This is a genomic window from Sphingopyxis sp. GW821-FHT10B01, assembly GCF_059415685.1.
This window is the reverse complement of record NZ_JBWKNS010000002.1, coordinates 673761-904446: the sequence shown is the minus strand read 5'-3', so window position 1 is coordinate 904446 and position 230686 is coordinate 673761. Positions and strand designations below refer to the sequence as shown.

General features: G+C 64.1%; 203 protein-coding genes, 3 tRNA genes, 2 pseudogenes and 1 riboswitch (2 of these 209 only partly in view). Of the genes and pseudogenes, 115 read left to right on the top strand and 93 right to left on the bottom strand.

The window, feature by feature from the left end; genetic code table 11:
• Positions 1-451: the 5' portion of an A/G-specific adenine glycosylase gene (locus AC07NV_RS08760; protein ID WP_495165928.1), read on the bottom strand. The gene continues 620 nt to the left of window position 1, outside the view; only the first 451 of its 1071 coding nucleotides appear in the window; it begins with the start codon at positions 449-451; its stop codon lies off the left edge, out of view.
• Positions 452-477: 26 nt separating this feature from the next.
• On the opposite strand from AC07NV_RS08760, the gene AC07NV_RS08755 reads away from it, so the two are divergent.
• The 4 genes from AC07NV_RS08755 (at position 478) to smc (ending at position 6139) form a co-directional block, all read left to right on the top strand.
• Entirely contained in the window at positions 478-1050 is a 573-nt protein-coding gene (locus AC07NV_RS08755; protein ID WP_495165927.1) for a DUF721 domain-containing protein, read from the top strand.
• A gap of 17 nt (positions 1051-1067) precedes the next feature.
• A complete protein-coding gene (locus AC07NV_RS08750) occupies positions 1068-1784 on the top strand; it encodes a thioredoxin domain-containing protein (RefSeq protein WP_495165926.1) in 717 nt (238 codons plus the stop codon).
• Between the two features lie 38 nt (positions 1785-1822).
• Positions 1823-2560, top strand: a complete 738-nt coding sequence (locus tag AC07NV_RS08745; protein ID WP_495165925.1) for a thioredoxin domain-containing protein — start codon at positions 1823-1825, stop codon at positions 2558-2560.
• Positions 2561-2695: 135 nt separating this feature from the next.
• Positions 2696-6139 carry a chromosome segregation protein SMC gene (gene smc, locus AC07NV_RS08740; RefSeq protein ID WP_495165924.1) on the top strand — a complete coding sequence of 1148 codons (3444 nt, stop codon included), beginning with the start codon at positions 2696-2698 and terminating at the stop codon, positions 6137-6139.
• A gap of 3 nt (positions 6140-6142) precedes the next feature.
• On the opposite strand, the gene ubiA is transcribed toward smc, so the two are convergent.
• From ubiA to AC07NV_RS08720, 4 genes are all read right to left on the bottom strand, one after another.
• Positions 6143-7051, bottom strand: coding sequence for a 4-hydroxybenzoate octaprenyltransferase (gene ubiA / locus AC07NV_RS08735; protein WP_495165923.1), 909 nt, complete (start codon positions 7049-7051; stop codon positions 6143-6145).
• Positions 7052-7122: 71 nt separating this feature from the next.
• Positions 7123-7782, bottom strand: a complete 660-nt coding sequence (locus AC07NV_RS08730; RefSeq protein ID WP_495165922.1) for a TadE/TadG family type IV pilus assembly protein — start codon at positions 7780-7782, stop codon at positions 7123-7125.
• Positions 7779-8381, bottom strand: coding sequence for a TadE/TadG family type IV pilus assembly protein (locus tag AC07NV_RS08725; RefSeq protein WP_495165921.1), 603 nt, complete (start codon positions 8379-8381; stop codon positions 7779-7781). Before AC07NV_RS08725 ends, AC07NV_RS08730 begins: the two co-directional genes overlap by 4 nt.
• A complete protein-coding gene (locus AC07NV_RS08720; protein WP_495165920.1) occupies positions 8378-10480 on the bottom strand; it encodes a pilus assembly protein in 2103 nt (700 codons plus the stop codon). The genes AC07NV_RS08725 and AC07NV_RS08720 overlap by 4 nt, the downstream gene beginning before the upstream one ends.
• 203 nt (positions 10481-10683) lie before the next feature.
• Between AC07NV_RS08720 and AC07NV_RS08715 the strand changes: the two genes are divergently transcribed.
• The 5 genes from AC07NV_RS08715 (at position 10684) to AC07NV_RS08695 (ending at position 19570) form a co-directional block, all read left to right on the top strand.
• Positions 10684-11433 carry a 16S rRNA (uracil(1498)-N(3))-methyltransferase gene (locus tag AC07NV_RS08715; protein WP_495165919.1) on the top strand — a complete coding sequence of 250 codons (750 nt, stop codon included), beginning with the start codon at positions 10684-10686 and terminating at the stop codon, positions 11431-11433.
• A 178-nt stretch (positions 11434-11611) separates the two neighbouring features.
• Positions 11612-13507, top strand: coding sequence for a proprotein convertase P-domain-containing protein (locus AC07NV_RS08710; RefSeq protein ID WP_495165918.1), 1896 nt, complete (start codon positions 11612-11614; stop codon positions 13505-13507).
• Entirely contained in the window at positions 13507-15555 is a 2049-nt protein-coding gene (locus AC07NV_RS08705; RefSeq protein WP_495165917.1) for a hypothetical protein, read from the top strand. Before AC07NV_RS08710 ends, AC07NV_RS08705 begins: the two co-directional genes overlap by 1 nt.
• 52 nt (positions 15556-15607) lie before the next feature.
• Entirely contained in the window at positions 15608-16981 is a 1374-nt protein-coding gene (locus AC07NV_RS08700; RefSeq protein ID WP_495165916.1) for a glutamate--cysteine ligase, read from the top strand.
• 327 nt (positions 16982-17308) lie between these two features.
• Positions 17309-19570, top strand: a complete 2262-nt coding sequence (locus AC07NV_RS08695) for a TonB-dependent receptor (protein ID WP_495165915.1) — start codon at positions 17309-17311, stop codon at positions 19568-19570.
• Positions 19571-19604: 34 nt separating this feature from the next.
• Here the strand turns inward: AC07NV_RS08695 and AC07NV_RS08690 are convergent, their stop codons facing one another.
• The gene (locus AC07NV_RS08690; RefSeq protein WP_495165914.1) at positions 19605-21002 is read right to left on the bottom strand and encodes a methyltransferase family protein; all 1398 of its coding nucleotides are present in this window, start codon (positions 21000-21002) and stop codon (positions 19605-19607) included.
• Between the two features lie 239 nt (positions 21003-21241).
• Here AC07NV_RS08690 and AC07NV_RS08685 point away from each other — a divergent pair, with 239 nt between their 5' ends.
• Both AC07NV_RS08685 and AC07NV_RS08680 read left to right on the top strand, forming a co-directional pair.
• The gene (locus AC07NV_RS08685) at positions 21242-22468 is read left to right on the top strand and encodes a M23 family metallopeptidase (RefSeq protein ID WP_495165913.1); all 1227 of its coding nucleotides are present in this window, start codon (positions 21242-21244) and stop codon (positions 22466-22468) included.
• 1 nt (position 22469) lies between these two features.
• A complete protein-coding gene (locus tag AC07NV_RS08680) occupies positions 22470-22871 on the top strand; it encodes a bactofilin family protein (RefSeq protein ID WP_495166015.1) in 402 nt (133 codons plus the stop codon).
• A 25-nt stretch (positions 22872-22896) separates the two neighbouring features.
• Here the strand turns inward: AC07NV_RS08680 and AC07NV_RS08675 are convergent, their stop codons facing one another.
• The 3 genes and pseudogenes from AC07NV_RS08675 to AC07NV_RS08665 form a co-directional block, all read right to left on the bottom strand.
• The gene (locus AC07NV_RS08675; RefSeq protein WP_495165912.1) at positions 22897-24654 is read right to left on the bottom strand and encodes a GGDEF domain-containing protein; all 1758 of its coding nucleotides are present in this window, start codon (positions 24652-24654) and stop codon (positions 22897-22899) included.
• A 59-nt stretch (positions 24655-24713) separates the two neighbouring features.
• Complete coding sequence (locus AC07NV_RS08670; protein ID WP_495165911.1) at positions 24714-25019, bottom strand: DUF1905 domain-containing protein; 306 nt, start codon at positions 25017-25019, stop codon at positions 24714-24716.
• 5 nt (positions 25020-25024) lie between these two features.
• Positions 25025-25360 (bottom strand): annotated as a pseudogene (locus tag AC07NV_RS08665) (magnesium chelatase subunit ChlI family protein); the annotation flags it as partial.
• 167 nt (positions 25361-25527) lie between these two features.
• Between AC07NV_RS08665 and AC07NV_RS08660 the strand changes: the two are divergent.
• Both AC07NV_RS08660 and AC07NV_RS08655 read left to right on the top strand, forming a co-directional pair.
• Positions 25528-26190: a TnsA endonuclease N-terminal domain-containing protein gene (locus AC07NV_RS08660; protein WP_495165910.1), complete on the top strand. Its 663-nt coding sequence runs from the start codon at positions 25528-25530 to the stop codon at positions 26188-26190.
• 24 nt (positions 26191-26214) lie between these two features.
• On the top strand, positions 26215-26541 hold the full coding sequence (locus AC07NV_RS08655; protein WP_495165909.1) for a hypothetical protein: 327 nt from the start codon (positions 26215-26217) through the stop codon (positions 26539-26541).
• Between the two features lie 185 nt (positions 26542-26726).
• Here the strand turns inward: AC07NV_RS08655 and AC07NV_RS08650 are convergent.
• Positions 26727-27914, bottom strand: a pseudogene (locus AC07NV_RS08650) (YifB family Mg chelatase-like AAA ATPase); the annotation flags it as partial.
• Between the two features lie 162 nt (positions 27915-28076).
• Here AC07NV_RS08650 and AC07NV_RS08645 point away from each other — a divergent pair.
• The 22 genes from AC07NV_RS08645 (at position 28077) to AC07NV_RS08540 (ending at position 41774) form a co-directional block, all read left to right on the top strand.
• On the top strand, positions 28077-28724 hold the full coding sequence (locus AC07NV_RS08645; protein WP_495165908.1) for a TetR/AcrR family transcriptional regulator: 648 nt from the start codon (positions 28077-28079) through the stop codon (positions 28722-28724).
• 74 nt (positions 28725-28798) lie between these two features.
• On the top strand, positions 28799-29233 hold the full coding sequence (locus AC07NV_RS08640; RefSeq protein WP_495165907.1) for a VOC family protein: 435 nt from the start codon (positions 28799-28801) through the stop codon (positions 29231-29233).
• 25 nt (positions 29234-29258) lie between these two features.
• A complete protein-coding gene (locus AC07NV_RS08635) occupies positions 29259-29675 on the top strand; it encodes a DoxX family protein (protein ID WP_495165906.1) in 417 nt (138 codons plus the stop codon).
• Positions 29672-29890, top strand: a complete 219-nt coding sequence (locus AC07NV_RS08630; protein ID WP_495165905.1) for a DUF4287 domain-containing protein — start codon at positions 29672-29674, stop codon at positions 29888-29890. Before AC07NV_RS08635 ends, AC07NV_RS08630 begins: the two co-directional genes overlap by 4 nt.
• Positions 29891-29967: 77 nt before the next feature.
• The gene (locus tag AC07NV_RS08625) at positions 29968-30645 is read left to right on the top strand and encodes a glutathione S-transferase family protein (protein ID WP_495165904.1); all 678 of its coding nucleotides are present in this window, start codon (positions 29968-29970) and stop codon (positions 30643-30645) included.
• 157 nt (positions 30646-30802) lie between these two features.
• Positions 30803-31522 (top strand): DUF1428 domain-containing protein, encoded by a 720-nt coding sequence (locus AC07NV_RS08620; protein ID WP_495165903.1) that lies wholly within the window; start codon positions 30803-30805, stop codon positions 31520-31522.
• A 145-nt stretch (positions 31523-31667) separates the two neighbouring features.
• Positions 31668-32306, top strand: a complete 639-nt coding sequence (locus tag AC07NV_RS08615) for a glutathione S-transferase family protein (RefSeq protein WP_495165902.1) — start codon at positions 31668-31670, stop codon at positions 32304-32306.
• A gap of 26 nt (positions 32307-32332) precedes the next feature.
• On the top strand, positions 32333-32896 hold the full coding sequence (locus AC07NV_RS08610; RefSeq protein WP_495165901.1) for a GFA family protein: 564 nt from the start codon (positions 32333-32335) through the stop codon (positions 32894-32896).
• The gene (locus AC07NV_RS08605) at positions 32893-33195 is read left to right on the top strand and encodes a DUF6958 family protein (RefSeq protein WP_495165900.1); all 303 of its coding nucleotides are present in this window, start codon (positions 32893-32895) and stop codon (positions 33193-33195) included. Before AC07NV_RS08610 ends, AC07NV_RS08605 begins: the two co-directional genes overlap by 4 nt.
• A gap of 209 nt (positions 33196-33404) precedes the next feature.
• Entirely contained in the window at positions 33405-34199 is a 795-nt protein-coding gene (locus tag AC07NV_RS08600) for a VOC family protein (protein ID WP_495165899.1), read from the top strand.
• A 16-nt stretch (positions 34200-34215) separates the two neighbouring features.
• Positions 34216-34629, top strand: a complete 414-nt coding sequence (locus AC07NV_RS08595; RefSeq protein WP_495165898.1) for a VOC family protein — start codon at positions 34216-34218, stop codon at positions 34627-34629.
• Entirely contained in the window at positions 34629-35141 is a 513-nt protein-coding gene (locus tag AC07NV_RS08590; RefSeq protein ID WP_495165897.1) for a VOC family protein, read from the top strand. The genes AC07NV_RS08595 and AC07NV_RS08590 overlap by 1 nt, the downstream gene beginning before the upstream one ends.
• Complete coding sequence (locus AC07NV_RS08585; RefSeq protein ID WP_495165896.1) at positions 35131-35580, top strand: hypothetical protein; 450 nt, start codon at positions 35131-35133, stop codon at positions 35578-35580. The genes AC07NV_RS08590 and AC07NV_RS08585 overlap by 11 nt, the downstream gene beginning before the upstream one ends.
• Positions 35580-36233, top strand: a complete 654-nt coding sequence (locus AC07NV_RS08580) for a glutathione S-transferase family protein (RefSeq protein WP_495165895.1) — start codon at positions 35580-35582, stop codon at positions 36231-36233. The genes AC07NV_RS08585 and AC07NV_RS08580 overlap by 1 nt, the downstream gene beginning before the upstream one ends.
• Positions 36234-36395: 162 nt before the next feature.
• Complete coding sequence (locus tag AC07NV_RS08575; protein WP_495165894.1) at positions 36396-37178, top strand: alpha/beta hydrolase; 783 nt, start codon at positions 36396-36398, stop codon at positions 37176-37178.
• Positions 37179-37367: 189 nt separating this feature from the next.
• Positions 37368-37703, top strand: coding sequence for a hypothetical protein (locus tag AC07NV_RS08570; protein ID WP_495165893.1), 336 nt, complete (start codon positions 37368-37370; stop codon positions 37701-37703).
• A gap of 101 nt (positions 37704-37804) precedes the next feature.
• On the top strand, positions 37805-37939 hold the full coding sequence (rpmH, locus tag AC07NV_RS08565) for a 50S ribosomal protein L34 (protein WP_039570342.1): 135 nt from the start codon (positions 37805-37807) through the stop codon (positions 37937-37939).
• Positions 37940-37968: 29 nt separating this feature from the next.
• Positions 37969-38313 (top strand): ribonuclease P protein component, encoded by a 345-nt coding sequence (gene rnpA, locus AC07NV_RS08560; RefSeq protein WP_495165892.1) that lies wholly within the window; start codon positions 37969-37971, stop codon positions 38311-38313.
• The gene (gene yidD / locus AC07NV_RS08555) at positions 38310-38522 is read left to right on the top strand and encodes a membrane protein insertion efficiency factor YidD (RefSeq protein ID WP_039570339.1); all 213 of its coding nucleotides are present in this window, start codon (positions 38310-38312) and stop codon (positions 38520-38522) included. Before rnpA ends, yidD begins: the two co-directional genes overlap by 4 nt.
• A gap of 44 nt (positions 38523-38566) precedes the next feature.
• Positions 38567-40312 carry a membrane protein insertase YidC gene (gene yidC, locus AC07NV_RS08550; RefSeq protein ID WP_495165891.1) on the top strand — a complete coding sequence of 582 codons (1746 nt, stop codon included), beginning with the start codon at positions 38567-38569 and terminating at the stop codon, positions 40310-40312.
• Positions 40309-40971, top strand: a complete 663-nt coding sequence (gene yihA / locus AC07NV_RS08545; RefSeq protein ID WP_495165890.1) for a ribosome biogenesis GTP-binding protein YihA/YsxC — start codon at positions 40309-40311, stop codon at positions 40969-40971. The genes yidC and yihA overlap by 4 nt, the downstream gene beginning before the upstream one ends.
• 131 nt (positions 40972-41102) lie before the next feature.
• On the top strand, positions 41103-41774 hold the full coding sequence (locus AC07NV_RS08540; protein ID WP_495165889.1) for a glutathione S-transferase family protein: 672 nt from the start codon (positions 41103-41105) through the stop codon (positions 41772-41774).
• Positions 41775-42071: 297 nt separating this feature from the next.
• Here the strand turns inward: AC07NV_RS08540 and AC07NV_RS08535 are convergent, their stop codons facing one another.
• Positions 42072-42539, bottom strand: a complete 468-nt coding sequence (locus AC07NV_RS08535; protein ID WP_495165888.1) for a cupin domain-containing protein — start codon at positions 42537-42539, stop codon at positions 42072-42074.
• Between the two features lie 96 nt (positions 42540-42635).
• Between AC07NV_RS08535 and dapE the strand changes: the two genes are divergently transcribed.
• Positions 42636-43769 carry a succinyl-diaminopimelate desuccinylase gene (dapE, locus tag AC07NV_RS08530; protein ID WP_495165887.1) on the top strand — a complete coding sequence of 378 codons (1134 nt, stop codon included), beginning with the start codon at positions 42636-42638 and terminating at the stop codon, positions 43767-43769.
• Here dapE and AC07NV_RS08525 read toward each other — a convergent pair.
• From AC07NV_RS08525 to AC07NV_RS08515, 3 genes are read right to left on the bottom strand one after another with little or no spacing between them, the layout of a single operon-like run.
• Positions 43766-44341 (bottom strand): Smr/MutS family protein, encoded by a 576-nt coding sequence (locus AC07NV_RS08525; protein WP_495165886.1) that lies wholly within the window; start codon positions 44339-44341, stop codon positions 43766-43768. The genes dapE and AC07NV_RS08525 overlap by 4 nt on opposite strands.
• 7 nt (positions 44342-44348) lie before the next feature.
• On the bottom strand, positions 44349-45680 hold the full coding sequence (gene mltA, locus AC07NV_RS08520; protein ID WP_495165885.1) for a murein transglycosylase A: 1332 nt from the start codon (positions 45678-45680) through the stop codon (positions 44349-44351).
• Between the two features lie 16 nt (positions 45681-45696).
• Positions 45697-46362, bottom strand: coding sequence for a Tim44/TimA family putative adaptor protein (locus AC07NV_RS08515; RefSeq protein ID WP_495165884.1), 666 nt, complete (start codon positions 46360-46362; stop codon positions 45697-45699).
• A 250-nt stretch (positions 46363-46612) separates the two neighbouring features.
• Between AC07NV_RS08515 and secB the strand changes: the two genes are divergently transcribed.
• The 4 genes from secB (at position 46613) to AC07NV_RS08495 (ending at position 50615) form a co-directional block, all read left to right on the top strand.
• On the top strand, positions 46613-47128 hold the full coding sequence (gene secB / locus AC07NV_RS08510) for a protein-export chaperone SecB (RefSeq protein WP_495165883.1): 516 nt from the start codon (positions 46613-46615) through the stop codon (positions 47126-47128).
• A gap of 27 nt (positions 47129-47155) precedes the next feature.
• Positions 47156-48751 (top strand): murein biosynthesis integral membrane protein MurJ, encoded by a 1596-nt coding sequence (gene murJ, locus AC07NV_RS08505; protein WP_495165882.1) that lies wholly within the window; start codon positions 47156-47158, stop codon positions 48749-48751.
• Between the two features lie 12 nt (positions 48752-48763).
• Complete coding sequence (gene trpS, locus AC07NV_RS08500; RefSeq protein ID WP_495165881.1) at positions 48764-49762, top strand: tryptophan--tRNA ligase; 999 nt, start codon at positions 48764-48766, stop codon at positions 49760-49762.
• A gap of 154 nt (positions 49763-49916) precedes the next feature.
• Positions 49917-50615, top strand: a complete 699-nt coding sequence (locus AC07NV_RS08495; protein WP_495165880.1) for a DUF4136 domain-containing protein — start codon at positions 49917-49919, stop codon at positions 50613-50615.
• Between the two features lie 284 nt (positions 50616-50899).
• On the opposite strand, the gene dnaA is transcribed toward AC07NV_RS08495, so the two are convergent.
• From dnaA to mutM, 3 genes are all read right to left on the bottom strand, one after another.
• The gene (gene dnaA, locus AC07NV_RS08490; protein ID WP_495165879.1) at positions 50900-52264 is read right to left on the bottom strand and encodes a chromosomal replication initiator protein DnaA; all 1365 of its coding nucleotides are present in this window, start codon (positions 52262-52264) and stop codon (positions 50900-50902) included.
• Positions 52265-52766: 502 nt separating this feature from the next.
• On the bottom strand, positions 52767-53030 hold the full coding sequence (rpsT, locus tag AC07NV_RS08485) for a 30S ribosomal protein S20 (RefSeq protein WP_495165878.1): 264 nt from the start codon (positions 53028-53030) through the stop codon (positions 52767-52769).
• A 187-nt stretch (positions 53031-53217) separates the two neighbouring features.
• Positions 53218-54027 carry a bifunctional DNA-formamidopyrimidine glycosylase/DNA-(apurinic or apyrimidinic site) lyase gene (gene mutM / locus AC07NV_RS08480; protein ID WP_495166014.1) on the bottom strand — a complete coding sequence of 270 codons (810 nt, stop codon included), beginning with the start codon at positions 54025-54027 and terminating at the stop codon, positions 53218-53220.
• A 94-nt stretch (positions 54028-54121) separates the two neighbouring features.
• Here mutM and AC07NV_RS08475 point away from each other — a divergent pair, with 94 nt between their 5' ends.
• The 6 genes from AC07NV_RS08475 to AC07NV_RS08450 are packed head-to-tail and all read left to right on the top strand — an operon-like array spanning position 54122 to position 59297.
• Positions 54122-54859 (top strand): class I SAM-dependent methyltransferase, encoded by a 738-nt coding sequence (locus AC07NV_RS08475; protein ID WP_495165877.1) that lies wholly within the window; start codon positions 54122-54124, stop codon positions 54857-54859.
• Positions 54856-56400 (top strand): 2-polyprenylphenol 6-hydroxylase, encoded by a 1545-nt coding sequence (gene ubiB, locus AC07NV_RS08470; protein WP_495165876.1) that lies wholly within the window; start codon positions 54856-54858, stop codon positions 56398-56400. The genes AC07NV_RS08475 and ubiB overlap by 4 nt, the downstream gene beginning before the upstream one ends.
• Positions 56401-56404: 4 nt before the next feature.
• Positions 56405-57682, top strand: a complete 1278-nt coding sequence (gene coaBC, locus AC07NV_RS08465; protein WP_495165875.1) for a bifunctional phosphopantothenoylcysteine decarboxylase/phosphopantothenate--cysteine ligase CoaBC — start codon at positions 56405-56407, stop codon at positions 57680-57682.
• Entirely contained in the window at positions 57630-58193 is a 564-nt protein-coding gene (dut, locus tag AC07NV_RS08460; RefSeq protein ID WP_495165874.1) for a dUTP diphosphatase, read from the top strand. The genes coaBC and dut overlap by 53 nt, the downstream gene beginning before the upstream one ends.
• A gap of 1 nt (position 58194) precedes the next feature.
• Positions 58195-58944, top strand: a complete 750-nt coding sequence (locus AC07NV_RS08455) for a HesA/MoeB/ThiF family protein (RefSeq protein ID WP_495165873.1) — start codon at positions 58195-58197, stop codon at positions 58942-58944.
• Positions 58923-59297, top strand: a complete 375-nt coding sequence (locus AC07NV_RS08450; protein ID WP_495165872.1) for a DsrE family protein — start codon at positions 58923-58925, stop codon at positions 59295-59297. The genes AC07NV_RS08455 and AC07NV_RS08450 overlap by 22 nt, the downstream gene beginning before the upstream one ends.
• Positions 59298-59306: 9 nt before the next feature.
• Here AC07NV_RS08450 and AC07NV_RS08445 read toward each other — a convergent pair whose 3' ends face one another.
• From AC07NV_RS08445 to AC07NV_RS08415, 7 genes are all read right to left on the bottom strand, one after another.
• Positions 59307-60029 (bottom strand): class I SAM-dependent methyltransferase, encoded by a 723-nt coding sequence (locus tag AC07NV_RS08445; protein WP_495165871.1) that lies wholly within the window; start codon positions 60027-60029, stop codon positions 59307-59309.
• A complete protein-coding gene (prfB, locus tag AC07NV_RS08440; protein WP_495165870.1) occupies positions 60029-61156 on the bottom strand; it encodes a peptide chain release factor 2 in 1128 nt (375 codons plus the stop codon). Before prfB ends, AC07NV_RS08445 begins: the two co-directional genes overlap by 1 nt.
• 72 nt (positions 61157-61228) lie before the next feature.
• The gene (locus AC07NV_RS08435; RefSeq protein WP_495165869.1) at positions 61229-63745 is read right to left on the bottom strand and encodes a penicillin-binding protein 1A; all 2517 of its coding nucleotides are present in this window, start codon (positions 63743-63745) and stop codon (positions 61229-61231) included.
• A 61-nt stretch (positions 63746-63806) separates the two neighbouring features.
• Positions 63807-64430 (bottom strand): TetR/AcrR family transcriptional regulator, encoded by a 624-nt coding sequence (locus AC07NV_RS08430; RefSeq protein ID WP_495165868.1) that lies wholly within the window; start codon positions 64428-64430, stop codon positions 63807-63809.
• Positions 64427-65572 (bottom strand): DSD1 family PLP-dependent enzyme, encoded by a 1146-nt coding sequence (locus AC07NV_RS08425; protein ID WP_495165867.1) that lies wholly within the window; start codon positions 65570-65572, stop codon positions 64427-64429. The genes AC07NV_RS08430 and AC07NV_RS08425 overlap by 4 nt, the downstream gene beginning before the upstream one ends.
• Positions 65569-66822: a D-arabinono-1,4-lactone oxidase gene (locus AC07NV_RS08420; RefSeq protein ID WP_495165866.1), complete on the bottom strand. Its 1254-nt coding sequence runs from the start codon at positions 66820-66822 to the stop codon at positions 65569-65571. Before AC07NV_RS08420 ends, AC07NV_RS08425 begins: the two co-directional genes overlap by 4 nt.
• 405 nt (positions 66823-67227) lie before the next feature.
• On the bottom strand, positions 67228-68280 hold the full coding sequence (locus tag AC07NV_RS08415; protein WP_495166013.1) for an N-acetylmuramoyl-L-alanine amidase family protein: 1053 nt from the start codon (positions 68278-68280) through the stop codon (positions 67228-67230).
• 571 nt (positions 68281-68851) lie between these two features.
• Between AC07NV_RS08415 and AC07NV_RS08410 the strand changes: the two genes are divergently transcribed.
• The 6 genes from AC07NV_RS08410 (at position 68852) to AC07NV_RS08385 (ending at position 80485) form a co-directional block, all read left to right on the top strand.
• The gene (locus tag AC07NV_RS08410) at positions 68852-71554 is read left to right on the top strand and encodes an Rne/Rng family ribonuclease (RefSeq protein ID WP_495165865.1); all 2703 of its coding nucleotides are present in this window, start codon (positions 68852-68854) and stop codon (positions 71552-71554) included.
• A 117-nt stretch (positions 71555-71671) separates the two neighbouring features.
• Positions 71672-73072: a M48 family metalloprotease gene (locus AC07NV_RS08405; protein WP_495165864.1), complete on the top strand. Its 1401-nt coding sequence runs from the start codon at positions 71672-71674 to the stop codon at positions 73070-73072.
• 56 nt (positions 73073-73128) lie between these two features.
• The gene (locus AC07NV_RS08400; RefSeq protein ID WP_495165863.1) at positions 73129-74730 is read left to right on the top strand and encodes a thioredoxin domain-containing protein; all 1602 of its coding nucleotides are present in this window, start codon (positions 73129-73131) and stop codon (positions 74728-74730) included.
• An 11-nt stretch (positions 74731-74741) separates the two neighbouring features.
• The gene (locus AC07NV_RS08395) at positions 74742-76559 is read left to right on the top strand and encodes a sulfotransferase family protein (protein ID WP_495165862.1); all 1818 of its coding nucleotides are present in this window, start codon (positions 74742-74744) and stop codon (positions 76557-76559) included.
• 142 nt (positions 76560-76701) lie between these two features.
• Complete coding sequence (locus tag AC07NV_RS08390) at positions 76702-79167, top strand: TonB-dependent receptor (protein ID WP_495165861.1); 2466 nt, start codon at positions 76702-76704, stop codon at positions 79165-79167.
• 58 nt (positions 79168-79225) lie between these two features.
• The gene (locus tag AC07NV_RS08385; protein WP_495166012.1) at positions 79226-80485 is read left to right on the top strand and encodes an amino acid permease; all 1260 of its coding nucleotides are present in this window, start codon (positions 79226-79228) and stop codon (positions 80483-80485) included.
• Here AC07NV_RS08385 and AC07NV_RS08380 read toward each other — a convergent pair.
• The 3 genes from AC07NV_RS08380 to AC07NV_RS08370 are packed head-to-tail and all read right to left on the bottom strand — an operon-like array spanning position 80442 to position 84445.
• Positions 80442-82046: a phytoene desaturase family protein gene (locus AC07NV_RS08380; protein ID WP_495165860.1), complete on the bottom strand. Its 1605-nt coding sequence runs from the start codon at positions 82044-82046 to the stop codon at positions 80442-80444. The two genes, AC07NV_RS08385 and AC07NV_RS08380, sit on opposite strands and share 44 nt — an antisense overlap.
• Positions 82043-83254: an FAD-dependent oxidoreductase gene (locus tag AC07NV_RS08375; RefSeq protein ID WP_495165859.1), complete on the bottom strand. Its 1212-nt coding sequence runs from the start codon at positions 83252-83254 to the stop codon at positions 82043-82045. The genes AC07NV_RS08380 and AC07NV_RS08375 overlap by 4 nt, the downstream gene beginning before the upstream one ends.
• A 27-nt stretch (positions 83255-83281) precedes the next feature.
• On the bottom strand, positions 83282-84445 hold the full coding sequence (locus tag AC07NV_RS08370; protein WP_495165858.1) for an aromatic ring-hydroxylating oxygenase subunit alpha: 1164 nt from the start codon (positions 84443-84445) through the stop codon (positions 83282-83284).
• Positions 84446-84478: 33 nt separating this feature from the next.
• On the opposite strand from AC07NV_RS08370, the gene AC07NV_RS08365 reads away from it, so the two are divergent.
• A complete protein-coding gene (locus AC07NV_RS08365) occupies positions 84479-85069 on the top strand; it encodes a TetR/AcrR family transcriptional regulator (RefSeq protein WP_495165857.1) in 591 nt (196 codons plus the stop codon).
• A gap of 36 nt (positions 85070-85105) precedes the next feature.
• On the opposite strand, the gene AC07NV_RS08360 is transcribed toward AC07NV_RS08365, so the two are convergent.
• Complete coding sequence (locus tag AC07NV_RS08360; RefSeq protein ID WP_495165856.1) at positions 85106-86479, bottom strand: M20/M25/M40 family metallo-hydrolase; 1374 nt, start codon at positions 86477-86479, stop codon at positions 85106-85108.
• 67 nt (positions 86480-86546) lie between these two features.
• On the bottom strand, positions 86547-87140 hold the full coding sequence (locus AC07NV_RS08355) for a TetR/AcrR family transcriptional regulator (protein WP_495165855.1): 594 nt from the start codon (positions 87138-87140) through the stop codon (positions 86547-86549).
• A 73-nt stretch (positions 87141-87213) separates the two neighbouring features.
• Here AC07NV_RS08355 and bdcA point away from each other — a divergent pair, with 73 nt between their 5' ends.
• The gene (gene bdcA, locus AC07NV_RS08350; RefSeq protein ID WP_495165854.1) at positions 87214-87927 is read left to right on the top strand and encodes an SDR family oxidoreductase; all 714 of its coding nucleotides are present in this window, start codon (positions 87214-87216) and stop codon (positions 87925-87927) included.
• Positions 87928-88256: 329 nt separating this feature from the next.
• Here bdcA and nth read toward each other — a convergent pair whose 3' ends face one another.
• From nth to dapB, 3 genes are all read right to left on the bottom strand, one after another.
• Positions 88257-88913, bottom strand: a complete 657-nt coding sequence (gene nth / locus AC07NV_RS08345) for an endonuclease III (protein WP_495165853.1) — start codon at positions 88911-88913, stop codon at positions 88257-88259.
• The gene (locus AC07NV_RS08340) at positions 88910-90082 is read right to left on the bottom strand and encodes a M48 family metalloprotease (protein ID WP_495165852.1); all 1173 of its coding nucleotides are present in this window, start codon (positions 90080-90082) and stop codon (positions 88910-88912) included. The genes nth and AC07NV_RS08340 overlap by 4 nt, the downstream gene beginning before the upstream one ends.
• A 62-nt stretch (positions 90083-90144) precedes the next feature.
• On the bottom strand, positions 90145-90870 hold the full coding sequence (dapB, locus tag AC07NV_RS08335; RefSeq protein WP_495165851.1) for a 4-hydroxy-tetrahydrodipicolinate reductase: 726 nt from the start codon (positions 90868-90870) through the stop codon (positions 90145-90147).
• A gap of 123 nt (positions 90871-90993) precedes the next feature.
• Here dapB and AC07NV_RS08330 point away from each other — a divergent pair, with 123 nt between their 5' ends.
• Complete coding sequence (locus AC07NV_RS08330) at positions 90994-91695, top strand: NAD-dependent deacylase (RefSeq protein WP_495165850.1); 702 nt, start codon at positions 90994-90996, stop codon at positions 91693-91695.
• On the opposite strand, the gene tadA is transcribed toward AC07NV_RS08330, so the two are convergent.
• Positions 91692-92147 carry a tRNA adenosine(34) deaminase TadA gene (gene tadA, locus AC07NV_RS08325; RefSeq protein WP_495165849.1) on the bottom strand — a complete coding sequence of 152 codons (456 nt, stop codon included), beginning with the start codon at positions 92145-92147 and terminating at the stop codon, positions 91692-91694. The two genes, AC07NV_RS08330 and tadA, sit on opposite strands and share 4 nt — an antisense overlap.
• Before the next feature lie 140 nt (positions 92148-92287).
• Here tadA and rpmB point away from each other — a divergent pair, with 140 nt between their 5' ends.
• Complete coding sequence (gene rpmB / locus AC07NV_RS08320) at positions 92288-92581, top strand: 50S ribosomal protein L28 (RefSeq protein WP_487792387.1); 294 nt, start codon at positions 92288-92290, stop codon at positions 92579-92581.
• A gap of 36 nt (positions 92582-92617) precedes the next feature.
• On the opposite strand, the gene AC07NV_RS08315 is transcribed toward rpmB, so the two are convergent.
• Positions 92618-93616, bottom strand: coding sequence for an esterase-like activity of phytase family protein (locus AC07NV_RS08315; RefSeq protein WP_495165848.1), 999 nt, complete (start codon positions 93614-93616; stop codon positions 92618-92620).
• A gap of 161 nt (positions 93617-93777) precedes the next feature.
• Here AC07NV_RS08315 and AC07NV_RS08310 point away from each other — a divergent pair, with 161 nt between their 5' ends.
• From AC07NV_RS08310 to AC07NV_RS08240, 15 genes are all read left to right on the top strand, one after another.
• Positions 93778-94182, top strand: a complete 405-nt coding sequence (locus AC07NV_RS08310; protein ID WP_495165847.1) for a glycine zipper 2TM domain-containing protein — start codon at positions 93778-93780, stop codon at positions 94180-94182.
• Positions 94183-94374: 192 nt separating this feature from the next.
• Positions 94375-95466, top strand: a complete 1092-nt coding sequence (locus tag AC07NV_RS08305; protein ID WP_495165846.1) for a Ppx/GppA phosphatase family protein — start codon at positions 94375-94377, stop codon at positions 95464-95466.
• Complete coding sequence (locus tag AC07NV_RS08300) at positions 95463-96173, top strand: RlmE family RNA methyltransferase (protein ID WP_495165845.1); 711 nt, start codon at positions 95463-95465, stop codon at positions 96171-96173. The genes AC07NV_RS08305 and AC07NV_RS08300 overlap by 4 nt, the downstream gene beginning before the upstream one ends.
• 37 nt (positions 96174-96210) lie before the next feature.
• Positions 96211-97683 (top strand): S41 family peptidase, encoded by a 1473-nt coding sequence (locus tag AC07NV_RS08295; protein WP_495165844.1) that lies wholly within the window; start codon positions 96211-96213, stop codon positions 97681-97683.
• A 75-nt stretch (positions 97684-97758) separates the two neighbouring features.
• A riboswitch (cobalamin riboswitch) is annotated at positions 97759-97941 on the top strand.
• Positions 97942-98089: 148 nt separating this feature from the next.
• The gene (locus AC07NV_RS08290) at positions 98090-100048 is read left to right on the top strand and encodes a TonB-dependent receptor plug domain-containing protein (RefSeq protein ID WP_495165843.1); all 1959 of its coding nucleotides are present in this window, start codon (positions 98090-98092) and stop codon (positions 100046-100048) included.
• Positions 100048-100590 (top strand): hypothetical protein, encoded by a 543-nt coding sequence (locus AC07NV_RS08285; RefSeq protein ID WP_495165842.1) that lies wholly within the window; start codon positions 100048-100050, stop codon positions 100588-100590. The genes AC07NV_RS08290 and AC07NV_RS08285 overlap by 1 nt, the downstream gene beginning before the upstream one ends.
• Positions 100590-100997 (top strand): DUF1636 domain-containing protein, encoded by a 408-nt coding sequence (locus AC07NV_RS08280; RefSeq protein WP_495165841.1) that lies wholly within the window; start codon positions 100590-100592, stop codon positions 100995-100997. Before AC07NV_RS08285 ends, AC07NV_RS08280 begins: the two co-directional genes overlap by 1 nt.
• Positions 100994-102010, top strand: a complete 1017-nt coding sequence (gene cobT, locus AC07NV_RS08275; protein ID WP_495165840.1) for a nicotinate-nucleotide--dimethylbenzimidazole phosphoribosyltransferase — start codon at positions 100994-100996, stop codon at positions 102008-102010. Before AC07NV_RS08280 ends, cobT begins: the two co-directional genes overlap by 4 nt.
• Entirely contained in the window at positions 102007-102576 is a 570-nt protein-coding gene (locus tag AC07NV_RS08270; RefSeq protein WP_495165839.1) for a histidine phosphatase family protein, read from the top strand. The genes cobT and AC07NV_RS08270 overlap by 4 nt, the downstream gene beginning before the upstream one ends.
• The gene (locus tag AC07NV_RS08265) at positions 102573-103292 is read left to right on the top strand and encodes an adenosylcobinamide-GDP ribazoletransferase (protein ID WP_495165838.1); all 720 of its coding nucleotides are present in this window, start codon (positions 102573-102575) and stop codon (positions 103290-103292) included. Before AC07NV_RS08270 ends, AC07NV_RS08265 begins: the two co-directional genes overlap by 4 nt.
• On the top strand, positions 103289-104272 hold the full coding sequence (locus AC07NV_RS08260; protein ID WP_495165837.1) for a threonine-phosphate decarboxylase: 984 nt from the start codon (positions 103289-103291) through the stop codon (positions 104270-104272). Before AC07NV_RS08265 ends, AC07NV_RS08260 begins: the two co-directional genes overlap by 4 nt.
• The gene (gene cbiB, locus AC07NV_RS08255) at positions 104265-105203 is read left to right on the top strand and encodes an adenosylcobinamide-phosphate synthase CbiB (protein WP_495165836.1); all 939 of its coding nucleotides are present in this window, start codon (positions 104265-104267) and stop codon (positions 105201-105203) included. The genes AC07NV_RS08260 and cbiB overlap by 8 nt, the downstream gene beginning before the upstream one ends.
• Positions 105191-106648, top strand: a complete 1458-nt coding sequence (locus AC07NV_RS08250; protein WP_495165835.1) for a cobyric acid synthase — start codon at positions 105191-105193, stop codon at positions 106646-106648. The genes cbiB and AC07NV_RS08250 overlap by 13 nt, the downstream gene beginning before the upstream one ends.
• Positions 106645-107166 carry a bifunctional adenosylcobinamide kinase/adenosylcobinamide-phosphate guanylyltransferase gene (gene cobU, locus AC07NV_RS08245; protein ID WP_495165834.1) on the top strand — a complete coding sequence of 174 codons (522 nt, stop codon included), beginning with the start codon at positions 106645-106647 and terminating at the stop codon, positions 107164-107166. The genes AC07NV_RS08250 and cobU overlap by 4 nt, the downstream gene beginning before the upstream one ends.
• A 99-nt stretch (positions 107167-107265) precedes the next feature.
• Entirely contained in the window at positions 107266-108348 is a 1083-nt protein-coding gene (locus AC07NV_RS08240; RefSeq protein WP_495165833.1) for a transglutaminase-like cysteine peptidase, read from the top strand.
• Here AC07NV_RS08240 and AC07NV_RS08235 read toward each other — a convergent pair.
• Genes AC07NV_RS08235 through AC07NV_RS08210 form a run of 6 tightly spaced genes read right to left on the bottom strand, consistent with a single transcriptional unit; the run spans position 108294 to position 130086 of the window.
• A complete protein-coding gene (locus tag AC07NV_RS08235) occupies positions 108294-109544 on the bottom strand; it encodes an HlyD family type I secretion periplasmic adaptor subunit (RefSeq protein WP_495165832.1) in 1251 nt (416 codons plus the stop codon). The genes AC07NV_RS08240 and AC07NV_RS08235 overlap by 55 nt on opposite strands.
• Before the next feature lie 11 nt (positions 109545-109555).
• Positions 109556-110653: a cell wall hydrolase gene (locus AC07NV_RS08230; protein ID WP_495165831.1), complete on the bottom strand. Its 1098-nt coding sequence runs from the start codon at positions 110651-110653 to the stop codon at positions 109556-109558.
• Positions 110650-112797, bottom strand: a complete 2148-nt coding sequence (locus AC07NV_RS08225) for a type I secretion system permease/ATPase (RefSeq protein WP_495165830.1) — start codon at positions 112795-112797, stop codon at positions 110650-110652. Before AC07NV_RS08225 ends, AC07NV_RS08230 begins: the two co-directional genes overlap by 4 nt.
• 37 nt (positions 112798-112834) lie before the next feature.
• Positions 112835-114229 (bottom strand): TolC family protein, encoded by a 1395-nt coding sequence (locus AC07NV_RS08220; RefSeq protein WP_495165829.1) that lies wholly within the window; start codon positions 114227-114229, stop codon positions 112835-112837.
• Positions 114229-114954, bottom strand: coding sequence for an OmpA family protein (locus AC07NV_RS08215; RefSeq protein WP_495165828.1), 726 nt, complete (start codon positions 114952-114954; stop codon positions 114229-114231). Before AC07NV_RS08215 ends, AC07NV_RS08220 begins: the two co-directional genes overlap by 1 nt.
• A 51-nt stretch (positions 114955-115005) precedes the next feature.
• Complete coding sequence (locus AC07NV_RS08210; protein ID WP_495165827.1) at positions 115006-130086, bottom strand: beta strand repeat-containing protein; 15081 nt, start codon at positions 130084-130086, stop codon at positions 115006-115008.
• 524 nt (positions 130087-130610) lie between these two features.
• On the opposite strand from AC07NV_RS08210, the gene AC07NV_RS08205 reads away from it, so the two are divergent.
• The gene (locus AC07NV_RS08205; RefSeq protein WP_495165826.1) at positions 130611-131105 is read left to right on the top strand and encodes a PilZ domain-containing protein; all 495 of its coding nucleotides are present in this window, start codon (positions 130611-130613) and stop codon (positions 131103-131105) included.
• 126 nt (positions 131106-131231) lie between these two features.
• Here the strand turns inward: AC07NV_RS08205 and lysA are convergent, their stop codons facing one another.
• Genes lysA through AC07NV_RS08185 form a run of 4 tightly spaced genes read right to left on the bottom strand, consistent with a single transcriptional unit; the run spans position 131232 to position 133589 of the window.
• Positions 131232-132515 carry a diaminopimelate decarboxylase gene (gene lysA / locus AC07NV_RS08200; RefSeq protein ID WP_495165825.1) on the bottom strand — a complete coding sequence of 428 codons (1284 nt, stop codon included), beginning with the start codon at positions 132513-132515 and terminating at the stop codon, positions 131232-131234.
• A gap of 23 nt (positions 132516-132538) precedes the next feature.
• A complete protein-coding gene (locus AC07NV_RS08195) occupies positions 132539-132799 on the bottom strand; it encodes a hypothetical protein (RefSeq protein WP_495165824.1) in 261 nt (86 codons plus the stop codon).
• The gene (locus AC07NV_RS08190) at positions 132796-133311 is read right to left on the bottom strand and encodes an SAM-dependent methyltransferase (RefSeq protein WP_495166011.1); all 516 of its coding nucleotides are present in this window, start codon (positions 133309-133311) and stop codon (positions 132796-132798) included. The genes AC07NV_RS08195 and AC07NV_RS08190 overlap by 4 nt, the downstream gene beginning before the upstream one ends.
• Before the next feature lie 11 nt (positions 133312-133322).
• Positions 133323-133589, bottom strand: coding sequence for a hypothetical protein (locus AC07NV_RS08185; protein WP_495165823.1), 267 nt, complete (start codon positions 133587-133589; stop codon positions 133323-133325).
• Between the two features lie 454 nt (positions 133590-134043).
• Here AC07NV_RS08185 and kdpF point away from each other — a divergent pair, with 454 nt between their 5' ends.
• The 7 genes from kdpF (at position 134044) to AC07NV_RS08150 (ending at position 142154) form a co-directional block, all read left to right on the top strand.
• The gene (gene kdpF, locus AC07NV_RS08180) at positions 134044-134133 is read left to right on the top strand and encodes a K(+)-transporting ATPase subunit F (RefSeq protein ID WP_495165822.1); all 90 of its coding nucleotides are present in this window, start codon (positions 134044-134046) and stop codon (positions 134131-134133) included.
• A gap of 13 nt (positions 134134-134146) precedes the next feature.
• Positions 134147-135850 (top strand): potassium-transporting ATPase subunit KdpA, encoded by a 1704-nt coding sequence (gene kdpA, locus AC07NV_RS08175; RefSeq protein WP_495165821.1) that lies wholly within the window; start codon positions 134147-134149, stop codon positions 135848-135850.
• Between the two features lie 12 nt (positions 135851-135862).
• Positions 135863-137911, top strand: coding sequence for a potassium-transporting ATPase subunit KdpB (gene kdpB, locus AC07NV_RS08170; RefSeq protein WP_495165820.1), 2049 nt, complete (start codon positions 135863-135865; stop codon positions 137909-137911).
• A 10-nt stretch (positions 137912-137921) separates the two neighbouring features.
• A complete protein-coding gene (kdpC, locus tag AC07NV_RS08165) occupies positions 137922-138512 on the top strand; it encodes a potassium-transporting ATPase subunit KdpC (protein WP_495165819.1) in 591 nt (196 codons plus the stop codon).
• Positions 138509-141181, top strand: a complete 2673-nt coding sequence (locus AC07NV_RS08160; RefSeq protein WP_495165818.1) for a DUF4118 domain-containing protein — start codon at positions 138509-138511, stop codon at positions 141179-141181. Before kdpC ends, AC07NV_RS08160 begins: the two co-directional genes overlap by 4 nt.
• Positions 141178-141900 (top strand): response regulator, encoded by a 723-nt coding sequence (locus tag AC07NV_RS08155; RefSeq protein WP_495165817.1) that lies wholly within the window; start codon positions 141178-141180, stop codon positions 141898-141900. Before AC07NV_RS08160 ends, AC07NV_RS08155 begins: the two co-directional genes overlap by 4 nt.
• A gap of 98 nt (positions 141901-141998) precedes the next feature.
• Positions 141999-142154, top strand: a complete 156-nt coding sequence (locus AC07NV_RS08150; RefSeq protein WP_495165816.1) for a hypothetical protein — start codon at positions 141999-142001, stop codon at positions 142152-142154.
• A gap of 4 nt (positions 142155-142158) precedes the next feature.
• Here the strand turns inward: AC07NV_RS08150 and AC07NV_RS08145 are convergent, their stop codons facing one another.
• Positions 142159-144060, bottom strand: a complete 1902-nt coding sequence (locus AC07NV_RS08145) for a potassium transporter Kup (protein ID WP_495165815.1) — start codon at positions 144058-144060, stop codon at positions 142159-142161.
• A 223-nt stretch (positions 144061-144283) separates the two neighbouring features.
• Between AC07NV_RS08145 and AC07NV_RS08140 the strand changes: the two genes are divergently transcribed.
• Complete coding sequence (locus AC07NV_RS08140) at positions 144284-144583, top strand: hypothetical protein (RefSeq protein WP_495165814.1); 300 nt, start codon at positions 144284-144286, stop codon at positions 144581-144583.
• A 145-nt stretch (positions 144584-144728) separates the two neighbouring features.
• Positions 144729-145547 carry a TorF family putative porin gene (locus AC07NV_RS08135; protein WP_495165813.1) on the top strand — a complete coding sequence of 273 codons (819 nt, stop codon included), beginning with the start codon at positions 144729-144731 and terminating at the stop codon, positions 145545-145547.
• 145 nt (positions 145548-145692) lie between these two features.
• Here AC07NV_RS08135 and AC07NV_RS08130 read toward each other — a convergent pair.
• Positions 145693-145767 (bottom strand) — tRNA-Gly (locus AC07NV_RS08130).
• Positions 145768-145958: 191 nt separating this feature from the next.
• Here AC07NV_RS08130 and AC07NV_RS08125 point away from each other — a divergent pair.
• Together AC07NV_RS08125 and AC07NV_RS08120 are read left to right on the top strand one after the other, a co-directional pair.
• Positions 145959-146870 carry a tetratricopeptide repeat protein gene (locus tag AC07NV_RS08125; protein ID WP_495165812.1) on the top strand — a complete coding sequence of 304 codons (912 nt, stop codon included), beginning with the start codon at positions 145959-145961 and terminating at the stop codon, positions 146868-146870.
• A complete protein-coding gene (locus AC07NV_RS08120) occupies positions 146870-147520 on the top strand; it encodes an LON peptidase substrate-binding domain-containing protein (protein ID WP_495165811.1) in 651 nt (216 codons plus the stop codon). Before AC07NV_RS08125 ends, AC07NV_RS08120 begins: the two co-directional genes overlap by 1 nt.
• Before the next feature lie 6 nt (positions 147521-147526).
• Here AC07NV_RS08120 and AC07NV_RS08115 read toward each other — a convergent pair whose 3' ends face one another.
• Positions 147527-147691, bottom strand: coding sequence for a hypothetical protein (locus AC07NV_RS08115; RefSeq protein ID WP_495165810.1), 165 nt, complete (start codon positions 147689-147691; stop codon positions 147527-147529).
• Positions 147692-147785: 94 nt separating this feature from the next.
• The gene (locus tag AC07NV_RS08110) at positions 147786-149027 is read right to left on the bottom strand and encodes an FAD-dependent monooxygenase (protein ID WP_495165809.1); all 1242 of its coding nucleotides are present in this window, start codon (positions 149025-149027) and stop codon (positions 147786-147788) included.
• A 191-nt stretch (positions 149028-149218) separates the two neighbouring features.
• Here AC07NV_RS08110 and AC07NV_RS08105 point away from each other — a divergent pair, with 191 nt between their 5' ends.
• The 4 genes from AC07NV_RS08105 (at position 149219) to ribA (ending at position 154506) form a co-directional block, all read left to right on the top strand.
• On the top strand, positions 149219-151534 hold the full coding sequence (locus tag AC07NV_RS08105; RefSeq protein WP_495165808.1) for an FtsK/SpoIIIE family DNA translocase: 2316 nt from the start codon (positions 149219-149221) through the stop codon (positions 151532-151534).
• A gap of 123 nt (positions 151535-151657) precedes the next feature.
• On the top strand, positions 151658-152302 hold the full coding sequence (locus AC07NV_RS08100) for a LolA family protein (protein WP_495165807.1): 645 nt from the start codon (positions 151658-151660) through the stop codon (positions 152300-152302).
• A gap of 357 nt (positions 152303-152659) precedes the next feature.
• Positions 152660-153454 carry an exodeoxyribonuclease III gene (locus AC07NV_RS08095; protein WP_495165806.1) on the top strand — a complete coding sequence of 265 codons (795 nt, stop codon included), beginning with the start codon at positions 152660-152662 and terminating at the stop codon, positions 153452-153454.
• Positions 153451-154506: a GTP cyclohydrolase II gene (gene ribA / locus AC07NV_RS08090; protein WP_495165805.1), complete on the top strand. Its 1056-nt coding sequence runs from the start codon at positions 153451-153453 to the stop codon at positions 154504-154506. Before AC07NV_RS08095 ends, ribA begins: the two co-directional genes overlap by 4 nt.
• A gap of 39 nt (positions 154507-154545) precedes the next feature.
• Here the strand turns inward: ribA and AC07NV_RS08085 are convergent, their stop codons facing one another.
• The 3 genes from AC07NV_RS08085 to AC07NV_RS08075 all read right to left on the bottom strand — a co-directional run bounded on the left by AC07NV_RS08085 (position 154546) and on the right by AC07NV_RS08075 (position 157056).
• Complete coding sequence (locus tag AC07NV_RS08085; protein ID WP_495165804.1) at positions 154546-155352, bottom strand: LytR/AlgR family response regulator transcription factor; 807 nt, start codon at positions 155350-155352, stop codon at positions 154546-154548.
• Positions 155349-156473, bottom strand: coding sequence for a sensor histidine kinase (locus tag AC07NV_RS08080; RefSeq protein ID WP_495165803.1), 1125 nt, complete (start codon positions 156471-156473; stop codon positions 155349-155351). The genes AC07NV_RS08085 and AC07NV_RS08080 overlap by 4 nt, the downstream gene beginning before the upstream one ends.
• A gap of 61 nt (positions 156474-156534) precedes the next feature.
• On the bottom strand, positions 156535-157056 hold the full coding sequence (locus AC07NV_RS08075) for a winged helix-turn-helix transcriptional regulator (protein ID WP_495165802.1): 522 nt from the start codon (positions 157054-157056) through the stop codon (positions 156535-156537).
• Positions 157057-157181: 125 nt separating this feature from the next.
• Between AC07NV_RS08075 and AC07NV_RS08070 the strand changes: the two genes are divergently transcribed.
• Positions 157182-157517 carry a CC_3452 family protein gene (locus AC07NV_RS08070; protein ID WP_495165801.1) on the top strand — a complete coding sequence of 112 codons (336 nt, stop codon included), beginning with the start codon at positions 157182-157184 and terminating at the stop codon, positions 157515-157517.
• 112 nt (positions 157518-157629) lie between these two features.
• Here the strand turns inward: AC07NV_RS08070 and AC07NV_RS08065 are convergent, their stop codons facing one another.
• Complete coding sequence (locus AC07NV_RS08065) at positions 157630-158514, bottom strand: glycosyltransferase family 2 protein (protein WP_495165800.1); 885 nt, start codon at positions 158512-158514, stop codon at positions 157630-157632.
• 127 nt (positions 158515-158641) lie between these two features.
• On the opposite strand from AC07NV_RS08065, the gene AC07NV_RS08060 reads away from it, so the two are divergent.
• A complete protein-coding gene (locus AC07NV_RS08060) occupies positions 158642-160735 on the top strand; it encodes a RelA/SpoT family protein (RefSeq protein ID WP_495166010.1) in 2094 nt (697 codons plus the stop codon).
• A gap of 460 nt (positions 160736-161195) precedes the next feature.
• Here AC07NV_RS08060 and AC07NV_RS08055 read toward each other — a convergent pair whose 3' ends face one another.
• The 5 genes from AC07NV_RS08055 to gdhA are packed head-to-tail and all read right to left on the bottom strand — an operon-like array spanning position 161196 to position 172314.
• Positions 161196-165527: a hypothetical protein gene (locus tag AC07NV_RS08055; RefSeq protein WP_495165799.1), complete on the bottom strand. Its 4332-nt coding sequence runs from the start codon at positions 165525-165527 to the stop codon at positions 161196-161198.
• Positions 165528-165529: 2 nt separating this feature from the next.
• Positions 165530-167461: a hypothetical protein gene (locus tag AC07NV_RS08050; RefSeq protein WP_495166009.1), complete on the bottom strand. Its 1932-nt coding sequence runs from the start codon at positions 167459-167461 to the stop codon at positions 165530-165532.
• 3 nt (positions 167462-167464) lie between these two features.
• A complete protein-coding gene (locus AC07NV_RS08045) occupies positions 167465-169438 on the bottom strand; it encodes a heme-binding protein (protein ID WP_495165798.1) in 1974 nt (657 codons plus the stop codon).
• Positions 169439-169442: 4 nt separating this feature from the next.
• Entirely contained in the window at positions 169443-170906 is a 1464-nt protein-coding gene (locus AC07NV_RS08040; RefSeq protein ID WP_495165797.1) for a multiheme c-type cytochrome, read from the bottom strand.
• 52 nt (positions 170907-170958) lie between these two features.
• Positions 170959-172314 (bottom strand): NADP-specific glutamate dehydrogenase, encoded by a 1356-nt coding sequence (gene gdhA / locus AC07NV_RS08035; RefSeq protein WP_495165796.1) that lies wholly within the window; start codon positions 172312-172314, stop codon positions 170959-170961.
• A gap of 158 nt (positions 172315-172472) precedes the next feature.
• Between gdhA and AC07NV_RS08030 the strand changes: the two genes are divergently transcribed.
• Complete coding sequence (locus AC07NV_RS08030) at positions 172473-173396, top strand: tetratricopeptide repeat protein (protein ID WP_495165795.1); 924 nt, start codon at positions 172473-172475, stop codon at positions 173394-173396.
• Between the two features lie 211 nt (positions 173397-173607).
• On the opposite strand, the gene putA is transcribed toward AC07NV_RS08030, so the two are convergent.
• Positions 173608-176703: a bifunctional proline dehydrogenase/L-glutamate gamma-semialdehyde dehydrogenase PutA gene (gene putA / locus AC07NV_RS08025; RefSeq protein WP_495165794.1), complete on the bottom strand. Its 3096-nt coding sequence runs from the start codon at positions 176701-176703 to the stop codon at positions 173608-173610.
• Between the two features lie 97 nt (positions 176704-176800).
• Between putA and AC07NV_RS08020 the strand changes: the two genes are divergently transcribed.
• Positions 176801-177271: an Lrp/AsnC family transcriptional regulator gene (locus tag AC07NV_RS08020; RefSeq protein ID WP_495165793.1), complete on the top strand. Its 471-nt coding sequence runs from the start codon at positions 176801-176803 to the stop codon at positions 177269-177271.
• A 28-nt stretch (positions 177272-177299) separates the two neighbouring features.
• Here AC07NV_RS08020 and AC07NV_RS08015 read toward each other — a convergent pair whose 3' ends face one another.
• On the bottom strand, positions 177300-178853 hold the full coding sequence (locus AC07NV_RS08015) for an EAL domain-containing protein (RefSeq protein WP_495165792.1): 1554 nt from the start codon (positions 178851-178853) through the stop codon (positions 177300-177302).
• Between the two features lie 69 nt (positions 178854-178922).
• Positions 178923-179138 (bottom strand): hypothetical protein, encoded by a 216-nt coding sequence (locus AC07NV_RS08010; protein ID WP_495165791.1) that lies wholly within the window; start codon positions 179136-179138, stop codon positions 178923-178925.
• On the opposite strand from AC07NV_RS08010, the gene AC07NV_RS08005 reads away from it, so the two are divergent.
• Positions 179124-179197, top strand: a tRNA-Gly gene (locus tag AC07NV_RS08005). The two genes, AC07NV_RS08010 and AC07NV_RS08005, sit on opposite strands and share 15 nt — an antisense overlap.
• On the opposite strand, the gene AC07NV_RS08000 is transcribed toward AC07NV_RS08005, so the two are convergent.
• Positions 179163-179960, bottom strand: coding sequence for a transglutaminase-like domain-containing protein (locus AC07NV_RS08000; RefSeq protein ID WP_495165790.1), 798 nt, complete (start codon positions 179958-179960; stop codon positions 179163-179165). The two genes, AC07NV_RS08005 and AC07NV_RS08000, sit on opposite strands and share 35 nt — an antisense overlap.
• 60 nt (positions 179961-180020) lie before the next feature.
• On the opposite strand from AC07NV_RS08000, the gene AC07NV_RS07995 reads away from it, so the two are divergent.
• Positions 180021-181274, top strand: a complete 1254-nt coding sequence (locus tag AC07NV_RS07995; protein WP_495165789.1) for an MFS transporter — start codon at positions 180021-180023, stop codon at positions 181272-181274.
• On the opposite strand, the gene AC07NV_RS07990 is transcribed toward AC07NV_RS07995, so the two are convergent.
• Complete coding sequence (locus AC07NV_RS07990; protein WP_495165788.1) at positions 181247-182008, bottom strand: competence/damage-inducible protein A; 762 nt, start codon at positions 182006-182008, stop codon at positions 181247-181249. The two genes, AC07NV_RS07995 and AC07NV_RS07990, sit on opposite strands and share 28 nt — an antisense overlap.
• A gap of 102 nt (positions 182009-182110) precedes the next feature.
• Between AC07NV_RS07990 and AC07NV_RS07985 the strand changes: the two genes are divergently transcribed.
• Entirely contained in the window at positions 182111-182746 is a 636-nt protein-coding gene (locus AC07NV_RS07985) for a glutathione S-transferase family protein (RefSeq protein ID WP_495165787.1), read from the top strand.
• A 491-nt stretch (positions 182747-183237) separates the two neighbouring features.
• The gene (locus AC07NV_RS07980; RefSeq protein ID WP_495165786.1) at positions 183238-183438 is read left to right on the top strand and encodes a hypothetical protein; all 201 of its coding nucleotides are present in this window, start codon (positions 183238-183240) and stop codon (positions 183436-183438) included.
• Positions 183439-183611: 173 nt separating this feature from the next.
• Here the strand turns inward: AC07NV_RS07980 and AC07NV_RS07975 are convergent, their stop codons facing one another.
• Positions 183612-184340 carry a Bax inhibitor-1/YccA family protein gene (locus AC07NV_RS07975; RefSeq protein ID WP_495165785.1) on the bottom strand — a complete coding sequence of 243 codons (729 nt, stop codon included), beginning with the start codon at positions 184338-184340 and terminating at the stop codon, positions 183612-183614.
• Between the two features lie 139 nt (positions 184341-184479).
• Between AC07NV_RS07975 and thpR the strand changes: the two genes are divergently transcribed.
• Entirely contained in the window at positions 184480-185091 is a 612-nt protein-coding gene (gene thpR, locus AC07NV_RS07970; RefSeq protein WP_495165784.1) for an RNA 2',3'-cyclic phosphodiesterase, read from the top strand.
• Here the strand turns inward: thpR and AC07NV_RS07965 are convergent.
• The gene (locus tag AC07NV_RS07965; protein WP_495165783.1) at positions 185004-185486 is read right to left on the bottom strand and encodes a low molecular weight protein-tyrosine-phosphatase; all 483 of its coding nucleotides are present in this window, start codon (positions 185484-185486) and stop codon (positions 185004-185006) included. The genes thpR and AC07NV_RS07965 overlap by 88 nt on opposite strands.
• Positions 185487-185592: 106 nt before the next feature.
• Here AC07NV_RS07965 and AC07NV_RS07960 point away from each other — a divergent pair, with 106 nt between their 5' ends.
• A complete protein-coding gene (locus AC07NV_RS07960) occupies positions 185593-187191 on the top strand; it encodes a spinster family MFS transporter (RefSeq protein ID WP_495165782.1) in 1599 nt (532 codons plus the stop codon).
• 97 nt (positions 187192-187288) lie between these two features.
• On the opposite strand, the gene AC07NV_RS07955 is transcribed toward AC07NV_RS07960, so the two are convergent.
• The 6 genes from AC07NV_RS07955 to AC07NV_RS07930 all read right to left on the bottom strand — a co-directional run bounded on the left by AC07NV_RS07955 (position 187289) and on the right by AC07NV_RS07930 (position 191036).
• A complete protein-coding gene (locus AC07NV_RS07955) occupies positions 187289-187861 on the bottom strand; it encodes a superoxide dismutase family protein (protein ID WP_495165781.1) in 573 nt (190 codons plus the stop codon).
• 197 nt (positions 187862-188058) lie between these two features.
• Positions 188059-188484 carry an ExbD/TolR family protein gene (locus AC07NV_RS07950; RefSeq protein WP_495165780.1) on the bottom strand — a complete coding sequence of 142 codons (426 nt, stop codon included), beginning with the start codon at positions 188482-188484 and terminating at the stop codon, positions 188059-188061.
• 35 nt (positions 188485-188519) lie between these two features.
• Positions 188520-189038 (bottom strand): ExbD/TolR family protein, encoded by a 519-nt coding sequence (locus AC07NV_RS07945; protein WP_495165779.1) that lies wholly within the window; start codon positions 189036-189038, stop codon positions 188520-188522.
• A gap of 128 nt (positions 189039-189166) precedes the next feature.
• Entirely contained in the window at positions 189167-189982 is an 816-nt protein-coding gene (locus tag AC07NV_RS07940; RefSeq protein ID WP_495165778.1) for a MotA/TolQ/ExbB proton channel family protein, read from the bottom strand.
• Positions 189983-190039: 57 nt separating this feature from the next.
• Complete coding sequence (locus tag AC07NV_RS07935) at positions 190040-190693, bottom strand: energy transducer TonB (protein WP_495165777.1); 654 nt, start codon at positions 190691-190693, stop codon at positions 190040-190042.
• 154 nt (positions 190694-190847) lie between these two features.
• Positions 190848-191036, bottom strand: coding sequence for a hypothetical protein (locus tag AC07NV_RS07930; protein ID WP_495165776.1), 189 nt, complete (start codon positions 191034-191036; stop codon positions 190848-190850).
• Between AC07NV_RS07930 and AC07NV_RS07925 the strand changes: the two genes are divergently transcribed.
• Positions 191035-191847 (top strand): hypothetical protein, encoded by an 813-nt coding sequence (locus AC07NV_RS07925; protein ID WP_495165775.1) that lies wholly within the window; start codon positions 191035-191037, stop codon positions 191845-191847. The two genes, AC07NV_RS07930 and AC07NV_RS07925, sit on opposite strands and share 2 nt — an antisense overlap.
• Before the next feature lie 109 nt (positions 191848-191956).
• Entirely contained in the window at positions 191957-193276 is a 1320-nt protein-coding gene (locus AC07NV_RS07920) for a homoserine dehydrogenase (protein WP_495165774.1), read from the top strand.
• Here the strand turns inward: AC07NV_RS07920 and AC07NV_RS07915 are convergent.
• On the bottom strand, positions 193273-193674 hold the full coding sequence (locus tag AC07NV_RS07915) for a hypothetical protein (protein ID WP_495165773.1): 402 nt from the start codon (positions 193672-193674) through the stop codon (positions 193273-193275). The two genes, AC07NV_RS07920 and AC07NV_RS07915, sit on opposite strands and share 4 nt — an antisense overlap.
• A 136-nt stretch (positions 193675-193810) precedes the next feature.
• Between AC07NV_RS07915 and glpX the strand changes: the two genes are divergently transcribed.
• Positions 193811-194782, top strand: a complete 972-nt coding sequence (gene glpX, locus AC07NV_RS07910) for a class II fructose-bisphosphatase (RefSeq protein WP_495165772.1) — start codon at positions 193811-193813, stop codon at positions 194780-194782.
• Between the two features lie 43 nt (positions 194783-194825).
• Here glpX and AC07NV_RS07905 read toward each other — a convergent pair whose 3' ends face one another.
• Both AC07NV_RS07905 and AC07NV_RS07900 read right to left on the bottom strand, forming a co-directional pair.
• Positions 194826-196154 carry a hypothetical protein gene (locus tag AC07NV_RS07905; protein ID WP_495165771.1) on the bottom strand — a complete coding sequence of 443 codons (1329 nt, stop codon included), beginning with the start codon at positions 196152-196154 and terminating at the stop codon, positions 194826-194828.
• 187 nt (positions 196155-196341) lie between these two features.
• Positions 196342-196830, bottom strand: coding sequence for an NAD(P)H-dependent oxidoreductase (locus AC07NV_RS07900; RefSeq protein WP_495165770.1), 489 nt, complete (start codon positions 196828-196830; stop codon positions 196342-196344).
• A 65-nt stretch (positions 196831-196895) separates the two neighbouring features.
• On the opposite strand from AC07NV_RS07900, the gene AC07NV_RS07895 reads away from it, so the two are divergent.
• From AC07NV_RS07895 to AC07NV_RS07860, 8 genes are all read left to right on the top strand, one after another.
• Positions 196896-198857 (top strand): alkyl/aryl-sulfatase, encoded by a 1962-nt coding sequence (locus tag AC07NV_RS07895; RefSeq protein ID WP_495165769.1) that lies wholly within the window; start codon positions 196896-196898, stop codon positions 198855-198857.
• 25 nt (positions 198858-198882) lie between these two features.
• Positions 198883-199413, top strand: a complete 531-nt coding sequence (locus AC07NV_RS07890) for a PH domain-containing protein (protein ID WP_495165768.1) — start codon at positions 198883-198885, stop codon at positions 199411-199413.
• Positions 199410-200930: a PH domain-containing protein gene (locus AC07NV_RS07885; protein WP_495165767.1), complete on the top strand. Its 1521-nt coding sequence runs from the start codon at positions 199410-199412 to the stop codon at positions 200928-200930. The genes AC07NV_RS07890 and AC07NV_RS07885 overlap by 4 nt, the downstream gene beginning before the upstream one ends.
• Positions 200927-202696 (top strand): single-stranded-DNA-specific exonuclease RecJ, encoded by a 1770-nt coding sequence (gene recJ / locus AC07NV_RS07880; protein WP_495165766.1) that lies wholly within the window; start codon positions 200927-200929, stop codon positions 202694-202696. Before AC07NV_RS07885 ends, recJ begins: the two co-directional genes overlap by 4 nt.
• A 125-nt stretch (positions 202697-202821) precedes the next feature.
• Positions 202822-202897 (top strand) — tRNA-Glu (locus AC07NV_RS07875).
• A 181-nt stretch (positions 202898-203078) separates the two neighbouring features.
• Positions 203079-204791, top strand: coding sequence for a DUF6538 domain-containing protein (locus AC07NV_RS07870; protein ID WP_495166008.1), 1713 nt, complete (start codon positions 203079-203081; stop codon positions 204789-204791).
• Positions 204788-205768 (top strand): hypothetical protein, encoded by a 981-nt coding sequence (locus AC07NV_RS07865; protein WP_495165765.1) that lies wholly within the window; start codon positions 204788-204790, stop codon positions 205766-205768. The genes AC07NV_RS07870 and AC07NV_RS07865 overlap by 4 nt, the downstream gene beginning before the upstream one ends.
• Before the next feature lie 151 nt (positions 205769-205919).
• A complete protein-coding gene (locus AC07NV_RS07860) occupies positions 205920-206564 on the top strand; it encodes a recombinase family protein (protein ID WP_495165764.1) in 645 nt (214 codons plus the stop codon).
• Here the strand turns inward: AC07NV_RS07860 and AC07NV_RS07855 are convergent.
• Entirely contained in the window at positions 206561-206905 is a 345-nt protein-coding gene (locus tag AC07NV_RS07855) for a helix-turn-helix domain-containing protein (protein ID WP_495165763.1), read from the bottom strand. The genes AC07NV_RS07860 and AC07NV_RS07855 overlap by 4 nt on opposite strands.
• 181 nt (positions 206906-207086) lie before the next feature.
• Between AC07NV_RS07855 and AC07NV_RS07850 the strand changes: the two genes are divergently transcribed.
• The 4 genes from AC07NV_RS07850 to AC07NV_RS07835 all read left to right on the top strand — a co-directional run bounded on the left by AC07NV_RS07850 (position 207087) and on the right by AC07NV_RS07835 (position 210623).
• The gene (locus AC07NV_RS07850; protein ID WP_495165762.1) at positions 207087-207752 is read left to right on the top strand and encodes a hypothetical protein; all 666 of its coding nucleotides are present in this window, start codon (positions 207087-207089) and stop codon (positions 207750-207752) included.
• A gap of 2 nt (positions 207753-207754) precedes the next feature.
• Entirely contained in the window at positions 207755-208654 is a 900-nt protein-coding gene (locus tag AC07NV_RS07845; protein WP_495165761.1) for a hypothetical protein, read from the top strand.
• Between the two features lie 77 nt (positions 208655-208731).
• Complete coding sequence (locus AC07NV_RS07840; RefSeq protein ID WP_495165760.1) at positions 208732-209220, top strand: DUF488 family protein; 489 nt, start codon at positions 208732-208734, stop codon at positions 209218-209220.
• Between the two features lie 455 nt (positions 209221-209675).
• Positions 209676-210623 (top strand): DNA-methyltransferase, encoded by a 948-nt coding sequence (locus tag AC07NV_RS07835; protein ID WP_495165759.1) that lies wholly within the window; start codon positions 209676-209678, stop codon positions 210621-210623.
• Here the strand turns inward: AC07NV_RS07835 and AC07NV_RS07830 are convergent.
• A complete protein-coding gene (locus AC07NV_RS07830) occupies positions 210602-211321 on the bottom strand; it encodes a BglII/BstYI family type II restriction endonuclease (protein WP_495165758.1) in 720 nt (239 codons plus the stop codon). The two genes, AC07NV_RS07835 and AC07NV_RS07830, sit on opposite strands and share 22 nt — an antisense overlap.
• Positions 211318-211548 carry a helix-turn-helix domain-containing protein gene (locus AC07NV_RS07825; protein ID WP_495166007.1) on the bottom strand — a complete coding sequence of 77 codons (231 nt, stop codon included), beginning with the start codon at positions 211546-211548 and terminating at the stop codon, positions 211318-211320. Before AC07NV_RS07825 ends, AC07NV_RS07830 begins: the two co-directional genes overlap by 4 nt.
• 300 nt (positions 211549-211848) lie before the next feature.
• Between AC07NV_RS07825 and AC07NV_RS07820 the strand changes: the two genes are divergently transcribed.
• From AC07NV_RS07820 to AC07NV_RS07810, 3 genes are all read left to right on the top strand, one after another.
• Positions 211849-212646: a YkgJ family cysteine cluster protein gene (locus AC07NV_RS07820; protein WP_495165757.1), complete on the top strand. Its 798-nt coding sequence runs from the start codon at positions 211849-211851 to the stop codon at positions 212644-212646.
• Between the two features lie 80 nt (positions 212647-212726).
• Positions 212727-213335: a hypothetical protein gene (locus AC07NV_RS07815; RefSeq protein ID WP_495165756.1), complete on the top strand. Its 609-nt coding sequence runs from the start codon at positions 212727-212729 to the stop codon at positions 213333-213335.
• A gap of 23 nt (positions 213336-213358) precedes the next feature.
• Positions 213359-214345 carry a hypothetical protein gene (locus tag AC07NV_RS07810; protein ID WP_495165755.1) on the top strand — a complete coding sequence of 329 codons (987 nt, stop codon included), beginning with the start codon at positions 213359-213361 and terminating at the stop codon, positions 214343-214345.
• Between the two features lie 421 nt (positions 214346-214766).
• Here the strand turns inward: AC07NV_RS07810 and AC07NV_RS07805 are convergent, their stop codons facing one another.
• The 17 genes from AC07NV_RS07805 to AC07NV_RS07725 form a co-directional block, all read right to left on the bottom strand.
• The gene (locus AC07NV_RS07805; protein WP_495165754.1) at positions 214767-215528 is read right to left on the bottom strand and encodes an AIM24 family protein; all 762 of its coding nucleotides are present in this window, start codon (positions 215526-215528) and stop codon (positions 214767-214769) included.
• Between the two features lie 24 nt (positions 215529-215552).
• Positions 215553-216038, bottom strand: coding sequence for a hypothetical protein (locus AC07NV_RS07800; protein WP_495165753.1), 486 nt, complete (start codon positions 216036-216038; stop codon positions 215553-215555).
• Positions 216039-216123: 85 nt separating this feature from the next.
• On the bottom strand, positions 216124-217161 hold the full coding sequence (locus AC07NV_RS07795; protein WP_495165752.1) for a toxic anion resistance protein: 1038 nt from the start codon (positions 217159-217161) through the stop codon (positions 216124-216126).
• 16 nt (positions 217162-217177) lie between these two features.
• The gene (locus tag AC07NV_RS07790; protein WP_495165751.1) at positions 217178-218080 is read right to left on the bottom strand and encodes an HpcH/HpaI aldolase/citrate lyase family protein; all 903 of its coding nucleotides are present in this window, start codon (positions 218078-218080) and stop codon (positions 217178-217180) included.
• Positions 218077-219198 carry a cysteine protease StiP domain-containing protein gene (locus AC07NV_RS07785; RefSeq protein WP_495165750.1) on the bottom strand — a complete coding sequence of 374 codons (1122 nt, stop codon included), beginning with the start codon at positions 219196-219198 and terminating at the stop codon, positions 218077-218079. Before AC07NV_RS07785 ends, AC07NV_RS07790 begins: the two co-directional genes overlap by 4 nt.
• Positions 219198-219938 (bottom strand): HAD family hydrolase, encoded by a 741-nt coding sequence (locus AC07NV_RS07780; RefSeq protein ID WP_495165749.1) that lies wholly within the window; start codon positions 219936-219938, stop codon positions 219198-219200. The genes AC07NV_RS07785 and AC07NV_RS07780 overlap by 1 nt, the downstream gene beginning before the upstream one ends.
• A gap of 1 nt (position 219939) precedes the next feature.
• On the bottom strand, positions 219940-221079 hold the full coding sequence (locus tag AC07NV_RS07775) for a phosphoribosyltransferase domain-containing protein (RefSeq protein WP_495165748.1): 1140 nt from the start codon (positions 221077-221079) through the stop codon (positions 219940-219942).
• A gap of 96 nt (positions 221080-221175) precedes the next feature.
• Complete coding sequence (locus tag AC07NV_RS07770) at positions 221176-221604, bottom strand: DUF4236 domain-containing protein (protein WP_495165747.1); 429 nt, start codon at positions 221602-221604, stop codon at positions 221176-221178.
• 22 nt (positions 221605-221626) lie between these two features.
• Positions 221627-222757 carry a S1C family serine protease gene (locus AC07NV_RS07765; protein WP_495165746.1) on the bottom strand — a complete coding sequence of 377 codons (1131 nt, stop codon included), beginning with the start codon at positions 222755-222757 and terminating at the stop codon, positions 221627-221629.
• A 19-nt stretch (positions 222758-222776) separates the two neighbouring features.
• Positions 222777-223799 carry an ATP-grasp domain-containing protein gene (locus AC07NV_RS07760; protein ID WP_495165745.1) on the bottom strand — a complete coding sequence of 341 codons (1023 nt, stop codon included), beginning with the start codon at positions 223797-223799 and terminating at the stop codon, positions 222777-222779.
• Between the two features lie 62 nt (positions 223800-223861).
• Positions 223862-224443 carry a TerD family protein gene (locus AC07NV_RS07755; protein WP_495165744.1) on the bottom strand — a complete coding sequence of 194 codons (582 nt, stop codon included), beginning with the start codon at positions 224441-224443 and terminating at the stop codon, positions 223862-223864.
• Positions 224444-224513: 70 nt separating this feature from the next.
• Entirely contained in the window at positions 224514-225089 is a 576-nt protein-coding gene (locus AC07NV_RS07750; protein WP_495165743.1) for a TerD family protein, read from the bottom strand.
• Between the two features lie 63 nt (positions 225090-225152).
• The gene (locus AC07NV_RS07745; RefSeq protein WP_495165742.1) at positions 225153-226205 is read right to left on the bottom strand and encodes a DUF475 domain-containing protein; all 1053 of its coding nucleotides are present in this window, start codon (positions 226203-226205) and stop codon (positions 225153-225155) included.
• Positions 226206-226242: 37 nt separating this feature from the next.
• Entirely contained in the window at positions 226243-227421 is a 1179-nt protein-coding gene (locus tag AC07NV_RS07740; protein WP_495165741.1) for a TerD family protein, read from the bottom strand.
• Between the two features lie 75 nt (positions 227422-227496).
• Positions 227497-228084 (bottom strand): TerD family protein, encoded by a 588-nt coding sequence (locus AC07NV_RS07735; protein ID WP_495165740.1) that lies wholly within the window; start codon positions 228082-228084, stop codon positions 227497-227499.
• Between the two features lie 555 nt (positions 228085-228639).
• Positions 228640-229692: an ACP S-malonyltransferase gene (locus AC07NV_RS07730; RefSeq protein WP_495165739.1), complete on the bottom strand. Its 1053-nt coding sequence runs from the start codon at positions 229690-229692 to the stop codon at positions 228640-228642.
• Positions 229689-230686, bottom strand: partial view of a thiamine pyrophosphate-dependent enzyme gene (locus AC07NV_RS07725; RefSeq protein ID WP_495165738.1) — the 3' portion only. The gene runs 1204 nt beyond the window's last position; only the last 998 of its 2202 coding nucleotides appear in the window; its start codon lies beyond the right edge, outside the window; it ends in the stop codon at positions 229689-229691. Before AC07NV_RS07725 ends, AC07NV_RS07730 begins: the two co-directional genes overlap by 4 nt.

Genomic DNA, 230686 nt, shown 5'->3' with positions numbered 1-230686 from the left:
TGGCATCGACGACGACCGCCGCGCGGCCAAAGGCAATCGCCGCGACCGAGGCGGCGGTATAGTCGCCGATCCCCGGCAGCACGCGCAGCGCGGCCTCGCTATCGGGGAAATGTCCGCCATGATCGCGGGTCACCGTGCGTGCGCAGGCGAGCAGGTTGCGCGCCCGGGCATAATAGCCAAGCCCCGCCCACGCCGCCATGACGTCGGCATCGTCCGCCGCCGCCAGATCGGCAACCGTCGGCCAGCGTTCGGTAAAGCGCGCAAAATAGCCGGCAACCGCGGCAACGGTCGTCTGCTGCAGCATGACCTCGGCCAGCCAGATTCGATAGGGATCGGGAGCAACGCCGCTGTTCGGCGCGATGCGCCAGGGCAGCACCCGCGCCGCGCGGTCGTACCACGCGAGCAGACGGCCTGCGAAGTCGTCAACGATGTTGGAAGTCTGGACGCTCACCCCCCGCCTATGGCATGGCCCCCGCTATGACGAAAGACGCAGGCGAGGATGCGCCGGCCAAAAAGGCCAAAGCGACAGGCAAGGCGAAAGCCGCCAAGCCCGCCACGCGCGTTTACGAACGCCCGCGCGGCGGCGAAGCGCGCATGGTGTCGGACCTTGTCCCCGAAATCGGCCGCGCCGCCTTTCGCAAATTCGGCTTTGTCCAGAGCTCGGTCGTCAGCCGTTGGCGCGAGATCGTGGGCGACCGGCTCGCCGACGTCACCCAGCCCGCGATGATTCGTTTCCCGGCCGGCCAGAAAGCGGGCGGCACGCTGCACCTGACGATCAGCGGCGCGCACGCACCGATGCTGCAACATGTCGCGCCCGACATCATCGGCGCGGTCAACCGCTTCTTCGGCTATGCCGCCGTCGCACAGGTCCGGATGACGCATGGACAAGTCACCCCGGCCGCACCCGTTCAGCCGCCGGCAATGCTCAAACCCGTACCCGCCGAACTGGGAGACAGCCTGCGTGACATCGGCGACCCGGAACTCAGGACCGTGCTCGAACGCATGGCGGCGGGACTGGGGACGGCACCCAAACTCCCTCGCATCAGTTAAAGGAACGACGGCCAACGATGTCCGCTTTTGACGATCCCCTTCTCGACCGCCGTACCGCGGTTCTTGCGCTTTCGGGCGCCGCGCTGACCTTGCTCGCGGCGACCCCCGCCAAACCGGCGGGCTGGTCGTCGACCGTCACGGCAAGCCCGATCGGCGCCTTTGTCGTCGGCAATCCTGCCGCGAAGGTGCGGCTGGTCGAATATTTCAGCTACACCTGCCACGTCTGCGCCGATTTCGCGAAGGCCGGCACGGTGCCGCTGAAGGCCCAATATATCGACCGCGGCCTCATCCTGTTCGAATATCGCAATCTGGTGCGCGATCCGGTCGACATGACCGCGGCGCTGCTCGCGCGTTGCGGCGGTCCCAAGGCATTTTCCGGCAACCACCAAGCCATTTTCGCAGGCTTTCCAGCCTTGATCGCCAGTATCCAGAAAGCCACCGACGCGCAGAAGACAAGCTGGTTCGAAGGCACCACCGGCGAGCGCGCACGCAAGATCGCCGCCGGCACCGGCCTGACCGCATTGATGCGCGCCCGCGGCTACACGCAGAAACAGCTCGACGCCGCACTCGACGACGAGGTCGCGCAGGCCGAACTCACCGGCATGACCAACATCGGGCTCAACGCCGACCGCATCGAGGGCACGCCAAGCTTCTTCATCAACGGCCGCAATGCGGAGGTCACCGCCTGGCCCGCGCTCAAATCGAAACTCGACCTCGCGCTCAAGGCCTCCTAAAAAGCGCCGCATTCCCGACTAGTGGAGAAAGATAGATTATGACCCTGCTGCGTAATGTCCTCCTGACCTCGATGGGCGCGCTCGCCCTCGCCGCCTGCGGCGACAGCAAGACCGATCCCTCGAAAGAGCAGGATGCGATCGCCAAGGTCGCGGCCCCCGCCGGCAAGAGCTGGTCGCAGGTCGTGCGCGTCGACGGCGACGGTGTGGTGATGGGCAACCCCGATGCCCCGATCAAACTCGAAGAATATGGCGCCTTCACCTGCGGCCATTGCGCGCAGTTCGCCAAGGATTCGCACGAAGAGCTGAAGCGCGATTTCGTCGACACCGGCCGCGTGTCGTACAAGCTGACCCCGTTCATGCTCCACCCGGTCGACGCAATTTCGGGCGCGATCGTCAAATGCACCGGCCCCGACCGCTTCTTCCCGCTCGCCGATGCGACCTTCCTCGAACATGAAGCGTTCATCGCCGGCGCGTCGAAGCCGGCGCCGGGGATCGAAGACGCGATGAAGCTGCCGCCCGCGCAGCGCTTTGTCGCGCTCGCCAAGGGCTGGGGGATCGATCAATTCTATCAGCAGCGCGGTGTCCCCGCCGCGACGATCCAGCAGTGCCTGAGCAAGGTCGAGAATGTCGAGGCGATCGAAAAGGGCACCAACGCGGGGGTCGAGAAATATCAGATCACCGGCACCCCGACCTTCGTCATCAACGGTCAGGTCGCCGAAGGCGTTGCCGCCTGGGGCCTGCTGCGCGACCGCTTGCGCACGATGGGCGCGCGCTGATCGCGAACCTGCGGGGGGTGGGCTCAGCCTACCCCCTTGCGACTCCCTTGGGCACGCGGCATGACGGCTTCCAGGGGGATATGTGACACCAAGGTTGCAACATCCGCGATTCGATGAACTGCACGAGGTGGCTTCGTGCAGATAAAGCGGCTGCGCCTCACCGGTTTCAAATCTTTTGTCGAACCCACCGAGCTGCGCATCGAACCCGGGCTGACCGGCGTCGTCGGCCCCAATGGGTGCGGCAAATCGAACCTGCTCGAAGCGATCCGCTGGGTGATGGGCGAATCCAGCGCCAAATCGATGCGCGGCGGCGGCATGGAAGATGTGATCTTCGCGGGCACCTCGTCGCGCCCGGCGCGCGACTTTGCCGAGGTGGCACTCCATTGCGACACCGAGGGCGCGCTCGTCGCCAGTCTGTCGGACGCTGCGGACGGCGACGATCTGGAAGTCATCCGCCGCATCGAGCGCGGTGCGGGGTCGGCGTATCGCGCCAATGGGCGCGACGTACGCGCCAAAGATGTCGCGCTGATCTTTGCCGACGCCGCGACTGGCGCGCATAGCCCGGCGCTGGTCAGCCAGGGCAAGATCGCCAATGTCATCGCCGCCAAGCCGACCGATCGCCGTGCGATGCTCGAGGAAGCGGCGGGCATCGCGGGCCTGCATGTGCGCCGCAAGGACGCCGAGCAGAAACTGCGCGCGACCGAAACCAACCTCACCCGCCTGTCCGAAATCGTTGCCGACATGGAGGTCCGTGCCAATGCGCTGCGGCGGCAGGCCCGCGCTGCCGAACGCTACAAGAAGCTGAGCGACGACATCCGCATCGCCGAAGGGCGGCTGATCTATGCGCGCTGGCGCGACGCCGCCGCCGCTGCCGACCAGGCGCGCCGCGACAGCGATGCCGCCGAAGCCGCGGTGAAGACTGCGCAGGACGAACTGGAAACCGTCTCCAAGGCCCAGACCGAGGTCGCGACCCGCGTCGCGGCGGCGCGCAGCGATGCGCAAGCCCAGCGCGAAGCCCTCGCCGAGGTGACCGCGACGCAGGTCCGGCTGCAGGGCGAAGAGCGCGCTGCATTGCAGCGGCTCGAGGATCTGGCGGCGCAGCAACGGCGACTTGCCGACGACCGGGCGCACGAAAGCGAACTCGCGCGCGAAGCGCATGGCGCGCTGACCGCGCTCGATACCGAAACCAGATCGCTGGCAAATGACATCGCCGGGCATGACGCGGGCAAGGCTGCGCTGTCCGACGCCAATCTCGCCGCGCAGGCCCGGCTGCGCGATGCCGAAGTGGCGTTGGCGCAGGCGCGCGCCAAGGCCGCGAGCGAAGCCGCAGACCGGCGCATCGCGGTGTCGGCGCGCGACGGTGCCGAAGCTGCGGTGCGGCGCGTGGCCAATGACAAGTCGCGCGTCGACGCCGAGATCGCCGCGCTCGGCGACAGCGCGGCACTCGCGGCGCGACATGCCGAAAGCGTCAAAGCTGCCGAAGCTGCCGAAGCCGCGATCGCTGCCACCGAGGCCGCACTGCACGAGGCCGAGGCCGATCGCGAAGCGGTCGCCGCCGACCTCACCGGCATCGAAGCCGGCCTCGCCGAAGCGCGCGCCGCGCTCGCCGCGCTCGATGGCGAGGCAACGACGCTCGAACGCGCGCTCGCGGCCGCGCGCAGCGACGCCGACCGCATCCTCGACCAGCTCCGCGTCGCGCCAGGCTATGAGGCCGCGCTCGCCGCCGCGCTGGGCGACGATCTCGACGCCGGCACCGATGTGGAAGCGGCACGCAGCTGGGGCGGCGCCGATGCCGCGAAGGACGATCCGTCGCTTCCCTCCGACACGAGGCCGCTCGCCGAATTCGTCAAGGCACCTGCGGCGCTCTCGCGTCGTCTTGCACAAGTCGCGGTTGCCGACAGCGACGACGGCCAGCCGCTCGCGGTCGGCCAACGCCTTGTCTCAATCGATGGCGTGATGCGCCGGTGGGACGGCTTCGTCACCCGCGGCGACGGTGCGACCGCGACCGAACGGCTACAACGCCAGAACCGTCTCGACGCCCTCGCCGCAGAGCGCCCGCAGGTCGAACTCGGCGTGCAGGAGCTTCGCGACCGCCGCGATGCCGCCGCCGCGAAAGCATCCGAATTGACCGAAGCCGCAGCGGCGGCGCGCAAAGCCCTCGCGCAGGCCGACGAAGCCCGCCGCACCGCACTCCGCGCCGCCGATCAGGCGCAGGCTGCGCTCGACCGGCACCGCGATGCTGCGGCGCTGTTTGACCGCCGGCTCGGCGAGATCGCCGAAGCGGCAAAGGAAGCCGCCGAAACGCTTGCGGTGCAGGAAGCCGCGCTCGCCGCGCTACCAGACGACAGCATCGCCCGCGCCGCGCTGGAGGGCGAAGAGCGGACGACCGAACGCGCCCGCACCGACGCAGGGGCCGCGCGCGATGCATTGGCGACGCACGAACGCACGCTTGCCGCACTCAGCGAGCGGCAAGCCGTCGTGAACGCCGAGATCAAGAGCTGGAAAGCGCGCGCAGGCGAGGCCGCACGCCGCGTCACCGAAATGGACAAGCGCGCCGATGCGCTGACAGCCGAGGCCGCGAAGCTCACCGACGTCCCCGCGCGGCTCGCGCAGCAACGCCTCGCCGCCGAGACGGAGCAGGCCGCGCTGCGTGAAAAGGTCGCTGCGGCCGAAGCACAGGAACGCGCCGCCGAGGCGGCGCTGCGCGAGGCCGAAACCGCGCTCAATGCGATCCGCGAGCGCGTCGCCGCCGCGCGCGAAACGCGTGCTGGCGCAGTCGCACGATCCGAAAACGCCGAGCTGCGGCGGATAGAAATGGGTCGGCTGTCGGGCGAACGTTTCGAATGCCCGCCGCCGCTGCTGCCGCAAAAGGCGGGGTTCGAAAGCAACATGGTCGGCGACGCCAATGCCGAATCGGCGCAGCACGACCGGCTGATCGCCGATCGCGAGCGGCTGGGCCCGGTGAACCTCGTCGCCGCCGACGAACTGATCATACTCGACACCGAGCGCGAGAAAAATGCCGCCGAGATCGAGGAGCTGACTCAGGCGGTCCATCGCCTGCGCGGGTCGATCGGCAATCTCAATCGCGAAGGCCGCGTCCGCCTTCTCGCGGCGTTCGAGGCGGTGAACGAACATTTCCAGCGGCTGTTCACGACCCTGTTCAACGGCGGGCAGGCCCATCTCGAACTCGTCGATTCGGACGATCCGCTCGAGGCAGGCCTCGAAATCATGGCGCAGCCCCCCGGCAAGCGCCTCGGTACGCTCACCCTGCTGTCGGGCGGCGAGCAGGCATTGACCGCGGTCGCGCTGATCTTTGGCCTGTTCCTCACCAACCCCGCGCCGATCTGCGTCCTCGACGAAGTCGACGCGCCGCTCGACGACGCCAATATCGAACGTTTCTGCGACCTGCTCGACCGGATGGCGCGCGAAACCAACACGCGGTACCTGATCGTCACCCATAATGCAGTGACCATGGCGCGGATGCACAGGTTGTTCGGGGTGACGATGATCGAGCGCGGTGTGTCGCGCCTCGTCTCGGTCGACCTTGGCGGCGCCGAAGAGCTGCTCGCGGCCGAATAAGGCTTAGGGCGCACTGCCCACGACCAGCATCGCCGCGAAGATCAGCAAACCGGCAAACCGGTTGCTGCGGAATTTGGCGAGCGCATCCTCGCCGTTCGCCGGGTCGAGCGTTACCACCTGCCCGGTCAGATGCACCGCAGCAGGCAGCAATGCGACGAGTACCAGCGGATCGGGGCGCACCGCCCACAGCGCGCCACCCCAGCAGGCGAGCGCAAACGCATAGCACATCGCAACGCCACTCTTCACATGGGGGCCCATCGCACGCGCACTCGACTTCACGCCGATCAGCATGTCATCTTCGATATCCTGCAACGCATAGATGGTGTCGTACCCAATCACCCACGCAATGCAGCCAGCGTAGAGCAAGGGCAGCGCATATCCTTCACCGCCGCCGACCGCGACCCATGCGACGGGCGCACCCCAGCTGAACACGAGCCCCAGCCACGCCTGCGGCCACCAGGTGATGCGTTTCATGAAGGGATAGCCGGCGACGAGGACCAGGCTGGCGAGCGCGACGATCTGCGCCGGTCGCGGCAGCTGGAGCAGCACGGCAAGCCCGACGAGCGACAGCAGCAATGTCCACAACAGGGCATTACGTACCGACACTGCGCCGCTCGCCACCGGGCGCGACGCCGTGCGCGCGACGCGGGCGTCGAGATCGCGGTCGACAATGTCGTTATAGACGCAGCCCGCGCCGCGCATCGCGATGGCGCCGAGCAGCAGCCACAGGAATAGCGGCCAGTGACTGATCGCCCCGCCGCCCAGTGCCAGCGCCCAGGCGCACGGCCAGTACAGCAACCACCAGCCGATCGGCCGGTCGAACCGCGCGAGCAGCGCATAGGGCCTGGCCGCAGCAGGCAGCAAGGCCACGAAACCGCGAAGCTGGCTGTCAGGAGGATGGGTGGCTGTCATCGGCAGCCGGGCATGTAGCAGCCACCGCGCCCGGGATAAACGACTGATATTGGACGACGCGCGGCCAAGGGTCAGGTGCAGGTCGAAACCGTTGCATTCTCGAGGTTGTAGACGGTGGTCAGATCGCGTCCTTCGCGAATGTTGAACGCCGCCTTCGTCCGGACCTGCCGCTTGCCCAGCCATTTTCCATAGAGCAGCGGCTGATATTCATAGACAATCTCTACAAACATCACCGCGGTTCCGGTCGCGGCGGTCACTTCCTGCCCGGGGGTCCCCATGCCAGCAATAGTCGGCTTGCCCAATGCGCCATCGTCTTCTTTGCCATAGCTGGATTGAACCTTGAGATTACCATAGCAGCGCTGCCAGTGGATCCACTGGCCGCCGCCGGTATTCTGTTCAAGGCTGGACAGAATGATCCGGCCATTGGCTTTGAAGCCCAAGCCGCGCGCCTGTTCCTCGACACCTGCGAAAACATCGTTGATATCGCGTTCGCGAATTTGTGGCTGCGACAGCGCGCTGCCGAAGGCGATACGCGAAGCGTTGTCCGCCGCGCTCAGCCCTATCTGGCTGATCCGCGTATTAGTCAGCGTCAGGTTCGCAATCTCCATGCCCGCAAAGCCCACAAGCACCAGAAAGGGGATGGCAAAGGCCATTTCGATGATGACCGCACCCCGCCGCTCGTGCAGCAGCCGTACAGCAGCGGCGCATATCCTGTGGGCAAGGGCGGTCATGTGCATTTCACCGGGTCGGCATCAGTACCGGCATTGAACGGTTGATTGCGAAGCACCGTTGTCGCCAGGATCGTCGTCTGCTGGGATTGCCCTAGCATCCTCCACACCGGCAGGACGCGAGTGATCTTCATCGACGCGGTATAGAGGACCACGTCGTCAGCTCCGCCGTTGCCGGTGCGCCCGCGGTCGGCATCCCAAACCCCGTTGCCGTTGATATCCTCGAAACACTCTTTCGGATTGGTGTCATAACGACCATTGCCGTTGCTATCCTTGAACGGTTCGGGGTCGCCAACCTGTTCAAAGCTGTCATACGCCTTGCGAACGAAAGTCACCTCGGCGTTCCTGAACACCGCTTGGACAGCCTCGCGCACCCTTTGGTCGAGCGCCGCCTGGCTCGCCATATTGGCTTCCAGCGTCGCGTCGCGCGCCGCTTTGGCTACCGCGCCCTGCAGAACCTGCTTGGAATAGAGCTGCCAGCTGTAATCGAAGATACCGAGCAACACGAGCAGGAAGAGCGGCGCGGTGAGCGCGAACTCGACCATCGCCAAGCCGCGCGTGTTGCAGCGCAGGCGGCGGCCAAACGCGGCAAGCGCAGTCACTGCGACAGCCTCAGGCGCGAAATCTGACCAGCAATCGACTGGAAAATCTGCTCGAGCCGCTTGGCGCTGCCCGTCTGGTAAGCCTTGCCTTGCGACGAACAGCTCATCAATGAGGGGTTCAGCGCGGTGCCGAAGCCGATCACCCAGATGGTGATATTATGATCCTTGTCCTTCGCCTTCGCGCACAATTGGGTGAAGCGGTTGTTGTGTCGCAGCGTCAGGTCCGCATCGCTCGTGTCGATCGACCCGCCGACGCGCTGCATCAAATGCTCATATCCTTGGGCGCCCAGATTGCCCATGTTCGCGGCCATCGCGCCGTCCGTCATAAAGATGATGTGACGGCTGATCGGGCGACCGTTCGTCCCCGGGGCATCCTGGGCATTTTCATCGGCGAAAAGCCCCCTCGGCGAGATCAGGCGGATACCCCACACCATACCCGAATCATGATAGGTGCCCCCGACCGACTGTAGCGCATCGATGTTCGACTTGAAGGTTGGCCGGTCAGTGGTCGTCATGGTCGTGAGCTTCATAACCGGCGCCGGGCAGACGCCCCAGCCGCTCTTCCAGTAGCGCGAGTAATTCTGCCAGCTGCCACCCTCGCTGGTCTCGGCCGTTACATAAGCGGAGTCGACCGTGATCGCCTGCTTGTCGACCGCCAGAATACCGCTCGGCGAGAGTTGGCTGGGCACAGTAAAGCTCGGCTTGTTGCCGACGGCACGCGAACGCGGAAAGGCCACTTCCGGGATCAGCAGCTGCCATTTGGTTTCTTCGGCGCTCGTCGGCTTCGAATCAATGTCCATGTCGAGCGCGGTGCCCGGCGCGGTCGTCGTCGCGTCGAAGGGTGTCGTGCGGCGTTCGGAAACACAGCCCGCCCAGGTATAGGTGCTGTCGACCCCACTGTCGCCGGTATCGGCGGTCAGCGAATAGGGCGACGACTTGGTCGCCGATACGTCGAACACGCGATCCTCGTAGCGATAACGGGTGCGGAAAGCCGCGGTCGGCTTCGTCACCGCGGTGTGAGTAAAGCTGACCGTGCGGCGCTGAAGCACGCACTTGCTGTTGGCGCTGTCCCAATTGTAGCGGTAATTATAATAGGAATGCTTCGTGCCGGCATCGTCAACCACACGGCGCACGTCGTCCTTGTCGACGAAATAGGCCCCCTTGTTCGCGTTGATCGTCGCCGACGACGTGGCCCGGCTGTCCGCCGGTACCGTCAGCCCCGAACAGGCGTTCGAGCTGGCAAAGCCGCTGATTGGGAACAGGTCCTCCCAAGCGGTGGTAGCAGTCGTGCCGGTCGTGGCCCCGTTGGGCACAGTCCCGCCGCTCCACGTCAGCTTCATAATCGGCGTCCGAGACGGCAGCAGCATATGGTTCGACAGCCAGCTGGGGTCCTTTTCCTGCAGCACCTTTCCGACATTAACCGCTGAGCTATAGGGCACGATGCCAAAACGCAGCCGTCCCGTGCCCTTGTCGGCGGTAGTCAGCGTATCGAAGAACACCATCGCCGCGCTTTTCAGCGCTTCGATGCGTTTGACCGCCGGATCCGGCTTGCCATCGCCGTCGGCGTCGTCGGGCTTTCCGTCGCCATCCTCGTCGAGCAGCTCGGTATTGGTTTCCATCGATCCCGTAACGTCGAGGACGAGCATCACGTCGGTGTTCGCAATTTCCAGCTTGGCAGCGCATGACGCCGACAAGTTGAACGCATCTTTGCCGAAAATGTACATCATCGCGGTCGGCAGCGTCGCCGTCGCGGCACCCGAAACATCGGTCACGCCCAGTGGCTGCGAGGTAAAACTGCTCGCCGTCGTGCCATAAATGCCGGCCGAGAAGTTTGCCGCGAACATCTTGTTCGCCTGCGCAATAGCCGCCGCATTATATTGGCCCGCCGCCATCGCGCGCCGCCCAGCGAGCACGCCAGCGTCGCACGCCTGTTGCAGGCGAAGCTGCGCCATATAGCCGCGGCCGATGTCCACCGCGGATCCGACGATTCCGATCACCGGCACGATTGCCGCCGCAGTCAGCATGAAAGCGTTGCCGCGCCGGTCGCGCAAAAGACTTTTGACGCCGAGCCTTAGCTGGCTGAACACGGTGCCTCGCATGGCCTAACCCCCTCTTCGACCGGCGGCGCGCCCCACTAGATGCGCCACTGGCACTCTCGCACCTAGGCGGGAACTGCTTACCAAAACGCTAATCCGGGGTGGACGGATCGATCCGGATCAACCGTTTTGACCCGGATCGGGACACTCTCATCGCCCTACGGCAAAAGATGAACAAAACGTCGCCTTGTGCTATTCGCGCCGCCATGCCCGCAACTCCCGCCTGGCCGCCCGCCAGCACGCCCCGCCTGTTCGTCGACCTGCCGCTGGGGCCCGATGCCGCCCCGGTGATCGACGGCCCCGCCGCGCATTATCTGCTCAACGTGATGCGGATGAAGGCGGGCGATCCGATCCTGCTGTTCGACAATATCAGCGGCGAATGGCTTGCGGTCATCGCCGATGCGGCGAAGCGGTCGCTGACCCTGCGTATCGAGCGACAGACGAAAGAGATCGAGCAGGTCCCCGACCTCTGGCTGTGTTTCGCGCCGGTCAAGAAAGCGCGGCTCGACTGGATCATCGAAAAGGCGACCGAATTGGGGGTCGCCCGCCTGCAACCGGTGATCACCGAACGCACGATCGTCGAGCGCGTCAAGCACGAGCGGCTGGAGGCGCAGATCATCGAGGCATGCGAGCAGTGCGGGCGCACCGCACTCCCGACGCTCGCCGACCCCGTCAAGCTGCCCCGGCTGCTGGCGGATTGGCCCGCCGGCCGCGCCTTGCTGTTCGCCGATGAAGCCGGCGGCGTACCGCTGGCGACGATCGGCGCTCCGGCACCGGCCGCAATCCTCACCGGGCCCGAAGGCGGTTTTACGGCGCGCGAGCGCGAACTGCTGATTGGAAGCCCCGCCGTCCGCCGCATTACGCTCGGCCCGCGCATCTTGCGCGCCGAGACCGCTGCCATCGCCGCCACCAGCCTGTGGATGGCGCAACATGGCGATTGGTCGGTGGGCGCCTGAGCTGCCCAAATCTGTCCCGTTGCCGAACAGAAATGCGGCCGAGTCACCGATTTTAACCGCATATTAGCTATGCGTCGGACATAGCGGCCCCATGCAACGGCAGGACCAGAGCCGATATTGCTGGCGTGGGGGTCAGCATGCGCAGTTTGTACGAGCCCTATTGGCGCTCGTCGGGCTGGTGTTGGCGCTCGCCGTCCGCCCGGCCGCCGCGCAAACGACCGCCACCTACAGCAACACAACGACCGGCACGATCAGCGAAACCGCGACCGCGTGCGCCAGTCCGATGGTGCGCAATTTCACCGTCGCGGCCAATGCGCAGGTCACCGACGTCAATATCGGGGTCCAGTTCACGCACAGCTATCGCGGTGACGTGCGCGCGACGTTGGTGTCGCCGGCCGGCACGGTCGTGGGCCTGATCACCAATGTCGGCACGTCGGCGGACAATCTGAACGTCCTGTTCGACGACAGCGCCGCCGCGAGCATCACGACGCACACCACGAACGACAATACGACAGCAGCGCCACCCTATCAGCGCGTTTTCCGGCCCGAAGGCTCGCTCGCCAGCTTCAACGGACAGGGTTCGGCGGGGACGTGGCAACTCACCATCTGCGATTCGCTGAACGGCGATAATGGCGCCTTCACGCGCAGCGACCTCATGCTGACGACGGTGCCGCTTTCGCCCTTTGCCGACCTGTCGCTGACCAAGTCGGTGAGCAACGCCGCCCCCGCGTCCGGGGCCAGCATCAACTATGTGCTGAGCGTCACCAACGCGAGCGGATCGACGCTGACGGCGACCGGCGTGACGGTACAGGATAGGCTGCCTGCGGGCTTCAATTTCACCAGCGCCTCGGGTTTCGGCAGCTATAACAGCACGACCGGCGTCTGGTCCGTCGGCAGCATCCCCGCGGGCACGACGCGCACGCTGACGATCAGCGGCACCGTCGCCGCGACCGCCGGCGCGAGCGTCACCAATATCGCCGAAATCAGCGCCTCGTCGGCATTCGACCCCGATTCGACACCGGGCAACGGCGTCGCGGGCGAGGATGACACCGACACCGCCGCCTTTACCGTGTCGGGCACGCGCGTCGCGGGCATACCGCCGACGCTCGTCTGCCCGGTGGGGATGACGGTGTACGACTGGGACAGCGTGAGCTGGTCCGCGGGTACGACCAGCGCCAGCCCGTCGTTGACGGCGATCGGCACGGCGAGCTTCAACATCGCGATCAGCGGCGGGGCCTTCCTCAGCAACGCGACCTATGGCGGTCCGTCCCCGACACGGCAGAATGTCGTGACCGGCGGGCTCTCCCCGGCGCAATATTCGATCTTCGAGCTCGTCGACTTCACCAGCCAAGCGGGCGTCGTCACCTCGACGATCACGCTGCCGACGGCGGTCCCGGGGGCGCAGCTGCGGCTATTCGACGTCGACTATGCATCGGGCCAGTTCGCCGATCGCGTCACCATCACCGGCACCTATAATGGCTCGGCGGTCTATCCGGTGCTGACCAACGGCGTTGCCAATTATGTCATCGGCAACAGCGCCTATGGCGATGCGCTGTCGGCCGATACCAGCGCCGAAGGCACGGTGGTCGTCACCTTCAACACACCGGTCGACAGCATCACGATCGAATATGGCAGCCACAGCCTGGCCCCCGCCAATCCGGGGCAGCAAGGGATGGCGATCCACGATATCAGCTTCTGCCGCCCGACCGCGAACCTTGTCATCACAAAGACGAGCAGCGTGGTCAGCGATCCGATCAACGGAACAACCGACCCCAAAGCCATCCCCGGCGCGACGATGCGCTATTGCATCCTTGTCACCAATAACGGCAGCGGCACCGCAACCGGCATTGCCGTCGCCGACCCCCTGCCCGCGAGCACGACCTTCGTCCCCGAATCGCTGCGCAGCGGCACAAGCTGTGCGGGTGCGACAACGGTCGAGGACGACAATGCGAGCGGCGCGGACGAAAGCGACCCGTTCGGCGCCTCGATCTCCGGCCCGATCGTTTCCGCCACCACCCCGGCGCTGACGCCCGCCAGCGCGATGGCGGTCGCCTTTGAAGTGATCATCAACTGATGACCCGATCTCCCCAAACCGGTTGGGCGCGGCTGTGCACCCTGATTGTCGTCGCGGGATCGCTGGCGACGTCCCCCGCCGGGGCGCAGCGCGTCATCGTCAATCCGTCCTTCGAAGCGAACGATCCGCAGGGACCGGGCGCCCCCAACTACGAAATCTATTCGAACGGGTCGGTGACCGGCTGGGATTCGGCGTCGGGCGAGATCGAGCTCTGGGACAGCAATTTCCAGAGCGTTCCCGCCTATGCCGGGTCGGTCTTTGCCGAAATGAACGCCAATGTCCCCGGCGCGCTCTACCAGAATATCTGCATGGTCAAGGACGAGACGATCGGCTGGACCTTTGCCCATCGCGCACGGTCGGGCGGCCCCGCAACCCAGACCGCGCGGTTCCAGATTGCGAACAGCGGCGGGACGCTGATCCAGAGCCTCGCCACCCAGTCGTCGACGGTCAACAATATATGGAACGTCAATACCGGGTCGGCCACCTACACCGGCGCCTCGGGGGTGCAGCGCGTCCAGTTCATCACGACCGACGCAGGCAGCATCGGCAATTTCCTCGACGATATCCGGATCACGCTCAACCCGTTCATCGAGCTGTCGACCGCGAGCGCATCGGGGGTCGAATCGCTGGCGACCGCCAACCTCCCGACGCTCACCGTCAACGGGACGCTGTTCACCGCGCGCACGGTGAATGTCAGCATCACCGGCGGCACTGCAACGCGAGGCACCGACTATACGACGCCGGGCGGCGGCGCGACCTTCACCGTCACCATCCCCGCGGGCACTTACCAGAATACGGCCGTTCCGTTGGGGATCCAGATTGTCGACGACACAGCAACCGAGGGCAGCGAGACGATCGAGATCGCGCTGAACAGCGGCACCGGCTATACCGTGTCGAGCACGACGAGCTGCGGCGGCGCGGCGCGTACGGCCAGCACCTATACGATCACCGACAATGACTCGCCGGTGGTGCTCGCCAAGAACTGGACCAACGGCATCGCCGGCGATGCGGTCGGCCTGTCGATTTCGGGCGGTTTCCTGCCGACGGCAGGGACGTCGACGGTGGGCGGCGCGGCAACCAATGCAACGGCGGTCGCTGTCGCGGGCAGCACGCTGACGCTGACCGAAGCCTATACGGCTGGCGTCGCCGCGAATTACAACAGCAGCATCGAATGCCGCCGCAACAGCGACAATGTCGTCGTCGCGACATCGGGCACCGGGCTCAGCCGCACCGTTGTCATGCCATCGGGCACTTCGCTGACCTGCACCTGGACCAACAGCCGCAAATCGGCGACGCTGGTGGTGCGAAAGACGTGGGTCAATGCGCAGACCACCAACGCGGTCCTCGTCGCGACGAGCGGCCTGATCAACAACGCCAGCCTGTCATCGGTCGCGAACAGCGCCAACGAGACCGACACCAACGCCGCGGTCACCGTCTATGCCGCCGAAGGCGCGACGCTGACCGAGAGTTTCACCGTCGGCAACGCGGCGAACTACGCGCAGGCGCTCGCCTGTTCGGGCAATGCGACGGCGCTTTCGGGCAATTTGCTGACGGTAAACCCTGCCGATACGGCGATCGTCTGTACCTTCACCAACACCTATGTCGTACCGCTGTCGATCACCAAGACATCGGCGCCGTTCAGCGACCCCGTCAACGGCACGGTCAACCCCAAGCTGATTCCGGGCGGCTTTGCCAATTACAGTCTGACCGTCTCGGCCCCGTCGGGCACGGCGCCGACGAGCAACAGCGTCATTGTCACCGATGCGATCCCGGCGAACCTCAGCCTGTTCGTCGGCACCTATACGCCCGGCCCGGGCCCTTTGCTCTTCACGCCGAACGGCAGCGGGCTGGCCTATGGTTTCACCAGCCTGTCCAGCACCGCCGACGATCTCGAATTCTCGAACAATGGCGGCGCCAGCTGGACCTATGCGCCGACCGCCGACGCCAACGGCGTCGACGCGGCCGTGACGCACGTCCGCGTCCGGCCAAAGGGCGCGATGGCACCGGGATCGAGCTTCACGATCAACCTGCGCGCGCTCGTCAAATAGAGCTTCTTCAACAGCCGATTGCATTCTGTACCGAACCGTCTAAATGCGCAAAATGAGCACGCGAACCGCTTCGGACAGCAACGATCCCATCGTCGAACATCGCGACCAGCTCGCGGTTCCCATGATCAAGGGCGAAAAGCCCAAGGACCGCTGGCGCATCGGCACCGAGCACGAGAAATTCGTCTATCGTACCGCCGACCACCGCGCGCCATCCTATGACGAGCCCGGCGGCATCCATGACCTGCTGATGGCACTCACCCGCTTCGGCTGGGAACCGGTGATCGAGGGCGGCAATGTCATCGCGCTCGCGGGCAGCGACGGCACCGTCAGCCTCGAACCCGCGGGCCAGCTCGAACTCTCGGGTGCACCGCTCGAAAATCTCCATCAGACCTGCGCCGAAACCGGGCGCCACCTGAAACAGGTGAAAGAGGTCGGCGCCGAACTCGGGCTCGGCTTCCTCGGCGTCGGCATGTGGCCCGACAAGACACGCGCCGAACTGCCGATCATGCCCAAGGGCCGGTACAAGATCATGCTCGACCATATGCCGCGCGTCGGCACCATGGGCCTCGACATGATGCTGCGCACCTGCACCGTCCAGACCAACCTCGACTATTCGAGTGAGGCCGACATGGTGCAGAAGTTCCGCGTATCGCTGGCGCTCCAGCCGCTCGCGACCGCGCTGTTCGCCAGCTCGCCCTTCACCGAGGGCAAGCCCAACGGCTATATGTCGTACCGCAGCCACATCTGGACCGACACCGACCCCGCGCGCACCGGCATGCTGCCCTTCGTCTTCGAGGACGGCTTCGGCTATGAACGCTATGTCGACTATATGCTCGACGTGCCGATGTATTTCGTCTTCCGCGACGGCAAATATATCGATGCTGCGGGGCAGAGCTTCCGCGACTTCCTGAAGGGCGACCTGCCGGCATTGCCGGGTGAGAAGCCGCGCCTTTCCGACTGGAACGATCATCTTTCGACCGCCTTCCCCGAAGTGCGGCTGAAGAGCTTTCTCGAAATGCGCGGCGCCGACGGCGGCCCGTGGAACCGCATTTGCGCGCTCCCCGCGCTGTGGGTCGGCCTGCTCTACGACCAGGGCGCGCTCGACGCGGCTTGGGATCTGGTCAAGGGCTGGAGCATCGAGGAACAACAGGTCCTGCGCGACGCGGTCCCCAGCGAAGGCCTCGACGCCCCGGCGCCCGGCGGCGGCACCGTCGGACAGCTTGCCCACCGCGTCCTCGACATCGCGGCGGCGGGGCTCGCCGCGCGCGGCGAGGTGAATTCGATGGGCGACAACGAAGTCGGCTTCCTCGAACCGCTCCGCCGCATCGCCAAGAGCGGCAAGTCCCCCGCGCACGACCTGCTCGACCGGTATGAAGGCCCGTGGGGTCACGACCTGTCGAAGATTTACGACGAGCTCAGCTTTTAAAGGCAGTCACAGCATTGGCGTGGAGAATGGACCTTTCCTCTCTTTCGTCATCTCCTCTCTTTCGTCATCCCGGACTTGATCCGGGATCCACGACGGCGCTGAAGTCATGGCCCCCGGATCACGTCCGGGGTGACGATGATCGATGGGCTCCCTGCGCTTCGTTTGCATCGGACCGATTCGCCCGCAAAAGTGCAGCAATTGCGCAACACTGCTGACATGAAAGTGGACGGAGTCCGCTTCCGCGATTGATTGCGCACGCTCGGAAAGCCAAAGAGCCTTTGGTTTTTCCACTCTCCCATCGTCAACTCTGTTTCAGGAAGCTCGCCCATGCGCCACTTTCCTTCCGCCATTGCTATAAGCGTCGCACTCGCCACTTCGGCATGGGCCGCACCCGCCGCTGCACAGGATGCAGCACCCGCCGCCTCCGAAAGCGGCCTCGGCGACATCGTCGTCACGGCGCAGCGGCGCGAAGAAAGCCTGCAGGACGTGCCCGTCGCGGTCAGCGTGCTGTCGGGCAATACGCTCGACGCGATCACCTCGACCGGCTCCGACGTGCGCGTGCTCGCGGGCCGTGTTCCCAGCCTGAACATCGAAAGCTCGTTCGGCCGCACCTTCCCGCGTTTCTATATCCGCGGTCTCGGCAACACCGATTTCGACCTCAACGCCTCGCAGCCGGTCAGCCTCGTCTATGACGACGTCGTCCTCGAAAACCCGATCCTCAAGGGCTTCCCGATCTTCGACCTCGACCGCATCGAAGTGCTGCGCGGGCCGCAGGGCACGCTCTTCGGCCGCAACACCCCCGCGGGCATCGTCAAGTTCGACACCGTCAAGCCCGGCAAGACCGGCGGCTATGCGCGCGCCAGCTATGGCCGCTACGGCACCACCCAGGTCGAGGTTGCGGCGGGCGCCGCCGACGACAACGGCTTCTCGGTCCGCCTCTCGACCCTGTTCCAGCACCGCGACAATTGGGTCGACAATATCGCGACGACGAAAAAGAACGATCTCGGCGGCTATGACGACATCGCCGCGCGCCTCCAGCTCCAGTATGAAAGCGGCCCCTTCACCGGCCGCGTCACCGGACAGGTCCGCATCTATGACGGGTCGGCAATCATTTTCCGCGCGAACACGCAGCTTCCGGGCAGCAACAAGCTCGTCGGTCTCGGCGGCGCGGGCACCGAATTCGAGCGCGACAAGGTTCGGCAGGACGGGCTGAATTTCCAGAAGCTCAACACCTACAATGTCGGGCTGAATCTCGAATATGATTTCGGGCCGGTGACGGCTTATTCGATCACCTCCTACTGGAACGGCAATTTCCGCAGCCGCGGCGACATCGACGGCGGCTTTGGCGCGGCCTTCTTGCCCGTGTCGGGTCCGGGCCTGATTCCGTTCCAGGCGCAGAGCCAGGACAATGTGCCGAGCCTCGACCAGTTCACGCAGGAAATCCGCATCGCGTCGAACAACAGCGGCGGGCTCGGCTACCAGTTCGGCGCCTTCTATTTCGACGAAAAGCTCGACATTTCGAGCTTCGAATTCGGCAGTCCCACCGACGCCGCCCCGTCCGCCATCGCGGTGCAGCGGCAGGACAGCGAAGCTTATGGCATCTTCGGTTCGGTCAACTATGCGTTCGACAACGGGCTGAAGTTCCAGGCCGGCGCGCGCTACAACCACGACACGCGCGATTTCGTTGCCTCGCGCCCGCTCGAAACCCGTCCGATCTTCGTCGTCAATCCGAACACCCCGGTCCCGCCGCAAAGCGCCAGCGTCAAGGGCAAGCTGCTGACGTGGGACGCCAGCGCAACCTATGAAGCGTCGGACGCGGTTACCTTCTATGCCCGCGTCGCGCGCGGCTATCGCGCGCCGTCGGTGCAGGGCCGCCTGACCTTCTCGCGCACGATCTCGACCGCCGATCAGGAAGAGACGATGTCCTATGAGGCCGGGATCAAGACCGCGTTCCTCGACAACCGCGTCCGCTTCAACCTGACCGGCTATTATTTCGACACCAAGGATCTGCAGCTTACTGCGGTCGGCGGCACATCGAACGCAGCGAGCCTGCTCAACGTCGATGCCAAGGGGCACGGCATCGAGGCCGAATTGCAGGCGGCACCCGCCAAGGGCCTGACCTTCTCGATCGGTGGCGCGTGGAACGTTGCGAAGATCGACGATGCCAATGCCTTTGTCGCGGGTTGCGGCTCGGCGACCCCGTGCACCGTGCGCGATCCGGTCCGCCCGGGCAGCCCCGGCATCTTCTCGATCGACGGCAACCAGCTGCCGCAGTCGCCCAAATGGACGCTCAACTGGACCGCAGGCTATGAAATCCCCGTCGGCGATGGCGCAATCTATGCCTTCACCGACTGGTATTACCGTTCGAAGATCCAGTTCTTCCTCTACCGCTCGGTCGAATTTTCGGACGACAAGCTGCTCGAGGGCGGCGTGCGCGTAGGTTACAAGACCGATCGCTTCGACATCGCGGGCTTCGTCCGCAACATCACGAACGACGCATCGCCGACCGGCGGCATCGATTTCAACAACCTGACCAGCTACGTCAACGAACCCCGCATCTATGGCATCGAGGCGGGCTTCAAATTCTAGGAATGCTATCCGCGCGGGGTTTTCCCCGCGCGGATCATGCCACCGGCCCGACGCGCTCGTCGGGCTCCAGCCGGATCAGCGGGCGCTTGCGGCCGGTCATCCGCGTGAACAGGCGCGGGATGAATGCATTCGCCTGCGCCCAGTTCCAGTAAGCGGCATAGGCCGGATCGGCGAGGAGATGTTTTTCCTCGGTCTTGGCGCGCCAGTAATAGACGCTGCTGACAAGGCCGAGCAGGATGACGTTGCGCGCGCCCTCGACCCACCCGCCCGCCGTGACAAGGAAGGGCAGCGAGCCGACCCACCAGCTCAGATTTTTCGAGATATAGGCCGGATGCCGCGTGAACTTGTAGGGACCATGGGTGATGACGCCGCGGTGCGTCAGGTTCGAAAAGCGGATGCCGAACGCCATCGTCGCCCAGCTGTAGACCGCGGTCAGCGCGACAAGCACGATGCCCCAGACGATCAACAGTCCCTCATGCCCCTGAAGCCAATAGCCCCAGTCGGAGCCGTTGATCTGGTAATCGAGCGGCCCGCCGTTCATCAAAATGAAGGGCGGGTAGCAGACCAGCGCCGCGACCCACGCCATGCCATAGGGGTTGGCCGTGCGGATATGCGCGTCGAGCGGCTTCAGCGTCAGGATATAACCGACCGTCGCGATGTGGACGTCGATCAGATACAGGAAGTTGATCGCCCATAGCCCGGTCATATACGGATTGGCGAGCACCTCGCTCATCGGCACGGTGACGAGTGCCGAGAAATTGCCCGGCACGATCGACAGCATGAAAGCGGTGAAAAAGCCCTTCACCGCCCAGGCGCGCAGATGATGCCCGATCGCGCGGCCGTCGACCGGCTGCCCCGGCGCGATCAGCCAGCGGCCGAACTGATAGCAGCCATCGCGCGGCTCGATCATACGGCGGTCGAGCCATAACATATAGGGGACCGAAACGAGCAGCAGCCACGGGGCAACTGTCTCGAGCAAATTCATCGAAAAGGCATAATTGCCCTCCCAATAATAGCGCATTGTCGCATAGATCAGCGCGATCAGCCCCCAGGTCGCCCACATCCCCGCAAGCTTCGTCAGGCTGATATCGAGCGTCTCACGCCAGGGTCGGCGCTGTGTCCAGTCGATTCCGGTCGACGGATTGCGGTGCACCTTGTCGACGAACACCGACCACAGCACCATCGGCAACCCGCAGGCGAGCACGCTGGCGATAGCCGAATTGGGGCCGTTCATTGCGCCGCGGCTGCCCCAGTTGACACCGAAGAAGGCTGCGATGTCGGGCGCGAACCGCGCGATCAGCAAATAGCTTACCAGCCCTGCGAGCCCGACGATGCCGACGCCCGCACTGACCGCCGAACGCGGGCGCACGCCGGAAGGCGCGGGCTGGTCGCTTGCCGATTCGGCAGCGCCCGATGAAGCGGATTTGGCCATGATATTCACCGCTTAACCCTACTCAAAAATGGTAAGCAACCCGTCAATATAAACCACCGATTCGCGCGCCATTTATTGCAGATTTGGTAGTGATTCCCCCGATTGACACCGTTCACCGCGCGATGGTTTCGACTCAGCCCGAGTCGCCCCTCAAAGATTCGCATGGCCGTGTCCCGACTGATAAAGCGCGCATCAATCGGGGCGGAGGGCTCCAATAAAACACAAGATGGGGTCGCCACTTGTCATCGAAAACATCGGGTCTGCGCGATTTGCGCCAGCGTTTTTCTGCGCTGTTTCAAGACCATGAAATCTTCATTCGCACGCACGGGCATGTCCGTTTCCTGCGTGTCAGCGCGGTCTGGCAAAAGCGCGTCGCGCTGATCGCCGGGCTGGTGCTGATCGCATGGGCCGGCGCCACGCTGGCCGTGCTCGTCAACCAGCTGCTCTCCTCGGGTGAGCGCGCCGCGGTTGCGCAGCAACAGGCCGCAGCCGCCGCGTCCGAAGCCCGGATCGCCAGATATCGCGATAACGTCGCCGAAAAGGCCGCCGATCTCGAAGACCGGCAAGAACAGCTCGAGGAATGGTCGAAGGTCCACTTCGGCGTCGAGCCCGCCGCGGTAACCCCCGAAATCGGTACCGAAGGCGTAGCCCCGGCTACGCAAAAAGCGCCGCTCAAGACCACATCGCTCGGAACCGGGGCGATGATCGACCCGAACCTGCCGCCCGAAGCGCAGATCCTCGCCCGGCTCGAAGCGCAGCAGGAAGATTTTGCGACGCGCCTGCTGACCGCCGTCAACGAACGTGCAACCAAGGCCGAAGGCGCCGTCGCCAAGCTCGGCATGAATCCCGCCGCGCTCGTCCGCAATGCCGCGGCCGGTCGCGGTGGTCCGTTCATTCCCTATCGCAGCCGCACCGGCCGCGCGAGCACGCTCGGCAAATCCTTCGCCGCGCTCGAAAGCGCGCTGTTTCGTATGGAAGTGCTCGAACGCACGCTTGTCGCCATCCCGTCCGGCCAGCCCGCCAACGTGCTGATGCTGTCGTCGAGCTTCGGCTATCGCAGCGATCCGTTCACCGGTGCCGGTGCGATGCACTCCGGGCTCGATTTCCCCGGCCCGATGGGCACGCCGATCCTCGCCGCCGCGCCGGGCCGCGTCGTCTATGTCGGGCAGAAGTCGGGCTATGGCAATGTCGTCGAGGTCGATCACGGCCAGGGCATATTGACCCGCTATGCCCACTTGTCGGGCTTTACCTCGACCGTCGGCGCGCAGGTCGCTGCGGGGCAACAGATCGCCAAAATGGGCTCGACCGGCCGTTCGACCGGCAGCCACCTGCATTTCGAAGTCCGTTTGAATGGCGTCGCGGTCAACCCGCGCCGCTTCCTGGAGGCAAAAGCCGATGTTCTCGAAGTCAAAGACGACGCAAGGCAGCGAGTCGGTTCCCTCGCTGCCGTCCGCGGTGCCCGCTAAGATGGCGACGGGCGCGCGTCACACGACCTTTTCGATCCTCGGGTCGGATGTCGTCGTCACCGGCAATGTTGCCGCCAGCGTCGATCTGCACGTCGACGGCAAGATCGATGGCGACCTGAAATGCGCCAACCTCGTCCAGGGCGAGGCGAGCGAGATCAAGGGCGCGGTCACCGCCGAGACGGCGAAGATTGCCGGCCTGCTCGACGGATCGATCGAAGCCAAGACGCTGATCGTCCACGCCACCGCGCGGATCACCGGCGACGTGGTTTACGAGAGCATCACGATCGAAAATGGCGGCAAGGTCGACGGCAAGCTGAGCCACCGCCGCCACGGGGCCGCCGCAGCAAAAGCGCCGCCGCCGCTCGAAATTGTCGAGAACAAGTCGGCGTCGGCCAGCTACTGATCGGGGGCTGCGACGCACGCAGCCCTCAATTCGATATCGCAACCTCGCGGTCCGCTACGCGTCCCGGCACATCATGGTGCCGCTGGACGACGACCTTGTTGCGGCCGCCGCGCTTCGCATCGTAGAGCGCTTCGTCAGCCAGCCGGTATAGCTGCTGGAAATCGCAGGCCGGCCGCACTTCGGCGACGCCGACGCTGGCGGTGACCAGCCGCTCGCCGACCGCCGCGCTGTGATCGCAGGCGGCAATCCCCCGCCGGATGCTTTCGGCAAAGCGGCCGAGAATAATCCCTTCCATCCCGATCGTCAGCAGGCCGAACTCCTCGCCGCCCAGCCGGGCAACCGTGCACATCGGCCCCTCCCACCGCTCGATCCGGCGCCCGATACCGCACAGCACCGCGTCCCCGGCCTCGTGACCATGAATGTCGTTGATCGACTTGAAACGATCGATGTCGACGATCAGCAACGCCGCCGGAAGATTGTCCGCGCGCGCACGTTCGAGCAGCGGGGTTACGCTTTCGATGAAACCGCGGCGATTGGGCAGCCCGGTCAGCGGGTCGCGCCGCGCGAGTTGCTGTGCCCGCGCTTCGGCGCGGCGCGCATGATCGCGCTCGATCCGCAAGTGGCCGAGCCGGCGCGTCGCCGCGGCCGCAAGCCACAGCGCCTGCCACGTCGCGGCGACCAGAATCAGCAACTTCGATCCCCCACCCCAGAACCCGTCCTCGACATCGACGATATGAACGAACGCTAGGGCCGCCATCGGCAGCCCCCAAGCCGCCAGGAAATCGCGCGCCTCCACCGAACCCCGCCGCCACGCCCACCCCAGACAGGCCGTCACCGTCAACAGATCGGCGACGATCACCAGTGCCAGCACGTCGGCGAGCGATCCCAGACTGCCGCTGCGCATCACCGCAAGCGGAACGCCGGCAACGCCGACGCCGACGCCGAGGGCGAGCGCGGCTGTCCGGAGCCGGTTCGATACCGCGCCGCGATCGACCGCCGTCACCGCGCTGACCGTCGCGAGCGCAATGGCCAGGCACGCGAGGAAGGTACAGATTTGGGCCGACAGCGTCCCGGCCATCGCCGGCACGAGCGCCAGATGCACCTGCGACCAGAGGGCGCCCCACAGCAGCATCGTGCCCGACCAGGCGGCCTGCCAGGCGAGATATTGGCGGCGCACCGCAAAGGCGAGCGACAGGCTGTAGATACAGCTGATAAGCAGCAGGGTGAGCGCCGCGCCGACCGCGGCCGCCATGCCCGCCGACTGCATACCCGCCTCGGCTTTGGAGATGATCCGTGCGTGGAGAAGCTGGTGGCTGGCAAGGCGGTCGAACCGCATCGTCACCGCGGTCAGCGGCGCACCGCGGTCGGGCGCTTCGAACAGGATTTGCCCGCCGACGCGCCAATATGAGCCGTAATCGGCTGCACGCACATGCTGCCAGCGCGTCGCGCCATCGGCGTAGGAAAAGGCAATTGCGAGCCGGTCGAACCGCGATTGATGAACCATCAATGCAACATCGTCGCGGTGGATACCGAGCTTGTCGAGCGGGACGCGAAGCCAGAGACTGCCCTGTTGATAGTCCGCTGCGGTCCCGCGGCACGAGAAGCGAAGCAGCGGCAGCTTACCGTCGGGAACGGCCACACCGCTTGTCGCATGGCAAACGTCGCGATCGAGGTCGAGCGGCATCGCCATCGCTTGCGGCGCCCACAGCGCGAGAGCGAGTACGACCATGCGCAGCCCGAACCGGCTGCACAGCTTCGCAAGGAGATCGCCCGCCGCAGTCATGCGCGCTCTATCGCATCAATATGTTCGGAAATGTTTACCATCATCAGGAAACCCGCGGCTCAGCGCCGATCGCGGCGGCCGACCCGCATTCTGACTTCGATCCGGTCGCCCAGACCGACCCGCTCCGATTTCCGGACCGCGACCTTGATTGGCAGCAGATAGCTTCCGTCGCGCGGGAAGAGCGAGGTCGCAAATTCGCTTTCCCCGATCGTTGCCACCACCGGCACGACCCCCCAGCCATAGCTCGCGGTCATCGCGGCATGGCGGATGGCGCCGACATGCTCGTCGGGAACAGCGGCAAAGAGAAAGGGCGCCGGCCCGCGCCATTCGATGATCGCGGCTTCGAAGACGATCCCGGCATCCATAGGCATCAGTTCCTCGGCGCCTGCCGCCGATAGCTGAGCGCCTCGGCGATATGGATGCGCCCGATGTCCGCGGCGCCCGCAAGGTCGGCGATGGTCCGCGCCACGCGCAGGATCCGCGTATAGCCGCGCGCCGACAGCCGCATCGCTTCGGCGGCCTGCGCCAGTAGCTGGCGCCCGGCCTCGTCGGGGGTCGCGACCGCTTCGAGCAATTCGCCGTCGATTTCGGCGTTGGTCCGCGCCTTGTGCCCGGCATAGCGCGCGGTCTGCGCGCCGCGCGCCGCCGCAACGCGTGCCGCGACCTCGGCGCTGCCCTCGGGAGGCGGCGGCAGGACGAGGTCGGCTGTGAATCTCGGAAGCTTGTGCGACTCCACCGTCGATATCACCTCCAAAAAAACGAAAGCTAGTGCGAATATCATGAAAGACAGTGACACTACTTTGCTCAAGAGAGAAAGCTAGTGCGACCAGTTTAAAGGGGCGACCCTCTTCCTTGGCCGCTAGAAGGGCATTCGTGGCGCTCAAAGACGAATTCGAGCAGCGGAAGATCGGCAAGACTGCGCAATCTTTCCGAAGTCAAATACCACTCACGGCTCCTTCCGGGCCGCAGTGGGTGGAATCGAACCTCGAATCCCTCGCCGTAAAGCAAATCGCATTCGTGCCGACGCTCTCGGATCTGATCACCCAGCCGATCATCCGATATGAAATGGCCGGCCAGAAGCGACAATATACGCCGGATATTGCCTGCATCTTCCAGTCGATCGAGAATCCATATCCGGAACGCTTCATCATCGAAACGAAGCCACGAAAGATGCTGGAGAAGGACCGCGCGAAGTTCGAGGATGGCTTTCATGCCGCCAGAGAGTTTTGCAGGGACATAAGGGCTGCATTCCGTGTCCTGCATGAAGGCCATCTACAGACGGCCTACCTCAGGAACGCGTTATTGCTTGCGAGGGAATATCAAAGAGACCCCGACTTCACTGCCAGCGATCTACTTGCCGGAAAATTTGGCGAACGCCGCTTTACAAAACGCGAGGGTGAAGAGGCGTTGAGTGAGCTCTATCCCGAAGCATGGGAGCGCGCCGAAATAATGCGCATCCTGATCGCTTGGCGCGAGCTGACATGTGATCTCATGCAAGATGTCAGCGAAGAAATCGAAGTGTGGTTCGTACGCTAGGCTTGTCACGTCATTCGGGATCGGTTGACCGGGATCTTCGCGCCAGACGTATCCAGGCTCAATCCGCGTAACGATACCGCTGCCGTCAAAATGAATGCGGCGCAGAGCAAGCTCGACGATCGCGTCGGAATCGGGAGAAGCGCCTGTGGTCCGGAGGGCGACTACCGAAGCGACCGCCTGTGGAATGTCGGTGACGCCTTCTCCGGTGCTTCCCTCGCGCAAGTCAACGCGGCGCAGCATCTTCCTGTCGAAGATCGAGCGGCTGCTGCCGCCCTCCAGCACGGTAAAATCCGCACGCATTTTCGTTCTCCTTCACACGCCGCAGGACTTGCGCGGCAGGAGAAAGAGTGAACCGAACGCGGCGAAAAAATGATCGGAAAATCAGCCAATTTTTCCGCTGAATCTAGTCGCACTAGCTTTCGCGTTTTTTATGATCTCCAAGATAAATCATTGTCGTGTAATGGAAAATTTCGGGATTCTTATAGCGAAGAAGATCGCCATATTCGCACTAGCTTCCGATATTCGCACTAGCTTCCGAGTTTCACATCGGCGGCGCTGACCGCCTGCACCTCGACATGCAGGTCGATGCGGTCGAGCAGCGGCCCCGACAGCTTTGCCTGATAATCGGCGGCGCAGCGCGGCGCCCGGCTGCACGCGAGCGCGGGGTCGCCGAGATGGCCGCAGCGGCACGGATTCATCGCGGCGACAAGCTGGACGCGCGCCGGGAAGGTGACATGCGCATTGGCGCGCGCGACGCTGACCTCGCCCGTTTCGAGCGGCTGGCGCAGCGAATCGAGCACCCCGCGCTGGAACTCGGGCAGTTCGTCGAGGAACAAGACGCCGAGATGCGCGAGGCTGACCTCTCCCGGGCGGACACGCAGCCCGCCGCCGACGAGCGCGGGCATCGACGCCGAATGATGCGGGCTGCGGAACGGCCGCGCACGGACGAGGCGACCGCCTTCGAGCCCGCCCGCGACCGACGCGATCATCGATACTTCGAGCGCTTCGGCGGGGGTGAGGTCGGGCAATATGCCCGGCATACACGCCGCCATCAGCGACTTGCCCGCGCCGGGCGGCCCCGACATCATCAGATTATGTGCGCCGGCCGCGGCGATTTCGAGCGCGCGCTTTGCCGTCTCCTGCCCTTTCACCTGGCGCAGGTCGGCGGTGCGAACCGGCACCTCGACCTCGCCCGGCACCGGCGGCGCCAGCAAGGCATTGCCCTTGAAATGGTTGAGCAGCGACAGGAGGTCGGGCGCGCCGAGCACCTCGACATTACCCGCCCACGCCGCCTCGGGGCCCTGCACCGCGGGACAGATCAGGCCGCGCTCGACGCTGCCAGCATGAATGGCGGCGAGCAGGACGCCCGGCGACGGCGCCACCCGCCCGTCGAGCCCGAGTTCGCCAACGACCACGTAGGCGGCAAGCGTCTCGGGATCGACGACCCCCATCGCGCCCAGCAGAGCGAGCGCGATCGGCAGATCATAGTGCGAGCCTTCCTTGGGCAGGTCGGCGGGCGACAGGTTGACGGTGATAACCTTGGGAGGGAGCGACAGGCCGATCGCGGCGATCGCGGCGCGCACGCGCTCGCGGCTTTCGCCCACCGCCTTGTCGGGCAGGCCGACAACGACGAAGCGCGGCACGCCGGGGGTGACCTGGCACTGCACCTCGACCCCGCGGGCGTCGATGCCGAGATACGCAACAGTGGAAACGACTGCGACCATATTTCCCCCGGAACAGCACAATGTGCCCCCTTTGTTCCGATCTCTTCTTTAGGCCCGGCGGCGGGAAGGTCGAGTCTTTTTCGGAAGTTGGCGAAGGTGCCGCGGAGCATATGGTCGATCGCGCATTTGACAACATACCAACTAGTCGGTATGTCGAGTCGCATGACGCCGAATCACCCCTCCTCCGAAACCGCATCGACCCGCGCTCCGCGGGGCAGCGCGCGCGCGAAGCTGATCGCCGCGGCGCATGCCACGGTGCGCAAGCAGGGCTATTCGGCAACGACGGTCGACCAGATCTGTGCCGCCGCGGGCGTGACCAAAGGTGCCTTCTTCCATCATTTCGCATCGAAGGAAGATCTGGCGGTTGCCGCCGCCGAAGGCTGGACCGAGCGCGCGCGGCCGATGTTCGAACTCGCGCCGCACGTCCGGCTCGAGGACCCGCTCGACCGGTTGCTCGGCCATATCGATTTCCGCCTGGCGATGCTCGACGGCCCAACCGAGGATTATACCTGCTTCGTCGGCACGATGGTGCAGGAAGCCTATTCGACCAACGACCGCATCCGCGCGGCGTGCGAGGCGAGCATCAACGCCTATTGCCAGGCGCTCGCCCCCGACATCGCCGCTGCGATGAAAGTTTACGGCGTGCCCGAGGACATCACCGCGATCGGCCTCGCCCAGCATGTCCAGTCGGTGCTGCAGGGCGCCTTCGTTCTGGCGAAAACGACGAACGACCCGGCGATTGCACGCGGCACGGTCACCCATTTGAAGCGTTATGTCCGGATGCTGTTCGGCGCGGGAAGCACGTCATGATGCGACAGATAATTGCCGCTGCGCGCCGCGCACGCTGACTTCAACAATCAACACCCCCCAAAGGAGAGAAGACGATGCCCCAGATGATTTTTGTGAACCTGCCGGTCACCGACCTCGACAAGTCGAAGGCCTTTTACGAAGCGGTCGGCGCGGTGAACAACCCCGCCTTCACCGACGACACCGCGGCCTGCATGGTCGTCGCCGAAGGGTCGATCCACGTCATGCTGCTGACCCACGCCAAATGGGCGACCTTCACGTCGAAAACGATCCCCGACGCGCACACCACCGCGCAGGTCCTGCTCTGCGTCTCGGCCGACAACCGCGAGGCGGTCGATGCTCAGGTCGAAAAAGCGACCGCCGCGGGCGGCAAGGCCGACCCGACCCCGACGCAGGATTTCGGCTTCATGTACGGCCGCAGCTTCGAGGATCCCGATGGCCATATCTGGGAAGTGATGTGGATGGACCCCGCCGCAATCCCCGCCGGCGAACCCGCCGAAGCATCGGCATAAGCAGAGCATAGGGAGGAGGAAGAGGATGACAGACCAACAAACCGGCAAGGGTCAGTTGATCGCGGGCCATATTTTAAGCGGCCTAGTGATCCTCTTCCTGCTCTTCGATGCCGGGCTCAAGCTGGTGTCGCCCGAAACGGCGATCAAATACACGCCGCCCAGCCTCGGATGGCCGCTCGACGTCCCGACGATGACGATGCTCGCGGTCCTGCTGCTGATCCCGACCCTGCTTTATATCTGGCCGCGCACCGCGATCCTCGGTGCGATCCTGATCACCGGCTATCTCGGCGGCGCGATCGCGACCCATGTGCGGATCGGCAGCCCGCTGTTCAGCCACTGCCTGTTCGGCGTCTACCTCGGCCTGATGCTGTGGGGCGGACTGTGGCTGCGCGACCCGCGCCTCCGCGCGCTGATCCCGCTGCGGACGGGAGCGAGCGCATGAGTTTCCAAGCCTATATCGACAATGTCGAAACCAAGACCGGCAAATCGGCCGAAGCGCTGAAGGCGATCGCGATCGACAAGGGCCTCGCCGACGAAAGCGGCCTCGCTCCGGGCGTCAAGGCCGGCGCGATCATCGACTGGCTGAAGCAGGATTATGACCTTGGCCACGGCCACGCGATGTCGATCGTCGCCTGGATCAAAGGGAAGAGGAGCTAGCCGCCGTCCCATATCTGTCGTCACCCCGGCGAAGGCCGGGATGACGACAGAGAAGCTAAAGCGAGAGGAACTAGATCATGCCTGTAAATCCCGACAGCAAACTCGAAGTCACCGCCTTCAACTGGGTTCCCGACTTCGCCCGCGGCTATGTCCGCGACCTCCGCCCGCGCTGGGCGTGCGAGGAAATCGGGCTCGATTATGCCGAGCATCTGATCAGCGCGATCAACCGCCCCGCCGATCATTTCCTGTTCCAGCCCTGGGGGCAGGTGCCGGTGCTGAACGACGGCGGTATCCGCCTGTTCGAAAGCGGCGCCATCCTGCTCCACCTCGCCGAAAAGGACGCGCGGCTGATGCCCCGCGACGCACAGGCACGCGCCAACACGCTCGCCTGGCTGTTCGCCGCCTATAACAGCGTCGAGCCGATGCTGTTCGAGCTCGGCAATGTCGACATCTTCGCGGCCGAAGAGGAATGGGCGAAGCTGCGCCGTCCGAGCCTGATCGAGTTCATCCAGGGTCGGCTCGGCCGCCTGAACGACGCAATCGGCGACAAAGACTATCTGACGGGCGAATTCACCGTCGCCGACATCGCGATGGCGACCGTGCTGCGCGAAGCCGTCGAGGCCGGCCTGATCGCCGAGCAGCCACGGTTGCAGGCCTATCTGGGTCGCTGCCTCGCCCGCCCCGCCTTCCAGCGCGCGATGGACGCGCAGCTGGCCGCCTTCAGCGAAGAAGCGGGACCGCCCGCCGCGCAATAGAGAAAACCCCTCCTCTTCAGAGGAGGGGTTGGGGTGGTGAAGGCAGCTGGGCGTGATGCCTCGACCACCACCCCGCTGCGACTAGGGCGCAAACGCCCAAGTCTCGCTGCCCCTCCTCTGAAGAGGAGGGGTTGAGAAGGGAAGAAGGAGAGACAAGATGACCTATGTAGAAGGATTTGTGGTCGCGGTGCCGACCGCCAACAAGGAAGCCTATCGCAAACATGCCGCCGAAGCGGCGCCGCTGTTCAAGGAGTTCGGCGTCGCGCGCATGGTCGAATGCTGGGGCGACGACGTGCCCGACGGCAAGGTGAACGACTTCAAGGGCGCCGTGCAGGCGAAACCCGACGAGACCGTCGTGTTCAGCTGGTTCGAATATCCCGACAAGGCGACGCGCGATGCCGCGACCGAAAAGATGATGAGCGACCCCCGCATGGCGGCGATGGGCGGCGAGATGCCGTTCGACGGCAAGCGCATGATCATCGGCGGATTCGACTCGATCGTCGACGACCGCGCCGCAGGCTCGACCGCCTATGTCGACGGCTATCTCGTGCCCGTCCCCGACGGCAACAAGGAAGCCTATCGCGCGATGGCCGAGAAGGCGTCCGAGGTGTTCCGCGACTATGGCGCGACGCGCGTCGTCGAGGCGTGGGGCGACGATGTTCCCGACGGCAAGGTCACCGACTATGCCCGCGCCGCGCACAAGAAGGACGGCGAAACCGTCGTTTACAGCTGGGTCGAATGGCCGAGCAAGGAAGCACGCACCGCCGGCTGGGAAAAGATGATGACCGATGAGCGGATGAAGCCCGATCCCGAGAACACCCCGTTCGACGGCGCGCGCATGATCTATGGCGGCTTCGCGCCGATCGTCGAAGCCTGACAGCCCGTTCCTCCCCGTGGCGCAGCCATGGGGAGGGGGCAGCGGCGGAGCCGCTCATGGTGGAGCCCGCCTTTCCACCACCGCTTCGCCGCGCGCCCTCCCCGTTGCCCCGCGACAGGGAGGATCGAGAGGAAGGACCCGAAAGATGATGAAACTTTATGGAACCCCGCCCACCCGCGCGTTGCGCGCGATGTGGCTCTTGAACGAACTCGACCTCGCCCATGAAATCATCCCGATCGACCTCGGCGCCGGCGAACAGCTGACGCCCGAATTTCTGGCGCTCAATCCCGCCGCGAAGCTGCCGGTTCTGGTCGACGGCGATCAGGTGGTGAGCGAATCGGCGGCTATCCAGCTCTATCTCGCCGACAAATATGGCGACCGGTTTCCCGGTGGCGGCCTGATCCCCGACACCCCCGAAGCGCGCGCCCAAATGTATCGCTGGCTGTTTTTCCTGATGACCGAGATCGAAGGGCCGCTGTGGCGGATCGCGTTGCACAGCTTCCTCTATGCGCCCGACGAGCAATCGGCCGCAGAAATTGCGCTGGCGAAGCGCGATTGCCAACGGATGATCGCGGTGTTCGAGCAGCATATGCAGGCGCGCGACTTTGTCGTCGGCGGGCAGTTGACGGTCGCCGATTTCAACGCCGCCTACACGCTCGATTGGGCGAGCCTCGAAGACATGCTCGACGATGCCCCCGCGCTGCGCGCCTATCTGGCGTCGATTTACACGCGCCCCAAAGCGCCGGCAACGATCGCTGAGACGATGGCCGCGCTGGAAGCATGACCTGCCGGACAGACGAGGAGATCGAGATGGCCCGCAACGACGCACGCAGCCCCAGCACCGAACGGCGCACCGCGTCGTGCCGGTGCGGCGCAGTGACGCTCGAACTCACCGGCAAGCCGATCGTCGCGGCGACCTGCTATTGTCATAGCTGTCAGGCGGCCGGGGCGGCGTTCGACAGGCTCCCCGGTGCGCCGGGGGTGGTCGGCACCGACGGCGGAACCCCCTATGTGCTGGTCCGCAAGGATCGCATCGCGTGGCTGTCGGGGTCGGACCAGCTCGGCGAGCATCGGTTGAAACCCGATTCGCCGACGCGGCGATTTGTGTCGCGATGCTGCAATTCGCCGATCGCGCTCGAATTCACCAAAGGCCATTGGCTGAGCGTCTATTCGGGGCGTATCCCGGAAAGCGAGCGCCCCGCGGCCGAGATGCGGACCATGGTCGGCGACCGGCGCGAAGGGGTCGAGCTGTCCGGCGACATCCCCAATTATGCCTCGCCGTCGGGCAAATTCATGTGGCGGTTGCTGACCGCATGGGCCGCGATGGGTTTCCGCGCCCCGCCGATCGAAGCGACGAAGGGATATGCACGATGAGCAAGGCCGTCGTCGAACGCATCGAAATGCTCAATGTCGTCAGCCCCAGCCATGTCGTGCGGGTCGAGAAGGCCAAATATGACGCGATGAAAGAGGCGCTGCTTGCGTCGGTGCCCAAGAGCCAGCCCGGCTTGACCGTCGCCGAGATCAAGATGCGGGTGCTGCCGCTGCTGCCCGAGGCGTTGTTCCCCGGCGGCGCGAAGGCCGGCTGGTGGCTGAAGGGCGTTCAGCTCGATCTTGAGGCGCGTGGGCTGATCGCGCGCGAAAATGTGACGCCGCTGCGGCTGCACCGGCTATAATGAACGCAGAAGGAATCGGGATATGGAACCTCTGTCCGTCCCCGGCGAAAGCCCCGAATATTGCGCCATGCGGGCCGGACCGTTCGCCGACGCGTTCGCGCGGCGCCGCCGGATCGAGGCGCCGCCGCCAAGCATCCCGTGTTCGGCCCGGCAGCCCCCTTCTGCCCCGGCCTGATCTGATCGAAATTAAGACAGCGAGGAGAGCGACGATGACCGAAGCATCCAATTTCATCTGGTACGAACTTATGACCCCCGATCCCGCGAGCGCGGCGTCCTTTTACGGCGCGGTCGTCGGCTGGTCGATCGCGCCGCAAGGCGAACAAGCCGCCGGCGGCGTCGACTATCGCATGATCGGCCGCAGCGACGGCGGCCATGCGGGCGGGGTGCTGGCGCTGAACGCCGACATGCTCGCAGGCGGCGCCCGGCCGATCTGGATCGGCTATCTTCACGTCGCCGACGTCGATGCCGCAGTCGCGGCGATCAAGGCCGACGGCGGCAGCGTCCAGATGCCGCCGATGGATATCCCCGTCGGGCGCATCGCGATGGTCGCCGATCCGCAGGGCGCGCCCTTCTATGTCATGGACCCCAAACCGCCCGAGGGCAGCGAAGGCATGGAAAGCGATGTTTTTTCGGTGACCGAGGCACAGCATATGCGCTGGAACGAACTTGCCACCAGCGACCCCGACGCCGCCATCGCCTTTTACAAAAAGCATTTCGGCTGGGGACAGGAAGGCGAAATGCCGATGGGCGAGCTGGGCGCGTATCGCTTCATCCAGCGCGGCGAGGTCGGTCTCGGCGCGGTGATGCCGCTCATGGAGGGCTATCCGGTCCCGGTGTGGAATTTCTACATCGGGGTCGACGATATCGACCGCGCGCGGGATGCCGTAGCCGCGAACGGCGGCACGATCACCAACGAACCGATGGAAATCCCCGGCGGCGAATATGCGATGAACGCGATCGACCCGCAGGGCGCGCCGGTCGGCTTCGTCGGCCCGCGCAAATAACCGGAGGAGAGAGACGATGGAAAACCAGCGCCCGACGACGGGACTGACCCCGCATATCGCCATCGCCGACAAGCGTGCGAGCGAAGCGATCGATTTCTACATCAAGGCGTTCGGCGCGACCGAGAATATGCGCATGCCCGCCGACGACGGCGTGCGATTGATGCACGCGCATCTGACGATCAACGGCGCGTCGCTGATGATGCACGACGAGTTTCCCGAATATGTCGCGAATGAAAGCGGTCCCCCCGACGGGGTGACTTTGCACCTGCACGTCGACGATGCCGATGCCTGGTTCGAGCGCGCGGTCGCCGCAGGCGCGAGCGTCGTCATGCCGCTCGACAATATGTTCTGGGGGGATCGCTATGCCCAGATAAAGGATCCGTTCGGCCATCTCTGGGCGATCGGCGGGCCCATCAAAGGAGAGAAATGATGACACAGCAACCGACAACCCAGCCCGTGAGCCTCTGCCTCTGGTACGACAAGGATGCAGAAGAGGCCGCCAATTTCTATGCCGCGACCTTCCCGAACAGCCGCGTGGGCGCGGTCCACAAGGCGCCGGGCGACTTCCCCGGCGGCAAGAAGGGCGACGCGCTGACCGTCGATTTCACCGTCCTCGGCATCCCGTGCGTCGGGCTCAACGGCGGTCCGGTCTTCCCGCACAGCGAAGCCTTTTCCTTTCAGGTCCATACCGACACGCAGGAAGAAACCGACCGCTACTGGAACGCGATCGTCGGCAACGGCGGCAAGGAAAGCGCGTGCGGCTGGTGCAAGGACAAATGGGGCCTCAACTGGCAGATCACCCCGCGCGTGCTGACCGACGCGACGATGGGCGGCGACCCCGAAGTCGCGAAGCGTGCCTTCGACGCGATGATGACGATGCACAAGATCGATATCGCGACAATCGAGGCCGCGGTGCGGGGCGAAGCCGTCGGTGCGGCGTAACCCGGCACTCTTCGCATGGGCCCTCTGCGGCACGCTCGACATCGTCTATGCGGCGGTGTCGAGCGTGCTGCGCGGCGGCACCGTCTCCTCTATGCTCCACGCCGTTGCCAGCGGGCCGTTTGGCGACGGTGCGCCGCAATGGGGCATCGGCGGCGATATCGCCGGCCTCGCGACGCACTATGCGATCATGGGCGCAATGGTCGCTTTCTGGTTCTTCGCCGTCCGCCGCATTCCGGCAATCGCGCGGCAGCCGTGGTGGCTGGCGGGCACGATTTATGGGCTGATCCTCTATTATGTCATGAACGGCATCGTGCTGCCGCTGCGCTTCGGCGTGCCCTTCCCCCCCGCCGATCTCGTCAAGGGCGCGATCGCGCTCTTTCCGCACATTTTCTTTGTCGGCTGGCCGCTCGCCTGGTTGACGCGCAAGGATAGCAATTGATGCTGATTTTTTATGGCCACCCCTTCTCCTCCTACACGTGGAAGGTGCTGATCGCGCTCTACGAGAAGGGGATCGAATTCGACTATCGCGTCCTTGGCCCCGATACCCCGCGCCACGGCGACGAACTCAAGGCGCATTGGCCCATCGGGCAATTCCCCTTGCTCGTCCATGATGGCGTGCCGCATTTCGAATCGTCGATCATCATCGAATATCTCGATCATCTGGTGCCCGAACCGCGAATGATCCCGCAGGATTTCGACGCGGCACTGAAGGTCCGGCTGCTCGACCGTGTGTTCGACAATCATGTGATGGGCAGGATGCAGGAGGTGGTGAACAACGCGCTGCGCGGCCCCGAAAACCATGTGCCGCTGATCGTCGAACAGGCGAAGGCAAAGCTCGATACCATCTATCGCTGGCTCGACGGCGAGCTGGCGGGCGGCGGCTGGGCGACGCCTTATGGCTTTACGCTGGCCGATTGCGCGGCCGCGCCATCGCTCTTCTACGCCGACTGGACCCACCGGATTCCCGAACAGTACGAGAATCTGCGCGCTTATCGCGCGCGGCTGCTCGCGCATCCGACGGTATCGCGCTGCATCGAGGATGCCCGGCCGTACCGTCCCTTCTTCCCGCTCGGGGCGCCCGATCGCGACTGAACAATATGTGTGCCCCGGCGAAAGCCGGGGTCCACGACAGTCGCACTGCACCTCTGGCCCCGGCTTTCGCCGGGGAACAGCTTGCGTCCCATATCGGGGTTAACGCGGCGCTGACGCTGCCTGTTCGCCATTTGATAGGCGCGCACGCGCGAAGGCGGACGCATGGTTTCGCCGTCCGCCATCCTCCGCACGCTCATCGTCGCCGCCTTGGCGGCGGTGCTCGCGTTCGCGCCGGCGCATGCGCAGCAGGTCATGACGATCACCACCACGACGGTGACATGGACCTATGCCGACGCGGGCGACGACGACGGCAAAGACTATATCGACGAAGACGCCGCGTTGCTCGATGACGAGGCACTCGCCGAAGACGCCGGTTTCGCAGCGACACGCCGCTATGCCCCGAACGCCACGTTCGCGACGCTCGGTCATGCGAAAGCGCGCTTCGGGCCCTTTTCGGTGATCGACGGCGCGACCGTCCGCATGGCGGGCGACGTCACCTCGGCAACGCCGCGCCAGTTCGCGGCGATGCGCGCCGCCTTCCCCGGAATCAAGCGGCTCGAGATGGTCGATTGTCCGGGCAGCCTCGACGAAGAAGCCAATCTGATCCTCGCGCGGGCAATTCGCCGGGCGGGCATGGAAACCGTCGTTCCGGCAGGCGGCTCGATCCGCTCGGGCGCGGTCGAACTGTGGCTGGCCGGCGTCACCCGCCGCGCGGCGCCCGATGCCGAATTCGGCGTCCACAGCTGGGCCGACGAATATGGCCGCGAGGCGAACGACTATCCGGCGAACGATCCGGTCCACGCCGAATATCTGGGCTATTACCGCGAAATGGGGCTGGACGACGCCAAGGCGCGCGAATTCTATGCGCTGACCAACAGCACCCCGTTCGACGACGTCCGCTATCTGACGCGCGACGATATGGCGCGCTTCGTGGCGCTGAATTAACCTCCCACGCTCGTCATGCTGAACTTGTTTCAGCATCCATGGCCGGACCTCCAATTCTACGCCGCGCCGTATGAAATGGCGGGCCATGGACCCTGAAACAAGTTCAGGGTGACGAAGAGATAGAAGCGCGCGCTCGATACTCGCCGTACTATCCTTGTAACACGCCGCCCCTCACCCCACATCGCCCCTATGGCGAAACGCAGCCTCTATCAGCGATTGCGCACGAACCCGCAGGTACGAACGGGGCTGTTCTGCCTCGGCATCCTGCTGATGATCGCGGCGCCGCTGCTCGGTCCGCTGCCCGGCCCCGGCTTCATCATCCTGTTTCCCGCGGGGCTGATGCTGAGCTTGCAGAACAGCGAATGGGCAAAACGCGTCTATGTCCGCTTCAAACGGCGCCACCCGCGCTACGCCGGCTGGACCGACCGGTTGATGCGGCGCACCAGCGCGGCGCGGCGGCGCGAGCGCGAGGCACTGTCGGCGGCGGAAGGCGAAACGCTGGAAAACCGTCCCAATGACAATTGACTTTGCACCGACTCTCGCTTATCCGCGCCTCCATCAGTGGCCGCCCACGTTTGGCGGCCCTTTTCTGTTAAAGCCTTTGACGAGAATTAGGGACAACCGCGATGAAGCGTACCTTTCAACCGAGCAACCTCGTGCGCGCCCGTCGCCACGGTTTCCGCGCCCGCAAGGCGACGGTCGGTGGCCGCAAGATTCTCGCCAACCGCCGCGCCCAGGGCCGCAAGAAGCTGTCGGCCTGATCGCTGACGTTTCTGCGCCAGTCAAACTGGTGCGAACGCTTTCAAAACGTAGCGAATTTCTGGCCGCCAACCGCGGCCTTCGCTTTCCCATGCCCGGCTTTGTCCTGCTCGTCCGCCAGCGCGGCGACGGCGACGATTCGCTGGGCATCGGCTATACCGTCAGCAAGAAGGTCGGCAATTCCGTCACCCGCAACCGGATGAAACGCCGGCTGCGCGAATTGTGCCGCGCCGCCTTGCCCGAATCGGGTGTTGCCGGCGCCGACCATGTGCTGATCGGCCGCCCGGGCGGCAACGACATCGTCTTTGCCGAGCTTGGCGACCATCTCGATTCGGCGCTGAAACGCGCGGCGAAGAAGCTCGTAAAACCGGCATGATCGCGAAATTGCTGATCCTGATCGCGCGCGGCTGGCAAATCGGCCCGTCGCGCATCCTGCCACCGACCTGCCGCTATTCGCCATCGTGCAGCGCCTATGCGATCACCGCGCTCCAGCGCCACGGTGCGATCAAGGGTGGCTGGCTGGCGACAAAGCGGCTATTGCGCTGCCATCCTTGGGGGGGCCACGGCCACGACCCCGTTCCCTGAACGGGTCATCCCCGACTTTTTGATACGAAGAGAGACCAACGAGCGTGGACGACAAGCGTAACATGATCACGGCCATCCTGCTGTCGGTGGCAATCCTGATCGGCTGGAATTTCGTCGCAGACAAATTCTTCCCCACGCCCGACAAACCCGATGTGACCAAGACGGTCGCGGGGCACGACGGCGCGGCGCCGGCCGCGGTGCCGGGCCAGCCCGCCGCGCTGCCCGCTCCCGGTGTCCCCGCGCCCGCCACGGCGCAGCCGATCCGCCCGATCGAGGCCGTGCTCGGCGAAGGCAATCGTATCCCCATCGACACCCCCGCGATCAAGGGATCGATCAACCTTGTCGGCGCGCGCGTCGACGACATCACGCTCAGCAAATATCGCCAGACGATCAAGAAGGATTCGCCGCCGGTGCGTCTGTTCGCGCCCGCCGGAACCAAGGCCGCCTATTTCGCCAGCATCGGCTGGTCGGCGCAGGGCGTCGTCGTGCCGGGCCCGACCACGCTGTGGACCGCCACGGGCACGAAATTGACCCCGTCGACGCCGGTCACGCTGAGCTGGGCGAACGGCGCCGGACAGACGTTCCGCATCGAATACAGCATCGACAGCGATTATCTGATCACCGCGAAGCAGACGATCGCCAACACCGGCACCACGCCGGTCGCGGTGCGCAGCGGGACCTATATCGACCGCACCGGCAAGCCGACCGATCCGCACGAACAGGACAGCTGGACGATCCACGTCGGCCCGACCGGATATCTCGACGGCAAGTCGAACTTCACCAACTATGACGAGCTGGAAGAGGCGGCGGGCAACACCGTTTCCTACACCTCGGCCGGCTGGCTCGGCTTCACCGACAAATATTGGCTTGCCGCGGTTGTCCCGGCGAAGGGCGAAAAAGTCTCGGCCGCGTTCAATTCGCTGCCCGGCGGCGCCTATCGTGCCGCCTTTGCCCGCGATCTCGTCGAGGTTGCGCCGGGCAAGCAGATCACGACGACCAGCCGCGTCTTTGCCGGCGCCAAGGAAGTCAGCACGCTGTCGCACTATCAGGACGATCAGGGCATCACCCGCCTGTCGAACGCGATCGACTGGGGCTGGTTCGAATTTTTCGAGGTCCCGATCTTCAAGCTGCTCGACTGGTTGTTCAAGCAGGTCGGCAATTTCGGCGTCGCGATCATGGTGCTGACGCTGATCATCCGTGCGCTGATGTTCCCGATCGCGCAGCGCCAGTTCGGATCGATGGCGCAGATGCGCCTTGTCCAGCCGAAGATGAAGGCGCTGCAGGAACGCTATAAGGACGACAAGCCCAAGCAGCAGCAGGAGCTGATGAAGCTCTATAAGGAAGAGAAGATCAATCCGCTCGCCGGCTGTCTGCCGATCGTGATCCAGATCCCGATCTTCTATGCCCTCTACAAGGTGCTGATGCTGACGATCGAAATGCGGCACCAGCCGTTCATCCTGTGGATCAAGGATCTGTCGGCGCCCGATCCGCTGCACATCCTCAACCTGTTCGGCCTGCTGCCCTTCACCCCGCCGTCGATCCTGTCGATCGGCATCCTCGCGGTGATCCTGGGCATCACGATGTTCCTGCAGTTCCGTCTGAACCCGCAAGCGACCGATCCGGTGCAGCAGCAGGTGTTCAAGATCATGCCGTGGCTGTTCATGTTCATCATGGCGCCGTTCGCGGCGGGCCTGCTGCTTTACTGGATCACCAACAACCTGCTGTCGATCGCGCAGCAGCAGTGGATGTACCGCAAATTCCCGCAGCTGAAGGCGGCACCAGCCAAGTGAGCGAAATCGAACTTGAACCCGGTGCCGATCCCGAACGGGCAGAGCGCGCGCGCAAGCTGTTCTCGGGACCGATCACCTTCCTGAAATCGGCGCCCGCGCTCGAGCATCTGCCGGCGCCGAGCGTGCCCGAAATCGCGTTCGCGGGCCGCTCGAACGTCGGCAAGTCGTCGCTGCTCAACGCACTGACGAACCGCAACAATCTGGCGCGCACCTCGGTCACCCCGGGGCGCACGCAGGAACTCAACTATTTCGACGTCGGCGAGAACCCGCTAATCTTCCGCCTCGTCGACATGCCGGGCTATGGCTTTGCCAAGGCGCCGAAGGATGTCGTCAAGAAATGGCGATATCTGATCAACGACTATGTGCGCGGGCGCGTGGTGCTGAAACGCACCCTCGTGCTGATCGACAGCCGTCACGGCATGAAGGACGTCGATCGCGAAGTGCTCGAAATGCTCGACGTCGGGGCGGTCAGCTATCGCATCGTCCTGACCAAGGCCGACAAGGTGAAGGCGACCGAGCTTGCTGCCGTGCTGGCGGCGACCGAGGTCGAGGCGCGCAAACACGCCGCCGCGCACCCGCAAGTGATCGTGACGAGCAGCGAGAAAGGCATGGGGATCGCCGAGCTGCGGACCGCGGTGCTGGAAGCGGTCGAAATTTAGAAGGCGCCCGGCGACTTGACTCCTCGGCCGTTCGTGTCGAGCGAAGTCGAGACACCCATCGGGATAGCGCAAGATCGAGGGGCATCTCGACTTCGCTCGATGCGAACGGATTTTTGGAGTTCGAGCTCGTTATGAAACTCTTCCTCGGCAACAAGGCATATTCAAGCTGGAGCCTGCGCGGCTGGCTGGCGGTCAAGCATAGCGGCATGCCGTTCGAGGAAGTCACCGTCCCCCTCTATGACGAGGACTGGAGCAACCGGCGCGAGGGCGACGAGTTCGCGCCGTCGGGCGGCAAGGTCCCGATCCTGTGGGACGGCGAGGATATCGTCGTGTGGGACAGCCTCGCGATCATCGATTATCTCAACGAAAAGACCGGCGGAACCAAGGGCTATTGGCCCGAGGATATGGCGGCGCGCGCGATGGCGCGGTCGATGGCCGCCGAAATGCATTCGAGCTTTGCCGCGCTCCGCCGCAACCACAGCATGAACATCCGCCGCATCTATCCCCCCGCCGAGTTGCTGCCCGAGGTTCAGGCCGATGTGATCCGCATCTTCCAGATCTGGGCCGAGGCGCGCGCGCGGTTCGGCGGCGGCGGAGATTTCCTCTTTGGCAGCTGGTCGGCCGCCGACATCATGTTCGCGCCCGTCGTCACCCGCTTCATCACCTATTCGATCCCGCTGCCGCGCTTTGCCGCCGCTTATGCGCAGGCGGTGATCAGCCACCCGTGCATGCAGGAATGGATCGGCGGCGCGCAGGCCGAGGACTGGATCATCGAAAAGTTCGAGGGGCCGGTCGAAGGATAACGATCGTCGCCTATCGACCGGTTGGAGACACGCCTGTTCCCGTTCGCATCGAGCGAAGTCGAGAGGCCCATCGGCGCGGCGCAAGGTCGAAGGGTGTCTCGACTTCGCTCGACACGAACGGATGAGGGAACGTCCAGAAACGACCGATAGTTGCCCTTCCCTTCATCGTCATCCCGGACTTGATAGGGGATCCACGACGACGGCGCAGCTATGGATCCCGGATCAAGTCCGGGATGACGAAGCGGGGGTAATTTCCCGTCCGCTTCCCCCCAAAGCCGTCGCAACCACAGAGGATCATCACGGAATCCGCGTCGTCGGATAGGGCGTGCCGTCCTTGTGGAAATAGCCGTCGGGCGTGAACAGCATGTCGATGTCCGAATAGCCGCCGCCGGTGTCATATTTCTTGCCGCCGCCCAGCGCGACGAAGACGCAGTCGGCGTCCGATTCATTGACGAGGTGGTGGCCGTTGGTGCTGCCCTTCGGCCACACCGCGATATCGCCCGGGCGCATCGGCGAGCGGCCGTCGTCCTCGATCAGCACCGCCTCACCCGAAATCATCACCAGCATCTCGTCCTCGCCGTCATGCCAGTGACGCTGCGACGACCAGGCGCCGGGTTTGAGCACGACATGGCTCGCGGCAAAATCGCTGAGTCCCGTCGCGGGGGCGAGCCGCCGGTACCAGCGGCCCTGGACCGGCGCATCATAGGGCGCGGGATAGCCGGTGGTGTTGGTTTGCGGGATCGTATCGAGATCGAGCTTGGGCATGGCAGTCCTCGGGATTTTGTTCTGCCTTTGTTTCGCACAAAGCCGGCGCGATGCAAAGCCTCGACTTGGGTATCGGCGAGGGGGTAAGGGAGCGGCATGACCATGACCGTCGATCCTGTCGAGCTTGCCAAGGCGCTGATCGCCGCGCCGAGCATCACCCCCGCCACCGGACCCGTGTTCGATGTGCTGGAGGCCGCGCTGACGCCGCTCGGCTTTACCGTCGAGCGCTTTATCGACGGCATCGAACCCGACGGGCCGGTCGAGAATCTGCTCGCGGTCCGGACGGGCAAAGGTCCGAAGCATTTCGGCTTTGCCGGGCATCTCGACGTCGTGCCGCCGGGTATCGGCTGGACCGGCGACGCCTTTGCCCCCGAGATACGCGGCGACCTGCTCTATGGGCGCGGCGCGGTCGACATGAAGGGTTCGATCGCCGCCTTTGCCGCCGCTGCGGCCGCAACCCCGGTCGACGCCGGAACGATCAGCCTGATCATTACCGGCGACGAGGAAGGTCCCGCAATCTTCGGCACCCGCGCGTTGATGGAACATATGGACGCGCGCGGCATCCGCCCCGACATGATCGTCGTCGGCGAGCCGACGTCGGTCAACCGGCTCGGCGACATGGTGAAGATCGGGCGGCGCGGGTCGGTCAATATCTGGATCGACGTGCCCGGAACGCAGGGGCATGTCGCCTATCCGCATCTCGCCGACAATCCGATCCCCAAGCTGGTCAAGATCCTCGCGGCGATCGACGCGGTCGTGCTCGATAGCGGCAACGACTGGTTCCAGCCGTCGAACATCGAATTCACCGATATCGAGGTCGGCAATGGCGCGACCAACGTCATCCCCGCGTCGGCGCGGGCGCGGCTGTCGATCCGCTTCAACGACCAGCACCGCGGCGCCGACCTCGTCGCGCTGATCGAACGCATCGCGCACAAGGTCGAACCGAACGCGAAGATCGTCGGAAAGATTTCGGGCGAAGCCTTCCTGACCCCCCCGGGCGATCTGTCGGGACTGGTCGCCGAGGCGATCCATGCCGAAACCGACGTGATGCCCGACATGTCGACGACCGGCGGCACATCCGACGCGCGCTTTCTCCATGCACTTTGCCCGGTGGTCGAGTTCGGGCTGACCAATGCGACGATGCACAAGCTCGACGAGGCGGTTGCGGTGGAGGATCTGCACACGCTGACCGCCATCTATCGCGGCATCTTGATGCGCGGGTTCCTTTAATCCTCGCGCGCCCGGCGCAGGATCACATAGACTGCCCCCGCGCCGCCATGGCTGATATGCGCAGGCCGCAGCGCGACGACCTGGTCGGCGTAGGGCGAATAAGCGAGCCAGTCGGGTAGCGACGCGCGGATGGCGCCGCGCGGTCGCGGGTCGCCGTGCATCTGCGGCAGGCGGTCGGCGCCCGGACGCAGCCGCCCTGCCACCACCAGCAACACGCGCGCGCCGCGCATCAGCCCGCGGCCGATCGCCTCGTCGAGCAAGGCCTGCGCCGAGGCCAGCGTATGACCGTGAAGGTCGATGCTGATATCGGGCCGCACCATTCCCTTGCGCAGGCGCCGGTCCCAATGGCCGTCGAGCGTCGCAGCGCCATGCGTACGGCGCGGCGGAGGAAGCTTCGCGGCGGGACGGAGCGGGGCAGCGGGCACGGCGGTGCTGCGCGGCGTCGGCTTTGGCGGGCTTACGGTGGGCGGCGCGACGGGCGCGAGCGGCGATTTCGCCTTGGCCAGCGGCTTTACCGTCGCCGCCACCTTCTTCCACAGCGCATTTTCGTCGGGAGCAAGTCGCCGCGCCATGGCAGCGTCAAAGCGCCGGGATCAGCCGCGCGATGCTGGCGCGCGGCAGCAGCAGCAGCGCCGAGCCGCGTCCCGCCATGCCGCCGGCGATCGCGCGCGCGTCGTCGCCCGCGCCCCAGAAGCTGTCGAAGCGATTGGCGCCCTTGATCGCGCCGCCGGTGTCCTGCGCGATCCACAAGCCATTCGGTTCGGCGCGGTCGAGCGACAGGAGGACGGGCGCCCCCAGCGGCACATATTTGGGGTCGACGGCGACGCTCGCGCGGCCCGTCACCGGAACGCCGAGCGCGCCGAGCGGACCAGGGCCGGTCAGCTCGCGGAAAAAGACCCAGCTGGGATTCTCGTTCATCACCGCGGCGCCGCGTACGGGGTCAGCACGCAGATAGTCGAGGATGCCCTGCATCGACGCTTGACCGCGCTGGAGCTCGCCGCGGTCGAGCAGCAGCTTGCCGATGCCAACATAGCCGCGGCCGTTCTGCGTATCATAGCCGATACGCATGATCCCGCCGTCGGGCAGGCGCAGGCGGCCCGAGCCCTGGATTTGCAGGAAGAAGAATTCGGCGGCATCGGCGGCCCACGCGATTTCGAGCCCGCGCCCGTCAAGCGCGCCGCTTTCGATCGCGGTCCGGTCAAAATAGCGTATAAAATTCGAGCCATCGACGCGGCCGCGAATCTTGCGGCCCTTCAGATCGTCCGAGAACAGGCCGAGGTCGGCTTCGACGAGGTCGGCGGGGCGGCGATAGATGGGGATGTCATAATCCGCGCTCTTCGTCCGCGACGCCGCGATTTCGGGTTCATAATAGCCGGTGACGAAAGCCGTGCCCGCGCCGACCTGCACCGTACCGAAATAGCGGGCAAAAAAGGCCGCAGCGTCGCTGTCCGGCCAGCGCTTCGCCGCCTCGCAGCTTTCGGTCCAGTCGGCGTTTTGCGTCAGCCCGCTGGTGTCGGCGCGGCGCTGGACCGAGGGGCAGCTGATGCGAAAGGCGCCGAGCGCGGCGCTCGCCCGTTCGGCCGAAACGCCGAGCGCGGCGACATCGGGACCCGCGACCACGCCCGCGGTCGCGGCGCTGGTCGCGTCGGCCGGACCCGGCGGCACGACGAGCGGCGGATTGGGGGTGGCGGGAACCGGGGTCGACGCGATCGTGCCGGTTTCGGACGGGCGCGGCCGATACGGACGCGGCGTGCCGACGGGGGTGGGCGGCGGCTTCGCAGCGACCGGCGGCGTGGCGGGGACCGCACCGGCGGCGCCATCGGGAACAACCGAAGCACAGCCCGAAAGCAGCGGCAGGATGGCAAGCAGAACGAATCCGGAAACGCGCGCGCGGCGCGGCGCGGCCGTCATGTCCGCGGGCATGGAATCAGGCCGATTCGGCTTCGTCGAGCACCCAGTTGGGGTCGTTGCTGCCGATCTGACGACGGAAGGTCCACAGATCGTCGGTCTGCGACGCGTCGCTCATCGAACCCGCGATCAGCTTGCCGTCGGCATCGCGCGTGACCGCGCTAATGTCGGCACGATAGCGTACCGTGACACGCGCTTCGTTGCGGTTCAGCTCGACCGCGGTGATCTTCGCCGAATCGATCCCCATCAGGCGGTTGTCGAGTTTTTCGCCGCGGGCTTCGCGCGCGGCGATCGCTTCGGCAAAGGCGTCGTAGCTGTCGTCGTCGCAGAGGTCGCGCAGCGTAGCGCGGTCGCCCGCCCAAAAGGCTTCGAGGATCATGCGATAGGCTGCCTCGGCGCCCTCCATGAACCGGCCCGCGTCAAAGTTGCGGTCGCTCGCGAGCAATTGGCGGAGGCCAGCCTCGGCGGCGGGTTCATAGACCAGACCCGATGTGTCAGGGACCGCGGGACTTGCCGTCGAGCCATCGCTCTCGTCGAGCCGGACCGGCGAGGCGGTCGCACGCTCGTCGCGGCGCGGCAGCACGGGTTCCTGTTCGTGCCCGGTGCGTTTGCCGAGCACCGAATAGAGCCGCATGCCGAGGAAGGCGGCAATCATGGCGAGCAGGACGATCGAAAAAGCAGTCACGGGCAAAAGTCCAATGCGGGCAATGGAAACATCTCGGCTGATACATAGGCGATCCGGCGCCTAGTTTCAAATAGCCATGGCCGCTGCGGCGCGGCAGGTCAACGATTCGCCCTTAACTATGCCATGGGATAGGGGGCCATTGTGCTGGCTGCCGGGCGCTGCTAAGCGCCGCGGCAACCGTCCGCCGCGGTTCTGACACGTTCCGCGGCCCGGATATTGTTTCCATCTTTTCAGTGAAAGCTTCATCACCATGGCTGACGAGACCAGCGCCGACATCAACAACCCCGCCCTTCAGCCCAATGGCGAAGACACAAGCCCGGCGATCGGCCTGATCTCGCAATATGTGAAAGATCTGTCGTTCGAAAATCCGAACGCACCCGCCGTTTATCAGTGGCAGGACGCACCGCAGGTTGACGTCCAGTTCAACATCGCCGCCGACAGCGTCGGCGACAATCTGTACGAAGTGACGTTGAAGATCGACGTCACGTCAAAGACCGATCAGGGCACGAGCTTCGTGATCGACCTGAAATATGCCGGCCTGTTCGGCGTCCGCAACGTGCCCGACGACCAGCTTCAGCCCTTCTTCCTCGCCGAAGCGCCGCGCATCCTGTTCCCCTTCGCACGCCGCGTCGTCGCCGACGCCGTTCGCGACGGCGGCTTCCCGCCGCTGCTGCTCGAGCCGATCGATTTCCACGGCCTGTTTATGCAGCAGGTCCAGCAGGTCGAAGCCGAGCAAGCGGGCGACGTGACGGTTGGCCAAGCCTGACCTGCATGATTTGGGCGGGCTGACAGGATGAGCAGCCTGATCAAAAATGTCGGGACGATCGGCGGGCTGACGATGATCAGCCGCGTGTTCGGTTTTGCCCGCGACATGCTGCTCGCGCGCGTGTTGGGCGCCGGCCTCGCGGCCGACGCCTTCCAACTCGCCTTCACACTTCCCAACACCTTTCGCCGCCTGTTCGCCGAGGGGGCGTTCTCGGTCGCTTTCGTGCCTATGTACAGCCGCGCGCTGCACGGGAGCGAAAGCGAGGGTGGCGGCGAGGAAGCGGCGGCGAAATTTGCCGACGATGTGCTCTCGGTCTTCCTGTGGGTGTTGCTGGCCTTCTCCGCGATCATGATGATCGTCATGCCGGCGATCGTCTGGCTGCTCGCGCGCGATTTCGAGGACGTGCCCGGCAAGTTCGAGCTCGCGGTCTATCTGAGCCGGCTGACCTTTCCCTATCTCGGGCTGATCAGCCTCGTGGCGATGCTGTCGGGCCTGCTCAACGCGCGGTCGCGCTTTGCCCCCGGCGCCTTCGCCCCGGTGCTGCTCAACATCGTGCTGATCGGCGGCATCACGGCGGGCTGGTGGCTGCGCGGAGACAGCGGCGATGATCGCATCGTCGCCACCGCGCTTGCCGTGTCGGTCAGCCTCGCAGGCGCGGCACAGCTCGCCTATCTTGTCTGGTCGGTGCGGCGCGCCGGGCTGCGGCTTCACTGGCGCCTGCCGAAATTCACCCCCGAGGTGAAGCGGCTCGGCCTACTGATCCTGCCCGCGACCTTTGGCGCCGGGATTTACCAGATCAGCCAGTTCGTCGACACTTTCTTCGCGACCTCGCTGCCGCAGGGATCGCTCACGCTTCTCAAGCTCGCCGACCGGCTCAACCAGATGCCGCTCGGCATCGTCGGCATCGCGCTCGGCACTGCGATCCTGCCGATGCTGTCGCGCCATATCCACAGCGGCGACGCGCATGAGGCGCAGCGGTTGCAGGGCAATGCGTTCGAGATCGCAACGCTGCTGACGCTGCCCGCTGCCGCCGCCCTCGCGATCTGCGCGCCCGCTTTCGTCACCGCCTTTTTCGTCGGCGGAAAATTCACCGATGCCGACGGCGCGATCATGGCGCAGATCGTCGCGGCGCTCGTCGCCGGGCTGCCCGCCTATGTCATCGTCAAGATTTTGAACCCCGGCTTCTTCGCGCGCGAGGATATGCGCACCCCGGTATGGACCGCGCTTGCCGCGCTGATCGTCAATATTGCGATCAATATTTATGTTGTCGAACATTATGGCATCGTCGGGCTGGCGGGGGCGACTGCGGTGTCGGCCTCGCTCAACTGCGTCCTGCTCTATACCGTGCTCCACCGCCGCGGCTGGTTCCATTTCACGGCCAGGCTCGCGAGCCGAATCGCGCGGCAACTGGTCGCCGTCGCCGCGATGTCAGCACTGCTGTGGTGGATGCTGCCGATGCTGAAGCCTTATTATGGGGGCGGCATATTCGACCGCATCTGGTCGCTCGTGGCGCTGGTGGGCGCCGGCGGCGCGGTGTTTTTCGCGGTCGCCTTCCTCGTCGGCGCGCTTGACAAGGATCTGGTCGCCATGCTGACGCGGCGGCGCGGCAAACCGGCCGCCTGACAGGAGTTTATCATGCGGACGCTATCGGGCATTCAGCCCACCGGAAATTTGCATCTCGGCAATTATCTGGGTGCGATCCGCAACTGGGTGCGCATGCAGGACGAGATGCCGGGCGAGAAGCTCTATTTCCTCGCCGATCTGCACGCGATCACCGTCTATAACGACCCCGCCGAACTGACCGCGAACACGCGCGAGATGGCGGCGGCGCTGATGGCGGCAGGGATCGATCCCGCGAAAGCCATCCTGTTCAACCAGGCGCGCGTCCCCGCGCATGCCGAACTGGCGTGGTTGCTGTTCTGCACCGCGCGCATCGGCTGGTTGAACCGCATGACGCAGTTCAAGGAAAAGTCGGGCAAGAACCGCGAGGGCGCGAGCGTCGGCCTCTATGCCTATCCGGTGCTGCAAGCCGCCGACGTGCTGCTCTATCAGACGACGCACGTCCCGGTCGGCGACGACCAGAAACAGCATCTCGAACTCGCGCGCGATATTGCCACGAAGTTCAACCTCGACACCGGGACCGAAACCTTCACCCTGCCCGAGCCCACGATCCCCGCCGCCGCGGCGCGGATCATGAGCCTGCGCGACGGAAGCGCGAAGATGTCGAAATCGGACCCGAGCGATGCGAGCCGCATCAACCTGATCGATGACGCCGACACGATCATGGCCAAGATCCGCAAGGCAAAGACCGACGCCGAACCGCTGCCGTCGGAGGCCGCAGGGCTCGAAGGCCGCCCCGAGGCCCGCAATCTCGTCGCCATCTATGCCGCGATGGCCGACGAGAGTGTCGATCAGGTGCTCGCACGCTTTGCCGGGCAGGGTTTCGGCGCATTCAAGCCCGCGCTCGGCGAGTTGCTCGTCGAAATCTTGCGGCCGATCGCGACGCGCCTCACTCAGCTCAAGGCCGATCCGGCAGCGATCGACGCCGCGCTCGATGCGGGTGCCGCGCGCGCATCGGCGTTGGCGCGGCCGACGCTCGACGCCGCCTATGCCGCATTGGGGCTGTGCCGCTAATCTCCGGGAAGAACTTGCTTATCGGCGGCGACGCCCCATATTCGCTATGGAACGAAGGTGCGACGAACCGGGTTCAACCAAGGTTAAGTCGCACCGGGATAGTCATGGTATATGAGGGCGACTGTTGTTCGCACCGAATCACGGAGCCAAGACGATGAGCAAGATGAACTTCCGGCGGCTGGGCCTGGCCGCAATGACCGGCGCAGCACTGGCGCTGGCCGGCTGCGCGACCCCGTTCAAGGCCGATGTCGCGCGCTTTCAAACCCAGCTTCCCGCGCCGCAGGGCCAGAGCTTCGTCGTCGAGGCAAGCAACCCTGCGCTGCAGGGCGGTATCGAATTCGGCCAATATGCGAACCTCGTGGCGGGCGAGCTGACCCGCTACGGCTACCGTCCCGCGACCTCGGGCGAGCGTGCCGATTTGGTCGTTCGCATGGACTATGGCGTCGACAAGGGGCGCGAACGCGTCGTGTCGAGCCCCAGCTTCGGCGATCCCTGGTACGGTGGATACGGCGGCTATTATGGCCGCGGCTTCTATCGCCCGGTCATTGTGAGCGGCCGCGGCGGACGTCGCTATGTCTATGGCTACCGCGATCCGTTCATGTGGGGCGGTTTCGGGCCCGGTTGGGGCGGCACCGATGTCAGCAGCTACACCGTCTATACCAGTGGTCTGAACCTCCAGATCAATCGTGCCGCCGACGGATCGCGCCTGTTCGAGGGCCACGCCGAGGCGCAGTCGCGCGACAATAATCTGCAGGCGATCGTGCCGAACCTCGTCGAGGCGATGTTCACCGGCTTCCCCGGGAATTCGGGCGAGCGGGTGCGGATCACCGTAGCACCGCCCGAAAAGAGCTGAAGCGCTGCCAACCCCAATCGAAAGGCCCGCCTCCCAATCGGACGGCGGGCCTTTTTGGTTTGGCGAGGGGCAAGTTCGGCTTCTCGGCCGGCAGCTGCCCTATCGATCATCGTCACCCCGGGCTTGGCCCCGGGGCCTGCCTTCTCGAAAGAAAAGGCGGGTCCCGGGTCAAGCCCGGAATGACGGAAGTGGATGATTGAAAGACAGCTCTCCACCACATCTTCAACCAGCGCACCGCAACGATGTGGGTATCTCCGGGGACAACCCCGGCATAAGTCTGTGGATCAGCCGTTGAGGCTGCGCCGGATCGCCGCGATCTCAGCGTCGAGCTCGCTGTCGGCGACGCGAAGCGCCTCGACCGTGCGCACCGCGTGGATCACCGTCGAATGGTCGCGCCCGCCAAAGCGGCGACCGATCTCGGGATAAGAGCGCGGCGTCAGTTCCTTGGCGAGGTACATGGCGACCTGCCGCGGGCGGGCGATCGCGCGAACGCGGCGCTTCGATGCCATTTCGGACTTGTCGAGCCGGTAGTGCGAGCACACCGCACGCTGAATCTCGTCGATCGTGATGCGCGGGCGCGCGGTGCGGACATTTTCGGCGAGCCGATCCTCGGCGAGCGCGAGGTCGACCGTCGTGCCGGTGAGCGCGGCATAGGCGAGCAGCTTGTTGAGCGCGCCCTCGAGCTCGCGGATGTTGCGGGTGAAATGCTTGACCAGATAGGCGACGACATTGTCGGGGACGTCGACCATCGGCATCGCGGCAAGCCGCTGACGAATGATGCGTTCACGCAGATCGTCCTCGGGTGCCTCGATGTCGGCGACCAGCCCGCCCGACAGGCGCGACAAGAGGCGTGCCTCGACCCCGTCGAGCATCGCCGGCGGGCGGTCGGCGGTGACGACGAGGCGCTTGCCCGCGGTCATCAGGTCGTCGATCGTGTGGAGCAGTTCTTCCTGCGTCGAATTCTTGCCGATCACAAACTGCAGATCGTCGAGCAGCAGCAGATCGGCGGCGCGCAGCCGCGCCTTGAACGCCATCATGTCGCCGCCGCGCATCGCACCGACGAATTCGAGCATGAATTTTTCGGCCGACATCAGGATGATGTTGGCGGTCGGGTGCGCCCTGGCATAATCCTGCGCCATCGCCTGGAGCAGGTGCGTCTTGCCCTGGCCGGTGCCCGAGCAAAGATAGAGCGGGTTGAACTGCGGCGCCTCGACCATCGCCATCCGGCGCGCGGCGTTGGCGGCAAGAATGTTGCTGCGCGCGACGACGAAGCGGTCGAACGACAGCCGCGGGTCGAAATTGAGCAGCGCGGGATTGGCAGCGGGTGCCGGCGGCGGGGTATCGAAGCTCGGCAGCGGCGATGCCGCGAGGACGGTGGCACGATCGTCCGCGGCCGCGCCGCCGCGCACCGTAACACCGCGAACCGCAGGCAGCTGCTGCCGCCACGCGAGTTCGAGCCGGTCGCCGAAGCGCTCGTTGATCCAGTTCGCCGAAAAGCGGCTGACGGTTTCGAGCGTCACGACGCCCGACAGCGCGCAATAGTCGGCAAAACGCACCGGCTTCAGCCAATGGTCGAAGGTGCGGACGCCAAGGTCGCGGCGCAGCCCTTCGGCGACGCGCGGCCAGAGCGTTGCGGCATCACCGCTCACTGCTCCACCCTTTGCGTCATGCCCATGCTGATTACCGCTTTCCGTCACGCTGTACCGCCCCCTCAGGTCTCTTGAGCGCCAGACCATCGGGCGGCCACCCACACGCCGACTCGTCGCCTGCGCCGGGCGCAGGCATCCTGCCCGGGACAAGCGGCCCGAAGAAGTGCGAATCATGTCGATGTGGCGGCCACCGGCGAAGGCCGACGACCCCCCTGTCTAGTCAGGGGTCGGTGAGTCGATCAAGGGCTGGCCCTGTAAAAATACTGAAATAAAAATCTTGACTCACCGGGGGTGACGGAAACGCGTCAAAGTGTCATTTTATGCATTATTTTCAATGGTTTATTTGTGACAATTCAGTGACCAAACAACGAATCGCAGAAAATCCGTCACTTACCGCGCTGCAACACTATTGCCATCGCCGTGTCACAATAGCGGACGCAAAAAAGGACCCGCAGGCATGAAGCCAGCGGGTCCTTTTTGTTCCCTTTCGGGACGGATCGAATCAGGCGATCGCGTTCACGCTCTTGGTCAGGCGCGAGAATTTGCGAGCCACGGTGTTCTTGTGGAGCACGCCCTTGGCAACGCCGCGCGCCATTTCGGGCTGCGCAGCCTTCAGTGCGGTTGCAGCGGCATCCTTGTCGCCAGCGGCGACGGCGTTCTCGACCTTCTTCACCAGCGTGCGGATGCGCGAAACGCGATTCTTGTTCACGACGGTGCGCGCCTGGTTGCGGCGGATGCGCTTTTTTGCCTGCGGCGTATTGGCCATAAATTCCTCGGTTTCCAAACGGTCTAAGTCAGTCGGAGCGCAGCGTCACCGGAGCAGCCGAATCGCGCAAAGAGGCGAATCAATGTCCGGATACGGCCGGTTCCGGTAACCCGGACCCTGCTCGAAGGGTGCGCGCATAGCCAGCATGGCGCATTTGGTCAATGCCTATTGCGGGAAAGTGCACGCATTACCGCTGGCATTTGGGGCAATAAAAGGTCGACCGGCCCGATTGCACAATCCGGACGATCGTCCCGCCGCACTCGCACGCCGCGCCCTCGCGCCCATAGACGCGCCAATCCTTGGCGAAATAGCCCAGATCGCCTTCGGGACTCAAAAAATCGCGCAAGGTCGAGCCGCCCGCCGCAATGGCCGCGATCAATATAGCCTTGATCGCGGGCACAAGCGCCGCAAGCTTCGCCTTCGACACGTCGGTCGCGGGCTTCGTCGGGGAAATACGCGCCATGTTGAGCGCCTCGCACACATAGATATTGCCCAGCCCCGCGACGAGCGCCTGGTCGAGCAGCATCGCCTTGATCGGTGCGCGGCGCCCCGCAAGCGCTCCCGCCAGATAGGCGGCATCGAATTCATCGGAAAGCGGCTCGGGGCCCAAAGTCACGAACGCCGGGAACATCGCCAGCGGATCGCCCGCCACGAGATCGACCGACCCGAAGCGCCGCGGATCGTGCAGGAACAACCGGTGCCCGGCCGTTTCGATCAGCAAATGATCGTGCTTGCCGGCCTCGCCCCCCTCGGTCCGCCAGCGGCCCGACATGCCGAGGTGGAAGATCATATGATCGTCGCGGTCGGTCGATACGATGCCATATTTGGCGCGGCGCGAGAGAGTGGTGACCGTCGCGCCGGTCAACCGCTGGGCGAGGTCGGCGGGAAAGGGCCGGCGCAGGTCGGGGCGAAATGTCGTGACCGCCGTCAGCCGCTGCCCTTCGAGGAAGGGGGCGAGGCCGCGAACGGTGGTTTCGACTTCGGGAAGTTCAGGCATATCGCGCATCGGGCTACGCGCCATTTGCCTGCGCTTCAACCCTTGGCTAAAGGCCGGTGCGACTTCGTTTCTCCCCGCATCAAGGCGCGACTCCATGACCAACCCCGACACCGTCAGCTTCGGCTATGAACAGGTTCCCGCGGGCGACAAGACCGCGATGGTCGGCGAGGTGTTCAGCCGCGTTGCGCGCAAATATGACATCATGAACGACGCGATGTCGGGCGGCATGCACCGGCTGTGGAAGGACCGCTTCGTACGCCGGGTGAAGCCGCGCGAGGGCGAGGCGATCCTCGACATGGCGGGCGGCACCGGCGATATCGCCTTTCGCATGGAGCCCTCGGGCGCGAGCATCACTGTCGCGGACATCAATCCCGACATGCTGGGCGTCGGGGTGGAGCGCGCCGCAGAGCGCGGCATCGATAGCCTGGTGTGGAGCGAACAGAACGCCGAGATGCTCTCGTTCCCCGACCAGTTTTTCGATGCCTATACGATCGCCTTCGGCATCCGCAACGTCACCGATATCCCGGCGGCCTTGAAAGAAGCGCATCGCGTGCTTCGCTACGGCGGCCGCTTCTTCTGCCTCGAATTCTCGACCAACGAATGGCCGGGTTTCGCACAGGCCTATGACGCCTATTCGCACCATCTGGTGCCCAAGCTCGGCAAGCTGATCGCCGATGACGAGGACAGCTATCGCTATCTGATCGAATCGATCCGCCGCTTCCCGCCGATGTCCGCCTTCGCAAAAATGATCCGCGAAGCCGGCTTCACCGCGGTGAAGGTCGAACCGATCATGGGCGGACTGGTTGCGATCCACAGCGGGTGGAAGGCTTGACCCGTCCCGTCACCCATATCGCCCGCCTGCTGAAATGGGGCCGCATCCTCGCGCGCCATGGCGCGCTCCGCGGAATCGAAAGCGCGCCGACGACGCCGCCGGGTGTGAAACGCCTGTGCCGGATCGCGCGACTCGGAACGATCCAGCCGAAAATCCCTGACTATGCCGCCGCCTTTCAGGCGATCGGCCCCGCCGCGGTCAAACTGGGCCAGACGCTCGCAACGCGCCCCGACATCGTCGGCGAGGAAGCGGCGCGCAACCTGCTGACCCTGCAGGATGCGCTCGCGCCCGTCGCGTTCGAGCGTATCCGCAAGGAAATCGAAGCGACCTTCGAGGCTCCGCTCGAAAGCCTCTATGCCGAATTCGATCCCGAGCCCGTCGGTTCGGCCTCGATCGCGCAGGTCCACCGCGCGGTGACGATCGAGGGCCGACAGGTCGCCGTCAAGGTTCGCCGCCCCGGCATCGACAAGCAGTTCGCACGCGACATCGAAACCTATGAATGGGCGGCCGCGCACCTCGAGGCACTGGGCGGCGAAGCGACACGGCTGCGCCCGCGCCAGGTCATCGCCAATTTCCGGCGCTGGACGCTGCGCGAACTCGACCTGCGCCGCGAGGCCGCCTCGGCGTCCGAGCTCGCCGACGCCATGGTCGGGGTGCCGACCTATGAAGTGCCGGCGATCGACTGGGACCGCACCGCCAGCCGCGTGATGACGCTCGACTGGATCGATGGCATCAAGATTTCGCACCGCGACGCACTGATCGCAGCGGGACACGACATGGAGAAATTGTCGGCGAACCTTGTCAACGCGTTCCTGCGCCAGGCGATCGCCGAGGGATTCTTCCACGCCGACATGCATCAGGGCAATTTGTTCGTGAAAGCCGACGGCACGATCGCTGCCGTGGACTTTGGCATCATGGGGCGCATCAACCGGCAGGCGCGCTACTGGCTCGCCGAAATCCTCTATGGCCTGACGACCGGAAACTACCGCCGCGTCGCCGAAATTCACTTCGAGGCGCAATATGTGCCCGACTATCACAGCGTCGAGGAATTCGCGACGGCGCTGCGCGCGGTCGGCGAACCGATGCGCGGCAAACCGGTGAGCGAATTGTCGGTCGGGCAGATGCTCGACGGATTGTTCGCGATCACGCGCGATTTCGACATGCAGACGCAGCCGCACCTGCTGCTGCTGCAAAAGACGATGGTGATGGTCGAAGGTGTCGCGACGATGCTCGATCCGAAGATCAATATGTGGAACGTGTCCGGCCCGTTCGTCAGCGAATGGATTCGCGACGAACTCGGCCCCGAAGCCGCGCTCGCCGACGGCATCCGCGAACAGGGCAAGACGCTGGCGCTGATCCCCGACATCATCCGCCGCCTCGACGCGCAATTGCCCAGGAAGGGCGCCGCGCCGCCCGCGCCGCCGCTTCCCGAAATTCCGCTGATGTGGGACAAGGGCGAACGCCGCCGCTGGTGGCGCTATGCGCTGACCGCGCTGCTTGGCGCGGCGGCTGGTGCAGCGGCGTTGAACTGGCTAGGTTAGGCCTATGACCAAGCCCCGGATCCTGCTCATCATCGGCGGCGGCATCGCAGCCTATAAATCGATCGAACTCGTCCGCCTGCTCCGCAAGGCGGGCTATATCGTGCGCTGTGTCATCACGCGCGCGGGCGAACAGTTCGTGACCCCGCTCACGCTCGCGGCGCTGAGCGAGAACAAGGTCTATACCAGCCTCTTCGACCTGAAGGACGAGGTCGAGATGGGGCATATCCAGCTCAGCCGCGAGGCGGACCTGGTGGTCGTTGCGCCGGCGACCGCCGACCTGCTCGCGAAGATGGCCACCGGCATCGCCGACGATCTCGCGACGACGCTGCTGCTCGCGACCGACAAGCCCGTGCTTGCGGCGCCTGCGATGAATGTGCGCATGTGGCTGCACCCCGCGACGCAGCGCAATGTCGCGACGCTCCGCGGCGACGGCGTCACGGTGATGGCACCCGACGAGGGCGAGATGGCATGCGGCGAATATGGCCCCGGCCGCCTGCCGGAGCCTGCCGCGATCAAGGATGCGATCGATGCAGCCTTGGCGAACGCGCCCGCTCCGGTTCCGCTCACCGGCCAGCCCGACTTCGCGCCCGCGAATCATCGCCCGCTCTTTGGCCGCCGCATCCTGATCACCGCGGGGCCGACGCACGAGCCGATCGACCCGGTGCGCTACATCGCCAACCGGTCGAGCGGGAAGCAGGGCTTTGCGATTGCCGCCGCTGCGGCCGAAGCCGGTGCCGAAGTGCTGCTGATCGCCGGGCCGGTGCCGCTGCCGACTCCGCCCGGCGTGATTCGGATCGACGTCGAGACCGCGCTCGAAATGGCGGCCGAAGTCGAGCAGGGCCTTCCCGTTGATGCGGCCATCATGGTCGCCGCGGTTGCAGACTGGCGTGCCGCGGACACCGCATCGCAGAAGATCAAGAAGGACGGCAGCGGACAGGTCCCGCCGCTCGCGCTCGCCGAAAATCCCGACATCCTTGCTGGCCTCGCCAAATCCCCCGGGCGGCCACCGCTGCTGGTCGGATTTGCTGCCGAAACCAACGATGTCATCGCCCACGCACAGGCGAAACTCGCGCGCAAGGGATGCGACTGGATCGTCGCGAACGACGTCGCCGCCGACCCGATGGGCGGCGAAAGCAACCGCGTGCATATCGTCAGCAAAGACGGGGTAGACAGCTGGGACCGGCTGCCGAAGCAAGCCGTCGCCCGCAAATTGATGGAAAAGATCGCCGATGAACTCGACACCCGTGCCCCCCCAGAACACCAATCCCGTGAATCCGATTGAAATCGCCATCCAGCGCCTGCCCAACGGCGGTGGCCTGCCCCTGCCCGCCTATGCGAGCGAAGGCGCCGCAGGCATGGATGTCGTCGCCGCCGAGACGCTGACGATCCGCCCCGGAACGCGGCACGCGGTCGCGACCGGCTTTGCGATGGCGATCCCTCCCGGCTATGAAGTGCAGGTCCGTCCGCGCTCGGGCCTTGCGCTCAAACATGGCATCACCTGCCTCAACACGCCCGGCACGATCGACAGCGACTATCGCGGCGAAGTGAAGGTGATCCTCGCCAATCTCGGCGACGAAAGTTTCGAAGTGAAGCGCGGCGACCGCATCGCTCAGCTTGTACCCGCCGCCGTTCAGCGGGCGGCTTTCGCCGAAGTGGCGACGCTCGATGAAACCGAACGCGGGACGGGGGGCTTCGGATCGACGGGCGTCGAAAGCGACACCGCCGACGAAACCGCGAACGCCGCAGGCCTTGCTTCGCTATCGGGGATCAAGCTGCGGCGCCCGGCCGAATAATTTGCTCAGCGACGCCGAACTCGACCGCTACGCCCGCCAGATCATTCTGCCGGCCTTTGGCGGTGCCGGGCAGGCGAAGCTGAAGGACGCCCATATCGCGGTCATCGGCGCGGGCGGGATCGGCTGTCCGGCGATCACCTATCTGGCGGCGGCAGGCGTCGGCAAGCTGACGATCATCGACCATGACGTGGTCGAACTGTCGAACCTGCAGCGGCAGCCGCTTTTCACCGACGCCGACATCGGCGCGCTGAAGGCCGACGTCGCGGCCGAGGCGGCGCGGCGGATCAACCCGCACGTCGACGCTGTCGCGGTAGCCGCTCGGCTCGACAACGAAAACGCCGAAACGCTGCTCACCGGCGCGAACCTGATCCTTGACGGATGCGACAATTTCGACACGCGGCTCGCGGTCAACCGCGTGGCCGTTGCGTTGCAGGTCCCGCTGCTCAGCGCCGCGATCGGCGCCTTCGAGGGGCAGGTTGCGCTCTATGAGGGCTGGCGCGCGGGTCAGGCCTGCTATGCGTGCCTCGTCGGCAGCGATCCCGACCGCGAAGGCATCAATTGCGCCGAAACCGGCGTGATGGGCGCGCTCGCAGGCATGATCGGCACGATGGCGGCGCTGGAGGCGGTGCGCGCACTCACCGGCCTCGGCGCGTCCTTGACGGGGCGGCTCGCGATCCTCGATATGCTGGGTCGGCGCTGGCGCGAAGTCGGCGTGCCCGAGGATCCGCTATGCCCGATATGTCGAGCCTGAACATCATCGTCGCCGTCGCCGAAGGGCGGCGGCTCTACGCTGCACTCGAAGCGGGGATGGCGGCGGCGGCACTGGGACGCCCGGTGCGCATCTTTTTGCAGGGTGAAGCGGCGGCGCTGCTCCGCGATCCCGTATCCTTTGCCGGCGACGAGGCACGCCGCGCCGCGGGGCAACCCGACCTCGCCTGGCTGGTCGAGGAAGCCATTGCGATGGAGGTCGCGCTGTTCGTTTGCCAGTCGGGGATGGCGCTTGTCGGCATCGCGGCGACCGGGCTGGTACCGCATGTTCGCGCCGCGGGCTTGGTCAGCTTCCTTGCCGAAATCGCCGCCGAGGATCGTCTGATCGTCTATTAGGGCCAGATTCTAGGGATTGTCGCAGACCTTGATCGCATCCGGCTCGGGGCGCTTGCCGTCGGGGACGAAGCGCGCGAGATACCCCCCGGCGTGCTGCTTGTCGTCGTAAGACACGAGCTTGTAACCCACCGCCTCGAACTCGCAGACGAGCAGGCGAAAGGGCGTGCCATGCTGTGCGATCGGGCGATCGCCGTCGACCACCAGCACCTGCCCGCCCTTGCGCAGCGCCGGGCGCATCCGCCAGAGGAAGGCATAGGGCTCGGCGATCTCGTGATACATATGGACCATGAAGATGCGGTCGAAACTCGCCGCGGGCAGGCGCGGATCGTCGACCGCGCCAAGTTTCAGCGAGACATTGTCGAGCCGTTCGCGCGCGACGCGGTCGGCGAGCCGCTCGATCACCTCGGGCATGATGTCCTGCGCGAGCACGCGGCCGCCCGCGCCGACCCGCTGCGCGAGGCGGACGGTGTAATAGCCGTCGCCCGCGCCGATGTCGGCGACGGTCATGCCCGGACGGACGTCGGCCGAGTCCATGACGTCATCGGCCTCGTTGACGCGGTCGCGCGCTTCCTCGGTCGACCATTTGGTCGACACGGTCGTCGCGACGGGCCGGTCGGCGGGCGGAAATTCGCGTGCGGTTTCGGTGCGGTCGCTGTCATCATCCCACGGCGCATCGCAACCGCCGAGCAGCGGCAGGATCGCCAGCGCGGCAAGGACGACCGCGCGGTTCATCAGTCGATGTCTTCCACTTCGACCTTTTCGCCGGTCACCTTCTGCGACAGCGCCGCGGCCATGAACGGATCGAGCGCACCGTCGAGCACGTCGCCGGGTGCGGTCGAGGTCACGCCCGTACGCAGATCCTTCACGAGCTGATAGGGCTGGAGGACATAGGAGCGGATCTGGTGGCCCCAACCGATCTCGGTCTTCGCCTGATACTCGCCCGAGGCCGCGGCTTCGCGCTTCTGCAGTTCGGCTTCGTACATGCGTGCCTTCAGCATCCCCATCGCCGTCGCGCGGTTCTTGTGCTGCGAGCGGTCGTTCTGGCTCGCGACAACGATGCCCGTTGGAATATGCGTGATACGCACCGCCGAATCGGTCGTGTTGACATGCTGTCCACCCGCGCCCGAGGCGCGATAGGTGTCGATCTTGAGATCGCCCTCGTTGATCTCGATGTCGATATTGTCGTCGATCACCGGATAGACCCACACGCTCGAGAAGCTGGTGTGGCGCCGCGCCGAGCTGTCATAGGGCGAGATGCGGACGAGACGATGGACGCCGCTTTCGGTCTTCGAATAGCCATAGGCGTTCTCGCCCTTCACCAGCATCGTCGCCGATTTGATGCCCGCCTGTTCGCCCGCCTGATATTCGACGAGCTCGACCTTGAATCCGCGCTTTTCGGCCCAGCGGCTGTACATGCGCTGGAGCATTTCGGCCCAGTCCTGGCTTTCGGTGCCGCCGGCGCCGGCGTGAACCTCTATATAGGCGTCGTTGGCATCGGCTTCGCCCGCGAGCAGCGCCTTGATCTTGTCTTCCTCGGCGCGCGCGGCGAGCGTCGCGAGGCTGGTCACCGCTTCATCGCCCAGCGCCGTATCGCCTTCCATGTCGGCCAGCTCGATCAGTTCGGCGGTGTCGGCGCATTCCTGTTCGATTGCGCGCGTCGCATTGATCGCCTCGTCGAGGCGGCGACGCTCGCGCATCACTTCCTGCGCCGCCCTGGGATCGTTCCACAGCGTCGGGTCCTCGACCTTCGCATTCAGTTCGTCGAGCCGCCGCACCGCGCGGTCCCAGTCGAGAAAACGTCGCAGCAGCGCCAGCGCGGCGCCAATCTTGTCGATATGATCCTGCGCTTCGGCGCGCATGTCCTTGCTCCTGAAATATGTTGGTCCCGCCCTTACGGCCTCAAGCGCCGCAGGGGAAGGAGGTGCGCGGCGTCAGATGATGCCGCCGCGGTCGTCGAGGAAGTCGCTGTCGGTGCGGCCCGACCGGCCCTTCTGGGTCGGAGCGCTCTGCCGCCGCTGCGTTTTGATCGGCTTGATTTCCTCTTCGCGGATCGTCCGGCGCGGTTCGCTTTCGGGCTTGAAGGCCTCCCAGATGATCGCCGCCTTGGGATCGGTACCGGGCCAGCTGCCATAGACGCGGCGGCCCGACTGGCGATCGATCCGCACCATCCTCACGCCTTTGGGCGCGGTGAAGGGAATCGGCTGGCTGTCGGCGAGCGATTCTTCGAAGAACTGCTTGAAGATCGGCGCCGCCATGCTGCCGCCCTGAACATAGCCGCCCATGTTTCGCGGCTGGTCGAAGCCGATATAGACGCCGGCGACGACATCGGGCGTCCCGCCGACGAACCAGGCGTCCTTCGGACCCGAGGTCGTCCCCGTCTTGCCGAACAAAGGCACGCCGAGATCGCGCAGCCGCACCGCAGTGCCGCGCTGGACGACGCCTTCGAGCATATGGACGACCTGATAGGCGGTCATCGGGTCCATCAACTGCTTGCCCGACTTGGCAAAGCGCGGCATCGGCCGGCCGTCCCAATCCTTCTTGTTGCAGCCTTCGCACGGCTTCCAGTTGGCCGGAAAAATCACCTTGCCGCGGCGGTCCTGCGCATAGTCGATCACGCGCGGTTTCAGTTCGCGGCCATGGTTCGCCAGCATCGCGAAGGCGTTGGTCATCTTCTCGACCGTCGTCGATCCGGCGCCGAGCGCGGTCGAGAGATAGGGTTCGTGTTTGCCGATGCCCATCGTCCGGATCGTGTCGACGATCGGTTCCATGCCGACCTGGCTTGCGGTGCGCACCGTCATCAGGTTGCGCGACTGTTCGAGACCCCAGCGCATCGTATGCTCGCCCGATCCGCCGCCGCCGCCGAAATTGCGGAAGCATTTGTTGCCGAGACTCGCACCCTGATAGACGCAGAACGGCCCGTCGACGATCATCGTCGCCGGAGTCATGCCGTTGTCGAGCGCGGTCGCATAGACGAAGGGCTTGATCGTCGAACCCGGCTGGCGTTCGGCCTGCGTCGCGCGGTTGAAGGGCGAGAGACGCACGTCGAAGCCGCCCTGCATCGCATAGATGCGGCCCGAATGCGGGCTTTCGGCCATGAAACCGCCCGAGACCTCGGGAATATTGCGGAGTGCATAGGAGGAGCCGCCGGTCGCCTTCACCGCGATCAGATCGCCCGGACGCATCGCGGAGAAGGCACTTCCCCCTGTCTTGCGATAGATCAGGGTCGCGGTGCCCGCGGGCAGCGTGCCGGTCGTGCCGTCGGCAAAGCCGATCTGCGCCGCGCCCGCCGATTTGGAAATGACCGCAGCGATCCGCCAGCCGTCGTAATCGATGCCGATGAAGCTCGACGCAAGGCGGCTGGCCCATTGGTCGTCGGCTTCGATCGTCGCGATCGGTCCCGACCAGCCCTTGCCTGCATCATAGCGGATGAGCCCGCGGCGCAGCGCGTTGGCGGCGGCGGCCTGCATCTTGCCGTCATAGGCGGTGCGCACCCACAGACCACCGGCATAGACGCTATGCGGTCCCTTGTCGGCGGTTTCACCGAATTCGGCGATCAACTGGCGCCGGACCTCTTCCATATAATAGCCGCCGACCTGTGCGATCGCGCGGTTGCCGCTGTCGGTAAGCCCGAGCGGCATCGCCTGGGCCGCGTCGCGCTGCGCTGCGGTGATCCACTCGTTGCGATACATTTCGCCCAGAACGAAATTGCGCCGCGCGATCGCCTTTTCGGCGTTGCGCGCGCGACCATAGGTTTCGGGCGCTTTGGGCAGGATGGCGAGAAAGGCCATCTCGTGCAGCTGGAGCTGGTCGACGTCCTTGTCGAAATAGGCACGACTCGCCGCCTGCACCCCGAAGCTGCGGCGGCCAAGCGGGATTTCGTTGAGATACAGTTCGAGAATCTGCTCCTTGGTCAGCGCATCCTCGATACGCATGGCGAGGATGATCTCGCGAATCTTGCGGCGGTAGCTCAGCTCGTTGGTGAGCAACAGGTTCTTCGCCACCTGCTGCGTGATGGTCGAAGCGCCGATGGGGCGGCCGCTGTTCGAGAGATTGGTGATCATCGCGCTGGCGATGCCCGGATAGTCGATGCCACCATGGCTGAAGAAGGTACGATCCTCCGCGGCCAGATAGGCGCGGACGAGCAATTGCGGATATTCGCTATATTCGAGCTGGACGCGACGTTCGCGCGCATAGCTGTGGACGGGCTTGCCCTCGGCATCGCGGACCATTGTCGGCAGTGGCGGTTCATAGTCGCGCAGCTGATCGACCGAAGGCAGATTGCGGGCAAACACCACCCAGATCAGCGCGAGGAAAAGGACGCCGGCGAGCGCAAGATAGCCAAGCCAGCGGAACCACCGCCGTGTCCACATATCGCGGAACCATGCGATGACGGCATTGCTGTCGCGGCGCAGGCGCAGGCGGAAATTGGGCGGACTGTCAGCGGCCATATGTCCCGCCTCTAAAGCCTGTGCTGCGGAAAGGGAAGCATGCTTGCGGCAAGGTGCGCGACTAGGCGCTTCCGGTCAGCCGCAGCAACGTCGAACGCAGCATCACGGCGACTTCGGCGAGCACCATATCCGCCGAAACGCGATCTTCTTCATAAAGCATTTCGTCGGCCGCGAAGCCCAGCTCGACCGCGAGCCGCAACTGCGGCCACAAGGTTTCGCGATCGGCCGCGGCGATGTGGGGAACGCAGATATCGACGAGCCGGTCGGTGACATGGCGATGCGATTCGAGCCGGACATGGACGAGCTGCGGCGACGCGTGGAGCGCGCGCAATATCCACACCGCCCCCGGTTCGGCGCGCGTCACCGCGGCATTCTCGATCAAAATATCGCCGATATGATCCGCCATCGCGGCAATCCCGGCGGGCGCATGCCGCGCGATCCACGCCTCGAGCACCGCATTCTGGCGCTCCATCAATCGCCGCCCGAGCGCTTCGAGCACCGCATATTTGTCGCCGAAATAGCGATAGAGCGCAGGGGGGCTCAGCCCGGCGCGCGCGGCGATCATATTGGTCGAAATCCGTTCGATCCCGACCTCGGCCAGCAATTCGCCCGCGACGTCGAGCAGTCGCCCCTGCGTCTGGCGCGCGCGCGCCTGCTGCGGTGCGCGCCGGACGTTGACGGTCACCGCGCGCGACCGCGGGCGCTGACCGGCCAGATGTCGACAAGCGTGTCGCCTGTAACGACGTGATAATGATCATAGAGGTTCACCGTCGGGTCGCAGTGCGGCACCGTCAGGCTGACCGGGTCGCCGGGGTGAAGCTGCGTTCCGATTTCGGGCGCGATCAGCGCCGCATGTTCGTCGCCCATGAACGCGAAGAAGGCGGTTACGGGCGCGCCGCGCTGGACCACGGCGACGCCGCCATCGGTCGACAGCGACTTGTACCCGGCGTCGATGGTAACCAGCCCGCTGTGGTTCGCGCTGACGACGCGCGCATCGACCGCCAGCGCGACCTCGAACGGCGGTTCGCCGCCATCGGCAATGTCGCAGTCGAGATATTGTTTGTCCATGAAGGCATAGCTGCCCGCCTGAAGCTCGGTAAAGACCCCGAGATCGAGGTCGATGCGGTGCGTGCCCGTGCCCGATCCGGTGATGAGGCCTGGCGCGAAGCCCGCTTCGGTCAAGGCAGCGATGACCTCCTGCAAATAGGCCGTGCGCTCGACAATCGCCGCGCGGCGTTCGGCATAATTCTCGATATGCTGCTGCGACCCGCAGTAGAATTGCACGCCGCGATATTCGAGGTTCGGCGATTGATCGATCGCGCGTGCCAACACAACCGCGGCTTCGGCCGACGCAACGCCGGTGCGCGCGATGCCGGGGTCGATATCGATAATGACATCAAGCCGGGTTTCGGCCGCCGCCAGCGCCGCGTCGAGGCGCCCGGCCACATCCGGATGATCGACGACCGCCATCAGCGCGTCGGCCTTTGCCGCCAGCGCCGCAAGGCGCAGGATCGCGGCGGGCGCGGCAACGGGGGACGTGATGAGGATGCCTGCAACGCCCCCCTCGGCCAGCACCTCGGCCTCGCCGATCTTGGCGCAGCAGACCCCGACCGCGCCCGCCTTCTTCTGGCGCAGCGCAATATCGACGCTCTTGTGGGTTTTGGCATGCGGGCGCAGCGCAACGCCATGATTGGCCGCGAGCGCTGCCATTCGCTGGATATTGCGGTCGAGCGCGTCGACGTCGAGGACGAGCACCGGCGTATTGAGGTCGACGCGCGACCCCTGCCGGCCGATCAGATGGTCGTGCAAATCGCGGTCGGTCGTCATGCGAACAAGGTCTCCAGATGGGGGTTGAGGAATTTGCCTTCGGGATCGGCGGCGCGGCGCACAGCGGTGTATCGCTCCGCCATCGGATACAGTGCTGCAACATCGGCGCGGCCGAGCGTGTGGCGCTTCGCCCAATGCGGCCGCCCGCCAGCACCGCGAAAGATCGCTTCGGCATCGGCGAACAGATTGCGCCAGGGCATTTTTGCATATTGGTGCATCGAAATCGCAGCGACGGGCCCCGCGTTCATCGGACTCATCCAGATATCATCCGCGGCGACGACGCGATATTCGAAGGGGAAGGTGACCGGCAGGCGCTTCCGCCGGATCCAGCCGACGACCTCTTCCAGCGTTTCGAGCCCGGCGCTGCGCGGCATTTCATATTCCATCTCCTCGAACCGCAAATTCCGGTCCGATGGGAAGATGTTGTGCGCGGGGCCGCGGCGACGACCGGAAATGCCACTTTTCATCATCAGCCGCTGCAGCAGCGGGGTGAGAAAGGGCAAGCGCGCCGATATGCCGAGGATCCGGCGAAAGCTCGCCTCCTCCATATCGGTTGTGCTCGGCGGCGGATCGCAGGGGTCGCAGAGGTCGAGCGTTTTGAGGATCACATGATCGCTGTGCGGGAAGAACCAGAATTCGATATGGCGGTGCTTCCGGGTCAACTCCTCATAGCTTTCGCGCACTTCGGCCCAGCGGCGCTTTTCGATTCGTTCGGCAAGGTGAAAGGCAGGGACGACCGACACCTCGATCCCGGTCGCGATGCCGAACAGGCCGAGCGACAGACGCTGCGCCTGAAACAGGTCGGCGTTGGTCGTCGCATCGCACCAGCGCGCCTCGCCATCGGCGCCGAAGAGGCGGAAGCCGCGCGCAAAGGTCGCCAGCGAGCCGAGGTCGGCCCCCGTACCGTGGGTGCCCGTCGCCATGGCACCGGCGAGCGACTGCGGATTGACATCGCCCTGGTTGGCGAGCGCGAGCCCCTCCTCCCACAACGCCGCCGTCAACCGGCGGATACTCCAGCCGGCGGGGATACGCGCGGTCTGGCGATCGGCGGCGATGTGCATCTCGCCCGCCATATCGTCGAGGCTGATAATCAATTCGTCCGATTCGCAGAGCGGCATGAAGCTGTGCCCCGCACCGGTGACGCGCAGCTTGCGTGCGCCACGAACGAGCATCGCCAGCTCGTCTTCGCTTTGCGGACGGGCGAGCTGTGCGGGGGCGGTAACGCTGCCCGACCAGTTGCTCCAACTCATACCACTCTCCCGAATCCAGTCAGGCGAGGCTGCTTGCGCAAGAAAAGTTAGTCAAGACTATATTTTTGCGCCGAACGTCTGGTCTCCGCCGAAAGGAGCGGCTCCCCGGCGAAAGTGGCAACTAACGACCGATAGTTGCCCTTCCTTTCCTCGTCATCCCGGACTTGATCGGGGATCCACGACGACGGTGCAGCTATGGATCCCGGATCAAGTCCGGGATGACGAAGGTCTGAATTGGACCAAGAGTTGCTGTTCTCGGCGAAGGCCGAGGTCCAAGGCGCAACCCGCAGACGTCAGCTTTCTAACGCTCTGGGCCCCGGCCTTCGCCGGGGAACATGAGCGGTAGCGAACGTCCGCTTCCCAACCCAAAGCCGACACCGGCGCCAACCTTATGATTGCGGACGATCAGCGCTCAGACGCCGCAATCCGCCGCGCGAAATGAATCTGCACCGCATCGCGCACCCCGCGCGCGACCTTTTTCTGACCTGCCTCCGAAGCGAGGAACTCGCTATCGCTCTTGTTCGAGATAAAGCCGGTTTCGAACAGGACCGACGGTGTATCGGGCGCCTTCAACACAATGAACGACGCGAATCGGTGCGCGGTGGTGCGGAACGTGACGTCGCCCGATGCTTCGCGCTGGAGCAGTCGGGCGAAGTCGGAGGCGACGTTCATCGTTTCGCGCTGGGTCAGGTCGAGCAGGATCGCCGACACGGCGCCGCTGTGCGCGCCGAGATCGACGCCGTTGATGATATTCGCCTTGTTCTCGCGCGCTGCGAGCCGCGCAGCCTCTCGATCGGATGCGACTTCGGACAGGGTATAGATGGATGCGCCGCTCGCGGTTTCATTCTCCGCCGCGTCGGCGTGTACCGAAATGAACAAATCGGCTTTCAGCCGCCGCGCGATGCCGTAACGCTCCTCAAGCACCAGAAAGCGATCGTCGGCGCGGGTCAGGGCGACGCGCACCCGGCCCGATGCAAGCAGATCGGCGCGGATCGCGCGGGCGATCGCGAGCGTGATGTCTTTCTCGCGCTTGCCGCTGTGCGGCGAGATCGCGCCGGGGTCGTGCCCGCCGTGCCCCGCATCGATCACGACGAGCGGCAGACGGCTGTTGGCGGGTCCCTCGATTTGCGGCAGCGCGACCGCGGGCTTGGGCTTGCCGATCGGGACAGTGACGCTGTAGCGTTTTCCAGGTCGTTTGGCGCGAAATCCGGCGGGCGACTGTAGCTGAGGCCGCGGCGCGCGCGCGACGCCTTCAAATCCGTTTGCCCGGAGTGCCACCGAACCGCCAATCGGGGTCGCGCCCGCCTGCCCCCCCGGCACCGGGGTCGCGATCATGCCAAGCAGGGCAAGCAGCAGGCTCATCGCGCGTCTATGCCGCCCAAGGCGCGCAATGGTCCAGCGCTTATTCAGAACGGCAGGGGCCCGGCGACCGAATGGCGTGAACCAGGCATTAGTTATCCCGAGTTATCCCGGCTCAAACTCCGTCAAGCGGCAAGCTTGGCAGGCGATTCAGCATGTTCGGCGCTGCGGGTTTTCTTGCAACACCTGCGCGCCATCCTATCTTTGTACGGTGGTTGTGGTTGCCGTTGGCCCGTGCCGATGCTAGCACGCCCTCACTGACGGTGTCGTTCCCGGTGCCGTCCGGCCTTTTGAGGGGAAGGCCTGCTCCGCAAAACATGCGGATCATGGCCGCCTTGGTGCCGGACATGCGGGGAAGGACGACCTGCCGCCAGTCCACCCGGTTGACCGGACAGTCGGGGCGTTCGCATACGCCCGCCCTGCCCGCCCGCTCATCCCGTAACAGGTTGATGCCGCATGAGGCTTGCCATGCCCTCTTCTCATCCCGACGCGGGCGCTTTCGCCCCGGCCGTCGCCGGATGCGAAGACCGCATGCGCGTCCAGGACCGGACGCAGGCCCCCCGCGGCAATAACGTCTTTTTTCTTTTCACCCGTATCCGCCGTGGCTTTCCCTCGGGGAGGGTCGCGGGATTTTTTGATGGCGCGCTAAGGCGCGCTTGGAGTGTTACTAATGACCACGCGCATGTTGATCGACGCGCGGCACCGGGAAGAAACCCGGGTCGCCGTCACCAAGGGAAACCGGATCGAGGAGTTTGATTTCGAGTCCGCCGAGCACAAGCAGCTCAAGGGCAATATCTATCTGGCCAAGGTAACCCGTGTCGAACCGTCGCTGCAGGCGGCGTTCGTCGAATATGGCGGCAATCGCCACGGTTTCCTTGCGTTCAGCGAAATCCACCCCGACTATTACCAGATTCCGAAGGAAGACCGCGACGCGCTGCTTCGCGAAGAGGCCGAGCACGCCGCCGCCGCCGCGCAGCGCGCCGAGGAAGACCTCGACGAGCTCGAAGGCGATGTCGCCGACGTCGAATATCATGACGAAGACGACAATGGCGACAGCCGCCACGACCACGACGATGACCGTGACGATCATGACGATGGGCACGACGACCATGACGAGCGCGACGACAATGGCGACGCCGAGAATGGCGAAGGCGAAGAAGGCGCCGAAGGCTCCGAAGAAGGCCGAGAAGGAAACGGGGACGGCCGCGGCGATCGCCGGGGTCGTGGCCGTGGACGCGGCAACAACAACCGCAAGGGCGGCCGTGGACGCAGCCGCCGCAACGACGACGAAGACAGCGAAAACCGCATGTCGCTGCGCCGCCGCTACAAGATCCAGGACGTCATCCGTCGCCGTCAGGTGATGCTGGTCCAGGTCGTCAAGGAAGAACGCGGCAACAAGGGCGCCGCGCTCACCACCTATTTGTCGCTCGCCGGCCGCTATTGCGTGCTGATGCCGAACACGATGCACGGCGGCGGGATCAGCCGGAAGATTTCGAACGGCGCCGATCGCCGCAAGCTGAAGGCGATGATCGACGAACTCGCGCTGCCGCCGACGATGGGCTGCATCGTCCGCACCGCGGGGATGAGCCGCACCAAGGTCGAGATCAAACGCGACTTCGACTATCTGGCCCGCCTGTGGGACGAGATTCGCGAAAATACATTGGGGTCGAGCGCGCCGGCGCTGATCCACTCGGACAGCGACCTGGTGAAGCGCGCGATCCGCGACATTTATCATAAAGACATCGAGGAAGTGCTCGTCGAAGGCGACGAGGGCTATAAGGCGGCCAAGCAGTTCATGAAGCTGCTGATGCCCAGCCATGCGCGGCGCGTGAAGCAATATGCCGACCCCGTCTCGCTCTATCAGCGATACGGCGTCGAAGATCAGCTCGCCGGGATGCTCAATCCCGTCGTCCAGCTGAAATCGGGCGGTTACCTCGTGATCAATCCGACCGAGGCTTTGGTGTCGATCGACATCAACTCGGGCCGGTCGACGCGCGAACATAATATCGAGCAGACCGCGCTCAGCACCAATCTCGAAGCCGCGCACGAAATCGCGCGCCAGCTGCGCCTGCGCGACATGGCCGGCCTCGTCGTGATCGACTTCATCGACATGGACCATGGTTCGAACGTCCGTAAGGTCGAACGCGCGATGAAGGATGCGCTGAAGAACGACCGCGCGCGCATTCAGGTCGGCCGCATCTCGGGCTTTGGCCTGATGGAGATGAGCCGCCAGCGCCTGCGCACCGGCGTGCTCGAAGCGTCGACGCGTCCGTGCCCGCATTGCGAAGGTACCGGCCTTGTCCGCACTGCCTCGTCGGCGGGCCTCAGCGCACTGCGCCTGATCGAAGAGGAAGCCGCACGCGGCAAGGGCAACAAGATCACCCTGCGCGCGAGCCAGGAAGCCACCTTCTACCTGCTCAACGAAAAGCGCCGCGAATTGCGCGAGATCGAAGAGCTGTACGGCGTAACGGTCGAAATCCTGCCCGATGGCGAAACCGAAGGCGCGCGGATGGCGGTCGAAATCAGCGGTCCGCCGCCGATTGCACGACGCAGCTTCGCGCCGATCGCGCCGATCGAAGACGATGACGACGACGATTATCCCGAGGACGAGGAAGAAGAGGCCGCCGAAGAGGAAGCCGCCGAAGACCGTCCCGCTCGCCCGCGCGAACGCGCCCGCGAGGAAGGCGAGAGCGATACCGATGGCGAGGGCCGCAAGCGTCGCCGCCGTCGTCGCCGCGGTCGCCGCGGCCGCCGTGACGAGGATGGCAATGAAATCCCCGAAAACACCGAAGATGGCGATGCCGAGAGCGAAGCAGCCAACGAAGGTGAAGCCGAAGCTGCACCGGCGGAAGTCGAGGGCGAAGCCGTGGAGGCCGAGGAAACCGAAGCCAAGCCGCGCCGCCGTCGTGGCGGCCGTGGTCGCAAGCCCAAAGTCGACGCCGCCGAGGTGGTCGATGGCGAAATCGCCGAGACCGAAGCGGCTGCACCGGTAGAGGTGGAAGCTGCCGAACCGGTCGCCGAAGAAGCGCCGGCCGTCGAGGAAAAGCCGAAGCGCAAACGCGCGCCGCGCAAGACCAAGGCTGTGACCGAAACCGAAGCTGCCGAAGCAGCGGTAGAAGCCGTCGAGGCTGCGCCCGCCGTGGAGGCTGTGCAAGCCGAGCCTGAAGTTGAGGCAGCACCCGAAGCCGAACCGGCCAAGCCCGCACCGAAGAAGCGCGCAAGCCGTGCCAAAAAGGCCGTAGCCGCCGAAGCCGCGCCCGAAGCTGCCACGACGCGCGAAGCCGAACCGGTTGCCGCCAATGGCGACGAGGACGGCGAAGGCCCCGACGGCGAACCGCGTCGCGGCTGGTGGCAGCGCACATTTGGCAATTAATCGACCATGTCGATCGGGCAGCAATTGACCCGATCGCTTGCCCCCGCGCACCCGGGCCCCGGCGAAGCCACTCCGGCTTCAGTTGAGGTTCAGGCGCGCGGGGCAAGAAGCCCGGCAATGACCCGGTCAACATCGATTGCTTCCCGGGCGAACGCCGCGCGTTCGCTTTTCCGTATCGCCCTGACATTGCTCGCGATGTTCGCCATCGCGCTGCGCCCGGCAATGGCGCAGTCGATCCTGCGCGATGCCGAAACCGAGGCACTGTTTCAGGACATGATGGACCCACTGCTGGTGGCGGCGGGGCTGCAGCCGGGGCAGGTGCGCGTCCATCTGCTCGGTGACCGCAGCATCAACGCCTTTGTCGCCGGCAGTCAGGATATCTATGTCTTCAGCGGGCTGATCGAGGCGGCCGACAGCGCCGAAGAGGTGCAAGGTGTGCTCGCGCACGAACTCGGCCATGTGATGGGCGGCCACGCGATCCGCGTCAACGAAGGCGCCAAGACGGCAACGGGCATCTCGCTGCTCAGCCTGTTGCTCGGCGCCGCCGCGATCGCGGCCGGCGCGGGTGAGGCCGGTATGGGTGTGATGATGGCGGGCCAACAGGCCGCGCTCGGCAAATTCCTCGCCTTTACGCGCGTACAGGAATCAACCGCCGATGCAGCTGGCGCCCAATATCTGTCGAAGGCCGGAATCAGCGGCCGCGGCAGCCTCGCCTTTTTCAAGAAGCTCCAGAATCTCGAATTTCGCTATGGGGTCAAGCAGGACGACGATCAGGCCTATGGCCGCACCCACCCGATGTCGGGCGACCGGATACAGGCCCTGCGTGAAGTCTATGTGATCGATCCGGCGTGGACGAAACCCGCCAATCCGGCGATCGAGGCGCGGTTCCAGCGGATCAAGGCAAAGCTGTCGGGCTATATCGCCGATCCCGATCGCACACTGCGCAAATTCCCCGAGAGCAACACCAGCATTCCGGCGCGCTATGCCCGCGCTTATGCGTGGCACAAGAGCGCCTATCCGCAAAAGGCGCTCGCGGAGGTCGAAGGCCTGCTCGCGACCAGCCCGAACGATCCCTATTTCCTCGAACTCGAAGGCCAGGTTCTGCTCGAATCGGGCCGGCCCAAGGAAGCGATCCCGGCACTGCGCAGGGCGGTCACCAATTCGCGCTCGCAGCCGCTGATCAGCGCAACGCTGGGCCACGCGCTGATCGCGACCGAAGATCCCGCGAATTTTGCCGAAGCCGAAGACGTTCTGAAAACCGCCGTCGCCCTCGACAATCAGAATCCCTTCGCCTGGTATCAGCTCGGTATCGTCTATGCGAACAAGGGCGATCAGGCGCGCGCCGCGCTCGCCTCGGCGGAACGGTATCAGCTTGAGGGTGGACAGGCATCGCTCGCGCTGCGTAATGCGGAACTGGCGATGCAGGGCCTGCCCCAGGAATCCTCCGACTGGATCCGTGCACAGGATATTTCACTGGTGGCTCGCGCCGAGGTGGAACGCGAGCGTAAACGGCGTTAAATTCACCGGAACAATGCGGGAACCGCATCGCCGATATCGATGCGCAAGGGCAACACGTGACTGAAAAAAAAGACGATTATTACCAGCCATGGCTGCGCGATCCCGCGCCGACGCCGGACGCAGCCCCGCTGCCGCCCGCGTCGCATGACGAAGGATTGGCGAAACCGCGCGAAACGCCGCCCGTCGGCATCGACCTCTCGCGCTATTCGACCGACGAGAAGCCGGCACGCAAAGCGGCCGTCACGTCCGATCAGCTGAAAGCGGGTGCCGCTGGATTCTGGCAGGCGCTGCGCGACGGCGGCAGCGCCTTTGCCGACTGGACGATCCGTGTGGGCGACCGCGCCGACATCCCCGCCCGCGTCGAGGCGATGGAAATCCCGCGCCGCGCGCGCGAACTGGCGGCGAAAACCGGTGCGGTGACGGCGCGCGCCGCGCGCGCCGCCGGGCGCGGATCGGCACAAGCCAGCCGCGCCGCAGCCAAGGCAAGCGGCGAGGCGTGGGACAGGATGGCGCTCGGCGACAAAGTCGCCAAGCTGTCGAGCGAGGCCGGACGCGGGCTCGGCGAAGTCGCGGACAAGACCAGAGCAGGCGTTGTCGACATCGCCAAGGCGGGCTCGGAAAGCATCCGCGACAGCATCGGCGACACCGCGACCAAATTGCGCCCCGCCCCGCGCGAAGAGCTGGCACCGCCGCCTTCGGGCCTCGAACAATTGCTCGCGCGCGAGGAAGCTGCGGCGCGTCAGGCCGTGTCGGGCGCGCCCGACTTGCCGCTATTCGCAAGCGACGCGGCGATCGCGGCGGCCACCAAACCGGCAGCAACGGAGGGCGATGATCGCTCGCCGCTCGTCCAGCCGGCGGCGAAAAAGCCTGCAGCGACCAGGGCGATGGCCGCACAGCGCCTGCCGCAAGTAAAGGGAATGGGAATGGACGGCAGTTCGACACGCACATGGGGCTTCGCACTCGGCGGGATATTGCTGCTCGCGGTTGTCTTCTGGCTCGGCGGCCGCCTCGGCGGCGGGATGAGCAAGGGCGAGGTCGAAACGATCGTCGCCAATTATATCAAGGCGAACCCGCAGATCATTCCCGAGGCGCTCGAAGCGCAGCGCAATGGCGAAATCGCGAAAGCGATCGACACGATCCGCCCCGCGCTTGAAAAGCCCTACGCAGGCGCGTGGGCGGGCAATGCCAACGGCGATGTCACTTTGGTCGTGTTCACCGACTATGCGTGCGGTTTCTGCCGCGCGAGCGTGCCCGACGTCGACCGGCTGATCCGCGAAGACCGGCGCGTGAAGGTCGTGTTCCGCGAACTGCCGATCATCGCGCCGCAAAGCCGCGACGCGGCGCTGATGGCGCTCGCCGCCGCCCGGCAGGGCAAATATGACGCCTTCCACCACGCCATGTTCGCAGCGGGCTCGCTCGACAAGGCGGCGATCGCTGCCGCGGCGGCGAAGGTCGGCATCGTGACCGACGGCACCGCCGACGCGACCGCGAACGAAGCCCTGTTCCAGCGCGAACTCGACAGCAATCTCGCGATCGCAACCCAGCTGCAGCTCAACGCCACCCCGACCTGGATCGTGGGCAACCAGCTGTTTCAGGGCCAGATCGGCTATGACGGGTTGAAGCAGGCGGTCGCCAAGGCACGCGCGGCGAAAAGCTGAGCGGCGGGGGTATGGCAGCGACCGTCACCCACGATGAAGCGCTCGCCAACGCCCGCCGCCTGCTGAGCGGTGAGCCCGGTGCCGCGCTTGCACAGGCGCAGGCGATCATCGAGACCGTTCCGACATCGGCGGCGGCCCACCGGCTTGCCGCTCATGCGCTGCGCGCACTGGGCCGCGAGGGCGAAGCGCAGGCGGCTTCGCTCGCAGCCGTTGGCGCAACGATCCACGACGAAGCGATGGTCGACGCCGCGCTCGCGCTCGCCGACGATCGCTTGCCCGATGCCGAAGCCGCGCTGCGCCAGCGGCTGCGCGAAGATGCGACCGATGTCGCAGCGATCCGCATGCTCGCCGAAGTCGCGGGGCGCATCGGCCGCTATGAGGATGCCGAAAAACTGCTTTCGCGCGCCTTGCAGCTGGCGCCGGCTTTCGGCGCCGCACGCGCCAACCTCGCAACCGTCTATTACAAGCAGAACCGCTTTGCCGAGGCCGCCGAAACGCTCGATGCGGTGCTCGACGACGATCCCGACAACCCGGCGCACGCGAATCTCCGCGCCGCGGCGCTCGGCCGTATCGGCGGTTATGACGAGGCGCTCGCGCTTTATCAGGAGCTGACCCGGCGTTTCCCCGATCATGCCAAGCTGTGGATGAGCTACGGCCATCTGCTGAAGACCGTCGGGCGGCAGGACGACAGCATCGCCGCCTATCGCCGCGCGCTCGATGCCGATCCGGGGCTCGGCGAAATCTGGTGGAGCCTCGCCAACCTCAAGACGATCCGCTTCGATCGGCGCGACCGTGCCGCGATGGAAGCGGCACTCGTTGCCGCCGAACCCAAAAGCGAAGCCCGCGCCGACGACCGTCTGCACCTGCATTTCGCGCTCGGCAAAGCGTATGACGATGCCGCCGAATATGACTCCGCGTTTCGCCATTATGCCGCGGGCAACGCTATCCGCTCCGGCCAGCTCGGCTATCGCGCCGCCGAGACGCGCGCCGCGGTCGACGCGGTCATCGCCGCCTGCACCCCCGAATTCTTCGCGGCGCGCGCTGGCGCTGGCGATCCCACGCCCGATCCGATCTTCATCCTCGGCATGCCGCGCGCCGGATCGACGCTGATCGAGCAGATTCTCGCGAGCCATTCGGCAATCGAGGGCACGATGGAACTGCCCGATATCCCCGCGCTCGCGCTCGGCCTCGGCCGCGAGACGAAGGGCGACGGGCGGCGCTGGATCGAGGCGCTGGCAGAGGCACCGCCCCAACAACTCGCCGAAATGGGCGCAGCCTTCCTTCGGCGCACCACGGTACAGCGCAAGACCGACAAACCCTTCTACATCGACAAGCTGCCGAACAACTGGCTCTACACCGCGTTCATCCGGCTGATCCTGCCCAATGCGAAGATCATCGACGCACGGCGCCATCCACTCGATTGCTGCTTTTCGAATTTCCGTCAGCATTATGCGAAGGGCCAGGCATTCAGCTACGACCTCGCCGACATCGGCGGCTATTACCGCGATTATGTGCGGCTGATGGCGCATATCGACGCGGTCCAGCCGGGCCGCGTCCACCGCGTGATCCACGAAGCCTTGCTCGATAATCCCGAAGCCGAAGTGCGCGCGCTGCTCGCCTGGCTCGACCAGCCGTTCGAAGAGGCGTGTCTGGCGTTCCATGCCAATGCCCGCGCCGTACGCACGGCGTCGAGCGAGCAGGTCCGCCGCCCGATCAATCGCGACGGCGTCGGCCAGTGGCGCCCCTATGATGCATGGCTTGGCCCACTGAAACAGGCGCTCGGCCCCGTCCTTGGCGCCTATCCGGCCGTTCCCGTCGATTTCGGCTGAACGCGGCACGACAAAACGTTGCCTTTGAGCAACAGCGCACGACATTTTCGACCAACAACCGATGCGCCGCACCAACAAGGCTTGCGCTCACGCTGCACTGCGTCATTCTCGCGTCACATAGCTGTCATCGAGGGGGGATTCCATGCGGAAACTATCGGCAGTATTGACCAAAAGCGGTGCGTTCCTGCTCGGCAGCACGATGTTGTGCACATCGGGAACGGCTCTGGCCCAGCAAAAAAACACCGACGACGACCGCGACATCGTCGTCACCGCGTCGAAGCGCGAAGAAAATCTGCAGGATGTGCCCCTTGCGATCACCGCGATCGGGACCGAGCGGCTCCAGGAGTTGCAGGTCAAGGAATTCCAGGACGTCGTCAAATTCCTGCCGTCGGTGACGATCCAGACGCTCGCGCCCGGGTTCAGCCAGGTCTATTTCCGCGGCGTCGCATCGGGCGAGAACGCCAACCACTCGACCTCGCTGCCGACCGTCGGCACCTATCTCGACGAAATGCCGATCACGACGATTCAGGGCGCGCTCGACATCCACACCTATGACTTCGCGCGCGTCGAGGCGCTCGCAGGGCCGCAAGGGACGCTGTACGGCGCCAGTTCGATGGCGGGTACGATTAAGCTGATCACCAACAAGCCCGACACCAGCGGCACCTATGGTTCGGCGGGGCTCGAACTCAACAGCGTGGCGCATGGCGGCATCGGCGGCGTCGCCGAGGGATTTATCAATGCCCGCATCAGCGACCGCGCAGCGCTGCGCCTCGTCGGCTGGTACCGTCATGACGCAGGCTATATCGACAATATCGCGGGCAGCCGCACCTATCCGATCATCAAGCGACTGCGCGACGGCGAAGGCAATGTGGTCAAGGACCCCGACGGCAATCCCATCTTCCTCAACCCGCCCGGAGATGACATCACGCAGACCAATGCAGGGCTGGTCGAGAAGAATTACAACAGCGTCGACACCTATGGCGGCCGCCTCGCGCTCGGTATCGAACTCGACGACGACTGGACGATCCGCCCGACGCTGATGGGGCAGATCCAGAAAGCGAACGGCAGCTTTGCGCAGGAACGCTCGGCCGCGGTGACGCGCAGCCTGCAGACGGTGCAGTATAATCCCGAACGCAGCGACGACAAATGGATCCAGGCCGCCCTGACGATCGAGGGCAAGATCGGCAATTGGGATCTGACGGTGACCGGCGGGCACCTCCGCCGCAAGACGCTGACCGACAGCGACTATTCCGACTATGCCTATTTCTACGACGCGCTCAATGGATCGGCCGAATATCTCTACGACAACAATGGCGACCAGATCAGCCCGAACCAGTATATCAAGGGCATCGACCGGTATAAGCGGAGCTTCGGCGAAATCCGCGTCGCCTCGCCCGCCGACGCGCGCATCCGCTTTATCGGTGGCCTGTTCTGGCAGCGCCAGTCGCACAATATCGAGCAGAATTACATCATCGACAATCTGTCGGACGATCTTCAGGTGCCGGGCACCAACGACGATATCTGGTACACCAAGCAGCTGCGCGTCGATCGCGACTATGCCGCCTTCGGCGAGATCAGTTTCGACATCACCGACAAGCTGACACTCACCGGCGGAGGCCGTCTCTACAAGTTCGACAACAGCCTCGTCGGCTTTTTCGGCTACAACAACCCGGGCTTCAGCAGCAATCCGGTCTATGCGTGCCAGGGACCGCCGATCGTCGACGGTTCGCCCTGTACCAACCTCGACAAAAGAACCAAGAAGACCGATTTCATCCACAAGCTGAACCTGACGTACAAGTTCACCGACGATATCATGGCCTATGCGACTTGGTCGCGCGGCTACCGTCCGGGCGGGATCAACCGGCGCGGTTCGCTGCCGCCTTATGGCTCGGACACGCTCGACAATTATGAACTTGGGTGGAAAACCAGCTTTGGCCCGGTCCGCTTCAACGGTGCGGTCTATCAGGAGGACTGGAAGAATATCCAGCTATCCTTCCTTGGCGAGAACGGGCTGACCGAGGTCCGCAGCGCGGGCATCGCGCGCATCCGCGGCGTCGAGGCCGACGTCAGCTATCGCGCGGGCGGCTTCTCGCTCGGCGTCGGCGGTAGCTACAACGATGCGACGATCCGCCGCGATTTCTGCGCCATCGCCAACCCTTCCTTCGATTGTACGCTGGCTGGCCCTGGTGGCGAGGAGAATGCGCTGCTCGCTCCGTCGGGCGCGCGCCTGCCCGTCACCGCGAAATTCAAGGGCAATGCCGTCGCGCGCTATGAGTTCCCGATCAGCGGACTCGATGGCCACGTCCAGTTCGCGGTCAACCATATCGGCAAACGGCGGTCCGACCTTCGTACGATTGAGAATGATATCGTCGGCGATTTCAAAGCCTATACGACCGCCGATTTCAGCATCGGTGTGAAGGGCGAGAGCTGGAACGCCGAACTGTTCGCGACAAATCTGTTCGACAGCCGCGGCGTGATCAACAGCGCGGTCCAGTGCGGCGAGACGGTCTGCGGCGACGCCGGCGGCGACACGGCGAACGGCGGTGTCTTCTATGACAATGTCATTCGCCCACGCCTGATCGGGATCAAGGTCAGTAAGGATTTCTGATCGGGTGACCGATTTGCAAGCCGGACGCGAAAGGCCGGGCCAGAAGCTCGGCCTTTCGATGTGCATCGCGCTCGTCATGGGCAATATGATCGGGTCGGGGGTTTTCCTGCTTCCCGCCAGCCTCGCGCCCTTCGGATGGAACGGCGTCGCCGGCTGGGCGATCACGATTGCCGGGGCGCTTGCCCTTGCTTTCGTCATCGCGCGGCTGACGGTCGCCTTTCCGCAGGCGAGCGGCCCCACCGGCTTTGTCGAGCTTGCCTTCGGGCGCATCCCGAGCTTCATGATCGGCTGGGCCTATTGGGTATCGGTGTGGACCGCGAACGTCACGCTCGCAGTCGCCAGCGTCTCCTTTCTCGGCATCTTCGTGCCCGAAATCGGCGATCATATGGCGATCTCGACCATTGCGCTGATCTGGCTCGTCACCGCCATCAACTGGCAGGGCGCGCGCGCGGCGGGACGTTTTCAGGTCGCCACCCTGCTGATCAAGCTCGTCCCCCTGATCACCGTCGTCATCTTGATCCCGCTTGCCTTCGGGCGGAGCGAGCCGGTCGCGATCACGCCCTTCCCCGCCGAAGGCCTGTCGCTGGCGGCGGTCAGCGGCTCGGCGATTCTGACGCTCTGGGCGCTTCTCGGCTTTGAATCGGCGAGCGTTGCGGCGGACAAGGTCGACAATCCGACCGTCACCGTTCCGCGCGCGACGATCATCGGTACGCTGGCAACCGGCATCCTCTATCTGATCGTCTGTTCGGCCATCGCGCTGATGCTGCCTGCGGCCGAGGTCGCGAAATCGCATGCGCCCTTCTCGCTTTTCGTCGAAACCTATTGGGGCCATGGTCCGGGGCTGTGGATCGCGCTGTTCGCCGCAATCAGCGCGCTCGGGGCGCTCAACGGCTGGACATTGATCCAGGCCGAACAACCCGCGCGCATGGCCGAACAGGGCCTTCTGCCCGCCTGGTTCGCGCGAACCAACCGCCACGGCACCCCGGCGGCGGCGCTGATCCTGTCGAGCGTCATCGCAACCGCCTGCGTCATTCTGAACAACAACAAGTCCACAAGCGAGATGTTCACCTTCATGGCGGTGCTCTCGACCTCGGTGACGCTGTGGCTCTACCTCGCCTGCGCCGCCGCGGCGCTGCGGTTGCGGGTTGCGATCCCGGTCGCGCTGCTCGGCCTTGCCTATGCCATCTGGACCTTGTGGGGCGCCGGCGTCGGTGTCAGCGCGCTCAGCCTGGTCCTGATGGTCGCCGGCCTGCCCCTCTATGTCTGGACACGATTCAGCGCCAACGCGGAGCAAAGAAGCCCCGGTCGCGCAGAATGACCGCCGCCGCATTATGCCCCGGTGCGCCGGTGACGCCGCCGCCGGGGTGCGTGCCCGCACCGCACATATAAAGCCCCTTCACCGGCCCGCGATAACCGCCGTTGCCGAGTACGGGGCGCGCTGACCACAGCTGGTCGAGGCTCATATTGCCGTGCATGATGTCGCCCCCGACGAGCCCGAACTTGCGCTCAAGCCCCTTGGGCGACAGCCGCGTCTGGGCGACGATGCTCGCGCGGAAACCCGGCGCATGCTTCTCGACCGTATCGATAATGCAATCGGCCGCGGCTTCTTCTTCCTTGTCCCAGTCGCGGCCATCGGGCAACTCGGGCGCGAATTGCTGGCAAAAAAGACTGGCGACATGCTGTCCGGGCGGCGCGAGGCTGTCGTCGATGGTCGACGGGATCAGCATCTCGACGATCGGCGCCTTCGACCAGCCATGCTGTTTCGCGTCGAGGAAGGCGCGGTCCATATAGTCGAGCGTCGGCGCGAGAATGATCCCCGACTGATGATGCTCGCCCGGCTCCGGAAGACAGGTGAATTTGGGGAGTTCGCTCAGCGCAACGTTCATGCGGAAGGTCCCGCTGCCCGCCTTGAAGCCCTTGATCCGGCGCTCGTAACCCGCCGGCAGGTCGGACGCGTCCATCATCCGCTCGTAAAGCAGCTTTGGCCCGACATTGGCGATGACCCGCGCCGCCGCAATCTCCTCGCCGCCGACGAGCTTGACGCCGACGGCCTTGCCGCCGTCGACGAGCACCTTGTCGACCGGGCTTTCGAGACTGATCTCGACGCCCAAATCGCGGCAGACCTTCGCCATGATTTCGGTGATCTTGCCCATGCCGCCGATGCTGTGACCCCACGCGCCCTTCTTGCCGTTCACTTCGCCGAAGACGTGGTGGAGGAGAACATAGGCGCTGCCCGGGGTGTCGGGGCTGGCATAGTTGCCGACGACCGCGTCGAAGCCGAACGCGGCCTTGACCGCTTCGCTTTCGAACCAGCTGTCGAGCATCGTTCGCGCCGATTTCGTGAACAGGTCGAGCACGTCGCGCTGCTGTTCGAGGCTGAGGCCCGCAAAGCGCCGCCCCTGCCGCGCGCCATCGAGCAGCGTCCGAAGCCCGTCGCCGACATTGGGCGGAACCTTCAACGCCAGATCGCGCAGCAGTTCGGCAACATTTTCGAGCGCGTCATAATATTGCGGCAGCACCTCGGCGTCGCGGGCCGAGAATTTGCGGAACTCGGCCTGTGTGCGTTCAAGCCCGCCGCCGAGCTTGAGATAACCGCCGTCTTCTTGCGGCAGGAAATTGCTGATCGGGCGTTCGATGACGCGGTAGCCATGGTCGGCGAGCTTCATGTCGGCGATCACCTTCGGCTGGAGCAGGCTGACGGTGTAGCTGGCGACCGAATTGCGGAAACCCGGCGCGAACTCCTCGGTCACCGCGGCGCCGCCGACGACGTCGCGCGCTTCGACGATGCGGACCCTCAACCCCGCTCTGGCGAGATAGAAGGCGCAGACGAGGCCGTTGTGGCCCGCACCGATAATCAGGGCGTCATAGGCTTTGGTCATTGAAACTCTTTCGCAAGTGGGGATTGGACATGCTGGCGGCCGAAGCCGAGGCCGATGACCCGGCCCGGGATTCGCCGCAGCAGCGGAAAAATGTTGAGCAAGCGGACGGCGAGCGGCGCATGGTCGATCTCGCCGCGCAACATCGGTTCGATGACGCGAAGATGTGCAAAGCGCTGGAGCGCCTGCATCCGCGTCGTGGGCTTCCACCGGCGTGCCTGCACTTTGGCGAGCAGCGGGTCGGGGTCGGCGCCCGACGCCAGCGGCGCGGCGAGGATATTCGCGGTCGCGACGGCATCCTGCACCGCGAGGTTGATCCCGACGCCGCCGACAGGCGACATCGCATGCGCCGCATCGCCGATCGCGAGCAGGCCGGGGCGCGACCAGCGCGTCAGCCGGTCGAGTGCGACCGAGAGCAATTTCACATCGTCGAAGCTCCGGATCGCATCGATCCCGGCCGCAAGCCCCGGAACCAGCGCCACCACATCGGCGCGAAAGGCGTCGATCCCGCGCGCTTCGATCGCGGCAAAACCATTCTTCCCGATAATCCGCGCACATTGCCAATATTCGCCGCGCGGAATCGCGACGACCATGCCGCGCGCGTCGACGGTGCCGAGCGGCACGTCGGTCGGCGCATCGGCGGGCATCGGAATGCGGAACCACAGCACATCCATCGGCGCGCCGAGATCTTCGAGCGGCAGTTCGGCTGCATCGCGGAGCACCGAGCGGCGCCCGTCGGCGGCAATTACGAGGCGGGCGAGCAGCGTCTCGCCCGTCGTCAGCGTCACACCATTGACGCGGCCCGCGGCATCGAAGGTCGGGCCGGCCGCTTCGGTCGACATGCGCAAATCGAAGGTCGGATATTTCTTTCCCTGTCGCGCCACGAAATCGAGCAAATCCCACTGCGGCATCATCGCGATATACGGCGCCGCGACCGGCAGGCCTTTCAGCGACGCGATCGTGTAGCGCCCGCCGAGAAGGTCGAGCGTTGCGGTATCGACCTTTGCATGGGGCAGCTGCAGCAACGCATCGAGCAACCCGATTTCGTGAAAAAGTTCGAGAGTCGAAGGATGCACCGTGTCGCCGCGAAAATCGCGAAGGAAATCGGCGTGCTTTTCGAGGATGGTGACCGGCACGCCGGCGCGCGCGAGCAACAGGCCCGCAACCATACCGGCGGGGCCGCCGCCGACGATGATGACCGGATCGTTCATGCGCCCCTCCCTTCCCGTACGTTGCGACTAGCGGCTCCAGCCCGGCGCGGGCGCCTTCTCCAACCGCGCCTCGGGGATGATGTCGCGCATCCGCGAACAGAAATGCTTGAGACACACTTCCTTGTCGCTGAGCGGGCCCATGGTGAAGCTTTTCGACGCCATCCCTTGTTGAACGCGGGTGATCAGCTCGGTGTCCTCGGCGTTGACCTGACGGTTGATGCGCCAGTTGAGATAGCGCGCGGCCTTCATCTCGCGGCGCTCGTCGGGAAGGACATAGGAGATCTCGCGGATCAGGCAGGTCGTCGGCCCGGTCGGGAGCCACTGCATGAAATCGACCTGATCGGGATAGATGTCGAACGCGACATTGGGCCAGAGCTTGAAATAGAGCCAGTGGCGCTGGTTCGCCCCCGGCAAGTGCGGCACTGGCGGCAGCAGTCGCTGGTACATGCGCTCGGACCAGTTCACCGACGGACGGTCGATCAGATCGCCCCACATGCGGTCGACATTGTCCTCGGCCTCGACGCCATAGCTTTTGCCGAACAGGCGCGTGAGGCCGGGGTGCGCGACGGGAATGTGGAGGCCGTCCGAATAATTGTCGCCGACATTCTTCCAGTTGACCTCACGCGGGCGCAGCGTGACGCGGCCGAGCGCGCCGAGCTCCTCGAAGCGATAGGGCGCGACCTGCGCTTCATAGGGCGCCATCATAGATGCGACAGAGGGACCGCCGTCATCCTCGAGCCGGACGAACCAGAAGCCGCGCCATTGTTCGAGGCCGACGGGGACGAGCCCGGCCTTGCCCTTGTCGAGCGTCGGATAGCTTGCCGAATCGGGGACGCCGGTCAGCCGGCCGTCGAGTTCGTAGGTCCAGGCGTGATAGGGGCAGACGAGCTTTTTCGCGCAGCCGGTCGCCCCGTCGACGAGCCGCGAGCCGCGGTGGCGGCAGACGTTGGTGAAGGCGCGCACATTGCGGTCGGTGCCGCGGACGAGAATCACGCTTTCGCCGCAATAGTCGATGCTGTGCCAGTCGCCGACGTTCGGGATGTCGCTGTCATGGCAGACGACCTGCCAGCTGGGGCGGAAGATACGCTCCATTTCGGCGGCATGGAAATCGGGATCGCTGTACGTCCAGGCGGGCAGCGACCAGCCGTCTTGTGGGTCGATGTTGGCGAAAGTGTCGCGCAGCGTTGCCATGAGTCCATCCTTGTTGTACAGATGTATAACAATATGAACGCCGTTCGCCAAGCCTTTACGCGCGAAAGCGCCGATGCCCGCCGGGCCGACCTGATCGAGGCGACTGCGGCGTGCCTGGCCGATGTTGGCTTGGCCGGCACCAATGTGCGCGCGATCTGCGCGCGGGCGGGGGTGTCACCGGGGCTTTTGCGCCATTATTTCGCGGGAATCGACGATCTGGTCGCGGCGACTTACGAAGCGACGAGCGACCGGATGGATGCGATTTTTGCAGACGCGGTCGAAAGCGCGGGCGCCGATCCGCGCGCGCGGCTGAGCGCCTATCTGACCGCGAGTTTCCGCTCGCCGGTCACCGATCCCGAACTGCTCGGCGCCTGGACTGCGTTCTGGGCGTTAGCCCGCAGCGATGCGCGCATGGCAAACATCCACGCCAAAAGTTACGCGGGCTATCGCGCCCGGCTTTGCGAGCTGCTTGCCGCGTGCGGCGCGGCCGACGCCGAACGGCTGGCGATCATGCTGACGGCGATGGTCGACGGGCTGTGGCTCGAACTGTCGCTCGACTCGACCAGCTTCGGTGCCGAGGCGGCGATCGCGATGGTCGAGCGCGCGGTCGGCGCCTTGGTTTAAGAGCGTCGCCCCCGCCTTCGCGGGGGCGACGCGCTTTTACTTCGACAAATCGCGCAGCAGGCTGTCCCAATGCGCGAGCGCGGGGGCGATCGCGTCGACGGGAACGCGCTCGTTGAGCCCGTGCGCGAAGCTGTCGCTCGCCTTGCTGAACAGGCCCGCGACGCCATAGCTCGGTACGCCCTGAATGCGAAAATGATAACTGTCGGTGGCGCCCGCGCTCATCGATGGGATGATCGGCAGCCCCGGTGCGCGCGCATGCACCGCCTTCGTCACCGCCGCCACGACGTCGGGGCGCAGCGGCGAGGCGTCGCTCGCGCTCGCGTCGGGATCGGTGTTCACCTTGACCGCGGGGTCGGCAATGACTTTCTCGAGCTCGGCGCGCACCGTTTCGACGGGGACGCCGGGGAAGATGCGGCAGTTGATGTTCGCGGTGGCGCGCTGCGGCAGCGCATTTTCGGCATGGCCGCCCTTCACCAGCGTCGGCACGCAGGTGGTGCCGATCTGACCGACATATTCGGGATCGGCGCGGATCGCAGCGATCGCCTTCGCATCCGACGGATTGGCGGCGAAAGCCTTCAATGCCGCGCCGATATCGCCACCGACCTGATCGGCGACGATCGGCATGCCGACCTTGGTCAGCTCGTTCTGCTGCGGGGTGAAGCGGTACGCGCCGACCCTGGCGAGCGCGTTCGACAGCTGGACGATCGCATTGGTGCCCGACGGCCGCGAGCTGTGGCCGCCCGGGTTGGTGACTTCGAGCGTGAAGTCGGCATAGGTTTTCTCGCCGGCCTGCAGCCCGTAATATTTCGGCTTGCCGTCCTCGCCGATCGTCCCGCCGCCACCGTCGCCGTTGAGCGCGAATTCGGCGCCCTTATATTTGGCGGCGAGCGCGCGCGTGGTCGTCATCGCGGTTTCCTCGTCGCCCGACAGCAGCAGGATGATCGAACGCTTGGGTTTGAAGCCGTCCTTTTTCAGTTGCGCCATCGTCGCGACCATCATCGAGACGTCGAACTTGTTATCCTCCGACCCGCGGCCGAAGATATAGCCTTCCTCTTCGACGGGTACGAAGGGATCGCGCGTCCAGTCCTTGGGATCAGCCTCGACGACATCCATATGCCCGAGCAGCACAATCGGCTTGCCCTTGCCCGTTCCGGCGAGCGTTGCGGCGAAGGTTGCGGTTTCGCCTATGGGCGTGATGACGATATCGCTGTCGGCATAACCCGCAGCCTTGAGCACGCTCGCATAATAGGCCGCGAGCTTGGGCACCTGGCCGCGGCCTTCGACGGTCGGGATCGCGATACTGTCCTTCAGGATCTTTTTCGCCGCCTCGGCATCGGCGGGCTTGGCATGGACGGGCGCGGCGGCGAGCAAGGCGGCGGCGAGGGCGAGCGGGGCGGTGACGTTACGCATGGAGGCGGACTATGCCGCGTCCGGGCGCGTTCGCAAGGGGGCATCGGCTGCCGGACCGGTCCGCCGGTCAATCGGGCAGGATTTGCGCGAGCACGCGACCGGCGAGACGGGCGGTGGCGAGCAGGCGGGGCAGGTCGTGCCCGTTCCGCGCCTTGGCGGAAAGTCCCGACATCGTCGTGGCGACGAAATCGGTCACCCGGTCGGCGTCGCCGGGATAGCGGGCCGCAATATAATCGCGGATGAAGGCTTCGGCGGCGCGGTTCCGCACCCGGGCCGCTTCGCGGGCCGCCTCGTCGTTGCAGCGTGTCCCTTCGAGAACGGGGCAGCCGCCCGCCGCCGGATCCAGCGCATAGCGGCGCGCAGCGTCCTCCAGCACCGCCGCAAGACCCTCGGCGACCGGGACGTCGGGACGCAGGATCGCATCAAGCGGAATCGCGTCGGTGCTGACCCAATAATCGAGCACGCGGGCATAAAGCCCGGCCTTGCTGCCGAAAGCGGCGTAGAAACTGGGCGGATTGATGCCGAGCGCGTCGGTGACATCGGCGACGCTGACGGCATCATAGCCGCGCGCATGGAAGAGCTTCTGCGCCGTTGCGACGGCGGCATCGGGATCGAACCGCCGCGGGCGACCGCGCGACCGGGATTTATTTATAGTATCCATTACAAAATACCTTGACGAAAGCCTTTCGAATTTTATGTAGTGTTCCCTACATTATTAATCAAGGAATCTCCCAATGACCGAATTTCAAGGGAAGTCCGTTCTCGTCCTCGGCGGCAGCCGCGGGATCGGGGCGGCGATCGTGCGCCGTTTTGCAACCGACGGGGCGAAGGTCGTCTTCACCTATAACGGATCACGCGAGGCGGCCGAACAGCTGGCGACCGAAACCGGCACGACGGCGGTGCCGACCGACAGCGGCGACCGCGACGCGGTGATCGCACGGGTGCGCGAGAGCGGTCCGCTGGACATATTGGTCGTCAACGCCGGCTTCGCCCTGTTCGGCGACGCGCTCGACCTCGATCCCGACGACGTCGACCGCCTAATCCGCGTCAACGTCAACGCCCCCTATCATGCGTCGGTCGAGGCCGCGCGGCAGATGCCCGAAGGCGGCCGCATCATCGTGATCGGATCGGTCAACGGCGACCGTATGCCCATGCCCGGCCTGGCTTCCTATGCGCTGACCAAATCGGCGCTGCAGGGCATGGCACGCGGGCTGGCGCGCGATTTCGGGCCGCGGGGGATCACGATCAACATCGTGCAGCCCGGCCCGATCGATACCGATGCGAACCCCGAGGACGGCCCGATGCGCGAGCTGATGCACAGCTTCATGGCGATCAAGCGCCACGGACGGCCCGAAGAGGTCGCGGGCATGGTCGCCTGGCTGGCGGGCCCCGAAGCGGGCTTCGTCACCGGCGCGATGCACACGATCGACGGCGCGTTCGGCGCGTGATCTGTTCGGGGGGCGGTCGCGAGGCCGTCCCCCTGCCGAGAGCGAGGCGTCCAAAAGCTGCCGAAAGGCGACCTCTTTGTCCGTTCGCATCGAGCTCAGTCGAGATGCCCATCGGCGCGGAGTAGATCGAGGGGTGTCTCGACGTCGCTCGACACGAACGGGAATAGGGAACGTCCAGAAACGACCGGTGCGAAACGGACCTATTTTCATCGCCACCCCGGGCTTGGCCCGGGGCCTGACTCTCTCGAAGGAAAAGGCGGATCCCGGATCAAGTCCGGGATGACGAAGGGGGTGAAGCAACGTCCGCTTCGCCTAAGCGGTCATTCCCATCACGCCGCCTTCTTTGTCTTCGGCGGCAGGGTCTTGGGCTTGTACCGGCACAGATCGTCGACCGGACAGCGCCAGCATTCGGGGGTGCGCGCCTTGCAGATATAGCGGCCGTGGAGGATCAGCCAGTGGTGCGCGCCGACGCGAAACGGCCCGGGCGTATTCTTCTCCAGCTGCTTTTCGACGCCAAGCACGGTCTTGCCCGGCGCGAGACCGGTGCGGTTGCCGACGCGGAAGATATGCGTGTCGACCGCGAAGGTTTCGGCGCCGAACGCGCAGTTCATCACGACATTGGCGGTCTTGCGCCCGACGCCGGGCAGTTCGACGAGCGTGTCGCGGTCGGCGGGCACTTCGCCGCCGAAATCGCGCACGAGGATTTCACTGAGCGCGATGACATTCTTCGCCTTGCCGTTGAACAGCCCGATCGTCTTGATGTGCTGTTTCAGCCCGTCCTCGCCAAGATCGACCATCTGCTGCGGCGTCTTCACATCCTGAAAGAGCAACCGCGTCGCCTTGTTCACGCCGACGTCGGTCGCCTGCGCCGACAGCACGACCGCGACGAGCAGCTGATAGGTGTTGCCATATTGGAGTTCGGTCTCGGGGCTTGGATTGAGTTCCGCAAGCCGCCGGTAGAATTCGAAGATGTCGGCTTTCTTCATTTTACCCCGGACGCGCTAGCATGCTTCGCCTTCCACTCCATCGCGACGCGGACGCGCCGTTCGACCGACGGATGCGAATAGAAGATGAATTCCTCGACCGCGTTCGGGCGCGGGCTGCGATATTCGGCGGTCTTGACGAGCGCGCTGGCGAGCGCGTCGGGCAGGTTGGCGGTGCGCAGCGAATAGACGTCGGCCTCGCTCTCGCCCGTACGGACCAGATAATTCTGCACCGGCAGCGCGAGCAGCGCGAAGAGCGACACGATGAACATCATCACCGGAAAGCCGCGCGGATCGTCGATCGTGGCGCGGCTGCCGAACAGGCGCGTCAGCCGCGGAAACAGCCGGTCGGCGAGAAAGAAGAGCACGACCGCGAGCAGCGCGAAGACGATGATCATGCGCCAGATATGGCCGGACACATAATGACCGATCTCGTGCCCCGTCACCGCCTTCACCTCGTCGAGCGACGCGCCCTTCAGCGCGACGTCGGAGATGGCAATGCGCGCCGCATGGCCGATGCCCGAGACATTGGCGGTGAAATTGTTCGACTGGCGCGAGCCGTCGAACATATAGATGCGATCGGGCGAAATCCCCGCTTCCTTCGCCTGCACGACGAGCGCATCGCGCACCGGTCCTGCGGGCACGGGCTTATAGTCGTTGAACAAGGGCTCGATCAGGATCGGCGAGACGAGCAGCACCGTGGTGATGGCGAGCGCGGCGAGCCCGCCCGACCAGATCCACCAGCGCCTTCCCGCGCGGCGGATCAGCGCATAGATGCCGAGGAAGAAGAGCCCGCCGAACAGCGCGCCGAGCAACAGCGACATCGCATATTGGCCGATATAGTCGCCCAGCGGCTGCGCGGTGCGGCCATAGGCCGTCTCGCGCCACCAGCCGGCATAGACATCCCACGGCAATGTGATCAGGGCGGACAGCAGCAGGAAGGCGGCGCAGAGCAGGAAGGTTCGCGTCGCCCAGCCGCGCCGTTCGAGCTTTGCCGCCAGCCGGTCGAGGATGCCGAAACGGACAAAAAGAAGGGTAACGACGGCTGACACGACGACGCCCCACAGCAACAGCCATTCGCCGCCGCGCGTATAGTCGGCCGCCTTCGCAAGCGCCTCGGGACCGAGGCCGTCGATATAGGCGGCGGTGGCGGCGGCGGGATCGAAGGCCATGCGTATCTCCCTGCTGTGTTGTTTTTACAATACGGGCCAGAACATCGAGCGCAAGCGCCCGGTCAGAGCCCCAGCACTTGCGGCATCGTGTAGCGGCCGGGCTTCTGCCGGATCAGCCACAGCGCCGCACGCACCGCGCCGCGCGCAAAGATCGTGCGGTTTTCGGCGCGATGCGACAGCGTGATCATTTCCTCGGGTCCCGCGAAGATCACATCATGGTCGCCTGCAACGGTGCCGCCGCGCAGGCTGGCAAAACCGATCGTGCCGCGGCCGCGGGCGCCGGTGACACCGTCGCGGCCGCGCTCGGACCCGGTCGCGAGATCGATGCCGCGGCCGTCGGCGGCCGCCTGTCCGAGCAGCAGCGCGGTGCCGCTCGGCGCGTCGACCTTTTTGCCATGGTGCATTTCGAGGACCTCGATATCCCAGTCGGCATCGAGCCGCGCCGCCGCCTCGCGCACCAGATGCGCGAGCAGGGTGACGCCGAGCGAGGTGTTGCCGGTCTGGAGCACCGCGATGTCGCGCGCCGCATCGTCGATCAGATAATGATGGCGCTCCTCGAGCCCCGTCGTGCCGATGACGATCGGCGTCCTGGCCGCGACACAGGCATCGAGCGTCGCCTCGAGCGCCGCCGGCGACGAGAAATCGACGATCGCGTCGCTCGCGCTGGCGAGCTTCAATATATTCCCGCCCTTGTCGATCCCGAGGCTGTCATGGCCCGCCCCGGAAATCGCGGCGGCGAGCGCGACGCCCATCCGTCCTTCGCTGCCGATAATGCCGATGCTGGTCATATGCCGTCCCCTGACTATGGAATCCCCTTAGCCGCTCGTGTCGAGCGAAGTCGAGACACCGTGAGGGCGGGCGTTACCGATGGGCATCTCGACTTCGCTCGATGCAAACGGATAAGAGAGCGCATGGCTCAATATCATAATATCGTCATCCTCACCGGCGCCGGCGTGTCGGCCGAAAGCGGCATCGACACGTTTCGCGACGGCGGCGGATTGTGGGAACAGCACCGCGTCGAAGATGTCGCGACCCCCGAAGCCTTCGCGCGCGATCCCGACCTCGTGCTGCGCTTCTATGACATGCGGCGCGAGGCAATCCAGACCAAGGTGCCGAACGCGGCGCACGACGCGCTCGCGCGGCTCGATGCCGCATGGCCCGGCGAATTGCTGATCGTCACCCAGAATGTCGACGACCTCCACGAACGCGCGGGGGCGAAGCGGCTGATCCATATGCATGGCGAGCATCTGAACGCTTGGTGCACCCTTTGCGACGCGCGCAGTCCGTGGGCGGGGCCGCTGCTCGAACGGCCCGCGTGCCCCGCGTGCGGGGCGACCGGCGCGCTCCGGCCCGACATCGTCTGGTTCGGCGAGATGCCGTACCGGATGGACGAGATTTACCACGCGCTGAACCGCGCCGACCTGTTCGTCTCGATCGGGACGTCGGGCGCGGTCTATCCCGCGGCGGGTTTCGTGCGCGAGGCCCGGGCATCGGGCGCGCAGACGCTCGAACTCAATATGGAACCCAGCCAGGGCAGCCACTGGTTCGGCGAAGCGCGGCACGGCCCGGCGAGCCTGCTGGTGCCGCAATGGGTCGGGGAAATGCTCGGCTAGCGCCGCGCCGCGAAAAAATCTCTCAGCAGCGTCGCCGCCTCGCCAGCCCCGATCGCGTCGTAAATTTCGGGCCGGTGGTGGATCGTCGGCTGCGCGAAGGTCCGCGGGCCGTGAACGACCGCACCGCCCTTCGGATCGTCGGCGCCGTAATAGAGCCGCGCGATTCGCGCGTGGGCGATCGCACCGGCGCACATCGCGCAGGGTTCGAGCGTCACATAGAGGTCGCAGCCGTCGAGCCGCTCGTTGCCGAGCTTGGCCGCCGCGGCGCGAATCGCGACGATTTCGGCATGCGCGGTCGGGTCGTGCGATTCGCGCGGGCGGTTGTGGCCTTCGGCGATCATCACGCCGTCCTTGACGATCACCGCGCCGACGGGCACCTCGCCCCATTCTGCGGCGATGCGGGCAAGATCGAGCGCGCGGCGCATCGGTTCGGGAAGCGGGAATTGGGCCATAAAAACGGCCTATGCGCTTGACGAATCTCCTGCAAGCCGATAAGCGCGCGCCTTTCCCGGCTCACTCCGGTCCTGCATCCCCCGATTGATCGGGACGCACCCGGACGCCGAACCGAAATTTTTGTACGAGGACAAACATCATGTCGCGCATCTGCGAACTGACCGGCAAGGGCCGTATGGTAGGCAACAATGTCAGCCACGCCAACAACAAGACCAAGCGCACCTTCCTGCCGAACCTGCAGAATGTGACGTTGCTGTCGGACGCGCTGGGCAAGGGCGTCAAGATGCGCGTGTCGACCCACGGCCTGCGTACGGTCGAGCACAATGGCGGCCTCGACAACTGGCTGGTCAAGGCCGGCGACGACCAGCTGTCGGCTGCGGCGCGCAAGGTGAAGAAGGAAGTGACGAAGAAGCTGGCCGAAAAAGCCGCTTAATCGCCTTCGATTCGCTGAAGCAATCAGGCGGCCGGGTTACCGGGCCGCCTTTTTGCTGTCTGGCGTACGCCTGGGCGGCAGGTCGACCAGTTCGAACTGCAACAGCAGGCTGCGCTGCCACACATTGAAATTATCGTCGGCGACGAGCCACAGCCAAGTACGTCCTCCCTCGACCGAAATCGCTGCGCCTTCGTAATTTTCGGCGAGCGGCACCGGAACGCGGCCGATCGTCTGCGACCGAACGACGGCATCTTTCTTGATATCCAAGGGATCGACGATTGCGATGATCGTCGTGAACACGGGATCGAAGCCGAGCCGCCGATGCACGAGAAGGATGCGCCCGTCGGGCAGCGCCGCGGCATCGCTGACCAGCCCCTTCCCCCGCGAATCATAGAAGAAGCGAATCGGTGCCGGCCCCGGAGCCGCGGGATCGCCGGTATAGATCAGCGCCTCGCGCCCGCGCGGATCGCCGTCGGCATCTTCGGAAAAAACGACCGTCCGCCCATCGGCGAGCCGCGCCATCGCCTCGGGCCCGCGGTTCGAGGGCCAATGCGGTTCGGGCAGCTTGCGCCGCGATTCGATTTGCGAAAGATCGGCGTCGAGTCGCCAGATCTGATTGACATTCTCCAGCGCGAACCAGCTCTTGCCGCTTTCGGGATCGACAAACATCGCCTCGGTGTCGGCCATCGACTTGCGCGCCGGGCGGCCGTCCGGTGTCGGCAGCGGCTGGATGCGCACGTTTGAAACAACGCCGCGCGAATCGAGCGTCAGGCGCGTCCAATAGCCATTGTCGCCGATCAACTGGAATCGGTCCCGCCCCGTCCGCGCAATCGCAGAGAAACCGCCGAAGCGGCTGTGCGGGCTGACGAGACGCCAACCCCGCACGAAACGCATCGTGCCGTCGGCCTCGGGCGCAAAGACGAGCGGACGCGCTTCGGCCTGCTCGGTCCGATCCTCGGCCGGAAAGCGCATGACGGTGCCCGGCACCGGGCCGAGGGCAAGAAAAATCAGGGCGGCGGGTAGGAGACGGCGCATGGCCGCGGAGTTAGGGTGGCGGCACAGGAAAGGAAAGCAGTTCACCGCAGAAAGCTGAACATGAGCCAACAATGATGTTCAGGCTTCGCTCAATGCGAATCGGGCAAAACCTCTTCATCGACAAAGCCCAGACGGGCCAACGACGACGAAGGAGAACGACAATGAAAAAGATGGTGACCCTCTCGATCGCCGCCCTGATGTCCACCGTGACGCTGGGCATGGCGGCCCCCGCCGCCGCACAGAACGGCTATTATGACCGCGACGGCTATTCGAGCAGCAACGTCCGCTATGACCGCGACGATCGCCGTTACGACCGACGCGACTATCGCCGGGACAACCGCCGCGATTACCGCAACGATCGCCGTTACTATCGCAACAATGATCGCCGGGGCTATCGCCAGTGCGACAATGGCACCGGCGGCACCGTGATCGGTGCGATTGCGGGCGGCCTTGCCGGTCATGAAATTGCCGGTCGCGGCGACCGTGCCGTCGGCACGATCATCGGCGGCGCCGTCGGCGCCATCGCCGGCCGCGCGATCGACAAGGGGAATGACGGCTGCCGTTAAAGGGCAGTCCCGACCCCCAATAATTTCCTTTCTACCTTTCACCCCGTCCGGCCCCGTGCCGGGCGGGGTTTTCCTTGCATGCCAGGGGTGCGGGAGGAGGCGCTTGCCATAATGCCCGGGAAAGCCTAGGTTTGCTGCCAAGTGCACGCTCGCGGTTTTGCGGGCGCGTGAGCAGAACAGGTTACAATAGCCATGCGGCAAATGGCAGCGCCATCAGGGCGACCGCCGCGGCCCGGCCCGGCGGTAAAAGGACGAAACAAGGCAGACGGCGGTGAACGTCCGATGCCGATCACGCGGCCGCGCAGCTATGCCGCGATCGACCTTGGCACCAACAATTGCAGACTCTTGATTGCGCGCCCGCAAAATGGCGAGCTCGTCGTCATCGACGCCTTTTCGCGCATCGTCCGTCTGGGCGAAGGCCTGCACGGCAGCGGACGCATCAGCGACGCGGCGATGGACCGCACCGTCGCCGCGCTGTCGATCTGCGCCGACAAGCTGCGCCGCCGCCATGTATCCTTGTCGCGCGCGGTCGCGACCGAAGCGTGCCGCCGCGCAACCAACGGCGAGGAGCTCGCGGACCGGGTCCGCCGCGAAACGGGTATCGTCCTCGACATTATTTCGGCGGCCGAAGAGGCGCGGCTCGCGGTTCTTGGTTGCCACAATCTGATGGAACCGGGCGAAGGGCCGGCGCTGATTTTCGACATCGGCGGCGGCTCGACCGAGCTGATGCACGTCGATGTGTCGGACCATGACGTCAAGATCCACGACTGGATCAGCGTGCCGTGGGGCGTCGTGTCGCTGACCGAACATGCGCCGCTTCCCGATGACAGCCTGGCCGGGCGCCAGGCCGCCTATGCCCATATGCGTGAGGTTACCCGCGATGCCTTTTCCGCCTTTGCCGACCGCGCCGGGCAGTTTGCCGGACAGAAGCTGCGTCTGCTCGGGACCAGCGGCACGGTGACCACGCTCGCCAGTGTCTTCCTCGACCTGCCGCGCTATGACCGCCGCGCCGTCGACGGGCTGGTCGTCCCGTCGGACGCGATGCGCGATATCAGCCGCCGCCTCGCCGATGCGAGCATTGCCGACCGCGCCGAGATCGCCTGCATCGGCCGCGAGCGTGCCGATCTGGTCGTCGCGGGCTGTGCAATCCTCGAAAGCATCATCGACCTGTGGCCCGCCGTACGCGTCGGCGTCGCCGATCGCGGTATCCGCGAGGGTATCTTGCGCACGCTGGCGATGCAGGGCCGCGATATTCCCGTGACCCGCCGCGAGTATCGCAAATGAGCACCGGAAGCGGCAAAGGCGGAAGCGGCCGGGGCGGCCTGCACGTGCGGGTCAAGACCGCGAAAAAGCGGAGCGTCTCGTCGACGCGCTGGCTGCAACGGCAATTGAACGACCCTTATGTCCGCCGCGCGCAGGCCGAGGGCTATCGGTCGCGCGCTGCGTATAAGTTGATCGAGCTCGACGAGAAATTCGGTTTTATCAAAAGAGCGCGCGCCGTTGTCGATCTGGGCATCACGCCGGGTGGCTGGTCGCAGGTCGTCCGCAAGGCGAATCCGCGCGCGCGCGTCGCGGGGATCGACCTTTTGCCATGCGAGCCGATCGAGGGAGTCGAGATCCTCGAGATGGACTTTATGGACGATGCAGCGCCCGACGCGCTGATCGAGGCGCTCGGCAGCGCCCCCGACCTCGTCATTTCGGACATGGCGGCGAACACCGTCGGCCACCAGCAGACCGACCATCTGCGCACGATCGGGCTGGCCGAAACCGCCGCCGATTTCGCGGTGCAGACCTTGCTGCCCGGCGGCGCTTTTGTCGCCAAGGTGTTTGCAGGCGGCGCGGACCACACGCTGCTGACGCTGCTCAAGCGGCATTTCACGACGGTGAAGCACGCGAAACCGCCGGCGAGCCGCAAGGGATCGCCCGAGCTCTATGTTATCGCGCAGGGTTTCAAAGGGCGTCAGGGTGCGGAAGAAACGGACGCCGAATAGAGGCAAAGCGATTTGAACGAGCCGGGGGACATGATCGATGGGTAAGACGAGGCAGTCGGTCGCGGCTGTAACGCTCGCAGCGCTGATGCTGGCATCGTGCGGCGGCGGCGGTGGGTCGGGCACCGGAGGAAGCGGTGGCCCGGTTACCGTCACTCCGACGCCAACTCCGACGCCCACACCGACCGCAAATTGCGCGCTCGCGTCGCGTCAGGCCTTTGCCAAAGCCGTCATCGACGAATGGTATCTGTTCCCCAATGATGTCGCGAGCGGCGTCAGTCCCGCGAGCCATGGCAACGTCCAATCCTATATCGACGCGCTGGTCGCGCCCGCGCGCGCGCTGAACAAGGACCGGTTTTTCACCTACATCACCTCGATCGCCGAAGAAAATGCCTTCTACGCCAGCGGGTCGAGCGCGGGTCTCGGCGTCCGCATGGTCTATGATGCCGTGAACCAGCGCATCGTCATCGCCGAGGCCTATGAAGGCGCACCCGCCTTTGCTGCGGGCATCGACCGCGGAACCGCGATCGTCGCGATCGGCACCAACAGCAGCAATTTGCGCAGCACTTCGAGCATCGTCGCCGCCGAAGGAACCGCAGGCCTTACCAATGCGCTCGGTCCCAACGATCCGGGGGTCAGCCGTGTTCTGCGTATTACCGACGCCAGCGGCACCCGCGATGTCACGGTGGCAAAGGCCGACTATTCGCTCGACCCGGTTTCCGACCGCTACGGCGCCAAAATTATCGCCGAGGGCGGTCGCAATTACGGCTATCTCAATTTGCGCACCTTTATCTCGTCGGCGGATCCGCAGCTGCGCGCGGCCTTCCTGAATTTCCGCAATCAGGGTGTCACCGACGTCATCATCGACTTCCGCTATAATGGCGGCGGGCTCGTTTCGACGGCCGAGCTGATAGGCGACCTGCTCGGGCGCAACCGGTCGTCGAGCGAGATATTCTCGCAAATGAACTTCCGGCCGTCGAAGGCATCCGGCAACAATGAAACGCGCTATTTTGCCGCACAACCCGAATCGATCGCCCCGACACGAATCGCCTTCATCGGCACCGGATCGACCGCGTCGGCGAGCGAACTCGTGATCAATTCGATGCTGCCCTATCTCGGCACCAACATGACGCTGGTCGGCAGCAACACCTATGGCAAGCCGGTCGGCCAGATCGCGCTCGACAAAGCCGAATGCGACGACCGGATGCGTGTCATCGCCTTTGCGACGGGCAATTCGGCCGGCGCGAGCGCCTATTATGACGGACTGGCCCCGAAAATCGCGAACAGCTGCGCCGCGGGCGACGATCTGAGCCTGCCGCTCGGCGATCCGCGCGAAGCGTCGGTCCGCGCGGCGATCAATTTCCTTTCGGGCACCGCGTGCACGACACGCATCGCCGATGCCAGCACCGGCGCCGCGGCGCGGAGCAGCCGCGCCGTGGCGCCGGCGAGGCAGGAAATGCTGATGGCCGAACAACCGAGCGCAGCGCAGCGCGACCTGCCGGGGCTGTTCTAGGATCGTACCGCTTCAATCGGGATCGTGCCGACGGTTGCACTGCAACAATTGACCGCAGCCGCAAAATGCGGCTAACGGCCGCGGCAAGCGACTGGTTCCCCGGCGACGGGGATAATAGGGAACGGGAAAACCCCGGCTGCCCCTGCAACTGTACGCGGCGAGCCATCGGCCACTTGCCATTGGGATTTCGGTCCCGAGAAGGCGGTCGACCGGCGCTGACCCGCAAGCCAGGAGACCTGCCCGTCGCCGTCGTCTTTCGCGCGGACAGGGTGTTCCGGGCGGACGGGGGTAAACCCGCATGACGACAAGTCTGGCCGCGTTCGCGCGCGGGCTCGATGTCGTGCGTCCCCAACGGACAACCGCATCGATTCCGCGCGCGTGGGCGGCATTGTCGATGGGGTATCCAATGTTCAAGTTTGTTTTCCGAAGTTCGATCTGCCTTGCCGCCGTGGCGGCATCCTCCGCGGCGTCCGCCGACGAGGCGTCCACCGCGCATGCCGTCGCCGCCGATGGCGACAGCATCATCGTCACCGCGACGCGCGCGCCGCTGACGCTCGACGAAGTGCCCGCCTCGATCGCCGTGCTCGACAAGGACGCGATCGACCGCGCGCAGGATATCGGCGTCACCGAGCTTCTGCTCCGCACACCGGGCATCAGCATTTCGCGCAACGGCGGCTATGGCACGTCGACATCGCTCCGCATCCGCGGCGCCGAGTCCGATCATACCGTTGTCGTGATCGACGGGGTGAAGCTCAACGATCCCTCGTCGACCGGCGGCGGCTTCAATTTCACCAATTTGCTCGCCGGCGACATTTCGCGGATCGAAGTGCTGCGCGGGCCGCAGTCGATCCTGTGGGGCAGCCAGGCGATCGGCGGGGTGGTCAATGTTGTGACCGCGTCGCCCGAAAAATCGATCGAAGGCAGCTTCGATCTTGAAGCCGGATCGCGCGAAACGGTGAATGCGCGCGCCGCGATCGGCGGCCGCACCGGTCCGTTGAGCTGGCGCATCGGCGGTCAGCGTTTCACCACCGACGGCGTCTCGTCGCACGCCAGGGCGTTCGGCGGGGTCGAGCGCGACGGCTATCGCAACCAGAGCGTTTCGGGTCGCGCCGAACTGGCGCTGGCCGACAATGTCAGCGTCGACGTGCGCGGCTATTATTCGAGCGGCCGCGTCGAATTCGACGGCTTCAACGTCGACAGCAATGATTACGGGCAGAACAAGGAGTTCGTCGGCTATGCGGGGCTGAATGTCGACCTCGTCGGCGGACGCTTCCGCAACCGCGTCGCTTTTGCCTATACCGACACCAACCGCGACAATTTCAACCCCGACCGCGCGCGGCCGCAGAGCTTCGAGGCCGACGGCAAGAACAAACGCTGGGAATATCAGGGCAGCTTCGACATCTCCGACCGCATCACCGCGATCTTCGGGGTCGAGAATGAGCGTTCGGATTTCCGCAGCCGCTCGCCCGCGGCGTCGCTTGCAACGCCGGTTCCGGCTTTTGCACGCGGCAAGGCCGAGCTGACGAGCGTTTATGGCCAGCTCAGCGTCGAACCGGTCGACGGGTTGACGCTCAATGGCGGCGTTCGTTACGACGATCACGATCGCTACGGCGGCCAGACTTTGTTCGCCGCAGGCGGCGTGTGGCGGCTCTCCACCGGGACCGTCCTGCGCGCGAGCTATGGCGAAGGCTTCAAGGCGCCGTCGCTGTATCAGCTGTTCAGCGAATATGGGAATGTCGCGCTCGATCCCGAGGCAGCGCATGGCTGGGAAGCCGGCATCGAACAGCATCTGTTCGATTCCAGGCTGGTCGTCGGCGCGACCTGGTTCGACCGCAAGACGACGAACCAGATCATCTATAACAGCTGTTCGTCGACGACGACCAACCCGATGTGCTTCGTGCCGGGCAATCCGACGACGCGGCGCTTCGGCTATTATTCGAACGTTTCGCGCAGCGAAGCGCATGGCATCGAAGCCGCAGCCGCGCTGACCCTCGGCGGACTGAAGCTCGACGGCAATTACAGCTGGATCGTCGCCGAGGATCGCTCGCCCGGCACCGCTAATTTCGGCAAATGGCTGCCGCGCCGTCCGCGTCAGACCGCCAATGCGTCGGCGAGCTACGGCTTCGATTTCGGGCTCGAACTCGGCGCGGCGGTGCGCTGGTCGGGCAAAAGCTACGACAATGCGAGCAACGCCCAGCGGCTCGACGATTATACGCTCGTCGACCTGCGCGCCGAATATGCGCTGGCGGACAATGTGAAGCTGTTCGCCCGCGCCGAAAATGTCTTCGACGAGCAATATATGACCGCCTTCCGCTATGGGTCGCTCGGCCGCAGCATCTACGCCGGCATCCGGGGGCGCTTCTGATGGCGGCGCTGTCGCAGCGCGGCGCGTCGGCGCTCTGGGTCTCGCTGCTGACCGCCGCGAGCACCGCGACGACGCTCGCGCTCGCCTGCGCGACGCCCTTTCCGGCGCTCGCGGCGCTTGCGGCGGTGCATATGCGCCGCCGGGGCGGCATCCTGCTGATGCTGCTCGCGTGGGCGGCGAGCCAGTTCGTCGGTTTCTTCCTGCTCGGCTATCCGCGCGACGGAAGCACGCTGGCATGGGGTGCCGGGCTCTGCACCGCAGCGGTGGGCTCGGTGCTCGCCAGCTATGCGGTGCTGAGCGCGCTGAACTATCGCTCGGTCGCGGCGCGGCTGAGCCTCGCTTATGCGGCGGGCTTTACCGCGTTCAAGGGCATCATCCTCGCATGGGCGCTGGTTCTCGGCGGGCTGCACACCGCGATGGCGCCCGACCTGCTCGCCGAGCAATTTGTCCGCAACGGCGCGATCCTGATCGGGCTCTATGCCCTCTATCGCGCGCTCGTCGCGGTGGGTGTTCCCGCCCCGCCGCAGCCGATAGCCGCATAATGCTGACGCGCGTCGACCCGGGGCCCGCGGTGGTGGTGTGCAACACGTGCCGCCACAGCCGCGAGTCCCGGGACGACGCCGGCGGCGTGCGCGGCGGCGCGCGGCTCGTCGCGGCGCTGCGGCGCCTCAAGGAAGACGAACCACGCTACGCCGGCATCGCGGTGCAGGAAATGGCGTGCCTGTTCGCGTGCCAGGATTTTTGCACCGTCCACCTGCGCGCGCCCGACAAGGTCGGCTATGTCATGGGCCGGTTTCAGGGCAACGACGATTCGGCACGTGCCATCCTCGACTATGCAGTCCACTATGCCGCGAGCGAACATGGCCGCGTCCCCTTTTCTCTTTGGCCCGAAGGCGTCAAAGGCCATTTCATCACCCGCACCCCGCCGCCAGGATTTATCGCCGAATGACCAGTTTTCCGTCGCTTGACGCCTTCGAGGCCGCGCTCGCCAACCTGCGCGAGCCCGACCCCGATGCCGAGGCGGACGCACGGGTTCGGCAAGCCGAACTGACCAAACCCGCGGGATCGCTCGGGCGGCTGGAAGAGCTTGCGATATTCTTTGCCGGCTGGCAGCGCCGTGCGCGGCCGCGGATCGACCGCGCACGCGCCGCCATCTTCGCCGGCAATCATGGCGTCACCGTCCACGGGGTCAGCGCCTTCCCGGCCAGCGTCACCGCCCAGATGGTCGCCAATTTCGCGAACGGCGGCGCCGCGATCAACGCGCTCTCGGGCGCAGCGGGGCTTGAACTCACGGTCATCGCGCTCGACCTCGACCGGCCGACCGCCGATTTCACCGTCGCCGCCGCGATGACCGAGGACGAATGCCTCGATGCGCTGAATCGCGGCGCTGCCGCCGTCGAGGCCGATCTCGACCTGATCATAGTTGGCGAAATGGGGATCGGTAATTCGACGGCGGCGGCCGCGCTCTGTGCCCGCAGCCTTGGCGGCAATGCGGCGGAATGGGTCGGCCCCGGCACCGGAATCGACGGCCATGGCGTCGCGCGCAAGCTGCAGGTCGTCGATCGGGCCATGGCCTTCCACGCCGACGCGCCGCGCTCGGCGTTCGAGACGCTGCGCCGTGTCGGCGGGCGCGAAATTGCCGCGATCGCCGGTGCAATCGTGCGCGCGCGCCAGCTCGGTGTGCCGGTGCTGCTCGACGGTTTCATCTGCACGTCGGCAATCGCCCCGCTCGCGGCCGACAATTCCGCGATAACCGCGCATTGCATCGCGGGCCATTGCTCGGCCGAACCGGGGCACAAGCGCCTGCTCGACCTGCTTGGCCTCCATCCGCTGCTGAAGCTGGACATGCGGCTCGGCGAAGGCAGCGGTGCGGCGGTCGCCGCGAATATCATCCGCAGCGCGCTCGCCGCGCACGACAAGATGGCGACCTTTGCCGAGGCGCAGGTTTCGGCATCGCTGTGACCGGCTTTGCGCTCCATCTGCTGCGCCACGGCGCACCCGAAACGCCGGGATTGCTGATGGGCCGCACCGATGGCGCACCGACCGCGGAAGGCATCGCCGCGTGCGTGGCGCAAGCGGAAGATCTCGGCATCGAAAAGCTTGTCGCTTCGGATCTTCGGCGCAGCCGCGATGCCGGCGAAGCGATCGGCAAGGCCGCGGGCGTCACGCCGACCATCGATCCGCGCTGGCGCGAACTCGATTTCGGCGACTGGGACGGCAAGGCGGCGAGCAGGGTCGATCCGGGCGCGCTCGGCGGCTTCTGGAACGATCCCGATGCCAACCCGCCCCCCGGCGGCGAACGCTGGTCGGCGCTGGTGGCGCGTGTGTCGGCGGCGATCGCCGACCTTGACCCGACCCCGACGCTGATCGTTACCCATGGCGGCGCCATGCGCGCCGCGCTCCATATCCTCTGCGGTTTCGACCAGCGCCAGCTCTGGGCGTTCGAGCTTCCTTACGCTTCGCTGCTCTCGCTGCGCGTCTGGCCGGGCGAACCGGCTAGCGCGCAGATTGCCGGGCTGTATCCATGAAGGGGCTGATCGTCGCGATCCAGTTCCTGACGCGCCTGCCCACCCCGCGCGTCGCCGTATCAAGCGACGAGTTCGCGGCGTCGATGCGCTGGTTTCCCGCGGTCGGCCTGATTGTCGGCGCGCTCGTCGCGGGCGCGGGCTGGGCGGGCGCCCGGATCGATCCGTGGACGGGTGCCCTGTGCGCGCTCCTGATCTGGGTCGCGGTTACCGGCGCGCTGCATCTCGACGGGCTTGGCGATATCGCCGACGCAAGCGGCGCCGCGCACAAGGACCGCGAGCGGCTGATCGCCGTGCTCGGCGACCCGCATGTCGGCAGTTTCGCTGTCGTGACGATCGGGCTGCAGCTGATCGCCAAGCTGGTGCTGCTCCACGCCTTGCTGGACCGCGGCGCCTTTGTCGCCATCGCGCTCGTCCCCTTTGCCGCGCGGATCGGCCCGCTGGTCTGGTCGCGCGCGCTGCCCGATTTGCACGCGGGGCTCGGCTCGCGCTTCCGCAATGCCGTGCGGCCGATCGATTTCGTCATCTGGGCCGTGTTGCTGTTGGCGGCGGCGTGGGCGTCGCCCTCGTTGCTTGCCACGCCGCTCATCTTCCTCCTTTGGGGCTGGTGGCTGATGCGCAAGATCGGCGGCATCTCGGGCGACGGGCATGGCGCGGGGATTGAAGTCAGCGAAAGCTTTCTGCTCGCTGCCGCATTGCTGCTCGCGCATTGCCCGTGAGCGGTCGCTGGACCTGGCACGGCGGTGGGATCGAGGCCGCGAAACGCCATTTCGGCACGAACGAGGGGTATGACTGGATCGACCTGTCGACGGGGATCAATCCCCACATATGGCCCGGCGCAGCCGACATGGCGTTCGACTGGCAGCGGTTGCCGGAACCCGAGGCGCTGACACGGCTCGAAGCCGCTGCCGCTTCCTTTTTCGGCGTCGACCCCCGCCACGTCTGCCCGGTGCCGGGGACCGAGATCGGCCTCCGTCTTGTCGGCGGGCTGATCGGCGGCCCGGCGCGCCACATCGCGCCCGGTTACCGGACCCATGGCGAGATGATCGCCGACAGCATGGCCACCGGCTGGTCCGAGGCGCTGAATCCGGACGGCACGCTGATCATCGCCAATCCGAACAATCCCGACGGCCGGCTGATGGACGGCGAGACGATGCGGGCGCTACTCGACGGTCGCGGTCCCGGCGGCTGGTTGCTGGTCGACGAAGCTTTTGCCGATGTCGATCCGGCGCACAGCATCGCGGCGTCGGTCGACGATGATCGGCGGCTGATCGTCTTCCGGTCCTTCGGCAAATTCTTCGGCCTCGCGGGCGTGCGGCTCGGCTTTGTTGTCGCGCCGCATGGCATCGTTGCGGCATTGCGCGAGCGGCTTGGCGCCTGGCCCTTGTCAGCCGCGGCAATCGCCATCGGCACCGCCGCCTATGCCGATGCCGACTGGATTGCGGGAATGCGCCGCGACCTGCCGGTCGAGGCCGCGACGCTCGACGCGATGCTGGTGCGCCGGGGCCATCGGCCGACGGGCGCCTGTCCGCTTTTTCGCCTGATCGAGGTCGACGATGCGCACGCGTTGTTCGAAAGGCTCGCGGGGCGCGCGATCCTGACGCGTCCCTTCGCCGATCAGCCGCGCTGGCTGCGCCTCGGCCTACCCGCCGATACCGGCGCGCTCGCACGGCTGGACGCGGCTCTGACCGATGGCTGAACCCGTCGCGCTCACCGCGCTCGCGCTCGACGCCGCTTTTGGCTGGCCGCGCGCTCTCTATCGCCGCATCGGCCACCCCGTCGGCCTGTTCGCGCGCCTGATCGACCGGTGTGAGATGCGCTGGAATCGCCGCGACCATGGCTTCGCCGCACGGCGCGCGCTCGGTGTGCTCACGCTCCTTCTCCTGCTGCTTGTCGCGGTGGGGCCCGCCTGGGTGCTCCAGCACATGCTGATCGCGTCGCTCGGTGCGTGGGGCTGGGTGGCGGTCGCCATCCTCGCCTGGCCCGCGCTCGCGCAGCGCAGCCTGTTCGACCATGTTCGCGCGGTCGCCGACACGCTCGACGGCGGCGACCTGCCCGGCGCGCGCGCCGCCGTCGGCATGATCGTCGGCCGCGATACCGCGACGCTGGACGAGGCCGGCGTTGCACGGGCCGCGATCGAAAGCCTCGCCGAAAGCTTTTGCGACGGAGTCGCCGCGCCGCTCTTCTGGCTGCTCGTCTTCGGCCTTCCCGGCATCTGGGCCTATAAGGCGATCAACACCGCCGACAGCCTGATCGGGCACCGCGAGGAACGCTGGTGCGCCTTCGGCTGGGCCGCGGCGCGCCTCGACGACCTCGCCAATCTGGTCCCCGCAAGGCTTTCGGGCCTGCTCCTCTGTCTTGCAGGCGGCGGCGGATGGCGCATCCTGTGGCGCGATGCGGGCAACCATGCGTCGCCCAACGCCGGCTGGCCCGAGGCGGCCATGGCGGGGGCGCTGGGGCTTCGACTGGCGGGGCCGATCGCCTATGACGGCGCCATGTACGACAAACCATGGATCGGCGAGGGCGACAGCGATGCGGGCGGGGACGATATCGACCGCGCGCTCGCCGTCTATGTTCGCACCTGCCTGCTGCTGTGGCTGATCGCGGGAGCCGTCTCATGGCTGCGCTGATGCTGCAGGGCACCGGCTCCGACGTCGGCAAGTCGGTGCTTGTTGCAGGTCTGTGCCGTGCCTTCGCCAATCGCGGCCTTCGTGTCCGGCCGTTCAAGCCGCAGAATATGTCGAACAATGCCGCGGTCACGATCGACGGCGGCGAGATCGGGCGCGCGCAGGCGTTACAGGCGATCGCATGCCGCGTCGAACCGCACAGCGACATGAACCCGGTGCTGCTGAAGCCGCAGGCCGACCGCACATCGCAACTGATCGTCCACGGCCGGGTGCGCGGGACGCTGGGCAGCGGCAATTTTCGCGAAGCGCGCGGCGCGCTGCTGCGCGAAGTGTTCGAAAGCTATGACCGGCTGCGCGCGGATTGCGACCTTGTCGTCGTCGAGGGCGCCGGATCGCCCGCCGAAATCAACCTCCGCGCAGGCGACATCGCCAATATGGGCTTCGCGCGCGCCGCGGGCGTCCCGGTCGTATTGATCGGCGATATCGACCGCGGCGGCGTGATCGCGTCGGTCGTCGGGACGCGCGCGGTGATCGACCCCGAAGACGCTGCGATGATCCGCGGTTTCCTGATCAACAAGTTCCGCGGCGATCCGGCGCTGTTCGAGGATGGCTATCGCGAGATCGAGCGGCGCAGCGGCTGGCCGGGCTTCGGCGTCATTCCGTGGCTGGCGGCGGCGGCGCGCCTGCCGAGCGAGGATGCGGTGATCCTCGAGCGCCCGGCCGACCCGCGCGAGGGCCGCAAGCTGGTCGCTTGTCCGATCCTGCCGCGCATCTCGAATTTCGACGATCTCGACCCGCTCAAGCTCGAATCCGGGGTTGAGATCGTCATGGTGCCGCCGGGGCGGCCGATCCCCGCCGAAGCAGCGATGATCGTCCTGCCTGGCTCCAAGGCGACGATCGCCGACCTCGCGGCGCTGCGCGCCGAGGGATGGGATATCGATATCAAGGCGCATCACCGGCGCGGGGGACTGATCATCGGGCTTTGCGGCGGATACCAGATGCTCGGCCGCCGGATCGCAGATCCGCTCGGGATTGAGGGGGCGCCGGACGCGGTCGACGGGCTGGGCCTGCTCGACGTCGAGACGACGCTCTCGCCCGCCAAGACATTGCGCCGGGTGCGCGGTGAGGCGCTGGGCGCCGGAATCGAGGGATATGAGATGCATATGGGCGAAACCCGCGGTCCGGGTGCCGCACAGCCCTTCGCGGTGCTGGACGGCGGTGCAAATGACGGCGCGATCGGCCGCGACGGCCATGTGATCGGCTCCTATCTGCACGGCCTGTTCGCTTCGGCCGACCTGCGCCGTGCGCTGCTCGAGCGCGTCGGCCTCGCGGGCAGCGGCCGCGACTATCGCGCCGATGTCGATGCGGCGCTCGACGAGATTGCCGCCGACCTGTCGGCCCATGCCGATATCGACGGCCTGCTTCGGCTCGCGCGGGACGGCGCGTGACCGGATCGTCGCTCTTCGTGCTGGGCGGCGCGCGATCGGGCAAGAGCCGCTATGCGCAGAGCCGCGCCGAAGCGATGGCAGGCGATCCGGTGTTCGTCGCGACGGCGGAAGCCTTCGACGACGAGACGCAGGAGCGCATCGCGCGCCACCGCGCCGACCGCGATGCGCGCTGGCGCACCGTCGAAGCACCGCGCGACCTGCCCGCCGCGATCGACGCATGGAACGATCCCCAAGCGGTCGTGCTGGTCGACTGCCTCACGCTGTGGGTGTCGAACCTGCTCCTCGCCGACGCCGATATTCCGCGCGCAGGGCGCGAATTATGCGCTGCGATCGCCCGCTTCGAAGGGGCGCTGATCCTCGTCGCCAACGAAGTCGGGCTGGGCATCGTGCCCGACAATGCGCTGGCGCGGCAGTTTCGCGATGCCGCCGGACAGCTCAATCAATCGGTCGCAGCAGCGGCCGACGAAGTCGTCCTGTTGACCGCAGGCCTCCCGCTCACCCTCAAGCCGCGCAGCTAGCGCCACCGCGCAAACGCCCATTTTCCGGCATTATGCTGAATAGGGCGTTTACTATCGCCATGAAGCTTATCCTCATCCCGCCCCGGCAAATGCGGGAGCATGAGAACATATGCCCATCTTGTCGCTGGCGAGTCGCGGTGGTTTCCTGTTTCCATCGCGATTGCCGCTATGGCGCTGGCGCCGTCGGCCGCCCATGCCTCGTCCAAGCTGCTCAACGCGAAGGCGTTGCCGGGCAGCAAGGCGATGTGTCCGGTCGCCTCAAGCTCTGCTTCGCCAGCACCGATGGACATATCGCGCGCCATATTGGGCGGCGCGCCGAGTGCGCTCGACCGCATCCGGTCGGATCAGCAGGGCGGGTCGGCCGCGGCCCCTAACGCTCCCGTGTTGACCACCGCCGGCCTGGGCACATTTCCGGCGCGCATGACGCTCGAGCCCGCGAGCCGCGCGCCGGTTTCCTTCGCGCTGCCCGGCATCGCCAACTGCAATGCGCAATCGATCTTTGGCCCCGCCCCCGAAACCGGCGCGGACGATGATCCGGCGGCCGAACTCGGCACGCGGGCGATCCCGGTCAAGCGGACGCGTTTCGACGATCGCTGGGATCATGTCCGCCGCGCCGCACCCGCCGCGCTGATGCAGGGCAAGCTGCGCCGCGCCCATGCGTCGCCGGGTCTTGGCGAAAAGGAACTGCTGGCGCGGGTCAATCAGTGGGTGAACCGCGAGATCGCCTATGTGAACGACGACCGCAACTATCGTCAGCGCGATTTCTGGGCGACCGCCGAACAGACGATCGCGCGCGGCAGCGGCGATTGCGAGGATTTCGCGATCCTGAAAATGCAGATGCTGCGCGCCGCCGGGGTCGATCCCGACCGGATGAAGCTGGTTCTTCTCCGCGACCTTGCGGCGAATGCCGATCATGCGTTCCTGCTTGTCCAGACCGATGCAGGGAAGCTCGTGCTCGATAATGTGACCGACCGCCTTTACGATGGCAGTCAGGCCAATGCAGTGCGCCCCGTCCTGTCGTTCAGCGGAAACCAGCGCTGGGTGCATGCCTATCGCGGCACGCAGCCGTCACCGAACCTCGTCGCGCTTCCGGCATCGCAGAAAAGCTATACGCTGGCGCTGAACAATCAGCGTTCGGTGAGTGCCGATCCGCTGACCTTCAAGACCGGCTTGAGCAGGTAACTCAACACCGATTTCTTCCCGGTCACGATTTCGACGTCGCACAGCATGCCCGGGGTGATCGGCAGGCGGCGGCCGTTCGACACCAGATAGCTATTGCTCGTCTCGACCACGACGGTGAAATAGGCCTGCCGCTCGACCTCGTCATAGATGCTGTCGGCGGAGACGCGCACGACCCGGCCCTTCAGCCCGCCGTAGATCGAGAAATCATAGGCCGTCACCTTGACGTTGGCGGGGTCGCCGACCTTGATGAAGGCGATATCGCGCGGCGTCACGCGCGTTTCGATCAGCAATTTGTCGCCCAACGGCACGACCTGCATGATCTTTTCGCCCGCATTCACATAGCCGCCGACGGTGTTGACGAGCAGGTCGTTGATGACCCCGCGCGTCGGCGAACGAATTTCGGATCGCGCGAGCCGCCCTTCGGCGCCGCGGATCGTTTCCTGATTGACCGCCATCTTGGTCGTCAGCTGGCTGCGCTCGTTGAGCGCCTCCTGCTGGAAGTCGAAGCGCGCGCGCGACACTTCGGCGCCCGCCTCCTGAACCGCCGCCTGCGAGCGCGAAATCGCCTGGCGCGCGGCGGCGAGGCGGCCCTGGATATCGACCACTTCGCGCTGCGCCGTCAGCAGTTCGGTCTGCGGAACGACGCCTTTGGCCGCAAGCGGTTCGAGCATCGTGACCTGTTGGCGTGCGAGACGCAGGCTGCTCTCGAGCGACGAGGCGGTGGCCTGCGCTTCGCCCATATCGCGGCGGCGTTGCTCGACCCCGGCGGAGAGCGCGGCGAGCTGGCTTTGCAGCGACGAACGCCGCACCTGCGCCAACCGCATTTCGTCGCCGCAGCTTTCGCCGGTGCATCCGGCCCCGCCGCCTTCGCTGGCAAGGCGCGCGGCGCGCTGCCCCAGCCGCGCATTCTCGGTTTCGAGCTGGCCGAGTTCGGACTGCGACGATGTGTTGTCGAGGCGGACCAGCAACTGGCCCTTCTTCACCGTCTGCCCCGAGCGGACGAGGATTTCGCGGATCGTCGAAGGTTCGGCCGACTGGATGATCTGGACCTTTGACGAGGGGATGACACGGCCCTGCCCGCGCGTCACTTCGTCGACACGCGCGATGCTCGCCCACGACAGGAACAGGACAAAACCGGCGGCGGCGGCGACCATGATCTGTTCGCTACCGCGCAAACGCTGCCAGAATTTCAACATGACATGCGCCTCTATTTACCGGCCGCCGCGTCGAGCGCAGGCTGTACGCCCTGCTGGCTCGTCAGGCTGTCGAACCGCGATTTGCTCTGGGTGGGATCGGGAATATTCGGAACCCAGCCTTTGGTCACATCGACCCGGCCGCCGACGTCGGTATCGGTGCGGCGGTCGGTCGGATCGCGAACCGGAGCCACCGCATCGGTCGCCACGATTTCGCCCGGAAGACCCTCGGTTGCCGCGCTACCATGATAGAGCTGGCTGAACGCCGGGATCCATTCGGCGCCGGCATAAGCGTCGGAGAAAGCCCGCGGCTTCCCCCAATTGCCCGGCCAGCGATAGAAAATATGCGCCCCGATCTGCTCGATTTTGGTCAGCTTCGGCGCCCAGCGCGGCAGGACATAATCGGCATGATAGTGCGTTGCCATGCCGACGCTGGTTTCGACATGGCCGCTCAGCGCCGCGCGGGCGATCTCGGCCGAGCGGCGCCACAGGGCGGGTACGGGCGGACGGCTCATCGCGCCGTCGCACGCAAAGCTGAACTGGCAGCCGGGGCGCGAGCTGCCCTGATAGATCACGCCGCACACGGTATTGGGATAGGCGGGGTGGCGCATCCGGTTGAGGATGACCTGCGCGACCGCGGCCTTGCCGGCGTCGGACTCGGTCGCCGCCTCGTAATAAATGGCCTGCGTCAGGCAGCGCTGCGCGTTCGTCGCCTGCGCCACCGTCAGCGTCGGCATGATGAATGGCCGCGCCGCCTCGACCGGCAGGGCCGAAACCGGAAGCAACGCGTTGCGCGCAACCGCATCGGCGCCCTCGGCCGTCGGGACGATCGAGTCGGTTTCGGTTTCGGTGATCAGCTTTGCGATCGCCTTTTGTTTGGCGGCTTTTGCCGTCACCACCGGATCGGCGGTCCAGCCGGCGACCCAATTCTCGAAACCGCGCGAAAGCCGGTCGTTGGTCGACGCAAACAGGATCGCCGCGGCCACCAGCGCGAAGGCCAGCAAGACGATCTTCAGGCTCTTCGACGCGCCCGGCCGAAGCGTTTCCGCATCAATCCACGGCGCGTCGGTCGCGGCGGCGCCGTCGCGCCCGATGTTGAGCTCTGGGATCATGATGTCGGTTCCTTCGTCGATCGCGCGAGCACTTCGGCGCGCGGGCCGTCGGCGATGATCCGCCCGCCGTCGATCACGATGATGCGGTCGCACATCTGCAGGATCGCCTCGCGGTGGGTCGCGATGACCACGGTCTGCGACTTGGCCACTGCGGCATCGAGCGCGTTGATGAAAAGCCGTTCGCTTTGCGTGTCCATTGCGCCCGTCGGTTCGTCGAGGAACAAAAGGCGCGAGGGCGACGCGAGCGCGCGCGCGATGGTGAGGAAACCCCGCTGCCCGCCCGACAGCTGCCCGCCACGCTCGCCCGTGCCGCGGTCGAGCCCGGTTTCGTCGCGGCCCATGAACCGGTCTGCGCCGATCGATTGCAGCGTGGCCAAGAGCTCGGCATCGGTGGCCGACGGTGCGCAAAATTGCATATTCTGCTTGATCGAACCGCTGAACAGCACCGCATCCTGCCCGACAAAACGGAACTGCGAGCGCAAATAGATCGGCGAATGCTGGCGGCTGTCGAGACCGTCGATGAAGATATTGCCGGCCTCGGGTGCATAGAGGCCGCAGAGCAGACGCCCGAGCGTCGATTTGCCCGATGCGACCCGGCCGACAATCGCGATCCGTTCGCCCGCATCGATCTTCAGATTGATGTCCGACAGCGACGGCGCTGACGCGCCCGGATAGGTGAAGGACAGACCTTCCACCGCGACATTGCCCTTGTCGATCGTCAGGTTCAGCGCGCTGCTTCCCATGCGGCGCTCGTCGTCGGCTTCGATCATCTGCTGGATGCTCGCCATCGTCGTCAGCGCCTGACGCCCACGCGTCATCAGGAAGGCGAGCTGTCCGACGGGGGCCATCGACCGGCCGGCGAGCATGACGATGGCGATAATCGCGCCCATCGAAATCTTGCCCGCATCGAACAGATAGAAACCGCCCACCACAAGAGCGAGGCTCGAAAATTGCTGGCCCAGCGTCGCAAGATTGATCGCAGCGGCCCCGGTCCGGCGCATCGTTGCCTGCGTGCGCGCGCTGGTGTCGACCATCCGGCGCCACTGGCCCAGCACCTGACCCTCGGCCGCGCAGCTCTTGACCGTTTCGGCCCCGCCGATCGTTTCGACCAGCATCGCGTGCTGGATGCTGGCGTCGGCCTGATTGTCGAGCGAGGCCTGCACCATGCGCCGCTGCAGGAAATAGCCCGCAACCCCCATCACCAGGATGATCGAAAGCGGCACGAGCGCGAGCCAACCCGCAAGCACGGCGATCATGATCAGAAACAGGAACAGGAAAACGATGTCGACGAGAAGGACGATCGTCGTCGAAGCAAAGAAATCGCGGACCGATTCAAATTCGGAAACGCGCCGCGCGAGCATTCCGGTGCTGCCACGGCGGTCCGCCAGCGGCATGTTCAGCACCTTCGCGAAGATTTTTTCCGACAGTTTGACGTCGAGTTCGCGGCCCAGATCGTCGAGAAGCGTGGCGCGCGCGAGGCGAAGCGCAAATTCCACCGCAAAGGCGAGCAGCGCGCCGACGGCGAGGACCCAAAGGCTCGACACCGCCTTGTTCGGGATGACGCGATCATACACGTTCATCGTGAACAGCGGCAGGGCAAAGCCGAGCAGATTGATCATCAGCGCCGCGCCGAGCACCGGGTAGAAGGACCGGCGCATCCGCCGGATCTCACTCCAGAACCAGTGGCGCTTCGTGGCCTCGTCCCACGGCCGTTCTTCGGCGCGGATCGCGGTGGGATCGGCGGCGACGGCGACCGCCTGCCCCGCGTAGCTCTCTTCGACGCTGGTTTCGTCGGCCCAGACCGGCGCATCGGCGCCGGGCTCCCAGACGAGATATTGGCTATCGCGCGCTTCGATCAGCACCGCGCACGACGCGTCCTTGCGGCGGATGATCGCGGGCAGGTCGCGGGCAAAGTTCCTCACCTTGCGCGCATGGATCTGCTCATTGTTGATGAAGCACAGGTCGAGCGCGGCTTCGGCCTGATGAAAGGGGAGGAAGCCCCTTTCATCGCGCGCCAGCGCCGACAGCGCGCCGCGCTGAAAATTCTGGCCGAAATGCTGCGCGACAAAGAGGATGCAGGCGATCAACGGATCGCCCGGCACCTCTTTGCCGATACGCGCTATGGAGGATTGATCCTGCACCATATTGATATTTTCTACTTAGAATCAATCCACTAATAAATTATTGCGGGTAACGGCGACGCTGGAGTTCGGCGGGTGCCGGCGGACCATAACCCACTTTTTCACGCGCATAGACACGGCGCGATTCGGGGGCGGTCAGGTTGAAAGCCTCGAGCAGGCTGTTGGTCGATGCCAGCACCTGATAGACAGCAAACATCTCCGAGAAACGCGCCGTTTCGGCCCGGACCTGAACGTTAAAGCGCGTGTTCTGCGCATCGAGAACGTCGAGCAACGACCGGCGGCCGACCGAAAATTGCTCGCGATAGGAAATGAGCAACTCGTCGGTCGACTTGCTCTGGTCGACGAGGTCGCGGAACACCGCAGTCTGGGTTTCGCGGCTATTCCACGCGCGGCGGGTGTCGGCCTCCGCATTGCGCTCGGTTTCGTGCAGGCGGAAGCGGCTCTCGCTCGCACGGCGGACCATTTCTTGATATTTCGCGCGGTTGATCCCGCCATCGAAAATATCCCAGCGCATGACGACGCGGCCCAAAAGGTCGTTCGTCTCGCCGCGGAACGCGTCGATATCGTCACCGATCCGGCCCGACAATTCGAGGCCGATGGTCGGGAAGAAATCGCCTTTCGCTTTCGCGGCGTCGGCATTGGACGCATCGACGTCGGCCTGTGCCTCCAGCACCTTGGGATGCCGCGACCGGGTCAGGCCAACGGCTTCGCTGAGGCTGACGGGCAGCTTTTCCGCCATCGCGGGCGGCATCTGCACGTCATCGACCTGAAGCCCGCTCAGCGCGAGCAGCTCGATTTTCGCATTCTGGAGGGCTTCCTTCGCTTCCGACACACGGACGCTGGCCGCCTTCGCGCGTTCCTGCGCCTGCTGAAGATCTGCGACGCTGATCGAGCCGGCGGTGACGCCGCTCGACAGGTCGGACACCAGGCTGTTGTGAAAGGTCATATTGTCTTCCGCCGCGGCGACGACGCGCTGCTGCAGCAGGACATCGAGATATTGCCGCGCGGTTTGCAGGGCAATGAACTCGGACCGTTCAAGCACGCGCAGCGCAGCGCCATCGACGCGCGCCGCCTGACGCAGCTTTTCGCCATGGCGCCGGCCGAAATCGATCAGCGTCTGGTCGGCGCGGAGCGAGGCTTCGAGCGGATACAGCTCGTCGTTGGCGATACCGAGGTTGCGCCGCGTCGCATTTTCGAGCCGGCGAACGCCCGCCGACATTTCGAGCGTGACGCGCGGCAAATACAGGCCTTTCGCTTGCTCGAGTTCGAACTCGATCGCCTGCTTGTTCATTTCCGCCTGATTGATCTGCGGATTGGAATCGATCGCGACCGCCATGACATTCTGCATGGTGGTGGGTTCGGCAAAGGCCGAACTCGCGAACAAGGATATGGCGATGGCCGAGGCAAAGCCGGCGAGCTTATATTGCGGTTTCATCACTGTCCCCCCGTCCCGTTCACTTCAACTTCAACGCGCCGGTTCTCCGGCGTGCGCTGGCCGTCCACAGTCTGGACGCGCGGCTTGCGCTCGCCCATGCCCGACACCGCGATGGCATCGGCCGGAATGCCCGCGGCACCCATCATGTCGGCGATCACGCGCGCACGGCGCAGCGCCAGACCTTCATTATAGCTGTCGGAGCCCGACCGGTCGGTGTGACCAACGACCGTGAAGCTGCGCCAGCCGCAGCGCGTCCGGTTTTCGGCCATGAAAGCGGCCGATTGGCCCGCGTCCGCAGGCGCGACGGTCGAATTCCAGTCGAAGAAGAAGGTCGACGCGACCTCCGGCGGGCAATTTTCCGTCGTTGGCGGGGCAGGCGGCACGAGCGGCGCTTCGGGTGCCGGCTGCGGCCCACGCGTCATCATGCCATAAGCGAAATCGCAGCGCCGCAGGCTTTCGGCGTCCTTGATGTTCGACTTCAGAAAGCCCTTTGCAATGCCGCACTGGACCTTCGCTTCCGAAGCCCAGGTATAGACGTTGCTGTTGGCGGCAACGACCGAGCGGTCCGTCGTCAGCGCCAGCGCCGCATCATAGCGGGTTTGAACCTCGGTTCGCACCTGGCCGATCGGCTGGTCAGCGAGCGTCTGCGCCAATGCGCTGCCCGGCTGGGCGAAGGCCAGCGTGGCAATTGCCCCCGCCATCCATTTTCCCGGTTGATGTGCCATGCTCGTCTCGCCCTCCCGTTATTATAAGCAATATTGGTCCAAAAATGCCGATCAGGCGGCCGCCATATTGTGAAGATCCTGCTCCAAAGGCTGGCTGATCGGGAACGCTACATCCGGCGCCACCTTCTGATCGAGGAACTGCGCCAGATCGAAGGCCGGCGTCTCGCTGGCGGCGACCTGAACCGGTTCGCCGCTGCCCACGATGGCGTTGATCAGATGGTCGACCGCGCCGGTTTCCATAACCTCTGCGAGCACCGCGACGGCCGCCGGATCATGCGCCGCGACGTCGGCGCCGGCAGGCGCCGCTGCGGCGGGCAAGGCGCCCAGCGCAAGCAGGCCGTCCATCACGCCGGTGTCCGACGGTCCCCGGTCGGCGATCATATCGAACAGCGAGTCCGAATCGGCGGGGTCGCTATTGCCGCCGGTTTCGGTGCGCCAGCCGCTGTCCTGCGCGTCGTCGATCGAGGCAGCGCTATGATCCTCGGAATGCAGTGTTGCCGAATGATCGGGCGTGGCGGCTTTCGGCGTCTCCGAAAGACTGTCGCCGGCAATCCCCGAAGCGGTCCCGGCTGGTGCGAAGGGCGCAGCCACTGCGGCCCCCGTTTCCGTCGGCACGACGACCTGCGCCTCCTCCGTTGCCACCGGCTGCGGTGCGACATTGTCGGGCTGGGCTTCGCTCACAACGGCAACGAGCGAGGCGGCGACCAGCGAACTCGTGAGCGCCTGATTGCCCGCAGAACGCTGAACATCTTCGGCCTCGCGCGCCGAGGCACGGGTGCCGAGCTGCGTATCGAGCTGGGCTTCGATATAGTCGCCGGTCGACCCGTCGGCCCGGGTGAAGGTACCGCGCGCGGTCACTGTCTGGCCGTCGATCGTTTCGTCGGCATGCGCCGCGCCCGTGGCGATCGAGACGATGCCATGATCGGCGAGGCCCGAAAGCTCGCCGGCATCGCTGACGCCGTCGGCATTGGCATCCTGCCAGACCAGCAGCTTGGCGAAGGCGGCGTCGTTCGCATCGACCACCCCGTCGCCATTGTCGTCGAGCGACGCCAGCGCCGCGACACCGTTCGCAAACGTCCCACCACCGAAGCCGGGGGTGAAGATTTCGGTCCCGTTGTCGATGGTGCCGTTGCCGTCGAGGTCGACGGCGAGAATGCCGTCGTTCGACGAATTCCACGTTACCCGGTCGGCCGCGCCATCGGCGTTGATATCGAACGCTGCTGTCGGGCCAAAGGAATAGCCATCGCCATTAAGGTCGAGGATGATCGGATCGGCGGCGCCGACGAAGTTGGCAGCAGACAGATTGCCATAGCCAACGCCGTTGATGGTCATGATATGCTCGACCACCATGCCGTTGTTGCCGGGATCGGTGGCGTCACTGATCGTCACCGAATAGATGCCGGCATTGGCCGTGCCCGTTGCATCGGAATAGACGATAAACGTATAGGTCCCGGTCGGGATCGCGTTCGTCGCGGCCTGGATAAACCCTTCGATCGTCGATCCGTTTCCGTCGTTGCCGAGCGATGTGGTGACCCACGAATTGTTGACCAGTTCGATGATTTCAGTCCCGGCAGCGATGTTGGTCTGGGTCCCGGTCACGGTCACGAAAGTCCCATCGGTTTCGCTTGTTCCGGCAACGGAGACCGCAATCTTGTCCTGCGCGACATTGAAGCTCGAAACGGTCACAACCGTATCATCGCCGGTGCCAACAGCATCGTGATTGAACACAATCTTGTCCGCTGCGGCATCGCTGCCTAGATCGACCGTCCAGTTGCGCGGGGTGAGTGCGCCAGCGTTGATGGTGACCGTATCGGCGCCCGCCCCCGCATTGACGACGCTGTTCGTCCCGGTGCTCGCGGTGATCGCGTCGCCGTTCGCCGAGCCCGTAATGGCGATCGTTTCGGCCTGATTGCCGAGGTTGATCGTTACGCCAGCCGCCGCACCCGATGCGGAAACCGCCTCGACATTCACCAGCCTGCCATCGGCAAGACCGTTCAGGTCGGCCGAGGTCGAAGTCAGAACGATGGTGTCGGTTGCATTGCCGCCAAGGTCGATCGTGCCGCTCGCCTGAATGATCGCGTCGAGCTGAGCCCCGGTCAGCGTCAGCGTGTCCGCCCCGCTGCTGCCGGTGATATTGCCGACTTCGACATTGCTGACCGCCGGGAGGCTGGCGGCGGTGAGGTTCACCGCGCCGCTGAAGGTGATGGTCAGCACATCATTGGTGTTTCCACCAAGGTCGATCGCGCTGAACGACAGCCATTGCGCTATCGACATCGTCACATTGTCGAGACCGGTGCTGCCGGTCAGCGTTTCGATGCTGCTGATCGTGCCCGTCGTAAAATCGACCGCCGTGGCGTTGGTCAGCTCGATCGTGTCGTTGTCGGCCCCGCCGTTGATCGACTCGCCCGCCACAAAATTTCCGTTAGCGAGCAGGAAGCGATCGTTGCCGGCGTCGCCGGTCAGCACATCCGCACCGCCGCCGCCGGTGATCGTATCGGCACCGGCGCCGCCCGAGATCGTGTCGATGCCGGAACCGCCGGTAAGCGTGTCGCCGCTCGCCGAACCGACGATGGTCAAGGCTTCGGTCTGGTTGCCGAGGGTAATCGTCACGCCTGCGCCAGCCCCGGCCGCCGAGATCACCTCGACGCCGGACAGGCCAGCGTTGGCGAGCGCATTCAAATCGCTTGAGGTCGAGGTGAGATTGATCGTGTCCGCACCGCCGCCGAGATCGATTGTCCCGGAGCCATTCAGGATCGCGTCCAGTTGCGCGCCCGTCAGGGTGATCGCATCCGCGCCGCCGCTACCACTCAGATTACCCGTTTCGACGTTGCTGACCGCCGTTGCGGAAGCCCCGGAAATATCCAGCGCGCCACTGAAAGTGACGGTCAGCGTGTCGCTGCCACCCGCCAGATTGATCGTGTTGAATGCGGCCCACTGCTGCGCCGACATCGTCACGCTGTCGTTGCTGCCACTGCCGGTCAGCGTCTCGACACCGATGATCGCACCGGTCGTGAAGTTCACCGTGGTCGCATTGGTCAGCACGATGCTGTCGGTCCCGGCGCCGCCGTCGATAAATTCGCCCGCGCCGAAGTGACCGTTGGCGAGGTTGAAGGTATCGTTGCCGCCAAGGCCATACATATAGTCGCTGCCGGTCTTGCCGACGATCGTGTCGTCGGCACCGTCGCGGCCGACAAGGATATCGTTGGCGCTGGTGCCATCGAGCTGCGTCTCACCCGCTTGCGCACGATTGACGGTAACGCGTGCCGTATCCGTCGGCGTGGTCGCGTAGAAGAAGCTGCCGCCGTCCGTGTCGTTGTCGGTGAAGGTGAAATTCCCGCCGCCGCGCGTCACACCGGTCGCGTCGGTAATATTGCTCGCCGCCCCGGTAATCGCCGTGCCGGCCTGGTCGTTGGCAAGCAGCGCCGCTTCGGCGATCTGGATCGCCGCACCCGAGCCGCTGGCATTGGTGATGACGATGTCCGCGCTCGCAATATTGCCGCCGCCGGGGCCGCCGCCGTCGACCACCGTCACGGTCAGGGTCGAGCCCGCCGTGTCGCCATCGCCATCGATCACCGAATAGTTGAATATCTCCGTTGCCGCCGTGGGGGTGGCGTCGGGAGCATAGGACCAGATTCCAGTCGCGAAGTTGAGCGTCAGCGTGGCGCCCTCCGGCGTCGTCGCCGAGATGCTGTTGCCCGCCACATTGCCCGTGAGGGTACCCGTCCGGGTGATCGTGTTGTTGCCATCCCAGGTATAGGTCGTGCCGCTAACCGTGATCGACAGGATCCGGCCACCGTCGCCGCCGAAATTGTCGTTGGCATCAAGGTCGCCGCTGACCGGCAACGCCACCACGGCGTCGAGCAACGTCGCAACAAGGTCGTCGAAATCGGTCACCACAATCGGGGCCGGACCGCCGTCGACATTGACGTCCTGCAACCGCGGAACGCTGATCCCGTCACCGACGCCGATCGCGGTGACATTGACGTTACCGGCGTTGACGAAATTGATCCAGTCGGCCCGCGTCGCGTCGGCGAGCGAATTGCCGCCGGTTCCCGTCTGTTCGTTCGGATTGCCGTCGCTGAGGAAGAAGACCTGGTTGCTGGCGGTCGGGCTGGGGACATAAAAGTCCATCAAGGTCTCGATACCGGCGGTGAAGTCGGTGCCGTCATTGAAAGGCCTGCTCCCGCCCTCCGCCGGGTTGTAGCCATCGACGGCGTTCACGAAGCTCACCGGATCGGTGAAGACACCAAGATTGCTGGCAGTCGATGAAAAGCCGATGAGGCGGATCGAGACATTGCCGCTGGAACTGCCGAACAGCAGCAGGCCGGCTTCGCGAACCGCGCTGAGCAGGGTATTGAGTTCGGTGTTGTCGATGCTGCCCGAGAAATCGATCACGAAGGCCGCGTTGAAATCGAGCGTCGCTTCGGTGGTCGTCCCCGAATCCGCGGTCGTCGTCGGACCATCGTCCTTGAACGTCAGCTGCTGGCCGATATTGATCGTGGCCTTGGCGCTGTCGCCGTCACCATCGGTAATTGTTCCAGTGACCGTGATCAGATTGGCGGCGGCGAGCGTTTTCGCATCGTCATGTGCCGCGCCGGGGCCGCCATCGACGTCGTGCGCGATCGCGCGAATCTGATCGAGCGTGATGTTGCCACTGGCGTCGACGGCAACAGTGAAGACCGTCGGGCCGCCTGCGCCGGCGGTGCCGACCACCTGATTGCCGACCAGCGTCAGCACGACGGCTTGTCCCGTCGCCGTGTCGACGAGACCGGTCGAGCCGGCGTTGATGCCGAGCGCATAGGTCACGGTCCCCGGGCCATCGGCGCCATAATTGGTCGTGAACACCGCAGCGCTCATCGCATTGGCGCCGAAGTTCGATTCGTCGACCGTAAGGATCGGCAGCGGAGCCGCGACCGCGATCGACGGGCCATCGTCGGCGAAGCGGATGTTGCCGCCGAGGTCGATCGACGTCGTGCTGGTCCGGGTGTCGCCATCGGCATCGGTGATCGTCGCCGTGCCGGTCAGGTTGACGAGACTGTTCGCGAGCGTCGCAAACTGCCCATCATAGGGTCCAGCCGTGTTGCCGGGCGTCGCATGATCGATTTCGGCGAACTGGGTCAGCGTGACCGCGCCCCCTGCGTTTACCGCGAGCGAGAAGATCGTGTTCGCGCTGGTAACGCCTGCCGGGGTTGCCGAAGTCGAACCGACGATCGAACCGTCGGGCTGGGTGTACAGGCGGATCGCCGCGCCGTTGCTCGAAAGGCTTGCAAGACCGCCGTTCGCGACAGCGAGGCCGAGCGAATAATTGAGCGTCGTCGTGCCCGCGCCATCGGCACCATAGGCCGAGTTCAGCACAAAGACGCCGCCGAAGTTCGCGGTCGAAGTCGCGGTGTCGGAGATGGCCGCGCCGATCGTCTCGGCATCCTGCGTCGTGAGCAAGACGCTGTTCGTATCGTTCGCGGTAAGCGTCACGGTCGGCAAATCGTCCGAAACGGTAACCGTGACGGTGCCGGTCGCCGTATCGCCATCGGTGTCGGTGGCAACGACGCCGACCGAACCCAGGTTGACGAGATCATCGACATTGACGCCCGGATGGTCGTCATAATTGTCGTTGAGCGTCGCGGTGACCGATGCATTGCTGCCGACGCGCACCAGGTCGAGCGTCACGACGAGCCGCGCGCCGTCCGATCCAGTGATCTGCGTGTCGGAGACGCGCACCCAGGTCAGTCCGCCGCCGAGGCCGGCGAGGCTGGCTGCGAAAACGATCGAGGCAATCGCGTCCGCGCCGGGCGTGAAAACGAGCGTTCCGTTCGCCGAATCCGGACCCGCCGGGGTCGAGCCATCGGACAGATTCTGGTCGTCGAGCGCCAGCGTGATCGATCCGCCCCCGATGGGATTGGCGCCGTCGGTCAGGCTGATCACCTGCGTCGACGTCGACGGATCGCCGTCGCTGTCGGTGATCGTGTAGCTGAAGCCCGCATTGACCGCTGCGGCATTGTTCACCGGATTCGGGTCGAAGGTCCACACGCCCGCCGCGGTGAAGGTATAAACGCCGTTCGCGGTCGTGATCGTCGTCGTGCCAGCCGGCGCGATCGCGGTGGTTGTCGCGCCGATCGTTACCGACGTGACCGTCGCGCCATCGGCGCCGCGCGTGTCGTTGGTCAGCAGATTGCCGCCCACCGCCGCGGCATCCTCGGCGACGATGATGTCGGCATCGGGCCGTGCAGTCGGGACGTCATCGATGATGTTCACGGCCAGCGTACTGCTGGTGGTGTCGCCGTCGGTGTCGGTGAGCGAGACGGTGAAATTCTCGAACAGGCTATTTTCGTTCGCGCCCGTCGCGTGGGTTTCGGCGGCATTCAGCGTATAGGTATAGCTGACCTCGCCCGTTGCGGCGTTATAGGCGGTGATCTTCAACGTGTTGCCAAGCGGCGTGGTGATCGTCGCGGCGGTAAATACGCCGTTCGCGATCACCTGCGTCCCGTGCACCGACAGATTGGCGACACCGTCGGGCGCCGAGATGTTGAACGTTCCGGTCGCCGTCAGCGCCGCAGCGTTGGGCGAGGAACCGGTCAGCAAATCATCTTCATCGACCGTCACGTCACCGCCCTGCGCCTCGGGGGTCAGGTTGGTGATCGTCACGCCGTCGTCGGAGCCGGTCAGCGTCACGGTTACGCGCGCCGAATCGCTGTCGCCGTCGGTGTCGGTCAACGTATAGTTGAAGATATCGGTCAGCGTCTGACCCGGCGGCAACGCATCAATCGCGGCCTGACCGGTTGCATTCAGCGTGTAGGTCTGCGTGCCGTCACCGTTGAGCGTGAGCGAACCATAAGTCCCGGTCACGCTGGTGAAGGTGCGGCTGCCGAAGCCGTCTGGGCCGGGATTGTCGTTCGTGTCGACGTCGAAGACGACGAAGCTCGGTCCGCCTTCGGTCAGCGAGATATCGTCATTCACGGCGATCGGCGCACCATCGGCAATACTGACCGAAAAGTCCCCCGTGACCGGGTCGCCGTCCGCATCGGTGAGCGTGACGGTGAAACCGATCGTTTCGGCAACCGTCGTCGTCGTGACGCCCGCGTTGGTCAGACTGATCTTGCCGCCGCCGCCGCCGACGCTCTGGCCGTAGATATCGATCCAGTCGATGAACTTGCCAGCCGGCGCCTGCAGGTTCAGCGTGCCGACATTGCCAGCGGTCGTCAGATTGCCGAACGTGCCGTCGGTATAGTGGACGACGAGCTGCAGCGTGTCGGCTGCAGCGAAGTTTGTCAGGCTGAATGTCGCATAGCTGATCTCGGGCAATATCGCGGGCGGCGGTGTATAGCCGCCAGGGCCATCAAAATCCTCAGCCGGCGCGCCGAAGTCAAAGCGCATGAACTCGCCATTGTTGAAATTATTATTGGCAATGCCCCAGCCGCCCGTCGAACCGTTTACGCTGGAAAGCGTCAATCCGGCGGGATTGGTCGCGCCCGTGCTGTACCAGGTCGCTGCGTTGAAGGCGCCGCTGGTCATCCACCCGGCCACGACGGAAACATCGCCGCCGCCGCCGGTCAGGATCTGCGATTGCGTGGGACCGGCACCGAAGGAAGACGCGCCGCTGATCGGCGTATTGACCACATCGCCGTCAAGCGGTGCGAGCAGGTCGAACACATATTGGCTCGTTCCCGGATTGACGGTGAGCGTGAACACCGCGGTGTCGGTACCCGGATCATAGATGCCGTCATTATCGGTGTCGGCATAGGCCGTCAGCACGTTGCCCGACTGATTGGTCACGAGCGTGTGGCCGCCCGAGGTCATGCCGCTGACATTCGCGGTGATTGTGCCAACCGTTGCCGGCGAATCGGCACCGACCGAGAAGGGAATCGCACCCGTCGTGGTCACGGCCGCGGGATTGTTCGAAGTGGCACCGTTCGGAATCACCCCCAAGGTGGGCGTATCGTCATCGAAGGTGATCTGCAGCGAACCCGTCGCCGGCGAACCGTCGGCGTCGGTGACCGTATAGCTGAGCGTTGCGGTCGCGTCATTTTCCGCATTGCCCGTGGCATGCAGGACATTGTCGAGCAGCGTGACCTTATAGGCACCGGTCGCGGTATCGGTAACCTGCACCGTGAACAGCACGCCGCGCGGCCCCGTGGCCGTCAGCGTGTTCGTCAAGCCATTCCAGCCATAGGTCACGGTTTCGGTGCCGACGGTGCCCGTCGTTCCGTTCATGGCAGCGAAGCCGATCGAGCCTGCGCCGTCGCCCCCGAAATTGTGGACCAGCACACCTCCGAACGTCGCCTGATTGTTGTCGCCGTCGTCGTTGGCGTCAGGAAGATCGCCGGTGCCGCCGGGATTGCCGCCCGACAGCGCGTCGTCATCGACCGAAGCAAGCGTTGTGCCGGCGGTCGGGACGTTGGCGTCGGTGATCGTGAAGCTGATCGTCGAGGTTGCCGGGTCGCCGTCACCGTCGGTCACGGTGAACGAAGCCGACGCCGCCCCGGGACCGACGACCGAGGCGTCAGCGGTAAAGCTGTAACTGCCGTCCGCCTTTACCTTGATCGTGCCGTTGCCGATGTCGATCGCTTGAGAGAAGTTGTCGCCGCCGAAGACCAGGACGGTGCCGTTGATATGAGTCACGCTGGCGCCATCGGCGCCCGGGACGAAGTCGAGCGTCCCCGTAACCGTCGCGCCTTCGGCAACGGCCTGGCTCGGTTCGACCGAGGCTGAGGGAATATCGTCGATCACCTGCACCGTGACGACGCCCGTGGCGATATCGCCGTCGGTATCGGTCGCCTGTACGGTGACGGTGCCAAGCGCCGCAGTCTGCGCCGCCATGGCGAGTTCGTGCGGCAGATTGTCCGCCAGCGTCACGGTGACGGTCGCCGAAGCGGTTGCACCGGGCGCAACGCTGTTGCCAGCGGGCGGGGTCAGGCTGATCGTGATCGCGGCGGGACCGCCGAGCGTCAGCGAACCGATGATGGTCTGTCCGCCGGGTGCCAGCGTCCAGAAGAGGTCGGTGCCCGCGCCGTCGATATTGGCCGCAAGACCCGCGACGCCGGTAAAGGCGAAGCCCGACAATGTATCCGAACCCGCGGTGAAGCTGAGATTGCCGCTCGCCGTTTCGGCGTTGCTCGCCGGGTTGCTGCCGATACCGTTCAGCGCGGCTTCGTTGACGGTCACCGTGATCGGGGTCGCATTCACCGGGTTCGCGCCGTCGGTGATCGCGATCGTCAGGCTGTCCGAGGTCGGATCGCCATCGCGGTCGACCGCCGACAGGGTGAAGCTGGCGGACGGATTCGCGGCATTGTTCTGGTTGCCCGCGGCGGTAAAGCTGAAGGTGCCGTTGGCGTTGACCGTGAGCGTGCCCGTCGGCTGGACGATCGACACGCTGCTTCCCGGCGCCAGCGACAATGTTTGGTTGGTGCCCCCGAAATTGACGTTGACCGAGGTCACGCCATCGGCGCCCTTATCGAGCGTCCAGGTGCCGTTCGCGGTCGCGCCTTCGACGACGCTGATCGGCGTGTCGGAGACGTTAAGCGTCGGCAGATCGTCAACGATCGTGACACCGAATGCGCCCGAGCTCGTCGTGCCGTCGCCGTCGGTGACGGTGAAGCCGATGCCCGGCAGGAAATCGCTGTCTTCGCTGCCCGGAACCGCCTGATCGATCGCCTGCGACAGGGTGACCGTATAGCCATAGGTGACTTCGGTCGCGCCGGGGCCGGCGGTCGCCGTCGTCAGGCTGATGCGGATCACTTCATTGCCTGCAACCGATCCAACGAGGTCGTTTCCGACTTTCGCGAAGGTCACAGCCACACCGCCAACGGTCAGCTGCGTGTCGAGCGCGGCGCTGTCGTTGAGGACGAGCGAGCCCGCAAGCGTCGCCGGGACGTCGCTGCCGAAATTGACGATGATCGTGCCATTGGCACTGGCGCTGCCGGTCGAAGCCACTTCGCCGGGCAGGCCATTGTCGGCATTCGCACCGGCAAGGCCGTCCTCGTCGACCGTCACATTGACGGGTGTGCGGATCTGCGGCGCCGAATCGGCGGTCAGCGTGATCGTCGCGGTGGCGACCGACGTGTCGCCGTCGCCGTCGGCGATCCGGTACTGGAAGCTGACATTGCCGGTTTCCTGTGCACCGGGCGTATAGGTGAAGGTGCCGTCGCCATTGTTGACGAGCGTGCCGGTGCCGGTCAGCGACCCGCCGACAAGCTGGACTGCGGACGGCTGAACGCTGTCGGCGCCCTGCACATCGTTGGCGAGCACGTTGATCGTGACCGGCGCATTCTCGATCGCCTGCGTCGCACCGTCGTCGACCGCGGTGGGGACGTCGTCGGTGATGCGGATGTCGATCGTCGCGCTGGCGGTCGAACCATCGATATCGGTGACGGTGACCCCGACGCTGTCGGTGCGACTATCCTCACCCATCGACGGATGGTCGGTGCGGTTGTCGGTCAGCGTGTAGCTGTAGGTGAACGTCCCGCCGATCACCGAGCCGTCGGCGCCGGTGACAGGCGTAAAGCCGGTGACGTTGAGCGTGCCATAGGCGGTCTGGACAAACTGCGGCGTGAAGGCCCCATTGGCGACAACGAGCGTCAGCGGTGCGCCGAGCGGCACGCCGTTGAAGCTGGTGAGTACGACCGTGCCCATCCCGTCGGGGGTCGACACCGAAAAGCTGTTGCTGTCGGTCACGCCATCGGGGCTCGTGTCCGAACCCGGCGCTTCGCCGGGACGCACCGGCAGATCGTCTTCGTCGACGAACAGCTCGGCACCTTCGGCATTGAGGCCGTTGATCGTCACGCCATCGTCGGCGCCGTTGATCGTGATCGTCAGCGTCGTCGTCGCGGGATCGCCGTCACCGTCGGTGATCGTATAGGTAAAGATCTCGGTCAGCGTCTCACCCGCCGACAGGCCCTGCACCGGCTGCGCCGCATTGTTCAGCACGTAGGAATAGCTGCCGTCGGCATTGAGCGTCAGCGTGCCATAGGCCCCGGCAAGCCCGGCGCCCACGGTGCCGACAGTCGCGCCAAAGTTGACGCCCGTCACGCTCGCGCCATCGGCTCCCTGCACATCGGCGACCCCGTCGGTCGTGTTGGCATCGGTACCGCCCGTACCGGTCAGCACATTGCCGTCAGCCGTCGCGGGATTGTCCCCGTTGCCGCTGTCCTCGGTCACGCTGTCCACATCGGGTTTCGCTGTCGGAACATCGTCGATGATGTTGATCACCAGCGTATCGGTCGCGGTGTCGCCGTCGCTGTCGGTTACGACCGCGGTGAAGCTGTCCGACGTATTGTCGCCCGCGGTGTTGGTGGTCAGCGTATAGCTGTAGCTGTACGCGCCGCCGCTGACCGTCACGGTCAGCACGCCGAGCGACGTCGTCACGGTGCCGCCGGCGGTCACATCGACGCCGTTGATCAACAGCGTATCGACGCTGTCGTTGCCCGTGGTCAGCGTAAAGCTGCCCGTCGTGGTCTCGCTGTTCGACGCGGCATTCGATCCGGCCGGCAGCCCCGCCTCGTCGACGCTGTTGTCGGCGCCCAGATCGATCGTCGGGACCGAGTCTTTCGCCAGCGTCACCGTCACCGTCGCGGTCGCGGTGTCGCCGTCGCCATCGGTGATCGTATAAGTGAAGCTGTCGCTGCCTTCCTGGCCCGCGGTCGGCGTATAGGTGAAGGTTCCATCGCCATTATAGACGACGCTCCCCTTCGTCGGAGCATCGCCCAGCGCGACGCCCGTCGCCGGGTCGACGCCATCGGCGCCGCGGACGTCGTTGCCCAGCACATTGATGACCACCGGCGTGTCTTCCGCCGCACCCGCGCTGTCATCGGCGGCTGTCGGAACATCGTCGATGATACGGACGTCGAGGCTGGCGTTCGCGCTCGACCCGTCGCTGTCGGTGACGACGACGGCGAAGCTGTCCCCGACAAAATCCTCACCCTGGCTTGTGTGGGTCAGCGTGTTGTCGGACAGCACATAATTATAGGTGAAGGTCCCGCCGGTCACCGAACCGTCGGCGCCGATAACGGGCGTGAAGCCCGTGATGTTGATGACCCCCAGCGGACTCGTGGCGGTGCCCGCGGTGAAGACACCGTTCGTCACGACCTGCACGCCGCCGATCGTCACATTGCCGAGCCCGTCAGGGGTCGACACGGTGAAATTGTTCGTCTGGGTCAGCGCCCCCTCATCGGGCGACGAACCATCGATCAGATCGTCTTCGTTGACGATGACTTCGGCGCCTTCGGCATTCAGGCCATTGATTGTCACGCCATCGTCGGCGCCGTTGATCGTGATCGTCAGCGTCGCCGTTGCCGTGTCGCCGTCACCGTCGGTGATCGTGTAGGTAAAGGTCTCGGTCAGCGTCTCGCCCGCCGACAGGCCCTGCACCGGCTGTGCGCCATTGTTGAGGACGTAAGTGTAGCTGCCGTCGGCATTCAACGTCAGCGAGCCATAGGCTCCGGCAAAAGCCTCGCCCAACGTTCCGCCGGCCACGGCCGTCACCGTCGCACCATCGGCGCCTTGAGTGTCGGCGACCCCGTCGGTCGCATTGGCGTCGCCGCCACCCAAGCCCGTCAAAACATTGCCGTCGGCGGTCGCGGGATTGTCCCCGTTACCGCTATCTTCGGTCACGCTGTCGGCATCGTTTAGCGCCGTCGGCACGTCGTCGATGATGCGCACGTCGAGGCTGGCATTGGCGCTCGACCCGTCGCTGTCGGTCACCACAACGGCAAAGCTGTCGGTGACACTGTCCTCGCCCGGCGCGCCATGCGTCAGCGTGTTGTCGGACAGCACATAATTATAGGTGAAGGTTCCACCGATCACCGAACCGTCGGTGCCGAGCACTGGCGTAAAACCGGTAATGTTGACGGTCCCGAGCGGACTCGTGGCGGTGCCCGCGGTGAAGATGCCGTTCGTCACGACCTGCACGCCGCCGATCGTCACATTGCCGAGCCCGTCGGGGGTCGACACGGTAAAGCTGCCCGACTGGGTCAGCGCCGCCGCGTCGGGCGACGAACCGTCGATCAGGTCATCTTCGTTGACGACAAGTTCGCCGCCTTCGGCGTTCAGGCCGTTGATCGTCACGCCATCGTTGGCACCATTGATCGTGATCGTCAGCGTCGTCGTCGAAGTGTCGCCGTCACCATCGATGATCGTGTAGGTGAAGGTCTCGGTCAGCGTCTCGCCCGCCGCGAGGCCCTGCACCGGTTGCGACGCATTATCGAGGACATAGCTGTAGCTGCCGTCGCTGTTCAGCGTCAGCGAACCATAAGCCCCCGCAAGCGGTTCGCCCACCGCACCGCCCGCGACCGCCGTCACGGTCGCGCCGTCGGCGCCCTGCACATCGGCGGCCCCGTCGGTCGCATTGCCGTCCTCGCCGCCAGCGCCGGTCAGGACATTGCCGTCCGCCGTCGTCGGGCCATCCTCGGTCACGCTGTCGCTGTCGGCGCGCGCGATCGGCGCGTCGTCGACGATGTCTATGTCGAGCGTATCCGTCGCGGCGTCGCCATCGGCATCGGTGATAACGAGAGCGAAGCTGACCGTGGAGCCGTCACCGTCGAGCGTGTTGTCGATCAGCGTGTAGACATAGGTGACCGAGCCCTGCCCGGTCGCGGGATTATAGGCGTAGCCGGTGACGACGAGCGTCCCCGTTGCATCGCTCGCGACTGTCTGGGGCAGCGATCCGGGCGTCACCACGACGCCACCGATCGACACGCTGCCGACGCCGTCGATCGCGGTGAAGGTGATCGTGCCGCTGGTCGATGCGCCGCCGCCGCCGCCTTCGCCCGCCGCAAAGGTCGAACCGGGGGTTTCGCCTGCGCGGCCCGCCAGATCGGCTTCATAGACGATCGTACCGCCATTACCCTCCCCGTCACCGGGGACGAAGGTGATGACGGTCGGCGCATCGGCAATGCTGATCGTCAGCGTCGCCGTCGACGTGTCGCCGTCGCCATCGGTAATCCGGTAGGTGAAGACGTCGTTGACGCCGCCGGGCGTGCCCGGAGTCCGGACATAGCTATAGCCGCCCTGCGCGTTGATCGTCAGCGTGCCATATTGGCCCTGCACCGTACCCGGTGCCGAAAAATTGCCTTCGCCGCTCGCGCCGCGAATGCCGGTCAGCGTCGCGCCGTCGGCGCCGGGCGTGTCGGCCCCCGCCGCGCCGCTGGTCGTACCCGCGCCGGTCAGCACATTACCCGTTTCGGGTGCAAAGCTGCCCACCGCAACCTGATCGGTGTCGTTGCGCGCGGTCGGCACGTCGTCGACCACCGAAATGGTCAGCGTCGCGGTCGCGGTGTCGCCGTCATTGTCGGTGACGACAACCGTGAGCGGGTCAGTCACATTGTTGTTCGCGTTGGTATTGTCGGTCAGCGTGTAGCTGTAGCCGACATTGCCAGGCGTCAGGCTGGTGATGGTCAGCTGGCCGAGCGGCGTGGTGACGACCTGCCCGACGGTCGTGATGACCGTGCCGTTGATCGTGATCGAATCAAGCCCGTCGCCGGCGTCGTAGACGATCGACCCGGTGGTGGTTTCGCTATTCGCGGCGCTGTTGCTGCCGGCCGGCTCGTTGCCGCGCGCCGGAAGGCCGGCTTCGTTAACGCTGGCAGTCGCGGCGACCACGCCGGTGGGCTGGTCGGGCGTGACGATGACGATTTCCGGCTCTTCGTCGATAACATCCGGCAGCAATTCACGCTCTTCCGGCTGCGGGAAAGCGAGTTCGGTATAGGGCAGCAGATCGCCGAGCGCATAAGCATCCTGGATCGGGCCTTCAGGGTCGGCGAAATTGCCGCCCGAACTGCGGACACCGGCTTCGGGGTTCAGCTCGCCCAGATTTTCCAGCAGCTGAGCGACCGTGCTCGCAGGGACCGTATCGCCATCGAGGACAATCGAGGGGATATCGACCGCGCCGCCCGGAATGATGAACACCTGACCGTTCGGCAGGGTGATGACAAGATCAGCCCCGGACACCGTGATATCGTCGATCGACGCGCCGGCGGGCAATATGATGCGTCCGCTCGCGTCCGGAACGAGGATAGCCTGGATCGCCAGCGGGATGATCGATGCAGTCGCAGTGACGTTTGCGGCAGCGGCAAGAAATTCGCTGCCCGCCACAGCCTGGTTCGATTGGTCGGTCGATGCGCTGTCGCGCTGGGGACCAGCCATTCCATTCCGGGCCGGATTGTCAAAAGCATCCATGTCAATTTCCCTCGAACGCACCTTGCCCTGCCGCAAAAACGGCACAGCAAATGTTTCACAAATTTCAGTGCGACCCACGGTCCGAGCGACTCGGACTTTCCCCACCCATGAGGAAAGCATGGATTCTCAAGATTCCGCAAGCGCGTTAACACATTTTCAGGAAACGATAACTTTCGTTAAATTCCGCATAGATTAACAACAATTGGCTTGGATGATTGTTATTTATATTCAATAGTATAATTCGCTCTTCAGAAGAGCATATCGCCACTATCCCGGGCCTGTTTCCGTCCCAATTCGAACCATAAAATGAGATGACGCGTCATCACCAAGCGTGCTGAAAGGGGCGAATCCGCCCAAGTCCGGAACTGGTTTAAGGAGAGTCGTACAGACGTCCGAGCGATCATCCTGCTCTATGTTCAACGCAGAAAATGCGTCCCGACAATGCAATATTAAGGTTACTGGGCGATAGCAGGTCGCCAAAGGAGACGCTGGTGGGATCGTTGCTGGCTCATATCGCAGACCCGGTCGAAACGACCGACCGCAGGCGGACGAAACGCCGCACCCTCCGGCTGGACGTTGCGGCCCGCTCGGCGACGACCGAATCGGCTGTCGTCATCCGCGATCTTTCGCGGACAGGCCTGCTAATCGAAACCGACGCCGTCTTTGCAATCGGCGAGACCTTCATCCTGATCCTGCCCGAACTTGGGGCAGCCCCCGCGCGCATTGTCCGCAGCGATGGCAAAAGCTTCGGGTGCGAGTTTCTGTCGCCCGTCCCGGCTAATGCGATCAGCGCGGCGTTGCTCAAGGCGCCCTACAACGAAGAAACGGGCGAGATTGCCGAAAGCATAGCCGTCGGCAAGACCGATACATTCATTGCAAAGCGCCCGTCGAGCGCCCTTCTCTTCACTGCGGTAACCGCCTTGTTCACGGCGATGCTGCTGCTCGTCCTCGTTGCTCTTGCGTCACTGAATTTCTCGTCCGATTGACCCCGGCGTTTGAAGGGAGCGTGACGAAGGCCGCGCCCGTTCGTGCGGCGCGTTCGAGATTGTCATGCGAACCGCTTTATGCCGATTGCTGCCGGAGAGCGGCCGCCCGATATGATGACGGCGCGGTCACGCGGCGCGCTCGACCTGCGGACTCTCGGTCATCCACGGCGCCAGGCGCTGTCGCCGCACATCCCGCGCTGCGACGCGCTCGGCGACGACCGCATACCGGTTGCCTTCGACCAGCACCTCGGGGACGAGCGGCCGGCAATTATAGATTGATGCCATCGCGGCACCATAGGCGCCGGCGGAATGGAATAGCGCGAGATCGCCTTCGCCGACCTGGTCGATAGTGCGCGCCGTCGCGAAGGTATCGCCGCTTTCGCAGATCGGGCCGACAATATTGGCGATGAAGCGTTCACCCGACGGGCGAACCGCCGCAAACTCGTGCCACGCATCGTAAAGTGCGGGGCGGGCAAGGTCGTTCATCGCCGCATCGACCACCACGAACGGGCCATTTCCACCCGGCTTGACCCAGAGGACGCGCGTCAGAAGGACTCCCGCCTCGGCGGCGATGAAGCGCCCGGGCTCGAACAGCAAGGTCGCATCCCAATCGCGAGTGACATCGGCAACCATCACGCCATAGGCTTCGACATCCGCGCCCGGCTGGCCCGGCTCGTAGGACACGCCGAGCCCGCCGCCGAGGTCGACATGATAGACGCGGTGCCCCCGTTGCCGCAGCGCGCGGATCAGGTCGCCGACTTTGCGATAGGCCGCCTCGAGCGGCGCGAGATCGGTAATCTGGCTGCCGATGTGGACGGCAAGACCATGGAGGTCGAGGCCGGGAAGCGCCGCGAGCCGGTCGTACATCGCCGGGGCTTCGCTGAAAGGGACACCGAATTTGCTGTCGCAGCGCCCTGTCGTAATCTTCGCATGCGTGCTCGCATCGACGTCGGGATTAATACGAAGCAACGCGGGCGCCCGTTTTCCGCGCTGCGCCGCGAGAGCCGACAGCAATTGCCCTTCGCGCTCGAGTTCGAGGTTGAAGCGGCCGATCCCGGCATCAAGCCCGGCAATCATTTCGGGCGCCGTCTTGCCGACGCCGGAGAAGACAATGTGGTTGGCGGTTATCCCGGCGGCGAGCGCGCAATCGAGTTCGCCGCCGGAGACGATGTCGGCTCCATAATTTTGACCGGCGAGAATATGGAGCACGGCGAGCGACGGATTGGCCTTCACCGCGAACATCAGCTGCTTGCGAGGCACTTTGCCAAGCGCCGCACGAAAGCGCTGCGCCGAACGCCGGAGCGCATCGGCCGAATAGACATAGGCGGGGGTGCCGATGGTCGCGGCGATCGTTTCGAGCGCGACCGCCTCGACGTGCATCTCGCCGCCGCGCAAGTGAAATGAGGTCATCGATTATGTCCTTGAATGAATGATCAGCGCTTACCGCGCAGGGTCTGCCGGGCGGTCCGTATCGCGCCCGGCAGTTCGCGGTGACGGCTTCGCTCGACACGGAGCGCGAGTCCGACCCTTTTGCCGCCGATCAGGAGAAGAAGGCCGCCTGCAGCCACCAGCACGCCAAGGAGGCCGACGATATCGGCACCATCCGCAGCCGCCGGCGCGAGCCGGGTTGCCAGCGCGCCGGCGGCGATCAGCGCGGCGCCTGCCGCGCGCCAGAAAAGATCGCGCCGGGTCACTTCTTTCCCTCCCGGCACTTTTCATGCCGGTCCCAAAGGACCGTGTCGCCGGCGGCGTGCGCGAGCCTGGCGAGTTCGCGCTCATTCTCGCCGGACGACGAGCAGAGAAGCAGGTCCGCCCGGAACTCGACCTCTTCGCGCATCGCGCGGTCCATATCGCCTGCCTCGAAGACGAGGCCGATGGCCGGGTCGGTCTGGCGGGCGGCCGCCCGCCGGGCGTTGGCGATCAGCCGTGGATCGCTATCGATCCCGCGCCCCTCGATCGCGACGAAGCCGAGTTCGCGCGCACGGTGGACAGCATGGATGAGCAACTCGCCCGCGCCGCAATCGGCGTCGACAATGCGAATGCTGTGCCGACCGCGCTTGCGCAGGCCCCGGAGCTTGCGAAGCATCGCGGGCCAGCGCCGGTCCTTCTCGGCCTCCCTTCGCGCGCCTTGCATCGCGACCGATCGGGCGGCGGCAGCGGGAGACATCCACAGGATGGCTGCGGGCGTCATGAGGGAATAGCGCATGGTCACCCTCCTCATGCCGCTTGCGCGACCGCTGTCTCGTTCGCCCGCAGCGGAACGAAGGAAACGGCGGGGACCAGCGGATGAACGGCGGCGACGGCCTGCGCGCCCGGCACGCCGCGACATTCGGCGCGGGCAAAGGCCCAGGCCGCGCCCTGGGAAATGAAGCGGCCTTCGAGCTGCCCGTTACAGCCCTGAACCAGCCAGTGACCGGCCAAGTCGCGGCCGACGAATATCGTCAGGCTCGATCGGTCGGGCTCCGCGGGAATCGCAGAAATCATGATGAGATGCTCCTTGGCTACTCAAATCGGATCCGGACATCGGACCGCGATGCCGGCAATCTATTGAGCCGCGCATAGGGATTCGAGATCGAGGAACGGCACCGTCCATTGTATTTTCATTTGTTTTCAATGGAAATTCTGCGGCGGCCTTCCCTCGCTTCAGACAAGCAAGGGTCGCGGCTGGGCCGGCGAAGCGAGCGAGCCGCGCGCCACTTTGCCGAAATCGGCAAAATCATATGAGAATACTATGCGACCGGGAGTTTCGGTCTCTCGAATTCAAACGCGTGCCTCACCTATTCGGGGATCCGCAGACGACTCGTGCCACACCCCGTGGCCAGCGCCATGCTGGAGCAAAACCATGCAGGATCTTCTCTGGATCGGCATCATCCTCGCTCTCCTTGCCGCGAGCCTCGGCTACGCGCGCCTGTGCGACGACGCGTAGAGGATGATGGCCATGACTCTCGATCTCTGGCTCGCGGGGACCACCGCGCTCGGCCTTCTCATCTATCTCGTGGCTGTGCTCGCACGGCCCGAACGCTTCTAAGGGAGGCGAGCCCATGACCTTTCAGGGATGGTTTCTCATCATCGCGTTCGTTGCAATCCTGCTCTTGCTCTGCAAGCCGATGGGCCAATGGCTGTTCGCGCTCTACGAGGGGCGCCGCACACCGCTCCACCGCATATTCGGGCCGGTCGAAACCGGCTTTTACCGCCTGTCGGGGATCGACCCGGACGAGGAACAGGGGTGGCGGCGCTACGCGGTCCACATGCTGATCTTCAACGCGACGCTGCTGCTCTTTACCTATGCGATCCTGCGGCTGCAGGGCGCGCTGCCGCTCAATCCGCTCGGGTTCGACGGGGTCAGCGAGCATCTCGCGTTCAATACGGCGATCAGCTTTACCGCCAACACCAACTGGCAAAGCTATGGCGGCGAATCGACGATGTCGAACCTCAGCCAGATGCTGGGGCTCACGATCCACAATTTCCTCTCGGCGGCGACCGGCATTGCGCTCGCCTTCGCGCTGTTCCGGGGCTTTGCGCGCCGCAGCGCGACGACGATCGGCAATTTCTGGGCCGATATGACGCGTGTCACCCTCTATCTGCTGCTCCCGATCTGCGTTGCCATCGCAATCTTCTATATCGCGAGCGGCGTTCCGCAGACGCTGGCGGGTTCGGTCGATGTGACGACGCTCGAGGGCGCCAAGCAGACGCTGGCGCTCGGTCCGGTCGCGTCGCAGGAAGCGATCAAGCTGCTCGGGACCAATGGTGGCGGCTTTTTTAACGCCAATTCGGCGCATCCGTTCGAAAACCCCACCGCGCTCACCAACCTCGTCCAGATGCTGTCGATCTTCCTGATCGGCGTCGGGCTGACCTGGTGCTTCGGCAAGGCGGTCGGCAACACCCGCCAAGGCTGGGCGATCCTCGCCGCGATGATGACTTTGTTCCTCGCGGGCACCGCGATCATCTATTGGCAGGAAGCCGCGGGCAATCCGATCCTTCATCAGCTTGGCGCCATGGGCGGCAATATGGAGGGCAAGGAAGTCCGCTTCGGTATTGCCGCCTCGTCGCTCTTCGCTGCGGTCACGACGGCGGCCTCATGCGGCGCGGTCAATGCGATGCACGACAGCTTCACCGCATTGGGCGGCCTGATTCCGCTGTTCAACATGCAGCTGGGCGAAGTCGTCATCGGCGGCGTCGGCGCGGGCATCTATGGCTTCCTGCTGTTCGCCATCCTTGCGGTGTTCGTCGCGGGGCTGATGGTCGGGCGCACCCCCGAATATGTCGGCAAGAAGATCGAGGCGCGCGAGGTCAAACTCGCGGTGCTCGCGATCGCGGTCCTGCCGCTCGTCATTCTCGGCTTCACGGCGATCGCTTCGGTCACCGAGGCGGGGCTTGCCGGGCCGCTCAACAAGGGGCCGCACGGCTTTTCGGAGATCCTTTACGCCTTCACCAGCGCCGTCGCGAACAACGGGTCGGCCTTTGCGGGCCTGTCCGCCAACACGCCCTTCTATAATGGCATGCTGGGCGTCGCGATGTGGATCGGCCGTTTCTTCATCATCGTGCCCATGCTGGCGATCGCGGGCGGGCTGGCGGCGAAGAAATATACGCCGGAAACCGCAGGCAGCTTCCCCACCACGGGGCCGCTGTGGACGGGCTTGCTGATCGGCATCGTGCTGATCGTCGGCGGCCTGACCTTCCTTCCCGGCCTCGCGCTCGGTCCCATCGCCGATCATCTCGCGATGATAAACGGCCAGCTCTTTTAAGGATCCAGGCAAATGGCCCAGTCCACCCGTGCGTCCGAAACCAAATCCCTGTTCACGGCAGACCTGATCGTTCCGGCGATCGGCGACGCCTTCCGCAAACTCAACCCCAAGGAACTGATCCGCAATCCGGTGATGTTCACCACCGCCGTCGTCGCGCTGCTGCTGACTGCCCTGCTCTTTGTCGGGCAAGACGGTCTTGCGGCCGGCTTTAAGCTGCAACTCGTCATCTGGCTCTGGCTGACAGTGCTCTTTGGCACCTTCGCCGAGGCGCTCGCCGAAGGGCGCGGCAAGGCGCAGGCGGCATCGCTGCGCGCCACCAAGGCCGAACTGACCGCGAAAAGGCTGAAGGGCGATGGCAAGGCGTATGAAAGCGTTCCCGCCAGCGCGCTTCGGGTCGGCGACATCGTGCTTGTCGAGACGGGCGACCTGATCCCGTCGGACGGCGACGTCGTCGGCGGTGTCGCGTCGGTCAACGAAGCCGCGATCACCGGCGAAAGTGCGCCGGTGATCCGCGAGGCGGGCGGCGATCGTTCGGCGGTCACTGCGGGCACGCGCGTCATCTCCGACGAGATCCGCGTGCAGGTGACGGTCAATCCGGGGCAGGGCTTCCTCGACCGGATGATCGCGCTCGTCGAAGGTGCCGAACGGCAGAAGACGCCGAACGAGATCGCGCTGACGCTGCTGCTCGTCGGCCTGACGATCATCTTCCTGATCGCGGTCAGCACGATCCCCAGCTTCGCGAGCTATGCGGGGGGCAGCATCCCGGTTGCGATCCTCGCGGCGCTGTTGATCACGCTTATCCCGACGACGATCGCGGCTTTGCTCTCCGCCATCGGCATCGCCGGTATGGACCGCCTCGTACGCTTCAACGTGCTCGCAAAGTCGGGCCGCGCGGTCGAGGCGGCGGGCGACATCGACGTGCTGCTGCTCGACAAGACCGGCACGATCACGGTCGGAGACCGGCAGGCGACCGAATTCCGCCCGGTCGGCGGGCAGTCGATGTCGGCGCTTTCGGAGGCTGCGCTGCTCGCTAGCCTCGCCGACGAAACCCCCGAAGGCCGCTCGATCGTCGCACTGGCGCGCGAGAAATTCGGCCAGACGACGGCGGAACTCCCCGCCGGTTCCGAGATCATTCCCTTCACCGCGCAGACCCGCATCTCGGGCATCAAGCTCGGCGATAGCGTAATCCAGAAGGGTGCGGTCGATTCGGTTCTGAAGGCCAATCCGGGCGCGGGTGCGACCGCCGCCGCAACCGAACTGCGGCGTATCACCGACGAAATCGCGCGCGCGGGCGGCACGCCGCTCGCGGTCGCGAAGGATGGGCAACTGCTCGGTGCGATCTTCCTCAAGGATATCGTCAAGGCAGGCATTCGCGAACGGTTCGGCGAACTGCGCGCGATGGGCATCCGCACGGTGATGATCACCGGCGACAATCCGCTCACCGCGGCGGCGATCGCCGCCGAGGCCGGGGTCGACGATTTCCTCGCGCAGGCAACGCCCGAGGACAAGCTCGAACTGATCCGCAAGGAACAGGCGGGCGGGCGCCTTGTCGCGATGTGCGGCGACGGCACCAACGACGCGCCCGCGCTCGCGCAGGCGGACGTCGGCGTCGCGATGAACACCGGCACGCAGGCGGCGCGCGAGGCAGGCAATATGGTCGATCTCGACAGCGATCCGACCAAGCTGATCGAGGTCGTCGGGCTCGGCAAGCAATTGCTCATGACGCGCGGCGCGCTGACGACCTTCTCGGTCGCCAACGACGTCGCCAAATATTTCGCGATCATCCCCGCGATGTTCATCGTGCTCTATCCGGGACTGGGCGTGCTCAACGTCATGGGGCTGAAAACCCCCGAGAGCGCGATCCTGTCGGCGATCATCTTCAACGCGCTGATCATCCCGCTGCTCGTGCCGCTCGCGCTGCGCGGCGTTAAGTACAAGCCGATGGGCGCCGGCCCGCTGCTCGCGCGCAATCTCGCCGTCTATGGGCTTGGCGGCCTTGTGGCACCTTTTGCCGGCATCAAACTGATCGACCTCGCCGTCGGCGGCCTGGGTCTCGTCTGAGGAAATGACAATGAACAAGGATCTCATCACCTCGCTGCGTCCGGCGCTCGTCATGACGCTGCTCTTCGCGCTGCTTCTCGGGCTCGCTTACCCGCTGGCGCTCACCGGCATCGGGCAGGCGCTCTTCCCGAACCAGACGAACGGCAGCCTCGTCGAGGAGAATGGCAAGATCGTCGGTTCGACCGTCGTCGGCCAGGCCTTCACGTCGGAACGCTATTTCAACACGCGCCCCTCGGCGGCGGGTGACGGCTATGACGGGCTTGCGTCGTCGGGCTCGAACCTCGGGCCGACGTCGCAACTGCTCGTCGACCGGGTCAAGGGCGATGTCGAGAAATTGAAGACTGCAGAGCCCGGCAAGGCCGTGCCGTCCGATCTGGTCACCGCATCGGGTTCGGGGCTCGACCCCGACATCTCCCCCGAGGCCGCTTTCTATCAGGTCGACCGCGTTGCGCGAGCGCGCGGGCTCGACCCGGCAGCCGTCCGCGGGCTCGTCGAACAAAGCATCGACAAGCCATTTCTCGGCCTTCTCGGCGAGCCGCGCGTCAATGTGTTCAAGCTCAATCGACGACTCGATGCATTTGGCGCTAAACCCGCCGCGTGACAGAGTCCGACCGACCATCTCCAGAGGCCTTCCTGCGCCAGGCGGCGCAGGAAGGCCGCGGCCGTTTGAAAGTGTTCCTCGGCGCGGCGCCCGGTGTCGGCAAGACGTGGGAAATGCTCACCGACGGCCGGCAACGCCGCGAAGCCGGCGTCGATGTCGTCGTCGGTGTCGTCGAGACCCACGGCCGGCGCGAAACCGAGGCGCTGGTCCACGGGCACGAGATCATCCCGCGCCGCGATGTCGACCATCAGGGCCATAGTCTCGGCGAAATGGACATCGACGCCATCCTCGAACGCCGCCCCGGGCTCGTGCTTGTCGACGAGCTTGCCCATAGCAACGCGCCGGGCAGTCGCCATCCCAAGCGCTATCAGGATGTCGAAGAATTGCTCGACGCGGGCATCGACGTCTATTCGACGATCAACATCCAGCATGTCGAAAGCCTCAACGACGTCGTCGCGTCCTTTACGCGCGTCCGCGTCCGCGAAACCGTCCCCGACAGCATTCTAGAAAATGCCGAGATCGAGGTTGTCGATATTCCGCCCGATGAGCTGATCGAGCGGCTGCGCGACGGCAAGGTCTATATTCCGCAGGAAGCGACGCGCGCCCTCACCCATTTTTTCTCGAAGTCGAACCTCACGGCGCTGCGCGAACTCGCACTGCGGCGCGCGGCGCAGGCGGTCGACGCGCAGATGCTCGAGCATGTGCGCAGCCATGCGCTGGCGGGCAGCTTCGCGGTCGGCGAACGCATCGTCGTTGCCGTGAGCGAGCTGCCCGTCGCGGCCGAGCTTGTCCGCGCGGGCAAAAGGCTTGCCGATGCGCTGAGGGCACCGTGGACCGCAGTCTATATCGAGACGCGGCGCAGCCAGTCGATGTCAGACGACGATCGCCGCCAGCTCGCCGACACGCTCGCGCTGGCCTCGCGGCTCGGCGCCTCGACCGCCACCGTGCCGGCAGCGAGCGTCGTCGAGGGGCTGCGCAGCTTCGCCGCCGACGCGCGGGCAACCCAGATCGTCATCGGCAAGTCGACCCGGCCATGGTGGTTCGAGATGCGCCACGGGTCGGTCGTCGACCAGCTCGTCCGGACGATCGATGATGTCGCTGTCCATGTCCTGCCCGGCGAGCCCGCCGCGCAGCCCGGACAGCAACGCAGCCGCATTGTCGTTCCCGGACGCTGGGGGCGGCCTACGGACTATATCTGGTCGCTGATCATGGTCGCCGCGATGACCGCGCTGGGCCGCCTGCTCCTCGCCGCGATCGATCTTGGCAATGTCGCCTTGCTCTATCTCGTACCGGTCATGTTCGCCGCGGCAACCTTTGGTGTACGCGCCGGCCTGTTTGCGGGCCTCGCGTCCAGCCTTGCCTATAATTTCTTCTTCCTGCCGCCGACCGGCACGCTCAGCGTCAACAATCCCGAAAATATCGTCAGCATTCTTGTGCTGCTCGGCGTCGCTGTGGTCACCAGCCAGTTCGCGGCGCGCGTGCGCGCGCAGGCCGATCTGGCGCAATGGAGCGCGCGCCAGAATGCCGCGCTCGCCAGCTTCTCGCGCCAGCTGACCGCCGCGCCCGATCAGGATGTGCTGATGCATGCCATCTGCGCCGAGGTCGGGCGCCTGCTCGATGTCCGCACCGCGCTGCTGCTTCCATCCGCCGACGGGCCGACGTTGCGCGCCGCGGTCCCGCCCGAAGATCGGCTCGAGCAAATCGAGCGTGCCGCGGCGCAGTGGGCCATGGACAATGCGCAGCCCGCCGGGCGCGGATCGTCGACGCTGACCGCGTCGGACTGGCTGTTCCACCCGCTGCGGACGACGCGCGGCGTGCTCGGCGTGCTCGGCATGACGCGCGACGATGCGCGCGAGCCCGTCCGGTCCGATCAGGTCCCGTTGTTGATGAGCCTGCTCGATCAGGCGTCGATCGCGCTCGACCGCATGGAACTCGAAGAGGCGTCGCTTCATGCGCGACAGGTCGAAGAACGCGATCGCCTGCGCTCGGCACTGCTGTCGTCGGTCAGCCACGACCTCCGCACCCCGCTCACCGCGATCCTCTCGGCGGCGCAGGAGATGCGGCGGCATCCCTCACCGATGCTGGCCGAGACGATCGAGACCGAGGCGCTCCGCCTCAACCGGTTCGTATCTAACCTCCTCGATATGGCGCGCGTCGAAGCGGGCGCGCTGCCGATGAAGGTCGAGGCGACCGACCTGTTCGACGCTGCGGCGAGCGCCGCGCACGATACGCGCGCTTCGCTGGCGGGCCATGAGGTGAAGGTCGATATCTCGCCCAATATCCCGCTCGTCCGCGTCGATCCGGTGCTGCTCCATCATTGTCTGATCAACCTTCTCGACAATGCCGGACGCTATGCCGATCCCGACACGCCGATCATCATTCGCGCGCGGCGCATGGCGGACGCGATCCAGCTCTCGGTCATCGATCAGGGCCCCGGCATCGCCCCCGGAAACGAGAAGCGCGTCTTCGAAACCTTCACGCGCCTCGAGGGAAGCGACCGCGCCAAACATGGCACCGGCCTTGGCCTCGCCATCGTCAAGGGCTTTGCCGAGGCGATGGGCCTGTCCGTCGAGGCGAGCAACAATGAAGAGCCGCACGGCGCCCGCCTTACCATCGGCATTCCCGAAACGCTGATCATCACGAATCTCACCGACAAGGACATCCCATGAAAGTGCGTCACAAGGTTCTCATCGTCGACGACGAGCTTCATATTCGCCGCCTGATTCATGCCGCGCTGGCGCGGGCCGACTATGCGATTGTCGAAGCCGAGAATGCCCGTGAGGCGATCGAGCGTCTTCGCGAAGAGCGGCCCGACATCACCTTGCTCGATCTCGGGCTACCCGACCGCGACGGGCTGGAACTTGTTCCGCTGTTCAAACAGCAGTCCGATACGACGCTGATCGTCGTTTCCGCACGCGACGCGACCGAAGAGAAGGTGGCGGCGCTCGACCTGGGCGCCGACGATTATCTGACCAAACCCTTCGACACCGACGAACTGCTCGCGCGCGTTCGCGTTGCGCTGCGCAACCGGCTGACCCGCGACGGCGGCAACCTCAGCCTGTCGGTCGGCGATGTGACGATGGACCTGATCGCGCGGACCGTGACAAAAGGCGGCAAGGAGGTGCACCTCACACCCAAGGAATATGCGGTGCTTGCCCAGCTCGCCCGTTTTCCCGGCCGCGTCATCACGCACAACCAGATCATGGCCGAGGTCTGGCCGCACGAGCATGAGCATCATGTCGAATATCTGCGCGTGCTCGTCCGCACGCTGCGCCAGAAACTGGAAGCCGACCCGCAGCAGCCGCGGATCATCTGCAACGAGCTTGGCATCGGCTATCGATTGCGCCTCGCCGGAGACAATCTCGCGGAAGAAACCGGCGCGCATTGATTAATCGGCGACCGACGCAGCCATCATATGCAAATTCTATGACATCGACCGCGTGCCGCTCTCGAATTCAAATGGCCGGATCGCCTAAATCCACGGTCATGATTCGCAACAAAATCGAGCCGCTGCCTCCGGCGCATCCCGGAGTGCGCGATCGTGTCGTCGACTGGCTCGGCGCGCAGGGTCCCTTGCTGTTGACCATCTACATGTGCAGTGCCGTGGCGCTTGTCGCCTTTATCGCCGACACGATGCGCTGACCGGTCAGATTTCGACCTGCGATCCGAGTTCGACCACGCGGTTGCTCGGAAGCTTGAAGAACTCCATCGGACTTTCGGCATTTTGCACCATCCAGGCGAAGAGCTTTTCACGCCAGATCGCCATCCCCGGCCGGCTCGAGGCGATGAGCGTCTGACGGCTGAGGAAATAGCTGGTATCGAGGCCCCCGATCGGCCCGCCGGCGCGATCGAAGCCGCTCATCGCGGTAGGGATATCAACATCTTCCATAAAGCCGTGCCGGAGCCGCACGCGATAGAAGCCCTCGCCGGAATCGGTCGCCTCGATCCGTTCATCTGGCGCGAGGTGCGGCACGTCTTCGGTGACGACCGTCAATATGATCACGCGTTCGTGCAATATCTTGTTGTGCTTCACATTGTGAAGAAGCGAAGGCGGCACGCCCTCCACCGACGCGGAGAGGAAAATCGCCGTTCCCGGAACGCGCTTGACCGAGGTGGCGGTGGATTTGACGAACAGGTCGAGATCCATCGCGCCAAGCTGGAGATAGTGGCGCATGATCTTGCGCCCCGTCGACCAGGTGGTGAGGAGTATGAATGCCGTCGCCGCCACAAGGAGCGGAAACCAGCCGCCGTCGGGAATTTTTGTCACGTTCGATGCAAAATACGCCCCGTCGATGAGGAGGAACAGACCCGTGACACCGCCAGCAAGCAGGGGATGCCAGCGCCATACCTTGAAGGTCAATATTCCGAGCATGCACGCGGTGAGAACCATGGTCCCGGTGACGGCGATGCCATAGGCCGCAGCGAGGTTGCCCGAGTTGCGGAAGCCCAGAACGAGCGCGATGACGAGCACCAGCAGCGTCCAGTTGACGAACGGCACATAGACCTGCCCGACCGTCGAGGCGCTGGTGTGAAGGATGCGCAAGCGCGGAAGGAACCCGAGCTGGACGGCTTGGCGCGTCACCGAGAAGGCGCCCGAAATCACCGCCTGGCTCGCGATGATCGTCGCGAGTGTTGCGAGGATCACCAGCGGCAACCGCGCCCATTCGGGCGCCATCAGAAAGAAGGGATTCGCCGCGGCCGCCGGATTGTCGATCAGGAGTGCACCCTGCCCCATATAATTGAGCATGAGGCATGGCAGCGCCGCATAGAGCCACGCGATGCTGATCGCCTTCCGCCCGAAGTGCCCCATATCGGCATAGAGCGCCTCGGCGCCCGTGACGGCGAGGACCACAGATCCGAGCGCGAGAAAGGCCAACTGCGGATCGAGAGAAAAAAAACGCATCGCCCAGAGCGGGTTGACGATCCCGAGTATCTCGGGATGCCCGGCGATATTGGTGATGCCGAGCACGGCAAGGACGATGAAATAGATCGCCATGACCGGGCCGAAGAGGGCGCCGACCCTTTCGGTCCCGAAACGCTGGATCAGAAAGAGCGCGATCAGGATCAGGATTGCGATCGGCAGCACGAACCGCGCGAGCGACGATTGCACCACCGTCAGACCTTCGACCGCCGACAGCACCGAAATGGCGGGCGTGATGATGGCATCGCCATAAAAGAGCGCGGTTGCAAGAACACCCAGCATCGCGATTGCAGGCGTCCAGCGCGTTTCTCCGATCGTTCGGGAAATGAGCGCCAGCAGGGCCATGCTCCCGCCCTCGCCATCATTGTCCGCGCGCATCACGATGAAAACATATTTGACGGTGACGATCAGCATCATCGTCCAGAAGATCAGCGACAGCACGCCATAGATATGGACGGGGTCGACGGTCAGCGGATGGTGGCCGACGAAGCTTTCCTTCAACGCATAGAGCGGCGAAGTGCCGATATCGCCGAAGACCACGCCGAGCGCGCCAAGCGCGAGCGTCGGAAGCCGGGCCTTGCGATGCGCGGCGCTTGCCGATCCGGTATCTTCGCTTCCCGTGCTCATCAACCAGTGCCCCACATCATATCAAGGCGTCGGCAATGCCATGGAACGGCATAGGATCTCCATGTCGGAAACCCGTGACCTTCATATGAATGGCATATGATTGGCCGTGCGAAAGCCCATGTCGCGCCCAATCATATGCAATCTCAACGCCGGACGGTATTTCCCGATCTCGATTTCCTACGCACGCATGCGTAGTTGAACGACCTCCTCGTGGAGGTCTGACATGAAGAAATGGCATGAAACGCTTGCGGCCAATCTGGGCCTGCGCGCCGGCGGCCTCGCACTACTGGTTCTGGGGTGGTCGGTCGCCATCCGGCTTCATCAGTTGGCGCTGACCACTTCGCCCCGTGATGCAACCTCGTTCATGATGCTGCTGGCGGCGATCGTCTTCCTTTGCGGGAGCGCCGGAAGCGCACTGCTGTTCGTCGGCCCCGGCCTCTGGGAAACCGTCGAGGTTTCCGAGCGCTGGAGGCGTTTGCCTTCGCCCGACTTTGAAGCCCCGCTGTTCCTCGATCGCGACTAGCAACCAATCAACCTGTCGCAGCGCATAGCAAAAACACTATGCGATCTGGCCTTCGCCGCTCTCGATTTCCAATGCCGCGCTGTCCTAGTTGGGCGTCCTCGCGAGCCTCCGCCATGTCCGGCCGGGGCATTTTCAAGAGGACAATATGAAAAGCATCATCTCGGCCGTCGCGCTTGCGGCAGGACTATCGCCCGTTGCCGCTCTGGCTCAAGAAGACGAAAAGCAGGCGGTTACCGTCACGGGCTCGGCGACGGTCGCATCGGACTATCGCTTCCGCGGGGTCTCGCAATCCGACAAGGAAATGGCGATCCAGGGCGGCCTCACGGTCACGCATGAGAGCGGCCTTTACGCCGGTGCATGGGCATCCAATCTCTCGGGCTGGGGCACGTTCGGCGGCGCCAATATGGAACTCGACCTGATTGGTGGATACAAGGCGTCGATTGCCGACAATGCGACGCTCGATGTCGGCCTCGTCTGGTATATGTATCCGGGCGGCGCCGACGAATCGGATTTCGCCGAGCCCTATGTCAAACTCACCGGTACCACGGGCGCCGCCACGCTGACCGCCGGCCTTGCCTATGCGCCCAAGCAACATGCTCTCGCAAATGTGTCGAATGCGCCAGACAGCCGCGGCCAGAACGAGGACAATCTCTATCTCTGGGGCGATGGTGCCTTCGCGATCGCGGGGACGCCGCTGACGGCCAAAATGCATGTCGGATATTCGGATGGCAATCCCGGCCTCGGCCCCAACGGCACGAGCGTCGCGCCAACCGGCCGCTATTGGGACTGGTCGCTGGGCGTCGACGCGACCTGGCGCAACCTGACGCTCAATCTTTCCTACGTCGATACGGACATCAGCCGGTCCGACGCGGCGCCCCTTCAACCCAATTTCAGCAAAGGACTCGATGGCGCTGGCTCCATCGCCGATGCGGCGGTGGTCGCGAGCGTCACGGCTTCCTTCTGACAGCCGATCGATCCGGGCAGCCTCCCGCTGTCCGGATCCGGCACCGCAACCGCTCGGCCGTTGGTTTCCCGGAAGCGAATTCGTCGCGCGCGCGTGACCACCGCCCATACAGCGGTCACAGTTTTCCGTGTATTTTTCAAGATACTGGAGCGGGCGAAGGGATTCGAACCCTCGACCCCAACCTTGGCAAGGTTGTGCTCTACCCCTGAGCTACGCCCGCTCTGGCGGCTGGAAACTGGTCGGTTCCAGCGGGTGAGGCGGGCGATTAGCACCGGCTTTTTGACTCGGCAACCCCTGATTGTGCATTTTCTCCGAAGGGTTGGCATCTCGCCCGCAAATCCCACATAAGCGGGGAAAGAGTCATTTCCGCTGGCGCGGAGGCGACACCAAATCAAAACAGGAGCACATTGCGTGGCCACGCTCGGTCTGAACCCCACCGAAAAGGAAGCCGTCGAAGCCTTCCGCCGCGACGTCGTCGAGCCGTCGATGACCAACCTCGTCATCCTCGATTTCTGGGCCGAATGGTGCGGCCCGTGCAAACAACTCGGCCCGGTCCTCGAAAAGGTCGCCGCGGATTATGCCGACAAGGGCGTCGTGCTGGTGAAAGTCGACGTCGATGCGAATCGCTTCATCGCCGGTCAGTTTCAGGTCCAGTCGATCCCGACCGTCTATGCGATTTTTCAGGGTCAACCGGTCGCCAACCTGACCAACGCGCGCACCGAAAGCCAGCTCAAGACGATTCTCGACCAGCTGCTCGCCCAATTGCCAATCGAAAGCGAAGCGACCGCGCGCGCGGTCGAGATCGCACCGCTGATCGAAATGGGTGACAATGTCCTTGCCGAGGGCGACGGCGCGCGCGCCGCGAGCATCTTTGCCCAGATCCTCGAAATGGCGCCCGACAATGCGGCAGCGCATGGCGGGCTAGTCCGCGCCCTCCTGCTGGCGGGCGATATCGATGGCGCGCAGGCTGCACTCGATATCGTGCCGGCCGAAATCGCTGAAGACCCGGCCATCGTCCAGGCGAAAAGCGCGCTGACGCTGGCCGCCGATGCGCCCGATGCCAGCGAACTCGCCGCCTTCGAGGCGGCGGTCGCGGCGAATCCCGACGACCATCAGGCGCGATTCGATCTCGCCGGCGCGCAGATCGGTGCGGGTCAGCGCGATGCCGCCGCCGACAATCTGCTGCACATTGTTGCAGCCGATCGCGAATGGAACGAGGATGCCGCACGCGCAAAGCTCTTGTCGCTGTTCGAAGCCGTCGGTCTCGAAGATCCGTGGGTCGCCGCGCAGCGCCGCCGCCTGTCGCTGATCCTGTTCGGCTGATGGCCGAAACCGCGCCTCTGACTATCCAGCGGATCGCGATTTTTCCGCTGACCGGCGCGGTGCTGTTTCCCGGGCTGCATTTGCCGCTGCATATCTTCGAGCCGCGCTATTCGGCGATGGTGCAGGAGATGCTGGCGCGCGACCGGCAGATCGGGATGATCCAGCCGCGCCAGATTCCCGGCCAGGAAGATCGCGAGCCGCCCGCGCTCTATGACGTCGGCTGCGTGGGACGCATCGTCGATGTCGAAGCGCTCGAGGAAGGCCGTTTCAATCTTGTCCTCGAAGGCGTTGCGCGCTTTCGCGTGCGCCGCGAACTCGACGTCACGACGCCGTTCCGGCAGGTCGAGGCCGAAATCGAAATCGAACCCGAAGACGACGCGGTGCTGGCAAGCATCGAGCGCGCGAGTCTGGAGCGCGAGGCAAAGCGCTTTGCGGCGCGGCAGGGCTATGTCGTCGACTGGGAGTCGGTCGGACAGCTCGACGACGCCACCCTCGTCAACGGCATCGCACAGGTCGCACCGTTCGACGCCGCGGCAAAGCAGGCCTTGCTCGAAGCGAGCCCGATCGACGCCCGCGCCGAACTGGTTGTCCAGTTGATGCAATTCTTCGGCCGCTTCGACGGCGACGACGGACGCGTGACGTTGCAGTAGTTCGGGTCAATACGGTTTACGCAATGCCGCGTGGCGGGTCATGTCGGCGAGCGCGCGGCCCACTCGCTCACCAGACGTTCGGCGACGCGTTCCCGGCAAGGCTTCGAGCGCGGTCCACGCCTGGAAATAATCTGTTACCGCCTGTTCGAGCGCATCGCTTTTTGCCGACATGCTGTTGCCCCATCGTCCGCGGCATCATTGCCGCGCCGACAAGGATAGGAAATCATGCTTAGCGCCGGCCTGCCGCGCGCTTAAGTAGTAATGCCTAGATTTCGGCGCCCGCGAGCAAGCGCGGCAGGTCGCCCGCCTCGCCGCGCGCCTCGTCCATGAAGAAACGCTTGAGCAAAGGCAGCCGCTGCACCGCGCCAAGCCCGGTTCGGCGTACGGCAGCGGCGGTGCGTCCCGGGATGCCGAACAGGCGGGTCAGCCCGTCGGTCGCGAGGCTGACCATCATATTGTCGAGCCCGCGCCAGCGCTGATAGCGCGCGAGCAACGCCGCATCGCCCAGATCGAGCCCGAGCCGCGCGCCCTCGACGAGCACTTCTGTGAGCGCCGCGACATCGCGCAGGCCCAGATTGAGCCCCTGCCCCGCGATCGGGTGAATGCCGTGCGCGGCGTCGCCGACAAGCGCGATCCGGTCGGCGACGATCGAGGCGCTGTGGTGAAAACCGAGCGGATAGGTCATCCGCGGGGCGACCAGCTCCATCGCACCAAGCACGCCGCCGGCGCGCTTTTGCAATTCGGCGATGAAACCGCGTTCACCGAGCTTGGCAAAACCCGGGCCGTCCTTTTCGGCGACCGTCCACACGAACGCCGAGCGGTGCCGCCCCTGCGCGTCGTCGACAAGCGGCAGCAGCGCGAAGGGGCCCGACGGATAAAAAATTTCATGCGCGACATGGCCGTGCGGCTTTTCGTGCGCGACCGCACCGATCATCGCATGATGATGGTACGACCAGTTCGCGATGCTGAACCCGGCGGCATCGCGGGTCGGCGAGCGGCGGCCTTCGGCGACGACGAGCAACGGCGCATGAAGCCGCGTACCGTCGGCAAGCGTCAGCGTGACGCCATGCGCATCCACGTCGCGCGACACGACCTGTGCCGGCATCAGCAGCCGGACGAGCGGCGCATCGGCAAGCCCTGCGGCGAGGGCGAGGCGGAGCTGGCGGTTTTCGATCATCGTGCCGAGCGGGGGATCACCCTCGGCGGTGACAAAATCGAGTTCGCCGCCGTGGCCGCTGTCGGGGGCACCGTCGCCCACCTTAATGGCGCGGATCGGGCAGCCATGGCCGGCAAGGCGCCGCGCGATACCCAGCACCTCGAACATCTGCCATGTCGCGCTGGCGATCGCCGAGGCGCGGCCATCGAACCCGGGCGCAATCGTCGCCACCGGGTCGGCTGGGTCGACGATCTGGACCGACAGGCCGTGGTGGGCAAGGGCAAGGGCGAGCGCCTGGCCGACAAGGCCGCCACCCGAAATCAGGACATCGCTGCGCAGCATTTCGCTCATGGCTTTGCCCTAAAGCCTGTTTCCCCCGGAGGGAAGCATTGTGATCGTCCCCGGAGGCCCGCTGGGCGGAAACAGGCTCTCGTGCGGCAGGGCGGTTGGAAAGGCTGTGGGGAGCTGCGGCCGCCTGCTTGACGGCGAGTCCGCCCCATGCGCATATCGCCGTGGTTAACTGACAGGGACCCGAAAAGAGCATGGCTAGCCGCAAGGCCCCACCCGCAAAGGCCGATTGGCGCACCGTTTTCCGCCAAAGCATCGCGCGATCGCTCGTGATCGCGGCGGCGGTGGCGCTCGGACTGTTCACGCTATTCCTGACGCTCGCGCTCGTCACCTATGACAGCACCGACGCGGCGCTCAACACGGCCGCACACGGCACCGCCGCCAACTGGATGGGCGGCGCGGGCGCGTGGTTTGCCGACCTTGGCCTGTCGATCGGCGGCGTGGCCATCGCGCTGCTGCTGCCGCTGCTCGGCATCATTGCGTGGCGGCTGTGGACCGGCGAAGCACAGCCCTATTGGCCGCGCCAGCTCGCATACAGTTTCATCGGCATCCTGCTTGTCGGCCTCGGCGCCGAACTCTGGTCGCCGGCAACGAACGCCCCGATGCCTGCGGGCTGGGGCGGGATTCTCGCGCTGCTGATCGGCGGCGCGATCGCACCCCTGTTCGCGCAGGCGGGCGAGCCCGCCGCCGCGCTGATCCGCTTTGCGACGATCCTGCTGCTTGTCGGGCTTGGCCTTTGGCTTGCATGGCGTGCGTTGCGGCTCGAAAAGGGGTGGGCCTCGCGCTTCAAACTGCCGGCGGCGGAAGGCGTCAGCCGCGTTGTCGAGCCGGCGCGGGTGGCAAGCGACGATAGCGTGGCGCCGACCCCGGCAGACCGCGCCGTCCGCCCGCGGGCGATCGCCGAGCCGAGCGACCGCGCGCCGCCCGAGATCGCCGATCCCGCGCAGCGTACCGCGCCCTCGAAACCCAAGGCCAAACCGCAGACCGAGCTGTTCACCAACTATCAGCTCCCGTCGATCGACCTGTTGTCGCCGCCCCCGCCGGGACCGACCGGTCAGATCGACAAGGCCGGGCTGGAGCGCAATGCCCGCCTGCTCGAATCGGTGCTCGAGGATTTTCAGGTCAAGGGCGTCGTGACCGCGGTCCGCCCCGGCCCCGTCGTCACTATGTACGAACTCGAACCCGCGCCGGGAACGAAAGCGAGCCGTGTATCGAACCTCGCCGACGACATCGCGCGCAACATGTCGGCGCTCTCGGCGCGTATCGCACCGATCCCCGGGCGCACGGTGATCGGGATCGAGCTGCCCAACGCGAACCGCGAGTCGGTGGTATTGCATGAGATTATCGGCAGCGCATTGTTTCAGGATCAGACCGGTGCGCTTCCGATCATCCTTGGCAAGAATATCAGCGGCGATCCGATGATCGCCGACCTCGCCCCCATGCCACATCTGCTCATCGCGGGTACGACAGGATCGGGTAAGTCGGTCGGCCTCAACGCGATGATCCTCTCGCTTCTCTATCGCCTCGGACCCGACCAGGTGAAGATGATCATGATCGATCCCAAGATGCTCGAGCTCAGCGTCTATGACGATATTCCGCACCTGCTCGCTCCCGTGGTGACCGAACCCAAGAAGGCGATTCGCGCCTTGAAATGGGCCGTCGAGCAGATGGAAGACCGCTACCGGATGATGTCCTCGCTGTCGGTCCGCAACCTCGCGAGCTATAATGACAAGGTTCGCGGCGCGCTCTCCAAGGGCAAGTCGCTCGGCCGCCGCGTCCAGACAGGCTATGATCCCGACACCGGCCAGCCGATCTATGAGGAAGAGGCGCTCGATTACGCGCCGCTGCCGCAGATTGTCGTGGTCGTCGACGAGCTCGCCGATCTGATGATGACCGCGGGCAAGGAGGTCGAATTCCTGATCCAGCGGCTGGCGCAAAAGGCGCGCGCGGCGGGCATCCACCTGATCCTCGCGACCCAGCGCCCGTCGGTCGACGTCATCACCGGCGTCATCAAGGCGAACCTGCCGACGCGTATCAGCTTCAACGTGACGTCAAAGATCGACAGCCGCACGATTCTGGGCGAAGCGGGCGCCGAGCAGCTGCTCGGCAAGGGCGACATGCTCTATGTCCCCGGCGGCAAGCAGATCACCCGTATCCACGGCCCCTTCGTATCGGACGACGAAGTCCGCGCGGTTGCCGACCATTGGAAAGGCCAGGGCCGCCCCGACTATATCGAAAGCGTCACCGAGGACCCCGAGGACGGCGGTTTCGCGATGGAGGGCGCCCCCGCGGGCGGCGACAGCGCCGAGGACCGCATGTATGCCAAGGCGTGCCAGATCGTCGTCGAAAGCCAGAAGGCGTCGACCAGCTGGCTCCAGCGCCAGCTCCGCATCGGCTATAATAGCGCGGCGCGCCTGATCGAGCGGATGGAGGATGAGGGGCTGGTCAGCCCGCCCAACCATGTTGGCCGCCGTGACGTGCTGACCGATCAATATGGCCAGCAGCGATAAGGGAACCATCACCGCCTTCACGACTTGAACAGCGTCCGGCAGCGGGGTTCACGGCGGGTTCAATACCCGCCTGCAAGGAAACCCGCCCCCCGTATCGACGAACAATCGCAGAATGAGAGCCAGATGACCCTGAACTATTCCCTGACCCGCCTCGCCGCCTGGACGCTCGCGCCCGTCGCGGCCGCAGGCCTCGCGATCGCCGCGCCGGCGATCGCTCAATCGGCGAGCACGCTATCGTCAGTGCAGTCGCATCTGAAGTCGACAAGCTCGATGACCGCTGATTTTGTCCAGACCGACCGCAACGGTCAGCGGCTGAACGGGAAGCTGACATTGAAGCGCCCGGGCAAGATCCGGTTCCAGTATCAAAAGGGTATCCCGCTGCTGATCGTCGGCGACGGCAGCTCGCTGACCATGATCGATTATGAAGTTCGGCAGGTGCAGCGCTGGCCGGTGAAGAATTCGCCGCTCGGCGCCCTGCTCGATCCCGACCGCGATCTGACGAAATATGCCAAGGTCGTGCCGACGGGCAGCGACGATGTGTTGAGCGTCGAGGTCAAGGATCCGAAGCGCCCCGAATATGGCACGATCACCATGGTGTTCGTCCGCGACGGGTCGGCGCCGGCGGGGCTGCGGCTGCGCGGTTGGGTCGCGCTCGATTCGCAGAACAACCGCACACGAATCGACCTCACCAATCAGAAATTCAACGTCGCGATTGCCGATTCAGCCTTCAAATGGACCGACCCGCGTCCGAACAAACGCGGACGCTAAGCTCCCGACCCTATGAGTGGCGCCGTTCCCGGTCGGGATCGGCGCCGTTTTTCCGTCCAAACGACATGACGGGTCGACGAACTGCAAAAACGGCGTGGGAGCGTGTATTTTCGTTCAGCTTGGCGACAGGGAAGACCCGCTATTTCATCTCTCGAAGGCGCCAACACGGCCCCCGGATTTGGGTTTCCCCCTGTTGCCCCACCCGGACTGCCAGGTGCCTTCATTCAAGAGCGTGACGAACGCTGACCTTGAACCCCCGTTCCACCGCCCCTGGAACGGGGGTTTAATTTATCCGGCGCCCCGGTCTCGCAGCTTAGGTGGCTGGACGGTTCCGGCGCACGCCGATAGAGCCACCGCATGACTCGCACCAGCATCGCTTCGTGGAATATCAACAGCGTCCGCGCCCGTATCGGTATCGTCGAAAAATTCCTGCGCGAAGAAGCCCCCGACGTCCTCTGCCTGCAGGAGACGAAGGTCGAATGCGGGCTGTTTCCGCCCGACATGTTCAAGCGGCTCGGGTATGAACATATCGTCACCCATGGACAGCGCATGCACCATGGCGTTGCGATCGTCAGCAAGGTGCCGCTGACCGACGTGCGCAAATATGACTGGCAGGCAAATGGCGAAGCGCGGCATGTCGGCGTGACGCTGCCGTCGGGTGTGCGGCTCGACAATGTCTATATTCCAGCCGGCGGCGACATTCCCGACCGCGAGCTGAACCCGAAGTTCGGGCAAAAGCTCGATTTCTTCAGCCGCATGACCGAATGGTCGGCCACGCTGGCGGGCATGCCGACAGTGCTGACCGGCGACTTCAACGTCGCGCCGCTCGAAAGCGACGTCTGGAACCACAAGGCGCTTCTCGACGTGGTCAGCCACACGCCTTTGGAAGTTGAAACCCTCGCGCGGCTACAGGCGGCATCGAACTGGGTCGATCTCGGGCGCCACTTCGTCCCGGCGCCGACCCGGCTCTACACCTGGTGGAGCTATCGCGCGAAAGACTGGGAGGCCTCGAACCGCGGCCGCCGCCTCGACCATATGTGGGTGACCCCCGATCTGGTGTCCAAGGCAGTGTCGCACCGCATCGTCCAGCCGGCGCGTAGCTGGGAACGCCCGTCGGATCATATTCCGCTCATCACCGAGTTCGATTTTTGAGCAATACCGGCGCCCGGCAGGCGGCGCGCGCGATAGACGCGCTGCGGCGCGGCTGGCCGTTCCGCGTTGCGGGAAAGGACGGCACGCTCGACCTGCTCGCCGTTGAAAGTGCGCGCGACGACGCGCTCGCCGAATTCGCCAGCCGCGATGTGCTGCTTTCGGGCGAACGCGCGGTGACGCTCAAACTTACCAACCAGCGCGTCGCCGCAACGCCGGGCCCGGCCCGGCTGGCCGGCGCCGCCGATACGGTCACGGCCGCCCTCGCGATCGCCGATCCGGCGCTCGATCTCGCAAACCCGCTCAAGGGGCCGTTTCGCACCATCGCTACTGGCGGAGAGACCGCCGCCGTTGCCGCGATGACGATCGCGCGCCATGCGGGGCTGCTCCCCGCATTTTTCGTGCGCGAAGCCTCCGGCGATGCCGAAACCACATGCACTGTCGATGATGTCGCGGCGCTGCTCGACCCCACGCGGCTCCAGATCGCGGCCCGCGCGCGCCTTCCTGTCGAAGCAAGCGAGACCGCCGAAATCGTCGCCTTTCGCTCGCCCGAGGAAGCATCGGATCATGTCGCGCTCGTCATCGGCAAGCGCGACGCCAACCCGCCCGTCGTCCGCCTCCACAGCGAGTGCCTGACCGGCGACGTGCTCGGCAGCCTGAAATGCGATTGCGGACCGCAGCTCCACGCCGCGCTTCACGCGATGGCCGACGCGCCATGGGGCGTGCTGCTCTATCTGAGGCAAGAAGGGCGCGGCATCGGTCTCGTCAACAAACTGCGCGCCTATGCCCTGCAGGATCAGGGCTATGACACAGTCGACGCCAATCTGCGGCTCGGCTTCCCGGTCGAGGCGCGCGATTTTGCGATCGCCGGGCGAATGCTCGAACTCCTCCATATCCCGCGCATCCGGTTGATGACCAACAATCCCGAAAAGGTCGCGCGGCTTGAGAAGGAAGGCGTCGAAGTGGTCGAACGCTTGCCTCTCGCGCTGCCGACAAACAAATATAACGAGCAATATCTCGCGACCAAGCGCGACCGGACCGGGCACCAGCTCTGAACGAAAAAGGCGCCGGACGATGCCGGCGCCTTGATCAAATCAGTGCACGAAGCGCGCGACGACGTCGCGATAACTTCGGCTGACCTTTACCTGCGCGCCCGATCCGAGCACAAGGAAACATTCGCCGTTGGTGTGCGGCTTGACCTGCTTGACCTGCGACAGGTTGACGATCGTCGAGCGGTGGACGCGCTGGAAATTGCGCGGGTCGAGCCGCTTTTCCAGATCCTTCATCGTCTCGCGCAGGATCAGGCTGTTGTCGGCGGTATAGATGCACATATAATCACCCGCGGCGTCGATGCGTTCGATGCTTTCGACGTCGACGCGGAAGATCTGGCCGCGATCCTTGATGTTGATCATCTTTTCATAGCGGTCGGCGGCATGCGCGTCGGGCTGGGTTTCGGCATCATAGTCGTCGACCGCATCGGGGGCGACTTCCGCGAGCACAGTCTTCAAGCGTTCGACTTCGGCGACGCCGCGCTTTTCGGCGAGCCGCTGGCGGACGCGGTCAAGCGCATCGGCAAGCCGCTCGGGCTCGACCGGCTTCACAAGATAATCGACTGCCTGCGCTTCGAACGCCCGGATGGCATGGTCCGAATAAGCAGTAACGAAGACGACGAGCGGCGGTTCAACCTCCATCAGCCCCTGGATCACCGAAAAGCCGTCGAACCCCGGCATCTGGATGTCGAGGAAAACAAGGTCGGGTTTGTGGGTCTTGATCTTGCGTATCGCCTCGCGGCCATTTTGCGCGGTGTCGACGATTTCGACGTCCGTATGCGGTTCGAGCCGCAGTTGCAGGCCTTGGGTGGCCAGTTTTTCATCATCCACCAGGATGGTTCTGATCGTCATGTTCTCTCGGTTCCAATCGTCATTTGCCCGTCGGGCTGGAACGGAAACTCGATTACCACCGTGAACCCGCCCTCAGCGCCCATCTGGACATCGAACCGGTGCTGGTCGCCAAAAGCCTGCGCCAACCGGTCCCTGATATTGGCTAAACCCACACCGGTCGATTCCGTTGCAAAGCCAGTGGTGGGGTCCATGCCGTCGGCTGACAATCCCGCGCCGGTGTCGGACACGGTGATCCGGACATTTTGACCGGCCAACTGTGCGGAAAGCGTGATATCGGCGCCGTCTTCCTGCGGCGTCACCGCATATTTGATCGCGTTTTCGATCAAGGGCTGAAGCAAAAGCGAGGGCAATCGGGCACGCGAGACAGCTGGATCGATCGCGAAATGCGGCCGCAGCCGCTCCTCGAAGCGCATTTTTTCGATATCGAGATAGAGTTTCAGCGTCTCGATCTCCTGCGCCAGCGTCACTTGCGCGGTCGGCTCGTTCGCGAGCGTATAGCGCAGGAATGCTGACAGGCGCGATAGCATCGCGTTCGCCGGTTCTGTCTGTTTCAGCAGCACAAGCGTCGAAATGCTGTTCAAGGTATTGAACAGGAAATGCGGGTTGAGCTGATAACGCAGCATCGCGAGTTGCGCCGACGCGGCCTGCGCCTCGAGCCGGAGGACGCGATCATTCTGTTCCTCGAGCTGAAGGAAATAGTTGATTGCGAAATAGAGCGCCGACCAAGCCGCGAGCGAGGTCGCGTCGATATACATTGCGCCGAGCAGCAGGCTGGTGAAGCCCGCCTCGCTCGCCGGATTCTGGATCTGCGCGACCCACGCGTCGATAAAGGCCCAAAGCGCGGTCGCGATACCCGAAAGGCCAAAACTGACGCCCCACATCAACAGCGGGCGGCGGCTGATCAAGGCCCGGTAACAGACCGAAAGGATCAGCGAGAGCGAAAAGCCGGTGATCGCGGAAATCGTCTGCGGCACGAGGAAAGTGAACGGCTGGCCGTTGGCAAGCCCCGACACCCCGCGCAGGCCGAGCCATGCGGCCCAGCCCAAGATCTGCAGATTCCAGAAGGCCCGGACCTTGTTATCGAAAAACGGGCCCGGCGAAGTCAGTCGAAACAGCGGCATGAGAGTCCGTGCAATTAAGGTCGGCAGCCGCGCACGCGCAGGCGGAAACCGGCGTGCGCGATCATTCGGCCGGGACCGGCGCCAGCGCGCCGTCGGCGCGCACGCGCGCCTGGCCCAGCGGCTGCAGTTCCGCCCGGTGCTTCCACAGCAATTCCTTGTACCCGATCACCCGGCCATCGTGCGCGGTCAGCGTGACAGGGCCGATCGGCTGTTCGTCGCGCGCATCGACCAGCACCGGGGTAGAAGGCACGCCCGCCCCCCATTTTTCGCCCCATTGGCGCAGGGCAATCATCGCGGGGAGCAGTTCGATGCCCTTTTCGGTCAGCTGATACTGAACCTTTCGCCGGTCTTCGGCCATCACTTCCCGCGCCATGATACCATGGTCGACCAGCCGCGACAGCCGGTTCGAGAGGATATTGCGCGCGATGTTCAGTTCCTGCTGAAACTCCTCGAAATGGTGGACGCCGTTGAAGGCCGCGCGAAGGATCATGAACGACCATCGCTCGCCCATCGCTTCCAGCGCCAGAGGCAGCGCGCAATTGCCCCCATCCATGTCGCTTAGCAGTTCGCGTAATTTTCCCATAACCAATGCCCTAACGTAAAATCACCCCGTGCGCCAAAAAAATATAGAGCCTGCGTTGCAATTTGCAACTCAAAGGCTAGGGAGCGTTTCGCAACCTTTCGGTTGCGCAAAAACAGGAGCTCCACATGCCCGAATTCAAGCTTTCTCCCCGCACCCATTTGATCTCGATCGCAGGCGCCGTGGCGCTCGGCGGCCTGACACTCTGGTCGTCTGCAGCGACAGCAGCAGGCGGCACCTATTACCGCGCCGAACTCGCCAGTCCGGCGCCCGAGGCGCGCTTTGTCGCACGCGATGTCGTGTGGGCCTGCAAGGGTGCCAGCTGCATTGCGAGCCAGGGGACGAGCCGCCCGCTGATCATGTGCTCGGCACTCGCCAAGGCGGCCGGCCCGGTGGCAAGTTTCGTCGCCAAGGACAAAGCGCTCGACGCCGATGAGCTGGCGCGCTGCAACGCCGCGAAGTGACCCGGCGCGCGGGACGGTTCAACCTCCCCCGCCCGTGCTCGCCAATCGCAAAAAGGCCGCCGCACCTCTCCGGAGGTGCGGCGGCCTTTTTGCTGCCCCGAGTTTTTGCGGATCAGGCAGTGAGGCGATTGCGGGCGATAACGAACGACCAGCGCGCCAGCGCCGGCAATTGCGCGGCGACATAACGCGGATCGGCGCGAAAGGCACGGCGCACGAGGTCAAGCCGCCAGCGGCGACTGCTGCGAAGTGCAAGCCCGAGCAGGATTTCGCTCCGGCTACGCTGGGGCAGCACGTCGGGTAAAGCGCGTTCGACGATTTGCGCAGTCAGGGCCTGAATTTGCGCGGCACGCTGGCTGGTCAGGCTGCCGCCATGCTTGCGATAGATATACAGATCCTCATGCAGCGCGACGAACGTGAAGCGCTGCGCCGCACGCAACCAGAAATCATAGTCCTCGACCCCGAACAACCGGATGTCATAGCCGCCAAGCGCCTCGGTCACCCGCGCCCGATACAGGAAGCAGGCGCCGACATTATTGCCATAGAGCAGCCGGTCGATCGGCCCCACACGCGAGCGTCCGAGTTCGCCCCCCGCTTCGTCGATCAGCGTGAAATCGGCGTAGACGACATCGGCCTCGGTGTGCGCGTCAAGCGTCGCCACAAGACGGCTCAGCATTTCAGGCCGGAGCAGATTGTCGTCGGAGGTCCAGCTGTGCAGATCGCCGCGCGCAGCCGCAAAGCCGCGATTGAGCGCCGCGGGCAAGCCGACATTGGTATCGAGCCGCAGCACCCGCACGCGCGAATCGCGCCGGGCGGCCTCCGCCATGATCGCGGGCGATGCGTCACACGACGCATCGTTGACGAGGATCAGTTCGAAATCGTGGAAATTCTGAGCCAAAACCGAGTCTATGGCCGCAGCAAGCCAGCGCGCGCCGTTGTGCACGGGCATCACCATCGACACCCGCGGTGGCGCCGTCGAATCGAGAGTATCGGTCCCCATCGGGGGCCGGTCCTACCCGCGGCGACCGATGCTTCCAATCGCCTTTACCAAAGTTGCTAACCTCTGGCGATTTCACGCAAGCAAATTTCGCATTGCAATATATGCGCCAAGGGCGACATTGAGCATGATGCTGAGGCAATATGAACTTGTAGAGCGCGTGCGCGCATATGATCCCGACGTCGACGAGGCGCTGCTGAACCGCGCCTATGTCTTTACCGTCCAGAAGCACGGCAGCCAGAAACGCGCGTCCGGCGACCCCTATTTCAGCCATCCGGTCGAGGTGGCGGGCATTTTGACCGATCTGCATCTCGACTGCGAGACGATCGTCACCGCGCTGCTCCACGACACACTCGAAGATACGCTGACCACACCCGAGGAAATCGAACGGCTGTTCGGCGCCGACGTCGGCCGGCTCGTCGATGGCGTTACCAAGCTGTCGAAGATCGAAGCGCAGACCGAAAATGAGCGCGCCGCCGAGAATCTTCGCAAATTCCTGCTCGCCATGTCGGACGATATTCGAGTGCTGCTGGTCAAGCTTGCCGACCGGCTGCACAATATGCGAACGCTGCATTTCATCCAGAGCCCCGAAAAGCGGCGGCGTATCGCCAAGGAGACGATGGATATCTATGCCCCGCTCGCCGAGCGGATCGGCATGTATGAGTATATGCGCGAGATGCAGCTGCTCGCCTTCAGCGAGCTGGAGCCCGAGGCCTATGCGACAATCACCGGGCGCCTCGCGAAACTGACCGCGGGCGGCAAGGACAAGGTCGCCGCGATCAGCCGCGAGTTCAAGGAACTGCTCGCGAAAAACGGCATCGAAGCCGACGTGTCCGGGCGCGAAAAGCATCCCTATTCGATCTGGCGCAAGATGCAGGAGCGTCACGTCAGCTTCGAGCAGGTGACCGACATCATCGCCTTTCGCATCGTCACCCCGACCGATGCCGATTGCTATGCGGCCTTGGGGCTTCTCCACCGGAAGTGGAAAATGGTCCCCGGCCGGTTCAAGGATTATATCTCGACCCCGAAGCGCAACGGCTACAAGTCGCTGCACACGACAATCATGCACCAGCAGAATATGCGCATCGAAATCCAGATCCGCAGTCTCGGCATGCACCAGCAGTCCGAATTCGGCTTCGCAGCGCACTGGGCGTACAAGCAGGGCGGCACCGTCCCCGACGGACAGGCCGGGTGGATCCGCGACCTGATCGAAATCCTCGAACAGACGCACGATCCCGAAGAATTCCTCGAAAACACGCGGATCGCGATGTATCAGGATCGCATCTTCGCCTTCACGCCGAAGGGCAGCCTCCACCAGTTGCCAAAGGGGGCGACGCCGGTCGATTTCGCCTATGCCGTTCACACCGGACTGGGCGACCGCACCGTCGGCGCCAAGGTCAACGGCCGGCTGGTTCCGCTGCGCACCCAGCTTTCGAACGGCGACACCGTCGAGGTTTTGTCGTCGGACAAGCAGACGCCGCAACCCGCATGGCTGGGCTTTGCGGTCACCGGCAAGGCACGCGCCGCGATCCGCCGCCACGTCCGCTCGAAGGAAAAGGTCGAACTCGCAGCGCTCGGTCGCAAGATGTACGACGAGATCGCCCTTCGCCTGCCTAACAAGGTTGGCGACAAGGCGCGCGCCGCGGCGCTGACGCGGCTCAAGCTTGAGGACGACAGCGCCCTCTATGTCGCGATCGCGAAGCAGCGGCTAACCGACAACGCCGTGCTCGAGGCGCTCGTCCCCGGCATCACCGCAGAAATGAAGAGCAAGCCCGGCAAGCTCGTGCAGGGCGCTGCCGTTTCCATCGCCGGACTGACCCCCGGCGTCGCCTATCAGCTCGCCGACTGCTGCCACCCCGTTCCCGGCGACCGCATCGTCGGCCTGTCGCGCCCCGGCGAGGGGATCGAAGTGCACGTCATCGACTGTCCGAAGCTTGCCGACGGCATCGACGCGGACTGGATCGACCTGCGCTGGCAGGAAGACAGCGAGGGCGGCAATGCGCGGCTGTGTATTGTCATCCTGAACGAGCCGGGTACGCTCGCCGAAATGTCGGGCATTCTCGCAGCCAATTCGGCGAACATCACCAATTTGCGGCTGTCGAACCGCGAGGGCGGATTCCACACTTATGACGTCGTCGTCGAAGTGCGCGACGTCCAGCATGTGATGCGTATCCTCTCGGCGCTCCGCGCGTCGGACACGGTGGTGCAGGCCGAGCGGCAGTAAAGAGGCGGCGGAGTCCGTTTGGGGAGGAAAGCTGCCATCTCCCATTTTCGTCATCCCGGACGTGATCCGGGATCCACCGCAGCGTTGAAGTCATGGCCCCGGATCCAGTCCGGGGTGACGACGAAGATTGATCGGGCGGCTTCCGGTCGTTTCCTGCCGGTGAACTGGCCTCTCCCCTTTCGTCGCCCCGCGTCGGATCCAGTGTCCGGTCGGCGCAAGGACGGCGTACAATTCCAAAGTTCAGGAAAGTTCAGCCTTGTGCGTCACCCGATTTGCACCCTGCGGGATGCTAGAAGCGCCAGACCGTGACCGCTTGCGCAAACCGGCCAGCATCCGCTTTTGTCCACCAGATGAAAGAGCCGGGATGAAGGCTGGCATAGCCGGATATTGTAGGAAAGGCCTTTTTTGAAGGTGTCGGATTTGGGGTGAGAGCAACTAACGGTCGTTGGCCGCTCGGGCGCTAGTTCGTATAGAGCAAAGGCGGCCGCCAGGCATTCTGGTCGACATCGTCGCTGACCTTGTAAACCAGCCCGCGGCTGTTGAGGAACAGCTTCTCCATCTCGGGCCGCGTAAAGGGACGCGATCCCAGGCGGCCGAACACCGCCATCTGCCCGCCCGTCTCGTCGACCGCACGGTCGCGGTCGAGCCCCTTCGACAGCGCAAGCGCCGGCGACGGCGTCTTCGCCCAGGCGATCAGCTCTGGGGTCGGCTTCGGCGAGAAGCCGTAAAGGCCCGGATTGTCGGGGCTGGTCAGCTGGAGCACCTTGATGCCGTTCCGTCCGTCGGCGACATAGCCGAAGAGCGAGGCGTTGGTCGACGCGACGATCACATCCTCGGCATCGGTCAACGCGCCGCCGAAGGTCAGCCCCGGCCAGACGACCGGCGCAGCGGGACGCGTCACATCGACGATGACGAGGCCATCCTGCTTCGCCGCAACATACATATAGGTCCGCGCCAGATAGATTTTCCGCGCGTTGGCAAGCCTCACCGTACCCGCAGGCACCGCGACCGGCTGTGCCAGATTGGTGACGTCGAACAGCTTCACGCCCTCGGCATCGGTGACCCAGAGGTAGCGGAACTGCACCGCGCTCGCGCGGGCATCGGTCAGCGGCAGCTGCGCGGTGACCTTGGGCTGGAGCGGTGTCGACAGATCGAGCACGACCAGCCCGGCGTCGGTGGTGATATAGGCCATGCTGCCCGCGAGCGTCACATGCCGCGCGCCCGCCAGTATATTGCCCTCGTTCCAGGTCAGCGCGCGTTTCAGCTTGTTGTTGCGGAACTCGGCGTCGGCCAGCGTGTCGATGTCGACCAGAACGAGGCCTTCGACGCTGTCGGTGATCACGGCATAGCGATAGATATCGTGCATCACCTGTTCGTGGTTTTCGGGGAAATTCTTCACGATATTCTCGTTGCGCGACACGCTGATCGGCTGGGTCGTCGCGATCGCCATGCAGGTCGCATTCTTCGTCTTCACCTGCGTGTCCTGGCCGAGCGGCGAGAAGGGCGCGCGAACGATGCGGTCGGAGAAGCCCTTGTTGCCGACCGAGGCAATGTCATAGACGCGGAACCCGCCCCTGCCTTCCGCGACGAACATATATTCGCCGCGCTGCTGCAGACAATTCACCCGGCCGCTTGTGCCCTGGACGATATTGGCGAACTCTTCGAGCGCGTGCGTTTCGCCCGAGCCCTTTTTATCGAAGGTCTTGCCGCGCACCCAATTCTTGAGCTCGCGCCCATTCTGTTCGACGTGCAGTTTCCAATAGTCGGGATAGGCATATTTCTGGAGATAGCTGCCGATCACCGCCTGCGGTTCGTCCCATTCGGTGACGCGCGTCGCCTGAAAGCCGCTATCGAGTCCCGACCAGACGTTGAGCCCGACGAAATTGACGAAATTGGTGCCAAGCAAATTGAGCTGCGCCATGATCGCATTATTGTCGTCGGCCGCCGACAAGTGGCAGTCGCTGCACTGCTTGGTTTCGGAACGGCGCACCGTGTGCGGGAAATGCGGCGCGAACGCCTGGCTCGAATAGCCCGCCGACGAGATCGGCGGCTGCTGCACATAGATGCGTTCGCGGTTGATGTTCGTCGATGACAGGACCAGCGCCGAAGTCGAACGCACCGGGGTAATGATCCCGCGCACCTCGCCGTTCGGGCCGGGCTCGCCGGGCTTGGTCAGCTGATGACGGCCGAGCTGGAACATTTCGTCGCGCGCCACCTGCGGGTTGTAGGTCGCGAAGTTGCGCGTCTCCTCCCCCTCGAAATGGTGCATCTTGGTCTTCCAATTCGCCTCGATCGGCAAATGGCAACCGCCGCAACTCGTCGTCCACGACAGGTGACAGGTGAAGCAGGTCATCTTGTCCTCGCCGTGCGCGCGATCTTCCTTCGCGACCCCCGGCCCCCATTCGAACTTGCCGTCCTCCGATCCCGCGCGCGCCATCAATTTCGCGCGTGCAGCCTTGGCATTGAAATGCGGCCCGGGGGTCACCGCCTGTTTGACCAGGCTGACCTGCCATTCGAGCTTCGGATCGACGATCGAGCGCTGGATCAGACCGATCACTTCGGCATCGTCATTATACTGAAATTCGAAGCGGCGGCGGCCGTCGGGATTGCGGAGCAGCGCGAGATTATTGCCCTGCGGCCGCGCCGCGACGTTCGAGGTCAAGAGATTCGGGAAGGCGTCGGCGGTGCCGTGGCAATCCTTGCAGCTGATCTCGACCGCATTCGCGACCTCGCCTTGGATATAGCCATTGCCATGGCTGTCCTGCGCGAAGTGACAATCGGCGCATTGCATGCCCTTTTCGGCATGGATGTCCATCATATGGACCGCCTTGCCGGGGTTGATCCCGGGCGGCACGAACTTGCCCTCGACGCCGGGCTTGCCCGGATCGGCGCTCGAAAGACACAGATCGCGCTCTTTGGGGTCGCTATAATGGCTGCAGCTCTTGCGCCATTTCTCGGGATCCTTCGGATCGATGATGTTCGCAGCGTCGGTGCCGTAGGTCGCCATATTGCCGTCGGCGGTCAGCAGGTTGCCGTTGCGGTCGCGCTTGAAGATGCCGCGGAAGTTCCAGCCATGGCCGTGATAGTCGGCGAACTGCGTGTCCTTGTTGCTGTCGTTGACGTCATAGACGTCGCGCAGGAATTCGACGTCGGCCCACAGCCCGCGCGTTGCCGCAGCTTCCGGATTGCGTTCGAGCACCTGATGCACCTCGGCGGCGGTCGGATAGCGCTGTTGCTTGTATTTTTTCTGATAGTCCGCGTCGCTCATCCCCGGTGGGCGCGGCGCGCTGTTGTCGGGGCCCGGCCACATCTGCGGCGCGTCGGATTCATAGTCCCACATCGTGTAGCCGAGGTACGAGTTCAGGAAGATGTTCGGCTGGTGCATGTGGCATGACATGCACTGCGACGTCGGGATCGCGCGGGTGAACGCATGGCTGATCGGATGCCCCGATTCGCGGCGCGGCCGGGGCGGTTGCTGCTGCGGACCGGCCGCGCCCGCCGCCGGATCGATCAGCGCGCCATGTCCACCGGCACCCGGCTCGTCGTTCGGCGCCATATGGGCCGGTTCGGCATGACCGCCACCGCCGGGCTTTTTCTCAGCCCCATGCCCGTCGCCGCTTTCGGGCGCGCGCAGCTTTTCGCGGATCGTCGGATCGACCGTGTCGGTCTCGCCGTCGCGGCCGAACTTGGCATAAGTCAGGCTGTGCCGCGGTTCGCGGTCGTTGGCATAGATGACGTGGCAGCCCGAGCAGCCCGAATGGCGATAGTCGCCGGGCTGGTCGTTGGTGCCCATGAACCACGACAGCGGGTCGTTCAGGCGCGTCTTGTGGATGTTGAGTACCGGGATCGACACGCGCAGCCCCGTGCCGGGGCCGCGGTTCGACTGTTTGAGGTCGGGGCGCCCCGGCTCCTCGAGCCGCTGGATGCTGCCAGTCGGGTTCGGCAGGCCGATTTCGGGGAATTGCGTGTTGATGTTGCGTCCGCCGCGTTCGAACACGCGGAAGACGTCGCCCGGCGGGATCACGCTCCAGCGCGGCAGCGGATACATTTTCGCAAGTGCCCCACGCTTTTTCTCGTCATCGGTCAGGATCTTGTCGAAGCCGAAGCCCGGCTTGCACGCTTCCTTATATTCCTCGGCGGTCAGCCGCGACGAGGGCGACAGGATGCACGCGGGTTCGCCTTTGCGCGTGTAAGCCTCACCGAACACGTAATTTTTATAGGGAACGATACCATTGTTATACGCCGCGCCGCCCCACAGCATCGCGCCGGTCGACATCATCGACCGCTCGGTCGCCTCGATCACCTCGAGATGGCACGATCCGCATGCCTCGCGCGCGACGCGATAGTCGCTGGGGTTCACGAACCGGATGAATTCGGGCGATTCCTTGTTGAGCAGCGTATAGCTGCGCTGCGGGTTCGCCGAACTGTCGTGCCATGCGCCGGGCAAGGTCGGCTGCGGATGCGCGAGCGCCATCACCGCCTTGTTCGTTGGATGCTGATAGCCGAGACTGGGGGTGCCGCGTTGGCTCGCATCGCCGCCATGGCAGTCGGTGCAGCCGAGCCGCACCGCCGGGGTCGCGTGCATCGACGGCTGGTCGGTGCGCGTGTGGCAGCTGTAGCAGCCTTCCGATTTCGCGCTGACATCGGCCTCGCTCTGCTCGCGCGGCGCGGGCGGGGTGAAGCGATATTCGATCTTGAGCGGCTTTTCCTCTTCGGACGCGCGGACGGCATTGGCGCCGAACGCCAGCGTCATCAGCAGAAAGGCCAGAAAAGCGAAAAGCTTGCGGAACATCGTCAGAAACTCACGATCACATTGGCGAGGACGGAGAGGTAGGCGTCGTTCTTCTGCTTGTTATCGAACAGATCCTTGAACCCCTTGCCCGGCAGCAGCACCGCACCGCTGAGCCGCCCGACGATATTCTGCGTCGCTTTCGGCCGCCAGATCGTCGCGACCGAGAGATCATAGCCGATATCTTTGGGGATCGACCCTTCGGTGCGCAGTGCCTGCAGCGACGATGTGTTTTCGAACCACAGATGGTTGAAATTGGTGCTGACGCGAAATTCGGGGGTCAGGTCGAAATCGGCGCCCGCGCCGATAAACACCGTGCCCGGGTTGTTGAAGTTCGACTGCCCCTCTTCCTTCGACGAGCGCAGCGAATTCAATATGCCGTTGCGCCCGCTGATCGCGATGACGCGTCCGCCGCCCGCGAAGGGGATCGTCTGGCGGATCCAGTAGCTGGTGTCGGCGCCGCCGAAGATCGGGTTTTCGAAGATCGCGTCGTAGCCGCCCTCGGTGTTGTTATACGGATCGCCATCGCCGGTCGCATAGAGCCCCGACAGGCGGAACCGCATCCAGTCATGGTCGTAACTGAGCTCGACCGCGCCGAAACCGGCGCGGATTTCGGCGGGCTTGCTGGTGAAAAAGCTGTTCCGGTCCTCGCCGAGCGCCGCGTAAAAGCTTGCGGTGACATTGATCCGGCCGATCCGTCCGTCGGCGCTGTAGCCCAGATAGACGACATCATATTCGCGCCCGCGCAGGTCGCCGAGCAGCGCCGGCCGCACCGGAAAGCCGTTGTGGTCGATCTGCACGTCGTTCTTTTCGCGGTTCATATTATAGGTCACGCTGACCTGGCTGGTCAGCCCGACGAACGGGAAATCCTGGCGATAGAGATTGCCGGTGAACACGAAGTCGCTGCGCGGGGTCTGGGTGATGTCGTTGAGGCCGCTGTTGGTGTCCTTCTCAAGCCGCCAGAAGGCCGCGAGATTATATTGGAAGCGGTTGTTGTCGCGATTGCCGAACAGGCGGATGCCGAGCTGGCTGTCGTTGAACAGAAAGCCGCGGAAGTCGCTCTGGAACGGCTGGATGCCGAGGCGGATCGAATAAAAATCGAACCGGTCGGACGTGTTGCCGAGATGCTTGTCGACGAACAGCTCCTGTACGCCGAGGAACGAGTCATAACGATGGCTCGCCTTCGACGGGCGCACGTCGAGCACGCGCCGTTCGGGCACGTCGACATAATTGGCCTGATAGGCGAGGGTGACGCGATATTCGATGTCGGGCGGCTTGAACGCGGTCGATCCCTTGATCAGCGCAGCACCGGCGATGAAGGTTTGCGCAAAGACGAAGCTGCGGTCCTTGCCGAACACGTCGAGGCTGCCCGGCCGCTCGGTCGTCTGCACGCCGACCGGGATCGGAAAGGTGCGCGGTTCGAACACCGTATCGGAGACCGCATTGGCCACGATAAACCAGTCGTCGCCTTTGATCGGCAGCCATTTGACTTTGCTGCGATCGATCGCGCGGTCGCCTTTATAGGTGTTCTGGTGATAGGGGTCGAACCAGCGTTCCTTGACCACGCCCAATGTCTCGATGAGGCGCCAGCGGTCGGGGACCGGCAATTGGTCCTCCATCCCCGGAAACGCCTGCGGCGGCGGCGGGCGCAGCGCGCCGACATTGTCCTGCGTCAACTGGTCGGGCAGGTCGGGCGTATAACCCGGGCGGCGGCGGCCCTCGATGATCCCGGTGACGAGATCGTCCTTGACCATCTCCTGCCAGTCGACCGGCGGTGGCGGCGGAATCAGCTCTTCGGCGGGCTGCGGCGCAGGCGCGGTTTCGCCCGCAACCGGCGGCCCCTCGGGCGCGGACGGCGGCGGCGTGACATCGGCTCCCGGCGCGCCCTGCGCCGCGAGCGTTGCGATGATCGGCCAAAGACTGCCCCCCGCCATCATCATCTATAGCCCGTCGCAGACATTCTGGTTCACCGTGTCGAGGAACGGGGCGAAGGGACAGCTGATATAACGCAGGCGAACCCCGGCGCCGACGTTGACGACGACATTGTCCGAGCGGATCGCCTTGGGCGCATTGCCGATACCGCCGACGCGCGCGCCGCCATTATGGAGCCCGAGAAAGCTGATCATATCGTCCTGATCGATGCCGTCGCCCGACACGCCGATCGCGCCGACCAGCTGATTGCCGCGATAGATGGGGACCGAGCCGGGGAAAATCTGGATACCATTCTGCAGCCGGTTCTGCCCCGGCATGACATCGGGCAGCGTTGTGCAGCGCGCGGGCGTATCGGGGTTTGCACTCTGCAAGAAACCGATGTGCTGGCCGAGATTGCCGATGATCAGCGCCGATTGCAGCCCGGTCGAGAAAGGGTTGAACTGCGCGATCGGACGCGACAGCGGCCCCTGCGGGCGGCCGACCTCGCCGTCGGGGAAATAGGGCCGCGCAAGGTTGCCGATCGCGCGATCGGCATAAGCGACATTTCCGGTGAGGGCCGCGGCGCTGTTCAGGAAGGTCCGCGTCGCAGTGACAAACTGGCGGATATCGGCGCTCGTATTGGCGCTCAGTTCAGTTCCCGCCTGCGCGCCCGAGAAGAAGGCCGCGGTGCGTGCCTTTTGCAACGAGACGTCGGTGCCAAAGATCGGCGCGTCGGGCGAACGGACGATGCCGAGCACCGATCCGTAGGTGTCGACGATGCTGATCGTGACCTGCGCACGGCTGTCGAGCGGGCGGCGGATCTGCGCGCGGGCGCGGCTCATCACGGTAAAGGCTTCCTCGAGCACCGCGCGCGCCTCGGCCTGCGTCAGCGGCGCGCTGTTCGTCGCGCCGTCGGTGCCGGCGCGCAGCGGATAGCGGTTCGCGCCGCTGCCGTCGGTGAGGACGAAGGCGTCGCGGTTCGAGAATTCGGCGGCGGTCGAGGCGCGGATGCCCGACGCTTCGCTGCCATAGGCGATCCCGGCGGTGATCGCGGCATTGGCATAGCCGGTGACCGCGACAAGATTGCCCGCGACACCGTTGAGGCTCGCGAAGCTCGCCCCGCCGCTGCTCGTCACCCCGGCAAAGGTTGCGTCGGAGAAGCGCAAGGATGTGCCGTCGACGGCGATCCTGTCGGCGGTGATCGTACTGGGCGCCTCGAACCCGCGGGTGCCCGCGAGCGCGATAAATTCTTCGGGGTCGTTGTCGATGTCGAGGATGTTGGGATCGCTGCCGTAGACCCCGTCACCCATCACCCCGATGCCGCCGACGAGCACACCATTTTTGTAGAGCGGCAATCCGCCCGGATCGGCGGCGAGGCCGAGCGGCGAGCGTTTCGGACCGATCAGCGCCGCCGCACCCGGGGCACCAAAGCGCGCCGACAGATCGCTGCAGGGCAGCTGGCTGAACTGCACCCCGAACAGCGGGCCGCTTTCAAGACCCACCGTGGTTGGCGCAGGCGGGAAATGCTGCTGGACGATCTGGCTCGCGGTGCGGGTCGAAAAGGCGTTGCCGCCGCTCGACAGATAGGCGCCGGTCACCGCCTTCGCGATCGCGCCGCCCTCGGCCGGGAAGGGCACATTCTGCGCGTCGATATTTACGCCGTTCGGCGCAGACGCGGTCGTCGCAGTCGCGCGCGCGCCGTTCATGCGGAACACGCCGAGCACATTGCCAACGCGGTCGGTCACCGCGATCACCGACGGCAGCCCGCGCGCCTGCGCCTCGGAAATCGCCTGCGCCAGCACGCGCTCGACGTCGGTCGTGGTCAGCGCTTCGGCGGCGGGCGGCGTATACAAACCGCCCGTCGGGGTCGGCGTGGGAGTCGGGGTGGGTGTGGGCGTCGGGGTTGGCGTACCACCGCCGCCTCCACCGCCGCACGAGGTGAGCAGCAGGGCGCCCATCGCGGCGAAGGCGGCCGAACGGAAAAGATGAGTCTTGCTTCGCATGATCTTATCGCAGCGCCCCGATCGCGCGCACGGCGCTGCCGAACGAAGCCTGGAATTCGGTGGGCTTATAGGCGTTGGGGTCCTTTACCGCGGCATAGGCGCGGTCGATATCGCCGCGGATGCCTGCCGCTGCGCCCACGGTGACGCGGCCCGACGACACCATCGCGTTGAGCAAGGTATCGACCCCCATCACCGCCTGCTGCGACCCCGAATAGTCGGTGTAGCGATCGCTGATCGCCTTTGCCGAGATCGCATCGACCATCGCAAAGGCGTCGGCGCCCGAGAAATTGCGCGATGCGAAGGCGCTTTTGAGCGCCGCGACCGTCTGCGACAGCTGCGCCGCGGCGGCGACCGCGCTCGGCCGGTCGGTCGCCATCGCCTTGTGGAACGCCGCGGTGCGCGCCGCGAGCTGATCGGCCAGCGCCGGCGCCGCAAGCCGCGCGGCGGCGGCCAGCATGATCAGATTTTCGTCATTATAGGGCGGCATTCCTTCGGGGATTTGACGTCCCGCATTGTTCACACTCGTCTTCACCGGCTTCGCCTGATCGAAAATACGGCGGTGGCAGCTGTGGCAATCGAGGAAATAAAATTCGGGGAACATCCCCTCGGTCCCGCGCCGCGTCTGGAACAAGGCGAGGCTGCGTTCGATCGCGGTCGCCTGCCCGACTGCCCACATCTGGACATGATCGGTGCGCCGGTTCGCCGCGCCGAATTTGCGCCAGCCATAGTCGGCGTCTTCCTGATGATGCGCCTGCAGCGAGGAGAAAAGGTCGAGTTCGAAGGCGATGCGCGGATGGCCGGCGGCCATGATGCGGTGGGTGACGAACTGGCCGTCGCCCGCCGAACCGAAGTGGCAATCGACGCAGACGCCCGCGCGGACGACCGGATCCTCGAGCTTCTTGAGCCCCGCCGACAGGTTCGCGAGATGTTTGTCGCGCATTTCGCGGTCGGGATCGGCGTTGGTTCCGACGCCGGCATAATGGCTGGCGAGCCAGCCGCCTGCGGGGCCATGGCACGATTCGCAGCCGACGCCGTCTTCGGCCGGAACCGCGCGCGCCGTGCCCGCCGTGCTGTGGCAACCGATGCACATCTGCGCCTTGGCGGGGTCGCCGATACCCAGGTTGCGGGCGATGAACTGGCTGCGGTTGTTGCTGAGCACCGCCCAGGCGCGGCTGTGCGCGCCGCCGGGGGTCGAGGGTTCCTGCCATTTCATCAGCTCGTCCTGGCGGACGACGGTCCCGTCGCCCTCCATCCGGCCGTGGCAGGTCGAGCCCGCGCACGAAGCGACGCCGGTATAGCGCGCGCCGCTTTCGCCTTGCGACCGGGCCGGGGGGGCGAAGACGAACGCCGCGACGACAAGCGCCAGCAGCATCGACGCAAGGGCGGCAAACGCCGCGCGCGTCGGAACATGGGCGGCAAACGCCGCCAAAGGCCGATCGCCGCGCTCTTTCCCAGCGTGCGCCGTCATCCGCAGAACCCCTTTTTCCCCAACCCGGCGCCTTTACGCCCGAAGCTGCGCTTTATACCACCCCAAATGCCAGCATCGCGTCGGCCACTTTTTTGAAGCCGGCGATGTTCGCGCCCTTCACATAGTCGATATAGCCGCCGCCGCGGTCACCATAGGTCAGGCAGCTCTTGTGGATGCCGTCCATGATGTCCTTGAGCATCTGCTGCAACTCGGGTTCGCTCCAGCTGCGTCGTCCGCTGTTCTGGCTCATCTCGAGGCCAGAAACGGCAACACCGCCCGCATTGGCCGCCTTGCCGGGCGCAAACATGATCTTCGCATCCTTGAAGACATGCACGCCTTCGAGGTTGGTCGGCATGTTGGCGCCTTCGCTGACCGCGATACAGCCGTTCGCAACGAGGGCCTTCGCGTCGTCGCCGAGCAACTCGTTCTGCGTCGCACACGGCAGCGCAACATCGCATTTGACCCCCCACGGCGTTTTGCCCGCGGTGAAGCTCGCGCCCTTGAACTCGTCGCAATATTCCTCGATCCGCCCGCGACGATGCGTCTTGTGCGTTTTCACCCAGTCGATCTTTTCCTGCGTGATGCCGTCGGGATCGTGGATGAAGCCGCCCGAATCCGAGAGCGTCAGCACCTTGCCGCCGAGCTGGACGATCTTTTCGGCCGCGTGCGTCGCGACATTGCCCGATCCCGAGATGACCGCGGTCTTGCCGACCAGATCCTGCCCCTTCGCGGCGAGCATGTTGGCGAGGAAATAGACCGCGCCATAGCCCGTCGCCTCGGTGCGGATCAGCGAGCCGCCCCATTCGAGGCCCTTGCCCGTCAGCACGCCGGTAAACTCGTTGGTGATCCGCTTGTACTGGCCGAACATGAAGCCGATTTCGCGGCCACCCACCCCGATGTCGCCCGCGGGCACATCGATGTCGGCGCCGATGTGGCGATAAAGTTCGGTCATGAAGCTCTGGCAAAAGCGCATGATCTCGCGCACGCTCTTGCCCTTCGGGTTGAAGTTCGACCCGCCCTTGCCGCCGCCCATCGGCAGCCCGGTTAGCGCATTTTTGAACGTCTGTTCGAACGCGAGGAATTTGAGCACGCTTTCGGTAACGCTCGGATGAAAGCGGATACCGCCCTTGTATGGGCCGATGGCGTTGTTGTTCTGGACGCGCCAGCCGCGCTGGACGCGAATATTGCCGCTGTCGTCTTCCCAGCAGACGCGGAAAGACACGACCCGGTCGGGTTCGGCGATGCGCCGCAAGATTTGCTGCGCGTGATATTCTTCCTTGTCGGCGATGAAGTCGAAGATGTCTTCCGACACCTCCTGAACTGCCTGCACGAACTCGGGCTGACCCGGGTTACGCTTTTTTACGCCTTCCATGAACGTCGAAAAATCGACGTGATCCGAAACTGCCATGCACCCCTCCCCTGTATGACTGGGAAAGCCGGTGCGACCCCTGACGATTTTATCGTTGACCGACCTTGTATGCCAAAGGCTACACCATCGCCAAGCAAAGGCAATATGACAGCGCGCACAGGCGACATTTTTTCGAATGCGCGCACAGAGGGGCAAAAATGAACGAGAGCAAGAGCATGTCGGGCACCAACCGGACCATATTGATAGCGGCCTTCATTCTGCTGGCGGCGGCGATCGGCTATGCAATCTGGCGCGATTCCGTCCCGTCGGCAGCCACCCCGGCCACGGATGCCGCCGCTCCGTCCGACCAGCTCGCCGAACTGGAGGCGCGGACGAAGCGCGAGCCGAACAGCGCCGAAGCGTGGACCGCGCTCGGCGCAGCGCGTTTCGATCTCAGCGATTTCGCCGGCGCGGCGGCGGCTTATGAAAAAGCCGTCGCGCTTTCATCCGATTCGGCGGGCCTCTGGTCGGCCCTCGGCGAGGCGCGGGTGATGGGGAGCAACAGCGACCCGATGCCGGCCACGGCGCTCGAGGCGTTCAACAAGGCGATCGCGCTCGACGCCAAGGATCCGCGCGCGCGCTATTTTCTCGCCGTGAAGAAGGACATCGGCGGCGACCACAAGGGCGCGATCGAGGACTGGTTCGCGCTGCTCGCCGACACCCCCCAGGGCGCACCGTGGGAGGCCGATCTGCGCCGCACGATCGAACAGGTCGGGCAAATCCACAAGATCGACGTCGCGGCGCGGCTCATGAACACGCAGGCAAGGCCGCTGACCGCCAATGAAATGCCGGTGGCCGCACGCGCGATCCCGGGGCCGACCCGGTCCGACATGGAAGCGGCATCACAGCTGCCCAAAGGCCAGCAGGACCAGATGATCGAGGGCATGGTGAGCGGGCTCGAGGCCAAGCTGAAGGCCAATCCCGCCGATGTCGACCGCTGGATCATGCTGATGCGCAGCCGGATGACGCTGGGCGAAACGGCGAAGGCGGCGCAGGCGCTGAAGGATGGCATTGCGGCAAATCCGGCAGCAGCGGGACGGCTGAAGGCGCAGGCACAGCTGCTCGGCGTGCCGGGTGCGTAAAAATCCCCGTTGGCGCGCGGCCCGGAACGGGGTACGCCGCCGTCGCTGCGGGGGGCAACCAAAACATAGGGTCGCCGCGGCATTTTTGCCGCGAGACGCTTTCGGACGTATCTGCCTGGGACAGCCGTCCACTCTGTATCGGGCCTCGTGGTCGCAAATGACCGGCTGACGCACGGGTTGCCGAAGCCACCGCACATCAGCCAGTGCGGGATTAACCCGCCATCAACGCCGCATTGCCGCCCGCCGCGGTGATGTCGGTCGAGATCGATTTTTCCTCGGCAAAGCGGTGGAGATAGTGCGGGCCGCCCGCCTTCGGGCCGGTGCCCGACAGCCCGCGCCCGCCGAACGGCTGCGATCCGACGATGGCGCCGATCTGGTTGCGGTTGACATAGACGTTTCCGACCTGCGCGCGCGCCGCGATATGCGCCGCGACTCCGTCGATGCGCGTGTGGACGCCGAGCGTCAGGCCATAGCCCGAGGCGTTGATCGCATCGATGAGCTGGTCGAGCTCGCCGCCCTTCCACGTCGCAACATGCAGCACCGGGCCGAATATCTCGCGCTTCAGATCGGTGACATGGTCGAGGCGGATCGCGACCGGCGGGACGAAATGCCCGTCCGCGGGCAGGTTCGTGCGGTCCGCTTCGGCGATCACGCGCCCCGCGGCGCGCGCTTCGGCGACATAGGCGGCGATATTCGCGCGCGCTTCCTCGTCGATGATCGGGCCCACGTCCGTCGCAAGGATCGACGGATCGCCGACATTGAGTTCGGCCATCGCGCCCGCGACCATTTCGATCATCGTGTCGGCGACATCCTCCTGCACGCAAAGCAGACGCAGCGCCGAACAGCGCTGGCCCGCCGACTGGAAGGCCGAGGCGACGGCGTCGCGCGCGACCTGTTCGGGCAGCGCGGTCGAATCGACGATCATCGCGTTCGCGCCGCCGGTCTCGGCGATCAAGGTCGCGATCGGCCCGTCGCGGCCAGCGAGGCTGCGATTGATCATCCGCGCGACCTCGGTCGAGCCGGTGAAGGCGACGCCGATGATGTCGTTGTTGCCCGTCAGCGCCGCGCCGACGGTCTCACCGCGGCCGGGGAGAAACGCAAGCACATCGCCGGGGATGCCAGCTTCGAGTAGCAGTTCAATTGCGGCGTGCGCGATGAGCGGGGTCTGCTCGGCGGGTTTCGCGAGCACGGCATTGCCCGCGGCGAGCGCCGCCGACACCTGCCCGAGGAAGATCGCGAGCGGGAAATTCCACGGGCTGATGCAGACGAACACGCCCTTGCCTTCGAGCATCAGCTCGTTGCGCTCACCCGTCGGGCCGGGCAACGCGACGGGGTAGGTGAAGTCGGCGCGCGCCTGCGCGGCGTAATAGCGCAGAAAATCGATCGCCTCGCGCACCTCGGCAATCGCGTCGACCAGCGTCTTGCCGGCCTCGTCGATCGCGAGGCCGAGGAACAGCGCGTCGCGCTCCTCGAGCAAATCGGCGGCGCGCTCGAGCCGCTCGGCGCGAAATGTGCCGCCCGCAAGACTCCAGTCGCCATGCGCCTTGCGCGCCGCCGCGACGGCATCGGCGACCGTCGCCGCATCGGCTTCGATCACCTGACCGACGACCGCGCCCGTAGCCGGGTTGCGCACCGGTTCGGCCGCGCCTTTTCGCGGGGCACCGCCGACGATCGGCGCCGCGACCAGATCGCTCCGCCGCGCCGCGCCGATCGCTGAAACCAGCACCTCGGGCACGCCGGGGTCGCCAAGGTCATAACCGCGCGAATTGCGGCGCTGCGGGTCGAACAGGCCGAGCCCGGTCGCGATGTTCGACGATGAGGCACTCGCGACGCTGCGCGGATCGACCGCGAGCTGTTCGGCGGTGACCCCGGGGTCCGAGAACTGGTGCACGAAGCTGGAGTTGGCACCATTTTCGAGCAGGCGCCGGACAAGATAGGCGAGCAGGTCGCGGTGCGTTCCGACCGGCGCATAGACGCGCACCGGACGCGGCGGCGGGAACAGTGCCACGAGCGCGTCATGCGCGCCCTCACCCATGCCATGCAGCCGTTGCAGCTCATAATCGACGCCGGCGAACAGCTCGGACACAAAGGCGAGCGTCATCGCATTATGGCTGGCGAAGGCCGGATAGATGCAATCCTGGCAATCGCGCAGCAACTGGGCGCAGCGCATATAGTTGAGGTCGGTGTGCAGCTTGGCAGTGAACACCGGGAAGTCGCCAAGCCCCAGCGTCTGCGCGCGCTTGATCTCGGTGTCCCAATAGGCGCCCTTGACCAGCCGCATCGACAGCTTGACGCCGCGTGCGCGGGCACGGTGCGCCAGCCAGTCGATCACCGCCGGCGCGCGCTTCTGATACGCCTGGATCACGATGCCGAGCCCGGTCCAGCCGTCGGCGATGCCGGCGTCGATCAGCGCCGCGAACACGTCCATGTGCGGTTCGAGGCGGTCGCTTTCCTCGGCGTCGATCATCAGCGGGATGTTGACCGCGCGCGCCGCCTGCGCGAGCTCGATCACCTTTGGCACCAGCTCGCCGGTCACACGCGCGGCTTGCAGATATTCATAGCGCGGGTGGAGCGCCGAGAGCTTGATCGAAATACCATGATTGGCGTGCGGATCGCCCGCCTTCGCCGACTTGCCGATGCGCGCGATGGCATTGGCATAGCTGTCGTAATAGCGCGCCGCATCGTCGGCGGTGCGCGCAGCTTCGCCGAGCATATCGAAGCTCGCGAGCTCGGACTTTTCCTTGTCGGCGCGCTTGACCGCGGCGTCGATCGTCTCGCCCATCACGAATTGCTGGCCCAGCATCTTCATCGCCGCGAGCGCCGCCTGCCGGATCACCGGCTCGCCCGAGCGGCGCACCATCGATTTCAGCAAGGTCAGCGGGTTCGCCCGGCTGCCCATCGCGTCGAGCATCAGCGTCGCCGACCCGAGCGAAAGGCCCCGCGCCGACAGCGCGACGATCAGCGGGCTGTCGTCATCCTCGCCCTCTTTCCAATGCCGCCCGGCGATCTTGTCGCGGATCAGCGCATTGGCGGTCGCACTGTCGGGGACACGCAGCAGCGCCTCGGCGAGGCACATCAGCACGACGCCTTCCTCGGTCGACAGGCGATAGCGGTTCATCAGCTGGGCGACGAGCGTTTCGCGATCGCCCTCGGCCTTCGCCTTGCGGATCAGTTCGAGCCCGCGCCGGGTCACGGCGTCGACACTCGCCGAAGAGGTGGCAAGGGCAGTGCGCAGCTCGGCGACAATGTCGGATTCGCTGCGGCGGGCGAGGGCGCGGATGGGCGCGCGATCGGGGCTCTGGATCATGGCCCTTTCTATCATATTGCCGACAGTCGATCTGACTTGTTTTTGCAGGATAGATATATGAATTGACCAAGTTTGAGATAAAACTTAGTCCATTCTCATGAAAACCGCTTCTTCAACAGTCGAACTGGACGAGTTTGATCGCAAGATTCTCGCGATTCTGGGCCGCGACGGGCGGATCACCTTTACCGAGCTGGCGTTACAAGTCGGATTGTCGAAGACGCCGTGCCAGCAACGCGTGAAGCGCCTCGTCGACAGCGGCCTGATCGTCGGCTTTCGCGCCATCGTCGATCCGGCGAAAGTCGGGCTCGACCATGTCGCTTTCACCGAGGTGAAGCTGTCCGATACGCGCGAAGACGCATTGAAGCAGTTCAATATGGCGGTGCGGCAGATTCCCGAGGTCGAGGAATGCCACATGATCGCGAGCAGCTTCGACTATTTGCTCAAGGTCCGCACCCCCGATATCCGCCGCTATCGCATCGTGCTGGGCGAAAAGATTTCGAGCCTGCCGCATGTCGCGAGCACATCGACCTTTGTCGCGATGGAAACGATCTGCGAATCGGCGCGCTGACGCAGAGACAGGGTATTCCTGTGCGGTCTCAGCCAGCCCCGAAAAGAGACGCCGTGCGGCCGGCATTTGTTTTTTCGTAATAGGCGCAGAAGCGGTCCGCCGGAAGCGCCTCGGAATATCGCCAGCCTTGAACGAATTCCACGCCCGCTTCGCGCAGATACGCCTCCTGCGTCCCGGTTTCGACACCCTCTGCGACAATGTGGAAGTTCAGGCCATGGGCCATTTCGATGATGTGCGGGATAATGATGCTGGTCGCGGCATCCTTGCCGATCGCGTCGACGAAGGATTTGTCGATCTTGAGCGCATCAAGAGGCAGGGTCTCGAGAAGCGAGAGGCTGGAATAGCCGGTGCCGAAATCGTCGATCGCCACAAGATGGCCTGCCGCGCGGGCCTGTTCGATCGTCGCGCGCGCGGCGGCAGCATTCATGAAACCGCGCTCCGTAGCCTCGAGCCAGATTTGCGCGGGCTCGACATTCGCTTCGGACAAGGCCGCTGAAAGGACGGCGAGAAAGCGGCCGCTCTGCATATCGGCCGCCGAAATGTTGATGGCAACATGGATCGAGCGATCCTTTCGCAGCATTTCCGCAAGGTCGGTAACGACGACGTCGATGATGAGATCGGTCAGCGGTTCGACAAGCCCGGTCTGCTCGGCGAGTGGGACAAATAGGTCGGGCGCAACCCATTCGCCGCCGGGGCGGTGCCACCGGGCCAGCGCTTCCGCGCCAACGCAAAGTCCTGTCGAAAGCTCGATGATTGGCTGATAAAAGGCGACGAACTCGCGGCGGCTGATGGCGATTTCGAGTTCCTTGCGCGGCGAAAGGCGTTGCCGCGACAGCCAGAGCACGAGGCCGACCAGCGCAGCGGAGATCGCAACGCCGATCGGTACAAGATACCATAGATCGCGGTCGATCCGCGCCTCCACCAACGCACGGTCGGTTATGGCAAAGGCGCGGAGACCGTTTCGCTCGCTCGACGCGAACATCTGGTTCTTCCAGCGTCCCGAGCCGCCAAGGCTCGCGATATGTGCAACGAGTTCCGCGTGCGCCGGCCCCGAGGTTGACAGAATTTTTCCGTCCAATGTGGCGACGCCGAGCGTCATCTTCGTATCGGTCAGGACGTCGACCAGCCGCTCGGGCCTCATCAGGACATTGTGGTCACCGCGGCTGAACGCATGGACCGTTTCGCCGTTCGTTACGATGGGTCTGACATTCAAGCGAACGTCGATCGCATCCGGCAGCCGCGTGTCGGCCACCCTCGCGGCAACGGCGCGATCGACGCTGCCCCAGCTTGTGCAGGCCAGCTTTCCGTCCACGAAATAGCCGACTTCGTCGACGGGCTGCGTATCGATCGTCAGTTGCCGCATGCGCGCGATGTGCGCGGGGCTGCAACCATTCCAGTTTTCCTGCTCCAACCGCCGAAAGACGCCCTCGACCATCCGGATATTGCCGGTTGCACGGACGAGCGTCCAATCTGCATATTCGACGAGATGCCGATGTTCGTCCTCGACGGCCTTGTGCCGCGCATAGACGGCTATCGCGATCAGCGGCAGAACTGCGGCGAGAATCGCCAGGCATGATGCCATGACAATGATCGTCCTGCGCCGCATATTCGTCCCGTCGAACATCATCCCTCGATGACGCCTCCCGCGCGATCAGTCGAACGAAATATCTGGGAAGAGAAGGAAGGGCGCGATCGTCGCGGGGCTCAGACCGGCGGCCCATGCACCTCGGCCGTGCCATCTTTCGGTAAGCAATTGACCCATGGCCCCAAACGCGGCAAAGGCGGCCATCTCAACCGTTGCCGCAGGAACCGTTTGCAAACTGGTTTCCCGCCCGGGCAGAATGGTTGAAATGCGGGTGTAGCTCAATGGCAGAGCAGAAGCTTCCCAAGCTTACGACGAGGGTTCGATTCCCTTCACCCGCTCCACCTTCACCGACTGGCTGACGAACGCGATATCGCGATATGCGGTGAGGAAGGATATGTCGGCGGCATCGCGGCCGACGCAGATGCGCGCCATTTCGGACGCGCTCGCCATGCCCGTCGCATCGACCAGGTGCCAGTCGCCGTCGAGATAGACTTCGGCGACAGCATGAAAATCCTGCGGCGTGACTCGCAGCGCATAGGCACTCGCCATGCGCGCCGGGATATGCGCCGCGCGCGCTAGCGCGATCATCACATGCGCATAGTCGCGGCACACCCCGCGGCGTTCGACGAAGCTGTCGAGCGCCCCCGTTTCGGCATCGCTCGCCCCGGAGACATAGGTGAAGCGGCTTTCGATCCAGTCGCGCATCCGGCCGATCTTCGCCCCGCCCTCATGATCGCCGAACCGGCGCTCGACGAAGGCGTGGAACTTGTTCGACGGGCAATAGCGCGATTCGTTGAGATAGGGGATTGCCTCGGCGGGCAAGCGATGAAGCGGCACCGCGGCGAGCGAGCGGAAGTCGGTGTCGGGCCGGTCGATCTCGACCCGCGCGCGATATTCGGCGCGCAAACTGCCCTCGGCGCGCAGCCAGATCGGCTCGCAAATGCCGTCGGCGGCCGGAACGCGCGCGATAAATTCGGGCGTGCCGACGTCGAGCGAGGCGTCGAGGACGCGCTGGCCATGGCCGTGCGCCGCCTCGATCTGGAGCATCAGATCGACCGGTTCGGACAGCCGGTAATTTAGGGAGGCGGAAATTTCGAGTTTCATCTATCCGCAACGCATGAGGGAGGGTTCGGTGGCGCTAGGGACGGCAGAAAGAAAGAGCAAGTGACGGCGGCGCGTACGATCCCGTTCATTGTCGCGACGATCTTCATCGACGCAATCGGCTTCGGCATCATCATGCCAGTGCTGCCGCAGCTTGTGATGGAGATCGGCCATACCGATCTCGCGAGCGCGATGGGCATCGCCACCGCGATCGGGCAGGTAATGGCGATCGCAACCTTCCTCGCTTCGCCCGTGCTCGGCAATCTCTCCGACCATTTCGGGCGGCGGCGGGTCTTGCTGTTATCGCTGGCGGGTCTCGCGGCGGACTATATTCTGCTGACCGTCGTGCAGACGCTGCCCTGGCTGTTCATCGCGCGCGCAATTTCGGGCATTTTCGGCGGCAGCTTTGCGGCGGCGCAGGCCGCGATTGCCGACGTTACGCAGCCGGTAGACCGGGCGCGCAATTTCGGTTTCGTCGGCGCCGCCTTTGGTGTCGGCTTCATCGTCGGGCCAGTAATCGGCGGACTTCTAGGCGAAGTGAGTCCGCGCGCACCGTTCGTCGCTGCGGCGGTCCTCGCCGCAGCGAACATGCTCTACGGCTATTTCATCTTTCCCGAAACATTAGCGCCCGAACGGCGGCGCACCTTCGACTGGCGCCGCGCCAATCCGCTCGGCGCCTGGAAGACGATGCGCAGCCTGCCCGGGATGGGCGGCGTCGCAGGGGTGCTCGTGCTGTGGCAGATCGCAAGCCTCGTCTATCCGATGACGTGGAGCTTTTATTGCATCGCGCAGCTTGGCTGGACGCCAGGGATGATCGGCGCGAGCCTCGCTGCGGTCGGCGTGATGATCGCGATCGGGCAAGCCTTTGTGGTCGGACCCGCGGTCGCGCGCTTCGGCGAGCGCGACGCGGCAACCTTCGGGATCCTCGTCGCAGTGGCCGTCTATGTCGGATATGCCTTCACGACTTCGACCTGGGGCGCCTTCCTGTTGCTGATCCCTGTCGCGTTGCAGGCACCGGTACAGCCTTCGCTGATGGCGATGATGTCGCGGCGCGCCACCGCTGAAACACAGGGGGAGGTACAGGGAATTTCGGCGATGGCGATGGGACTCGGCCAGCTTGGCGCGCCCGCCTTGCTCCTTGGTACCATGGCCTATTTCACCGCCGATGGCGCGCCGGTGCATTTTCCGGGCGCGGCCTTTGTTGTCGCGGCGATTTTTGGCCTGCTGGCGATCCTGATGCTCCGCCGCCTGCCGCGCACCACGCGGACGAGCGGCGACGAGCCGGCCGATCAGATACCGCCGTCGGTTACCGCATAGCCCGCGGCTTCGAGGCCGGCGGCGAGCATCGCGACGCACGCCGCGACCTGCCCGCTTTCGGTCGAACGGACAACGAAATTGGCGCCGGTGCGGCCGTCGCGGAAAAAGGGATAGCTGCCGATCGCGACGCCCGGATGGTCTTTCTCGCCCTGACGCAGCAGGTCGGCAATCTCGCTTTCGGGCGCCCACGCACCGATCGTGTGCGCGACGAGCGGTGCGCCGCCTTCCAGCTCGCCGGTCAGCGCGTCGAGCATGCCCGCGGTGATGTGCGGCACCCCGGCCATCACAAACAGATTGCCGATCCGGATGCCCGGCGCGCCCGACATGCGGTTCGGGATCAGCTCGGCACCGTCGGGCACGCGCGCCATGCGCAGCCGCGCCTCGGTCAGCTCGGTCCCGCGCGCGGTATAATAGCGTTCGAGGATCGCGCGCGCCGCCGGATGGATCACCACACCGACGCCGAGCGCCTTGGCCACCGCATCGACGGTGATGTCGTCGTGCGTCGGCCCGATGCCGCCGGTGGTGAACACATAATCGTAGCGCGCCCGAATCGCATTGAGCGCATCGACGATCTCATCCTCGATATCGGGGACGATCCGCACTTCGCGCAGCCGGATCCCCTGCACTTCGAGCCAGGTCGCGATTTGCGCGACATTCTTGTCCTGCGTGCGGCCCGAGAGAATCTCGTCGCCGATCACCAGCACAGCGGCGGTCCAGATGCGTTCGTCGCTCATCGCTTTGCCTTAGCTGCGAACGGTGACAAAACAAGCCCGGTGGAACAGTGAGAATGTTCCTGATATGTTCTTTCCGAATCGCAATGATGCAGGAGAAGCACGATGGCCGACGAACTGATTTTCTATACCAACCCGATGTCGCGCGGACAGATCGCCCGCTGGATGCTCGAAGAGGTCGGCGCGCCCTATGAACCGCGCATCCTCGATTATGGCACGACGATGAAGGATGCGGCCTATCTGGCGGTGAACCCGATGGGCAAGGTTCCCGCGGTCGTCCACGACGGCAAGGTCGTCACCGAATGCGCCGCGATCTGCGCCTATCTGGCCGATGCCTTCCCCGAAGCCGGCCTCGCCCCTGACGTCGCCGATCGTGCCGATTATTATCGCTGGTTGTTCTTCACCTCGGGACCCGTCGAACAGGCGATCACCGCGAAACATTTCGGGGTCGAACCCGATGCCGACCAGCAGCGAATGGCGGGTTTCGGTTCGCTCCCTGCCGCGCTCGACGCGCTCGAAAGTGCGGTTTCGGGCAAGGCGTTCGTCGCGGGTGATCGCTTCAGCGCCGCCGACGTCTATGTCGGCAGCCAGATCGACTGGGGGCTGCAATTCGGCACTATCGCCTCGCGCCCCGCTTTCGAGGCCTATGTCGCCCCGCTGCGCGAGCGCCCGGCATACAAGCGCGCCAAGGAGATCGATAACGGCCTGATCGCCCAGATGCAGGCGGCAAGCCCGGCCTGATCCGAACGTCGGTTTTCGGGGTGGTGAACTGCATTGCCTTCTTTCATTGTCCCGGACTCGATCCGCGATCCGTTGCCTTATGGGCAGCTGTGGCTCGCGGATCGGGTCGGCCCGCCACCCGTGCGACAATGTTGCAAAGTTCAGGGAAGTTCAGCCCTGTGCGTTGCCCGATTTGACAGTGCGGCGTGCTGGACGCGCCCGGCACGCCCCGCCGCAACCCGCAACCCGGGGCGGTGACCGCTTTTATCCACCAAATGAAAGAGCCGAGAGGAAGGCTGGCACAGCTGGATAATGTAGGACAGCGACTTTTTGCGAAGGGTCCGTATCGGCTTTGGGGTGGGAAGCTGCCTCTTGGGCACCCCGGCGAAAGCCGGGGCCCATGCAGAAACACGTCAGGTTTGCGCCAGGCTTCTGGACCCCGGCTTTCGCCGAGGCGCCCATCTCTATGGGCAGCAATCGGTCGTTAGCTGCCATAGCGTTTAAAGAACGCGGTGACGCGGCTGGCGCAGGAATTATCCTACATCACCTTTGATCTTCGCCGCATTTCGGAACATTTCGAGGGCCGCCTGCTTGGCTGCTTTGCGCTGTCCAAGCGGGTCGCCGGCATGATCGAAATCTTTGCCCACTTTCGGCGCGGATTGGTGCAAGCGCTCTTTCCTGCGAGCACTTCCCGTTCTCGTATGGCTTGCTGATACGACACTAGACATGTCCAGCTAATAGTACTGCGCCCTAGAAAGCGGAACGACAGAAATCAGTTGCAAGCCGCCATTCGGCTCGCAAATTTTCGGGCTCGGCCAAACCCCCAAAGAAAGAGCCCGGCGAATCGCTTCGCCGGGCTCCCTTGTTTCGGTCTTCATCCGTCCGCTTAGTCGCGGCTGCCCATGAGATTGAGCAGGAAGGTGAACATGTTGACGAAGTCGAGGTAGAGCGTCAGCGCGCCCATCACCACCGACTTGCCGACAAAGTCGGTCCCGCGGACGTAGAAATACATGCTCTTGATCTTCTGCGTGTCATAGGCGGTAAGGCCTGCGAACAGCAGCACGCCGATCACGCTGATCGCGAGGCTGAGCGCGCTCGACTGCAGAAACAGGTTGATCAGCATCGCGACGAGGATGCCGACGACACCCATGATCAGGAAGGTGCCGAAGCCCGACAGATCCTTCTTGGTCGTATAGCCGTAAAGGCTAAGACCAATGAACGCCGCCGCAGTCGCGAAGAAAGTGGTTGCGATCGAGGTGCCCGTGAAGGCGATGAAGATCGTCGACATCGACAGACCCATCACCGCGGCATAGACCCAGAACAGCGCCTGCGCGGCTGTGGTCGACAGCTTGTTGATGCCAAAGCTCAGCACCAGCACGAAGGCCAGCGGCGCCAGCGCGACAACCCACATCAGCGGCGAGCCGATCAGCGACGCGGTAAAGCCCGACTGAAACGCCAGCAACGCGACGATGCCGGTCAGCAGCACGCCCGAGCCCATATAATTGTAAACCGACAGCATGTACGACCGCAGGCCGGCATCGACGGCCTGGTCCACTGCGTTCGCGCCGGCACCAAAACCGGAAGCCGCCACATTGGGGTCGTTCCAATTCGCCATTGTCATTACTCCATCACCGGCCAGCCCATACCGGCCGTAGGCGACAATATCGGGATTTTTCCGTCCGCTTTCAAGCGAAACCGGAATTCTTGCATCTTTCGGTGTTCGCGCGGCCGCAAACGGCTATGCTTGCCCGGCCATGTCGAGCCATCGCCTGTTCGTCGCCCTGCGCCCGCCGCGCCCTGTCCGTGACCTGCTGCGTGCCGCGATGCACGGCATTTCTGCCGCGCGTTGGCAGGACGACGACCAGCTCCATCTGACGCTTCGTTTTGTCGGAGACGTCGACCATCACCGCGCCGAAGATATTGCAGCAGCGCTCGGCGCGCTGCACGCCCCCGCCATTTCCGCGCGGATCGCCGGGGTTGGCCTGTTCGACCGCAAGGGACATCCGCACACGGTCTGGGCCGGGGTCGAGCCACTGGCGCCGCTGGCCGGCTTGCACCGCAAGGTCGACCAATTGCTGGCGCGGGCCGGCGTCGCCGCAGAGACGCGCGCCTTCGTCCCGCACATCACACTGGCACGGCTCAATCGCACCGCGGGACCCGTCGCGCCCTTCCTCACCCAGAGCAGCGGGCTTGTGAGCCCATCCTTCGATTTCACCCATGTCATATTATATGAAAGTGAGCTCGCGCGCGGCGGCGCCCGCTATCATCCCGTCGCGCGCTACCCGCTCGACGCTTCGGCAACGAGCGCGGCGGCGACCGCGCTGACATCGTCCCATGTCGCGGCAAACCCACCATCGTCGCCATAATAGGGATCGGTCACGCTCTCGCCCGCGCGGCCCGGCACCAGATCGAGCATCAGCTGCAGCCGCGCGGTTCCGTCGGCCGGGGCGATAGCGCGGGCATCGCGCAAATTCGTTTCGTCGGCCGCGAGGATACGGTCGAAGCGATAGAAATCCCCGGGGCGCAATTGGCGCGCGCTGAGCCGCGATATGTCGGCGCCGCGACGCCGCGCTTCGGCCTGTGCACGATGATCTGGAGGGTGTCCGACGTGCCAGTCGCCCGTACCCGCCGAATCGAGCAGAGCATCGATGCCCGCATCGGCAAAAGCCGCGCGCGCGGCGCCCTCGGCCAGCGGCGAGCGGCAGATATTGCCGAGGCACAGAAAGAGGATCGCCGGCCGAGCATTTTGGTCCTTGTGCATGTTGCTCCTCTTCGCACAAAGTTGAACCGACTTTCAACTTGCGCCTTTTTCCGGCTCTGCTAGCCATGAGCCATAATAGATAACGCGTCAGGGAGAGGGTTGCCAGATGGCTGAAACCGCCAGCGAGAATGTCACGTCCGATGCGCCGGTTTCCGCCGAGCCGAAAGCGACCGGTTACAGCTGGTATGTCCTTTCGGTGCTCGTCATCGTCTATATCCTCAATTTCATCGACCGGCAGATCCTCAGCATCCTCGCGGTCGATATCAAGGCCGACCTCGGCCTGACCGACGCCGATATGGGTTTCCTTGGCGGCGCTGCCTTCGCGGTTTTTTATGCACTGTTCGGCATTCCGCTCGGGCGCCTTGCCGACAATTGGAGCCGGGTGAAACTATTGTCGATCGGTCTCTCGCTGTGGTCAGTCATGACCGCATTGTCGGGTTTTGCGTATAACCAGTTCACCCTGACCATGGCGCGCATGGGCGTCGGCGTCGGCGAGGCGACGGCGAGCCCGACCGCCTATTCGCTGATCTCCGACTATTTTCCCAAGAAGCAGCGCGCGACCGCCCTCGCCATCTATTCGTCGGGTCTCTATCTGGGCGGCGGCGTTTCGTTGTTCATCGGCGCCTTGATCGTCGAGGCGTGGAACAGGGGCTATCCGGGCGGCGGCCCGATGGGACTGGTCGGATGGCAGGCGGCGTTCCTTGCGGTCGGTATTCCCGGCCTGATCGTTGCGCTGTGGGTGGCGACGTTGCGCGAACCGGCACGCGGCGCGATGGACGGCGTCCCGACCCACGGCTCGCCCACGCCGTTTCGGGCATTCGGCAAGGATCTGACGATGATCGTACCGCCACTGACGCTGTACGGCGCGTGGCAGCGCGGACCGGCGGCGCTTGCGATCAACATTGGCTTCGCCGTTGCTGTCGCCGCCTTCGCATGGTGGATGATCAGCCTGACGGGCAATGTCCCGCAGTGGTCCGCCGTGGGCCTTGGCTATTATGCGGTATTTTCCTGGGCATGCACATTGCGGGCGCACGATCCGGCGACCTTCCGGCTGATCTGGGGAACCCCGGCGTTCATTTGCACGACCTTGGGTTATGGCTTGGTCAGCCTCGCGGCCTATGCGCTCGGTTTCTGGTCGGCGCCCTATGCCGAAACCGTGCTGGGGTTACCCAAGCAGGAACTGGCGTTCATATTGGGTGCGAATGGCGCGGTCAGCGGCTTTATCGGCGTGATCCTCGGTGGCCGGCTGGCGGATTATCTGCGGACAAAAAATCCGGCCGGACGCATCCTGATGATCATCTTCGGCGTAATCGCGCCGATCATCCCGATCTGGGTGGGCTATACGACAGAAAATGCGGCGCTATTCTACACCATGAACTTCCTCGCCGGAATGTTCGGCGCAACCGCGCTCGGTGCGGCTGCCGCGACGACACAGGATCTGGTGCTGCCGCGGATGCGGGGAACAGCGACGGCCGCCTTCTTCCTTGGCACGACCTTGGTTGGACTGTCGTTCGGCCCCTATATGGTCGGGCAGATTTCCGATCTTGCCGGCACGATAGTCGATGGCAAGCCGGTCGGAGATTTGCGCACCGGCATCCTGTCGCTGATCGGCGTCGCCCCGATCGCGCTCGGTCTGCTGATCTACGCCTACCGCGCCGTTCCGCAGGCCGAAGCGACGATCATCGAACGGGCGGCGGGCGGCTGATCTTTCGATCGAGACGCCCGCCAGGAACGTCAGTCCGGGTTTGAGGGGTCGCCTTTGCACCCCTGCTTTGGCGGGAGTGAAGCAGTGGAAAGCGGGTTTACTTCCCCGCCTCTTTGACGATCACCCCGCAAGCGACACGGCCGCCGCTGTTGCCGCTGGGATCGGTCTTGTAATCATCGGGTCCGGCATGGATCACAAAGGCGGCACCATCGGCATCGAGCAGCCCGCCGTCGCCTTCGAAGCGCGAGCCGACGAGGCGCAGCGTCGCACGGCCGATCTGGTCGGGCTCGATCACGAGGTTGGGCAGGTCGCCATGATGCGCGCCCATCGGATTGTCGCGGCCATGCTGGACACCGGTCGGGTTCCAATGCGGTCCTGCGCTGACGAAATCAGGTGCCGCGCACTGGCCGACGGCGTGGACGTGCATGCCATAGGTGCCCGGTGCGAAGCCGCGCGCAACCAGTTCGATCCGGAGACCGCTGGCGTCGCGATAGATGTCGGCGCGGCCGCGATCGGCGCCCCGTGCATCGGTGAGCTGCGCATACGCGTCGGCCTTAGGAAGCGTGGTTGCCGGTTTCTTTCCCATCCCGGCGCAGCCGCTGAGCGCCACAGCCGTGATGACGGCAAACCCCTGGACCATCATCTGTTTCCGGCGCGAACCAATCGTCATCTTGCTGCTCCCTGCAATTACCGTCTGAATCAGAACGTCGCCGCGGCGCGTTTCGATCCCCGTTCGACGATGGCTGTATTTGCCGCGGGTTCCAAGCCCTTATCACATCGGCAGTGTGACAAAGCGTTGCGCCAAAAGAAAAGGGCCGCGAATTGCTTCGCAGCCCCATCCTTTAACCGTGTGACTTCGATCAGAGATCAGAAGACGCGGGCATATTGCTCGTTGCCGACAAAGCCCAGCTTGCCGACATTGCTACGCTTGATCACCGCAAGCACCCGATCAACGACGATGTACCGGGCGTAGGGATCGGGCTGGAACTGAAGTTCCGGCTCGACCGGCAACGCCTTGGTCTGCTCGAGATAGGTTGCCAGCTGCGCCAGATCGATCGGCGTCCCGTTCCAGGTGATCGTCCCCGCGGGGTCGATCATTACCTTGTTCTTTTCGGGATCGACGTTGCTCGGGCTGTTATCCGCAATCGGCAAATCGATCTTTACCGCGTGCGTCTGGACCGGGATGGTGATGATGAACATGATGAGGAGCACGAGCATGACGTCGATCAACGGCGTCGTGTTCATATCCATCATCGGTTCATTTTCGTCCCGTTCTCCAACTGCCATGGACATGGGTCTATTCCTTTTTATCTATGCCGCAGCCGCCCTTACAGGCGAGATACCGCGATCGAACCAGCAGCCGGTTCGGAAATGAACCCGATTTTCTGGAAGCCAGCGAACTGCATGGTGTAGATCACCCCGCCGATGCACTGATACGGCGTATTGATGTCGCCGCGAATATGGACTTCAGGGAAATTATCTTCGGTGATATTTTCCGGACCGCCGATATCGGCAATCAACTCTTCGAGTTTCTTCTGTCCGCGTTCCAGCAGCTGCTTCGAATCGATCGGGGTTTGTCCCCAATAGACTTCGCAAGCGGCGCTATCGGAATTGGGCTCGCCATCACCGTCTGTATCCGCCGAACGGATCGACAGCAGCACATTCTCAGGCTTCGTCGTCGTCACCTCGAACGCCACGTCGGGCAGCTTGAGGTTCACCGTCTGCACCACCACGGGGACCGTGATGAGGAAGATGATGAGCAGCACAAGCATGATGTCCACGAGCGGAGTCGTGTTGATTTCGGACATTGGGCCTTCTTCGCCCTTGTCGCCTACACTCATCGACATAGGATTATCATCCTGTCAAAAAAATTACTGTCACGGACATCGGGTCGGCGCGCCTTCGGCCCGCCCTCCCTGTCCAGCGGACCCCGCCCGTCGCCAAGTGGCGAACGGGCGAGGATCCAGGAGACCAATCAGGCCTTCTTCGGTGCCGCAGCCGGAGCAGCAGCCTTCGCCGTACCCAGCGAAGCCGGCTTCACCTGACCGTTCGACATGATCGAACCGAGAACGTCGTTCGAGAAAGTCGACAGGCGGCGAGCGATCGCCTTGTTGCGGCTCTGGAGCCAGTTGAACGCGAGCACCGCGGGAACCGCCACGATCAGACCGATCGCGGTCATGATCAGAGCTTCACCGACCGGACCGGCGACGGTATCGATCGACGCCTGACCCGATGCACCGATCTTCACGAGAGCGCGAAGAATACCGATAACGGTACCGAACAGACCGACGAACGGTGCAGTCGAACCCACGGTCGCAAGGAAGGCGAGGCCGCCGTTGAGCTTCGAGTTGATGTGGTTCTGCGAACGCTCGAGCGTGCCGTGCATCCAGTCATGCGCTTCGACGGGATCGGTCAGCTTGTTATGCTCTTCGTTGGCGCGCAGACCGTCTTCGACGACCTGGCGATAGGCGCTGTTCTTTTCGAGCTTTGCGGCACCATCGGCCAGCGTCGGCGCGCGCCAGAAGTTGGCGTCGACCGCCTTGCCCTGGTTGATGACCTTATTCTGTTCGAACAGCTTGGTGAACAGGATGTAGAGCGTGCCGATGAACATGATCAGCAGGACAAGGAACGTGACCTGCGACACGACGCCGCCTTCGCAAAGCGCCGGAACGAGGCCATAGGGGCTCGCGCCTTCTTCCTTCACGCACATCGATGCAGGCATCAGGCTGAACCCTGCATCGTGGGCGGCTGCCGGCGCCGCAGCGGCGGCATTTGCGATCAGATTAAACATACTGGAAATCCCTCTCAAAATATTCGGTAAGTTCGAAACACAGATCCGGTCGCGCTATCAGCGCGGAATCTGCCAACGGATACGATTGCTGTAGCTTCCGCCCACGGGATTACCCGCGCGATCCTTGCCCGGATTAAACCGGCCACGGCGCTGGATAAGCTTGCAGGTTTCGGCATCGAGGTCGGCATGACCGCTCGACGCGGTCACGTCGCACGAAGTGATGCGGCCATCGGCACCATAGGTGACGCGGAAACCGGTGGTACCTTCACGCTCTTCGCGCATCGCACGAGCCGGATAGTCGTCGTTCGTCGCCCAGCGGCCCGGATTGCCTTTCGGCGTACCGGCGGCGCTCATATCGGGCGTCGGCGGCGGCGCAGGCGGTGCCGGCGGCGTATAAACCGGCGGCGGGGGCGTCGGCGGAGCTTCACGCACCGCCTGAACGACGTTGGGGCTCGGCAACGCAACAGGCGGCCGCGGAATCACAACCGGCGGCGGCGGCGGCAGGACATTGTCCGGCGGCGGCGGCGGCGGCGGCTCTTCCGGTGGCGGCGGCTCTTCGACGTCCACCACGTCCAATTTTTCGGCGATCGATTTGACGATACTGATATTCAGGCCGTTAACCAGGCCGTAGCCCAGAACTGCCGTAAACAGACCAACCAAGACAATCGCCACTACCCTGTTTTTAGGGTCGACATTATCACCATAAGCCATTCAGGGACGACGCTCCTTGCTAGATCATCCTGACACCAATTCCCTGCCGACGGGTTTGGTTGTCAAAAGCCCGGATGATTTCCGATGCGTTCCACAGACCCGGCGGCGCTACGTTCGGCTTATTATGTTTTTACCGGACGCTTCGCGGCCCGTCCTATCGCGGTGGCGGCAAGTTCGCAAACCCTTTATCAGCGGTTAATGTGCCTTGTCCCATGATGGGGTTTTGTATGCCGTTACCGGTGTCATAGATGATGGAAAGTAGATTGATCATGCGACTCCCCCACCCGGCCGCCATCGCCGGAATTTTGATATTGAGCCTTGGAATCCCGAGCGTTTCTGCCATGCAGGCGCCGGTCCCTGCGCCCGTGACGAGTCCTTATAGCTACGCCGACATCGCCGATCTCGCGACGGCCGCGCCGATCGCGCTTCACGCGCGCATATATAAGGCCGCGGCGCTCAAACCCGCCCAGGCACCCGGAATCGCAACTGGTTACGCTCGATTCTATGTCGAAGCCGATGTTGTCAGCCTGATTCGCGGCGCCGGGCCGCTGGCGGCGCGAATCTCTTATCTCGTCGACCTGCCGCTCGACGCGAAGGGCAAAGCGCCAAAGCTCAAAAAGAAGCAGCCGGTCCTGCTGTTCGCGCGTCCGGTCGCAGGCGCAGCGGCGGGAAGCAGCAACACGGGCAGCGTCCGGCTGATCGCCCCCGACGCGCAGCTGCCCTGGGATTCTGCGACCGAAGCCCAATTGCGCGACATCCTGACCGAACTCGTCAAACCCGGCGCGGCGCCCGCGATCACCGGCATCGCCAATGGTTTCCACGTTCCGGGCACGTTGCCCGGCGAAGGCGAGACACAATTGTTCCTCGACACTCGCACGGGCGAGCCCGTTTCGCTGACGATTTTGACCGCCGCCGACGGATCGCGCCGCTGGGCGGCGGCGTTCGGCGAGATCGTCGACGGCTCGGCGGCGGTGCCCGCTCGGGGAACGCTTGCCTGGTACCGGCTCGCGTGCGGCCTGCCGCGCAGCCTGCCGCTGAACAAGCTCGCGGGCACGGCCCCCGAGGACCGCCGCAAGGCGGCGTCCGACTATGGCATCATATTGGGCGCGCTCGGCGAATGCACGCGCACGCGCAAGCCGCCGGTCGCAGGATAAAGATTTGCTTCGGCGCGCCTAAGGCGCGCCGGGCTTGTTTCCCGGGCAAAAGCCGATAGGGCCGCAGGCATCGGCGGGTAGATACCCGCGCCTTTTACGGAGTGCCCCCATGTCGCCTCATCCCGCCCCGACCATTCCCCGCCCGCCCCTGCGTGTGGCGCTTGCGGGAATTGGCGTCGTCGGTGGCGGCGTCATCCGGCTGCTCGAGGCGAATCGCGACCTGATCGCGCGGCGCGCCGGCCGCGCGATCGAGATCGTGGCCCTGTCGGCACGCGACCGGCACAAGGATCGCGGCATCGACCTGTCACCCTATCGCTGGGAAGACGATATGGACGCGCTCGTCGCCGCCGACGATGTCGATGTCGTCGTCGAGATGATCGGCGGCGCCGACGGCCCGGCACTTACCCTGGCACGCCACGCGCTCGGCGCGGGCAAGGCGCTCGTCACCGCGAACAAGGCGATGATCGCCCATCACGGCCTCGACCTCGCCCGGATCGCCGAGGAAAAAGACACGCCGCTCAAATATGAAGCTGCAGTTGCGGGCGGCATTCCGGTGATCAAGGCGATCCGCGAAGGCGCGTCGGCGAACGAAATCGCGCGCGTCTATGGCATCCTCAACGGCACCTGCAATTATATCCTGACGCAGATGGAGCGGAATGGCGCGAGCTTTGCCGACGCCCTCGCCGCGGCGCAGGCCGAGGGTTATGCCGAAGCCGACCCGACCTTCGACGTCGACGGCATCGACGCCGCCCATAAATTGTCGATCCTTGCCGCGCTGTGCTTTGGGACAAGGCTCGATATCGGAGCAGTGACTGCCGACGGCATCCGCAATCTGATCGCCGCCGACATTCGCGAGGCCGAGGCGCTGGGTCACCGCGTCCGGCTGATCGGCATGGCCGAACGCGACGCAAATGGCCTTTACCAACATGTCCAGCCGTGCCTCGTCCCCGCCGACCATCCGCTGGCTTATGTCCCCGGCGCGCTCAACGCCGTCGTCGCGGAAGGCAATTTCGTTGGCCGCCTCTTTTTCGAGGGCGCAGGCGCCGGCGCGGGACCGACGGCGTCCGCGATCGTCGCCGACATCATCGACATTGCGCGCGACGAATATGGCCCCGCCTTTGCGATGCCCGTCGATTCGCTCGACCACGCCCCCGTCGCCGATGCGGGTGCGCGGATCGGCAAACATTATGTCCGCCTGATCGTCGAGGACCGGATCGGTGTGCTCGCCGAGATCGCGACGGCGATGCGTGACGCGGGCGTGTCGATCGAAAGCTTCATCCAGCGCGGCACCGATGAGGAAGGCAGCGTCGTCATCGCGCTGGTCACCCACGAAGGTCCAGCCAGCGCGATTCATGCCGCGCTCGATAGTCTTGCCGCATCGGACCATGTCGTCGGCGCGCCGATGCATATGCCGATTCTCGCGCTTTAGGGCTCTTCTTCAGGCGCCGCCGGCGTGCCGGTTTCTGGGTCGGTCGCGCGCTTCGTCGCTTCAAACAGCGCGTTATATTCGGGGCCGGGTTTATACCGGCCGCCGATCGACATCCAGTTATGCGGCAGCGTATCCCAGATCATCGCCTGTGCCTCGGCGCGCGGCAGCTTGGGCGGCGCCTCGCGGCCTTCATTCGCGATCGCGCGCAGTTCGGGCGACAGGCGGTGGCGTTCGGTGTCGGTGCCGCACACGTTGATCGATCCGTCGTCGGCGGGTTTGCAGCGCCGGATCGGGTCGACCATTTCCTTTGCCTTCGCGGCCGCCTCGTCGGCTTTGGACCTTGCCGACGGAGGCGCAGGAGGCCCAACCATCTGCGCCAGCGCGGGCGACACTGTCATGGCGATGACGCATGACAGCGTAAAAGCGGCGCCGAATCGGGCGAAGCATCCTCGACAAGCAGCGCGTGCATCCATATGGCGCCCACCATGCCCGACCGGGGCGACAAGGCAAGATGAAAGACGGAGAGCAACGGATATGACGGATACCGGCAGCAACCTCGACCGGGTGCTCGTGCTCGAAATGGTGCGCGTCACCGAAGCCGCGGCGATCGCCGCGGCGAAGCTGATCGGGCGCGGCGACGAAAAGGCCGCCGATGCCGCCGCCGTCGAGGCGATGCGCACCGCGTTCAACACCCTCTATATGGACGGGACCATCGTCATCGGCGAGGGCGAACGCGACGAAGCGCCGATGCTCTATATCGGCGAAAAGGTCGGCAGCGCGCCGGGCAAGGGTCCGAAGATCGATATCGCGGTCGATCCGCTCGAAGGCACGACGATCACCGCCAAGGCCGGCCCCAACGCCCTCGCAGTGCTCGCGATCGCCGAAGAAGGCTGCCTGCTCAACGCGCCCGACGTCTATATGGACAAGCTCGCGGTCGGCGCCGGCTATTCGCCGGGCATCGTCAATTTCGACAACAGCGTGCGCCAGAATGTCGAAGCGGTCGCCCGCGAAAAGGGCTGCGCGCCCGAAGAGATCATCGTCTGCGTCCTCGATCGCCCGCGCCACGAGGCGACCATTGCCGAACTGCGCAGCATCGGCTGCGGCGTTGCGCTGATCCCCGACGGCGACGTCGCGGGCGTGATCGCAACGACCAACCCCGACACCAATGTCGACATTTATATGGGCAGCGGCGGCGCCCCCGAGGGTGTGCTCGCCGCGGCGGCGCTGCGCTGCGTCGGCGGCCAGTTCAAGGGCCGCCTGCTGTTCCGCAACGACGACGAACGACGCCGTGCGAAGCAATGGGGCATCGAGGACCTCGACCGCGTCTATGACCTCGAAGACCTCGCCAAGGGCGACGTGATCTTTGCCGCCACCGGCGTCACCGACGGATCGCTGCTGCGCGGCGTCAAACGGCGCCGCGACGGCGTGATGACCACCGAAACCGTCGTCATGCGCGCGTCGTCGGGCACGGTGCGCTGGGTGAAGGGCGAACATCGGACGGCGTGATGGAAAGCGGAGGGCCCGCACGTCCGGCGAGCCCTCAACCTTCCTACATTTTGAGAATTCCCATGCCAGCGTTCGCATGGAGATCCTCAATCAACGCTTTCACCCTTTTGGCGAGGTCGCCGACCGTAATCGAACTGGTGTCGAAAGCGGTGCGATCAGCAGTGCCCGTCGGGACGCCCCATCCGGGGCGCGGCGAGGTCAGCACCCGTTGCCCATCGATCAGCAGCGAACGGTCTTTGAGAATTTCGAGATCGCCGGCGTTGTTGATCTCCAACTTGTCTTCCAGCCCGAACGCATTGGTACGGGTTGCGACGGTCCATTTGGATCCCGTGCCGACGTCGACCTCTGTCCGTATCTCGGTGGGGACGATGTTGGCGCCAACATATTGACGCAGGGCCAGACTGTCCGCCGTCGAATATTGATTCAGTTCATTCGGCCAATACCATGGCGCGGTGTCGAAATTTCCCGTTTCGCCGACGTTGGCATGGTGGCCGTTCAGCTGATTGGACATATTTCCGCTATTATCTGTCCAGCCTGACGCCAGAGTCACCGCGCGGCCGGCGAATAGGCGATTCTGACTGGCATCCGCTTCGATGTTTCCAGCCCCGGCGACATTGTCTTCGGTATATGACTTGCGCACGAAATTGTTGCGCGCATAGCTCCCCAATACGGCGCCAAAGCCGGCGTTCGATTGGCTAACGATATGCCCGATGTCGTTATCGATCGTATTGCCGAGCTTCCAGCCATCGCCCCCATTGTCCCGGATATCGGCCGAATCGATCGAACCTGCGTTACAGTCGGGCACGCCCAGCGGAAAATTGGCCGTCGTCGTCGTGTTCGTATGATCTACGAGTAGGCCGGCCCCTCCAGCTCCATAGCTATGGAGTCGACCGATCCACCAGAGGTTGGCGTTGATTGAGCTCGCGCCGGCTTCGTGAGCGCCGATGAAGAGATTGCTGCTCCCCGCGTTCGTTACGCAAATCCGCGGCGCTTGCCAGCGCGAACCGGTCACCTGAACGTTGACGCCCGCGCGGTTCGGTTCGCTGTCATATTGAACACCGTCGGTGCCGGATTCGTCGCCCGCGAAGAGGAAGCCCACGCCGTCGAAATCCTTGATGAAACAGGATGCCGAGCGCAGCGATTTATCGCTCACAAGAACACCCGCGCCGGCAAAGATCACGCGATCGGGAACCGTGATTGTCGACGTGTATCGATAATGACCATCGACGCAAATCTGACGGCCACTGGTGGCGGCCGACAATATTGCGCTTTCAATAGCCGCAGTGCTGTCTGCTACGCCCGCAGGATCGGCACCTCCAAACTCGCTCACCAGAATCATTTCACAACAATTGCTCATTTCTCGTTCCTTCATGCTAGCCGTCCAACGAGCGGCCAGATGGAACAAAGAAAGAACAAATCCTACATTGCAACCTACATTAGACGCCTTTGGCATCGCGCAAATTGGCGGCCGCTCAGGCGAATAGGTAAACCAGCGTTTGCTCCACCCACTTCATCTGTATTACCAAGATAATACAGATGGGCGATAAATGACGACTTCTTCAGAAAATCCCGGCCGCCAGTCCCGCCGCCAATGCGGCACCGAGGTCGCGGGCTTCGGCGAGGCGATCCGGCGCGATCGTCTTGGGGGCGAGGATCGCTTCGGGGGTCTGCGCGGCGGTGTTCACGATGACCCGATCGGCGACGCGTTTCAGCCGCCAGCCGGTCGCGATGCGGTCGAGCTGGCGCTGAGCGTTCTCACCGTCGGATCCCGCACAGATGATCGTCGCATAAGGGCGGCCTTGGAGCTGGCCAAGGCAGGGGTAATAGCAGCGATCGAACATCTCTTTCATCGCGCCCGAGAGCGCGGCGAGATTTTCGGGACCGACGAACAGATGGCCGCCGGCTGCCAGCAACAGGCCGGGCGTGACGTCCGCCACCGCGACAAGGTGCGCCGCCGGACCGGCGCCGTCAGCCGCAGCCCTCGCGAGCGCCTCGCTGCCGCCGGTGCGGCTGTGCCAGGCGATGAGGAGGTGCGGCGCTTCGGTCATGTCCCGATGCTTGCCAAGCGTAGAGGCGCGGCGCAAGCTGCCCCGACATATGGGGGAGATATGACATGCGCCGACTGACCGCCCTGCTGCTCGCGAGCAGCCTGCCCTTCGCCGCGACTGCGCAGGACGTCGCGAGCGAAGCGACGCGCACCGCACAGGCCGAAATCGCTGGGCGCCTGCCGCTCGATGATCCACGCGACGAGGCCAATGTGCTGCGCGGCAAGCTTGCCGAGATTCCGGGCGGCGTAATCCTGACGAAGGACGGCAAGACGGTATGGGACCGGCGGCCCTATGCGTTCCTCGATACAAAAGAGGCGCCCGACACGGTCAATCCGTCGCTCTGGCGACAGGCGCGGCTGAACGCGGTGCACGGATTGTTCGAGGTGGTGCCGGGCAAGATCTGGCAGATCCGCGGCTACGATATTACGGTGATGACGATCATCCGCGGCAAGACCGGCTGGATCGTCGTCGATCCCCTGCTGTCCGAGGAAGCCGCGGCGGCGGGGTGGAAATTGTTCGCCGACACTGTCGAAGCAAAATCGGGCAAGCTGCCGATCAGGGCGGTGATCTTCAGCCACAGTCACAGCGACCATTTCGGCGGCGTCGGTGGCATCGTCACGCCCGAACAGGTCAAGCGCGAGAAAATCCGCATTATCGCGCCGCATGGCTTTTCGGAGGAAGCGACCTCTGAAAATGTGCTCGCCGGCACCGCGATGGGGCGCCGCGCGCTTTATATGTTCGGATCGATCCTCGCCCCCGGACCCTCGGGACAGGTCGACACCGGTCTGGGGCCGAAGCTGTCGTCGGGCACGATCGGCTATATGGAGCCGACCGAGACCGTCGCCGCAACCGGCGGGACACCGACGATCGACGGGCTGGCGTTCGAGTTTCTCGATGCGGGCGGGACCGAGGCGCCCTCGGAGTTCGTCTTCTACATCCCCGCCTACAAGGCGCTGCACACGACCGAAGTCGTCACCCACACGCTCCACAATGTCCTGACGCTACGCGGGGCACAGGTCCGCGATGCGTTGCACTGGTCGAAGGTGATCGACGCGATGCTGCTGAAATGGGGCGGCAAGGCCGAGGTCGCGCTGGCCTCGCATCACTGGCCGACATGGGGTGCGGGCGAGGTCGGCAATTTGCTCGCCAACCAGCGCGACGCCTATCGCTATGTCCACGACCGCACGCTGTTCCTCGCCAACCGCGGGGCGACGCTGCACGAACTGGCCGACCAGACGCCCGAGGCGCCCGTGCAGGGCAAGGATTTCTCGACCCGCAATTATTATGGCACGCTCAATCATGACATGAAGGCGGTCTATCAACGCTATTTCGGCTGGTGGGACGGCAATCCGGCGAACTTCAACCCGCTGCCGCCCGAAGCGTCGGCGCCCAAATATGTCGCGCTTGCAGGCGGAGCCGACAAGCTGCTTGCCGCAGGGAAGGATGCGCTGAAGGCGGGCGATTATCGCTGGGCCGCCGAACTGCTGGGCAAATTGGTGTTCGCGCAGCCGGACAACAAGGACGCCCGCGCCGCGCTCGCCTCGGCTTATGACCAGCTCGGCTATCAGGCGGAGTCGGGGGCGTGGCGGAACTATTATCTTGCCGCCGCCGCGACGCTGCGCGGCACAGCGATCGAGAATCTGTCGGGCAACGGGCAGAGCCGGTCGTTTGTCAGCGCGATCCCGACCGCGGTCTTTTTCGACGCGCTCGCGACGCGTTTCGACGCGGCCAAGGGCGCGGCGCTGAAAGGAACGTTCCAGTTCGTGCTGCCCGACAGCAGGGAGACCGTCGCGATCGTCGTCGGCGGCGGGGTCGAGGTGCCGCGATATGGCGTGACCGACGCCGCGCCAACCGCGACGGTGACGATCGACCGCAAGACACTCGACGACGTGATGCTCGGGCAGGCGCAATTCCCCGCGTTGCTGCAATCGGGCGCGATCAAGATCGACGGCGACCGCATGGCGTTCCTGTCCTGGTTCGCGCTCCACCCGCCCGCCGATCCGCGCTTCAATGTGGTTGTGCCTTAGGCCCGCCAGCGACTAACGGAGGAATATGACCGACACCCCTGCCGCGCACCCGACCGACCCCTTCGACCCCGACGCGCTCAACGCCGCCGAGGGGCTTGACCCGGTCGATCCCGCCTATGCGCAGGTCCTTCGCATCGCGACCGCGCTCAACCTGATCCCGCTCGCGATCGGCGCGAGCGTGTTCGATTATCTGCTGATCCGCCACATCGAGGGGCCCTATGGGCTGATCACCGCGCTCGCCTGGTTCATCGCGATCGTCGTGATCGCAACCTTCCCGTCGCGGCGCGTATCGCGTTGGGGGTACAAGATCGGCGAGGGGCAGCTCCGCGTCGCGCGCGGCTGGCTGTTCCGCACCGACACGATCGTCCCCTTCGTCCGCGTCCAGCATATCGATGTCGGACAGGGGCCGGTCGAACGCTGGTTCGGGCTGTCGCACCTGATCGTCCACACATCGGGCACGCATAACAGTATGGTGACGCTGCCGGGACTCCACGCCGACCTCGCCGCCGCGATGCGCGAGACAATCCGCCGGCATATCCAGACCGACTTCGCATGAGCGAAGCCACCGTTTCCGGACCCTTTGCGGAGGGCGAACCACAGTGGCAGCGGCTGCATCCCGCGACGCTGGCGCTGGCCATCGTCAAGCTCGGGCCGCGCTCGCTCAACTTCCTGCCCGCCGTCGCGGCACTCGGCTTCACCGGCAACTGGGTCTATATCGTCCCGGCAATCCTGGCGTTCCTGCTCTTCTCGCTGCTTGCCGCGTGGTTCCAGTGGCTGCGGTTCCGCTTTGCCGTCGGCGACGACGAGGTGGTAATCGAAAGCGGCGTCCTGTCGCGCCAGCATCGCACCATCCCGTTCGACCGCATTCAGGACGTCAGCATCGAACAGGGGCTGGTGTCGCGCGCGCTGGGCATCGCGAAGGTCGGGTTCGAGACCGGCGCCGGCGGTAAGGAGAATGACGCCAACCTCGACGCGATCGCGCTCGAAGCCGCGCAGGCGCTGCGCACGACGATCCGCGCGCACCGCAGCGGCGAGGTTGCGGCGGCCGCCACTGCATCCGATGCGGCCGAAACGGTGCCCGCCGCGGGGGACCGGCTGCTGTTTACGATGGGACCGCGCCGGCTGCTCGCCGCGGGGCTGTTCAACTTTTCGCTCGCCGCGCTTGCCGTTGTCGGCGCGGGCATGCAGTTCTTCGACGGGCTGCTGCCGTTCGATTTCAACGTCTTCAATCCGATGGACTGGATCGACATCGCCGAAGACTATGGGCTCGACCAATGGTTTCTCGCGCATCGCTGGATCGCCGGGGTTGGCGCGGTCCTGTCGCTCCTGCTCATCGGTTTTGTCAGCGGCATCGCAACGATGTTTTTCGCCAATTGGGATTTCCGCCTGACGCGCGAGCCGCGCGCGCTGCGCCGCACGCGCGGCCTGACGACGCGCACCGACGTCGCGGTGCCGGTTCGCCGCGTGCAGGCGGCGATCCTCGTCACCGGCTGGTTTCGCCAGCGCTTCGGCTGGCATGAACTCCGCCTGCAAAGCCTGGCGAGCGACGGGGAGAAGGAACGCGACCATCAGGTCGTCCCGTTCGGCAAGTTCGGCGAGATCGATCCAGTGCTGAATGAGGTCGCGATTTTGCGCCCCGGCGCCGATCAGCCGTGGCAGCGCAGCCACCGCATCGTCGCTTTGGGACCGATCATCGGTGCCATTTGCGCGACGATCGGCGGCGGGGTCGCGCTCTATCTCGGCAATGCGGTGGGGTGGCTCGGGCTCGTCGCGGCGCCGCTGATCGCGCTGATCGCCTTCTGGGCGGCGCGCTTCCATCGCTGGGCCGATCTTGGCGAGCAGGTCGCGATCCGCCGCGGGGCATGGAAGCCCAAGATGACCTTGCTACCGCATGCTTCGGTGCAGAGCGTCGACCTCAAAACCGACTTCATCCTGCGCCCGCTCGGCCTTGCAACATTGGTGTTCGGCGTTCCCGGCGGCAGTTCGCTTGCCGCCCATGAAATTCCCGCCATTCCGATCGCGACCGCGCGCGATTTGCGCGACCGCATCCTCACGGCGAGGGCGCGGCGATGAGCGGCGCTGCGCTGGGCATCACGCGGTCGATCATCGGCCAACCATGGCATTGGCGGCGTGCCAGTGCCGACATGGGCAGCGAAAATCTCGCGCCCGACGACCTCATTACGCAGTTGCTGCTCGCGCGCGGCGTAACGCGCGACGATCTCGACCGCCAGCGCACGCCGACCTTGCGCGGCTTCATGCCCGACCCGTCGCTGTTCCGCGACATGGACGCCGCCGCCGCGCGGCTCGCCGATGCGGTCGAGCGCAAGGAAGCGGTGACGATCTTCGGGGACTATGACGTCGACGGCGCGACCTCGGCGGCCCTGCTCGTGCGGCTGCTGCGCGGGCTGGGGCTTCCCGCGGGCGCCTATATCCCCGACCGGTTGATGGAGGGCTATGGCCCCTCGGGCGCGGCGCTGGTCAAGATCGGCGAAGCCGGGTCGAAGCTGGTCGTTACCGTCGATTGCGGCGCGCAGGCATTCGAGGCGATCGCCGAAGCCAAAGCGGCGGGGGTCGAGGTCATCGTCGTCGATCATCATCAATGCGCGACGACGCTGCCCGCGGCCTTTGCGCTGGTGAACCCGAACCGGCTCGACGAAGTGCCCGACGCGGCAGTGCACGGCAACCTTGCCGCGGTAGGGGTCGCCTTCCTGCTCGGCGCGGCGCTGCTCCGCACACTCCGCGCGCGCGGTTTCTTTGCGACCCGCGACGAGCCCGCGCTGATCGACCTGCTCGACCTTGTCGCCTTGGGCACTGTCGCCGACGTCGCGCGCCTCACCGGCTTTAACCGCGCGCTGGTGACGCAGGGGTTGAAGGTCATGGCGCGGCGCGGCAACACCGGCATGGCGGCGCTGATGGACGCCGCGCGCCTCACCAAGCCGCCGACCGCGAGCGACATGGGCTTTGCACTCGGCCCCAGGATCAACGCCGGCGGGCGCGTCGGCAAGTCCGACCTGGGCGTGCGCCTGCTGACGACGTCGGACCCGCAGGAAGCCGCCGAGATCGCGCAGGAACTCAACCGGCTGAACGAGGAACGGCGCGCGATCGAGGCGGGCGTGCTCGAACAGGCGATCGACGCGAGCGCCGCGTGCGGCAATGCGCCGGTGGCGATCGTCGCAGGACAGGGTTGGCACCCCGGCGTGATCGGTATCGTCGCCGGGCGCCTGAAGGAAAGGCTCCACCGCCCTGCCATCGTCATCGCGATCGACGAGGACGGCGTCGGCAAGGGATCGGGCCGCTCGATCAGCGGCGTCGACCTCGGCGCCGCGATCCTCGCGGCGAAGGAGACGGGGCTACTCGTCGCGGGCGGCGGGCATGCGATGGCGGCGGGGCTCACCGTCGCTGCCGACAAGGTCGACGCATTGGGCGCCTATCTCAACGACCGCCTCGCTGCGGACGTCGAGCGCGCGAGCGGCGACAAGTCGTTGCTGATCGACGCGGTGCTCGCGCCGCGCGGCATCTCGCCGCTCTGGTGCGACGCGATCGAGAGTGCTGGGCCTTACGGGGCCGGCTGGCCCGCGCCGCGCGTCGCGACCGGGCCGGTGCGGATCGTCGAATCGGGGATCGTCGGCACCGACCATGTTCGCCTGATCGTATCGGGCGACGATGGCGCGCGGTTCAAGGCGGTCGCATTCCGCAGCGCCGAAACCGAACTCGGGCAAACGCTGCTCCACGCGCGCGGCGGACGCAAGCTGTGGCTCGCGGGCCGCGCAAAACGGGACGATTGGGGCAGCCGTCCGGCCGCCGAACTTCATCTGGAGGATGCGGCATGGGCCGACTGACGGCCGGCCGCGGCTGGCCTCGAGGGCCAATTGATTCGCCGCCGCGCAACATTTTTGCGCGCGATCCCACCACTGCGCTTGACCGCATGATCTTGCGAGTCTAATGCGCCGCTTCACCGAACGACGGCCCCTTCGTCTAGCGGTCTAGGACGTCGCCCTTTCACGGCGAAAACACGGGTTCGAGTCCCGTAGGGGTCACCACCGGAAGCGGAAAGTCGTGGACTTCCGGGCAAACCGATATATTCTGCTGCTCTCTACTACGTTTTCGGTACATAACCGGGTACATAGTTGAGGCTATAGCCCCTGCTGCCGAGGGCTTAATATCGGCGGGGTCGGCTCAAGTTAGATTGAGCCTCGACCGGGGTGCGCCGACTTGAGCGGAGTGCACGTCCCACACCTTCAGCGTCGCGACGGCGTCTATTTCCTGCGGATGCGGGTTCCAGACGCCATTAGGCTGCAAGTCGGCAAGACGGAGATTGTTCGGTCTCTACGGACCTGTTCACTCCGCAAAGCTCGACGGATTGCGGCCTTGCTCACTGTTCAGGTGTTGGAGGCTTTTGACGTGATTAAATCGACTGAGATGACTGTGCTCGCTGCACGGAAGCTTGTGCAAAGCTGTTTTGTGCAATTGATCGAGGAACAGGAAAAAATAGGGCCTTATCTGGTTCGCACCAGCGACCCTGATAACGAATTGCTGGAGCAACGTGTTTTGTCGCAGGACAGGATCACCGAACTCAAAATGCAATCGGAAAGCCATCGCTTTGATGGAGAGGTATACCAACGTGTCCGCGATCTCATGGTTCGACACGGGTTCACGCCCACCGAACTGTCGGACGCTCGGTACATCGACCTTGCCGATGGCGTGGCGCGGGCACTGGTAGAACAACAGCGTCTGGTTCAACTCCGCGCCGACGACAGGCTGGCCCAATTCAAACCGACCGATCCACTGTTCGATGGCAATTACATCGAGTTCATGGGCTCGCCTGTCGCTGATCCAAAGGGCCCGTCGCTAGGCGACGCGATCAGTGCGTTTCTAACGACCCATAAGAAAATCTGGAAAATAAAGACCTACAAGGCTCGGTCCACTCAGCTTGGATATTTCGTCGAGCATGTTGGCGCAGCCCGCCCAATCGCGAGCATCAAAGCCAGTGATATCCGCAGCTATCGCGATGCGGTGCTCACACTGCGGGCAAGCCCCGGATCGGCTCTGCCGCAGGGGTTTTCTGTGAGGCAGACGGAAAATGTGAAGGCTCGCATCGACGCCAAAACCGCAGACCTGATATTTCGTCCGGTGAAGACGTTTTTCAAATGGGCGGTTTCAGCAGAGGGTTTGATCGATGATAATCCGGCGCAGTCGGTCAAGGTGATCATCAAGCAAGAGAAAATGGTGGGGCGTACTCGCCGTCCCTTCGAAGCACATGAGATCGAGACACTCTTCTCCTGCCCGCTGTTTGTCGGCTGCAAATCCAAAGCTCGCCGGTTCATCCCCGGCGACAAGATCATTCTGGACGGAAAATACTGGCTCCCCGTACTTGGCTTTTACACCGGCTGTCGGCTCGGTGAACTTATACAGCTTGCGATTGGCGACGTCTGCACTGACGGCGGTATCGCCTATCTGGATATCAACGAGAAAGCCCTAGTCGGAACGGAGCGGAAATCCGTCAAGAGCGTGGCTGGTTTGCGGAAGGTGCCGCTACATCCTGACTTGATCAAAATGGGCTTCCTCGAATTTGTCGCCAAAAAGGCCAAATACGACAAGCCGTCCGTTAGGCTGTTCAGCGACCTGCCGTTCGGGATCGATGGTCAGGCTTCGACAGAGTACAGCAAGGTCTTCGGTCGGCTGATGGATCAGGTCGGCCTTACTGACCCCCAACTCGTATTTCACAGCTTTCGCCACGGCGTTGAGGACGCCCTGCGCGATGCAGGTTGCCAGCCCTATGTGATCGACCGGATTGTTGGACACGCCGACACCACGATGGGCGGTAAGTATGGAAAAGGCGTTTCGCTGTCGGTGCTTTTCGATGCCGTGACGGTAATGAAGCTGCCGATGGAGTTGCCCAATCTCCTCCTGTCCAAACAGGGAGAGGCGCTATGATCCTCTCGGAAGCGGAATTGCTCACTCAAGCATTGAAGCAGAAGCTACCCCGTTTGGTGGCGGTTGTGCTCGCTCACATTCTCCACCATGAGCAGTTAAAAGGGGGCATCGAGATTGCGGGGCAGCAGTGGCGCTACCGAACTGTCGAGGAGATCAGCAGCCGTGTTGGATACGGTCTTCGTTCGGTCGCTAGAGCGATTGCGGAACTCGACGGGCTGGGCCTCATTGCCAAGCGAAGCATTTGGGACCCGCGCCACCACGGCAGAAGGGTAAGTGCGTTTCGGGCGCTGCCGCCTGCGCTTTCGATTTTCGAGGACGCGCAAGCACATCGAGAACAAGGGCATAATCGGACGAGAAAGCACGGCAGTCCCCAAGAGGCCGGCGGTGCGGTACCGAAGTCCACATCGACGCGTGATCGAAACTGCCAAAGTGACAGCTTCATGTACAGTCAACCGAACATCGAACAGAACATCGAACTGGTCACTCTGCCGCCACCGGCAAGAGAGAACCAGTTTAAGTTTCTTCCCGATAATGAGCTTCGGGAGGAAATCCTGATAGGCTCGTTCCAAGGCTATCTCGATCTTGTCAGTATTTCGGAACAGCCGTCCCAGGCTGCCGCAAAAGCTTTCTGGATTTGCCTCGAAATTGCTGTCAACCAGGCGAAGGGGGATTTGGTCGAGCCGTTCGATCCGGTGGTATCGAAGAGGGTTGGGACGTTTCTCGCGCTATTTGAAAAGCCCCACAACATGTGGCTGAGCACCGTCGATCAATGCGCCATTGCCGTCTGGGCATATGTTGAATGGCCGAGCTTTCGGAACATGATCTTCGAACTAACGTCGAAGGTGACGGAGACGTCGATGAGTTCGTACCATCTCGAAAAATATGCGTACTTGATCATAAATGAGATGAAGCGGAGGAAAGCATATTGCATAGCACCCAATGTTCGCGAAAAATGGTTGAGCGGGGGCTTCAGCTAGTGCTCTCCGGCATATCGTCCCTTCATTTGGCTCTGATATGCCGGGAGACGGCTCCTAGCCTGTACGAAGCGATATTGGTCGATTTGGACTGTACGATAGCCGAGCACAAAGGCAGTCTTAACAGGTAAATCAACTTCAACCTGATATTGATATGACCAGCTATGTTTTCTACGGACGGGTATCAACTGGCAAACAGCAGGCCTCCGGCCTCGGGATAGAAGCTCAGCGGGAGGCGGTGCAGCGATACGCTGCCGGTGCAAGCGGCGAGATCATCGGTGAATACATCGAAACGATCTCCGGCGCGAAAGCTGACAGACCCCAACTAGGGAAAGCTCTTGGCCATTGCCGCCGTACCAAATCCGTGTTGCTGATCGCTCGACTGGATCGGCTGTCTCGTTCGCTCAGTTTTGTCGCGCAGCTTCTCGATGCCAATGTAGAAATCCGATGCGCTGACATGCCGGAAGCAAATCGCCTCCTTTTGCAAATGTTGGCCGTATTCAGCGAGCATGAGCGAAAGTTGATCGGCGACCGCACTCGTGCCGCACTCGCCGCCGCGAAGGCTCGTGGGGCAATCCTCGGCGCGAACGGTAAAGTTCTTGCAGCCCGAAACCGATGTGAAGCCCAAGCCCACGCTGACAGTCTTCGGCCAGCTATTATGCAGGCGCGGGCAGCCGGTTGCCTATCGTTGCCTCAGATTGCCGATTTCCTGACCTCTCAGGGGCATCAGACGGCATCTGGTGGGCAATGGCACCCCATGACGGTCAAGCGCGTACTGGATCGATTGCGGGCGGCTTAGCGCCTAGCCTTCAAGGCAACATCGATCAATTCGGTGACTAATTGCAGATCGTTATCCGATAGCGCCGCTAATCTTGCCGTCAGACGGTTAAGGTTCGGGCGAGCAAGTTTTCCGTGGGGAACGTCTGACGTGAAAAGTTCGGCGGGATCGACCTCCAAGGCATCGGCAAGTCGCTGAATGTTGGGGAAGCGAACGCCTGTGCCACCACCTTCGATCCGCACGATCATGTCGGCGCTGATCCCGGAAGCATCGGATAATTGGACCTGCGTTAGACGCAAACGCTTCCGGTGAGCAGCTACTAGCCGCCCAAAGCGCCCCATGAGTTCCGCTGCATCGCCCATAAATTCCTCGCCGCCACCTGTAGAGTGCGGCGTGAAAAGGCGTCTGCGCAGTCAGTTGCGGAAAATCATAAATCTTGCAATCAATTGCAAATGCCGGTTGAAATGAAACTCGGAAATCATTTCCGGGTTCGGTCGATTTTACGATTGCGGGCACCGGTCACTAAATCGGGGTGGCAACATTATGATGAAATTGCTGGTGGGCCTGGCGGCTATTGTTTTGGCCAATCCAGTTTTGGCAGGGGCGGAAGAAAGGGTTTCCCCGGATGTAGGCGAAACCAAGAGCGCGACGGTCGGAAGTCCGATCTGGGAGCATTATCGTTACGATGGCGCGACGGGGGTCATCATCGACGGCCCTGTCTCGGCGAATTGGGGTTCAGCCGAGAGCGTGAACCTTCCCGCTGGCATCGGCCTATTCGTTATCCGGGATCGCAAGCTGAAAGCGTGCCGCGAACGCGTAACTTTCACGCGACTACCGGGCGCGCCAGCAGCTTGGACCAACTGCTTGGTCGATAGCGAGGACGACGGGAAATTCGACAAGGTGATATATTCCGCCGATGGCATCTCGAAACGCGTTGACCCACCCGTCCCCTATCATCGCGGAATAGTGGAAATCTCAGGCGACGGCGGCAGCAACTTTCGCAAGGTCATCGTCTTTTCGGGGGTCGGAGAGGGTACGATCCGGTTCAGTTATCGCGAGTTCTCCAATGACATGGCACGACCGGCGTTCACCGAAGACCTGACCCTGCCTCTTGGAAGCTCGTTCCCACAAGACATCGCGATTAAGGATCAAGTGTTTTCGATCTTAAAGCTCGATGGGATGGGGTTGCATTTTCGGCGGATCAAATAGCTATGAGCTTGGATCGCGGCGACCCAAAATCTGGAAATCCCGCACGTGTCTTCGTGAAGGTCTCGACGATTTTGGTGGGGTTGTTCCTGCTATTCTGGGGCGTCGTCGCGATTGTCGAAGCGCAGGGCGTTCCCGATATCGTCATGGGTGCGTTCATCATTGCGGCATCGGCATTTGCCATTCCAGCCATCGCCCACAAAGCCGCACGGCGTTTTCCATTTGTGTCCCGATCTTTCGGGCCTGTCATCGGGATGGTCAGCGTGACGGTGGTCGGCTTGGCGTGCTTCTTCATCGGGGTAGGTCTGGAAAAGCGTTTCGATCCCGAGGCTGCTGCTGCCCGTGAGATGCGGACCGCAAAATTGACCCGGAACAGAGAGGAAGCCGACAATAAATTCGAGGCGGACCGTCGCAAGGCCGCGCAACATAAGGAAGAGGCAAAGTTCCAATCTGCGCCGAATGACCGGGCCGGAACCGAGCAAGCTTTCAACAGGCTGTGGGCGTCGGTGACGGGTGCACTCAAACCATGCGAACAGGCGCAACAATCGTTGGGTCAGCAATTGCGGAACGGTTCGTTTTCGGCGGCTGCCTATCGGGAAGCAGAAAGTGGGCGGCAATCCTGCTTCTCGGCATATCGCAAATTGCAGACCCTTTCGCCGCCGTCTGGCGTTTCGGGCGATAGCGAAGCAGCCACCAACGCTGGATTAGAAGACTGCGCGTCCGCTGCGATGGCCAGAATGACGTTTTTCGACATCGCATCGGACATAATCGACGGAGAGCGCCAGCCTTCTCGATTGGCCGCTGCACAGGCGCAGAATGACGCTGCGAAGGCGGCGACCCTCCAATGCGTCGCTCATATCATTGACGGCGCGGCCAAAGCTGGCGTGAAAATCACTCAGAAGTGACGTTTTTCTGCGGTTTTTCCTGCCATCTCTGACGTCCCAAAGTTAAACTCCAGGGCAACATAAACCTTGGAGAATGTATGATTTTTACGCTCGGATATTCGAACCGGACGCTTCCCGAATTTTTGGGGGAGCTTGATCGGCGCAGCATCACGCAGATTATTGATGTGCGGTCGTCACCTTGGTCGCGGAACGCGGCGTTCAATGCGCCCCAAATCGAAAAATGGTCGGGGAGCCACGGGATCATGTTCCGGCAATGGGGGGATGTGCTCGGGGGGCGGGCAGAAATCTCGCTCGACGATCCGCGTTACATCGAACGGCTCGAACAGATTGTAAACGCGGCGCGCCGGGAGCCGATCGCGATCTTTTGTGCCGAGGGCGATCCTGATGCCTGTCATCGGAGTTGGGACATCGGTGCTAGCCTGCTGATCCGATATGGCATCGTCGCCCGCAGCATCTGCCGTGACGGACGCGAAGAAGATATCACCGACACCCTCGCACGGGTTCGGCCAACCAATTTTCGGATTGAAATGCGAACCGCGTTAGCCGCCCAGATTGAATTATTCTGACGTTCGAGTTCCCGATTTTTGGGGGGCTGGAAAGGGGCAAAATTCTCGCCGAACTCGCGTAGACGCGACACAATACCAAGATCATGATTTTGTGGGATAAACCCTTACACTACCCCACAAGATTTGCGAAGAAGAGACCCTCAAAACCCGCGCCGAAAATGGGCCAAATTGTCGTTCTAAAGTGTTCTCAGGCGGGACGCCATGTACGGGTTACAAATCCACCCGTCAGCGTTCAAATCGCATACTCCGGAAGAATACCCAATATGCTCTGCGCAATCTCGCGAGGCTTTTCAGCTTGAGACAGGTGATCGACTGCGCGAGCGAAGCGCCCTCCGAGCATTAGGGGATAAAGTGACGCCGCCGTATGTGGGCATCTCGACCTCCGGCGCTCTCCCATCATTCTACAGCGGCTATTGCAATCTAGGCCTTGTCCGCCGAAAGCTATGCTGCCAGATATGATGACTATGATACCCAAGCTGCAAACCACCCTCGGGGCGCTCTACGAAGCTGATTGCCTAGACTTTTTGGGCAATGTCGGCTCCGAAACCGTGGATCTTGCGTTCGCTGACCCTCCTTTCAACCTAGGCAAGGAGTACACATCTAAAATCGATGACCAACTTGCGGAAGGAGACTACCTGACTTGGTGCCAAGAGTGGCTCGACGAGATGATCCGTGTATTGAAGCCGGGGGGGGCGCTGTTTCTCTATAATCTGCCGAAGTGGAACCTGCCCCTTGGCGCGTTCCTGATGCAGAAGCTCACTTTTCGCCATTGGATCTCGGTTGATATGAAATTCAGCCTGCCGATAAACGGCAGGCTATATCCCTCTCATTATTCCCTGTTGTACTTCGTAAAGGGGAAGCGCGCCGGTATTTTCCATCCCGACCGGATACCAGTCCCTTGTTGCCGCCACTGCGGCGGCGAGCTTCGGGACTATGGAGGGTACAAAGACAAAATGAACCCACTCGGGGTTAGCTTGACCGACGTTTGGTACGACATCCCTCCGGTGCGACATGCTAAGTACAAGAAGCGCGGGGCCAACGCGCTTTCGTTGAAATTAATGGATCGCATTGTGGCCATCGCGAGCGATCCTGGATCGTTGGTACTTGATCCATTTGGAGGTTCCGGCACCACATTCGTCGCTGCCGAACTGACGGGTCGCAATTGGATCGGCAGCGAGCTTGAAAGCTCATCTATTTTGGATAGATTTGCTGATATCGGGGGTGATCGAGACCATATCCGAGAGATCCACGCGAACAAAAACCGCCTGTTCACGGATGCGGACATTAGACGGGCAAAGCGAGCCGGACGCCCGCTATCGACGAGCTACAATCTACTTCCGACCCAAGATGGGGTCGGGTGCTGCTCGACCTGTGACAACGATCAAGCCGACTTCTTCGCCTGAGCTTCCAACTTTAACCGCCCTTCCTTTGCGCGACCGTCCATTCCCGTTACCAAATAGGGCAAGTTCGCGTCTTGGCTAAGATGGTCGTGTTCAACAACAGTGAGAGCGAGCAGGCCTCGGCCAACCATTTCCCGAGTACGCCCCCAAAAGGAAAGATATGGAGAGAGTTCGGCAATGTTGCCCACTCGATCCGTCATATGTCCGTACAACTGGCGGCTGGGGACGATCAGAACACCTACTTGTATGTCGTTGTTGCTAAGGGCCAAGCACAGCTTATTCAGAGAGCGATGAGAAGAAGAGATGTTCCCCGTTTCCCATTCAAGAGCAACTCGCGTGCCGTCCGGGGTTTCGCTCATAAAATCGAACCCGCCGAAAGAGGCTGCTAGCGGTTCGGAGTACGGATCACCATCCGGATATGTATGGAACACCGCTTCTTCTTGGCCGCTCCGAAGGCGAACCGGCGCTTCGGTCAACCACGTTTCCTCACGCATGTGCTCGACGAAACGATTTTTCAGATAGGTGACCCCATTTCGACTTTTCTTATCAGAAGAAATGTGACGGAGGGTTAGGGCTCCGCTTCCTCGCGGATGATCAATTTTCTGAATGGCTCTAACGTAGCTTTCGTGCGCGAATTTCCACGCATCCAATCCAACTATGTCGCCTTCATCGAATATGATAATCGTACGAAGCCATTTCATATTCCCGCTCCCGGCAGGTCTTCGGTGAGAACTGGGATTGTGCACTGCAAAGCGCGGCATAGCAGGCATAGCATCGTGAAAGTGAGGTTACGCTGCCCGCGCTCGACGCCTCCAATATATGACCGGTCTACGCCAGCTATTGCCGCCAGTTCTTCTTGGCTCCATCCAAACGACATCCGCCTCTCGCGGATGCGTCTCCCGAGCAAGGAGAGATCGCAAGCTTCCATAGACGATCCTTGCATCATCTGCGGACTATTCGTCCACGGACTATGATACCCAAGTGTCGAGTGGCGTCCATGGTCAACGCGAATGTCATATTTGGCGAAACATCTACGGATCAATTGGCGATGCGGTCTCGGCGCCCAGCCCCAGTTCCGTAGTGTAGCCGCTAGCGCGTGACCATCTAAATACCGACGCTCATTTCGCGAGCATATCCCCGCAAACTGGCGTTTCCAAGTCGGTGCGACTTTTGATGGACGTGAACATAAAGCTATCGGAATATAGCTTTGAATTTGGGGAGAGATGCAATGGATCGCGCCGCCCGTAAGAGGCAACTGAAAGAGGATGAAAAGAAACTCGCTTCCGGATTGAACGTCGGCTCTATGGATGGAGACGAAATAGCAAGCCTGATGCGGATGCTACGCGATAAATTACGTGCCTGCACCCATCAGCGCAGCGTCGCACCAATGATGCAATTCCTGTACGCGAACGCAACAATGGGGGCGAAGCACAATGCGGATGTGCCCATTGCGTGTGGCAGGGGGTGCTCGCATTGTTGCAATATTTGGGTCGATGCAATGGCGCCCGAAGTTTTCCATGCAGTCAATTCATTCGAGCATCGCCAAAAGAGCAAAATTGTCGATGCAGTTGAAACGGCATATGCCGCAACAATCACCAAGTCCTTCGATGACAGGGGAGAGATGGTTACCCCTTGCCCTCTCTTGGCGGGCAACCTTTGCAGCATCTATCCGGTACGCCCATTGGTTTGCCGCACTGCTGTTTCCGCAGATGCCGAAATATGCCGCCGATCTTATCTGACTGTAAGTGGAGAAGATATTCCGACCCCCATGATCTGGATGGTTTTTCGTCAAGTTTATGGCGTGGCGCTTGAAGGTGCACTTTTACACGCTGGACTTGCTCATCGTTCCGTAGAGTGGAACGAAGCTCTCCGGCTTGCACTCTACGAACCCACGCTGGAGCGCCGATGGCTTGAGGGCGAGGACGTTTTTTCCGGCCTCCCTCGTGCGGTCACGGGGGACACCTTCGACAATCCTCAATGGCAAGAAATTTACCGAGCAGCATTTGGATCGAGCCCGCCCAAATAGCTTCGGACATCCATAGCAAACTTCGCAATCCGTGGTGGAAGGAATTTCGATTGGCAGAGCCGTTGACTTTAGCGACAGGGATGGCGCTCGCCCTGTCTTCGTCCGTTCTCGCGTCGTGTCTGACCCAAGGCATTACGGCTTGGCGGGAACGAGGAAATCGCAAACGCGAGGTAAGTTATCTGGCATTGCGCCTTGCGACCAAGTTCGAAAACTATGCCCAAGATGCCGCTTCGCATGTGGGCGGCGTGAATGATTTTCGCGCTTCCCCGAGTGAAGGCGTTTCCATGGACCTTCCTGTCTTGGAAGCTCTGCCTTCGGAGCAAGAGAGGTGGCGCGACCTAAGCGTCATCCTAACCAACGAGGTCTTGAGCTTCGACAACGATCGTCGATCACAGCAAGGACGTGTCGACAGTGAAAGCCGGGAAGATATGGAAGCCGCTATCGACATATCGCGGGACCAAGCGATCCTTCTCGGTATTCGAGCTTTGAATATTTCAGCGATGCTCCGGAAGCTTCACAAACTCCCCCCGTTCGATACTGACAACCACTGGCTGGAATTTCTGATCGACGAATATGAGCAGCTTCCAAAACACACTAAGGTGCGCTGGTCCTTGCCGGGAGCGGCACCAATGCCCTGGTGGAAGCGGGGGCCATTTCTAGTACTTCCGCAACGGTCTTTTGATGCTTAGCGCCTTCGGCCAGTTCCCGTAGCGTGAAAGTCTATATCGCCAACTTCGGACGCGAAAATTACGCGTGGCCGGACTGCCTCTCTCGCCATGAGATCACGACGATGCAAGACGAGCGGGTCCACGAACTATGGAAGGCGGGCGACCGAAAGGGATATATTGATTTCTGTGTCGCGAACCTGAGGACAATGAAGGGGATTTCTCCTACCCGTCCCGTTGCTGGCAGATGGTTCAACTTGGGCACAATCATAACCGAGAGCAGCGGTGACATGTGGCTCCATCAGGATGGCAAACATCTATGGTGGACGATCACGACAGATGGCGCACCGCTCATTGAGCTTGGCCCCGACCTCAAACCCAATCCCGATGGTCCGCCGAACGTTTATTATTACAGGAAGCCAGCGCAGCCATGGTCCAACAAGAACCGGAAGGGCGAACCGATAGAATGGAAGGGGCTGCACCCGAAGGCCCCGGATTTTCTGGTCACGGAAGCAACCCTCCAGAAGCTGAGCGACGATTACGCCGAATATGCCCTTGCCCTGATCGACGGCCATGATCTCGGCCCATGGCACGACCGCCCCGAGTGGAAAGCAAAGACCGAGAGCGGCTCGCGAAAGCAGCCGGTGCGAACATACAACGCGATGCAGATTGCCTTCTTCAATATGGCGAATGTCGCATGGGAAACGACCCTGAACGCCAACGGCCAGAAGGTGATGCGAAATGTCAAAAACAAGGATTTCGGCTTCGCAGATCGAGATGCACTCATTGCCTATATCGCTGACCTATACGAGGCCCAGGAAGGATTGTGCGCTATCACTGGCCTGACGCTGCAATTCAAAGACGGCGACGACCACCAGCTATGTTGCTCGTTGGATCGTATCGACAGCCAAGGTCACTACGCACCGGGCAATCTCCAGATCGTTTGCAAGTTCATCAACATGTGGAAATTGAACCGCGACGACACAGAGTTTCGTCGCTTGATCGAGATCGTTCGAGGATCGTCGGGTTTCTGAGCGCGTCGCAATAAACCGGTGCCAATGCCCCGAATTTCAGGTACACAAAACCAGTACATAAATCGGTACACAGAACACAAATCAGAGACGGATTTCCGGTATTTTTGGCGCAAGTTGGAAGAGAGCAACTCCTCCCGTAGGGGTCACCAACATCCTCTCCCAGAGGGTATCAGAACATTCCATAAATGGCCGATTTATCGGATGTTTTTGGTATGCATATCCATATGGCGCAACTACCCGCGCCACCGGGCACCAACATCTCAATGGTATATTTGATGGTAGCGCGGCCCTCTCGAATCGGACGGCACCATCATGGCGCTTGCCGCTGTTGCGATCAAAAACGCCAAGGGCCGGGGAGTGAATGGCCGTTCCCGGAGGCCGACGTCAAAAAGGCCGACGCGGGCAAAGCCTTGTCCGGCGATTAACTCACCTTCGCGGTCGGCATTACCCAAGCTTCTCCCCGCCCGCTGAGTTTGTAAACGAAGCCCTCGCCGCTGCGAAGCGCGTTGCGCAAGCCCTTCACCAACGGGCCGATCGCGACGTTGAGGCTGGCGGAGTACATCAGCATGAAATCGCCGTCGACGACGAGCTCGCTGTTACCGTCGAGCGTGACGGTTTCGATCTCTTCGACCGGAACGGGAGCCTCGACAGCGAAGACACCCTTCCCGCTCAATTTGGGTTGCATCAACCCATTGCCGCTCAGAACGCCCGCGACGGTCTGATGACGATGGGTTGTCAGCGATATGCCGGCGGCGCAGGCATAGAAGGCGCGGTCATCGAGAAGCAGAGCATCGGCCTCTCCGTCGATTTCGGCGAGAATGAAGTTGCGGCGCCCGGGTTCCGTCCAAATAATACCATGGCCGGAAAACTTCGTCGCGAAGGCGGATTCACCAGTACCGGCAGATGAGATCGCGCGGCTTAAAAAGCCTTTGTCTTCGTGCTTCTGGACAGTCGTTTCGATCTTGCCGTGCATATATTGGAGCGCGCCAGGCTCGAGCAGAACGCTGCCACCGGTGAGCGTGATGCAAAGCTGATAGACGTCGGTGGCTTCGGCAACATAGTGGAAGCCACCTTCGGTCGTCGGAATGCCACGGGTTATAAGCCGCTTTTCCACGAAACGGTATTTCTCGATTTTGACGCCGCCGCCCTCGACAGTGTCTTCCAGTTTGCGAAATTCGGCCATGTGTACCCCCCCTCGCCGCTTCGCTCAACGAAACGGGTTGTCGTCGTTGGAATAACGCTCATCTATGAATCGCGTGTTGTTGGTGAAAGCGGCAATGTCGTGCTCTGCGAGATCGCGAAGCATCGCGTCGACACGCTCCTGAAGCTTGTCGAGGCTGGCGCCGAGATGGAAGCTTGCCGACTTCCCCGTTCGCTTGAAGATTTCGTCGCGATGAAACGCGGGCACGTCGATGTAGCTCTGGATGAGCTGCGGAAGATGGACGTCGCGCATCTGGGCCGTGTCGACGCGGCTGAAGCTCGGTACCTGCTCGCGCTCCATGGCTTTCTCGACATTGTCGATCGCGGCGAGAATCTGGAGTGCTTTCGCTTTGGCGGTTTTGGGAATGCGTTCGTCGTTATAATTGAAGGTTGGGGCTGGCGGCGCTGCAGGAGGCGCAGCGGGGACGCGGTTATCCGCCGGCGCTGCCTCCTGTCCGCCGAAGAGGCGGCCGAGCAGTCGAGAGATGCTCATACCGTTCTTTTTCCTATCTGCTCATCTATTCTCGTGTCTTCCATAGCTTTGCATATCGAGCTTTCCAAGAACAGCCGGGGCTGCGCTACAAGGAACGGAGAGCAGACAGTTGCTGATGCTCGAGCGAGTCGACCGACGTCACCACATCGGCAAATGCCGAACGCAGTGAAGCGACCTGCCGTGCGGCTTCGCTGCCGGTGAGATCGATCTGATGATTGCCGTCGGCCGTTGCAGCGCCGGATCGGTCAATGAGCGAAGACGCGGCTGACCTCACCCCGTTTATCCGGTCGAGGACCAGATTCTGGTTCGCGAGCGTCTGGGCTGCGACGACAGCCGTTTGCAGGGCAGCAATAGTCGTCGAAGACGCGCGATCGATGCCTTTGACGAGATCGAAGTTATTCGTTTCGATCATGCCGAGCATGGCGTAACTCTGCTGGGACACGGCCATCTGCGTAAGAAGATCACCATGCCTCTGACGCACTTCGAACAGCGCCGAAGTCCGAAGCTTTTGGGCTTTGGCTGGATCGCTCTTGTCGAGTTGAGCAGACAGCTTCTCGAAACGCTCATCAAGGCTGGCGCACATGCCGATCGCTTCGGCGAGACCTTCCAGAAGCGGCCGGGACAGGGCTCGATGTCCCGAAATCGCGACATTGTCGCGAAGAAGCAAATCCCGGCTTTCCACCATTGTCGACAGCGCGGCTTCGATGTCCGCTTCGGAGTTTCGATATCTGTCGAAATAACTCGCGATCTGATTGGCGCGCGGGAACAGGCCGAGAAACTTCTTCGGCTTGATGAGGTCTTCCCCGGGCGTCAGCTGATCGAGTATCTGCCTGAGACGGGCGAGCTGGGTGTTGATCGCGGCGACCGCGCGTTCGCGGATCGTGTTGCGGGATAACGTCAGGCGAGCCTGGTCGGCGAGTTTCCGAACCTCTTCATTCCCGATCGACGTGATCTGCCGAAGCAGCCGGTCAAATTCGGGATTATGGATGTCGATCGTGAGGAATGACCCGGCGAATTCGCGCGCGACAGCTTTGACCCTCGCGGCGCTGGCTGTGTCGAGGGCAAATTCGTTGCTCTGAGCCGGGACATTTGCCCCGGGCGCCTCAAGACGAAGATCGCTCACGGGCGCAAGCTTCGTGTCATGCGACGCGCACTCCGGCCTGTTCATCCGGGCCGGAGACGCCGTGCGCCTGAGCACGTTTGACGATCATGCCGGCCCATGGCGCGTGCGTTGCCGGTTCGCACATGCTGCCGTTGCGTCCGAATACGGCAGGCGCTTCCTGACTGAGAATGGCGCGCGCCTCGTTCATTTCGAGGACGTCCGGCCGGTAGACCGAATGAATGACCGAGATCTGGTCGGGATGAATGGCCGTTTTCGTGAGCAGTCCATGTTCGATATCTTGCTGGACCTCGGCGCGCAGCACTTCGGGCGCCGAGAAATGTTCGAAGACGGGAGCGGCAACGGAAAAACCGTTTGGAATGAAGGTGCCCGCAATGTCGCGGATAACGTTGCCGAGAGGTCCATCATAGGCCGTACGATAGCGCGAGCGACGAATGCCGAGAAGCGCCAGAATATCATTGCCGCCGATCCGAACTGCCGACACGCGTTCCGAATAGGGCTGCAGCTGGTCGCACATCCGCGCGAGCGCAGATCGATCGAAGGCCTCTTCGCCTTCGATCGTCGGCATGATCCGGTGTTCGGACTGCATCAACGCCGTGAGCCAGACGGGCAGCGACTGCGTCGTAACCTTGGGGAGTACGAAGCCTTCGACATGTTCAATGTCCGGCAGCTGCAGCAGATGCGTCAGCATGCGCAGGTTGCGCGGCCGCACGTAGACCTTGAGGTTCGAAGGGGTCCCGGCGAGTTCGGCAAGCAGGTTGCTCAATCCGGCGAGAGCCTCAGGCACCTGGTCGTCGCGGATGGCGTCTTCAAGGCAGACGACCATCGAACGCAGGTCATGAATCGACCCGTACGCCATGGCGCGCGCTGTGCCGTTAATGGCAGGAACATAGAGGGTAGCCCCCAGCTCGACGGCGTTCATTGCTGGTCTCCTCCCAGGTCTTTGATGATCGTGATAGCTCGGTAGGTCGGCATATTTCTTTCAATTACCCGCACCCCCGCTTGGTCAGCCAAAAGGCAAATGTGAGCGACGTCGGGATCGTCCCGGCGTTGCACATAGATCCGATCGGGAACGCGGCGCAGGATGGCCCGCGTAGCCTCTGCAATGCCCGGCTTGATCCGATTGAGATCGCGCACATCGCACTCGGCCGCAATCGACTGGATCATTGCATCTGCTTCGGTTCGAACATGTTCGGCCGCTTCGGCAGTCCATGCGTCTGTATCGGGAATCCAGTCGCTTGCCCGTTCGACTTCAGCGATAAAGTTGCGGCTGACATCGTTTGCGCCATGTTCGGACATCGAGACGCAAGCGTGGAAATCATCAGGGCCAACGAGGTCTTCGTTGAGTATGGACCGGCTGACGAGGCCCGAGACGATACCATTGAGAAGGCCACTGGGAATGACATAGTCGTCGAACGTCGCGGCGAGATTCGCACGGCCGGCTGGATCTGCGACCACAGCCAGAAAGGGCTCGAAAGGGCTTGTTTGAAGAGACCGGTCAAGTTCCGCTCGAATGGCGCCCTTGCCAGTCCAGCCGTCGACGAAAATCGAATTTTCGGTGCCGTGGCGCGAAGCGACATATTTCAGCGCATTTTCGTCGATGCCGCGTCCACGGATGATGCTGATCGAATAGTGCCAGGTTTCGACGCCGAGCTTGTTGAGGGCATTCTTGAGGAGAATGCCGATCGGCGTGCCTGCTCGAGCGAGCGAGAGGACAACGCAGCTCTGCGAGGTCTGCGGCCGTCGCTGGATGGCACGCGCAAGCTGGCTGACGTCGTGACGAAGACGCGCGGCGTTGGCCGCAAGCGCGGTTTCGTAGAGCTTCAGATAACGATCGTCGGGCGCCGCTTCAACAGACAGCATTTCGGAATAGTGGCGCTCACCCGATTGAATGAGGGCCTCCTTTTTGGCGATGTCCGTCGTTTCGATCTGCGAGGGTTTGAGGAGAAAGATGACATCGTTGGGATCATAGGAACCGGAGAAGGTCCAGCTTCCGGATTCGTCGAGATAGGGGCTGTTGGCCAGAGTGTCCGCCATCATCAGTCGATCCATTTGCTGCCGTCGACGATGTGCGCCCAAAGCTGAGACTTGGTGGGGGCTGCCGCGAAGTCGCAGAGATCCATGAAGCCCACGTCGGAAACACTGTCGCCGATGCCGATGATTGGCTGATTTGGTTGTTCAACCCGCAATTTGGCGATGAGATAGCGTGCCGCATGGCGCTTGCTGAGCCATGGCGGCAGATACGCGAGGTTGTTGCCGTTCCGGTGGCAACGCCATCCTTCGGGCAATGACGGAGCCAGTTCGGCCTCGAGCTGCGCCAGCGCCATGTCGTCGTGCGCGTTGCTCTTGATCACGATGTAGAGATCAAGACCGTTCTCTTCGACCGACCAATGGCGAAACCGATCGGTGCAGAGGCTTCCGGTGAGCTCTGAATAAACGTCGCTGACGGGGGCGGCCTGACCTGCTGCGATCTCGAGCTGGCTATGCCAGATGAGATCGAGCGCACCATGATCGTCGAGAATGCAGCCGCCGTTGGAGCAGATCGCCGGCGAGCTCGGGATGTCGACCCGCGCGAGCACGTCGCGGCCGCGCGCCGTCACAGGAACGACCAATCCGGCTTCGAGCCAAAGCAGAAAATTCTGCTGCATCTTGGTGGCGAATCCGCTGGCGGTGCCATCCAGAAGGCTGCTCATCTGACGGAGTTCGGTCGCGCCCGGGGGGCACTTCGGCATCGTCTGGAAGAGCGTGTCGTCGAGGTCCGTGAGGATTACCGGCGCCATTTCATTCCTCCTTTGCATAGCTGCAGAGAATGACTTCGACGCGGATTGACGAACCGAGTGCCTGCAAGGCGGCTCGCGCTTCTTCTGCTTGGCTGGCGACCTGCTCCGCGACGATCAAAACGCGGTCGGGTTTATGACGGAGGATGTTGTAAAGGAAGCACGGAGCGCCGCTGCCATAGCTGTCACTGAAGGTTGATTTACTCTGCATCGCGAACCCCAGCAAAACCGGGCTGCGAGTGATGCATTGGACCGCTGCGACGCCGCCTTTTTGCTCGATCTCTTCCGCGACGAGGAGCGCTTCATATGAATGCTCGCCTTCGCCGAGCACGAGAATACGCTCTCCCGATTCGACGTCGATGGTACTCCGGATAGCATGTTCGGGGAGACGAAGCCCGCTTCGGCTTCGCATCCCGTCCCGGGGTGCTCGCCCGGGTATATTTGATCCGGCGGCGAGCGTCTGGGGATGAGTAACGTCGGCCGCTTTCCACTCCATCGCGCCGGCGAGGATCGAGATGGGGAGGGTCGGACGCGGCATGGCATGAATATATCGCTTGCCGCTCCAGTCGGTGATGCAGCAAGTTGCGACCAGCTCAAGGTCGGGCATCACATCCAGCATCGCATTGGCAACGGCGACATAAGTGTTGCCAGTGCTGCATTCGTCGTCGACGATGACCAGAGTTCGCGCGGCACGGACGAGATCTTCGATACTGAGATTGGCCACCTGGATGAGATGGGTTGTCGCGTGACTATGTCCTTCTTCGAAGGAAGCAATCAGATTGGCACCGTCGACAATCTGGCGTGAGGACTGAAGATAAGCGACATCCCGGCGTCCGTGGGCTTCAAGATATGAGGCGAAGACGCCTTGGCCAAGGGCGGTTGCCGTTTCTGCCATGCCGAGAACGACGATCGGACCCGGCAAATCTGCCGGGAGCTTTTGGCCGAGCTCATCCATCGCGCGGCGCATGTCGGCCGGCGAAGCGGGGAGATGCCGCCCCAGAACCTTCGAGACGATCAGAAAGCCGCGCTTGGGATTGGCGCGTGCGGCGAAGTCACAAAAGGCTTCGAGCTCGGCGACATGCTCGGTGGCGATCTCGAGGGTGCCCGTTGGAAACTCGATTTCAGTCTTTTGCAGCACGGACATGGGACTCTAATTTCCTTGGACAATCAAATAACCAAAAGCGCAGCGAACGGTTTGAACCGAACCGTCTTGTTCGCGCTTTTCGGGAGAAAGGCGCGCCTATTCGAAGGGCTGCTGAATTTTCAGAATACCCCGAGAATTTACTTCGATCTTCGCACCAAAGCGACGAAGCAAATTTTCAGGATCGATTGCACTCATTTGGGGGCAATCCACTTGGTTCCAGCCATTTCGGTCAATCTCGGCAACGGCGACATATTCATCATCAACACGGCCGGTAGATCCGCTTCGCCGGGTGTAGGCAGAAACCGCGACCGAGCGAATGCCGCTACTGACCGAAAAACTATGGCCAATCAAGCGAAGGATCAGGGGTGAAACATGGCCAAGACAAAGCGCGGCCAGATCCTTCTGCGTGATGTTTCTGATGACGCAAGCCCCGCGTGGGCCGACCGATAGCGATGCCCCAGATTTGCCGGGATTCATGCGAACGCCCGGCAAGAGCGTAATGCGCTTTTGAAATCTGAAGCCCATGGATCGGCCGCCCCTGTTTGGATCAGCTGGTAACGAGAATGCTGATGACGGATTGCCGGAGCCGTTGAACGACGTTGCGGCGATCATTGTCTTGGGAGAGATTGGGCGCCGGGATATCGATTCCGGAGGCAGCGAGCATTTCGTGAACGAGGCTGACCTTGATGCCGAAGTTCACATTTTCGCTGATTGCGCCGCGATCGCGTAGATTGCCGTGGGCAAGCGACGACGAGGTGATACCGACGAGGTTGCCATATTCGTCCAGGATTGCGCCACCGGACGAACCCGAGCCGATTGGCGCCGTGAACTGGAAGCGTGCGACATCGCCCTCCCAGCCCTTCAGGCCCGAGACGTTGCCGGTCGACACTTTGAGATCCGCGCCGAGCAGGTCCATGAGCGGATAGCCGGCAGCAAGGACGGATTCGCCGAGCCAGATCGCCGCTGTATTCCGCATCGGCAGCGGCGTGCCGTCGAGGTCGCCCTGAAGGATCGCAAGATCGTGCATCGGGTCGACTGCAATCATGGTGAGGGCCTTGCCCCCGCGACCGGTTTTGAAGTCGCTGCCGCCTTCGATGACATGGGCATTTGTGACGACAATGCCTGGTGCAACAAGCACACCGCTGCCCGATCCCAATGGCGTGCCCGGCGGCGCACTGCGACCGCCGCGCTCTTCGCCACCCCAGCGATCCTGATTGCCGTCCCCTCGCTGGCGGCCGGGAATGTCATCCACCGAGAATTTGCGGGCCCGAGCAAATGCTTCGATGCCGAACGTATAGCCTTCATTGGCAACTTTGACGCGGCGTGTACCGTCGCGAAGATAGGCTTCCGCGATGATGACCGCCGCGAGCTGCTCGGCCGGGACGGGAAAGTCGAAGCTGTTGCCACCGATTTCGACGATAATCGGGTAGCTGTCGTTGACGAAGCCACCGGTGCGGTCGTCGGTCATATAGAGCAGGATTTCAGCCTTTTCGCCGAGATCAGCCATGTCACTCAGACGCCATTCGCCAGTGGGACCACCGCGTTCGAGTGGCTGGAACGCGCCCTGGGGGGATACGGCGACGACGGTGATCCGGTCGGCATTTCGGCCGTTGATGCGGATCGTGCAGGCGTCATTGAGACCGATGGCGAGGCGCTCGCCCGGCTGTGTGCTTCTCATCGAGATCCCCCCTCCGGAATCATGCCGCGACGGGCCTGACGACAGTTGAAAACGCGACTTCGGTGTCGATTTCGGTTCGGTCGATCGTCTCGGGCATAAGGCGTCCGGTAAGCAGGCCAGCCCAGTCGGCAATGAGGCGGCAGCCGACTTGGTCGGCATAGACGACACCACCGGCGGGCCGTGCATTGATTTCGAGCAGAATCCAGCGACCGTCTTCTGCGCGGCGGAACTGGGCGTTCACGACGCCATGCAAAGCGAATTTGGCGACGATCGCGGCGACGACATCTTCGAGAGGATGCCGTGAGACGATATGCTGGCGGCCGGTACCCAGCTTCGTCCGGGCCGCATATTTCAGCATCTGTCCATGGACGGCGAGAATATCGCACGAGATCTCGGGCCCGGGAAGATAGGGCATCACGACAATATCGTCGATCGGGCCGCGCAGCTCTTGATCGCGAACGGCCGAGAGATATTGCTCGGGACGGATGCGACGGCGTTCGGAGTCCTGGAGATGAGCGACTGGCGACACGTCCATGAGACGCCAAAAGCCAAGGCCGTTTACGCCGTGGCGCGGCTTGACGCAGGGTCCGGGTTCGCCTTCGCCCGACGGCCAGTCGCCGATCAGCCGTTCGAGATCTTTGCTCCCTTGAGCGAGATGGGTCGGGAGATGATGCTCCTCGCCCGCAAACTCGGCTGCGAAAAGATATTTGTCGTCAAGGACTTGCAGTGTCGCGATCGAGGCCGGGAGATGCACATGGCACGGCAGGTCGGCCGCTGCGATCAATGCGCGGCGACGGGTGGGAATGAAAATGTCGATTTCATGCGTGGCGATCATATCGCGGACCCACTGGAGGTAGCTCTGCTGATCATCATCTTCGACACCGTCGCCATCGATCCAGGTTTCGGTCGGGCCGTTATAGTGGGCGCTTTGCGGGGAGACGCTGACATAGACGTCCAGCGTGGGATCGGCCGCGCGCATCAGACCGGCGATGGGAGCGAGCGAAAAGCCCCGGTTGAACCAAATTCTTGTGTTACGGGTCATCGTGGGTGTTTCATGAAATCATGAGGGTCGCAGCCCCGGCCCTTATAAGGCCGGGGCGACGATCAGCCGAGGTTGACGCCGAGGCTGCCAGCCAAGCCCGAGAGGCCGCTTTCCCAGCCTTCGCCGATCGCCTTGACCTTGATATCGCCTTGCGGGCCGCGATAGAGCTCCACGAAGATCAGCGACGTGTTGGCGCTACCGTCCTCGGACAGATCGAAGCGAGCCAGTTCCTTGCCGTCCGCATCATCGAGGACGCGTGCATAGGCATTTGAGACCGATCCGAAATTCTGGCGGCGTTCGACACCTTCGTGGATCGTGACGGCAACGACGACCTTTTTGACGTCGGCGCCGAGCTTGGCGAAATCGACCTTGATCGTCTCGTCGTCGCCGGCGCCGTCGCCGGTGCGATTATCGCCGCCATAAATGACAGCGCCGTCGGGCGTCGACTTGTTGTTGTAGAAAATGAAATGCGCGTCGCTCAAAACCTTGTCGTTCGCGCCGACGACGAAGGCCGAGGCGTCCAGATCGAATGCTGCGCCATCGGTCTGGCGAACATCCCAGCCGAGGCCGACGGTCACGGCGGATACGTTGGGAGCTTCCTTCGTCAGCGAGACGTTGGTGCCCTTGCTCAATGAAACTGCCATGACGGCTCCTTATGGTAGAAGATGATGGCCGCCCCGCGATTTGTGCGGGACGGCCATCGGTAGTTATCGGTTAGCCGACGCTGACGCCATAGTGGCTGGCGAGCGGGCCGAGGCCACCCTTGAATCCCTGGCCGACGGCACGGAACTTCCATTCTTCACCATGGCGATAGACTTCGCCGAGGATCATCGCAGTTTCGGTCGACGCGTCTTCCGACAGGTCGTAGCGGACGATTTCGGTGCCGGTCTTGTTGTCGACAGCGCGGATGAAGGCGTTCGAGACCTGACCGAAGCTCTGGCCGCGCGATTCGCCTTCGTGGATCGTCACAGCGATCGCAACCTTATCGATTTCCCCCGGAATCTTCGAGAGGACGATCTTGAGCTGCTCGTCGTCGCCGTCGCCTTCACCGGTGCGGTTGTCGCCCTGGTGGATCACGGCGCCGCCGACATCCTTGTTGTTGTAGAAGCAGAAATCATTGTCGGCGCGGACCTTGCCATCGGCTTTGAGCACAAAGGCCGAAGCGTCGAGGTCGAAGTCCTGGCCATCGGTCGCCCGAACGTCCCAGCCAAGGCCGATCATGATTTCGTCGAGGCCGGGCGATTCTTTCGAGAGGCTGACGTTGCCGCCCTTTGAGAGAGAGATAGCCATAAAACTTCATCCTTCCTTGTTTTGACGTTGTTGGCCGCCCGAAGACGGCCGGGTAAGCGTAGATTATATGGCGGCGGCTTCCGGCTCACCGTTCGGATGTGCACGGTTCCACCGCACCGACGACCAGAAGGCGATCCCGATCAGGACGGCACCGATGACGCCGGTGATGACTTCGGGGATGTGCTGGAATGTGTTGATGTACATGATCGCCGCCAGAGCGATGATCGCGTAGAATGCGCCATGTTCGAGATAGCGATATTCGGACAGCGTGCCCTGCTTGACCAAAAAGATTGTCATTGAGCGAACGAACATTGCGCCGATGCCAAGGCCGATGGCGATAATGAACAGGTTGTTCGAAAGTGCGAATGCACCGATGACGCCGTCAAACGAGAAGCTTGCGTCGAGGACTTCGAGATAAAGGAAGGCGCCGAAGCCCGCCTTGGCAACCTGACCGGTCGTTGCGACCGGCGCTTCGAGCACATGGTTCACGATTTCCACACCGATGAAGGTCAGCAGCCCGGCGATCGCCGCGATGATGAACGTCAGTGCATCGGCGTCCGAGAGCATCATCGAGGTGAGATAGGTCATCAGGAGCACGAAACCGATCGAGATGGCTTCGATGTCACCGACTTTGGCGAGCGGCCGTTCGATAGCCGCGATCCAGTCGACTTCCTTGTCGGCGTCGAAGAAATATTTGAGACCGACCATACCGAGGAAGGCGCCGCCGAAGCCCATCAGGCCGATGTGGGCGCCGTTGAGGATCACTTCATATTGTTCGGGATCGTTGATCGCGAGCTTGAGAGCTTCGATGGGGCCAAGCCCAGCTGCGATCATTACGATCACGAGCGGAAAGACGATGCGCATGCCGAAGACCGCGATCGCGATACCCCAGGTCAGAAAGCGCCGCTGCCATACGGGGTCCATGTCCTTGAGTACCGAGGCGTTGACCGCCGCGTTGTCGAAGGAGAGCGAGACCTCGAGGACTGCGAGAACCGCGCAGATCCAGAGAATGCCGAGAGCACCGTCTACGGTGCCGGTGAGCTCCCAACCGTACCACCCGCCCAGGCCAAGTGCGAAGACGGTGAAGATCAGTGATCCGCCAAAATGTTTGAACATTGGAAATGCCTTTTGTCATACGCCCCGAGGGCGAAAATCAGTCTTTCCGAGCCGCTTGCCATTGCATGTAAATGCCGATGTCGTCGGCAAATGGCCTTTGGCTCTCGTAAAATTTCATATGCCGCTTCATGCTGAGGGAACCGCCATCATTGTCGATGAGGGCGATCCCGCAAAGCCGGCAGTTGTCGCGCCCTTCTTCGATGCGAACTTCAATTTCGGGCTGTCCGGGGATGTTCATCCGGACGACGCCGTCGGTCTTGTTCCAGTTCGGGACCCCGTCATAGATGAGGGCGAACACAGCGATGCGCTTGATCTTGTCGAAGAAGCGGCCGTTGACACGGATGGTTTCGCCACCGGTGACGGCGCCGGTGCGATCGTCGCCTGAGAGAGATATCCACGGTTCCCGGTCGTAATCGCCGAAGGACCGGCCGAGTGCCTGGATGACACCCTTGTAGCCATCCTGCATCTCGAAGAGCACACCGAGATCGAGGTCGATATTCTTCGAGCCGCCGCCGAAGAAACCCTTCTTCTGATCGCCTTGTGACCAGTTGAGGTTGAGGACAATCTCGCCGAACGTATCGCCCGTTTTTTTGAGGCTGACACTCGGGCTCGACTTCTCAAGCGTGATTTTCTTCAGGCTGACGGGCGCAGATGGCGCCGGCGTGGGGGCCGGTGCCGGCGCGGGTGCAGGAGCGGGTGTCGGCGCCGGAGCGGGCGTATCAGCGACTTCGCCGCCGAAATGGCTGATCAGACTGGCGAGGCCGCCCGTGAAGCCTTGCGCGATAGTGCCGCAGCGCCAGCCCGAGCTATGGCGATAGAGCTCGACCATCATAACGGCCTTCTCGTTCGTCAGATGCTCGGCGACGTTGAATTCGGCTTTGCCCTGGTCGATCGTGATGGTCAGCGGCCGTGATTCAGCGATTGGACGGTCGTCGTGGGTCGCTGTGAAAACGATCCGGTCGATGGTCGCTGGCAGCGCATCGAGATCAAGCGTGAAGGCTGCCTTGTCGGAAGACGACGAAAGGCTGATTTCGCCATTGGGCGAACGCGAATTGGAGAACAGGACGACATATCGATCGTCGCCGATTTTCTTGGCCGCATCGAGGCCAAAGGCGGCGATGTCGACGCCAGCAAGACCGAAGGAAACTGCGACTTCGCAGCGCCCACCGATCCCGAGATCGTTCAGGCTACGCTTCTCGCCTTTTTGTAACTGCATGGTCGCTTCCTCGTCAAATTGGCGCACCCTCACAAGAGGGCGCGCCATCGTTCATCGAATGAGGGTGGGATCGGGTCAGATCAGACGCTGCGACTGCTCGACGAGCTGCTGGACGTGAGCACCCTGCGTGCGCTCGCCGATCGCCTTGTAGATCCATTCGCCGCCGCTGCGCTTGAGCGAAGAAAGGATGAGACCGGTATAGGAGCCGCTGTCGCTGATGTCGTAGCGCGCGAGCTCCTTATTGTTCGAAAGGTCGATGACGCGACCGAAGGCATTTTTGACCTTGTCGAAAGTCTGGCCACGGAAGCTGGTGACGGTGAGAACCAGAGTTTCGACATTGGCCGGAAGGCGAGTGAGATCGATCGAGATCGTTTCATCGTCGCCGTCACCTTCACCGGTCAGATTGTCGCCGCTGTGACGAATCGAGCCGTCCGAGCTGACGAGTTTCTGGAACCAGACCGTTTCGACATTATTACCGGCAGCGTCAAAAGCGAGGCATGACGCGTCAAGGTCGATGCTTTCATTGCCGCCGCTAAGCTTGGCAAAGAAACCCGTTGCGGGCGCCATGTCCCACCCAACGCCAAGGGCGATGCGCGTAAGGCCGTTCGAGCCGGCTTCTTTAGCGAGACTGACGCTCGAGTTTTTAGTAAGCGAAATTGACACGACTTTTCCCCAATAAATCCTGAGATAATTCTAGTAATATAAAGCGGTAAGCTTTGTGTCTACATGCTTGCACCGACGTCCCGTAACAATTTGTGAACGGCAGATGATCGGCAAAATCACCCACGAACGGCGCCTCTGGCTACATCAAAAATGGATTAATGACGTCAACCATTTTGACGATGCTCCACTATCGAACTGGTGAGATCCCGGGAAACCGCAACTGTTGTTCCGAGCAGCGAGAGCTTTACCTGCACACCGATCAGGATTTGGTACGGCGATGGCCCCCTCGGGTGCAAACAAGGCCCAAAATCAAGGTTTCCGGAATCGCGACGCTCGAGATCGACTCGATCTGCAGGACCAACCATCCTTGCCCGGCCGTCAGCGGGGCTTCGGCGCAAAATCATCTGGCGGGCCTCGTCGGACAAGTCGCCGGCAGGGCAAGTGAGGGCTACCCCCAATGCTCCGAAATGGCGCCGACGCGGGCAATATCGCCGAGTTGCTGCGGTTGCAGTTCTTCGCCGGGCTGGCGCCGCCGGAAACCGATTGCCGATCGCCCTATGCTTTTCCGGTAACCAGCGTGCGCTGTTCGGCGCGGCCCATCGACAGCAGAATAGGATCCGCCGCTTGCCGCGCCGTAAAGTCGGCCTTGCCGGTGAGGCCCTGCCAGCCGATACCGATCAGCGATTGCGCGATTGCGCCGCCCAGCGTGTCGCCGGGACCGGGCAGGATGATGACGTCGGGGGCATATTCCCGGACCGCGACCTGCACCGACAGCGCGAAATCATAGGGTTCCAGTATCTGGTGGCCGAAGGTGTAATCCCAAACGGCAGTCGAATCGCTCGCATGGCGTCGCCAGATATGGCCGCGCCCGTCGACCATCGGCAACGCCGAGCGGCCAAAGAGCGAATGCGGGAGTTCGGCCTTTGCCTTGTCCGAGCTGCCGAACATCAGCGGCGTGTGAAAGGGGCCGTGCCCCGCGAGACGGAGCAGATCGCGCCCGGGGGTGGCGGGCGCTTCGGCGAACAGAGCGGCAAGGCCTTCTTCATTGCCCGCGAAGACGAGCATTCCGGCGAGATCGATCGAGAGCGCGAGGGCGTGGCCGGGGCGCGATCCAATATTGGCGACGAGAGCGAACAGGGTTTCGCGCAGGCCGGGAACAGCGCGCCAATCCTCGTCGACGACCTGCAGCAGGATCTGCCCGCCCGGCCCGTGCGTCTGACTGTTGAGCCCCATCGCATTGCTGATGCGGAAGCCGTCCTCGACCGAGACCGCACCGCCGAGTGCGAGCGCACTGTACCAGCCCATCGAATTGCCCAAGGCCGCCACAACGTCGAATTTTTCGCGGTCGATGCTGAGATAATCGAGCACCGTCGCGGTGTAGATGAGCGGCGCCGCGACATCGCCGCGCATATGCGTCGCAACGCTGAAGCGGTCGGCGCCGTCGAGTTCGGTCACCGTCGGCTGGCCCCGCTCGCGGCGCTGCGCGTCGAAATTGGCGATCAACTCGCCAAAGCGTGCCCCATGGAGCCGCGCGATGCTGCCAAGCTCGCCCTTGCCATAGGTGCCGCGCCCCGGGGCGACCACGAGGGCGGTTTTGCGCGCGCTCATGCCAGCAGCTCCCGCGCCGCCGCGGCAATGCTGTCGCGGCTCGGCAAAGTCAGCGTCGCCGCGCGGCCGAGCGGAATGAAGCTGTCATCGGCAGCGATACGCGCGAGTTTCTTGCCCGGCGTTCGCTCGACGAACAGCGCCATCAGCGCCTCGCTCTGCGACCCGGTGATGCGGCATTCGTCGACAATCAGGATGCGTTTCGCATCGCCGACTGCGGCGACCAGCTTATCCTCATCGACCGGGCCGAGCCAGCGCAGATCAATCACCCGCGCTTTCACGCCCTCGGCTGCGAGCAGCTTTTCGGCTTGGCGCGAGAGATAATAGCCGTTGCCGTAAGTGACGATCGCGAGGTCGGTGCCATCGCCGAACACACCGACGTCGCCCAGCCGGATCGGCGCGCCGTCGCCGGGCGCTTCATAGGTGCTCGTCCACAGGCCATCGCCGTCTTCGTGCAGGTCGCGCGTCATATAGAGCGCGATCGGTTCGACGAAGACAACCACGCGCTGTTCCTCACGCGCGAGCCGGACGCATTCGCGCAGCATATGTACCGCGTCGCGCCCGTTCGATGGTACCGCGAGGATCACGCCCGGGATGTCGCGAAAGACCGCGAGACTGTTGTCGTTGTGGAAATGGCCGCCGAAACCCTTCTGATAGCCGAGCCCCGCGATGCGGAGGACCATCGGATTGGTATATTGGCCATCGGAGAAAAAGCTCAATGTTGCCGCCTCGCCGCGGATCTGATCCTCGGCATTGTGGACATAAGCGAGGAACTGGATCTCGGGCATCGGCAGGAAGTCGTTGTGCGCCATACCGATCGCGAGGCCGAGGATTGCCTGTTCGTCGAGCAACGTGTTGACGACGCGCGCCGAGCCGAAACGCTGGTGGAGCTTGGCAGTGACGTTATAGACGCCGCCCTTTGGCCCGACATCCTCGCCCGCGACGACAATTTCCTTGTGCGCGAGCATCAGGTCGGCGAGCGCCCAGCTGAGCAGCC

Coding starts and splice junctions, on each gene's coding strand:
- AC07NV_RS08150 (WP_495165816.1), top strand. CDS start 141,999: ATGATTCGCAACAAAATCGAGCCGCTGCCTCCGGCGCATCCCGGAGTG.
- AC07NV_RS08525 (WP_495165886.1), bottom strand. CDS start 44,341: ATGGCGCGGCGACTTGCTCCCGACGAAAATGCGCTGTGGAAGAAGGTG.
- trpS (WP_495165881.1), top strand. CDS start 48,764: ATGCGGACGCTATCGGGCATTCAGCCCACCGGAAATTTGCATCTCGGC.
- AC07NV_RS08675 (WP_495165912.1), bottom strand. CDS start 24,654: ATGACTGCGGCGGGCGATCTCCTTGCGAAGCTGTGCAGCCGGTTCGGG.
- AC07NV_RS08720 (WP_495165920.1), bottom strand. CDS start 10,480: ATGCGAGGCACCGTGTTCAGCCAGCTAAGGCTCGGCGTCAAAAGTCTT.
- AC07NV_RS08315 (WP_495165848.1), bottom strand. CDS start 93,616: ATGCGCCGTCTCCTACCCGCCGCCCTGATTTTTCTTGCCCTCGGCCCG.
- AC07NV_RS08340 (WP_495165852.1), bottom strand. CDS start 90,082: ATGGCCTTCGATCCCGCCGCCGCCACCGCCGCCTATATCGACGGCCTC.
- AC07NV_RS08395 (WP_495165862.1), top strand. CDS start 74,742: ATGGCAGCGACCGTCACCCACGATGAAGCGCTCGCCAACGCCCGCCGC.
- AC07NV_RS08120 (WP_495165811.1), top strand. CDS start 146,870: ATGGCCGAAACCGCGCCTCTGACTATCCAGCGGATCGCGATTTTTCCG.
- AC07NV_RS08055 (WP_495165799.1), bottom strand. CDS start 165,527: ATGTTCCGCAAGCTTTTCGCTTTTCTGGCCTTTCTGCTGATGACGCTG.
- kdpB (WP_495165820.1), top strand. CDS start 135,863: ATGGCCCAGTCCACCCGTGCGTCCGAAACCAAATCCCTGTTCACGGCA.
- AC07NV_RS08620 (WP_495165903.1), top strand. CDS start 30,803: ATGACCTATGTAGAAGGATTTGTGGTCGCGGTGCCGACCGCCAACAAG.
- AC07NV_RS08290 (WP_495165843.1), top strand. CDS start 98,090: ATGTTCAAGTTTGTTTTCCGAAGTTCGATCTGCCTTGCCGCCGTGGCG.
- AC07NV_RS07955 (WP_495165781.1), bottom strand. CDS start 187,861: ATGACGATTGGTTCGCGCCGGAAACAGATGATGGTCCAGGGGTTTGCC.
- AC07NV_RS08355 (WP_495165855.1), bottom strand. CDS start 87,140: ATGGATACTATAAATAAATCCCGGTCGCGCGGTCGCCCGCGGCGGTTC.
- AC07NV_RS08475 (WP_495165877.1), top strand. CDS start 54,122: ATGACCAACCCCGACACCGTCAGCTTCGGCTATGAACAGGTTCCCGCG.
- AC07NV_RS08410 (WP_495165865.1), top strand. CDS start 68,852: ATGACCACGCGCATGTTGATCGACGCGCGGCACCGGGAAGAAACCCGG.
- AC07NV_RS08080 (WP_495165803.1), bottom strand. CDS start 156,473: ATGCCGCTGTTTCGACTGACTTCGCCGGGCCCGTTTTTCGATAACAAG.
- AC07NV_RS07950 (WP_495165780.1), bottom strand. CDS start 188,484: ATGTCCATGGCAGTTGGAGAACGGGACGAAAATGAACCGATGATGGAT.
- AC07NV_RS08280 (WP_495165841.1), top strand. CDS start 100,590: ATGCTGACGCGCGTCGACCCGGGGCCCGCGGTGGTGGTGTGCAACACG.
- AC07NV_RS07865 (WP_495165765.1), top strand. CDS start 204,788: ATGATCCTCTCGGAAGCGGAATTGCTCACTCAAGCATTGAAGCAGAAG.
- AC07NV_RS08750 (WP_495165926.1), top strand. CDS start 1,068: ATGTCCGCTTTTGACGATCCCCTTCTCGACCGCCGTACCGCGGTTCTT.
- AC07NV_RS08625 (WP_495165904.1), top strand. CDS start 29,968: ATGCCTGTAAATCCCGACAGCAAACTCGAAGTCACCGCCTTCAACTGG.
- AC07NV_RS07760 (WP_495165745.1), bottom strand. CDS start 223,799: ATGACCCGTAACACAAGAATTTGGTTCAACCGGGGCTTTTCGCTCGCT.
- AC07NV_RS08540 (WP_495165889.1), top strand. CDS start 41,103: ATGAAACTCTTCCTCGGCAACAAGGCATATTCAAGCTGGAGCCTGCGC.
- AC07NV_RS08285 (WP_495165842.1), top strand. CDS start 100,048: ATGGCGGCGCTGTCGCAGCGCGGCGCGTCGGCGCTCTGGGTCTCGCTG.
- yidD (WP_039570339.1), top strand. CDS start 38,310: ATGATCGCGAAATTGCTGATCCTGATCGCGCGCGGCTGGCAAATCGGC.
- recJ (WP_495165766.1), top strand. CDS start 200,927: ATGAGCGGCGCTGCGCTGGGCATCACGCGGTCGATCATCGGCCAACCA.
- AC07NV_RS08110 (WP_495165809.1), bottom strand. CDS start 149,027: ATGAGCGAAATGCTGCGCAGCGATGTCCTGATTTCGGGTGGCGGCCTT.
- AC07NV_RS08405 (WP_495165864.1), top strand. CDS start 71,672: ATGACCCGGTCAACATCGATTGCTTCCCGGGCGAACGCCGCGCGTTCG.
- AC07NV_RS08445 (WP_495165871.1), bottom strand. CDS start 60,029: ATGAACCGCGCGGTCGTCCTTGCCGCGCTGGCGATCCTGCCGCTGCTC.
- AC07NV_RS07790 (WP_495165751.1), bottom strand. CDS start 218,080: ATGAACGCCGTCGAGCTGGGGGCTACCCTCTATGTTCCTGCCATTAAC.
- AC07NV_RS08240 (WP_495165833.1), top strand. CDS start 107,266: ATGAGAACATATGCCCATCTTGTCGCTGGCGAGTCGCGGTGGTTTCCT.
- AC07NV_RS08155 (WP_495165817.1), top strand. CDS start 141,178: ATGAAAGTGCGTCACAAGGTTCTCATCGTCGACGACGAGCTTCATATT.
- AC07NV_RS07905 (WP_495165771.1), bottom strand. CDS start 196,154: ATGAAGGAACGAGAAATGAGCAATTGTTGTGAAATGATTCTGGTGAGC.
- AC07NV_RS08630 (WP_495165905.1), top strand. CDS start 29,672: ATGAGTTTCCAAGCCTATATCGACAATGTCGAAACCAAGACCGGCAAA.
- AC07NV_RS07895 (WP_495165769.1), top strand. CDS start 196,896: ATGCGCCGACTGACCGCCCTGCTGCTCGCGAGCAGCCTGCCCTTCGCC.
- AC07NV_RS08225 (WP_495165830.1), bottom strand. CDS start 112,797: ATGGTGCAGGATCAATCCTCCATAGCGCGTATCGGCAAAGAGGTGCCG.
- AC07NV_RS08575 (WP_495165894.1), top strand. CDS start 36,396: ATGGTTTCGCCGTCCGCCATCCTCCGCACGCTCATCGTCGCCGCCTTG.
- nth (WP_495165853.1), bottom strand. CDS start 88,913: ATGAAGAAAGCCGACATCTTCGAATTCTACCGGCGGCTTGCGGAACTC.
- AC07NV_RS08635 (WP_495165906.1), top strand. CDS start 29,259: ATGACAGACCAACAAACCGGCAAGGGTCAGTTGATCGCGGGCCATATT.
- AC07NV_RS07985 (WP_495165787.1), top strand. CDS start 182,111: ATGGCCGACGAACTGATTTTCTATACCAACCCGATGTCGCGCGGACAG.
- AC07NV_RS07835 (WP_495165759.1), top strand. CDS start 209,676: ATGATGACTATGATACCCAAGCTGCAAACCACCCTCGGGGCGCTCTAC.
- AC07NV_RS08085 (WP_495165804.1), bottom strand. CDS start 155,352: ATGACGATCAGAACCATCCTGGTGGATGATGAAAAACTGGCCACCCAA.
- AC07NV_RS08695 (WP_495165915.1), top strand. CDS start 17,309: ATGCGCCACTTTCCTTCCGCCATTGCTATAAGCGTCGCACTCGCCACT.
- AC07NV_RS08190 (WP_495166011.1), bottom strand. CDS start 133,311: ATGCGCTATTCCCTCATGACGCCCGCAGCCATCCTGTGGATGTCTCCC.
- AC07NV_RS08690 (WP_495165914.1), bottom strand. CDS start 21,002: ATGGCCAAATCCGCTTCATCGGGCGCTGCCGAATCGGCAAGCGACCAG.
- AC07NV_RS07740 (WP_495165741.1), bottom strand. CDS start 227,421: ATGCAGTTACAAAAAGGCGAGAAGCGTAGCCTGAACGATCTCGGGATC.
- AC07NV_RS08610 (WP_495165901.1), top strand. CDS start 32,333: ATGGCCCGCAACGACGCACGCAGCCCCAGCACCGAACGGCGCACCGCG.
- murJ (WP_495165882.1), top strand. CDS start 47,156: ATGAGCAGCCTGATCAAAAATGTCGGGACGATCGGCGGGCTGACGATG.
- AC07NV_RS08755 (WP_495165927.1), top strand. CDS start 478: ATGACGAAAGACGCAGGCGAGGATGCGCCGGCCAAAAAGGCCAAAGCG.
- AC07NV_RS07920 (WP_495165774.1), top strand. CDS start 191,957: ATGTCGCCTCATCCCGCCCCGACCATTCCCCGCCCGCCCCTGCGTGTG.
- kdpA (WP_495165821.1), top strand. CDS start 134,147: ATGACCTTTCAGGGATGGTTTCTCATCATCGCGTTCGTTGCAATCCTG.
- tadA (WP_495165849.1), bottom strand. CDS start 92,147: ATGGCCCAATTCCCGCTTCCCGAACCGATGCGCCGCGCGCTCGATCTT.
- rpmB (WP_487792387.1), top strand. CDS start 92,288: ATGTCGCGCATCTGCGAACTGACCGGCAAGGGCCGTATGGTAGGCAAC.
- AC07NV_RS08310 (WP_495165847.1), top strand. CDS start 93,778: ATGAAAAAGATGGTGACCCTCTCGATCGCCGCCCTGATGTCCACCGTG.
- AC07NV_RS07885 (WP_495165767.1), top strand. CDS start 199,410: ATGAGCGAAGCCACCGTTTCCGGACCCTTTGCGGAGGGCGAACCACAG.
- cbiB (WP_495165836.1), top strand. CDS start 104,265: ATGGCTGAACCCGTCGCGCTCACCGCGCTCGCGCTCGACGCCGCTTTT.
- AC07NV_RS08360 (WP_495165856.1), bottom strand. CDS start 86,479: ATGCGTAACGTCACCGCCCCGCTCGCCCTCGCCGCCGCCTTGCTCGCC.
- AC07NV_RS08295 (WP_495165844.1), top strand. CDS start 96,211: ATGGGTAAGACGAGGCAGTCGGTCGCGGCTGTAACGCTCGCAGCGCTG.
- mltA (WP_495165885.1), bottom strand. CDS start 45,680: ATGACGGCCGCGCCGCGCCGCGCGCGCGTTTCCGGATTCGTTCTGCTT.
- AC07NV_RS08230 (WP_495165831.1), bottom strand. CDS start 110,653: ATGATCCCAGAGCTCAACATCGGGCGCGACGGCGCCGCCGCGACCGAC.
- AC07NV_RS08105 (WP_495165808.1), top strand. CDS start 149,219: ATGGCTAGCCGCAAGGCCCCACCCGCAAAGGCCGATTGGCGCACCGTT.
- AC07NV_RS07965 (WP_495165783.1), bottom strand. CDS start 185,486: ATGCACAAGGACCAAAATGCTCGGCCGGCGATCCTCTTTCTGTGCCTC.
- coaBC (WP_495165875.1), top strand. CDS start 56,405: ATGACCAAGCCCCGGATCCTGCTCATCATCGGCGGCGGCATCGCAGCC.
- AC07NV_RS07770 (WP_495165747.1), bottom strand. CDS start 221,604: ATGGGCTTCAGATTTCAAAAGCGCATTACGCTCTTGCCGGGCGTTCGC.
- AC07NV_RS07940 (WP_495165778.1), bottom strand. CDS start 189,982: ATGTTTAATCTGATCGCAAATGCCGCCGCTGCGGCGCCGGCAGCCGCC.
- AC07NV_RS08705 (WP_495165917.1), top strand. CDS start 13,507: ATGACCCGATCTCCCCAAACCGGTTGGGCGCGGCTGTGCACCCTGATT.
- AC07NV_RS07805 (WP_495165754.1), bottom strand. CDS start 215,528: ATGGCCGAATTTCGCAAACTGGAAGACACTGTCGAGGGCGGCGGCGTC.
- kdpF (WP_495165822.1), top strand. CDS start 134,044: ATGACTCTCGATCTCTGGCTCGCGGGGACCACCGCGCTCGGCCTTCTC.
- AC07NV_RS08145 (WP_495165815.1), bottom strand. CDS start 144,060: ATGAGCACGGGAAGCGAAGATACCGGATCGGCAAGCGCCGCGCATCGC.
- AC07NV_RS08060 (WP_495166010.1), top strand. CDS start 158,642: ATGCTGAGGCAATATGAACTTGTAGAGCGCGTGCGCGCATATGATCCC.
- AC07NV_RS08075 (WP_495165802.1), bottom strand. CDS start 157,056: ATGGGAAAATTACGCGAACTGCTAAGCGACATGGATGGGGGCAATTGC.
- AC07NV_RS07900 (WP_495165770.1), bottom strand. CDS start 196,830: ATGACCGAAGCGCCGCACCTCCTCATCGCCTGGCACAGCCGCACCGGC.
- AC07NV_RS08680 (WP_495166015.1), top strand. CDS start 22,470: ATGGCGACGGGCGCGCGTCACACGACCTTTTCGATCCTCGGGTCGGAT.
- AC07NV_RS08375 (WP_495165859.1), bottom strand. CDS start 83,254: ATGAACGATCCGGTCATCATCGTCGGCGGCGGCCCCGCCGGTATGGTT.
- AC07NV_RS08745 (WP_495165925.1), top strand. CDS start 1,823: ATGACCCTGCTGCGTAATGTCCTCCTGACCTCGATGGGCGCGCTCGCC.
- AC07NV_RS08040 (WP_495165797.1), bottom strand. CDS start 170,906: ATGACGGCGCACGCTGGGAAAGAGCGCGGCGATCGGCCTTTGGCGGCG.
- AC07NV_RS07935 (WP_495165777.1), bottom strand. CDS start 190,693: ATGGCTTATGGTGATAATGTCGACCCTAAAAACAGGGTAGTGGCGATT.
- AC07NV_RS07855 (WP_495165763.1), bottom strand. CDS start 206,905: ATGGGCGATGCAGCGGAACTCATGGGGCGCTTTGGGCGGCTAGTAGCT.
- AC07NV_RS08600 (WP_495165899.1), top strand. CDS start 33,405: ATGACCGAAGCATCCAATTTCATCTGGTACGAACTTATGACCCCCGAT.
- AC07NV_RS08330 (WP_495165850.1), top strand. CDS start 90,994: ATGGCTCAATATCATAATATCGTCATCCTCACCGGCGCCGGCGTGTCG.
- AC07NV_RS07745 (WP_495165742.1), bottom strand. CDS start 226,205: ATGTTCAAACATTTTGGCGGATCACTGATCTTCACCGTCTTCGCACTT.
- AC07NV_RS07890 (WP_495165768.1), top strand. CDS start 198,883: ATGACCGACACCCCTGCCGCGCACCCGACCGACCCCTTCGACCCCGAC.
- mutM (WP_495166014.1), bottom strand. CDS start 54,027: ATGCCTGAACTTCCCGAAGTCGAAACCACCGTTCGCGGCCTCGCCCCC.
- AC07NV_RS08030 (WP_495165795.1), top strand. CDS start 172,473: ATGAACGAGAGCAAGAGCATGTCGGGCACCAACCGGACCATATTGATA.
- AC07NV_RS07765 (WP_495165746.1), bottom strand. CDS start 222,757: ATGAGAAGCACACAGCCGGGCGAGCGCCTCGCCATCGGTCTCAATGAC.
- rpmH (WP_039570342.1), top strand. CDS start 37,805: ATGAAGCGTACCTTTCAACCGAGCAACCTCGTGCGCGCCCGTCGCCAC.
- AC07NV_RS07775 (WP_495165748.1), bottom strand. CDS start 221,079: ATGTCCGTGCTGCAAAAGACTGAAATCGAGTTTCCAACGGGCACCCTC.
- AC07NV_RS08700 (WP_495165916.1), top strand. CDS start 15,608: ATGAGCACGCGAACCGCTTCGGACAGCAACGATCCCATCGTCGAACAT.
- thpR (WP_495165784.1), top strand. CDS start 184,480: ATGTCGAGCCATCGCCTGTTCGTCGCCCTGCGCCCGCCGCGCCCTGTC.
- AC07NV_RS08615 (WP_495165902.1), top strand. CDS start 31,668: ATGATGAAACTTTATGGAACCCCGCCCACCCGCGCGTTGCGCGCGATG.
- AC07NV_RS08250 (WP_495165835.1), top strand. CDS start 105,191: ATGGCTGCGCTGATGCTGCAGGGCACCGGCTCCGACGTCGGCAAGTCG.
- dapE (WP_495165887.1), top strand. CDS start 42,636: ATGACCATGACCGTCGATCCTGTCGAGCTTGCCAAGGCGCTGATCGCC.
- AC07NV_RS07925 (WP_495165775.1), top strand. CDS start 191,035: ATGCAGGCGCCGGTCCCTGCGCCCGTGACGAGTCCTTATAGCTACGCC.
- AC07NV_RS08580 (WP_495165895.1), top strand. CDS start 35,580: ATGCTGATTTTTTATGGCCACCCCTTCTCCTCCTACACGTGGAAGGTG.
- AC07NV_RS07990 (WP_495165788.1), bottom strand. CDS start 182,008: ATGAGCGACGAACGCATCTGGACCGCCGCTGTGCTGGTGATCGGCGAC.
- AC07NV_RS08435 (WP_495165869.1), bottom strand. CDS start 63,745: ATGGCCGCTGACAGTCCGCCCAATTTCCGCCTGCGCCTGCGCCGCGAC.
- AC07NV_RS08715 (WP_495165919.1), top strand. CDS start 10,684: ATGCCCGCAACTCCCGCCTGGCCGCCCGCCAGCACGCCCCGCCTGTTC.
- AC07NV_RS07945 (WP_495165779.1), bottom strand. CDS start 189,038: ATGTCGATGAGTGTAGGCGACAAGGGCGAAGAAGGCCCAATGTCCGAA.
- AC07NV_RS07815 (WP_495165756.1), top strand. CDS start 212,727: ATGGCGCTCGCCCTGTCTTCGTCCGTTCTCGCGTCGTGTCTGACCCAA.
- AC07NV_RS08670 (WP_495165911.1), bottom strand. CDS start 25,019: ATGGATGCCGGGATCGTCTTCGAAGCCGCGATCATCGAATGGCGCGGG.
- secB (WP_495165883.1), top strand. CDS start 46,613: ATGGCTGACGAGACCAGCGCCGACATCAACAACCCCGCCCTTCAGCCC.
- AC07NV_RS08140 (WP_495165814.1), top strand. CDS start 144,284: ATGAAGAAATGGCATGAAACGCTTGCGGCCAATCTGGGCCTGCGCGCC.
- cobT (WP_495165840.1), top strand. CDS start 100,994: ATGACCAGTTTTCCGTCGCTTGACGCCTTCGAGGCCGCGCTCGCCAAC.
- AC07NV_RS08115 (WP_495165810.1), bottom strand. CDS start 147,691: ATGTCGGCAAAAAGCGATGCGCTCGAACAGGCGGTAACAGATTATTTC.
- dut (WP_495165874.1), top strand. CDS start 57,630: ATGAACTCGACACCCGTGCCCCCCCAGAACACCAATCCCGTGAATCCG.
- kdpC (WP_495165819.1), top strand. CDS start 137,922: ATGAACAAGGATCTCATCACCTCGCTGCGTCCGGCGCTCGTCATGACG.
- AC07NV_RS08050 (WP_495166009.1), bottom strand. CDS start 167,461: ATGATGGCGGGGGGCAGTCTTTGGCCGATCATCGCAACGCTCGCGGCG.
- AC07NV_RS07930 (WP_495165776.1), bottom strand. CDS start 191,036: ATGGCAGAAACGCTCGGGATTCCAAGGCTCAATATCAAAATTCCGGCG.
- AC07NV_RS08220 (WP_495165829.1), bottom strand. CDS start 114,229: ATGAAACCGCAATATAAGCTCGCCGGCTTTGCCTCGGCCATCGCCATA.
- gdhA (WP_495165796.1), bottom strand. CDS start 172,314: ATGGCAGTTTCGGATCACGTCGATTTTTCGACGTTCATGGAAGGCGTA.
- AC07NV_RS08095 (WP_495165806.1), top strand. CDS start 152,660: ATGACTCGCACCAGCATCGCTTCGTGGAATATCAACAGCGTCCGCGCC.
- putA (WP_495165794.1), bottom strand. CDS start 176,703: ATGATCCAGAGCCCCGATCGCGCGCCCATCCGCGCCCTCGCCCGCCGC.
- AC07NV_RS07860 (WP_495165764.1), top strand. CDS start 205,920: ATGACCAGCTATGTTTTCTACGGACGGGTATCAACTGGCAAACAGCAG.
- AC07NV_RS08570 (WP_495165893.1), top strand. CDS start 37,368: ATGGCGAAACGCAGCCTCTATCAGCGATTGCGCACGAACCCGCAGGTA.
- AC07NV_RS08000 (WP_495165790.1), bottom strand. CDS start 179,960: ATGAAACTCGAAATTTCCGCCTCCCTAAATTACCGGCTGTCCGAACCG.
- AC07NV_RS07750 (WP_495165743.1), bottom strand. CDS start 225,089: ATGGCTATCTCTCTCTCAAAGGGCGGCAACGTCAGCCTCTCGAAAGAA.
- AC07NV_RS08370 (WP_495165858.1), bottom strand. CDS start 84,445: ATGGCAACGCTGCGCGACACTTTCGCCAACATCGACCCACAAGACGGC.
- AC07NV_RS08590 (WP_495165897.1), top strand. CDS start 34,629: ATGACACAGCAACCGACAACCCAGCCCGTGAGCCTCTGCCTCTGGTAC.
- AC07NV_RS08070 (WP_495165801.1), top strand. CDS start 157,182: ATGCCCGAATTCAAGCTTTCTCCCCGCACCCATTTGATCTCGATCGCA.
- ubiA (WP_495165923.1), bottom strand. CDS start 7,051: ATGACAGCCACCCATCCTCCTGACAGCCAGCTTCGCGGTTTCGTGGCC.
- AC07NV_RS07830 (WP_495165758.1), bottom strand. CDS start 211,321: ATGAAATGGCTTCGTACGATTATCATATTCGATGAAGGCGACATAGTT.
- AC07NV_RS08365 (WP_495165857.1), top strand. CDS start 84,479: ATGAACGCCGTTCGCCAAGCCTTTACGCGCGAAAGCGCCGATGCCCGC.
- AC07NV_RS07800 (WP_495165753.1), bottom strand. CDS start 216,038: ATGAGCATCTCTCGACTGCTCGGCCGCCTCTTCGGCGGACAGGAGGCA.
- prfB (WP_495165870.1), bottom strand. CDS start 61,156: ATGCGCGCCGAAGCGCAGGATCATATCGACAAGATTGGCGCCGCGCTG.
- AC07NV_RS08265 (WP_495165838.1), top strand. CDS start 102,573: ATGAAGGGGCTGATCGTCGCGATCCAGTTCCTGACGCGCCTGCCCACC.
- AC07NV_RS08385 (WP_495166012.1), top strand. CDS start 79,226: ATGTGCATCGCGCTCGTCATGGGCAATATGATCGGGTCGGGGGTTTTC.
- bdcA (WP_495165854.1), top strand. CDS start 87,214: ATGACCGAATTTCAAGGGAAGTCCGTTCTCGTCCTCGGCGGCAGCCGC.
- rpsT (WP_495165878.1), bottom strand. CDS start 53,030: ATGGCCAATACGCCGCAGGCAAAAAAGCGCATCCGCCGCAACCAGGCG.
- AC07NV_RS08450 (WP_495165872.1), top strand. CDS start 58,923: ATGCCCGATATGTCGAGCCTGAACATCATCGTCGCCGTCGCCGAAGGG.
- AC07NV_RS08605 (WP_495165900.1), top strand. CDS start 32,893: ATGAGCAAGGCCGTCGTCGAACGCATCGAAATGCTCAATGTCGTCAGC.
- AC07NV_RS08595 (WP_495165898.1), top strand. CDS start 34,216: ATGGAAAACCAGCGCCCGACGACGGGACTGACCCCGCATATCGCCATC.
- AC07NV_RS08390 (WP_495165861.1), top strand. CDS start 76,702: ATGCGGAAACTATCGGCAGTATTGACCAAAAGCGGTGCGTTCCTGCTC.
- dapB (WP_495165851.1), bottom strand. CDS start 90,870: ATGACCAGCATCGGCATTATCGGCAGCGAAGGACGGATGGGCGTCGCG.
- AC07NV_RS07845 (WP_495165761.1), top strand. CDS start 207,755: ATGAGCTTGGATCGCGGCGACCCAAAATCTGGAAATCCCGCACGTGTC.
- AC07NV_RS08495 (WP_495165880.1), top strand. CDS start 49,917: ATGAGCAAGATGAACTTCCGGCGGCTGGGCCTGGCCGCAATGACCGGC.
- AC07NV_RS08015 (WP_495165792.1), bottom strand. CDS start 178,853: ATGGCATCATGCCTGGCGATTCTCGCCGCAGTTCTGCCGCTGATCGCG.
- AC07NV_RS07850 (WP_495165762.1), top strand. CDS start 207,087: ATGATGAAATTGCTGGTGGGCCTGGCGGCTATTGTTTTGGCCAATCCA.
- AC07NV_RS08730 (WP_495165922.1), bottom strand. CDS start 7,782: ATGACCGCCCTTGCCCACAGGATATGCGCCGCTGCTGTACGGCTGCTG.
- glpX (WP_495165772.1), top strand. CDS start 193,811: ATGACGGATACCGGCAGCAACCTCGACCGGGTGCTCGTGCTCGAAATG.
- AC07NV_RS08215 (WP_495165828.1), bottom strand. CDS start 114,954: ATGGCACATCAACCGGGAAAATGGATGGCGGGGGCAATTGCCACGCTG.
- AC07NV_RS08380 (WP_495165860.1), bottom strand. CDS start 82,046: ATGACCAAAGCCTATGACGCCCTGATTATCGGTGCGGGCCACAACGGC.
- AC07NV_RS08645 (WP_495165908.1), top strand. CDS start 28,077: ATGACGCCGAATCACCCCTCCTCCGAAACCGCATCGACCCGCGCTCCG.
- AC07NV_RS08210 (WP_495165827.1), bottom strand. CDS start 130,086: ATGGCTGGTCCCCAGCGCGACAGCGCATCGACCGACCAATCGAACCAG.
- AC07NV_RS08300 (WP_495165845.1), top strand. CDS start 95,463: ATGAGCACCGGAAGCGGCAAAGGCGGAAGCGGCCGGGGCGGCCTGCAC.
- AC07NV_RS08305 (WP_495165846.1), top strand. CDS start 94,375: ATGCGGCAAATGGCAGCGCCATCAGGGCGACCGCCGCGGCCCGGCCCG.
- AC07NV_RS08185 (WP_495165823.1), bottom strand. CDS start 133,589: ATGATTTCTGCGATTCCCGCGGAGCCCGACCGATCGAGCCTGACGATA.
- AC07NV_RS08420 (WP_495165866.1), bottom strand. CDS start 66,822: ATGAGTTGGAGCAACTGGTCGGGCAGCGTTACCGCCCCCGCACAGCTC.
- AC07NV_RS07820 (WP_495165757.1), top strand. CDS start 211,849: ATGGATCGCGCCGCCCGTAAGAGGCAACTGAAAGAGGATGAAAAGAAA.
- AC07NV_RS08535 (WP_495165888.1), bottom strand. CDS start 42,539: ATGCCCAAGCTCGATCTCGATACGATCCCGCAAACCAACACCACCGGC.
- AC07NV_RS08045 (WP_495165798.1), bottom strand. CDS start 169,438: ATGCGAAGCAAGACTCATCTTTTCCGTTCGGCCGCCTTCGCCGCGATG.
- AC07NV_RS07730 (WP_495165739.1), bottom strand. CDS start 229,692: ATGAGCGCGCGCAAAACCGCCCTCGTGGTCGCCCCGGGGCGCGGCACC.
- lysA (WP_495165825.1), bottom strand. CDS start 132,515: ATGACCTCATTTCACTTGCGCGGCGGCGAGATGCACGTCGAGGCGGTC.
- AC07NV_RS07915 (WP_495165773.1), bottom strand. CDS start 193,674: ATGACAGTGTCGCCCGCGCTGGCGCAGATGGTTGGGCCTCCTGCGCCT.
- AC07NV_RS08135 (WP_495165813.1), top strand. CDS start 144,729: ATGAAAAGCATCATCTCGGCCGTCGCGCTTGCGGCAGGACTATCGCCC.
- AC07NV_RS08235 (WP_495165832.1), bottom strand. CDS start 109,544: ATGTTGAAATTCTGGCAGCGTTTGCGCGGTAGCGAACAGATCATGGTC.
- AC07NV_RS07825 (WP_495166007.1), bottom strand. CDS start 211,548: ATGGAAGCTTGCGATCTCTCCTTGCTCGGGAGACGCATCCGCGAGAGG.
- AC07NV_RS07780 (WP_495165749.1), bottom strand. CDS start 219,938: ATGGCGCCGGTAATCCTCACGGACCTCGACGACACGCTCTTCCAGACG.
- AC07NV_RS07975 (WP_495165785.1), bottom strand. CDS start 184,340: ATGGCGAATTGGAACGACCCCAATGTGGCGGCTTCCGGTTTTGGTGCC.
- AC07NV_RS07755 (WP_495165744.1), bottom strand. CDS start 224,443: ATGGCAGTTTCATTGAGCAAGGGCACCAACGTCTCGCTGACGAAGGAA.
- AC07NV_RS07785 (WP_495165750.1), bottom strand. CDS start 219,198: ATGATGGCGGACACTCTGGCCAACAGCCCCTATCTCGACGAATCCGGA.
- AC07NV_RS08640 (WP_495165907.1), top strand. CDS start 28,799: ATGCCCCAGATGATTTTTGTGAACCTGCCGGTCACCGACCTCGACAAG.
- AC07NV_RS08020 (WP_495165793.1), top strand. CDS start 176,801: ATGAAAACCGCTTCTTCAACAGTCGAACTGGACGAGTTTGATCGCAAG.
- AC07NV_RS07840 (WP_495165760.1), top strand. CDS start 208,732: ATGATTTTTACGCTCGGATATTCGAACCGGACGCTTCCCGAATTTTTG.
- AC07NV_RS08065 (WP_495165800.1), bottom strand. CDS start 158,514: ATGGGGACCGATACTCTCGATTCGACGGCGCCACCGCGGGTGTCGATG.
- AC07NV_RS08425 (WP_495165867.1), bottom strand. CDS start 65,572: ATGACGACCGACCGCGATTTGCACGACCATCTGATCGGCCGGCAGGGG.
- AC07NV_RS08100 (WP_495165807.1), top strand. CDS start 151,658: ATGACCCTGAACTATTCCCTGACCCGCCTCGCCGCCTGGACGCTCGCG.
- AC07NV_RS07960 (WP_495165782.1), top strand. CDS start 185,593: ATGGCTGAAACCGCCAGCGAGAATGTCACGTCCGATGCGCCGGTTTCC.